Below are 230,686 nucleotides of genomic sequence, written 5' to 3'. Positions count from 1 at the left end.
GAGCCGGCCCCGAATTCCAGATCTCCGGAGAACAGCAGCGGGAACTTGCTGATTCTCTGCAGCATCACGGCCCAGTTCCGGTAATCCTCCGCTCTGCCCGCAGCCTTCTGAATGACCTCTCCGCCGATAAAGAAGCTGCCCACCGGATATTGTGCCAGATACCCGCGAAGAGCGGCCTCGTCGTCCCCCCTGAACGGCAGTCTGCCTGCATGATCCTGCATCGTCTGCCCGATGAGCTCCCGCAAGCTCATAGCCTCCAGCGTGCCCTCTACCCAGTCCTGCTCTTCCTTGCTTAGCGGCCTCTGCATAGTCCCGATTCCTCCCGGTAATTTCTATTCCAAGTGTAACGAAAAGCCGGACCGCTCTAAATAAAGCCAACTATAATATAAGTTCAAAATTCTATAATCCCCCCACAAAGTGGGTTCATAGCTTCGGTGATTACTCAGACATTTGGCCGGGAACCTTAGATAAATTCTTATACAAAAACAAATATACAAAAACAAAATCACCCTAACGGGTGATTCATGCTGGAGGGTATGCGGGGTATGCGGGGTATGCGGGGTATGCGGGGTATGTGACCTGTACAGCTAATGCAGATATTAGGGCCACCTCACAATGCTCCACTCACACTACTTCCGAAGCAGCCTCCGTTGTAATCAATAGTACTAATGCTCCTTATTCCCTCCTGCTGCCCACTTTCGGCAGATTCAGGGGCACTTCTGCTCCTCATTTACTCCTACTACCCACTTTCGGCGCATTCAGGGGCACTAGTGCTCCTCATTTACTCCTACTGCCCACTTTGGGCGGGTTCAGGGGCACTAGTGCCCCTCATTTACTCATTTGACCCTCAGCCGGTGTAATCAAGGGCATTAATGCTCCTCATTTCCTCCTGCTGCCCACTTTCGGCGCATTCAGGGGCACTAGCGCTCCTCATTTCCTCCTGCTCCCCACTTTCGGCGGATTCAGAGGGATTATCCCTTTAATTTCCCCGTCCAGCCCACTTTCGGCGGAACTAGAGGGATTTATCCCTTTAATTTCCCCATGTCGCCCACTTTTGGCGGAATCAGAGGGATTTTTCCCTTTAATTTCCCCATGCCGCCTACTTTTGGCGGAACCCGGTGCGACCCCCTTATCCCGGAGTCCTCCGTATAAAATCAGTACTTGTTGTAGATATGCTCTTTATTTCGCTTTTTCTCTCGGCCAGAAGAAGCGGGAGCGGTCTTCTAGGGTCAGCACCCACTCTGCAAAGGTAGCTGGCGGCAGGTTACGAAGGCTCGTATGCATTCTGCGATTGTTGTAAAAGTCCATGTACCGGTCCACCGCTTCATAGGCCTCTTCGAACGTTTCGAATGCCTCTTTGCGGAACAAATCCCGATCGATATTACTGTGGAATGATTCAATAAAAGCATTTAAATCCGGCGTTCGAGGCGGAATACGTTCATGGGTCATTTCCCAGCTTTCACACATGTCGCCAAACAGGTGGCTGACGAACTGTGGGCCGTTGTCGGTGCGGATCACAGGGCGTGCGCTGTCAGGGGCGCAGTGATGCTCCATGGCGCGCGCCAGCGTCTGGCAGGCGTGCTTGGCCTCACACGACGATCCCCGGTGGTAGCCGACGATGACGCGGGTAAACACATCGATAATGCTCAGGACAAAGAAATGCCGGTCACGTCCCTCCACATACCCGTATTTAATGTCCATCTGCCAGAGCTGGCCCGCTCCTGTAATGACTCGGTTCTCCGGCAGCTTCCGGGGATGCTTAAAGCGCTTCTGACGCTGGGGCTGCAGGATATCCAGCGCCTGACACAGCCGGTAGCTTTTCTTGTGATTGAGCTTCAACCGGTGCTGGTTCCACAAGCACTTGGCCAGGAGTTTGTACCCGTACACGTGCTCTTCTCCAGCGATTAATTCCAGCAGCCATTCCTGGATCTCCTCGTCACTAATCTTTTCCCCAGACTCGTTAAAGGAGTAGCCTGGCTGGGGTCTTCCACGCCCCCCTTGAACGGCCTTTGGGGACAGTGACCTGCGTTTCTTACGGTCGTAGTACGTGGACTCTGCTAGCCCCATGAGACGCAGTACCAAAGCTGCTGTATTCCCCTGCTTAATGAACATGTCGGCTACCTCGATTTTTTCGGATAAGCAGGGGTTGGCTTTTTTAGCAGTTCACGCAGAATCTCAATCTCTAACTCCTTTTCGCCGAGTATCTTGACGGCCTTCTCGTATTTCTGCTCCACTTCCAGGAGGCGCTTCAGTTCCTCCACCTGCTCCTGGGGATACGGATGATCTTGTTCCCCATGGGCCTCTCGGTAATCTCTCACCCACTGATTCACCGTCGCTGGGGTCACCCCATATTTTCGGGCAACCACCGCTGCCTTAATGCCAGACAACACCTCTTGCGCTGCCTTCTCTCTTGTTCCTGTTAAGTTTCCCATTGTGTTCATCCTCCTCCTGTATTCAGTCTACATTTTTATGGGGGAGGACTCCAACTTCATTAGGGGGCTGTGGAGAACCAGAGGGATTTTTCCCTTTAACTTCCTCATGCCGCCCACTTTGGGCGGATTCAGAGGGATTTATCCCTTTAATTTCCCCATGTCGCCCACTTTCGGCGGAATCAGAGGGATTTTTCCCTTTAATTTCCCCGTCCAGCCCACTTTCGGCGGATTCAGAGGGATTTATCCCTTTAATTTCCCCGTCCAGCCCACTTTCGGCGGAATCAGAGGGATTTATCCCTTTAATTTTCCCATACCGCTCACTTTGGGCGGATTCAGAGGGATTTATCCCTTTAATTTTCCCGTCCAGCCCACTTTTGGCGGATTCAGAGGGATTTATCCCTTTAATTTCCTCATGTCGCCCACTTTCGGCGGAATCAGAGGGATTTATCCCTTTGTTTTCACCGTACCGCCCACTTCAGGCGGATTCAGAGAGACCCCTTACACAGGACACATTCGTCCTTCAGACGATTCTGCTCTAATTCCAAAGAAACCTATCCTCTACAGACGGATACGGATACCATCATTCCCCAGAAATAGAAACTCCCCGCGGCTTCACACTTCAAAGCACACGGGGAGCATAAGTCTTCATTCGTGAGCCCCAGCCTGTGTATTCCGTCCGTCAGGGCAGACTGATGAGCAGGGTCTCACTTAATTTGTTATTCTCCTTGTTCATCTCGGCATACCGCCAGATATCATTCACAAAGAAGCTGATGGTGAAGCTGCCAATGGTCGGCACTGCCCAGCGGGGCGTTCCCTGGGCGCTGCTGTTTGCTGTTAATGTGATCTCTTCACCCGGCTGGATCACGCTGGTGTTCGTGTCCGTCCAGGATACTACCCCGCCATTTACCGAAAAGGCGCCGCCGGTAATCTGTCCGAGTCCGGTTGATGTGTTCAGCGGTGTAGGGCGGACGCCGATGTTCTTCACTTTGGCCCAGAAAATCAGCGAATCCCCCAGCTGCGGAGTGCTGTGCGCCGAAGGGCTGCCGTCGCTGTTCACGATATTCCAGCCGATATCCGTCACGGTCAGATCCGGCCCCGGCGCCGGCAATACAGCTTCATAGCTCTCGAACTCCAGTCCGCTGATCATGACTTTCCCCTCGGTGTCTGCAATTTCAATCCGGTGCAGCCCGTACTCCAGGCCCGTCAGTTCGTAGACGATTTTATGATCCCCCTCAAGTCCGGCCTGCGGAATCACTATCGTCTCCATATATTCGCCGTCGATATAGACGTCAGCACTGCCCATATCGCTTTTGATATCCGATCTCCAGCGGACGCCGGTGCCGTTAAAGCTAAACCCTGCCAAAGCATCCGGTCCATAGGTCACATGGGAGACCCCATTCGGCGCGGTCTCGAACCCGGTATAGTCGATGTAAGCATGGCTATGCGCAACCGGGTACCACGCGGAGACCGGAACATACAGCCCCTCTTCCAGCCTGAAATAATCGATATTCGCCCCGTTGCCCGCCGAGGTGAAGCTGATTGTGTTATAGCCCGCCTGGAGCGTGATCCCATACTGCCGCGCGGTTATATTGGCAGTCCAGCTTCCCGTAGAGGGCAGCGTAACCGTGGACTGTTTCACTCCGTTAACGAGGATATTTTTCTTCGATTCCTGATTGGAAGCGTATGCAATAGTTAAGGTGTAGCTGCCGCCGTTCGCGGAATTGAAGCCCTGAATGGCGAGTCCCCCACCATGTGTCTGCTCGACCACCTTCCCTCCCGAAGCGCTGCTGTTATTGCTGGTCTTCAGCGGTAGGGCAAACGAGGTGGCCTCCGCCTCGAATTTAGCCGAATCTCCCGTCACATGCGGCGTAACCGGCATGACCGGTGTGGTTGCGGATACGGCTGCAGTCAAAGGTGATACATTGCCGGAGTCATCCACAGCCTGCACCTTGTAGCTGTAGGTAGTCTGGGGCGCTACGGTATAGTCACTCCAGAAGGTAAGGCGTCCAGGAACATTAATTACCGGAGCCGTCCCGTTGTCACGGTACACGTTGTAGCTGACGACCGCATCATTATCTGTGGAGGCATTCCAGGTCAGCCTGATGTGCTCATGGCTTACGGCCAGTGCTGCCGGACTGGCCGGAGCGGATGGCAGAGTACTCTCCTGCTCATCCAGAATATACTGGACAGTCTCCCCGGCACCCAGCGAAACCGTAAGGGTAATATACGGTGTTGCTGTCAGCTGAACCCGGGAGTAGGCCGCAGCATAGGTATCGCCTGCACCGAAGCGTTCCCCCGTATACGTTCCGCTGGACGGCATCGCAACCCGCACCTGCATCGTTACCGGCGATTTCTCAAAGTTGACGAAGTTGAGCAGAATTTTATCGGACGAAGCGCCTATGGCCGTAACCCCCAGCGCCGAGGTATCCACTGCGCGGAAATATGCCTTTTGCCCGGTTAATGCAGACGCATTGAGAACTTCGTAGCTGAGCGGGCTTCCATGGGTCGCATAAGCGGCAGCGAGTCTGCGGAACGTCTTCAGCCGGGTCTCCCCGGATTCGTTGATATTGGCCGGCACTGCTGCCGTATCCTCATAGCGGTGCGTATTCCAGTTAATCGCGGAATCGAACAGCCCAAACTCCGTCCCGTCATTAAAGAAGGCGGCGTGCTGCATAATATGATCTACATAGCCGATATCCCCCCGCAGCTCCCGGTCAAAAGCAGAGGCGAACCTGTACGCATACGTGCCATATTTCGTATTGTCGGAATGATTGTCATTGCTGCCGGTCTCACTCATCGCCATTTCTTTGCCGAAGCCTTCATCCGCTTCGCTATAGACACGCAAATTCTCATACAGGCTTCCGCCCGGCAATGGCTGAACCCCGGTGCCGCCATAGCTGTGTCCGTTGGTCACATCCGACAGCGCTTCAATCGCCTCCCGCTGGCTGGCATCCCGCTCCCAGCCGTCAGGCGTTCCGTTATACGGCCAGTACGCCCAGCCGGGGGCAACAATCTTCAGGTACGGCTGGCTATTGGTCTGCCGCTCCTCATCCATCAGCTCATGAAGCGCAAGCACCGCCTTCTGTGCCCAGCCGAATAATCCCGGCTCATTGCCCGTTTCCGCATACTGGTACAGATCACCGAATTTGCTGACGAACCCGGCATAATAGCTCCGCAGCGCTGAGCTGATGGTTCCGGCGGCCAGCTCGGTATTGCTCTTCCAGTTCCCGCCGATGATATTGACCATCGGCTCCAGATTAAGGTCGCGCAGCGTCTCCAGATAAGTCCGCCCCAGCGGGTCCCAGCCTGCGCTGGTATCGGACCAGAAGGAGGTGCGCATCCAGTTGCCGCTGTAAGCAATGCCCAGCCACTTGGTCATTGGCGCCAGATGGCGGATTGCATTCTCGTCATACCTGAAGGTGGATGCGGCAATTGTGCTTCCAAGATGAATATACCGCCCGTGTATGGGCTCGGCGGCCTGCTCCTCCAGCGCATCCAGCCTGAAATAATCCCACTCAAACCACAGATACCTGTCCCCGTCATAACCGGGAGACTGCGGATCTGCGTATAAACCCCGGTCAACGGTGAGCTTAAGCTCATTCTGTCCTATCTTCAGCTGTTCTTTGGGAATGTAGAGCTTATAGGTCTGCTTCCATGTGCGCGTAAGCGGGGTCTCTCCATCATTCAGGCCGGTAATCTGAATAAGCCCGCTGAAGCTGCCGTTTGCGAAGACGGCCAGCTGCGGAATTGCGGTGCTTGCATCTATAACTTTGAAGCTGAACTCCACGCCGTAGAGAGGGACTCCGGTTAAATTAAAGGTGAGATTCATGGTACCGTTGTGGTCTGCTTTCATGCCCTTGGAGAGGGTATTCCAGCTCATGGGATTTGCGGGGAGGGTAATATTCTCACTGTACACATCTTGAAATACCGTAAATTCTGCCGAGCTGTTATCCTGCTCCCCTACCTGCCAGAGCAGCGTAGGCGGCTGATAGGTATCCTCTGTGACCGTCCTGCCATAAGGGGATTCAGCGGCAGGCAGCGGCGGCACCGCAGGTGACTTCATTTCTTGCACAGCAGTCAGTCCCGCTGGCGGTCCGGCGGACAGAATTCGCCCGCCAGGCGCCAGAACGGACATCAGCACCAGAACCGTAATGAGCAACTTGCCTGTTATCTTCTGTTTTCGCACATTAACACCCTCTTCTTGAGAATAAGATAAGGGCTCCCCAAATGCTGGTTCAGCGAATGAGAATACCCGGTATCCGGCAAGCGGCCGCTGGGACTGCCTGCTATGAATACCGGGCGTGCTATGGCCTTAGCTGCTTATTTGGCGGCCAGGAAAGCATCCAGTTGCGTTTGAATTTCTGTAATCACAGCATCCAGGCCTGCGGCCTTCAGCTTGCTGTTCATTTCCTTCAGGACCGGCTCAGGGTCCTTTTCCCCGGAGTACAGAGTGTTCTTATATTGCTTCGTAATATTGATCAGTGCGCCGATCTGCGACTGCACCTTGGTCGAATCGAAGACAAAGCCGATGACCGGCGAAACGGCAGAGTTCTTGTTCCAGTCGGTGTACAGCTGAACGCGGTTCGGATCTTCGTCCTTGTTCAGGTAGTTCAGCAGCACATTGCCGATCATCCAGGAAGATACCGAGTTGTAGCCGCTGTCCGGGATGAACTCCACCGTGCTGTTCTCCAGCTTCTTGTAATGCTTGCCCTCAATGCCGAAGGTCAGCAGGTTATAGAGCACCGGATCGGTATGGATCAGGTTCATGAACATCATGGCCCGTTCAGGGTTTTTGGAGGTTCTGGAGATGGCGAGCATGGAGCCCTGCAGGCTCTTGGTGCTGACGCCAACCGGCAGCAGCGTCTTGATAATCATCGGCTTCTCGGCTAGCCGGGTCCAGTCATTGGTAGAGGTCGGATTCATATTGCCGTAGACGAACCAGGCTTTGCCGCTTTTGACCGCATCCTTCAGCTCAGTCTTGTCTGTGGCACCGTTCTTGTTAATATAGCCCGCTTCATACCAGCTGCGGATCAGCTTCAGCCGTTCCACAATTTCCGGCGTATCATATTCGTTAAATACCTTCATCGTCTTGTAATCGAGCAGCGTCGGGATTTCATTACTGCCGTCGAGGTCCTCACTTTCCGGATAAGCTGTGAACCAGTTCAGACTGTCCGTATGGTTCATGAACAGCGGGGAGAGAGTTGGTTCTTTCTCCTTAATCGTCTTCAGCATCGGTTCAATATCCTCCAGCTTCTTGATGCTGTTCACATCGAAGCCGTATTTATCGACAATCGCTTTGTCAAAAGCAAACCCGACAGACTGGCCCAGCTCTTTCTCTGTGGGAATCGCATACAAATGTCCGTTAACAGTAGCCGCCTGCAGGTAAGCAGGATTGATCTGTGCCTTCGTTTCCTTGGCATAGGTCTCGATCAGCTCTTCCAGCGGCAGATACGCTCCCTTCGCGGCATTGGTCATGAAGTTCCAGGTATAGACCATGTCGAACACTTCGCCGGACTGGATCATCAGGTTGACCTTATCGGCCGGTTTATCCCAGCTCAGCTGGTTAATCTTGATCGTGGCATTTATTTTATCCTTCAGATACGCATTGATCTCCTGCTCTACAGAAGCCACATCCTTATCCGGCCCGCCGGGCAGATAGAGCGACAGCTCCACCGGTTCCAGCGCATCCGGCGCTTCCGTCCCGGCCGCCTCCGTTGCAGCAGCTTCCTTAGTGGCTCCCGGAGCCGTGGTGCTCTCCCCTGCCTTCTCCGTAGGAGCAGCGGTATTGTTGTTATTTCCGGAGCATCCGGCTAGGGTAAACCCAACCATAAGTACAAGCGACAGCAGTAGACCCGTGACTTTTTTACCTGCCATACTTTGTTTCCTCCCCTTGATTGAACAATATATGCTAATCGGTTGATTCCGAGGTTAGCCTTTAATCGAGCCAAGCGTCAAGCCTTTGATGAAATACCGCTGAAAGAACGGGTAGGCCAGCACGATCGGGCCAATGCCAATCAGCGCCATCGCCATGCGGATCGTTTCCCCCGGTAATTTGGCCAGCTCGGTGGCCGAGCCCTGAATGAGCGCCCCGTTGCGGCTCAGGTAATCCGCCTGGGAGATCATTTTGTACATCAGATATTGCAGGGAATAGAGGTCTGTATCGGTAATGAAGATCATGCTGTTGAACCAGTCATTCCAGTAATGCAGCGTGTTGAACAGTCCAATCGTGGCGAATACCGGCAGGGACAGCGGGAAAACAACCTGGAAAAACGTCCGCAGCTCCCCGGCCCCGTCGATTGTAGAGGCTTCGATCAGCGCAGGCGGTACACTCATCTGGAAATACGTTTTCATGATCAGCACATTGAACGGCGACAGCAGCATCGGCACGATGAGCGCCCAGATGGAGTTCTTGAGATCAAGCACTTGCGTATAGACCATATACCAGGGCACCAGCCCGCCGCCGAACAGCATGGTGAAGAAGATCAGGAAGGCGAAGAATCCCCGGTATCTGAAATCGGTCCGTGAGATCGGATACGCATACAGTGAAGAGATGAATACACTGACCAGCGTTCCGGTGATGGTGACGAAGAAGGACACGCCGTACGCTTTTAATACCACGCTGTAATCCTTGAAGATATACGCATAGGCTTCCAGGCTGAGCTTCTCCGGGATAAATTGATAGCCGTTCAGCACGATGTAATCATAGTCGGTAATGGAAATCATGAAGACGAGTACAATCGGCAGCAGGCAGGTAATGGACAGGATGATAAAAATAACATGGAGAATGATGTTGGTAAATCTGGATATTTCGTTATTAGCCACGGATTTCCACTCCTTTTTAGAATACCGCCTGATCCTTGTCGACCTTGCGCACGATCCAGTTCGAGCCGAGGACCAGGAAGAAGCCGACCACCGATTGATACAATCCCGCTGCTGCGGACATGCCCAGGTTCCCCATATTAATCAGTGCGTTATAGACGTAGGTGTCGATGACCAGCGTTGTCGGGTACAGTGCTCCGGAATTCAGCGTGGTCTGGTAGAACAGCCCGAAGTCGGAGCGGAAAATCCCGCCGATGGCAAGAATCGTTGTGATGATAATGACCGGACGGATCAGCGGAATCGTGATATGCAGGATCTGCTTCCACTTGCTGGCACCGTCGATCAGGGCCGCTTCATAGTATTCATTGTCAATGCCGATGATGGCCGCCAAATAGATGACACAGCCGTAGCCCACCCCTTTCCAGAGGTTGATCAGCGGCAGAATGAACGGCCAGTATTTCGGCTCGGAATACCAGTTCAGTTCATCCAGCCCGAACAGGGCGAAGATCCCTTTATTGATGAAACCGTATTCAACATTCAGAAAGGCGAACACCAGATAACTCACCACAACCATCGACAAGAAGTAGGGGAAGAACATGATGCTCTGATAAAATTTGGCGGCCAGCTTATTCTTCAGCTCATTCAGGGCAATCGCGATCGATACGGCAATCACCAGGTTGAGAATAATAAACACAAAGTTGTAGAGCACCGTATTGCGGGTAATGATCCAGGCATCCGAGGTTGCGAACAGGAATCTGAAGTTATCCAGCCCCACCCACGGACTGCCGAGAATACCGTCGACATAGTTAATATTCTTGAAGGCAATAATGATCCCGAACATCGGCAGATAATTATTGACCAGCAAAAAAAGCACACCCGGCAGCAGCATCAGCAGCAGAACCTTGTGCTTCAGCAGATGTCTCAGCATGGCTCCACGCTTCGTGCTCCTGTGTACCGGCAGGCTGTCTCCTGCTTCGGCTACGCTTTTCTTCTCTTGAGTAATCATTCCTTCCGCCTCCTGATTCCTTCAGCAGTCTCTCTCTCTTCCATGACTTAAGTGTAGCCGGAGAACGGCTGATGCTAAATAAGGCCATCTATAATAAAAGTTCAAAATCCTACGGAGTTTAGAATTGTGGATTTGTAGTCATACAAAAAAGGCGCTCCACAATGATAGCTGTGGGGCGCCCCTTTGTATTTTAGAGAATACCTGTAAGTTCGTACGAATTCATTGTATTACGTCAGTCTGTGCACAGACCACACAACGCCCGAGGAGGAACCGCCAAGATCCAGCGGAATTGTTAATCCATCTGCTGCGTAGAACAGTCCGATTACGTCGCCTGCCGTCAGTTCAAACTCACCCGTTAATGTCACTGTACCGTTCCCTAATATCGTCCGGAGTGACAACAGCAGTGCGATGTTAACATTCAGCAGAGGGAAGAGCCCAGTTACCAGATCTGTTACCGTAGGGGACGTTCTCCGCACCACAAAAGCCGGATTCACTCCCGCACCCAACGCAACTGAAATCGCAGCCGTAGTACTGTAGTTAATAGTCGCCTCAAACGAATATCTGCCTGTGGCCGGGATCGTGTAGTTACCCGTTGTTTCGTTAAAAGTCGCGCTGTCGTAATAAGGCGTCGTCACCGTCCACCCTGTAAGCTGTGTGCTGGCTGCTGCCGAGAACGAAGGCAGGAATGCCGAGAAGCCTTCCGTTGCAATATTGGGCCCTGTCGCTCCGGTGGTTCCGGTTATACCCGTGGTTCCGGTGACCCCAGTAACTCCGGTCACACCGGTTGCACCCGTTACTCCAGTCGCTCCCGTTACTCCAGTCGCTCCAGTCACACCTACTCCTGTCGCACCGGTAACCCCAGTTGCACCTGTCACGCCTGCGTCTCCTGTTGCTCCTGTTACTCCAGTCGCTCCAATCACGCCTACTCCTGTCGCTCCGGTAACCCCGGTTGCACCCGTCACGCCTGCGTCTCCTGTTGCTCCAGTCGCTCCGGTCACTCCCACTCCTGTTGCTCCCGTAAGCCCAGTCGCTCCAGTCACTCCCACTCCTGTTGCTCCCGTTACTCCAGTCGCTCCAGTCACGCCTACTCCTGTCGCTCCGGTAACCCCGGTTGCACCTGTCACGCCTGCGTCTCCTGTTGCTCCCGTCACACCAGTCGCTCCAGTCACACCTACTCCCGTAGCTCCTGTAACCCCGGTTGCACCCGTCACGCCTGCGTCTCCCGTTGCTCCCGTTACTCCAGTCGCTCCGGTCACGCCAGCTCCCGTAGCCCCTGTAACCCCGGTCGCCCCGGTCACCCCAGCTTCGCCCGTCGCACCAGTCACTCCAGCTTCGCCCGTCGCACCAGTCACTCCAGCTTCGCCCGTCGCTCCAGTCACGCCTGCTTCGCCCGTTGCCCCAGTCACGCCCGCTTCGCCCGTCGCTCCAGTCACTCCCGCTTCGCCCGTCGCTCCGGTCACCCCAGCTTCGCCCGTCGCACCAGTCACGCCCGCTTCGCCAGTCGCTCCAGTCACACCTGCTTCGCCAGTCGCTCCAGTCACACCTGCTTCGCCCGTCGCTCCGGTCACCCCAGCTTCGCCCGTCGCACCAGTCACGCCCGCTTCGCCCGTCGCTCCGGTCACCCCAGCTTCGCCCGTCGCTCCGGTCACCCCAGCTTCGCCCGTCGCACCAGTCACGCCTGCTTCGCCCGTCGCCCCAGTCACGCCCGCTTCGCCCGTCGCTCCAGTCACTCCCGTTTCGCCCGTCGCTCCAGTCACGCCCGCTTCGCCCGTCGCTCCAGTCACGCCTGCTTCGCCCGTCGCTCCAGTAACTCCCGCTTCGCCCGTCGCTCCAGTCACGCCCGCTTCGCCCGTTGCTCCCGTAACCCCAGCTTCGCCCGTTGCTCCCGTAACCCCAGCTTCGCCCGTTGCTCCAGTCACGCCCGCTTCGCCCGTCGCCCCGGTCACTCCCGCTTCGCCCGTCGCTCCAGTCACGCCCGCTTCGCCCGTCGCACCAGTCACGCCAGCTTCGCCTGTCGCCCCGGTCACGCCCGCTTCGCCTGTCGCCCCAGTCACGCCAGCTTCGCCCGTCGCCCCGGTCACTCCCGCTTCGCCAGTCGCCCCGGTCACACCAGCTTCGCCAGTCGCTCCAGTCACTCCTGCTTCGCCCGTCGCACCAGTCACGCCCGCTTCGCCCGTCGCTCCAGTCACGCCCGCTTCGCCCGTCGCCCCGGTCACGCCCGCTTCGCCCGTCGCTCCAGTCACGCCTGCTTCGCCAGTCGCACCAGTCACGCCCGCTTCGCCCGTTGCTCCCGTAACTCCAGCTTCGCCCGTCGCTCCCGTCACGCCTGCTTCGCCCGTCGCACCAGTCACGCCTGCTTCGCCCGTTGCCCCAGTTACGCCTGCTTCGCCCGTCGCTCCAATCACGCCTGCTTCGCCCGTCGCACCAGTCACTCCCGCTTCGCCCGTCGCTCCAGTCACGCCTGTTGCTCCCGTTACACCAGTAGCTCCGGTTACTCCTGCTCCCGGCGCCCCAGTTACCCCGGTTGCACCTGTTGCGCCTGCGTCGCCCGTCGCCCCGGTCGCTCCGGTAATCCCCGTGGTTTCCCCAAGCAGCTCAGCAGATACCAGCCGGTGGGCTGTTACCAGCTGTCCGGTGCTGCTCTTGCCCCACAGTGAAATCTGGATAGGGTCGTCCGTCATATCCTGGGTGACAAACAGAAATTCAAAAGCATCCAGATCCGCATAATAAGTTTTTGTTATCACTTCGTTTGGAGCCACATTCAGCGACTCGCTGACATACACGTTTCTTATTCCCCCGAGCATGTAATAACCCTGTACCAATACCGTAGAAGCTGAAGTACTGCTGCGGTTATCGATTCTGACCGTAACCTGCGTGGTCGGTCTCACACCTCCAACCATATTATTTTCCAGCGGTCCCGTTGATAAGAAGCTCATTTCCCAGTCTCCTTTATTTGCCGATTTAATTGTCCCATACTCTACTTCTTACTCCTTCTGAATCTATCTTTTCACTTATAGAAGCTATATAGATTGAACTTGAAATGATTCCAATGGGGATGTTGTTCATAACTACGGTGAATATTTGGACTTTCGGCCGCTGTTGTCATCAGATTTCTTGATTGTTACCGCCATTAGCGGTAGAAATCCGGTGACAAAGGCGGTCGCTGTCGCTCCTACAGTTCCAAAATTCCCCTCCGTTATTCTCATCTGTTATTGTCCTCTTCGGTTCAAGCTATATAGTACTGAAACTAGCAGTACAAAGATTGATTTATATAGTATTATTCCGGCACTCCCCTTACGGTGTGGACGTTAACGCTCCAATCCGGCACACATCCAGCACAAATGAATGAGCAGACAAAAAGGGACTTTCCCGAAGCCGCCACGGCCCGGATAAGTCCCTGATTCACACTGGCTATTCTATTCCTGTCCCTTACTCAGCTGGCTCTCCAGGCTCTCTGCCTTTAGGGGATTATGCGGATCAAAGTCAGGATAGATATACTCCTCGCGCTGAAAAGAGTACCCCGTATCCGCAATGTCGAGCATCTGATTCAGCCGCTCCGTTTCGCTGCGCAGCCCCTCGTCAAGCGGCCTCTCTCCCGAGAGAATCTGCAGATACAGCTGCATCCTCGGACGGTCCCCCGAGTCACGCGGTTCCATGGATACCGAGCTTGGATCATATTGATCCATAATCTGCGGCGAGAGCGGATATATAGACTCAGCGGCATTCGGAACAAATTCCTTGAAGTGCCCCAGCCCCGGTGCAAGACCCGGAACATCGAGAATACCGTCCACCACCGGCAGGGCCAGCGCCTGCTGGAACAGAATGGTCAGGAATTCCCCGGATTGCAGGAATTTCCATACTTTAACTGCCGCCTCCCGGCTTGGAGCTGAACTATTCACTACCAGCGGAGAATGCGGGATCATCATGAGCGCTCCGCCGCCCCGCTTGGAGGAATCCGCCACGGGAGGCATTGTAACTCCCCAATCGTCCTTCGGCATATATTCCTGCAGCTTTACATAATCTTTGCTGCTGGCGTACATCATGCCGATGTTGCCGTCCGCGAACTGCCGCAGGGCACTGTCACGCTTAAGCAGTCCCTCACCCGGATACAGACTCCCCTCACGCTTCATGTCCAGCACCATTTGCAGCCAGAATCTGTATACACTCAGCTCATAACGCCCGGTCTGGTAATTATAAAGATAGTAACCGCTGGAGGTATTGGAGATTTCAAGACCGGTCTGCAGGCTGTCCTGGCTGTCACCGGCAGGAAGCGCGAAGCCGTATTTATTCACTCCCTCTCCTGCCTGGCTGATCCGGGCGGCAGCCTCTTTCACCGCTCCGAAGGTAAGCGGCGGGCGCTCCGGGTCAAGTCCGGCATCGCGGAACAGCTGCTTGTTGTAGAGGAGACGCACGGTATCAACACTGGAGGGCATGAAGTAGATCCCCCCTCTGAACAAAGAACTGTGTGCATAATTCCTGGCCCATGCCGGGAATCTGCTAAAGTCAGCAGTGTTCAACTCTGCGGACAGATTAGCCAGGTACCCTTTGTTGACATAGGTAGCCAGCCAGGTATTATCAACACTGAACACATCCGGACCCTGTCCCGAGGTCATCAGCATATTTAAGGTGTCATCGTAGACATCTGCAGCGATATCCATAACGTTAATCTCGATATGATCAGGATTGGTTTTGTTATATTGACTGATGGCATTCTTCACTTCCAGGTTCTCCGTCCAGTCATACAGGGCGATCTTTACCCGGACGGGCTGCACCGGCACCTCCGCAGGACCCGAACTGAAGTCCACCAGCAGCGGACGGTCATAAGCAATGGCATACGCTGCAGTCCCGCATAATAATAAGGCAAGGATATAGAACAGGAACCTTTTCATCTTGCACCTCCTGCGTTGACATCAAGACTTATTGCGTTTTACAATGTATACCAGCTATTGATTGGTATTTTCCAACAATACCCGATAAATGGCAAGCCGCAAATATCGGGATGCCGAGGGAGGGCTCCAATGAGGAAGCTGTTTGATACGTTGTCGCGGACCCTCTTCTTGTATAATTTCAGCATCCGCAGCCGGCTGATTCTCTACTTCCTGTTCCTCGTCCTGCTTCCGACAACCATTATATCGGTGACGGTATATAACAAATCAGCCGATATTATCACCCGCAATGTTAATACATCCATTGAGAACAACTTCAATCTCGTTCAGGACAATCTGGCCCAGCGGTTCGAGGCCGCCAATAAATCCATGGTATCGCTCTATCTTAATTCAGAATTTGCTGACCTCATCTCCTCTAACCGGCCCACGGACAGCAGCGGAATCATTAATGAGCTGGCTGCCCTGAGCAAAATTCTCGAGAATTTCCCCGCGAACGGTACGTCTGGAAGCAGCTTTGTCCCTATGCTCTATATGCTGAACCGCCCGGAATATACCCAATATAACTTCTCCAGACGTGTATTCAATATCGATCTCATCTCCCTGAAGCCCTGGTATTTCGGCATTCCGGCCCAATCTGATTTCACTGTCGTCGGACTCAGCTCTCTGGATTCCAAGTACACTCTGAAATTCGCAAGGCGCCTGTTCGGCATCCGGCATGCACAGCTGCCCTTTGTCGGACTGCTCACCATCGACATTCCTGTAGCTGAATTCAGCACACTGCTGGAGCATTACAAGCCTACGCCCGGCAGCAAGGTCTATATCGCAGACGGAACCGGTACGATCGCCATCAGTCCGGAGCCGGCCCTGATCGGGCAGAACATCAACACACAGGACTACTACAGCAAGATGAACGCTCCGGCTGACGGTTCTGCGGGTCTGCATTCTTTTCACCAGATGATCGGCGGTGAGAATATGCTTGTCTCCTACCGGACCATCGACAACACCGGCTGGACCATTCTCTCGTTCTCGCCTGTCCGTGAGCTTAACGGAGAATTAGCCGCCTTCCGCCGGGTGATGTATATCGTGATCGGCATCTGTATGCTGGTCTCGCTCATGATGGCCCTGCTGCTGTCAGAGAATATCTCAGCGCCGATCCGTAAGTTCATCCAGTCGATGTCGCATGCCGAAAGCGGAAATTTCAACATTACCATCCGCTACAGGCGCAAGGATGAATTCGCCTACTTGTTCAACCGCTATAACAAGCTGCTCCAGCAGATTAAGGCGCTGATTGACAAGCTCTATGTGACCGAGCTGCGCAAGAAAGAAGCCGAGCTCCAGACCCTGCAGGCCCAGATCAACCCGCATTTTCTCTACAACACCCTGGATTCGATCAACTGGATCGCCATCAATCACGATATTCCCGAGATCAGCAACATGGTTACCTCCCTCTCGGATTTCTTCAGGTACAGCCTGAGCAAGGGACGGAATATCATTCCGCTCCGCGATGAGCTGCGGCAGGTGGAGAGCTATCTGGAGATTCAGCAGTTCCGTTTCCGGGATAGGCTGGAATATGAACTGGAGGAGACGGACCCCAAGCTGCTGGAGGAATGCCTGGTGGTCAAGCTCAGCCTGCAGCCGCTGGTTGAGAATGCCCTGATTCATGGCATTCAGCAGCGCCGGGGTCAAGGCAGAATCCGCATCAGAGTCGAGACTTCACAGGGGATTCTCAGCGTTTCGGTGTTTGACGACGGCGTGGGGGCAGACCCTGAGCGGCTGAACCTGCTGCTAGCCCATCCGCAGCCGGGCAACCAGTCCTATGGTATCCGCAATGTGCATATGAGAATCCAGCAGTTTTTTGGAGAGTCTTACGGAATCCGCTATTACGCTAATACCGAGGATGGCTGCGGCCTGCTTGCGGTGATCCGGTTTCCGGTGGTGACTACATGGGATGAGGTGAGTGAAGATGTTAACGATGATCGTAGCGGATGATGAGCCGTTTATCCGCAGCAGCCTGATCCACGTGTTCAAATGGCAGGAGGAATTCGGAATTGAGATTATAGGGGAGGCGTCTGACGGGCTGGAGGCCTATGAATTATGCCTGAAGCTTGCACCGGATATTCTGTTCACCGATATTATGATGCCGCTGATGGGCGGTCTGCAGGTAGCCGAGAAGCTGCGGGAAGCAGGCAGTCCTACCAAAATCATTATTATCAGCGGCGCCCAGGACTTCTCCTATGCCCGGGACGCGCTGAAGGTGAATGCCGAGGGATATATTCTGAAGCCGGTGAAATTACCCGAGGTCCGCGAGGTCTTCCATCAGGTTGTCGCTAAGCTTAAGGGAGAACGTGAGCATCAGATGGATGTAGAGCAGCTGAGGAAGCAGCTGCAGGACAGCATGCCGGTGATCCGCGACAAGTTCCTGCAGAATCTGATTGCCGGCCTATACCGGAACGAGGATGAAATTTGGCAGAAAATCGATTATTTCGCCCTTCCCTTCAAGCGGGGGACAGCTTTGACAGCCTGTGTACTGCAACTGGATGAATACCAGAGCGCAGTGGACAAATTCTCGGAGGAATACAAGCAGCTGCTCTATTTTTCCATTCAAAATATTATCAATGAGTGTCTGGTCAGCCACCCGTGCTCCATCAGCTTCGTCGCCAGCGAGAACGAGTTCATTATGCTTTTCTGCCCGGCAGACGATCCCTCGCCCTCTTCCATCTCAGAAGTATGCGGGCAGATTATCAGTAATATCCGCAAGTATCTGCGGCTGGATGCCTCGGCCGGCATTGGCAGAGCTTGTCCCCTGGCCGGCCAGCTGGAGGACTCCTATAAGGATGCGCTGGCCGCGCTGGTGTACACATTCTATACCGGGCACGGCTCTGTCCTCTACATTAAGGATATCCAGCCGGAAACGGAGACACTGGAGAGCACTTTCTTCTATAAATTCCAGGCCCGGCTCATGAATGAACTGAAGGCAGGCCATACGGGCACCGTCATGGAGCTGATGGAGCAGCTGTTCACCAGACTGGCCGGACCCAAGCTGCAGATCGGATATGTGCAGAGTATTTGTGCCGAGATGATTTTCACCTCCGCCAGGGCCCTGTATGAGATTGATGAGGATACCCGGCTGGTACTGAGTGACCGGATTACAATTATGGATAAGCTGTACCTTCAGAAGAATATTACCGGCCTGAAGGCGTATATGCTGTCGCTTTTTCATGACTTAAGTGCGTATGTAGCAGGCAAGAACACCTCCAAGAACAGCCGGATCATCAGCAAAATCCATTCTATTATCCAGGAAGGCTACGCCTCTGAGCTCTCCATTTCCAGAATTGCCGAGGAGGTATTCCTGACGCCTAACTATATCAGTCTGATCTTCAAGAAGGAGACCGGTGAGACGATTACCGACTATATCACCCGGATCCGTATAGGCAAAGCGAAGGAGCTGCTGACAAGCACAGACCTCAAAGTAATGGAGATTTCCGAACTCGTGGGCTATGAGAATCCCCATTACTTCAGTACAGTTTTCAAAAAAACCGTTGGCCTGCATCCGCTTAAATACCGCTCTGAACAAAATCAGTGATGCTGATCTCTATCTGATGATATAGGATCTGACGCCTATTCTGGAGTAGATGGCCGTGCTGGCTCCACGTTTACCGGATAACGGCAGGCCGGAACGTGTTGTTAATGTAGCTATATAGGCAAAGTCCGGGTGAAGTCCCTCATCCGCCAGGTATGCCGAGGTCCGGCTGCCCGGCACTCTTTCCCTGTTGAGTGAAGTGATCATCTCAGATGCGCTCTTAATTCCCAGCCCGTGTCCGTAGAAGCGGTCATTCGACAGCATAATCGCGTTCTCCCCCTGCCACTCCGGCTTATCCGGATCATGATCGGGATTCTTGAAGTAGACTACATCCCCCGGCTGTAATTCCGACGGATTGAAGGTGGTGATCATCTTCAGATTGCTGTCATAGTTCCAGTCCCACAGGTACAGATCGGTGAAGTAGCGGTCGAAGGCATTCTCACCGATCATACTGATGGTCGCTCTATATAGAATCATTACCATCGCCATTGCGCATTCGAAGGCATACAGCTGTCCATTTACAAAAATATCATTGATTGCTGCAGAAGGGCTAACCCCTGCCTTCAATTCAAAACCGCCGCCCGCCGTACGATTCCAATATCTTGGATTGCAGCGGGAGTTCTTGAATGTCGAGAAGTCCGTCCCCCCGGCGTTCATCGCTCTGGCTGCAGCGATAATCTCCCCCCGCATTTTAATCTCGAATGCCGGATTCGCAGGAGCCGTGTATCCATACCCCATCCTGCTTCCCCCCTTCATCTTCTTGTCATGAAATATAGGTTATTGTACGTGTCGGGCCTCATATTGGTGCGTGGGACTTTGCGCCCAGCACAAAATAACCCCACAGAGTGGGGTCTTATCTTCAATGATTATATTAATTCTTGCGCTTCTTGTGTAAGGTTACGCTAGGCTTCAAAGTAATTTCAAAAGCACGGCCCCAAATATAACCGGGATCATGGTAATGAAGTGCCGCACTGGAATATTCCGCAAATGACCAGGCAGCTCCGCTAATCTGACGGATACTGCAGGCTGGTTCAGGACTCCCGATAAGGAATGCATTTTTCCCGACAAGGGTGGCCGTATGTGTCTGCATCCGCTCTCTCAGCAGAGCTTGTAAATGAGAATAGTCTTCCGGACTATTAAACAAAAGCATATTTTGATCTGCAATCGCAGCGACGTTCACATATAACGAATGGGCTCTTGAATATTCCCGGATTTCACCAATAGCCAGCCTTTTGTAATAGTAATCTTTCAAGAAGCGTTTGAATAAAAGCGACCCGTGAGCGTTAACAGCAGAGCCGAGCGCCGCCGCATCTGTCTCCGTAACCAACAATGCATACCGGGCCTGGCCCATGCCCAGCGCTATCCCGATTTTGTTACCCGGCGTATTCCAGCCGCTATATCCTAATATACTTCCGGTATGCCGGCTGCCCAGCAGGCTTTCAGTTACCGCAGCATCCGCTGCACCGCTGCCGACAAAATCAATCACTACAGACAGAATACCATTGGCGTGGTTAGCCGCAAGGCGGTCAACCGCAGCCGGCGTCTGATCCGCAGCGGTAACCGCGAGAATCTCCAAGGCAGCAGAACCGCCCATAGACTCAGATGCTGCACCCACAATGTCCACATGACGCAGAATATTCTGATGTACATCCATATATTCATACGGACTCGTAATGGTAGAGCCATGGGGTCCGAAGTATTGAACGGCACACTCCGTCTTCGCCCCGTTACGATAGAGCTGATTCGCCATACGTGCCAATAACGCCTGTCCCAGTCCGTCTGCATCCGGCAGAATGATTGCACGCTCCGGATTTTGACCATTCATGCCGCCGAGCCAGCCATTAATGCACTCTTCTACAAAGTGAATCTCGTTAATCTGCACCCCTTGAGTATTGGCATCATCCACACCTACCGCAAGAAAATCAATATATCCCTCCTGCGCCAGCTTCTCCAGAATGTAATGATTCGTTTTGAACTTATGCTGTCTCGTATTGTAATACTGCTCCTTATCAAAAGTGGCCGTGCTGCCATAGGAACCCGCTGGAGACAGGTTATATCCGCTGAGAATATCGGCAAACTGCGTAAAGCTTCTTCGCGGCTGAAGCATGAAATTGCGTGATTCTGTATAGGCTGCCAAGTCCAGACCTTCTGCAAAAGACGTTGTAGCCAGCCTCATAATCGTATCCAGCACATACACCGGCTTGTCCGGATAAGACTGCTTCACTAAACGGATCACATCCAGCAGGTTCGTGATCTCAGGATCATAGGCCGGATAAGCTCCCCCCGCGTCCGCCCGGAGACGGCGGCTTCCAATCAGGCCCCCGTAGGCGAGCATATCAGTAGAGATTATAAAGCCGTCTGCAGACGCTGCATGATGAAGAATAAATTTCCGGATGCGGGCGGTGTCTCCATATGCCGGTGAAGATGTCGTTAATAAGGTGGTCCCCGATGATGTCTTGTGCGAATCCAGACGATTTCTAAGATCAGCTACATGCGGGGTGATTACATGGATTCCTGCCGATTTCCCTTGAGTAATAACATCGTCCAGATTGACGGGTCTGTCATCCAATGGTACGTATAGCACCTTCTTCATTTGTATCAAGCTCCCTCTGAGTAGCAGATAGGCCCGGATGCCTTCACTTATAAGGTAAATTAGGCAGCTAAAATACAACCTGAAAATAAAAAAATATTAAATTTCCCAATATTGGCATCCATCTATTCAACTATGATACAATAAAATGGAACATATGTTCCTATTTATTCATCGATAACCATCATACACACCCATATATACATATTATTATTTTTATTTCCAGAAAGGGGTAATCCGCTTTGGATAGAGCACAAACGGTATATGAACGCTACCGGAATGAACTCTGCCGGATAGGTTGGAGAGTACAGTATAGGGCTAAAAAGGCCCGACGGCTGGAATCTCCGCTTTATGACAATATACAGGCTGGAACAAACTTTACTCAGGCTTCCGAGAACAAAATAATGATTGAGCAGCTCACGGAAGGCCTGCCTGCTTTTGAAAAATCCATCTTATATAACCTCTATCTGGAAGGGTACAGCGAAGCGGAGGTCGCCAAGCAATTCAATATGAGCCAACAGGCGGTGAGCAAATGGAAAAAGAAGATCATCCACCAGCTATCTCAGACAACGAAATTACAAGACTGATCCAAGCGGCCAAAAATAAAGAAGCCGCAGCGATGCTGCAGCTCCTTGAATTATTCCAGCCAGATATACAGAAGTTGAGCCAGTATGCCCGGTTACCCGATGAAGAGGCCGCCTCAGAAATTATCGTGGAGTTTCTTGAATTTGTATCTGCACATGTAGAGACTACTTCTTGAACCCAGGCGCCTCCTGGAACCAGCCATTCACCTGCGCAGTCTCCTCGGTCAGAATATCGAGATAAATGGATGTACGGTAATCCGTTTCCTTCAGGCTCTTGCCTGTAATCTCGGCGATCCGGTTCAGCCGGTACATTAACGTGTTGGTATGGATATGCAGAGCTTTGGTCAAGACTTTTACCATTGAGCTGAGGGAGCGGGCTGATCATGCGCTGTTTGGTGGATATGAGGAATGCCGCATGAGTAAAGACGTTTCCAAGTTATAGTATAGGATATTTTTGTGCATATATGCTTGGGAACTCTTAAAGCATTATCCAAAGCTTTTGGATAAATTCAGCAGACCATTGCCTTCAATGATATATTCTGCAGAACCTAGGTGAAAAGCTTGATAAACTAGATCGTTCTGTCAATGAACTTAATGAAACAATCAAGAAGATTAAGCATAGTCGTCATTCAATAAAGCGCCAGCCTGTTCCATGATGTTAGATATCGGACTTCAATGATCAGGCTGCTTTATATTGCTTGAATCCCTACTCAGAATAGACTGCCGGAGTGATTAATGTTATTATTTTACATAATTAGGCATTTAAAGAGAGGGTTGAAGCTTGATGAACGCCAGATTATTCCGAAATATAGCGGTAATTACATTTTGTGTGGCCGTTATCCTGTTTATCATCGATACGGTTTTTGTTTTTGATGATTCCTGGTTCAACGGAACTGGTATAATATCCACTTTTGTACTACCTCCTGTGGGGATATTGGCTGCTGTGCTAGCTTACCGGAAAACTGAATCAAGAATTGACGGTTTACTTATATTTGCCAACATATCCGCCCTGTTTATCTATTTCGCCTTCATGTTTATCGGTACTCTATTGCTCGGCCCCTGACTGTAAGCACAAAGAAGCAAGGATAGGATGATAAGACATCCTGGTCCTTGCTTCTCTAGTTATATAGAGCTATTATGAGCAGGCACCGGCTACTTGAGCAGCGATGAAATAAGCTCTGACTGCGAAGGCAGCCCAGCCGCTCATACCATTCGTGCATTCGAGAACCTTGACATCACAGAAGCAACTGACAGAAAACAGGAGGAATGGATTGGTTTTTTTATATTTTCATAGATAATATGTTCTATTGTTCAATCTATATTTGTGAAAATGGGAAGCAGAGGCAGTTACTCCTTGAACCCGGGCGCCTCCTGGAACCAGCCATTCACCTGCGAGGTCTCCTCGGTCAGAATATCGAGATAAATGGATGTACGGTAATCCGTTTCCTTCAGGCTCTTGCCTGTAATCTCGGCGATCCGGTTCAGCCGGTACATTAATGTATTGGTATGGATATGCAGAAAGGCGGCCGATTCCTTCAGATTCCCGTTCATCGTCAGGTAGACGGCAATGGTCTTGAGGAAATCGCTCTTATGCTCGCGGTCATGTTCCTTCAGCGGGTAGAGCAGAGCGCTGCGCCGTGTCCGGCTGCGTTTCTGCTCCAGAATGGCCGGAAGGTAGGCCCAGAAGCCAATCTCTTCATAGAGCAGCAGCTCACGGGCGTGATAAGGCAGCAGCTTCTTGATTTCCAGAATCTGCAGCGCTTCGCGGTAAGCGGCGGCCGCAGAAGTGTATTCGCGGTAGCCCGGACTGCAGCCGGCCGTAAGCCTGCAGCCTTCGCTTGCGCCCATATCCCGGATCAGCTTCTGCACGAACGAGGACAGCCGCTCCGTCCCTTCCACCGGAAACACAAACGAGAACAGAATAATCAGCCGGTTCTGCTCAGCAGTCTGGAACAGCAGCCGCTGTCCGGCATAGGCATCCATAATCCGGCGGAAATTCTGCAGGAAATGCTCATCCACCGGCTTGTCGCTCTCCAGTACCCCGATATAATAGCTCTCCGGCAGCAGAATGGACCCGGCCTCCGCCTCCTGGCGGATGCGCAGCTCACTCTCGTAATGCGAGGTCAGCAGCTTCCAGAAGAAATCCTCGAACGTCTTCTCCTGCTTCGTCTTCCAGCCCCGCTGCTTCAGCAGATAACGCCCGGCAATGCCTGCGGCTTTTTCGACAATCCGTTCGGCATGGCCTTCGGCGAGATTCCCGCGGTCCACCACCCAGATGTAGCCGAGAATCTCCTGCTGGTGTTTGATGCACATGGCCAAGCGGGGGCCCAGACCCACCTCCATGACTGCAGGAATGCGGATGGGGTGGCTGGTATTCTCCAGATCATGCATGACCCCTTTTTTGCGGAGGCCTATAATCACCGTATTCGGAACTCTTTTGCCGATAATGGTCGAGATTCGCGCCGGATCGCTCTCAAACTGATGGGAGCTGTACCCGATCACATGATGGTTGCTGTCCTCAATCGTCACCTGCGACTGAAGCGATTCGCTGATGGTATCCGCCAGGGATTCCATGCTGTCAAAAAAACGGTCAAATGTCTGCTCTGATTCTGTCAATGTGCCCACCCCAACCTGAAGAATAACAGAAGCTTTAATCAATTTCGCTGTAGAATTGATTACATTATATTACACCGTTTGGCAGTTGCCTATAGGAACATCCAAGAAATACGGAGGAAACCTAACATGGACATTCAGTCTGCATAAAAATAGTCCGGCGATTGCCCGCCGGACTGTAAGGTGGTACCCCTCTACTCTTGTGTAAGTCTGTAAGCTCTATATGCTAGATCAGAGTGAATTCTTGTTCTACTGCTTTCTCTACCGTGAAGTACTCTTCCCCAAGAGCTTCTGCCACGGCTTGGCAGGTGATCTTTCCGTTGGCTACGTTAACACCGCTCTTCAGGCCGGCATTGTCTTCGATCGCCTGGAACACGCCTTTATTTGCAATTTGCAGCGCATATGGAACCGTAACGTTGGTTAAAGCAATGGTCGAGGTTTTGGCTACAGCACCCGGCATATTCGCTACCGAGTAGTGCAGTACGCCGTGTTTCTCGAATACTGGATTATCATGTGTGGTTACACGGTCAATCGTTTCTACGATACCACCCTGGTCAATAGCCACGTCTACAATGACGGAGCCCGGCTTCATGGTTTTGACCATTTCTTCAGTCACCAGCTTAGGAGCTTTAGCCCCTGGAATCAGCACTGCGCCTACCAGCAGGTCTGCTTCAGCTACGGCTTTGGCAATGTTATATGGATTGGAGATCAGGGTGCTGATCTGTGAACCGAAGATGTCATCCAGCTGGCGGAGTCTGTCCGCGCTTAGGTCAACAATGGTAACCTCTGCGCCAAGGCCAATCGCCATTTTAGCTGCATTAGTACCTACCACACCGCCGCCGATAATGCTAACCTTGCCGCGGCTTACGCCGGGAACACCGGAGAGCAGAATGCCTTGTCCGCCGTAGTTCTTCTGCAGGAACTGTGCGCCGAGCTGCACGGACATGCGTCCGGCTACTTCGCTCATCGGTGTGAGCAGCGGCAGTGTACGTCCATCCACTACGGTTTCGTAGCCGATGGCGAATACGCCCTTGTCTTTCAGGGCAGCTGCAAGGGCAGGCTCTGGAGCAAGGTGCAGGTAAGTGAAGAGAATGAGACCCGGACGGAAGTAACCATATTCGCTTTCGAGCGGCTCTTTCACCTTCATAACCATTTCAGCGGCAGCCCAGACAGCAGCGGCTTCTGCAATCAGTTCTGCTCCGGCTGCAGCATATTCTTCATTCAGGAATCCGCTGCCCGCGCCGGCTCCGGCTTCAACCAGTACTTTATGTCCATCAGCTATCAGACTTACCACTCCAGCAGGGGTAATCGCTACACGGTTTTCATTATTCTTAATTTCTTTAGGTACACCAATAATCATTATTATTCGCTCCCGTCTTGTGTGGATCTCTTATGTAAAGAATCATAACATACGATTTCCTGCCGCATTTTGGGTAAAAAGAAAAACTATATCTGCCATGATTGTGTTTTTACACAATGGGATGATATAACCGTGAGATAGAACGTTTCCTTGCACAAGAGCAGAATCCGGCCGGTGAAATGTAAAGTTATGTTCCATATTCTCAGGTTTTTTGTTACTTCTGAGGCTTTTTGCGATCTGCTATTCTTGATTTGCAAGCCTATACAGTTATACAGGGAGGTTGTCGCTTTTGAAAAAAACACGCTGGATCGCCGGAATTACATCACTCGTTCTTATAATGGGCCTGGCTACAGGCTGCGGTAACAGCAGCAATTCATCTGCAGCCAATAATGAGAGCCCTGCCAAAGGCAATGGGGCAACATCTGCAAGCCCGGTAACCCTCAAAATGTGGGGCGGCGTTCCGCCGGAATCCGGACCGCAGGAGGTCATTGATAACTGGAACAAGGAGCATCCCGAAATTCAGGTGGAATATGTACGCTTTGTTAATGACGACGACGGGAACCTTAAGCTGGATACGGCCATGATCACCGGGCAGGATGTAGATTTATTCGTGAACTACACGATTTCCCATGCCTCCAAGCGGGTAGAATCGGGTCTGGCGCTGGATCTAAGTACCTTTACCGATTATAACATCGACGAGAAAATGGGCATTGACGCCGAGAGCTGGAAGATTGATGGCAAGTATTACGGCGTTCCCACTACCAAAAGCCCGTTCTTCATCGCTTTGAACAAGGAGGCTCTTGACGCGGCGAACCTGCCGGTTCCGAAGGAATGGACCTGGAATGAGCTGCGTGAATATGCGAAGAAGCTGAAGACCGGCGACCAGTACGGATTCATTCAGAATATGGAGCCGTTCGTGGACCCTATCGACTCCGTGCTCTCCCAGGAGGGCTACACTAAGGCTGACGGCACCTCCAATCTGGATCATCCGCTCGTCAAGCAATGGCTGGAAACGCTGAACGGAATGATGAAGGACGATAAGACCACACCGCCGCTTGGCGAGCAATTGACATCCAAAATGCCGGTCGAGCAGGTCTTCCTCAGTGGAGAGGTACCGATGCTCAATATCGGGGCGTGGCTGCTGCGCAGCTCGAATAACTTCACGGATTTCCCGCGTGATTTCACCATCGCCTTCGCGCCGGTCCCCCGGCTTGCCGAAGCTGCGGATGATTATGTGTCCCGCGGGGGATTAGGTGATTATATCTCCATTAATGCCAAGTCCAAGAAACAGGAAGCGGCCTGGGAATTCCTGAAATGGTATTCCGATGGCGGCATGTCACCGATGGCAGCAGGCGGAAGATTGCCGGCCTCGAAGGATGCCAATCAGGATGATGCGGTGAAAAGTCTCATTGGTGACAAAAGCGATTCCTACGATCTGGATTCCCTGATGTACGTCATGTTCGACAATCAGACTCCGACCTATGTACGCAGTCTGCCTCAGGAAGTGATGGATCTTCGCTCACAGGAATACGAGAAATACTTCCTCGACTCGCAGTCGCTGGATCAGACAGTGCAGGCCATGGTAACCCGGCATAACGAGTATTTGAAGCAGAGCAAGTAGAAGTTAGAAAAAGAAATAGAAGTTAAAATTGAGAAAGCACATGTATAACCAGGGAGGATTGCCACAGGAACAATGGCGCCTCCTTTTCTTTTTGTCAAGCACCCACAATAGAACAAAACTACGCATTTCCAGCCTTCAACCAGCGCCCGTTGGAACAAAACCATGCAATTTAAGGTATTGGCTGTGCTGCTTTTTTATTATGCTATAATCTAAACCATAGAGACCCTTATCCTCCCGGACCGGGCAGGTGCAATCGTGTTTGGAGGTGCAGCCGTGTGTCAAAGCTCATGCGAATTCTGATTCCCCAGAAATTGAAATACCGCCTGTTTACCGCCTTTGTATGCCTGATTCTGCTGCCCTTTGGCGCATTGAATATGTATAACTACCAGCGCATTGAGACGCTGGTCCAGAAGAAAATCAGCCAGCAAAGCCACTACCAGCTGGAGCAGATGTACCGCACGCTGGAGGATCAGATCAGCATTGCCTTCAAGACGCTGCTGTTCCTGAAGCAGGATGACACCGTCAAGTCCGTGCTGCTCCATCCCGGACAGCGTAATGAGCTGGAGAATAAACGGCTGATGGAGAATATTTTCAAGAACCTGAACAACAGCTTCTTCCTGTACAATCCTTCGGTATATTTCATGATTCTGGACTTTACTGAAAGCGCATACACCTCGTATCCGCCTAAGGATTCTCTAGTTTACTCAGAACTAAAGGCTAATCCCGGGTTTGACCGGGGCCAGATGAATACCAGCTCTTATCACTGGGTGCCCAATGATACCAACTACGTGCTGCGCGATGTCTCCACCAGTGCCTATCTTCTATCCTTGTACGCTTATCTGGAAGATGCCCGGAACAAGCCTTACGGAATGGCCCGGATCAGCATCGATTATACGTACTGGCTGCGCTCCATTCATAAGCAGTCTGACCTGGAGCAGCAGTATTTCCTGATCACCCGCTCGGGAGAAGATATCTCCCAGTCCGTTCCGGGCAGTCTTTTATCTGCGAAGGTGAAGGCAGGGTTCGCCGGGCAGCCCGGACAGCAGTATTTTATCGACAAGGATTCGAATTCGCTGATTAATTATATTTATGTGGAATCGCTGGACTGGTATATCGTCAACCGGATTCCGCTGTCTGTGCTGTTCGTGGAGATCGAAGGGCTGAAGCAGCAGTACTTTATTACGTTCTTTGTCCTGACGAGCATCTTCCTGATGATGACCTTCGTAATTGCCACGACCATCACACGTCCGTTGTCCCATTTGCAGAACAAGATGAAGGCGGCCGTGCAGAAGAGTCTCAAGATCCGCCTGCCGGAGCATAAATTCAGCGGGGAGATCCTGGATCTGACCCGGACCTTCAATACCATGCTTGACGATACTCACCTGCTGATCCAGAAGCTGAAGGCCGAGGAGCGCCAGAAGGAGGCTGTACATTTCCAGATGCTGCTGGCCCAGACGAATCCCCATTTCCTGCTGAATACTCTGAATACGATTAAATGGATTGCCATCCGTGAGGATAATGAGGATATTACGAACATGACCCTGTCGCTCGGCAAGCTGCTGGAGGCCAGTCTGAATACCGATAAGGACCTGATCCATCTGAAGGATGAGATAGAGCTTGTAGAGGCTTATGTCCATATCCAGCAGGTCCGCTACGCCCACAAATTCGAATTAACCTGCCGCTACGATGAGGATGTTCTGTATGCGCTGGTTCCCAAGCTCAGCCTCCAGCCGCTGGTCGAGAACGCCATTATTCACGGGATCAGCAGACTGCCCGGCAACGGCCTGATTGAGCTGATCGTGCACCGCGAAGAGAACCGGTTGATTGTAGAGATCAGGGACAACGGCGTAGGCATGGAGCAGGCAGGTTTAAACAAGGTCCCGCGCAAGCGTCCGGGCATCGGACTGAGCAACATTCAGGAGCGGCTGCGGCTGCTCTATCGCGAAGAGGGGACTTTGGAAGTTCTCTCCACCGGGGAAGGTGTCACCGTCCGCTTCACTATACCGCTTCTATTGTCTGCACCTTACGGCAACGGGCATCCGGCTTAAGCGCATTTATACGGGAGGGAATCACATATGTGGAAAGTACTGCTGGTCGAGGATGAGGTTTTTGTACGGGAGAGCGTCCGCGAGATTATTGCCTGGGAAGAGCTGGGGTTCACCGTCAGCGGAGAAGCGGGCAATGGTGCAGAAGCGCTGGAGATGATCCGGCAGGATGCTCCCGATCTGGTGATTTCGGATATCATCATGCCGGAGATGGATGGTGTTGAGCTGCTGCGCAGAACCCGTGAAGAAGGCTACGATTCCCGCTTCGTCATGCTTACCTGCATGAGCGATTTCGAGAATGTACGTCAGGCGATGGAATACGGGGCCTCCAACTATATCCTGAAGCTGTCCATGAGTGTGAATTCACTGCGCGACACACTGCGCAAGATCAATAATGAACTGGTGAAGAGCCAGGAGAGCCGCAAGGTAAGTGCGGGCCCGTCCGATTCTGCTGTTCCCCTGCTGCCGCCTCATGAGGAGATCACCAGCCATCCCGAGATCCAGAAGATCCTCCAATATCTGCATGCCCATTATGATGAGGATATTACCGTCAAGTCGATGTCCCAGTATGTCATGATGGCCGAGAATTATGTCAGCACCCTGTTCAAAAAGAAAACCGGTCAGACCCTGATCCATTATCTGCATCAGATAAGGGTGGACCAGGCCATCCGGCTCCTGATCCATTCCAATCTGCCGGTATACGAGATTGGCAACCGGGTCGGCTTCGTCAACGATAACTATTTCATCAAAATTTTCAAACGCCTCACTGCGCAGACGCCGAGCCAGTACCGGCATACTCAGCGGCATAATACAGAATCCGTAAGCATATAGCCTGGCTTCAATAAATGCTTAGCTCTCCTATACAGCGGCCTTCCTTCCGGGAATGCCGCTGTTTGCTGTGGACAGGAATAGAACAAAACTAAGATAGCACCGCCCGCCGCCGCTCAGCAAATGTATATTTCTGTAGCATGAAGTCGTTGGTTTTGTTCCTTAACCCCTCTTAGATCGCTTGTTATGCTTGTAGTGTAATCAAAGTAATCAAAAGACCTAAAGGAGTGGGGCTATGTGAAGGCATCCTGGATGAAGCGGCAGCAGTACCTGGGCTATCTGTTTATCGGGCCAAATATGATTGGCGTGATTTTATTTTTCATCATACCTGCCGTCTATTCTTTCTATCTCATGTTTACAGACTATAAGTTTATGAGTCCCCATACCAAATTCATCGGGCTGGACAACATTCAGCGGATGCTGGGGGATGAGGTATTCTATATCGCTATTAAGAACACGCTGCTGTTCCTGGTCTCCGTCCCGGTATCGATCGGGCTGGCGTTCATTGTTGCCGTTGTGTTGAACCGGTCCGTGTATTTGAAAAAGCTGCTCCGCGCCCTGTACTTCATGCCTTATATTACAAGCGGGGTCGCTGTAGCCTTTGTCTGGATGCTGCTGTTCCATCCGAACAACGGGCCGATTAACGGTATTCTCCGCTCGGTCGGCATCGCGAATCCGCCCGGTTGGCTGTCCACCATGGAAACCTCCATGTATGCGATCGACATCATCTGGATCTGGTTCATGCTCGGCTATAACATGATTATCTATCTCGCCGCCTTGCAGGAGGTGTCCGGTGAGCTGCTGGAAGCCGCCAAAATCGACGGTGCCCGCACCTGGCAGACGGTCCGCAGTATCCTCTGGCCGCTGGTCAGTCCGACCACCTTCCTGCTGCTGATTACCGGACTGATCATGTCGATCAAGCAGTTCGGCATCATCCAGGCGATCACACAGGGCGGACCCGGCAACAGTACCACCGTATTATCCCTGTTCATCTATCAGAATGCCTTCCGCTATTACGAAATGGGCTATGCTTCAGCGGTCTCCTGGGCCCTGTTCCTGATCATTCTGATTTTCACCGTGATTCAATGGCTGGGCCAGAAACGCTGGGTTCACTACTAAGGAGCTGAGAACATGAATAAAGCCGTAGTTACCAAAAGCATTGCCACACTCATCATGCTGTTCTTCAGCATCGTGATGATCGTACCCTTCATCTGGATGATCAGCACTTCATTTAAGACACCGGCAGAGGTCTTTCAATATCCGGTCCAGTGGATTCCAAGCCATTTCAACTGGAGCCATCATGTTAAGGTCTGGACCGGTCAGGGCAGCTTCGTGCCTTACTATCTGAATTCCCTTAAGGTTGCCGTGCTGAGCACTATAGGTGCCGTATCCCTGTCCGCCTTAGCCGCTTACGGCTTTGCCAGAATTGAGTTCAAAGGGCGGAACACCATGTTCATGGTCTATCTGTCCATGATGATGGTTCCCCCGCAGGTGCTGTTCGTGCCCAAATTCATCATGTTCGACTGGGCCGGCATCTACAACACCCATTGGGCGCTGATCCTGCCGGGAATGTTCACCATCTTCGGCGTGTTCATGATGCGGCAGTTCTTCCTCTCCGTCCCTCATGAAATTTCGGAGGCCGCCTTCATCGACGGCGCAGGCCACTTCCGTATCTTCTCGCGCATTATCCTGCCGATGGCTAAGCCATCGCTGGCCACGCTGGCCATCATCGACTTTTCCTGGCACTGGAATGATTATGAGAATGCACTCGTCTTCCTAATTGACCATGATCTGTTCACCGTCCCGCTCGGGCTGCAGAATTTCATCCTGGAGAACAATGTCGACTACAACGGCATGATGGCCGCTGCAACAGCCGGAATCATTCCTATGATCCTCGTCTTCCTGCTCGGCCAGAAATACATTATTGAAGGTGTGGCCAGCTCAGCGGTCAAGGGCTGACCCCGCCTATAAATAAAGGAGCTATGCCACAGATAGTACGGTGGCATAGCTCCTTTTAAGTTGTTCTTCAGTTACGACAACCCTGCTTTGGTCAAGCCATAGGCAGCATCAGATGAACCCGGCACGGTTGTGAAGCCCACGTTCACCCGGTTCCAGGCGTTAATCGCCATAACCGAGAAGGACAGATCAGAGATCTCCTGCTCGGACAGCTGTCCACGGACACGGTCATACAGCTCATCAGGCACGCCATGCTCCGGCAGCTTGGTCAGTACCTCCGTCCAGGCGAGTGCAGCCCGTTCACGCGGAGAGAACAGTGTTGATTCCCGCCAGATAGAGATGTGATAGAGACGCAGTTCACTCTCGCCGTTAATCTTGGCCTGCTTCACATGCATGTCCAGGCAGAAGCCGCAGCCGTTCATCTGTGAAGCCCGGATGGACACCAGATCTTCAATTTTCTCCTCAATAGAGCTGTTCTTCAAGGCCATGCTGAAATCGAGAAACTTCTTGAAAAGCTCCGGGGACTGCTGCATATAATTCACACGTTGTGCCATAACTATACTCCTCCTATTGGGCTGGTTGTTGTAGTTAAGGTCCGGTCCAGACATTGTCTTCCGCCTGGCGTTTTCCGGCCTTGTTCCGCCCTTCGGACATATAACGAGACAGCTATTCGTTCTGTGACAATGCAGCAGCAGATTTTTTGTCCGGTCCAGTTTTCGAACGTACCTGCCATGAATAATAGGCACCTTCACGCATTCCCGCTCTCTCCTGTCACACATCTCCCCTTTATTTTGTCTACATTATAGCGATTATAGCGGAGTTAGATTGACTATATATAAGGATTGGAAGTGGCGTTATGCAGGAGCTGTATGCCCAGTATAAGAACCTATTGTTTAAACTTGCCTACCAGTTAACCGGATCAGCCGCCGATGCCGAGGATGCGGTTCAGGATGTGTTCCTGAAGGTGTATGATGTACCGCCGGAGCGGCTGGCCGAACCGAAAGCCTATCTGTGTAAAATGGTCACGAACCGCTGCCGGGATCTGCACAAATCTGCGCGCAGACAGCGGGAGGAATATTTCGGCGAATGGCTGCCCGAGCCTCTTGCCGGTACAGACGGGGATTCAATGGACTCCGTAGTTCAGGATGATCTCTTATCCTATGCCATGCTTGTCCTGCTGGAGCGGCTGACCCCTGCGGAACGGGCGGTGTTTGTGCTGCGTGAGGCGCTGGGCTTTGAATATCAGGAGATTGCCGGACTGGTCGACAAAAGTGAACCGAACTGCCGTAAGCTCTTCAGCCGGGCCAGTGCCAAGATGGGCCTCGTCCCCGGGGAGCCTGTCCAGCCGGAGGCGGCTACAGAGGAATGGGTGCACGGGTTCCTGGCCGCCCTGAAGCAGGGCAACATGAACCAGATTCTGACGATGCTTGATCCGGCAGTCGAGCTGATCTCCGACGGCGGAGGCAAAGTACGCGCTGCTGCCGAACCGGTAGTCACCCGCGAGCTTGTAGCCCGCTTCCTGCTGGGGCCTTTCCGCGGGGCAGCTACAATTAATGGTGAGGTGGCTATTGAAACCGGCCGGATTAACGGACAGCCCGGCCTGATCCTCCGCTCGGACGAAAGTGTTCATACGATAGGCCTTCTGCATATCCGGGACAATCTGATCCGGAATTTATATATTGTCCGCAATCCGGATAAGCTGCAGTATGCGGGGAGTTAGGGCGGGTAACGGGTTTCCGGAAGCCCCGCCACCTGTAGACTCCAACTAGTAACGAACCCCGTTCAGGTCACGCATTGTCCGGTGCCTTCACGGCCAACCAGCCGTCAATCAGATAGGAACCGAAGAACCGTGATACCCCCGTGAACCCGGCCTCCCGCAGCAGCCGTTCCATCTCTTCGGCCGGAAGCGGGTGCGAGGTCACGCCGAACGATTGCTCGAAGGCCTGCCAATGGTCTTGTTCAATGCCGTTACCCAGCATATGCAGCCTCCAGCCTGCCATCTGAATCCGCCATGCGGGGGAAGCCGGCTCCCCGTTGATTGCGGAAAGACACAGCGGCGCTCCCGGCTTAAGCCGCCCGGCAATGGAACGGAGCAGCGCCAGCTTGTTCTCCCGCCCTTTCACAAAATGCAGCACCAGCATGCAGGCCGCAGCATCGTACTGTCTGCTACAATTCCAGGAACCTATCTCCGTATGATACAGTCGCACTCTGTCCATCAGACCCGCTGCGCCAAGCCGTTGTTCAGCGGCCAGAAGCATTCCCTGCGAAGTATCCAGCCCGCTGAAGATCCAATCAGGATGCTTCCAGCCCAAACTCAGAATTTCCTGCCCTCCGCCAGCTCCAACAATCAGCAGCTCGGGATTCTCCCGCTTATTAAGCAAAGCTGTTATCAGCGTATCCATCAGATCATACTGCAACTGATAGCCGGGGATTTTGCGGCTTATATTCTGAACATATTGATCCGCATCCGCCTGCTCCCAGGGACTGGCTGAGCTGACTGAGCTACCTGTACTGCTTATGCTGTCTTTCATTACATCCCCTCCGGAATCGGCTCTATGACCAGAACAGGCCGGTCAACCCCGATAATGAATATTGGTTCATTATCAAGGCTGCACCCCGAAACCGCCATCCCACATAGCTGGGATTTGTCAGGTCCGCTCATACCAGTACCCCGGAATACCCGAGTTAGATTGTTAAGTTCAGTCTATGTAACGGGTGAATCAGGCTGGAGCTTTGGAGCTTATGTTACTTTTAAGGCGAACTCGCCTTGCTCCAAGGGCACTAATGCCCCTTGTTCCCTCATTTGGCCGCATCCGGCGAAATCACAGGTGTTTTATCCCTTCGGTTTTTCGCATACATTCGTTCCCTCTAGCCCATTGTCGGCACATTGTACTCGGTTTTTCGCATACATTTGGTCCGTCTAGCCTATCGTTGGCACATTGTACTCGGTTTTTCGTATACATTCGCTCCCTCTAGCCTCTCGTTGGCACATTGTACTCGGTTTTTCGCATACATTTGGTCCGTCTAGCCTATCGTTGGCACATTGTATTCGGTTTTTCGCATACATTCTCTCCCTCTAGCCTATAGTTGGCACATTGCTACTCGGTTTTTCACATACATTGGGCTCGTTTACCCTATCTTTGGCACATTGTACTCGGTTTTCCGTGTACATTCGGCTCATCCCCGTACCGCCCACTTTCAGCGGAATTAGAGGGTTTCATAGGGTACCATAATTTCCTACCATAAAGAAAAAAAGACACCGGTTAAGTGTCTTAAAGTCTTTGACATCTATCTTTGCAATTCGCCCAGCCTGCAAGCCATCCGTCAGGAACTCGCCAACACCGCCAGCACCGTCTCCAGCACCACATTCACGCCCATCTCGCACTCATCATAAGAAGTGAGCTCTTCCTCGCAGTGGCTTTTCCCCTTCACACTGGGTACAAAAATCATCGCCGACGGCAGGAATCCGGCCACGAACTGGGCATCATGCCCCGCTCCGCTGGCCATCTTCTTGCTGCTGTAGCCCAGCTTCTGCGCCGCTTGCTCAACCAGGGCACAGACCTCCGGATCGAACCATACGGTATCGCGTCCCCACAGCTTCGTCTTTGACACACTGCACTCCAGCAGTTCCTCAGGCAGACCATTAATAATCGCCTCTACCTCACGGACAATATCCATATCCTTATGTCGGGCTTCCACGGTGAAGATCACCTTGTTCGGAATAACGGTATGAATATTAGGCAGCACGTTCATTCTTCCCATGGTATAGACCAGCTCGGAGTCCAGTACAGCCAGCTTCCGCCGCAGCTCCGTAATAATATCTGTAGCGGCAAAAAGCGCATCCCTACGCATATCCATCGGCGTGGTGCCCGCATGGTCCGATTCGCCTGTCACTTCAATCTCATAACAGGCCATCCCGACAACACAGTCGACCAGGCCGATCTTGAGATTCTCTCTCTCCAGCACAGGCCCCTGCTCGATATGCAGCTCCAGATAAGCCGTTGCTTCCCTGATCCGGTTCTCCGCATGGCCCGCATAGCCGCTGGCCTGCAGCGCTTCACCGAAGGTCGTACCCTCCGGGTCCTTCTTCTTCAGCATTTCTGCCTTGTCGAACTTGCCCGCCAAAACACCTGAAGCCATCATCGACGGCTCGAAGCGGGCACCTTCCTCGTTGGTGAAGTTCATCACTGTTATTGGCAAGCGAGGCTTAATGCCGTGGTCGACCAAGGTTCTTACCACTTCCAGACCGGTGATTACCCCGAGCACCCCATCGAATCTGCCGCCTTTCTTGACGGTATCCAGATGCGATCCGATCACTATAGGCGGACCTTCTTCGCTTCCCGCAAGCGTGGCATATATATTCCCCATATCATCGACCTTCACGGCCATTCCCAGCTCTTCTGCACAGGAAGTGAAATAGCCGCGCACCTGCACATCCTGCTCCGACAGCGATAACCGGGTGACCCCGTTATTGTCCGTCCGCCCGAAATCGGCGAATGACTCGATCGTATTCTTCAATCTCTCACCGTTCACGAATATCTGCTGCAGCTGCATGGCCCTATTCCTCCGTTTCGAACGATCTTGGAATTATTGCTTTCTATATATGTTATACCATTCCGTATTATTTTCATTTTACAGACTGTAATAATTTTTTTTGGTTTTGTTCACGTTATGTTATAACGCGATTGGGGAAGTCTGATAGAATATGAGCTGGTAGGAAGCATAATTTGAGAGGAGCTAAGCATATGAATACCCTTTTGCGCAGCGGCACAGCTGAAGCTGTGATCAGTTCACTCGGAGCCGAGCTGATCAGCTTCAGAAGAACGGATACGGAGACCGAATATATGTGGAGCGGGGATGCCGCCTATTGGACAGGCCGTTCACCAGTGCTGTTCCCTATTATCGGCGCAGCCACTGGGGGCGAGATCAGAGCGGACGGGCAGGCGTACAAAATTGCCAATCACGGCTTCGCCAGACGCAGTGAATTCACGCTGCAGGAGGCAAGCGATACCCAGGCAGTCTTCCTTCTCTCGCATAGCGAGAGCACGTTGGCGGTCTACCCGTACAAATTCAACCTGTTCCTCACCTATATCCTGAGCGGAAGCACCCTTGAGATTAGCTACCGTGTGGAAAATACAGATGAACAGGAAATCTTCTTCCAGCTCGGCACCCACCCTGCGTTCAATTGCCCGATTGACGGAGAGGGCAGTTTCGCGGATTATTATCTTGAATTTGAGCAAAAGGAAACGTTAGACCGCCTGTTCCTGAATTCCACCGGCCAGTTGATTAACGGCCAGACCGATCCGCTCCTGCAGGAAGCGAACATTCTGCCGCTGAACCATGAGATGTTTGAGCATGACGCACTCGTCTTCAAGAATGTAAGCTCGCAGTCTGTAGCACTGAAGAGCAAGCTGTCTGCCAAAAGCGTAAGCGTAGCATACCACAACTTCCCCGATCTCGGGATCTGGCAGCCGAAGAACGCACCGTTCCTGTGCATCGAGCCTTGGCATGGTGTAGCAGACAGTGAAGGCTTCACCGGAGAAATCCGGGACAAATCGGGAGTCATCTCCCTGCCGCCGGGCGGCCAGTCTACAAGCTCGCTTACGATTACGTTCAACTAACCGGTTGTTGCTCCACCGTTTCCTGAAGAACAAGAAGGCCGCAGCCACCTAACGGTGGGTGCGGCTTTTTGTGTCTAATTATAATCCATATCCTGTGCTTACCGCAGCAGGCCGTCCAATAAGTAAACTAAAGTAGTATATACAACCTTTTACTGCCAATAGTAAGCTTAAGGTAGTTAATTCACTACACATAGAATGGGAGAAATGGATAAGGGAGTGGAGTATATGCAAGGATTGTCAGTGGCTATCTGCACGAGGAACCGGGTACAGGACCTGACACGGTGCATTCATTCTATAACTAAACAAGACATAGGCAGGACATACCCCATTGAGGTCATACTTATAGATGACGGCGAAATACCAGCCCGTGTACTTACTGAATTTGAAGCTTTACTTACCGGATGCGGTTATCCTTTGACTTATTTCAGCAAGACGGACCGGGGATTATGGCTGTCCCGGATCAAGGCAGTGGAACTGTCCACTATGGACAAAATCCTCTTCCTGGATGATGACGTCGAAATCCCCGCTCACTACCTGTCTACCTTGATTCAAACCTACGATGATTATCCTAACTGCGCAGGAGTCGGCGGTATCGCCATCGGGATGCGGAACAGCTTCCTCGGAACCATCCGCTGCCTGCTGTCCTTCCAGCAATCCCTGTCGAGCGGCAAGCTCTCCTTAAGCGGTCAAGCCGGGTCCATGTACAACTGGCATAAAGCCCGGAAGATTTTCAAGACTGAATTCCAGCATGGCTGCAACATGTCCTTCAAAAAAGCGGCAATCCAGGACCTGAAGCCCGTTCCCTGGCTTACCAGCTACAGCGTCGGTGAAGATATTCTCATGTCCCGTATCGCTCGGAGCTCCGGCCCTTTGTATATCAATCCTGAGCTCAAGCTGCTGCATCATGAATCTCCGGCCTCCCGGGACAATCTCGAAGATGTCGCCTATACCCGGGTGCTGAATCATGTGCATCTGCTCAAGGATAAACGGTCGGGCCCCATCGGCTATCTCGCCCTGATGTGGACGACGCTCTACCTCATTCTCCGCGAGCAGCCTAAGAAGAATGTCGCCGCTATCAAGGGCTATAAGAAGGGGCTAAAGGAGATATTCAACAGCCAGACCGCCGGGTAATCCGTCAAAACTCAGGAAGGGAGTGGAGTTATGAGTGTAAGCATTGTAGTTCCCATGTACAATTTAGAGCGTTATGTGGCTCCATTGCTGGATTCACTCCTGGACCAGAGCGAGAAGCGGTTCGAAGTGATTATGGTCGACGACGGCTCTACGGACCGTACGTACGAGGTGGCCGAAGCGATTCTGGCGCGGCATCCCATCCTGAGAGCCAAGCTGATCCGCACGGCTAATGCCGGAGTGAGCGCCGCCAGAAACACCGGGCTTGCAGCAGCCAGCGGCGACTATGTGCTGTTCCTGGACGGGGATGATTATATTGCCAGCGGACTGGTGCAGAGCATTGAAGCCCATACCTGGAGCGCTGCTCCGGATATTCTCTGCTGGGGTTACAGTCTGGTCCGCGAAGACAAGTCCACGATTGTAAACTTCACTTCAGCGGCAAGCGACACTACGGGGAGCGAAGCGCTGAAGAATATTTTTGTGCATAAAAGCCTCAGAATCTGGACCGGCAGCATCGCCTTCAAACGGACCTTTCTACTGGAGAACGGCATCCGCTACACCGAGCGCTGCGTGAACGGGGAAGATCAGGAATTCATCTACAAAGCGCTATCACGTGCCTCGCGGGCCATATCCATTCCGGATGTGCTGTCCTTCTATCTACAGAGAACATCCTCCATCTCCAATACGTATAACGTGAACAAATTCGACATGGTCGATGCATTCAAGCGGGTAGCTGATTATTTCAGAGCCCATCCCTTTGACGGGACATCTGAGATATCCGAATTATTGCTGAACCGGGAGCTGACCGAGAACTACTTTTACAACCTGAAGACCTGTCTGAACGGCACTGCGGGAATGGATGTCAGGCGCCTGCTTCAGGATATGGACACCCGTTATCCCGGACTTCCCCAGGAGATGCGGCCGATCATACGAGAGTACCAGGGGGACGACCGCCAGCTCGCGCTGCAGATCAGAGCCTTCTTAATCTCCCCGTCCTTGTACGGAGCGCTGATTGTTATCGACAGAAACTGGGTCCAATTCAAACAGAAGCTCAAAACCGTGATGGGCAGAAAGGAAATCAAAGTATGAAGAAGACGATGATGATCAACGCATATACAGAGTTCAATTTGGGCGATGATTTGTTCATTAAAGTGTTATGTGAGCGATACCCCGGTACCCGGTTTATGCTGATTGCCCCGCAGCAATATAAGCTCGTCTTCAAAGATCTCCGTAATCTCAAGGTGTATGCCTCGGACTCCGTGCTGCTGCGGGGGATCAACTATATTTTCCGCAAATTAAAGCTTCATCCGAACTTCGTGCAGAAGCTGCTGACGGATCAGGGCGACGGAACCGTGCATATCGGCGGGTCTATTTTTATGCAAGGTGAACAGTGGGAAGAATATGTGGCTGGTGCTGAAGCCCTTCGCAATAAAAGCAAGCCCTACTACCTGATGGGTGCGAACTTCGGCCCGTACAAGGATGAGGCCTACTACCAGCAATATAGGGAAATCTTCCAGAATTATGCCGATGTCTCTTTCCGGGAGCAATATTCCTATGACCTGTTTAAGGATCTGGACAATGTGCGGCTTGCGCCGGATATTATTTTTCAGCTGAAATACAGCGGCGGTAGAGCTCCGGCCGTGGAGGGTAAGACCCTTGCCATTTCCGTGATCAAGCCCTCGTCCAAAGCTTTAGACGGTTTTGACAACCTCTATTATGAAAAAATGAAAGATGTTGCAATCTATTTCATTCAGCAGGGGTATGACGTGCATTTCATGTCCTTCTGTCAGCATGAAGGGGACCAGGAAGCGATCAGTCTGATCCTGAATCTGATTCCTGCGGAGCTTCAGGCCCACACCCACGCCCATCTCTACAAAACAGATATGGATGAGATTCTCGCCGTGCTGTCCGGTGCAAGCTGCATTGTCGCCTCCAGATTCCATGCGATGATCCTCGGCTGGGTGTTCGGCAAACCGGTGTTTCCCGTGGCATACAGCAACAAGATGATCAACGTGATGCAGGATGCTTATTTCGGGGGGGCGTATACGGACTTTGCCCATCTGGCTGAACTGACGCCCGAGCAGGTCTATGAGAGTATGGCTGGGGGTACGCTCGATGTAACGCTGCAGGCGAACCAGGCTGAGAAGCATTTCGAGCAATTGGATGCTTATCTGACACCCGAACCGCTGCTGGAAGGGAGAAGAAGCTATGAAAGCTAAACGGAGTATGCTGAACCTGGGCTTCGGGCTTACCAGCCAGGTGATTACCATTATCCTCGGTTTCTTCATCCCCCGCCTGATCATGGTTAACTACGGCTCGGAAGCGAACGGACTGATTGCCTCGATTGTGCAGATTATCAGTTATTTCGCCCTGCTGGAGGCGGGTGTCGGTGCAGCATCGTTGCAGGCTCTCTATAAGCCGGTGGCCGGCAACGACAGGGGTCACATCAACTCCATTCTGGCCGCTACCTCCAGCTACTACAAAAAAACCGGGATCTACTATTTCATCTCGGTCGTGTTGCTGGCGGTCATCTATCCGCTGGTTATTCATTCGGAGATCAGCAGTATCAGCATCGTAGCCATTATCCTGTTCTCCGGCCTCGGCGGAGCGATTAATTATTATTTCCAGGGCAAATTCAGGGTCCTCCTGATTGCTGAGGGTAAAAGCTATATTGAGACCTCTATCGTCACGGTAGCGAACATTCTGAACAACGTGGTGCGGATCATCCTGCTGCTGCAGGGCGTGAACATCATCGCCGTCCAGGCCTCGTTCTTCGTGCTGACCCTGCTGCAGATTGTCGCGTTCTATATTTATGCGAAGCGGCATTACAAATGGATGGATCTCAGTATGACGCCGGATTTCGCCGCAATTGGACAAAAGAATTCCGTCATGGTGCATGAGATCTCCTATCTCGTCTTCCGTAACACGGACGTGCTGATCCTGACGATCTTCACCAACCTGAAGATTGTCAGTATCTACGTGATGTACAATATGATCTTCACCATCGTCGACAACATCGTCCAGACCGTCAACGGCAGCGTCAAATCGGCGCTGGGGCAGAGCTATCATGAGGGCAAAGAGGCTTTTGTCAAATTCTATGATGCGTATGAGGTCTATTTCATGGGCCTGATCTTCTCCATTCTGACCGTGGTCTACATTCTGATTCTGCCGTTCATGCGGCTGTACACCGCCGGGGTCAACGATGTGAATTATATTAACTTCTGGCTGCCGATTCTGTTCGTGGTGATCAAGCTGCTGACCAATGCCCGCACGTCGTCGAACAACCTGATTACCATTGCCGGACATTTCCGCAACACACAGTTCCGTTCGATTCTGGAGTCGGCGATCAACCTCGGAGCTTCGATTGTGTTCGTAATCTTCTTCGGAATCTACGGTGTGCTAATGGGAACTATTGTTGCTCTGCTCTACCGTTCGATCGATATCGTGGTCTACGCCAGCCGGGTGCTGCTGGAGCGCAGCCCATGGATCACCTTCCGCAGATGGCTTACGAACGTCGCCGTCTTCGCGGCAATCGTATTCATTACGACCAAGCTGAATCTGAGCATCACCTCCTACACCGGCGTAATCCTCTGGGGCGCGCTGCTGGGTGTGATTATCCTGCCGATCTATTTCCTGGTGGGTTCTCTGATGGAACGCGAGGTCTTCCTCTATACCTGGAGCTACGCCAAGAAATTCAGAACGAAGCTTAAGCTTAAGCGGAAGGTTGCGGCCGGGCAGACGTTGTAATGCTGGAAATGGGGTAGCGCAGATTCCCATTCCAGCCGCACACAACCTGCCGGAACACCTCCACCAGTTTTTTAAGTGGATAAACGTAGCTTAATTTACCGTTGTTCGCACTTTGTACGTGAATAGTTGGAAAAAAGGCATTTACTTACTGCCCTCCAGCCCGCTTCCCGCGAAATGTGCATTTTTAAGTGGAGTTTTTCCAACTAATTTTAGAATGATCTTCACATTGAGGATAATAAGTGGAGAAAATCCAACTATTTAAATTAAGCTGTGATTTTCACCAAACTTAGCCCATGCTTCCGAAGCGAGTTTTATTACGAAGTAAACCAGGATGCATTGCTCCATAAAACTAAGCTGATGCTTCCGAAGTTATTTTGTTCGTAGGATATTCAATGGAGTATAGCTCACAAAATTTAGCCCATGCTTCCGAAGCGAGTTTTATTGCGAAGTGAGCCTGGAAGTATTGCTCCATAAAACTAAGCCTATGCTTCCGATGTTGTTTTGTTCGAAGGATATTCAGTGAAGCAACGCTCACAAAACTTAGGAGGACTGATTATGGATCACCGCGGGGACTTACATGAAGCAGGACTGCATCTGCTGCATCAGCTGAGTGACGATATTCATCATCCGCCCGCCGGGGGGCTGACCCGTGAGGAGCTGATCCGCCAGGCCAGGAATATCAGCAGCAGCGAGAGTGATGCCGGAATCAAAGAACATCTGGAGACGCTCATCGGTGTCCTGGATGCCTTTCTGGCAGGCCGGGCTTCGGATGACGCGCTCCAGTATTATGTCAGCACTCAATTTAATATTCAGATCGATGAAATTAACGGGTTCATGCAGGGGCTTGCCGCACTCAGCAGCAGCGGGCCTGATACGCAGGAGTCTACACTCAACCTGGACGCCGGTTCCGCAAGCCATCCGAAGGTCAGTGTAATTATTACCACTTATAATAGAAAAGATTTCCTGCAGCAGGCAGTGAACAGCATTCTGCGGCAGGATTATCCGCATACCGAAATTATCGTCATTGACGATTGCTCCAGTGACGGTACGCAGGAGATGATGAACGCTACCTTCGGAGCAGAGCCGCGCGTCATCTTCATGCAGAATGAGACCAACAGCGGCCCCGGCAATAACCGCCGCAGAGCGCTGGCCGCACATGGCGACGGGGAATTCATCCTGTTCCTGGACGATGATGATTATCTTATTGACCGCAGCTATTTCACCAAAGCCGTTAAGGTTCACCGGCTGCATCCGGAGCTGTCTTTTGTCGCCGCAAACGTATTCCTGGAGTATTCCCAGTCGCAGAAGCTCACCATCTCCAGTCTGGGGCTGAGTCCCGTCACGGACAAACACGACTATTTCATGAACTTCGAGCGGAAGAACTATCCCAAGCCGGCATCAACTTTAACCGCCATATTCAAGCGTGAGGCACTGATGAGCATGGATATTCTGAATATGAGTATGGTCAACGATGCTTCCATATACCTGCGTGCGCTGCTGATCGGCGATGCCGGGTTTATTGATACACTGGCGGGCGTGTACCGGATTCACGGCAACAATATCACCTTCAATCTCAGCCAGTCGTTCCTGATTGAGAATCTGGAGGAGAAGCGCAACATCCGCAATATGGCCATCGAGCGCTTCGGCTACAGCAAGGCGGAAATGAATGAGTGGTTCAACCATAACGTCTACGATACGATCTCTTACTACCTGATGAACTCCGCCAAAAGCCACAGCGACTTCAAGTTCATGTACAGCTGGGCGAGCAACCACTCTCCTCAGGCCTACAATCAATTGAAGCGCCAGTTCCGCACCAAGCTGATGAAAAAACAGCTGCTCCGCGTTTCCTTCGTACGGGCGCTGATGAACCGTTAACGGGACAGACCGGCTAGATGGAAAATGTAACTCTCCACACAAAAAGCAGCTTCCCCCTATAAGGAAGCTGCTTTTTCTTTTTGCCCGCCTTAGATTTCCTGCAGCAGCTTATCCAGCAGCCGGAAGGCTTCTTCCAGCGCAGGCTTGGACACTCCGCTGTAAAGATCCCCGATGTTCAGCTCATACGAGCATGAAGCTTCTCCTGTTTCTTTCAACCGCGGTGTCAGCCCGATTCCCGATTCCTTGTACACCTGAATCAATACCGGAGCAAGCTGCTCCCTGGATAACGCGAAATGTACATGGAACATGTTCGAGACCGGCACCTCCGGCAGCGTAGACACCTTATGGCAGCTGTTGAATAAGGCAGCCAGCTCCTTGGCCTGCTCATAATACCCGGCCATCCGGCCGATCCGCTGCCCGTAATAATATTTAGCGGTCAGAATATACGGATAGAGACTGATCAGGTCACCGCCATGGCGCCGTTTCCAGATCTTCGACTCCTCCGTGAATTCCCGGCTTCCGGCCAGAACCGCTCCGGCAATTCCGCCGATGCCTTTGTAGAAGGAAATATATACGCTGTCGAACAACCCGCAGACCTCGGCAGCTGTCTTGCCGTAGTATGGCAGCACTTCGAACAGCCGCGCCCCGTCCAGATGAAGAATGATCCCCTGCTCCCGGCAATAGGCCGAAATAGCTTCCAGCTCGGCATACTCCGGCAGCTGCCCGCCGATTTCCCGCTGGGGAAGCTCAAGCAGCAGACAAGCAATACCCGCCCCCATATTCTTCACATCATCCAGTGTGATCAGGCGGTCTTTATCTGCCAGCAGCAGCGGCTCCAGATGATGCAGCTCCTTCAGCCCGTCCTGCTCATGAATCTCCAGGTGGCATAGCGGGTGATAGGCCACTCTTCTGCTGCCTTTGCGGTCACTCCAGATCCGCAGGGCGATCTGCTGGGCCATCGTGCCGCTGGGGAAGAATACACTGCTTTCCTTGCCGAGCACCCCGGCCATCTCCGCCTGGAAATCCTCTATTACTGCGCCTGACCCATACAAGTCAGCAGCGAGATGATCCTCCACTCCGGCCAGTGCTTCTTTCAGCACGGATATCCCTCTTTTCCCATGGCCTGCCAGCTGCACTTCTGTCCCGTTAAAAGCTTCCAGTAAAGCATTCTGCTCATTCATTCCGCTAATCCTCTCCCTTTAAATATGCTCGATCTGTACGAATACTTGAAATTATATCATTTTTCGCTAAAATACCCGATTTATTTGAAAGTTCACATGATATTCCCCTGATCCAAGGTGAAATAAGTTGACCGCTGTGCTACAATATTGGAATTGCAAAGGCAATCGCTTAGGGAGGTTTATAAAAACACCATGCTTATTATTGGTATCGCCGGCGGGACCGGTTCCGGCAAAACGACGGTAGCGCGCTCCGTTATTGACCGTCTTGGATCTGACAAAGTGACGTTCATATCTCAGGATAACTACTATAAAGACCATTCTTACCTCAGCATGGCTGAACGCGGTGCGATTAATTACGATCACCCGCTGGCCTTTGATACGGAACTGCTGATTGAACATTTAGATTGTCTGAAAGCCGGACAAGCCGCATTTGCCCCAGTATATGATTTTACCGTCCATGCCCGCTCGACCGAGAAGACCGTTCGGCTTGCACCGAACAATATCGTCATTCTTGAAGGGCTTCATGTCCTCTCCGACGAGAAGCTGCGCGAGCAGCTGAACATTAAGGTATTCGTGGATACCGACCCCGATGTACGTATCCTTCGCCGGGTACTGCGCGATATCGAGGAACGCGGCCGGACGATCCGTTCGATCCATACCCAATACTTGACCACGGTTAAGCCGATGCATGAAGCTTTTATCGAGCCGTCCAAGAAATACGCTGACCTGATAATTCCGGAAGGCGGACAGAATGAAGTAGGGATTCAGTTGCTGTCCGTATTGACCGAGAAATATCTGTCCGGCGATCATCAGTGGACTTAAGCAGAGCAGCCGCCTGCCCATACCTTAGTTGAATAAGAGCCGCCCGGCCATGCCGGGCGGCTTTTTGCTGTGGCCGGGCGGCCGGACGCAATTACTTTCCCGGAATCACCATCGATTCTTTCATGCGAAGAATACATAACATCACTTCCAGTAGACTTATGGAATATAGAGCTAACAGACTCAGATTCAATCTTCAAACCCTCCGTATATGTAACTTTACCTCACGCAATATCCGTGATCGCAATGAAATTTTCTGCATTTTCAGCAACAAACCCCTTTACCTTGTTATATTTATTGACTGGTAGCGCTTTATTAAAGAAATAACTGTTGATTATTTCCGTTCCATCCACTATGATTAGTGCAACAGGGCGAACTAAAAGTTAAAGCGGTTAAACTTATTATTTGTTTATTCTATTTAAAATAGCATTAAACGACTTTTATTTACCCTAAAAGTTAAAGCGCTTATACTTTTAAGAAAGAAAGGCTGGTGTGTTCGTGATTAAGAGTGAGAGCCGGCGGCAGACGTTCTACATGTATCTGTTCATTTCCCCATGGCTGGTTGGCTTCCTTATCTTCGCCCTCTATCCTATCTTGTCGTCGCTGTACTACAGCTTCACCGATTATGACATTATTCATCCGCCCAAGTTCATCGGTCTCGCCAACTACACGGAGATGTTCCATAACGAGCTGTTCTGGCGGTCCGTGAAAGTCACCCTAAGATATACCTTCATCAGCGTGCCGGTGCAATTACTGCTTGGTCTCGGGTTCGCCCTGCTGCTGCATCAGACCATCCCCTGGCGCGGCTTCTTCCGGACAGCGATGTATTTCCCGAGCATGGTCTCCGGCGTTGCGATGTCGCTCCTCTGGTACTGGATCTTCAACCCGCAGATCGGCCTCTTCAACTATATGCTCTCCTGGTTCGGCATCCACGGCCCGGCCTGGCTGATGAATCCCGATACGGCGCTCTATGCCCTGATCATCATGTCCTTCTGGACAGCAGGCTCCGGCATGATCCTCTTCCTCGCAGGTCTGCAGGGGGTCCCGGCCAGCCTGATTGAAGCCGCTAACCTGGACGGGGCAGGACGCTTCCGCATTTTCATGAATATTACACTGCCGATGATCTCACCAGTCCTGCTGTTCCAGCTGATTATGGGTCTGATCGACTCCTTCCAGGTGTTCACGCAAGCCTTCGTCATGACCCAAGGGGGGCCTAACTACTCCACCTGGTTCTACGTCTACAATCTGTATACCAGTGCCTTCAAGGAATACCGGGCCGGTTACTCTTCCGCGCTCGCCTGGGTCCTGCTAATTGTCGTCATGCTGTTCACCGCCGTTATTATGAAGCTGTCTAACCGTTACGTCCACTATGAAGGAGGCAGCCGCCGATGAGTACCGTTAAGGCCGCGCGCCCGCTTAGCCCGCCTTCCCGGCTGCGCCGGAGAGCTGATCCTGTTAAAATCGCCAGCTTCATCACACTGATAATCACCACATTCCTCATGCTGCTGCCGCTGTTCTTCATGGTCTCCACCTCGCTGAAATCGAAACGGGAAATGCTGAAGTTTCCGCCGACCTTTCTGCCGGAGAGCTGGGCCTGGAGCAATTATACCGATATTTTTGAGACTCTACAGTTCGGCACACTGTACAAGAACAGCCTGATTATCGCCGGCCTCTCCGTCTTCGGCACCCTGCTCTCTTCGGCGCTGGTCGCTTACGGGTTCGCCAGATACCGGGGGCGCGGCAACAACTTCTGGTTCATCCTGCTGCTGAGCACGATGATGCTGCCTTATCCGGCGATTATGATTCCGCAGTTCGTGCTGTTCTCCAAAATGCATTGGATCGATACCTTCCTGCCGCTGATCGTGCCCGCCTTCTTCGGCTCGGCGTACAACATCTTTCTGCTGCGGCAGTTCTTCTCTACACTGCCCGAGGAATTGTTCGACGCCGGACGGATTGACGGCTGCGGCGAGCTGCGGATGTGGCGGACCATCGCGCTTCCGCTGTCTGCACCGGCGCTGGCGACCGTTGCGATCTTTGCTTTTATCTACAGCTGGAATGATCTGCTGACCCCTGTGCTCTACTTAAGCTCGTCGGACAAATTCACGCTTCCGGTCGGCATGGCCTCGCTCACCTCATCACGTTTCCGCATTCCGCCGTGGCATCTGCTGATGGTCGCCTCGGTCCTGGCTATGGTTCCGATCGTCACTCTGTTCGCTATCGCCCAGAAGCAGTTTGTGGAGGGCATTGTGCTGACAGGCATTAAGTAATCCGGGTCCACAATACTTGAAATCATGGAGGGATTGGACAATGAACAAGATCATGAAGAGCAAGAGGCCGGCCGTCCTGCTTACAACAGTTCTGACAGCAATGGTAGCTGTATCGGGCTGCGGCGGCGGCAAATCAGCAGGGAATGTCGCAGCAGGGGACAGCGGAGCAGGGAATTCCGGCGGGTCCGGTGAACAGGTGACAATATCCCACTATACGATTGACTCGGAGGACCGCACATTCATTGAGAAGCTGATTCCTGACTTCGAGAAAGAGCATCCGAATATCAAGGTTAAGGTGGAGAAAGCACCTTACGAGCAGTTTGACAGCAAGCTGCAGACGCTGATTGCCGGCGGCAATTCCCCGGATGTTACGAGCCACTACGGATACGGCGGTTTCGCCGAGTATTATAACAAAGACATGCTGCTCGACCTGACCGACCTCATTAAGGAAGACGGGTTCAAGGCCGAGGACTATAACATCCCGGAGAATCTGATGAAGATCTACACGGTGAACGGCCATACCTACGGCATACCGGTCAATATGTATGTCACCCTGATGCTCTACAACAAGGATATGTTCGATGCGGCAGGTGTCTCCTATCCGCCAAGCGACTATGAAGATAAGAGCTGGACTTTTGAGCGGATGGTTGAGGATGCCAAGAAGATGACGATCGTCTCTGACGATATCGCCAAAATGCAATACGGCGTAGACTTCACCTGGGCGGAGCGGGATATGCGGCCGCTGTATTTCGGGGCAGAGCCTTACTCCGAGGATACCTGGACCAACGGCGGCGTTCCTTCCGAGACGCATTTCGACTCCCCTGAGGTCATTGCCGCTTACCAGAAGCTGTTCGACCTTGTCTTCAAGGATAAGGTGTCTCCAACTTCCGAGTGGAGCAAAAGCGTAGCCGGACAGAACGGCGACCCGTTCGTTGCGGGCAAGATCGGCATGTCCATCGGGGGCTCCTGGAACCTCGCAGGGGCTAACGATTTTCCGTTCAAAATCGGCGTAGCCGCAGTGCCATGGGGCGGAAATGAGCAGGTGCGCAGCACCCTGTTCGTCGATCCGCTGCTGATTCTGAAGGATTCGAAGCATCCGAAGGAAGCTTTTGAATGGATCAAATACCTGATGACCACCGAGGTCCAGGAGAAGTCCATTGAGCTGAGCGGAGGCAATCCGCCGGTCAACACTGAAGCCGCTGAAGTTTATTACAAGCATTTCGACGGGATTGACCCGCAGGATGTGAAGAAGGTCTACGAGGGTGCGGTCAAATACGGGTATGAATCCTACAACCATCTGATCACCAACTACTCGCAGATCAACGACATGTTCATTAATGAGCTGCAGCCTGTCGAGACCGGACACAAGACGCTGGAAGAGGTTATGCCGGTGATTCAGAAGAAAGTAACGGAGATTATCAAAAGATAAAGCGGCAGCGGCGGCATAGGCAATTATACGTTTAGCGGAACTCCGGCGCTCCCTGTATACTGAAGATAGATACTAGCACCGGAAAATCCGCCGCAAGGAGCGTTTGAGATGAAAGTAAGTATTTTTGATGTAGCCAAAAAATCAGGGCTGTCCGTGGTCACCGTATCGCGGGTATTAAATGGTGCCGGGTCTGTGCGGGAGAACAACCGCCAGAAGGTGCTCGATGCAATCAAAGAACTGGATTACCGCCCTAATGCAGCTGCACGCAGTCTGGCCAGCGGCAAGACCGGCATCATCGGCCTGATTGTAACGACACTTCAGGATTCCTTCTTCGATGCGGTGGTCAAAGAGCTGAATGAGACGCTTGCCCTGCATGGTTATTTCCTGGCAATCTCCATCTCTACGGGCATCGGCTCGGACGAGAACCACTATCTGATTCAGGAAGACCGCGTAGACGGACTCATTCTGCTCTCGCCTATGAAAGAAGACAATTATATCATGGAGTTGAAACGGCGGGGTATCCCTTATGTGCTGATTGACAATCAGCTGCCGGAGAACGATACGTACTCGATTACCATCGATAACTTCAAAGGCGGATATGCCGCGGCCAGCCACCTGCTGGAGCTGGGGCATACCTCCATCGCCCATATCTGCGGGCAGGAAATGTTCCGCAGCACGCGGGAACGGCGCGCCGGCTTCCAGCAGGCACTGCAGGACCGGGGGATTACCCCGTTCGAAATCGTCTCCGGCGAATTCGAGATCGAGATGGGTTACAGCACGGCGAGACGCTGGCTGCAAGCGGGCAAGCTTCCGGCAGCCGTGTTCGCCGGGGATGACAATATCGCTCTCGGCGTCATCAACGCCCTGATGGAAGCGGGGGTGCGGGTGCCTGACGAAGTCGCAGTGGTCGGCTATGACGACCACTATATTGCTTCCCAGCTCCGGCCGCATCTGACCACCCTGCGCCAGCCGGCGGACAAGATCGGAGTGGCGGCAGCCGATATGCTGCTGCGCAGACTAAGTGGCGAGATGAAGCGCGGCTCGAACATCCGGATCGATCCGGAGCTGATCGTACGGGAATCTACGCTGAAATCCTGATGATGTGAGGCTATCAAAACTAAGCATATGCTTCCGAGGCGAGTTTTGCGAAGTGGGCATCGAAGAAGGTTAGGCTATCAAAACTAAGCATATGCTTCCGAAGCGAGTTTTGCGAAGTGGACACCGAAGAAGGTTAGGCTATCAAAACTAAGCATATGCTTCCGAGGCGAGTTTTGCGAAGTGGACACCGAAGAAGGTTAGGCTATCAAAACTTTAGGAGTGACGACCATTGGCTTACTACTTGGGGATCGATGGGGGAGGCAGCAAAACCTACGCCCTGCTAAGCGATGAACACGGCCATATCCTCGGCAAAGGCAGGGGCGGCAACGGAAATCACCAGACCGGAGCGCAGCAGGCCGCGGCAAGTATCCGCGAAGCAGCCTTTGCCGCTCTGGCTGAAGCCGGGCTCCGGCTGGAGGATATCAGGCATACGTACCTGGGCCTTGCCGGGGCCGACCGCAAGACCGATTATGAGATCCTTCATCCGATGATCCGCGGCATCGGATTTACTGCATATACGATCAGCGGCGACCCGATGATCGGCCTGCGGGCGGGTACAAACCGCCCCTACGGGGTTGCCCTGATCTGCGGCACCGGTACTAACGCAGCCGGCCGCAACCCGCAGGGCCAGCACTTTCAGTGCGGCGGCTTCGATTATATGTACGGCGATTTCGGCGGCGGCGGCGCACTGAATATCGAGGTCTTCCGCACGGTCATCCGCGCCTGGGACGGCCGGGAGGCCGCAACCCTCATGACCGGGCCGCTCTTGAAGCTGCTCGGCTATGAACAGGTGGATGACATGTACAATGATTTCCTGGATCACGGCAAACATGTGCCGCTGGATGCCGCCCGCCTGCTCTTCCCGGCAGCTGCCGAAGGTGATGCTGCGGCGCTCGCCATCCTGCACCGTCAGGGCGTGGAACTGGGCAAGGCGGCAGCCGCCGTTATCCATAGATTAGGCATGGAGAACGATGATTTTGATGTAGTGCTGGCCGGAAGCCTGCTGACCCGGGGCGACCGCGGCTGGATCCGCGATCCGATCGAACAGGCTGTGCGTGAAGCGGCTCCGGGTGCGTCTATAGTGACTTTAACTACGGAGCCAGTCGTCGGCGCCCTCTGGTCGGCGCTGGAGAGTGACGGCATCACGATAAGCCATGAAATGTATGAGCAAATGCGTCCCTTTCAGGAATTTGAACATATCCCCACAACAACAAGACAGGAGTGATTCATCTTGGCAGTTAACCAAGGTCTTAAGATCGCCGTTATCGGCGGGGGTTCTTCCTATACCCCGGAACTCGTAGAAGGCTTCATCCTGCATTACAAGGAGCTTCCGGTCCGGGAGCTATGGCTTGTGGATATTGAAGCCGGCCTCCATAAACTGAACATCGTAGGCGCTCTGGCCAAGCGGATGGTCGAGAAATCCGGCCTTCCTATAGAGGTCCGTCTCACCACCGACCGCCGCGAGGCCATTGCAGGTGCCGACTTCGTCAGCACCCAGATCCGCGTCGGAATGCTGGATGCCCGCGCCCGCGATGAGTCGATTCCGCTGAAATACGGCGTGATCGGCCAGGAAACGACCGGCCCCGGCGGAATGCTGAAAGCGCTGCGCACGATCCCCGTCATCCTCGACATCTGCCGTGATATCGAGGAGCTGGCTCCGGACGCCTGGCTGCTCAACTTCACCAATCCGGCAGGTATGGTGACCGAAGCAGTACTGCGGTATTCGAAGGTAAAGAGCATCGGCCTCTGCAATGCCCCGATTGGTCTGATTAAGCAGGTATCCGCCAAATATAATGCCGCCCCAGACCGGATCTATGCCGAGTTCGTCGGCCTCAATCACCTGCACTGGATCACCCGCATTGATGTGGAGGGTGAAGACAAGCTGGATGAGATGCTGGAAGACACCGCTGGCTACAGCGCGAAGAATGTTCCGGCGCGCGAGTGGAACCCCGAGTTCCTGCAATCGCTGCGTGCCCTGCCATCCTATTATTTGAAATATTTCTATATGACGGATGCGATGCTTGAAGAGCAGCAGGCCTCGGCTTCAAAAGGCGAGAACCGCGCTGAAGTCGTCAAGCGTGTGGAGGAAGAGCTGTTTGAAATCTACGGCAACCTGGAGCTTAACGAGAAGCCGAATCAGCTGGAGCAGCGCGGCGGAGCTTTCTATTCGGAGGCTGCCGTCAACCTGATGCGCTCGCTGTATAACGGTACCAATGACATTCAGACGCTGAATGTTGCGAACCGCGGCATCCTCGACTTCCTGCCGGATGATGCCAGCATCGAGGTCAACTGTGTCGTTACCAAGACCGGCCCCCTGCCCCTGCCGCTAACCAAGATTCCGCCGATGGCCAAAGGGCTGATCCATGCGGTCAAGACCTACGAGCAGCTCGCCATCGACGCTGCCGTTACCGGAGACCGGAGCCTGGCTATTCAAGCTTTGGCACACCATCCGCTTGTCCCTTCTGTCGAAGTGGCTATCGCTATGCTGGATGAGATGCTGGAAGCGAATAAGGAGTATCTGCCGGCATTCTTCGGGCAAGAGGTCCCCGCAGCTTCTGTCTTATAAAGTATTAAGTCATGTATTAAGTCATATAAAAAGCCCGTGCTGACCGCAAATGAACCATTGCGGCTGGAACGGGCTTTTGCATTATTTTACAATGATATAGCGGTACATTTCGCCTTCAATTGTGACATCCGCATACAGCGGCTTGCTGCCCGACTCTACTTCGTCAGGAACTTCAGCCAGATAGACCAGAGTACCATTCTTGAGCGGTTCAATTTCGGAAATACTGGTATAAGTGAAGTCTTCTCCGCCGTTTTCTTCCATGGTGGAAAAGGTGCTATATTCGTATTTGTTATCATATTTAACCTTTACATCTGCTACAGCATCCGCATCCATGGCTTCTCCGGCCAGGTTCTTCGCCTGTAAAGTGATTGCCAAATAGGTTGTACCCGGTTCCTTAGCTTCATAATACGTATAGAAACTTCCTGGCTTGGATGGTATAACCTTCTTGGCAAAAGAGGTCTTCGTAATAGTATACTCGCCGATCCCATCAATCACCAGCGGTGTGCCCTTCACCATTGTCTTTTGATCATCCCCTGCATCCGCCACTGCAGTACCGGCTTCTTCGCCTGAGGGTTCCACGGCTTCCGCTTCTCCTGCTGCAGTTACAGGTAACACAGAGGCTTCTTCCTTCAATTTGTCATTCTCTGCCTTCAGCTGCTTGTTCTCTTCCTGCAGTTTGCTGATCTCTGTCTTCAGTTTCTCCGTGTTCTCTCCTGCGGAGCCTGATTTCCCCGAAGAGCATCCAGCCACCGATAACGCCAGCATAGCCGCAGATAACCAGATACTTATTGTTCTCACTTTCATATGACACCCCAATATTTGTATTTTAACTCTAATATTATATAGCAGATCCTGGGCCAAAGGATAGAAAAAAATGTAATATTGTGTCACAAATATAATCAAGAATCTGGTACAGCTGGCTCAATAAAAAAGGCATTCCAAGCCATTACGGGGCCAGGAATACCTTCATTTATAGGAGCGGCAGTTAAGGCTGGCCCCTCCAATGTTGAACTGAAGTGTTTATTGCAGATAAGCCCTAATCTTCCCGATCATCTCCTGAACCTCTTCATCCGTCAAATAGGTCTGGCCCGGATTCATCTGGAAGGTGGAGCCAAAGTCCGCCTGCCCGTCATACTTCGGAACAATGTGCATATGAAGATGATGCAGCTTGTCGCCGTAAGCGCCATAGTTTATTTTGTCCGGCCCAAAAGCCTTGTCCACCGCTGCGGCTACCTGCGCAACCTCCTTCATGAATGCGGACAATTCGTCTGCGGTTAGCTGGAACAGCTCTTTTACATGATCGCGGTAAACCACATTGCATCTTCCCTTATACGTCTGCTCCTTGAACAGAAAAACTGTCGAAACCCCCAGCTCGCAGATTTCAATCATCAGGTTGTCCCGCCGTTCATCCTCCATACAGTACATACACTCCTGATTCTTCTCCATATCTTCAGATCCTTTCGCCTCTGGATTACACTGCATTATCTTAGTACACGCTCTATACTGCTCCACAAATCTGCTGCCGACTATTAAAACGGTTACACTCTATCAAATTCGAAGCTCCTGGTTATGCCCGGTGCTGCTTGCGGTACTGCAGCGGAGAGCGCCCCGTAATTCCCTTGAACATCCGCCCGAAATGAGCAATGCTGTCGAAGCCCGTCGCTTCTGCAACCCGGGTGATCGGCCAGTCCGTTTCCGTCAGCAGCGTCTTCGTCTCGCGGATGCGGACATAATTCAGGTACTCGATAATTGTAAAGCCTGTCGTCTGCTTGAACGTCCGGCACAAATACGTGGAGCTGATGAAGAACTGCTCGGCAATCCCGCCAAGGGTAAGCTTCTCGCCGTAGTGCGCATCCAGATATTCAATGATGCCATACACCCGGCGCTGCCCCTCGCTTTGTTCGGGAGAGACCAGAGCGGGCTTCGCCTTGCGTATCCGCTCCAGCTGGATCAGCAGCTGCAGCAGCAGCGTCCTGGTATATTCACCGCCCCACAGCTTAGCCTCCTTCTGTTCCCCCAGCATGGCGTGGAGCAAATCAGCAATCACTCCCTGTTCATGCGCAGTAGGCCGCAGCAGAAAGCTCTCCCCGCCGAAGATATTCATCCAGTTCTGTTCCGGGGCCACTGGCTCCAGATAGGAATCGCTGAAGCTGACCAGGACCCGCTCATGCGGCTGGTGGTTTCCGCCCGTTGTGCGGTGCAGATGATTTTTGTTAATAAATACAAGATCTCCGGCCTCCAGCGCGTAAATGCGGTTGCGGATATAGTAATGCCTTTCCCCGGACAGCAGATAGTAAATCTCGTAGAAATCATGGAAGTGGTCGATGTCCATATTGAAATATCCGCTCCGCTTGAGCTGCTCGATCTGAAAGATGGGCTCCACTCTGCACCAGGCCTCCTGTGAGGATAAGATATGCATACTTTCCGGCTAAACAGACTAAATACCGTTCACTTTCTGCATTTCCTATACTATAAAATAGAATCAAATCCAAGTAAATGGAGTGATCCCCTTGTCCAAAAAGAAATATGTAATCGTCGGCACCGGTGGCCGGGCCGAATTTTTCTACGGCGCTCTTGTTACCGTTTACAACGAAACGTCCGAGCTGGTCGCTATCTGTGATGTCAATCAGACGCGGATGAATTTCGCTAATCATATGCTGACTGACAAATACGGCTATCATGAGGTGCCTACCTACAAAGCCGAAGATTTCGACCGGATGATTGCCGAAACCAAGCCTGACTATGTACTGGTAACCACAATTGACCGCACGCATCACAAGTATATTATCCGCGCAATGGAGCTTGGCTGTGACGTCATTTCCGAGAAGCCGATGACGATTGACGAAGAGAAATGCCAGGAGATCTTCGATGCCATCGAGCGTACCGGCAAGAATCTTCGTGTCACCTTCAACTACCGCTATGCGCCGCATAACACGAAGATCCGCGAGGTCATTATGGACGGCGTGCTGGGCGAGATCCTGTCCGTCAATTTCGAATGGCTGCTGAACACCCAGCATGGGGCGGACTATTTCCGCAGATGGCACCGCGATAAGCGGAACAGCGGCGGCCTCTTGGTGCATAAATCAACGCATCACTTCGACCTGATGAACTTCTGGCTGGCTTCACAGCCGGATACCGTGTTCGCGATGGGCGATCTGCGCTTCTACGGCAAGGAGAATGCCGAGAAACGCGGCATCACCGAGTTCTACCAGCGTGCCTACGGCAGCAAGGCTGCCGAGAACGACCCGTTCGCGCTCCATCTGGACCGCAATGAGCACCTGAAGAGCATGTATCTGGATGCCGAGCATGAAGACGGCTACCAGCGCGACCAGAGCGTCTTCGGAGACAATATCAGCATCGAAGATACGATGAATGTTATGGTCAAGTATAAGAACAAGACGGTCATGAACTATTCGCTTAACGCGTATATGCCGTGGGAAGGCTTCATCATCGTCTTCAACGGCACACAGGGACGGATGGAGGTCCGCATTACCGAGCAGTCCTACGTTAATTCCGGCGGCAAAAAAGAAAACGAAGGCGCGCTGGAAGGCGTGAATATCATGATCTATCCGCACTTCAAAGAGCCTTACCGCGTGGAGTTCGAGAGCAGCGCAGGCGGACACGGCGGCGGCGATCCGGTGCTGCTGCGTGATATTTTTGACAAGAAGCAGGAAGACCGCTTCAACCGCGCAGCCTCGCATAAGGACGGCGCAATGTCGATCATGACCGGCATTGCCGCCAACCGCTCTATCAAGACCGGCCAGCCGGTGAAGGTTGACGATATCTGGAAGGCGTAGCCGCCCAGCCGTCTTCCCTCCCCGCTGGACTTATAGAAAAAGGCGTGCCTCCCGGCCCAAACCGGAGTGCACGCCTTTTTCTTATGAGACATCACTCCGCTCCCGGCCCGACAGTTCAGCCTCATTCCAGACACAGGGCACCACAAGCTCTACCCTGGTCCCCCATCCGGGTTTGCTGCGGATACTCAGGCTATAGGCAGAGCCGTACGTCAGCTTCAATCTTTTGTTCGTATTGTAGAGTCCGAGATGCTCCGTCCGCTCCTCATCCGCATCCAGCCGGTGCCGGACCTCACGCACCCGCTCCGCGGTCATGCCTATACCGTTGTCGGTCACACTGAGCGACAGCTGCTCTCCTCTGCGCACGAACTTTACCTTAATGAGACCCGGACCCGCTTTTTCCTTAATTCCGTGATAAATACTGTTCTCCAGCAAAGGCTGCAGTACAAGCTTGAAGGTATACAGACGGGCAAGCTCTTCGTCGTATTCATAGATACACTCGAATTTGTCATGGTAGCGCTTCTTCTGAATATTGACGTAGCTGATAGTGTTGCCAAGCTCGTTCTCCCAGGTCACCGTTCCTGTAGGATTGCTGAAGGAGTAGGAGAGAATATCCGAGAGATCTTCGATCATTTCGCTCGCCTTATTAGGCTTACCGGTCAGCGCAACTGACTCCCAATAGACGGAATGCAGCGTGTTGTACAGGAAATGGGGATTAATCTGGGACTGCAGCGCCAGCAGCTCCATTACCTGCAGACGATACTTTTTCTCCAGCAGCTGGGTGCGGATATAGCGGTGTTCGATGAAATGCGTCATCATATTCTGGACAATTAGGGAGTACTCGTCCTTGACCTTGGCGGGCGGCCTCAGCAGCAAATGGCTGTCATCGGCAGCCTTGATCATCATCCTGATCATCTTAAGCTGCTTGTAGTTGCGCCGGATCAGCACGAAGGTCAGCAGAAAGCCGCAGACTACAGAGACAGCCACAAACACCAGTGTGTAATACAGAATGCGTGACGGCGTTTTGTAGAGCTCTGAATGGCGAATAACCGATACGTACTTCCACTTGTAGCGCTCGGATTCCACCTTCGTTACATTTACCTTCCCTGCCGGTGTGTCCATATCGAAGAAGGACTCCGGCTGCTCTGCAATCTTCAGTAGCTCCGCATGCTGCGGAAGCTCCCCGCGCCCATTGGAGAAGATCACCTGGCTATTCTCATCAAGCACGAACATTTGCTGTGTGGGATAACGGGTAATGTCATTCAGCAGACTCTCAATGTATTTGGGCCGGATATTGAGAATAATCGCAATCTTGCGCGGTACCAGCACATTATAGAAGGTTACCACTGCAGTCGGCTTCGTCTCGAAGGAATAGAATTTCAGCTCGCGCCTTGCCGTCCATTTCGCGGGGGGTCCCTCATATCGGCTGAACTGCCCGTACCAGTCGGTATCATAGAAATGATCCAGCGTCACCAGCCCGTCTACGGAGGACAGAAACCGGTTGTACGGATTATCGACATACAGATAGAAGGACTGGATATAGGGCTTGGAGCTTGTAAATGCATTCAGGAAACTGGAGATAATCCGGTTCGTGTTTGAGCTCTCGTAGGTATACGAGGGGTTCTTAAGTACAGCGGACAATTCGTTAAAAATATCGGCGTTATCGTACAGGGCAAGATACAGCGTGTCCAGTTCATTCAGGATCATCTCCAGTTGGGTCTTCGACTGCTGCAGCAGAAAGCTGCTGTTCTGATTGATATCTGCCTTGATATCGCGCTGGGCGGAGAACATCGAGAGCGAGCCCAGAATAATGACCGGAATCAGCAAAGGAATCAGAAAGATGGCCAGCTGCTTGACGAAATACTTTTCTCTCATGGGGCGGCCGGACCGTTCCGGTATTCACTGGGTGTTTTGCCATAATAGCTCTTGAAGGTGCGGGTGAAGTTCTTGGCATTGCTGTAGCCGACCATTTCACTGACCGTATAGGTTTTGAAGCTCATGTCCTGCAGGAGTCCGGCGGCTACCTCCATTTTATGCTGAATCACATAGTCCGAGAAATTCTGGCCCGTCTTCTGCTTGAAAAAGAAGCTGAGGTAGTTGGCATTCATATGGACCAGCCGGGCCGCCTGTTCGAGTGAGGCATTCTGATAATGGCTTGTGACATAGTCTTTGATCTGGCGGATAATGAAGCTCTCATCGCTCCCCTGCAGATCCTCTGCCGCTGAGCGCTCCTTCTCCACATTCCCTGCCTCCAGCTCCTCCCGGAGCTTGACGAATACATCCAGCAGCACATGGTATTTCGCCGGCTTAAGCACATAATTGCTGACCCTGTAATGCAGGGCCTGCTGGGCATACTCGAAATCGCGGTATCCGCTCAGGAAGACTACCTTGATATCCCGTTTGCTTCTATATAGATCCTCTGCCAGCTCAATCCCGGTCATTACAGGCATCTTGATATCAGTCAGCACAATGTCCACCCGCTCCTCGCCTTCAATGAAACGCAGCGCCTCGCGTCCGTTGCCGGCCTGGCCGATGATATGGAATCCGATCTCATTCCACGGAAAATAACTGGAAAGCGCCTCACGCGTCTCCGTTTCATCATCCACAATCAATAGGTTATACATCCCGCCGCCCGCCTTCCCTGGTTGCAATGCAGTTTCAATGTAACTGCTTACATTCAGTATATCAGAACGTCAGGAGCATATTGCAGGCCATTCGCATGATGAATTAAACTGCTGAAGAAATGATTCCTTTCACAACATCAGGACACCTTCCCCTCTAATTCACGCGGAAAATGATACCCTAATCTAAGATTGGCTCCCTTATAAAAGCCCCTCAGGCATCTTATAATTAAAAGCGCTTACACTAAAGCATTCAAAGGAGAATGACCATGAAAAGAAACAAATGGGGGGCCATGGGCCTGGCATCTCTGCTGCTCGCTTCACTCCTCGGCGGCTGCTCTTCCGGCAAATCCGCTTCGGACACCAGTACAAACGCCGGCAATGCCGCAAATGCAGAAGAGAAGGTGACGCTGCGCTTCAGCTGGTGGGGCGGCGAAGACCGCCATGCCGCAACGCTGGCCGCAATCGAGGCCTACAAGCAGGTTGAGCCGAGTGTAACCATTGAGGCAGAATACCAGGGCTTTGACGGCTACGAGCAGAAGATCAAGACCCAGCTTGCCGGCAAAACCTCGGCCGATATCATGCAGCTTGATCTGCCGTGGCTGCAGGAGCTGACCAAGAAAGGCGATTTCTTCGTCGACTTGAAAGCGCAGCCGGAATTCGATGCTTCCGGTTTCGACCAGGGCTTCCTGGACAATTACGGCATGTATGACGGCAAGCTGGCCGCTGTGCCTACAGGCGTTAACGCCTACTGCCTGATCATCAACAAGTCACTGGCCGATAAGCTGAATGTGGATTCCGCTGCCCAGTGGACCTGGGATTCCCTCCTTGAGGCCGGTAAGCAGCTGCATGCACAGGACAGCTCGAAATATCTCCTGCTGACCGACCATGCCGCACTGCGTCAGGATATGGTCACAATGCTAAAGCAGCGCACCGGCAAGCAGTGGGTCCAGGAGGATTACACGCTGGGCTTCACCAAAGAGGATGCGGCGGCAAGCTTCGACTGGCTCTATCAGGCAATGCAGGCTGGTGTCTATCAGCCGCTGGGTGAAAGCGATCTGTTCTTCGGCAAAATCGATCAGAATCCGAAGTGGATCAATCAGGAGATTCCCATTGCTCCATCGATGAGCAGCATCCTGCCTTCCCTCAAGACTGTACTGCCGGAAGGCACCGAGGTCATTACCGCTCTTCCCGTAATTGCCAAGGATGCCAAGGACTCCGGCGTGCTGGTCAGACCTTCGCAGCTGTTCGCTGTCAGCAATGACAGCGCGCATAAGACCGAAGCTGTGAAGTTCCTGAGCTGGTTCATGAATGATCCCGGGGCAGCAGCCATTCTCGGGGATGTCCGCTCTGTACCACCGGTTAAGGCTTCACAGGAAGCAGCCGTTACGGCCGGCAAGATTGACGCCGCCATCACCAATGCCGTTGAGCTGGGCCTTAGCCATGCAGGACTAGTCGATAATGCCGTTGCCAATAACTCTGAAGTACAGAAAATCATGGACGATATCGTCCAGAAGGTTAGCTACGGCAAATCGAATGCGGAGCAGGCGGCGGATGAGCTGATTGCCAGCCTGACCTCCAAGCTGAAAGACCTACAAGACAGAGAATAACCGCCCCATAGGAAGGGAGAGAACCTGCTGTGTCTGTACCGCAATCCATTCTAAACAAGATACCGAAGTCCGGCCGGCGTAAAATCAAAGTTAGAAGAAACTATCAGTATGCTGGTTACCTGTACATCCTGCCCTGGCTGATCGGCCTGCTGATCTTTCAGTTGTATCCGTTTATTTCGTCCCTGTATTACTCCTTCACCGATTACAACATGGTCAGCGCCCCCAAGTGGGTCGGACTGGACAATTATCATAAAATCTTTACAGAAGATCCCGATTTCTATCAATCCCTGAAGGTAACCGGCATTTATGTGCTGCTGGCTGTTCCGGTCAAGCTGGCCTTCGCCCTGTTCGTCGCCATGCTGCTCAGCGCCAAGCTGAAAGCGATCAACTTCTTCAGAACGGTCTATTATCTGCCCTCCATACTGGGAGGAAGTGTGGCAATCTCAGTCCTGTGGCGTTTCCTATTCATGAAAGAGGGCGTCGTCAACAGCCTGTTGGCCCGGCTTCATCTTGGACCAGTCGACTGGCTCGGCAGTCCGGACATTGCCCTATACACACTGGGGCTGCTCACTGTATGGCAGTTCGGCTCGTCCATGGTACTGTTTCTGGCCGGTATCCAGCAGATTCCTAATGATCTGTATGAAGCCGGTTCCATCGACGGCGCTTCCCGGTTCAGCATGTTCTTCCGCATTACCGTACCTATGCTGACTCCGATTGTGCTGTTTAACCTGGTGATGCAGATGGTCAATGCCTTCCAGGAATTCACAGGCGCTTTCGTCATTACCCACGGCGGACCGATGAAATCCACCTATCTATATGCGCTGAAGCTCTATGAGGAGGCCTTCACTTTCTTCAAGATGGGTTACGCCTCAGCGCTTTCATGGATATTGTTCTTAATCATCATGGCCGTCACCGCAGTAATCTTCAAATCATCCGGCGGCTGGGTACACTACGAGGACGGAGGGAAATAACAATGAGAGAACTGCAGCATGATTCGAAGAACTCCTGGCTTAACTATATTTTTTTGATTGTCCTCGGCCTCGTTATGGTGTACCCGCTGATCTGGCTGTTCACTTCTTCCTTCAAGACCAATGCCGATATCTTCGGCTCTAGCCGGCTGCTGCCGACGACTTATGTCTGGGATGCCTATAAGCTGGGCTGGCAGGGGACCGGGCAATATGGGTTTGAGGATTTCTTCATCAATACGCTGAAGCTTGTCATTCCAACCGTCATCTTCACCATCGTGTCCAGCGTGCTGGTAGCCTACGGGTTCGCCCGGTTCAACTTCCCGCTGAAGACCCTGCTCTTCTCCGTCATGATCGCTACCCTGATGCTGCCGAACGCCTCCGTGATGATTCCGCGGTACATCCTGTTCAACAAGCTGGGCTGGCTGGATACGTATCTGCCGTTCATCATTCCCGCCGCCTTCGCCACCAGCGCATTCTTCATCTATCTGATGATCCAGTTCATCCGCGGGCTGCCGCGCGACCTTGATGAGGCGGCAACAATTGACGGCTGCAACTCCTTCACCGTGCTCACCCGGGTGCTGCTTCCGCTCTGCAAGCCGGCTATTTTCTCCGTCGGGATCTTTCAGTTCATGTGGACCTGGAATGACTTCTTCAACTCGATTATCTATATCAGCAGCGTGAGCAAATTCACCATATCCCTGGGACTGCGTCTCTCGCTGGATGCCTCCTCTGCCGTGTCGTGGAATCAAGTTCTGGCAATGTCGGTTGTCAGCATCGTTCCTTGCGTACTGCTCTTCTTCTTCTGCCAAAAGTATTTCGTCGAGGGCATCTCGACTACCGGACTTAAGGGATAGGCTGCAGCCGCACATTATATTACCGGTAACGCAAGGCCTGTACTTATGCACAAGAACCCATCCTCCGCCTGAACGCGGAGAATGGGTTCTTGTTTTATTTTTAGCGGATGCTCGGGACAGGTTTGGCTTAAATGACCTTGTGCTGCAGCCACTTCTCGCCGAGGAAACGCCGTATGAAGATGAAGCCGCGTATCCCCCATTCACAGTTCATTGCCAGCCATACCCCGATAATCCCCATGTTCAGCACAATCCCCAGAATATATCCGAGCACTACGCGGAACAGCCACATTGAGAGCATGGACACAATCGAAGTGAACTTGGAATCACCCGCCGCTCTAAGCGCCGAAGGGGTAATGAAGCTGATCGACCATAATGGAATCTGGGCCAGCGAGTTGATCAGGAAGACGATGAAGATATCCCGTACAATCTCCTGCGGCGGATGGAACATCGATACCAGCGGATGGAATAACGGGAAGATCAGCAGTCCCATCAGTATAAAAGAGGCCGAAGACAGCCACAGGAAGGACTTCACGAATTTGCGCGCATCTTTGACATTCCGGCTTCCTATGCATTGACCGACCACCGTAATCAGCGTCAGGGACAGTGCATTCGCCGGAATCTGCATCACTCCCGCCAGCGTAGAACTGATCGCATTGGTAGCAATCGCATAGGTGCCCAGGCTGACGATGAAGATCTGCGTGAGAATCTTCCCGCCGTTGAAGAACATCTGCTCCGCCGCAAACGGCAGGCCGATCGACATAATTCTCCGGAGCATCGTCCAGTTCAGCACCAGCAGGTCACGGATCTTCACATGCAGGCTGCTGTCCAGCCGGAAGAGATAGATCAGCGAGCAGGCGGCCGCAAGATACCGCGATATATTAATGGCAATGGTCATTCCGAACACACCCATATGCAGCCCGTTAATGAAGACAAAGTTCAGCAGCACATAGGAGAAATTCATAATCAGTGACAGTACGAGCGATGCCCTCGTCCGCCCGATGCCGCGCAGCGCGCCGCATACCGCCTCCATCACAGCAATCCCCAGATAGGATAAGCTGCTGCCGATCAGATACGTCCGGGCATTGGACATCACCTCAGGCGAAGCCGCACCGAACAATAAATGCAGCAGCGGGCCATGGAACACAATTCCGAATAAGGCGATACAAAAAGCCATCAAAGAAACGGAAGACACCGCTCCGGCGGTCGCCTTGGAGACCATTAGCTCGTTGCCGCTTCCCTTGTACTGGGCTACGACGACCGTGCCCCCTGTGGATACGGCGATGAACACACTGATCAGAAAAATATTCAGCGAATCTATCATATTCACCGCACTGATTGCTGCTACCCCTGAGGAGCTGATCATCGCTGTATTGACGAGGTTCAGCCCGACCACGAAGGCCTGGTCCACCAGTACAGGGAGGAATAACGCTATGATCTGGCGATAGTCAATGGATTCTCCGGAGAAATGCTTCTCAAGGAATCGCTGGCTGGGCTTCATACTGCTGCTGGGCTCCATTACAAATTCACTTCTCTTATGTTTAGACTTGTTGCGGGAAACTTCCGCAAAAAATAAAATACCCCCACAAAGTGAGGTCATTGCTTGGACGTTGACTCAGGTACTTTGCGGGGACCCCGATAACCTATACACCCTCTAAATAAAAAAAGGCCCTTCAGGAAGAAGAGCTTTCGCTTGCACTACGTATAAAGCTGTATGCGGTCAAGAGGACTCGAACCTCCACGATATTGCTATCACTGGCACCTGAAGCCAGCGCGTCTGCCAATTCCGCCATGACCGCAAAGAAAAGATTCAATGCAATGCAAGAATTAATATATCATGATTTCGCCGGAAGAACAAGAGTTTTTTTATTTTTTTGTTCAAGATATTTATCATAGGAAAATATGCATATTAAAGCGGAAATCAGGAACAGAGTACTTTAACAGCAGCATCCGGCGGGCATCCAGAGAAATCCTGTGTATCAACCTGCAGTTGATTTTTCCATCTCCGGGCCTATACTCCAATAAATGGTCATATCAGGAGTTCAGATTATAATAGAGTTACGACGTCGAAATCCATTATAGGAGTTGTACTTTGTATGGTTAGTAGCGAAAAGGTTGGACAAAGGATTGCCACGCTCCGGAGAACAAAAGGCTTGTCACAGGAACAATTAGCGGAACTGCTGCATGTCAGCGCCCAGGCGGTGTCCAAATGGGAAACCGGCAAATCCCTGCCGGAGACGGCGACCCTCCCCCTGCTATCCGCTGCATTAAGCCACTCGATCGACAGCATTCTGCTGCCTCAAGAGCTTGTGGTGCTCTCAGCCATCTACACGGATGGCCGGCAGGAGCTGGATGTTACTCATTTCGTGAATCAATTTGTTACCTCGAACCGCCTAAGCTTAATTGCCGGGGATCAGATTTTTCCCCAATCTTTAGAGGGTGACCGACTAAAGCTGCTGCTCGTTACCTATGAGACCCCAGCGGGAATCTATTCAACTTATGTGCTGAAGGACCAGCTTTTGGTGATAGATGTTCATTCTACCGGCTATGTCTCCGGCGGCAATGAGCTGCAGATTCTTGAAGCCAATTACGGTAATGAACAGGCGAACCGCAGCGTCTTACAGAAAATGAAGCATTATGAGCATTTCCGGTGGAATTCTTTCACCGCCTCGCATGAGCTGTTTCCGAGTCTGATTGACAATGAAGACAATGACTACCTGCTGCTGGTGTACATGAACACGGAAGGCATTCATGCCGTAAGCTGTGCAGAAGGCGAACAGATTCATTACAGTCCGGACCGGGCCTCTCTCTGCCAAAGTGATCCTGCCGATCGGCAGTGCATTGTAGAGGGAATCAGCCGGCTGGGATTCGGCCGGGGTATGGACTGCTCCTGGGCAGGAGCAATGACGCTCTCGCTTGCCGCCAGAGGGATAGAGACAACCTATGAGCGGGTTATGGGTTATTCAGGAGCATGCTGGAGGGCCGCTTTTGAACCGGTGTGGGATTACAGCTCTGCGGATGCGCTAGTCGTCTATGACTACTCCGTGCCAGCCTGCACGGCTTATGGAATACACGCCATCCAGGCCGACCGGCTGGAACCGCAGCAGCGCGCAGCCGAGAAGCTGGCAATTCTCGAGGATATTCGTGCAGGCAGGCTGCCTATAGCCATTAATCTCAGGGTGGCACCTGAATGGGGAGTGATTACCGGATATTTGGAGGATGGCCTAACCCTGCTGTGCCGGAGTTATTTTGACGATGAGACCTTTGAAGCGCTTGAAGCAGACTCCGAATTCCAGATGTATATGGAGGTAAGCAAGGGTTACCTTCATGTCGATCATTGGCCCTATAAGATTATCCGTCTTGGTGAACAGACCACGCTCCCTTCTGCATTGGATAATCTGTATGCTTCCCTTCGGATTAAGCTGAACTCTATGCATATGGAGACCGAAGGCAGCAGCTGTTATGCAGCCGGCTACAAGGCTCTGGAAGTATGGAGCGAGGGACTGCTGGACCATCAGTGGTATGCTGCAGCGGAGGATGAAGCGTACAGCCGCAGGCTCTCAGTCAACCACTTCTGCATGATGGCGCTGACCGATGCCAGAAGAAGTGCCGCCGCCTATTTGCAGGAATCTCTGCCGCTGGTGCAGGATCCGCGTGAGCTGACAGCCTTGTCGGAGATGGCCGGAGTATACGCTGAAATGGCTGCTCTGCTCGAAGACTTTTATAAGAACCTTGCCGATCCTGCTGTAGTCCGGAAGACAGGAGCCTCACCCCGGCTTAGCTGGACGGCCCGGCAACGGGAAAAGCAGGCAGAGCTATTGACGCTGGTAGCGTCATTGGAGCGCCGGGGAGATACACTCGCAGCGACAGTGCTTGGCTTAACAGAGGCTTGAACTGAAGTGGCTCAAGGAGAAGCGTCCCGCGCTTCTCCTTGTTTGGTCGGCAGCCCGCGGACTAACCCAATTTACGGACCGGCCGCAGCACCGCATAGCCGTACCCTTCGGGGAAATGACGCTGATAGTCCTGCTTGACCTCTTCGTCCCATGCATAGCCCATGGCCGCCGGATCATAATTCCAGGCCACTTCCTCTACGATGCGCATCACCTGCCCATTGTCCTGCAAATAATCAAACGGCGGGTGAAAAAAGACCAGATACTCCGATTCCGGCACATCACGGCACTCCATGCCCTCCGGTATTTCACCATCATAGTCTGCTGCAACAGGAATGCCGTACAGGTAACCCTTGCGCCCATCCTGATAGAACCAGCCTGCAGTCTGGCCCAGCTGCCCTGGAAGTGTATGATGCGACATGCTCTCCAGTGTTCCGGAGACCTCATCGCAGTCATGCCCGTTCTCCCAGAACCCGCCGTAATTGTTCGAGCCGATATCGCGGATGCCGATGAATTTATGCGCCGGTATGAATTCAAGCTTGATCTGTGCTTCCTGCAAATGCACTTGTCTCATTCTATCCCGCTCCCTGATCAGATATTGATAAGGGGAGAACACCTCGGCCCGAATGGCGAGCGGAATCGGCCGCGGGGCTTTGCGGTAGGCATGGGGAGTAACCTTGAAGGCTCTAAGAAACGCCCGCGAGAATGCCTCCTGTGAAGAAAAGCCGAACTTCACGGCAATATCGAGTATCCTCGTATCCGTATCCCTCAGCTCCAGGGCCGCCCGGCCGATTCTGCGCTGCCAGATGTAATCCCGCAGCGTCATCCCGGTCAAAGCATGAAACTGCTTGGTGCAATAATACGGCGAATATCCCAGCTGTTCGGACATCTTCAGCAGCGTAGGCGAAGCCGCAAGGTCTTCTTCGATCCAGTCAATCATGAGCTGAACCATCTCGTTCCATTCGTACAATGATGTTCCCCTCCTTTCATTACTGATCTTAGCAAAGCTGGTTCGTACAGATTTGACTTGAGTTGCACTAGTATACCGGTAATCAAAAAGGACACCCGCAGGTATCCTTATGATCAATCCTGATTTAATTTACCGTGATGGTTAATAGATCACTGGCTTCCTTAAGCCCCTCTTTGGCAAACATCCTGATACTCTGTCCGGATACCGGAGGATTCAAAGACGCATCAAAGGAAAACGAGCCATCACTTAGTACATATGCAGCATCAAAAACGAGATTATTCTCATCTACGAGAAAAATTGTTGTAGTAATGCCATTACTCACTTTAGCCCCGGAGTACATACCTTGAATTTTCAAGGCTCCCGCACTTATAGTGCCGGTAACTACAGGTGTATCTGCTCTGGCAGCTGATTGGATTGTAATATATAGAGGATCACTTGGCAGCTTGCCCACTTCATCGGCAATAATATAGATCCGGTCCCCGCCGCGTAACATTCCATACCATAGTCCTAAGGACCATTTTCCAGTATTCATGTCTGAGTATGATCCGGTAGAGATTTGAAGGCCATCTTCGTGATAAACATGTAGAAGCGCGCTTTTACCAGCCGTACCGTTTATTTCGCTTGTATATCCGTAGACTAGACTGTTATTCAGTTCAGGCTCGCTGGATTTTTCACCAGGTAATATCGCCGTAAGTACAACCGCTTCACTTATGAGCTTACCCCTGGAATCCGCTTTTATAATCAGCTTATCACCAGGAGCCACAGTCCGGTTAGGATAAGAGAGCATGTAAACAAAGAATTCTCCTTGTTCATTTGCTTCACCGCCGTTCATGAAAGAACCATCTTCATAATACACATACACCGTTGCAAACGGCTCCGCAATTCCGTAAAATGTAGAACCGTCCTCTGCATAGACTGATGTTGTAACCGTAGGGGCAGGAGTCACAGCAGTTGGAGCTACTGCTGTAAAGAATAGAGGGGTACTCTCCTTTAATAATGGCGCTTCGGCTGTCAGTTGGTATTGTGTCTCTGGAGTAAGTTGTACATTCCAGAAACGAACCTTCCCATTAAAAGTAAGCTGCTTGTCTATATCTGTGCCATTCTTGTCTTTCAGAGTTACCCATATACTGTTCGGATACTGGACAAACGCTTCGATGTAAGTGTAATCACTGTAAACTTCTCCAACGATAGTAGGAGTTGGTGTAACAGGCCTATTGGCCACAACTACTGAAATAGGCTTACTGACAAGCTTTTCGTAGCTCTCAGCCGTTAGATATAAGGTCTCTCCCGCAACGGGACGCAGGTCTAACTGAACATCGAATTTACCTCCATACTCCAGTAATCCTGTTTTCCCCTGGCCAATTACTGTTCCATCAGACCGTTTGACAACAATAACCGCATCTCCTTCAGCATTACCAGTGATATGCCAGTCATTTTCGTAGACTATTTCCGTGACCACCGGATGTGCCGTTACCGCAGTAGGAGCTACAACAGTAATATAGGCAGGATCACTTTTTCGTTTTCCTGAAGCTTGGGCATAGACCATCAGTTTCTCACCAACCGTAAATGATGAGCTGCTCCACATGTAAATTTCAAAATTGCTGCCTGAATTATTATACGACGTCCCCACGATCGTACCATCAGCTCGGGTTATTGTGATTTCATTAGTATAGTCTGCAACAATACCTCTGATAGTTCTGGTATCGTCATATACTACACTGGTTACGACAGGTACCTTGGTCTGCGGTCTTTCCACTACATTAACTTCAAACCGCTCAGTGCTCCATCCATAGTCAGTATACAGAGTTACAAATAGTTTATCCTTGTCTTTCAGGTGTAGATCAGGATTATAGTCATACAGCCTTAAGCTGAAAAAAGTATCGAATTTGAAAGGCGGAATGTTCAATTCCGTCCCGTCTTCAAGCTCCACCTTAACTTTAAAGGGCTGTCTTAGATACATAACGCTGCCGCTCAGATAAGATAAATCTGTGTAAACTATGGGTTCAACCTTGGGTTCAGGCACTTTCTCGACGATTATGATATCCGGCAGGACTAAGTCTTTCCCTGCTTCCACTGTAAATTCATCCGTATAATATCTGTAAGGGTAGATATATACATTAACAATGTAAGTACCCGGCACTACGTTGTCGAAGCCAAATGTTCCATTCTGACTACTGCTGCTGGTATAAGTCCCTTGCGTATCCTTCACCCCTGTTAAGTAGAGGAACATATCACTCATAGGGAGCGGCTGGTTATGATTATAGTGCTGAATAAGCAAACGTCCGGTTACACTAACATTGGATTTCGGTACGGTAATGACTTCGGATAGTATAGAGCTTGCGCCCTTATACGACAGAGAGTATACGGCGGTCTGATCCTCTTCACCGTTGCTTATCGATGGGATCGTCAATCTGACAGTTGTTTTATTGTCCAGCAGGGTAACCAGAGAAACAGCCACACTCCGGAATTCCTCATTATTAATTTTGCCTGACACTGCGAAATCGGCGGCTTCGGGCAGAGTATTCAGCGCCTGGTTAAACAGGACATCAATATTTCCGTTGGCAGCGGTAATTCCGGTTACGGCCAAGGCAGGACTCTCAGTGCCACTGCCCCCGCCTGTTCCAGGGCTGGATGAGCCTCCGCCCCCACCACCTGAAGAACCCCCACCAGATGTACCTCCGCCTGGCACTGGAGTAGCCGCAGCCGTGTTTTCTTTTGGCGACGTAGAATCTTTTGCCCCCTCAGATAAGGTGACCGCCTTAACTTTACCTTCACCTGTCACCGTCAATTTACTCTTTGACTCCAGGTTCTGTATAACAACATCCTTATTAAAAATCATATTCGGAATAACTACATTTTCTTTGACATATAAGCTGGCTACGGTGCCAGAACGAACCTTGAATTCTTTCAGACTGGTATTAACAGAAACACTTTTAAAATCTCCGGCAAGCGATACCGTTCGCTCTGACGATGTCTGGGTTTCAGGAAGCACAGTTACATTTACAAAACCGTCGCCGGAAACTCCATTTTCCTCAATTACGGCACTGGAATAAATTTGTGTATCCTTAATACTGGTTGTGCCCTCTGCAACTACTCGTACTGCTGCATTCAACCTGTTTACAGATACCATACCTAATTGGCTATTCTTGATATGGATACTATTGCTGCCCCCGCCTTCAATTCGTGTTACACCATCTACCTGCACTTGTACAAGGGAGGCGTCCCCCTCTGCAATCTCTTTGGAAATCACCAGATCGCCCAAGATATGCATATTTTTGAGTGTGACGTTTGAGGCTAGAATATTCACATTCCCCTGTACCGCAATAACCTCTGATCCCCCAAAAACACCTGCTTGATCATAAGTTACTGTACTTAAAGACAGCGCCTTCTTAATTACCACCACTGCTTCGGCACGAGTCAATTCACGCTTTGGCTGAAATGCTCCATCGGAGTCATTACTCATAATGCCCTTTTCCAAAAGGTAACCGATAGCCGGTTTGCTCCAAGCAGGAATAAGATTCGAATCTTTAGCGGAAACTGCCGCGGATACCCCGTTACTGTCCAGCTTTAATATTCTTGACATAATTACAGCTGTTTCTTGTTTTGTTATTTGCTTGCCTGCACGGAAGGTATTATCACTGAAACCGCCAATATATCCTTGAGCTATAGCCTTTTGCACTTCTATGTATGCCCAGTTTGTTTGTTTCAGATCTTTAAAGCCGATAGCGTTCGTATCAGAATACTTAAAGGCTCTGTTCACGAGGGCTACAAATTCCCCCCTGGATATTTCAGCCCCCGGCTGGAAGGTATGATCGGGATATCCTGTAATTAATCCTTCATCCAGCCATTCCTGAATATCATTTTCAGCCCAATGCCCCTTAATATCAGTCATTTGCTCCGCACTGGCGTAATTCGGAGAAAACGGTAAGAGGACAAACAATAATACGATGAAGCAAACATTTTTTAAGAACCGATTGATAACCAAGAGATTAGGTCACTCCCCCAATAGAATTAGTGAAAATACTGGGACTAAAGGCATAATTCTATATTAAAACCCAGTACTTTAGGTTAATTCTACAAAAAAACCATTTCACCTTTTTTCCCTGTAAAAATTCCCCTTTGTACATGTATGCCCGGCACAAATTAATATTTTCTAACCAGCACCGCCGGCTCCATCTTCCCGCCGATAATGATATGCCTCATTACACTATCCCTGCTGAACCCGTTCTTGTCATAGAAGCGGACCGCTGCTTCATTCTCCTCGCTGACATCCAGCCCGATGCGCGTATAACCCAGACCTCTATAGGTCTCCGCCAGATAGGCAATCAACTTCCTGCCCGTTCCCCTGCCTCTCTCATCAGGGCGGATACAGATGTACTCCAGATGGAGGATGGTGGTCAGGGCGTTTCTTCTAACAATTATGTATCCTATGAAAGAACCCTCGTTAAGGATGGCGTAGATATCATAATCACTGTTGCCGCTATCCTCTATTTCCGCTGTGATATCCTCTTGTGTCAGAGTAGCTCCCTGGAAGCCTTGATTATGCAGTTCAATAATCTGATCCAGCCACTCTGACTCAGGCTCTGTGACGGGCACAATGGACAGGTCCGCATAACTGCTGTTAATAGGCGGTGATGCAGTATCCATCGAATAATGATAGTGGGTTCTAACCTTCTCGGTACGATAGCGGGCGGCATATTCAATCAGCGGAACATTATCCGCACGGGTGAACAAGTGGATATACCGGATCGCCGCTGAGTCGGCGGCTTCGCTGAGATACCTGAATAACAGCTGGAGTTCATCCTCAGGGCGGGCGGAATAATAAGGTCCCCACACTTCTATATCCTCTTGTCCACCGCCTACGTCATAGGTGTCCAATATAATTGCACCCGTGATTTCCTCTCCCTCATACAACACGAAGCTTGCTTCTGCCATACCGTCACTCAGGTCATGAATAATATCATCAAGCGTGCTGCCCACGTACCCGCATTGCTGGCTTTCCGAATTACGGGCACAGATAAATGCCGCCAGATTCCGGATGTTTGTCAAACGGCTCTCCTCCTTGGATTAGAATATAGAAATGGCAGATTATACCACTACATATTGATATTACGATATTTTTATGGAAAATACAGCACATGGTTGTTCAATTTATTTCCGGGAAAACTCCATACCCGCACAAGCCGCCTTCCAGGTTCTGAGTAAAATATAGTAAATAGAACAATGAGGTGAGTGACGAATGGCAAATTCAACAAAAATCCGCAAGCGGGCGCAGCAGTTGAAGGGCCGGCCGGTCTGCATTACTTTGCATGATGGACGTTCATATGTAGGATGGATAACAGACCTTAATAAAGAAGCAGTGATCCTCTCCAGAACAAGCACACATCATAAGTCTAAACGGAAATCGTCTTCAGGTGCCCGGAAAGCAGACGTCTCCGGCTTCATGCCTTTACTCGGATCATTCATGGGCGGGGCAGGCGGAGCTGCCGGTATCGGAGGTCTGGGGAAATTCATGGGGATGTTCGGAATGGTGCAGAAGGCGATGCCTGTCATGAAGATGGGCTACAATATGATTAAGTCGATCCGGCCCTTCCTGGGCGGTCTCAAGGGCTTGATGGGCTAACGCTGTAACGGTATAAGCAGCGGCATAAGCAGAAACGGCTGTGCACTCCTATTGAGGGCGCCAGCCGTTTCTTTTTCAGCTGCTTTTCTGCCAAAAAGGGGGACGTTGCCGGTTTATTTTTTGACCACATTGAAGTTATCTTCTATTAACAGCCAATTCTGCGGAAAAGGCAGCCCCAGCTTCCAATAGCTGATGCCCCGGAGATCCAGCTCCTTGATCAAATCGAACTTGGCCTGAATCGAGCGGGCATCTTCGAACCATACCTTATGCTGCCGGCCTGCGTCATCGGTGTAATCGAAATGCGGAGCCTGGGCTTTATAGTCGTACTGAATGGCGGAGTTCCTGTTCCTCGCCAGATCAATTGCCGCCTGCGGACTAAGTGCTTTGGCATACTCTCCGCCAGCCACATAAGGCAAAGTCCAATCGTAGCCGTACAGATTCTGGCCCATCATAATTTTGCCGGGGGGAATTTCGCTGGCCGCATACGTCAGCACCTGACGCACCGGTCCTATAGGCGAAACGGCCATCGGCGGGCCTCCGCTGTATCCCCATTCGTAGGTCATAATAATGACAAAATCAGCAACCTGGCCATGCACTTTATAGTCATGCGCCGTATACCAGGCCCCGGTTTGGGAGGCACTGGTTTTGGGAGCAAGTGCGGTAGACAGCAGGAAGCCCTCCTTGTGAATGATGTCCGCTGCCTTGCGCAAAAAGGCATTATACGCTTCGCGGTCCTCCGGCCGGAGGAATTCCAGGTCAAAGTGGATATCTCTGAAATTCAGCCGCTTCGCCTCTGTCACAATGTTCTCCAGCAGCCGGTCCTGCACCGCTACATCATTCAGTATAATCCGTCCCAGCTCCGAGCTGAACTGGGCATCCTCCAGATTCGTGACGACCAGCATCAGCGTGACCCGGTTCTGCGCCGCGATTGAAGCCAGATTATCCAGCGGCGGCGCCTGCAGCGAGCCGTCCCGCTTAATCCGGAAACTAAACGGAGCCAGATAAGTAAGCTCAGGGGCAGCTTCTGAGGCAGCATTCTGCAGCGCCTGGGAGACCGCTTCCCCTCTCGGCTCAATATAGGCATTCACTTCTGCCTGCCGCCTTGGCACAGGAGGTATGTACAGGCGGAACCCGGCCTGCAGCGGCTGGTTCAGCGTCAGCCCGTTCACTTCCGCCAGCTCGCTGGCCTTCAGGCCGAATCTCTTCGCGATACTATAGAAGCTATCCCCCTGTTGAACCCAATAATACTGGCCTACGATAGGAATCACCAGCGTTTGTCCAATGACCAGTCTCTCTGGCGCAGACAACTGATTCGCCTCAGTTATCGTATCCATGTTCACGCCATAAGCATCAGCGATCCCATACAGCGTCTGTCCCGGCTGCACAACATGTATTTGCATCTTTCCATGCTCACCCCTTCATAGTAGCAGTTATACCCCTATTTTATTCGGCAGTGCTGCAGGTATGCGGACGCAAAAAGACACCCCGGAGGGTGTCCTGAAATTAAAAGCTGTTACACCTGTTTGAATTCAATCCACTCAATTTCCAGACCCGGTTTGACGAAGTCCAGCTTCATTTCATACAGACCGGCTTCAAGTCCGATCTTGACCAGCTTCTGTCTGATCCATTTGCCTTCTGTCCCGTTCGTCTGAATGGTGGTCACTGGCTGTCCGTTCAGGGTCACGTTGCAGGCGCTTTGGGCAAGCTCGGGTTCCGGAGACATGATGCTGACGAAGATCCGGTACTCACCAGCTTCATCCGCCTGGATATAGGTTGGTCCAGACACACTTGGTGCAATCTGTGCGTTCTGGCTCAACACCTGAACCTGCTCAGCCACCAGGGAAGAGTCTGCCTTAAAGGTCTCGACAGCTTCTACAATCTCATGCTTTCTGGAGAAGACCGGTGCCAGCATGATGAATTCGCAAATGTTGATGGCCGAGCGCTGAAGCTCGCCACGGGTAAGTGTTCCATTCTCCAATGATTCGAGCGTATTGTCATCATAGGCGTTGACTTCCGCACCATAATTGGATACTACCATGTACAGATCGTTCTGTGCCCGGACCATCCAGTTCGTGTTCTTGCGGTCCGCAGCGCCTCCATTCACGACATCATTCATGATTGCCCACCAGTCGGTCATTACAATCCCCCGGAAGCCCCATTCACCGCGCAGCAGCGTGGTATTCAGATCATAGTTAGAAGCTGCCCAGTGTCCGTTGACCGGATTATAGGAGGTCATGATCGAATTCGCACCGCCCTGCTTCACAGCAATTTCGAAGCCCTTCAGGTAAATCTCGCGCAGCGCGCGTTCGGATACGACAGCATCCACTTTGCTGCGGTGCTTCTCCTGGTTGTTGCAGGCGAAGTGCTTCAGCGTGGCATTGGAGCCGCCCTTCATAATACCGCGCGTGCATGCGGCAGCGAAGATCCCTGAGATCAGCGGGTCTTCAGAGAAATATTCGAAGTTACGCCCGTTCAGCGGACTGCGGCGGATATTAAGACCCGGTCCCAGTAATGCATCCACCTGGTTGCGCAATAATTCCTGGCCTTCCATAACATACAGCTCTTCAACCAGTTCTGCATTCCATGTAGCAGCAAGCAGGGTGCCAATCGATACCTGGGTTGCCTTCTGTCCGCTGTCCATCCGGATACCGGACGGGCCGTCTGCTGTAGCGGCAACCGGAATACCGTAACTGAACAGGCTGTCGCTGACTCCGCCGAAAGCCGAAGCCGTCCCCGGCGTAACCAGCGGACTGCTCATTCCTTCGCCTCTGACAATGGCCGCCAGATCATGGTCGCTGAGCTGGGCAATGAACGTATTCATGCTGACTTTGCCTTCATGAACATCTCTCAAGGTATGGCCCTGATTGCCGGTCTGTACCAGTGTCTCCGGAAGATTGCTTTCAATCCGCGCTGCCATATCTACCTTGCGTACCGGCACCTCAGCAGAGATCAGTTCATAAGAACCGTCTTCCTTCCGGGCCCCCGGTTTCATTCTCTTGAAGCTCTCAGTCGGTGCCATCGCCTCTTGCAGCTGCTCTACAACCTTAAGCTCATCCAGAACATAACCTGCTTGTCCATCTACGTTAACTTCCGTCACGGCTTTAACACTGGTTCCCACGTAGAAGCGGTAGGTTCCAGCTTCCAGTACATAAGCGGAAGGGTGCCCTGTCACTCCGGCGTCATCATACGAAGCCAGAGAATGGAGCGGGAAGCTTACCGTAAGGTGCTGGGACTCTCCCGGGTCAAGCAGCTTGGTCTTCCCGAATGCCGCCAGCGCTTTGGCTGGTTTGCCCAGTTGTCCCTGCGGCGCTTCATAATATACCTGCACCACTTCTTTACCGGAGTAGGTATCTCCTGTATTGGTTACAGTTACACCGATCTGAATCTGTGGTTCACCCGCCTGGTCCAGCTTCGCTTCCTCCGGCGCAAGCTCAAAGGCGGTGTAGGAGATGCCATAGCCGAATTCATACTGAACCTTATCCGGACAGAAGGTCTCGAAATAACGGTATCCTACATAGATATCTTCCTCATACAGGTTCTTGAACTCATTGCCGTAGTTGCTTGTGGACGGGTAATCCTCAATGGAATACGCGATCGTATCCGTCAGCTTGCCGCTTGGCGTCACCTCTCCGGCCAGTACATCGGCAATCGCATTGCCGCCTTCCATACCGCCATGCCAGGAATAGATCACAGCAGAGATGGGATGTACATATCCGGCATCGTTAACCCAGCTCATATCCATAATATTGGAGACATTAAGTACAACAATTGTCTGTTCAAAATGAGCTGTAACCTGCGTAAGCATAGCCTTCTCATCTTCCGTCAACCGGTAGCTTCCCGGTGCATCGGCATTGTCCTGATCCTCACCGGCGGTACGTCCAATCACTACGACAGCCTTGGCCGACTGGCTTCTTGCTTTCTTCACCAGCTCATCCGTAAGCGGCATTTCCTTCTGGTTCCACGGCTCAGCCGCCCATACTTTTCCGCCGTCGTCAAACGGGTTAAGTCCGATCCATTCCTCATACACTGCTGCCAGATCTTCATTGACGCTAATGTTCTTCTTGCTGCGCAGACCGTCGAGCAGGTTAGTCGTATATGCAACATGAACACTTCCGCCAGATCCTGTACCGCTGCGGTAGTAATTCACTTGTATTCTGCCAAAAATGGCAACGCTCTCGCCGTTTCCAAGCGGAAGCACCTGCCCCTCATTCTTAAGCAACACCGTGCCCTCTGCGGCTACTACCCGGCTAAATTCTGCAAAACCCTCTAACGGCACTCCGATATTCTGTGTACTCAATTGGTTTCCTCCTGTTTGTTCGTTTCCCAACGTGTATTGATTCTATAGATAACACCCTCCCTTACGGGATTCACGATATCTTGAACCTTTGTTGTTATTTATATAGCATATCCTTCTAAGAATAAAAGCTACAGCCCTAATATACAAGCTCTGCAGCTTAAAAAGCAAAACCGGGCAACCGCATTCTCTTCGCCCGGAGTCCCTCTTAAGAACAAAATCGCCCGGAGGGCGAATCAGCACCTTACTACATTAGATTAGTTCCTTGATCACCGTTGCCGGCTAAATTCCCATTAAAATTAGTAGTGACATACAATGGTGGTCATAGGGGTATCATGCATTCCGCATAATTAATTGGAAAAACGTATCCTAATTTAGGTTTATTCGAGAGTTAGACGTAATTAAATGGATAAACGTCATTTATTCTGTTGCATTATCTCGACTCTGATCTATTTGTAGCCTATTAAGTGCTGTTTTTCCAACTGTTGCTTGGCAAAGGCTCTTACGTTCATTAGCAAGTGGAGAAAATCCATCTATTTCTGGCCGCCGCCGCAGCCCTCCCCTCCAATGCTGTTTCCATCTAAGGTTTGGGGAATGGTGTAATTCCCCAAACCATGAAAAAAGACACCTGTGCGGGTGTCTTCAAATGTTCTCGCATACGATTCGTTTCACCCGGGAAATTTACGGACCCTCTATTTATTTGCGGCGGCGGCTCTTCATCATACGGTTATACATTACAAGAGCGGCAACAACCATACCAAGCATGGCGACGCTGCTTGCCGATTCCTGCGACATCCCAAACATCAGACAAATACTTGAAACCAAGGTTCTCGTAAGCAACGCAACCGCAATCAGCATGATTGGCCGCCAAATGTTATATCCTCTCATTCCCAGCAACACTCCTAACCCAATTTTCAGAAACAGTACAGTTCTAAATGCTATGAACCATTAAAAACTATTATAGCATAATAAGGAATGCGCATACATTCTGCACGGGTAACCGGCACATAGAGATGCCTTTGACAAGAACATACGTTCGTTATATACTTTCCTCTATGAGGGGGATTGTGACCGTGGATGTTATGGAGAAACTTGAGATTCTGACCGCTTCAGCGAAATATGATGTAGCCTGCACTTCAAGCGGTTCAGACCGCAAAGGCCAGGCCGGAAGTTTGGGCAGTACTGCTGCAATGGGCATCTGCCACAGCTTTGCGGCGGACGGCCGCTGTATTTCACTGCTGAAGGTGCTTATGACCAACGCCTGTGTCTATGATTGTGCCTATTGTGTCAACCGCAAATCCAATCCCGTCCGCCGGGCGGCTTTTACCCCCGAAGAGATCGCGGATCTTACCATGCAGTTCTACCGCCGCAATTACATAGAAGGGCTGTTCCTCAGCTCAGGGATTATGCGCAATCCGGATTATACAACCGAGCAACTGATAGCAGCACTGGAGCTGCTGCGGAATGTGTACCACTTCAACGGCTATATTCATGTAAAAGCGATTCCCGGAGCTGACGACGCCCTGCTGTCCAGACTCGGACTGCTTGCTGACCGCATGAGCGTCAATATCGAGCTGCCCTCGCAGGAGAGTCTCGGGGTTCTCGCTCCCGACAAGAGCAAAGTATCCATTCTGAAGCCGATGGGGCTGATTAAAGACCGGATTACGGAGAACAGCTCCGATATCGTTAAATATAATCACGCTCCCCGCTTCGCTCCCGCCGGCCAGAGCACACAGATGATTGTGGGCGCCTCGCCCGATACGGATTATCAAATTCTGAATCTAACGGAGGGCCTGTACAAGAAGTACGCATTGAAGCGCGTGTTTTTCTCTGCCTATACCCCGGTGATCGAGGATTCGCTGCTGCCCTCTTTGGACACCGAACCTCCGCTGCTGCGGGAGCACCGTCTCTATCAGGCTGATTGGCTGCTGCGCTTCTACGGCTTTCAGGCAAGCGAATTATTGGACGAAGCCGTACCCAACTTCAATCCGCTGCTTGATCCGAAATGCAGCTGGGCCGTTAACCACCGGGAGCAGTTCCCGGTTGAGATCAACCGCGCTCCGTATGAAATGCTGCTGCGTGTACCCGGTATCGGCGTAAGGAGCGCACAGCGGATAGTGAAGGCAAGACGGGCGGGAACGCTGGATTTCCAAGCGCTGAAGAAGCTTGGCGTCGTGCTCAAGCGGGCCCAATTCTTCATCACCTGCAAGGGCAAACCGCTGGAAGGGCTGAAAGTCAGTGAACATACCCTGCTTCGTTCACTAATGTCCGGCCAACAGCTGGCCCCCTATCAGCCGCACCAAGTTGAGCAGCTGACCTTGTTCGACGACCACTACGCAGCGGCCTTGCCGGCTGCAGGAGGATGGGCGGAATTCAAGAAAGGAGCGGAAGCCTGATGTTCAAGCCGTCCGCTCTGGCTTATACCTATGATGGCAGCTTTGAAGGGTTGCTGTGCTGTGTATTTGAGAGCTATACCTGGAAGGAAATTCCGCTTGCAGTTCATTCAGAAGGTGCTGAGCAAGGCCTGCTGCTGGAATCGAAGTGGATCGAAACTGACCACGCCAAAGCGGAGAGAGTCCTGAAGTCTATCCCGCTCCGGATCAGCCCTGAAGCCGAGGAACTGGTCCGTCTGGGGTTCTGGTCACACACACCGGGGAAGGAACTGCTGTTGCTGAATTTTCTGTATCTCGGCTTCAAGCATGGCCGCAAGGTGATGAATATGCTGGCCGATGATACGGTACACGCCTTACAGAAGGCGGTTCAGCAGCTTCGGCGGGAAGGTCATCTGTATCTGGGGTTTGTCCGTTTCTCTGTATACGGTCCGGTCATGGCTGCGGTCATTGAACCGCAGGGATATATCCTTCCGGTCATTCAGGAGCATTTCTGCGACCGGTTCCAGGGCGAGAGCTTCATGATCTACGACCAGACTCATGAAGTAGCGCTGATTCATGAACCCGGACGGGAGGCTATCATTCCGCTAAGCGGATGGATAGCACCCGAGCCGGATGAAGCAGAAGAAGCCTATCGCCGCTTATGGACAGGCTTCTATCATGCGATCGGGATTAAAGAACGCCGAAACGACCGCCTGCGCACCTCACTGATGCCCAAGCGGTACTGGAAGCATATGGTTGAGATGAACGGCAGCAATGGCGTCCCTGCACTCGCTGCTGCGCAGCGGAAGAAGGCGTTACAGCCGGAGCCGCCGAAGACCATCGACCCGCTCCCGGCTTCACTCAGACAAACAAATACTCATACTTAAAGGATAATCCCATTTTCCATTTAATTTGGTCACCTTTACTGCTGCTAACGAAGGTTTGCCGGAACTCCTTGTTCACTTGCATAACGGGGATGGACATCCGCACATTTCAGCTCCTCACCAGAGAATCTAATCCATACATAATCATCATACAGAACGCCATGCGTCTTTTTCACAATATCGGTACGAACATATTCTTGCAACCCCAAGGATTGCAGTATTTTATCGATGTGATGCCGGGTACGCGGTACACAGCGGGACTCGAAATAGTCCAGTACATCCCCAACGGAGACCTTAGCTTTACCCGGAAAAGGCAAAAAAACAGGCTCAACCTTATCATCTTGCCAGACATCAACCGTTTGATTTATATAATCCAGTTTCACTTTGGCAATCACCCGGTCATGCTCTAACACCTCAAACTGAAGAGGAGGAGCTATGAACCTATTCATTTTCTTCATCTGCAGCCTCCTGATTATCCAAAATACTAGTAGCCTTGCTTTACACTAGTATAGTCTAAAAACCGCCGTAAATCCTTCATTCGTCAAAGGTTCCGATCGTTCGAGAGCCCAGTAGCTTTTTTGACAAAACGCTCACAAACAAGCTTACCCGGCAGCTTCATATTATCCAGCACAAAAAGAGTGCCCCGCAGTCATTATCATGACCACCCGGAGCACTCCCCTCTTGAGAGCTTACTATTTAATTCAAATTACACGTATGAACGTTAATTAGTTCAAAGCCTTCCATACCCAGTTCTCAACCTCTGGAAGATCGATGCCTTCTTCACGGATGTATTGGTTATGTTTCTTCACCATGGCATCCATTTCATCAGCAATCGCCTGATATTTGCCGGCCTCCGGCAAGCTCAGCACAGCTTCCTTCGTGAGGTCGAAGCGGTCCATCTGGTTGAGTACACGCATATCGAACGGTGTAGTGATGTCGCCATTCTCGCGGTATCCATGTACATGCAGGTTATGGTTGTGGCGGTCGAAGAACAGATCTTTGATCAGGCCTTCATAGCCGTGGAATGCGAAGATGACCGGTTTATCCTTTGTGAAAAATTGATCAAACTCCTCGTCAGATAAGCCGCGCGGATCGAGCTTCTGGCTTCTCAGCTTCAGCAGATCTACCACGTTGATATAGCGGATTTTCAGCTCAGGCAGCTTCTCATGCAGAATCGAAATTGCAGCCAAGCTCTCCATAGTAGGTTCTGTACCCGACGAAGCAATAACCACATCCGGCTCTCCGCCCTTGTCGGTGCTTGCCCAGTCAATGATTTTGAGGCCTTTGTCCACCAGTTCCTGAGCTTCATCTGCCGAGAACCACTGCGGACGCGGGTGCTTGGAAGATACAATCAGGTTGATCTTCTGACGGTCATTCAGAATGGTGTCGAAGACGGCCAGCAAGGAGTTGGCATCCGCCGGCAGATACTCACGGATAAATTCCGGCTTTTTGTCAGCCAGGTGACCCAGCAGACCCGGATCCTGGTGAGTGTAACCGTTATGATCCTGCTGGAACACGGTTGATGTGGCAATAACGTTCAAGGATGGAATATCTGCGCGCCAAGTTTGATCTGTAGCCTTGCGCAGCCATTTGAAGTGCTGGGTAATCATCGAATCAACAACGCGCAGGAACGCTTCATAGCTGGCGAAGAATCCGTGGCGTCCGGTCAATACATAACCTTCCAGGAAGCCTTCCGCCTGATGCTCGGATAATTGGGAATCAATAACACGGCCGTAAGGAGCCAGGAATTCATCCTGCGGTTCCTGGATGGAATCCATCCACTGGCGTTTCGTTACCTCAAACACAGGTCCCAGACGGTTCGACATCGTTTCATCCGGTCCGAAAATTCTGAAGTTGCGGTTCTCTTCATTGAGCGTTACAACCTCTTTCAGGTATTTGCCCAGTACGGCCATATCTTGCGCAATCACTTGACCCGGAACGGAATTATCCAGTGCATAGTTGCGGAAATTCGGCTTGTGCAGATCTTTAATCAGGTTACCGGCGTTAGTTACAGGGTTCATCCCCATACGTCTGTTGCCTACAGGCAGAATCTCAGCCAGATCAGCGTTCAAACGGCCATTCTCATCAAATAATTCTTCAGGTCTGTAGCTGTTCAGCCATTCGAGTAATGCCGGTGCATGCTTCATGTTCTTCTGATCTACCGGAATCGGCACCTGATGGGCCCGGAAGGAGCCTTCATTCGGCACACCGTCCCACGCTTTCGGACCGGTCCAGCCTTTAGGCGTACGGAAGACCAGCATCGGCCAAGCAGGGCGTGTGGTATCGTTATTTTCACGGGCATTCTTCTGAATCGCTGCGATCTTCTCAATAATGGTGTCCAGAACCTTAGCCATTTCCGGGTGCATCAGATCAGGATTCTCGCCTTCCACGAAGAACGGTTCCCAGCCGCTTCCTGCAAAATAAGCCGTTAACTCTTCTCTAGACATCCGGGACAGAATGGTCGGGTTGCTGATCTTGAAGCCGTTCAAATGCAGAATCGGCAGCACCGCGCCATCTGTAATCGGGTTAATGAACCGGTTGGAGAACCAGGAAGCCGCCAGAGGTCCGGTCTCTGCTTCGCCGTCACCTACAACAACTGCCGAGATCAGGTTCGGATTATCCAGAACTGCACCCACACTGTGAGACAAGGAGTAACCCAGCTCGCCGCCTTCATGAATCGATCCTGGTGTTTCTGGGGCAGCATGGGAAGCCACTCCGCCCGGGAATGAGAACTGTTTGAACAATTTCTTCAGTCCAGGGATATCTTGAGTGATCTGCGGGTAAATCTCAGTGTAGCTTCCGTCCAGATAGGAGTTGGATACCATAACCTGGCCGCCATGGCCCGGACCTTCAATATAGAACATATCCAAATCATATTTAGTAATTACGCGGTTCAGATGCGCATAGATAAAGTTCTGCCCAGGGATTGTGCCCCAGTGTCCGATCGGCTTCACTTTTACGTCTGCGTCCTTCAAAGGTTCTCTTAACAACGGGTTATCCTTCAAATAGAGTTGACCCACGGAGATGTAGTTAGTTGCGCGCCAGTAGGCATCAAGCTTTGCCAAATAAGTTTTAGAAGAATAATCCACCTGTGCGATTGATAATCCCATTTCTTCCACTCCCTAATTTTTATCTTTGTATTTTGAATGTATCACTTCTACAGTTACATCATACTCCTGGCTTTAATAAATTCAATCTTTTTAGCAATTGATACGGTCCAATATTGTGAAATTTTGAACATAGTATGAAGTTCGCAGCAAATTAGTTATAAAATGAGGATTATTTTTATAACTATGTATGAGATTGTAATTTATTTCACAAACCTTTTTTCAACCTCCATCCCCTTCTGGAACTTCCTGGGGCAAACCAAAAAGACCGGAACTATCTTCCCGGTCTTTCGTGATTACATTATTCTTATCTTTCCTTAATGAACAGACACGAATGTGTTGAATTTCAGGTACTGGTAATGGAAGCGCATATGCGAGAATTCAAACGGCGTCCCGTTATCCAGGAAGAAGATTCCTTCCATGATTCCAACAGGCTCATTCTCCTTCAAGTGGAGCAATTCCTGATCACTAGGCAGAGAAGGCTCGGCAAAAATAGATAAAAAAGATTTGGTAACCGCCAGATTGCGCGACTCCTCCAGATAATGAAAGATCGATCCTTCGATAATCGCCATATCGAGATCCTGTACGATTTTAATCGGAATATATCCGGTCTCAATCATAAAGGGCTCCTCATCAAACAGGCGCAGGCGGACAATTTTATATACGAAATCATGAGGCTGCAAGAACAAATCACGCTGAAGCTCTTCTGTTGGCCGGATAACCTCGAAATTCAGTACTTTGATCTCGGGCTTCTTGCCATGCATTTGAAAGTTGTCGGAGACCCCCAGATTAGAGCCTTCGTAATTAAAAATCGAATCGTTTTTTATGTACAGCGGGTTAATAAAGGTTCCCGATCCGCGTTTCTTAAAAATAATGCCGTAGCTCTCCATCTTGGTCAGCGCACGCTTAATGGTACTGCGGCTAACCTGATACGTTTCACTGAGACTACGCTCATCCGGCAATCTCATATCAGCAAACCGTCCCGCAAAAATCTTCATTTTGAGGTCATCAATAATTTGCTTGTAGACAAATTGTGTCATGTGGTACTCCTTCGTCGGGCCCTGCATTAAACTTCAATATTAAATATATCATATTAAGATGAATGATAGCGTTCAAATTTCAAACCTGAAACCCCGCCTGTCAAAGCGCGTACATAGAACTGGAAATAAATATATGACCAGGGGGAAATACAAAATGGAGAGAAAATTTGTTATCAGTTTGATCATTGCTTTTATGGCGCTGACGGGGTGCAGTTCGGATAAAAACACGGCAGAGTCTCCGGCGTCTACAGCTGCTGCTTCGGCAGAAACACAGGCTTCTTCAGTGATTCCTTCAGAGACACCCGCGCCTGAGCCTACTATCGCACCAACACCTGCACCTAAAAAACTGACTGATACAGAAGCTGTGGCGCTTGAATACGTCAACGTCTTCTTAAACGGGTCAGATGGTGAAGCGAAAAAGGTCTTTATCACTGACAACGTCTATCCGGATGCTCAGCCGCTGTTTCAAATGATTCAATCCGTAGAAACACCTGATGACCAGAAACTCAAGAGCCCCCAGGTTCTCGAGTCCACGCATTATTCTGATGAAGGCGGTATGAAAGTTGAGGCCGTGTTAATCCAAGGGCAAAAAGCCTCTAATTCCAAAAGCGAATTAATCGTTCTTATCAGTGACCAAAAAATTATCTGGGCAACAGATTCATCAGACCAGGAAACATTCGGCGAAGCAAGAAAGGTCTTCAAAGAGCCCCTCCCGGAAGCTTCGTTATCAACCGTACCTGCTCCTAGTGAAATGTTAAGAGATATCCGGAATTTCGTAATCTCCGACGTGTGGAACGAGGGATTTGTTGACATCCATTCCTATATGATTAGCGGGACCGGCAGTACAGGACAGAGTCTGGATATCAATTTCACCGTTGAGCAGCTGGCCAAGACCATGGATAAGAAAAAGGAATACGACAGCTATATCACCGGTCTTGATTCCAAGTATGATTCTCTTAAACAGGTCTGGACGAAGCTTTCCTCCGAAACTGATCGTCTATACAGCCTGGTTCAACAGAATCCGCCCAAAGCCAACGATACCACCGCGAATTTTGATACCGGAATCTTCAATCAGTATTTGGAGGCCTTTGAGAAGGAAGTAGACGCCGCAATCAAATAATTGCTAATTAAAAAAGCAGTCCATCTCCTTAGGGGGCGGGCTGCATTTATCTATAGATGCTTATTTATCAATGCTCCCCATAATCATATCCATGTGATTACAAGGATCCAATATAACAAACAGCTATAAAAATATTATATTGTTTGCTTTTTACACTAAAAATTAGGGTTTCTTAGTAGGCTGGAACTGTCTTATAATGAGATTGGGCGGGAAATTCCAACCGTTTGTGAACGCGTGTTTACACTCCTGCCTGTCATCCACTTTGTAGGAGGAATGGTTATGCAATACGGTCATTTTGACGAAAAGAACAAAGAGTATCTCATCACGAAGCCTAATACACCTGCCCCTTGGGCCAACTATCTTGGCTCGCCGGAATACGGCGCGATTATCTCAGGAAATGCCGGAGGCTACAGCTTCGTGAAGTCCGGGGCCAACGGACGGCATCTCCGCTACCACTTCAACTCTAAGGACGAGCCGGGACGCTACATTTATGTAAGAGACCTGGAGAACGGGGATTATTGGTCCGGCTCCTGGCAGCCAGTGGGTAAAGATCTGGAACAATACCAATCGGTATGCCATCATGGAACCGGATACACGAACATCGTCTCTGATTACGATAACATCCATACGGAATCGTTATACTATGTGCCGCTGAACAAAACCTATGAGGTATGGCGGATGAAGGTGCGTAATGACGGCACCAAACCCCGGAAGCTGGCTCTCTTCGGATTTGCCGAACTGACCAACAATAACAACTATGAGCAGGATACCGTCAACCTGCAGTACACCCTGTTTATCTCACGCACCTACTATAAGAATAATATGATCCTTCAGGTCATCAACGAAAATATCCCCGAAGAGCAGAGCTGGAGATTCTTCGGCGCAGCCGGCGCGGAAGTTACCGGTTACGACGGCGACCGCGATACCTTCCTGGGCGATTACCGCAGCTACGGGAACCCGGCTTCCGTTGCGAACGGCGAATGTTCCAATTCACTCAACTACAATACCAATGCCTGCGGCGCCCTGCAGATCAATGTGGAGCTGCAGCCGGGAGAAGAGAAAGAAGTCGCCTTCCTGCTGGGACAGTATGATGAGCGGGGTGCGTCTGAGATTCTGAGTCACTACAAGGATTTGTCTGTGGTAGAGAAGGAGCTCGAAGAACTGAAGGCGTTCTGGCACAGCAAGCTTAACCGCTTCCAGGTTCAGACCCCGAGCGACAATCTGAACAATATGATCAACACCTGGAATGCTTACCAGTGCTTCATTACCTTCATCTGGTCGCGTGCTGCCTCCTTCCAGTACTCCGGTCTGCGTAACGGGCTCGGCTACCGGGATACCGTGCAGGATATTCAAGGCATTATCCATCTGGATCATGAGATGGCCCTTGAGCGCCTACGACTGATGATTTCGGCCCAGGTCTCCAATGGCGGCGGACTGCCACTCGTCAAATTTGATCATAATCCGGGCCATGAAGGCACACCGGACGACCCGGAATACGTGCGGGAAACCGGACATCCCCATTATCGTGCGGATGACGCCCTGTGGCTGTTCCCGACGGTTATCAAATACTTAAATGAAAGCGGTAACTGGGGCTTTACGGATGAAGTAGTTCCTTATTCGGATAAAGGCGAGGATACCGTATATGGACATCTGCGCCAGGCCTTGCAGTTCAGCCTAGACCGCATGGGTGCACACGGGATGCCGGTTGGGCTGCATGCCGACTGGAACGACTGTCTGCGGCTTGGAGCTAAAGGGGAGTCTCTGTTCGTTGCCTTCCAGCTGTACATGGGCTTCAAAGTATTCATGGAAATTGCCCGGAATAAAAACAAGCCGGAAGATGTAGAGTGGGCACAGGCGCTGCTCGAAGAGCTGGACGGCAATATTCAAAAGCATGCCTGGGAGAATGACCAGTTCGTCCGCGGGTTCACCGAAGACAACTATACCATCGGCTCCTGGGAGAACGATGAGGGCAAAATCTGGCTGAATCCGCAAAGCTGGGCGGTTCTCAGCGGCGCTGCCCGTCCGGAACAGGCCAAGCTCTCCATGGATAAAGTGTACGAGAATCTGCGGACCGATTACGGCTCCATGATTTTCTATCCGCCGTTCCGTAAATACGGTCTGCCTGTAGCGCTAATGGCCCTCTTCAACGCCTCCACCAAAGAGAACGGCGGGATCTTCAGCCAGCCGCAGGGTTGGCTGATTCTGGCCGAGACGATGATCGGTAACGGCGACCGCGCGTTCGAGTATTTCCTGAACTGCAGTCCGGCCAGCATGAACGATCAAGCCGAAATCCGTAAGCTGGAGCCATACGTACATGGCCAGTTCGTAGAGTCCAAAGACAGCCCGTACCAGGGCCGGGCACATGTCCACTGGCTCACCGGTACCGCCTCGACCGTTATGGTCTCTCTGGTAGAGGGCATTATGGGGGTTCAGCCGCAGAAGGATGGCCTCCGCCTGAATCCGTGCGTCCCTTCCGACTGGACAGAATTCTCTATGGTGCGGGAATTCCGCGGCAAGAAGCTGAACATCCGGGTTGAGAACAAGAACGGCGTGCAAAAAGGGGTATCGCATATCGTCATTAACGGCGAACAAATTCAGGGCGACCTGATTCCGGTTACCCAATTGGCAGCAGAGAACGATGTGCTGGTTGTTATGGGTTAACGTTTGTTATGGAATAACGTTTAGGGATAGACAAGGAGAGCGGACCGGTTACGGACGCTCTCTTTCTTTTTGCGGTATAGCAGACATTTCCTCTGTGGCCCCCGCAGACTCCGGTCTACTTCAATATCTTATTCAACTCCGCAGCTTGTTTCTTACTGTTCAATCTGGCATAGAAGTAGAACGCAATTGTATGCAGGACAACGGATAACAGCAGCATTGCAGGCAGCCATGGTCTGATATGGTTGAACATATCTACAGAGAACAGCCACACCATCCCCATTCCGCCTGCTATACTGAGGGTCGAAGAAATAAGAATGTTCCACAGCGGCCGTAGCGTGAAATGATTCCACAGCACATTGTACATGACTCCGAAGATCCCCGCAGCAATAACAGCGATACCCGCAAGCCGCCAGAGATACAGCATATCCAGCGATTGCTCCCGGAAGAAGACCGTAAGCAGCAGTGTGATCCATAACGAAGTTAAGGTGAACACCTGAAAAAACGACTGTTTCAATTGATTAGCCATGATAACTCCTCCTGAAATTATTCATATAGTAACGGCTGACATAATAATATGAACCATCTGTCAAATTCACTTTTATCCGGGCATTATCTGTGGCTGAGAATTCTTTAATGTAACTGGTGTTGATGATGGTCTGATTATTGATTTTCATGAACCGGGGTGAATCCAGCACTTCCAATGCGAATTTCAACCGTGTATTCAGCAGAAACATTTCTCCGGTAATAACACGTACACTGCACATCCGGCCTTCCGGCTCTATAACTGCAATGGTGCTGGTCACAATCGTAACATTCCGGTCGTTCTTGGCGTTGATTACCAAGATCCGTCTCTCCGCCGCCTGAATGGCTGCTTCGATATTTCCCCATTGCCCCTGTTCAGCCGGGTGGGTGACTATTTTCGCAATTCCTTGCCCCATACCTGATTCCGCTTCAAAAATAATATCCAAGCTGCGCTGCCTCCTCTCAGATTTCATATTAGTATCAAAAAGGAGCAATGACCACCATTCTACGTTTTCTTGCATATATTCGTCGGTTTGTTTCAGGAGAGATATTCCCCCTGCTCCCCAGACACAAATAAGACCGCCGGGATCTTCCCGGCAGTCTGTCTCACCTCCCGCTACAACCGCGGGTCCATCTCCTTCTCCTTCGTTACCTCAAACAACAGGTTGGCCGCAATCTGCTTGTAGACCTCGTTCTCAGCCGAAATGTCATCCAGCTTCACTTCCAGCAGTTGTCTGCCCAGCCGGTGCTCGGCTAAGGACGTGCGCAGCTTGGGAGTGATATTCTTCTGCTTCATTAGCTTGGCATATTTATGCGGGAACTTGTAGTCATACCCGTAGATGATCGACAGGTAGCCGGGATTACGGACCTTCAGGTAAGGGACTATCCCTTGCTGCTCCTGCTCAGGCTTAATCACAATACCCTCCATACCCTTTTCCACCGTTACTTTTGCAAAATACGCCTCTGCCTTACTGTAGGCATCCGGCTCATTCAAGTCGAGCACCAGAATTTCGTCGTCATTTAGGAAACGGTATTGTTCCGAAGTCAGGCCGTCAGGTATCCGTTCATCTCCACTTTCCAGCACTTCCTTCAGGATGGCAAAAGGTTTATACTCCAGCTCCGCGTCACCCGCGTACAGCTCCAGCTGCTGCTGGTATACCCGGTAAGCTTCGTCCCGCTGGTCCAGGTCCACGTAGGAATCTCGTATCTCACGGACATGCTTATACGTCTGGTACACATGAGCTCCATAGCTGCTGTTAAGCGCCTCTTTGGTCAGATGATGCTGATCCTGCTCAAATCCGCTTGCTTCAAAATCCTGGATCAGCTTACCCAGCGACTCTTCGAACCCGTGTTGTCTTAAGAATTCCAGCTCTGTCTCCAGCGCCTTGCCGATCGGCTTGAACTGGCGTTCAATCAGCCCGTCGCCAAGCGCCTTCCACGGCAGCAGCTCCCCGTCCAGCAGAAGCACACGAATGCCTTGCTCAGCCATATACGGTCCGAATTTCTGCAGCAGACCTTCGTAGATTGGAGCCAAGTCAACCGCCTTGACCTTATAGCCGTTACGGCTGACCGCATAACACTGCTCTATATCCCGGTAGAGGTACACACTACAGCGTGATCCCATGTACTTGGGCTGCAGGACAACTTCAGAAGCGCGCCGGTCAGCGAAATAATCCAGACCCTTGCGCAGCGACTCCAGCTCACCGGCAGCCACATCCTTATCCGCAGGCGACATCGTCCCGGAGATAAAGTTGACCCGGTTCCGCGAGGAATATTGCAGTCTGCGCACAGCTTCGTAATCCAGCTCCTGCAGCGATACGGGCTGCTCTTCATGGAACAACGTCGGCAGCTCTTCCTGCAGCACAATCTGATGGGATTTATGGCTTTTGTAGAAAGGCTTGAACGACATGCGGACAGATGTCAGCCCGTTCCCCTGCACAGCCCCTGTGTCGAGGTGGAGCTTGTTCTTGATGCGGAACGTCTGCTTGGCGGCAATGTGACCAAAGAGATGGAACGGATGATTACTCACCGCCTCCTGCTTCAGGAATTCAAGCTGCTGCTCATACGCAGCCTCACGGTCCAGCCGGAAGTTACGCTGATGGCGCAGCGAATTCGTATCCAGCTTCCCGATGTACTTATTGCGGCAAGGCGCGTGCGTAACATAGAAGGAAGGACCCTGCATGCCGATATAGCGGTAAAAGGGCTTGGAATCCTCCACCAGTACCGAGAATTTACGGAAGAGCTCAGCGTCCTCTTTTAAAGCCCCGGTCGAATCGAAATACGTTCTTAGCAGCTCCGGATCGGTCCCCTGAATCTCACCCCGCAGGTATTTGTAGACAAAGTTCTCGTGGTTGCCCATCACCAGCAGGAAATGTCCCCTGTTCTCATACAGGAACTCTATCGTCTCCCGGGTCTGCTTGCCCTTATCTATCCAGTCACCTACAAGAATGATCTTTGTGTTAATCAGCTTATCTGTAGCGCTTAACTTACCTTCTTCTAGCTTATATCCATAGCTGCGCAGGAGCCCCTGAAGCTCTTGAACACACTCATGGACATCGCCGACCACAATATACTCTTGATCCTGCGGAAGTACCGAGGCTGCGTAAGTCTCCCAATCCTCAATATTCACCCGGTAATCCGGGTTTGGCAGACCTTGGCCTTGACCTTCAGCCTCCCCTTCCAGGAGGAAATCCTTCGCACGCACCTTATGGATCTTGTTGTAACCTTCACGGGACAATACGGGCAGCACTTCTTTTCTCAGCCGGTTCAGATGGCCCGAAATCAGCTTCTTCGAGCGCTCCGAGGCATAATAATCCTCCCGCTTACGGTAATCGAACAGAATAACCTCGAGATTGTAATTATTCTCCTGGGCAATGGCGCGGACTTTACTGCGGTAATCTTCAGCCAGTCCTATCGTATCCATAATCACAAACTCCGCATTAATCGGCCAGGAGGTCACCAGCTTCAGCCGCTCAAACAGCAATTGAAACGTATGCGAGCTCGCCTCCAGCATCACCTGATCATATTTGTCGTAATCGTAGCCTAAGATGTCCTGCCGGATGCTATCCGAGGACAGGTACTGCACATTCGTGCGCAGCCCTGTGGAGTTATCCGCAAGCTTCAGCTGCGGGATCAGGACTTCCTTGGCAAATGTCGTTTTTCCGCATTCCGTTGCTCCAACGAGCATGAATATCGTGTGTACCCGTGTTTGAATGTCCACTGTCTATTCCTCCTTTCTGCGCACAATCGCGCTTTGCGTCGTCCGGATGTCATCTACCCGGTCACCGACCATCCCGTACTCCGCCTCAACGGCCAGGCCTTGAATCGTATCTGTGAACCACTCACGGAACGCATCAATACCCATTTCCCACTTATGATCCTCATGCCGGAATCCGTCCAGCTCATAATAGCGGTTGAAGTCAGCATTCGGCGTGGTCACAATCAGCTGTCCGAAATCCACACTTCCGATAATTTGCCGGATCAGCGCAGCCGCTTCATCCTCGCTCATATGCTCTACCACTTCGGTCAGAATCACATCGACCTGCTCCCCGTTATACGACTCCAGAAAATGATCCAGCGAGCCGAAGGTGGCGATGTTATCGATTTGCTTGGCTTTTGCCTTCCGGTTCACAATCTCCAGCAGCTCTGCATTGATATCCACGGCGTAATAGGTACTCTCGATCTTCCCGGCAAACGGAATGGCATAGAAGCCCTCCCCGCAACCGATATCCAGAACCGGCTTATTAAATGGAAGCACACCTGAGATAAATGTCCGCCGTTGCATCGCCGTACCGCCATACTCCAACCCGATGGAAGCCTGCTCCGTTTGTTCAGTGGAGGACTTGTAGCGCTTGAACAGTTCCCGGGTAGTAAGGAAGCTCCGTGCAAACAGACTGCGAATATAAAAAGGTGCATCAATCACATTCAGGCTGCGGATATATTTATCCAGAATACGGTCTGAAATATCGATATACTCATCACCAAATATGGATAAGAACAGGGACAACACCTGAGTCACATGCAGGAGGTGATACAGGCTTTTATGCGTGGTAATGGTCAGTGAGTAGCTCTTATGCGCCTGGTGCTGCAGGGAGAAGGTATAATCCTTCAGATGCTTGTTGAAAAATTCAATATAATGCAGCCGCTCCACCTGAACCATATTGATGAAAAAGGTATGCTCATATCCCTCAATGTCCCGCTCGTCCTGCGCCTTAACAGGCGTGGAGAAGAACTCATTAACCGCATTCAGCGGAAACAGCGGGGTGTTATACCGGGAGACATTGAGATACTCAAAGCTGTCACTGTCGTTCTGCTTATAGGAGAGTTCATTATCTGCATCCTTGAAAAAAACGCTATACGTAGCATCATCCGAATACCAGCCGTAGGTTATTCCTTTGCGGACCGGGCGAAGCTGCATGCCGCTCTGCGGATTTTTTTTGATCAAAAAGGTGAACTGCGGATTTGTTGATTTCAGTTGTACAATAGCCACTACGATCTTCCTCCTGTCAGTCGTTCTGTCTCAGTCACTTTCCCCCATACTTCCTTCAGCGCCTCCCGGAAAAGGGCATCCAGCTGCTGGTCCCGGTTATCCTCTTTGATACTCAAGGCCGCCGCTGCCACCTTCTCCAGCACTTGAAGCTGCTCTTCCAAATAATCGTTAATCGCGCTTAACCGCGGCTCAACATCCAGTTCTTCACCGGATTTCTTCCGTGCCAGCAATTGCTGCACTACCTGCCATAGCTCTCCATCCTGCGGAATCAGCCGGTCTACCAGCACATCGAACTCCATCGGCGGCATCTCTTCATACCGGTTAATCCATTCACAGGCCAGAACCGGGCGCAGCACATAAAAGTATTTCTTGATCTTGACCTGCCCGCCCTGCAAGTAATCACGGTAATTGCCTTTAGCCATATTCAAGTAATGGTACATACAGGATTTCGGTGAAAAGGTATACGGCGATATCCCTCTAAGCTGTCCGGCAACACTGAATTTCTCTGCATACTGAATCGGCGATTGCAGCCACTCCAGCAGCGGCGGATTGGACTTACGGAATAAATTAAGCGCCTTACGTAAATCCCAGCCGTTGATATCCAGCATATTGTTAATCGGACGCTCTATGACATCCCGTTTATCGTAGATAGATAAATACCATTCCGGCTTATGCAGATAAATGAACCGCACATCATAATCACTGTCCTGCGAGGGGAAACCCCACGCCCGGCTGCCTGATTCACAGGCATAGAGGATGGTAACCTGCTCTTCCTCTTCAATCTGTTCCAGCTGCTCCAGGATAAGCTTATTTATAGGGGTCATTGTTATCACTCCAGTTCAACTCGGCTTCATGAACCTATCTTCCCTCATTTTCCCATTCACGAACAGGGCGGAAGTATGGCGGAAGGCAAAAAACCTTCCATTTTCTTCAACTCTGGTGCTTAATATAAATAGGTACTATCACTTCTAATGAATGCGTTACAGGCTGGAGGAATACAAATGGCCAAGGAAAGTTTCGATAAAGAAATTCAGTTTCTTCGCATGCTGTCTTTAGCCGGGGGAGCCTACAGCAGACAACAATTCGCCGACCGGCTCGGCATTTCCGTACATACCTATGACAAAACGCTGCGCAACCTGAAGGAAATGGTTACTGTCCTGCAGCAGGATCTGCCTGCTGAACAAGGAACCGAGCTCTCCGAGTGGCTCCGCTACAACTATTATGAGTCTGCCGACCCGCTGCTGCTGTTCCTGTTTCGGGCCAAGTCGCTTAAGGAAACGGAGAGCATCCGGCTTACTCTACTCTTAACAGCACTCCAGACTCAGGAGCGGACTGCCAAGGATCTGCAGGATATATGCAGTGAGCAAATGCCCGCCGATTCGCCGCTGCCTGATGAGAAGACCATCCGGGGCGATCTGAAATATCTGGAGGAAGTCGGCGTCATTCTCCGTGTCAATGAGCGGCGTCCTTACCGGTACAAGGCTGCCAACGACCTGATTGACCAGCTAACAGATGACCAGCTTTTGGACCTCTATGACTACGTGGATGTCATCGCCAATACACAGATTCCGTCTGTACAGGGCTACCTGCTGCGCGACACCCTGAAGAAGGTTCTGCGGAAGCGGGGATTTAACCCCGAAGCTACAGAAACCCATAGATATAAATACAATTACCATTCACGTATTCTTGATGAGGCTCATCTCTACACGATATTCGGTGCTATTCAGCAGCGCCGGAGAATCCGGTTTCTCTATCTGTCCCCGAAAAAAGGAATGAACTACACCTCCCAGAATACGAACCCTCTCTTTGAGCGGGAGTCTGCGGGTATTACAGATAGTATCCTTCCGCTACGCGTCGTCTACGACCATCAGTATGGGCGGTGGTATTTAATCGGGCATCATGCCCGGATGGGGATCAAGAAATTCCGGATGGAGGGCCTTACACAGATTGAAGAGGGCGAACCTGTGGAAGAAGAAGAATATGCGGAGAAGCTTAAAGCTCTGGAAGCGCAGTTGAAGAACAGCTGGGTCACAGACACCAACCGTGCGGTTAAGGTAGCTGTCAGATTCTATAATCCCAGCGGGTCCGGCGCTAATTTCATCCGGGAGCGGGTTGAGGCGCAGGGACAATGGGGCGTGATTACAGAGGAGTCCGATTCAACATTCCTGTACGAGATCGAAGTGAACGAAATTTATGAAATCAAGCCCTGGTTACGGAGCTTCGGTTCGAGCTGTGAGATCTTAGAACCCCGCTGGCTGCGTAAGCAATTTATTGCGGAATGGAAGGAGCTCCGGATCTACTATGAATCCATTTGAGAAAATATTCAATTTTCAGATCATCTCACGCCTTGATGAAGCGGGGTCGCTTGCGCTAACCTCTCAGGAACGTTCCTGGCTGAAAACAATGCTTAGGCACCCGGCTTCGGAGGCCGCTTTTACACCGGAAACTTTAAGTAAATTGAATACGCTGTTGGAACCCGAGGCTTCTATTGAAGTAGGGGAGATTATTATGGAGAAGGCCCGCAGTAAAGAGCGCCAGGTCTATCATCCGCTGCTCCGCACGCTCCGCCGCATGATTATGCAGAATCAAGGCATCCTGATTGCATATCAGATTAAGCATGGAGGCGAACGAACGGACCAGGCCGGATTCCCGCACAAGCTGGAATACAACATGTATAAGCGGGAGTGGTATTTGCAATGGTACAGCACCCGGCAGCGTTCGCTCATGTCCACCAAACTGCGCAACATTGTGTCGGTCGAAGTATTCCCCATCCCTGCCAAACGGATTGACGACCTGAAGGCACGGATAGCGCGCTTATTAGACGGCCTGAAGGAATCCGCCTGCATTCAAGTCATTCCCACCTTTAATGCGGAGCTGTCACGTATCCTGTCTGCCTTCTCCTGTTTCGATAAGTCCGTTTCTTTTGATGAAGCCTCCGGCATCTACCGGATCCATGTCAACTACATGAGAGACGACAGCGAGTTCCTGTTATCACGAATCCGGTTCCTTGGGTTACGTGTGAAAATTACTCAGGGCGAACAGCTTAAGCGGCGTATGCTGAAAACGGCTGATATGGCGATTGAGCGGTATGGGGAGGATGTGAAGTGAATGTTGACTAGTCACGCATTGCTAAGCATCTACAAGGACTTCGATCATCATCGCCATCCCGGCCTTAAACCCGGACACAAATGCAGCTGTCATCTCCAGCCCCTGTACTTGCGAATACAGTTCTAATAAAGACTCCAGCTCCTCAAACTCGCCTGCGGACAGCTTCTGCTTCCAAGTCTCTAGAGATTCGGTAATTTGCTTGTTGAGCGGGCGGTAGTGGGGGTCCTTAGAGATGATGTCCTCTTCAGGGAATAAACTGCCATGATATAGCGATTCGATAATGTTTGGCATCAGATCCTCCTTTATCGGCTACATAATTGTATTCGATAAAATCAGCGTAGCATATTTGCAGAGTGTACGTGGTACGCTTAGGCGTAATATCACAAAAATAAACAAGGATCAATCTTCGTGATTCTTAGGATAAATTTAAAAAGACACCTCTAAGGGTGTCTTTTATTTATGATTTTAAAACTATCTACTCCACCTTCATATAATACAAATTCGCAGTACTATCCTTCGTAATCGTATGCGCACCCGCTGCAATAGAGACTGTAGCAATACCATTCGTGATAGGATAGCTGGTTCCATCCACTTTGACCATTGTTCCTTCGGAGTTGAACACTAATGTTAAAGTCGAGGCTTTGGCTGCTGTGAACCCAATGCTGGTTGCGCTCTCGATTTTCAGACATTGGGTTAAGGTCAGACCGCCATATACGACAGTTCCTTTACTCGTGGAGAGATTCCCGGAAATAGAGAAGAAGCTGCTCGTTGTTCCGGATGTGGTGAAGTTATGAACAATTGCCCCAGTAGTGGGCGTTGCAGTCGGCACCGGAGTTGCCGTTGGCACAGGCGTTGCTGTTGGCGCGGGTGTTGCCGTTGGTGCAGGCGTTGCCGTTGGTGCAGGCGTTGCCGTTGGCGCTGGTGTTGCTGTTGGCGCTGGTGTTGCTGTTGGAGTCGGAGTAGGCCCAACCGGACTGGAATTGCCTCCTACCGATACAAGCCCAGACGTGTAACCTCTGATTGCGGACATCAGTGCGGCATTCAGCGCATACGATGCGTCATCCACAGCGTCATTGAAAGCCCATGTGAAGTCTCCACCGCCCTGGCGACCGGCTTCTGCCGTAACGACCTGTTCCACAGTGCTCACGCTATCAACATCTGAGGCACTAACTCCGGTATCAACGCTCGTATCGAAGTTGTTATACGCTGTCCCCCCCACTAGAGCTTTGTATGAGCTTGGGACGGTCTCATTTCTCGAAGAAGCTAAGTAGGCATCAAACGAGGTAGCATTTGCCGGAGCCGTTCCGGTACTGGAGTTAGCATAGATCAGACTTGCAGCACCAGTAATACTGTTGTTGTAGGCTTTAATTACACCCCCGTTTTCGCCGGAGAACGTTCCTTCTTCCCCTATAGCATCCGTACCTTGCAAGGAACTAAGCATTGGATCTTTAGTATTTCTGAACACATTCGATTCTACAAAAGCCGAAGCTCCGGTTGTAACGCCGACACCATATTTCGAGACCCCATCATAGAAGTTGTTATAGACATGAACAGAAGCCACTCTAATCCGCGGATGACGGGAATCCGAATGATCGAACCAGTTATGGTGGAAGGTAACAAAGAATTCTGCAGATTCACTAAGTCCGACCAGAGCCGCTTTTCCGGAATCAAAATAGTGGTTGTACGAGATAGTGATATACGTTGAGCCTTTCTTGAGGTCCGTTGAACCGTCACCCTTAGCCTGGTCCGCGTCACCTCCTGCAGAGCCGTAGAAAATATCATTATTATGCACCCATACATTCGCATTGCCTGTATCCATGGAGATACCGTCGTCAGGGAATAACATCACGCCCAGATTTCTGACTTCGACATTCCCGGTATATCTAAGCAGCATTCCCCAGCCGTAGGCATACGCATCTTTCCCGATACCCTCGATGGTAATATTCATTTCCGTATAATTGTTTTTACCTTTGACTTCAAGATAACCGCTGCTGTTGAGCTGTCCGCTTAGGTCAGCCGCTGTAACTTTTCCGATAATCCGGATGGCCAGCGGTGTTGTATCGTAGCCTTTCTGTCTCAGTGTCAGAATTCCGCCCAGACCAACCCCGGTCTGTACGGTACCCGAGCTGCTGGTTTTCACACCGAGCGTTACGGTTTGCGCATTCTGGGAGGTGATATACAGCACCTGTGCCCCGCTTTTGAGCGTCCCATTATCATTATAAGCACCTGAGCCTGTACCAAATTGCGAATTGGCTGAAAAAGCAAATCCAGACCGGTCATACGGCGCTACCGCCAGCGTTCCTGAGACGGCATTTGCCGTCACTGCGCCTGATGATACGGCCTCAACCTTCATCACATAACTTCCGGCTGCAAGCCCTACGGCATCAGCTCTCCAATAGGAAGAATACTTGCGGATCAACTCGTTATTAATCTGCTGATACTGGGAGTCCGCTGCGCCCGCTGCTTTAACATATACATTATATCCCGATGCATTGCTTACTGGTGACCACTCCACATAAGCAGCTTCATTTCCGCCTCCACTGCCCGTTATCGTAAGACCCGCAGCGTGTGCTACCGTAGTTCCCCATCCGCCGGCGATCAGAGATAGTGCAAGAGAAAATAACAAAACTATACTGGTTACCTTTGCAACTGTCCTTTTCATTTCATTGCCTCCTAATTTTAATTTGTTGCAGATCCTTCTGTAACCGCTTGCAATAATCTGTGATGCTCCTCTTGCACCTCCTCTTGTACCGGCTAATCCGAACCGTTGAAGCAGGATGAGATGAACCCTCTCGGACAACCCGAGCATATCAAATGTGAAAAGGGTGCTTAAACAATCATTTGCTCATATTGGCAGTAATTCTGCGGTATTATGAGTTAATGATTATTTCGCAGTGAGATGATACCCGGCATAAGCTTTGTTGAGCTTACAAGGGGCCGTTAGAGCCAGATTCGCATAAACAAAAAAGACACCCCCTAAGGTGTCTTTTTCTGAAATTTATTGAAATTTTGTATTGACGCGAATGGGGATGCTTTGTTGCTTGACTGGAGGTTTTTCGGGTTCTTGATTTAAATTTTGCCCTATTTCCGAAGCGTTTTTTTTGAATGTCTCTGTCACGGTCTGAATCACTTCACCCACATTGTGCGCAGATTCAAAAATCGGATCTATCGTTTTGATTTTACCTTTCACATCCCTGGTAACCTGATTAGCCGTATGAATGAGTTGTGTAGCCTCTCCTGTTAAGCCATGAATCGCATTTCTTACGTCAACCAGCGTCTTATTGGTCTCTGAGAGTGTAGTCATTCCTTTGCGCAGCGTAAGAATCAAGAAACCAACCAGACAGATAAAAGCAACTGCAGCCAAAGCAATACTAAGTTGGATAACCATGCAACACCTCCTGTAGTTCCACTGTATGTCCAACTTGTTAGGTTCATTCCTTCAATTGCCCTCAAGCAGGTTTTCCCGGCCAAATTTGTTCTACTTCCTATTCCTGATCCTTCGCTGCGAGCGTTCTGAGCAGAACCGTGACCGTTTCCGCCCTCGTCGCGGCATCTTTCGGGAAGAAGCAGTTATTACCCTTACCCTGCATAATCCCCAGATTCTTCATCTCGGCTGCCGCTCCAACCGCCCAGACCGGGATGTCGCGGTCATCCGCGAATCCAGCGGAATGAGCTTTGGGTACAAGGTCTAATGCTCTCGCCAGCATTACGGCCATTTCCGATCTCGTCATAGGCGCATCGGGACGGAAGTTACTATTGTTATCGCCCTGGATAAGCCCCAGGCTTACAGCCCGTGCAACAGCTGCCTTGGCCCATGGCCCGATCCGGTCAGTGTCCTTGAAGGACAGGATTGCTTCCTCGTTCTGAAGCTTCAGCGAATTCGCCAGCATCACCGCGAATTCAGCGCGCGTTACCGTGCGACCGGGCCGGAACGAGCCGTCCGGATAACCTGTGATCATTCCCCTCTTCTCTGCTTCCAGGATATTGGCTTCGGCCCAATGACCGCCAATATCCGCGAAGGCATGACCGGGTACCGGAACGTCCGGCGTGTCCGAACCGCCGTTTGGATCATCGCTTGGATTAACGTTCGGATTATTGGGAGTTACCGGCGGACTCACGGGAGCTCCTCCTCCCGAATTACCTCCGCTTCCGCCGTTTGAACGTTCGTTTACGGAAACGTTTATTTTCCCCGTAACGGACGGATTTGCGGTCAAGACGGCTGTAATCGTCACTTCTCCGGCTACGGAAGGCGCTGTAAAGACCATGCTGAACCGGCCGTTCGCATCCGTGACTGTCTTTGAGCTTTGGAAGCTGCCCGATGAAGCCGCGACTTCGGCCTCCACGCCGGAGACCGGAAGATTGTCACTGTCGTAGACGATTCCCGCAACGGATACATCGTCTCCCACCGTCACGGCAGACGGCGTCACCTGGAGTTCGATTAGAACGGGTACTTGTGCAGCCTTAATTACGGAGACGGTAATCTTATCCGTCACGGCCGGACTCGCAGTCAAGACGGCTGTAATCGTCACTTCTCCGGCTGCGGAAGGCGCCGTAAAGACCGTGCTGAACCGGCCGTTCGCGTCCGTTACTGCTTTGGCAATCTCAATGTTGCCTGACGAAGCCGCAATTTCGACCTCTACGCCCGGGACCGGAAGATCGCCGCTGTCGTAGACGACTCCCGTAACGGATACCTTGCCTCCAGCTGTCACGGAAGACGGTGCCTCCTGGAGTTCGATCCGGACGGGCACTTGTACGACCCCTTCTACGTAAAAGGCAGTCGTCCCTCTCACGGACGGATTCGCGGTCAAGGCTGCTGTAATCGTCACTTCTCCGGCAGCAGACGACGCTGTAAAGACTGTGTTGAACCGGCCGTTCGCATCCGTTACCACACTGGCGTCATTGACACTGCCCGATGCAGACGCGATTTCGACCTCCACGCCAGGGACCGGAAGATCGTCACTGTCGTAGACGGCTCCCGTAACAGTAACGCTGCCTCCGAACGTCACAGAAGATGGCGCTGCCTGAAGTTCGATTCGGGCGGGCACTTGTACGTCCTGGTTCACGGATACGGTAACCGTATCCGTCACGGTCGGACTTGCAGGCAGGACGACTGCGATCGTCACGTCTCCGGCTGCGGACGGCGCGGTATAGACCGTGTTGAACCGGCCGTTAACGTCCGTTACTGCTTTAGCCGTTTCGATGCTGCCCGATGCAGACGCGATTTCGACCTCCACGCCGGGGACCGGAAGATCGTCGCCATCGTAGACGACTCCCGTAACGGGCACTTTGCCTCCAGCCGCCACGGAAGATGCCGTTGCTTCTAGTTCAACCCGGGCCGGAACCTTTTGTACGTTCTCTGGACCATACACTTTAAATTCCCAGAGCGAGTAGCCGTACGTGGTCGCTCTTTTCGTACCATACATCCGGACGTATCTTGCATTCACCGGTTCGAAGGAGATCTCATCGGTTTCTCCGTCTCCGGTGGCGGTACTGTATACTGTCGTCCAGTCCGCCGTGTTGTCGGAAACCTGGATTTGGTACTCCTTCCCATACGCACTTTCCCAATGCAGCATGACCTTCGTGATGGGTTGGCTGGAGCCAAGATCGGCGTAAATCCACTGCGGATCAGCATAGTTAGATCCCCAGCGGGTCGTCAATGACCCGTCAACCGCATTTCCGGGAGACACGTCTGCGGCTCTGGACGAGCTTGCCGTTACCTTCATGCCTTCGGCGAGATTGGGTGCCACCGCCTCAAATACATTAAATTCAGCAAGCGAATAGCCGTCCCCGGTGCCCTGCTGAACGCCCAGCATCCGGACGAATCTGGCATTGACCTTACCAAAGGAAAGTTCGTCGATTCCGCCATCCCCCATCGAAGTTGTATAAACGTCCTTCCAGGTGACAGCATCCTCCGACACTTGAATTTTATAGCCTTTCCCGTACGCCTTTTCCCAATTTAGCCTAACTTTATGGATCATATGTTGATCTTGCAGATCGACATAAATCCACTCGTTGTCCGAAGCACTTGAACTCCAATAGGAACTTCTGTATAGATCCGTAGCATTCGAGTCAAATTGCTTGCCTTGGCTGGAGGAAGCGGTCGCTCCTTTACTGTAAGCGAGATCGAACCCTCTGTCGTCGAGAGAGGTTCCCTCGTTTAGCGTCATGCTCCGGCCGGTAAACGTATCCTTGCCGAGTCTGAAGGTAGTCGTGGTTTTTTCTCCGTTACGGTTCAGCGTTACGTTCAATGTAATCCCCGGCGTTTCGGGATTAGCGACCGAGATGCGTACAGGTGAAGCGGATTCGTCAATGATTACCGTGGACGGATTATCCACGGTGACCGTCAAGCCGTCTCTTAGCGTCACCGTCCCGGGTTGATAGAACAGCAATTCCGCAATGCCAAGGGAATTGTGCCGGACTGCCTGAACCGACGGTGTATTCGCAAGAATACTGACCGGGCTCGGGCTCACGCTTGCGTAGCTGCTGACCTCTTCAGGGGTTTTATTCGGCAATACGATATATTCATAGGAAGCGTTAGTCGGTTTCACGCCATGATCGAGCCATATTGAAAAAACCGGCTTGGTGATCGGCTCCGTTGAGCTTCCCGTGATAACGTCGCCCCAATTTCCCGTCTTCGTCTCCCGCTTCACTTGAAAGCCGGTAGGATTCGGGAAAACATAGCCGGTCTTATCGTTATATGCCCAGCGCCCGTTAGCCTGCACCGTTCCGTCCGCTATTACTTTTCCGTCTACGAGCACATCCCCTGCCGCCAGACTTTGGTTCAATGTCGTATGAACCGGCGCAGCGTTAGTTGAAGCGATACCTGTGCCCAGCGCCACCATTTCATCATCGAAAAAGAAGTATCCTTTTTTCCCGCTTGTACTCAGCTTGTTGAAATCAAACGCTGTGGCTCCATAACGCTCGTTGGTCACGCCGCCTACAAATGTTTTGGGATTGTTGAAATTCGCATCCTTCGTGAGTACATACGGGGCCGTCGTACCTGGAACATGAGCCCAGTCCATCAGCGGATAAACCGTCCTGTATTCATTCCCGGTTCTCTGAATGGCAGTGGCTCCTTGCGGCGTCCAGTAGAGCAGGTTATATCCGCTAGGATTAATGGTTCTCCACTCCCCGCCTTTGACCGTGCTGGAAGACATCTTGACCGTAATCCCATAATCATCCCGCATATGCGAGGAGACTAGCGTCTGCCATTGCGTCATATTGCTAGCATCCAGTCCGTTGCTCGTGCTCGTACCAATACTGCGGATGTTCTCAAGAAAACCCGCAAACTCGGCTGCACGCTTCGGATTGGCCGCCTGCATCCACTGCAGCGGATCTTCATAGAAGGTCAAAGCCGCGCTAGCATAATCCGGCCACTCCGGTCCATTCATCCCCATACCCAGATCGGCAACATCGCCTCTCACGAGGTACCTGGTGCCGTCCAGCAGGTAGGATGATAACGAATCAATCGCCGCCTTGCTGTACGAGAATGAGGTGTCCGAGGTTACATATGCCCAGAATGACATATCTCTGGCAAAGCTTCTTCCATAGCCCGTCGTATAATTCGTTTTGCCATGCATGAAGAATGACATGTCTGACTGGATTCCCGTCACAGTCGCCGTCACATTGGATAGCACGTTAAACGCTTCCACAGCGTTCCGGACGATCTGGGCATCCTCCAGCAATAAGCCGCGGATCATATAATTCTGATTGTACCAGGATGAGTTGGCTCCATCGACAGTATGCGGGCTGCTGTCCAACGTGCCGATTATATTGGAAGCTTGCGCTTCTGTTAAATAGCCTTCACATAAAAGCGCGATTTTCCCCAGCCTTAATTGCTTGCCGATTCCGGTCTCCCACCAGTTGGTGGAAGTGGGCTTTACCGTAAACCAATAGTCCAGCCCCTTTTGAATGCCTCCTAAGAGGGTTTCATTATGATAGTATGGACCCTTCGGGTCAGCAAACGCCTGAGCCATCGACTGCAGCCGGTCTAATGCGAGATAAGGCGACCAGGCCCTCCCATTGGCACTGGAGGCCGTACTCGCATAATCTACATCCCCCCAGCTTCCATTAGAATTTTGATTGGTTAAGTACGTGCCGGCCTGAGATTTGTAGGTCCATTCGACCCGGCCGTTCGTTCCGTCGTTGATGATATCTTTGGAGACATAAAATGCCGCCGTCCGGTTTTTCATCAATTTTATTTCAGCGGTCTCTGGAGAAACGTTGGCCGCCCCGGGCGTACTCGCCGATACAGGCGAATATAACCCTATGGATGATATCAACAAACAAACAATACCAAGACATGTCCATCTCTTTACAAACCTTTGCCTTTTGTCAGTCATGTACATGCGCTCCTTTGTCTATCTAAATTCAATCGTTTATGATAGCGCTTTCCTATATACGGATTGAAGAAGGCAGCTTGCACTGCCTTCAGCCTTCTACACTAGCGTATTAAATATATCCTCCAGCGGTATGTCCGCCACTGCCATCACTTCGTCTGCGGCACCGTAATACATGCGGACCGTCTGATCCAGCAGCAGGGCCCCGCACGAAAACACGACCTTACCGAAGAATCCATTCACCTCATATGCAGCTTCCGGCTCCAATACAGGTACACGGGATCTCGCAATTACCTTGGCAGGGTTCTCCAGATCAAGCAGCACCGCGCCCATACAATAGCGGTGCTTGCTGTCCGCTCCATGGTACAGCGCAAGCCAGCCGCGTTCGGTTCGAATCGGAACCGCCCCGCCGCCCATACGAGCCGAATCCCAGCCCTGTTCGCTTAGCCCCATCAGGAAGCGGTGATTCCCCCAATGGTCGAGATCGGGCGATTCGGCGATCCACATCTCGGGAGAGCCGAACGACTTGGGCACCGGACGATGCAAAGCGTAATATTTGCCGTTAATTTTATCCGGGAAGATCATGACATCCTTATTCTCAGGAGCCAGCATAAGTCCGCGGCGTTTGAATGTCCGGAAATCCCGGGTCTCTGCCAGGCCGGCGCCAACGCCGCGGGCAGAAGCAGAGCTGTAAGTAATATAATAGATATCCCCGATTTGGGTCACACGCGGATCTTCAATTCCCCACGCTTCCAGGGCATTTTCCGGAAATAAGGCCGGATGCGGCTCCACATCGAAATGAATGCCATCCTTGCTTCGCGCCACCCGCAGATGAGATAAGGAGGTGAGCATAACCGTTCGTCCATCCTTTGCAACGAAGCGCGAGTCGGAGAAATCATAGCCCGGATCGCTCTTGTCGTAACGTTCTACAAGTACCTCCGTACCCTCTTCATTCAGCCTGGGGACGAGCACTTCGTCCGCCCGGTCCGATAGCGGTGCTTCTGCAATACGCAGTAAAAGGATCGTTTCATCCTTTAACTGCGCAACACCTGCATTAAACGCACCCAGCACCCGAAAATCGGGGCGGGAAGGGACAACGTCCCGGACTCGTATAACAGGATTGTGCGCGCTGCGTTGTATGTTCATGTGAAGTACCTCTTTCAGTATTTTTAGGCCGTTATTTACCGGATGTGACAGCGTCGATTTGCGCCTGAATTTCCTCGATCACTTTTTGTCCGCCGAGGCTCTCCATTTTTTTGTTCATCATCTTCTTGCCTTCCTCGGCAGGCACCAAGCCTTGGCTAAACGGCAGGAAGGTCGAATCGTGAAGCGGAGTAATTTTGGCATATTCCGTCTTCACCTTTTCAGCGTTAAAGTTGAAGCCCGCCGTTGGACTAAGTGTGAAATTGGCCGGGTTGGTAGAGAAGTCGAACCACTTCTTGTCATCCTTCATCATCGTGTCCGGTGTGCGGTTCAGCGTTGGCCGCCAGGTTAGCACGAACCCCGGGAATGAATAGCTGGACAGCACCTTATAGCTCGAATCGCCGACCGGTTCCCAGTCCTTCCCTTGAATGCCGTATTCCATCAGATCGTGGTTTTCCTTAATGGACAACCAATTGGCTACGTCCATAGCCAAATCAGCGTGCTTGGAGGCCGCCGGGATACACAGGAAATTCCATTGCTGAAAAGCGGTATACGGCTTGGCTTTATCCCCGTTCGGAATGAAAATCTCAAGCTTGTCGCTGCCGTCTCGCAGCATTTCCGAATATTTCAATCCCTCCACACCATCCGCCGCATAATAAGTGGCCGCATATTTCCCCTGCTTGAACAGTGTCTCTGCATTCTGCTCCTGTGCGATATTTTTGGAAATGATGCCGTCCTTGTAGTATTGGGTGACGCGTTCATAACCATCAGCAATCACCGGGCTGGTCCATTGGCCGATTACTTTCTTGTCCTTGATGGAATAGGCGAACATGTTGACACCGATTTCGAGCACTTCATCCAGCGCCAGATTAGCAGATTCGCTCAGGATAAACGGAAGTTTATCAGCTTTGATGCCGTTAATGACGAAGGGCTTGACATCCTTCTCTTGTTCCTTGACCATATACAGGAATTTCTCCAAATCCCCCAAGGTTTTCAACTCGGGAAGTCCATACTTCTCGCGCAAATCTTTGCGGATCAGAAGGCCATATAGCTGGCCCTGGGTGGTACCGAGCGGAATCCCCATAATTTTTCCGCCGAATTTGTTATACTCCCACATTTCCTCGGGAATGGATGCTTTGAGCTCCGGACGTTCGGCCACCGCGGCATCCAGTTCCATTAAAGAATTGCCCTCGATCATCTGATTCATGGATATCCATGGGGCATCCAAATACATATCGAAATCTTCCCCGGCAGACATCTTCACGGATACCGCATTCCCGTAATCGGTCCACGGCAAGAAGTTGATGTTCAAGGCCGCTCCGACGTTATCCGCTTTCAATTTGTCGTTGACCGCCTGTAGCACATCGTCAAAGCCCACCGGTTTATCCCCCGGAAAATAAGCTTTCAATGTCACCGTTTCCTTAGATGCGGGTGCAGCACTTTCCGTATTCTTTGGAGAACTCCCTTCATTGCCGCCAGTCTTCGTATTGCCTCCGCAGCCTGCCAGGATCAGTGAAGATACCAATACCGTTGCCGTTGTCGTGCCAACCCATTTTTTTAATCTCATTCCGTTACCCTCCCATATCTATGAACAAAATTCTGAATTTAACTGGGTTAGTCCGGTTAATCCCGGACATCCCCGTTTATCCTTTTACGGCCCCTACCGTTAGACCTTTGACGAAATACTTCTGAAGCATGGGATACAGCAGGACAATCGGGCCGATCGTCAGCACAGTTGTCGCCATCCGCACACCATAGGTCGGTGGAGTCACCGCAATTGCTGCTCCGGAGGGAATGAGATTCTTGGCGGCCTCCATATTGGATACCATCCGGCGAAGAATTAACTGCAGCGGGTATAACTTCTCATTATCCACGAACATCAGTCCCATAAACCAGTCATTCCAGTAGCTCAGAGCATAGAAGAGACCAACGGAAGCCAGAATCGGCTTGGAGATCGGGATCATAATTTGATAGAAAATTCTCATTTCATTCGCTCCGTCTATTCTTGCGGCTTCCTCCAGTTCCTCAGGAATGGTGCGGAAGAAGCTCACGAGTAAAAAGACGAGGAACGGCTGGCATAACATCGTTAAGATGAGTACCCAGATGGTATTCTGCAAATGCAGCCACTGACTGACCACAATATAAAATGGAATGATACCCCCGGAAAAAAGCATAGGCAGGTAGCAAAAGAACAGAAAAGGTGTTTGCAGAACATTCCGTTTGTTAGCCAGCGAATAGCCAAGCATTGCGGAAATGCACAACGCGCTTAATGCACCTACGACGGTGATAAAAATCGTGACCGCATAACCGTTGAATAGTACATCCGATTGCAAAACCGCCTTATACGCGTTCAGCGATAGTTTTTGCGGAATCAAAGTATAGCCGTGTGCAATCAGTTCCTGTTCATCCGTAATAGAGCCGATAATCATCAGCAGAAAAGGAAACACACAAAATAAGGTGAACAACAAAATGAACGTATGGGCAAATATCGTAAACGTTCGATCCGCAGCGCTCTGTTTCTGTCTCATAGTTATTCTCCTAGAATAAAGCAGATTCTTTAGACACCCTTCGGGTTACCCAGTTGGCAGCAATGACGAATATCAGACCCATCACCGATTGGAACAGGCCGACTGCCGAAGACATGCCGAAGTCATGCAGCTGTCTCATGGAGCGGAAGACGAAGGTGTCAATGACATCGGTAGTCGGATAGAGCGATGAGTTGTCTCCAATGATGGCATAGATCATAGCAAAATCGCCATTGAAAATCTTGCCTACGGCCAATAAGGTCATGATCATGATGGTAGGAACGAGCAGCGGCAGCGTAATACGCATTACAATCTGCAGCTTGGATGCCCCGTCAATCCGGGCAGCCTCGTACAAATCCTCCGATATGCCTGTAATCGCGGCCAGAAAAATAATCGAAAGATAACCCGCACCTTGCCACACGCGGATAACGGTCAGAATATACGGCCAAAGCTTCGACTCAAACATCCAGTTGACCGGCTCCATACCGATATTTTGCAGCCAGTTATTGACCATCGGCTCTTCCCCGCCGAATAAGGATTGGACAATCATTCCTATCACAATCCAAGACATAAAATAAGGAAGAAAAATGAGAGACTGCGATATTCGTTTGAAATACTTATTGCGGATTTCGTTGAACATAAGCGCAATTAAAACGGCTGCGGCTGTAGTAAAGAAAATGAACAGTATGTTCAACACCAGCGTATTGCGCAGAATGGTCCAGAAATCACCTGAAGTAAAAAAGTAATCGAAATTTTTAAAACCGACCCAATCACTTCCTGTGATTCCCTTGGCGAAATTATAGTCTTTGAAGGCAATCATAATCCCGTATATGGGAAAATAACTGAACACTAGAAAAAACAACAACCCCGGCACGGCCATAACATAAAGAAATGGATTTCGGACAATATGCTTCAGTTTAGACTTTTTACTGGTGTTAATTGGGTATTGCATCTTTTTATATCCCCCCTTTCATCAAGACCGGCAATTGCATTAGCACGCCGTTATCTATGCCGTCACCTTATCAAGCCCTCACTGCTACGGCAATTCCGAAAAGCTCTAATCCTTCCTGCAAGCGCAGATTTACAAACTTCCCAAAAACAACACTATTGCGAAAACAAACGATTCTGAAGACGAAAATAATCGGTATGCTATAATAAATCTACAATTTATGAGCTCGGCAGTTATGATTACGGAGGTTCCAGCAATGAAATTCAGACGTCCACTCCTCGCATCGCTGAAGCAGCATCCTACTTATATGAAGCTTATTTTTTATTTCGTCAGTGCAAACGTACTGGTGCTGGGTATATCATTTGCGCTGCTCTATTGGCAGTCCTCCAAGACGCTTCTGGAAGAGATCGGCGATCATTCCGAATCCTTGCTGGTGAACAGCGCCCAGAACACCGCGCGGCTGATGGAATGGGCCCTGGAATTTAGCTTCTCCTCCAGTGATGACAGCGCCCTCAAGGTATATGCCCTTTCAGATCAGTACAGCGATTTTGAGACTTTTGAGGTATGGAGCCGGCTTATGGACATCAAGAACGCCAATCCGTCTATCGATTCGGTATACCTCATTAACGATTACACGAATACGGTTGTTGATTCCAGACTTGGATTGAATGATGCGGAAACTTTCTACGATCAGGATATTATTAAGCGTTTACAGGATCCGGTTACGGCGAATCATAGCGTGCTCATTCCCAGAACCTTGTCCCTGCCTCTTACCGGGAATACGCCCAAAGAGGTGATGACCATCATAAGATTTTACGAAAGAGGCAGTTCTATTTCCGCTTTCGTTATGAATGTAGATACAGATAATCTCATGACCCTGCTTCAGGACAATTCGAATGATGGCGACAGGTCAGTTGCGGTTCTGAATGACCGTGAGGAGACGGTTTTTAGCAGCACTTCCTTGAATCAGGAACAAACTGCGGAGCTCAGAAGCCACGTAATTAAGGGCGAGAGCGGATGGAAGCTCTTTCATCCCCGGGATCAGGGAGAACAGCTAATGGTTTACGCAGGCATCTCCATCAAAGGAATCCAGGATTGGACCTTTATCGAAACGATACCGAAGTCTGTCATTTTGGATAAAATTACGGTTCTTCGCAACACCAGCCTGATCTTGTTCATTGCCCTGTTCGCAGCCTCCTGGACCGTTATCGTGATGATCTCCAAACGGGTATACTCTCCCATTCAAGAACTGATTACCAGAGTAATGCGGCAGCATCAAGCGGAAAAGCCCGGTCTGGGATACAGCACATATGAACTTGACTACTTATCCAATGTGTTTATAGCCCAGCATAATCAGATTAACGAACTGACCGAACAATGGCGGCTTAATAAATTTTTGGGCAGAGAGAGGTTTTTACGGGATTTTCTGGGGGAGACTTACCATTCAGCAGAGGAGATAGGTTCTCAATTTCTGGAGTGGGGCATTGACCTGCCGGTAGATCAGCTGTCGGTGGCCATCTTCCGGATTGACCACTTCTCGGAATTCTCGGAGACCTACCCGGAGAAGGACCGGCGTCTGCTCCGGTTCGCCATGTCCAATATTATTCAAGAGTCGCTGCAATCGTCCAAGCACAAGCTGCAAACGGTGGATATGGGTGACGATCACGTGGCCGTTGTCCTATCCGCCCCCTTGTCCGAAGAATATGCGAGGAAGCTGCAAGGCTCCCAACAGTTAATAGAGCAGTATTTGTCAGTTGGAACGACTGTCGCCTGGGGCAGGACGCTGCCCGGCCTGACCGACATGCATGAGATATATATGGAGACATATGAACTGACGCAGGAACGGTTCAGGTTCGGACACAGATCGCTCATCGTGAAGGAATGGCTGCCCGATGCGCCAGGAGAACTGTACCATCTGCCTGCGAACAAAGAGCGGCAGATCGCTCAGGCTCTTCCCAAGGGGCATGCAGATACGGTTCTGGAAGTCATACGCTCAGCCGTAGTCAAGCTGCGGGAAATGCCCTATTTTGAATGTAAAATGTCATTGATTACCCTGTTTATGGATATACGCAGGCTCATGCAGGAACATTCCGCTCAGCCTCTGCCCAGTTCATGGGGGCTGACTTCTATTGAGAAACAGATTATTCAGCAGGAGACGATGGACAAGGTTGTGCCATGGATGGAAGCCTTGGTCACCAAGACACTCGAAGACATTGTAGCTGCCCGCGGGCTGTCCAAGAATGTGACCCTGATCGAGCAGGCGAACCGGTTCATTGAAGAACAATTAACCGATCCGAACTTGTCCGCAAAAATGCTCGCTGATCATTTGGGATTATCCGTTAATTATTTCCGCAGTTTATATAAAGCGGAGACAAACCAGTCCATTACGGACAAAATCTCGGAGAAGCGCCTAAGCTTCATCTGTCAGGAGCTCATTGCCTCCGACTCGCCGATTGAGCCCATCGTCCAAAATTTCGGATTTTCATCGCTTAACACGTTTTATTCCAGCTTCAAAAAGGTGTACGCAATGACACCGGCCCAATACCGGAAGAAGTATAGAGGTGGCAATAGCATGGAGAAATAAGAATGCAGCTGCGACAAAAAAGCGATGGGGTAACATCCCTCATCGCTTTTTTCACATTACTGAAGCAACACGTTAACAGCAAATCCCCTGGAAGAATAAGGGTTATGCACTCATTCGCCCTTATAAGCCTTATGCAATTCCGCAAGCTCAAATTTCTTCATCTTAAGAAACGCCTCTGTAACACGCGCAAGCTGCTCCGGCGTACCCTTCTCCATCATCTCGTCCATTTCGGCCGGAACAATCTGCCAGGACACGCCATACTTATCTGTCAGCCAGCCGCATTGCTCGGCTTCAGGAACCGCTGAAAGCTGCTCCCAATAGGAATCAATCTCCTCTTGCGAGTCGCATTTCACCATGAAGGAAATGGCTTCGTTGAAGCTGAATTTATGATCATGTGCACTATCCATTGCGGTGAACCACTGATTCTCCAGCATGAAGTCAGCGAACATAATCGTCCCCTCTTGATCAGGCTCCATTCCTGCAGGGTAACGGGCTATAAGTCCTTGCCGCGAATCTTTGAATATGGACAAATAGAAGGACATCGCCTCTTCTGCCTTGCCGCAGTTATTACCGATGAACATAAATGACGGTATGATAGCAGGCCGCTCTTCACCTTCCGGATTGGTAAGAATCAACTGCCATGAGACGCCATACTTGTCCTGAATCCAGCCATACCGCTCACTGAACGGATATTTATCGAGCGGCATCAAAGCCATGCCGCCATCGGATAATTTGTTCCACACCTCATCTAATTTCTCTGCTGCGTTCTTATCGCGTGAGGGATCAAAATTAACGAAAAAAGACACGGACGGATTCAGCTTAAAATACGGCCCTGCACTGATCGCCATAAACTTCTGCCCCCAAATTTCAAAAGAAACCTGATCGCAGTCGCCTGACGGTGTGTCATGAAGTGTTGTAACACTCGTAACTTTGGAGTCCGGGAACACAGAAGCGTAAAAATGGGCAGCTTCTACCGCCTCCTTGTCATACCATATATGCGGAACGATTCTCTGATTGATGTTTGCCACAAGTTATTCCTCCCCGGGGACATTCACTTGAAAAGTAACGCCGAACTTGTCCTTTACAATCCCATACAAAGGGCTCCAATCCGTCTTCTGCAGAGGCATGACCACTTGACCGCCGTCTTCCAGTGCAGCAAAAATCTCCCGTGCGTCTGCCTCTTCTTCAGGATGAATGGCAATCTGAACCGTATCCCCGTCCGCCTGATGCGACGTGCCCGGAAAAGTATCGGAGAACATGAGATCTGCATTACCGACCTTCAGATGCGCATGCATCACAAGCGTTTTCATCTCATCGGTCAGCGGATGCTCCGGATCTTCCGGCAGGTCTCCGAACGTCGTGATTGCGACTACTCTCCCGTGTAGCGCTTTTTCATAGAAACTAACCGCTTCCCTAGTGTTCCCATTAAAAACAAAATACGGATTCAAACTGATTGACATCATTCTTCATCCCCTCTGGAACAAGTTGGACAATCAGCTTTATTATACACCAAAATTGAAGGAAATATACGGTTTTTGCGAACGTATGGTCTTATTTTTATTTTGCTGAAAATATGAAATAAGAGTACCCATAAGGTACTCTCTGATCCGAACCGTGATGTACTCAAACTATAATTTGGATAGGCGATTCAGCTATTTGATCACTCTTTCATAGCGAAATTTGCTGGTTCAAGCATACATCAAGAATCCAAGGCCACGGACCGTAGCCCGCTTCTACCGGACAATACGGATCTGTCGAGGATAGAACTAACAGCGTCTTGTCCGCCACAGTTGAAATTCCTTCGTTAGACGACGTCTACAGTAGGAACACTGCAATCCGGGTGCGGAGGAAATAACATGAAAAAAGACACCCATCAAGGTGTCTTCACTGATACTCCAAATGAAGCCGAGGCGTGGACTTGCAGAGCCACAATTCGGCGGGGGTTGCTGCTGGAATTGTACGAGATAACCGTTTAGCAAACGTCAGTTTTCAATTGCATTTCTCCAGTGTCAATAACGGCCCTTGCGTGTTTCAAGAAGTTAAACCCAAGGATGCCGTCGATTTCCATGCCATAATCCATGTTTCCGATTTCAACTTGAAAATCCTTAAGCATTGCTTTATCGACTACTATCGTATCCAGACATTTGGTGTACACATACTCCACACCACCTACACCCCGTATAATATCAACGCTATCATTTCCTTCAGGAACCATACCAATCTCCTGTACAATATCCGCGTTCAGAAGCGTACTTGCAGAACCTGTATCAAGCAGCACCTTCTCAAGTTTTAACTCTCTCCCCCTAAACACAACCGTCATGCTTACGAAGGGAAGTCCATAGATTTCCGTTATGTTCATCTTGGCCCTCTGATCCCGACATATCTTTCTCGCGCTACAACCTCAGGACGGGAGGTGTGAAAGAAACAATACTCTCTGTGAGGGTCACCCTGGTGCAGTTCACTATACCGCTTCAATGCTTTGGTAGAATCCTCATAGGAGTCGATCACGGACATTTCTTCAATAAATCGCTGGCCTTCCTTAGAATAGGCCTTAGTCGCCTCAAGAACGACCCATTCATTAGGAAAACGCTCCTGAACTTCATCCCATCGCATCTTGGACACCTCCGGTTAAATAATTACTATTATTATAGCATATCAGGTATTAACTTCTAAACCAGAGTCAGACCTCCGCCCGATCTCTGGAGCTCTTTTATAAAGCGGTACTCCTTATACGCTACTTAAGGTCTTCATCCATGTGTCCTAAATAATCGCTATACAACTCCATCATCCCATCTCCGAACCCCCAGCCAATGCTCTGACTACTTCGCGTCAGTTCGTTGCATAGATCTACAAACTCTTCTTCTAATTGATTGTCCACAATATACTTTAAAGCCTGTTCAAATATACTTGAAATAGTACGATAGAATTTTTCATCATCTATGTCTCCATATGAAAGCGTAAAGTCTACTCCACATTCCACTGTAAAAATCATTAGCTCTGCAATTTGCCCCTTATTTGTTGAGACATTACTAAAGTCTTTTATTGCTTGCTTCATAATCTGGTATCGCAGAATCTCTCCCTTGTGGACGAATTCCTTCTCAATAATTTTCTTGTACTTGTCTAAGACTTCCTCACTATCAGGAAATAGTATTGAAAAATAGTGCTCCTGAATGATCGGATATATCTTGGTCATATTCAAGATTTCAGCCTCAAGCTCTTCCCTCGTTAGATTCTTTAAATGCTTTTTAATGGTTGAGTTACTTAATTTCAGCATTACTATGATCTCCTTAATCCGGTTATAATCCCCAATATTATTACTCAGCAACTTACAAGGTATAATATAAATAAAACGCGAGGACCAATCAATGGACAATATCGAGGACAAATATAACGCAGCTCTGGCTCATATTGAGGAACTTAAGCTGGAAGTCACCCGGTTGAGAGGTCTACTAGATGAAAATACAATAAGTACTAATGAACAAAAAAACACTTATTCCACCGCACTGGTAAACGAAAGCAAAGAGACTACTGTTGGAGAAACTAATGTTCACCAGTACTCCACCGTAGAGGATAAGCTCGCCCTGTATAAAAGTTATTTTCGCGGCAGAGACGATGTTTATCCGATTCGTTGGAGCAATAAACAAGGCAAGTCCGGGTATTCGCCCGCTTGCGCCAATGAATGGACTTCCGTTTGCGAGAAACCTAGAGTGAAATGCTCCGTTTGCAAACATCAGAACTTCCTGCCCCTTACAAGCGAAGTGCTGTCAGCCCATTTAGATGCAAGGCAAGACCGGACGATTGGTATCTATCCCATGCTGCAGGACGAGACCTGCTGGTTTTTGGCCATGGATTTTGACAAACACGATTGGAAGCAGGATGTTACTGCCGTGATGGAACTTTGTAAAAGCCATGAAATCCCCGCGCTCTTAGAGCGCTCGCATTCCGGCAATGGGGGGCATATCTGGATTTTCTTCAGTCGAAATATCGAGGCGGCTACAGCCAGAAGATTTGGAATGACCCTGCTGAGTCTTACCATGAACAACAGATATCAGATCGGCATGGAATCCTATGACCGCCTGTTTCCCAATCAGGATACACTGCCCAAAGGCGGATTCGGCAACCTCATTGCCCTTCCTCTTCAAGGCGGGCCGCGTAAACAGGGAAACAGTGTTTTTGTTGACGAGCGCTTTGAGCCCTATGCTGATCAATGGGGTATATTATCCGAACTTGGCAAGATGGGCGAAGACCAAGTAAAGCAATTTATATACACGCACGGGGAGCGTGGACTTTTTAGCAATGACAGAATTACTACGGGATCTGACCACGAAGGAGATGGATTATCCTTGTTACAAGAGAATCCAACTCAGATCGAAGAGGTTCTAACGGAACCTTTGCCTGCTGAAATACAGATTCTGCAATTGGATCGCCTTTATATCCTCAAGTCTGGACTTCCCTCAAGTGCAATTCATGCGCTGATCAAATTAGCTTCCTTCTCCAACCCTGATTTTTATAAAGCACAAGCGATGCGGCTCTCCACCTATGGTAAACCCCGGGTCATCTCATGCGCCGAGGATCTGGAGAATTACGTAGTACTGCCAAGGGGATGCTTGCCGGATTTGTTATCTTTTTTCGAGCAAAATCAGGTTAAGGTATCGCTTAAGGATCAACGTTCGTCTGGAACTTCTATCGAGGCAGAGTTCACCGGTACGCTGAGTACTCTTCAGGACACAGCAGCCAGAGCTATTCTAAGCCGGGATATAGGCGTTCTCTCAGCGGCAACCGCATTTGGCAAAACTGTCGTAGCAGCCAGCATTATCGCTTCAAGAAAGACAAATACCCTCATTCTGGTTCACCGACGGGAGCTTATGGAGCAATGGCAGGAACGTTTGCAAACCTTTCTTGAAGTTCCTAAACAAGCAATCGGTACGATTGGCGGCGGTAAAAATAAACGAACCGGCATCATCGACATTGCTGTCATTCAGAGCCTCAACTATAAAGGAAACGTTAAACCCTTCATAAGTGAATACGGCCAGGTGATTGTGGATGAATGTCACCACGTATCAGCCTACAGCTTCGAACAGGTTCTGCGGGAAGTCAAAGCAAAGTATGTATTTGGCTTAACAGCCACCCCTAAACGGCAGGACGGACAGGAAGCCATTGTACGGTTCCAGCTTGGACCTGTGCTATTAAAGGTGGATGCCAAAAGCCTAAGCAGCTCTAGAGGATTTTTATTAAGGGTGGTCCCCCGCTATACTCACTTTCAGATCAAGTCAGGGGAACAGGTTGCCGGAATTCAGGACATCTATCAGCAGCTTGTAGACAATGAGGAGCGTAACACGCTTATTTTTGACGATTTGCTAACCTGCTTGGATGAAGGACGCTCTCCACTGCTTCTGGTTGAACGGACCGCTCATGCTGAATATTTTGCAGAGAGATTACAGTCTTTTGCCAAAAACGTAATTGTGCTGAGAGGCGGAATGGGAAAAAAGCAAAGAGAAGCTCTACGCGCCCAAATTGCTTCTATTCCAGATGATCAAGAGCGTGTAGTTATCGCTACGGGTAAGCTAATCGGTGAAGGCTTCGATGACGCCAGACTGGACACCTTGTTCCTGGTCCATCCCATCTCCTGGACAGGCACCTTACAGCAATATGCTGGCCGCCTGCACCGGAGTCATGCGAATAAAGAAGAAGTGAAAATATATGATTATATTGACCTTCAGGTTCCAATGTTAATGGCGATGTTCAAGAAACGAGTGAAGGGATATCGTAAGATGGGGTATAGGGGGGCGGAGTTGTAGGAAAGTGCTTCAAAATAGAGTGGGCATGCTTAACTAGTTGTTTATATCCCAACAAAGAACGGCAGTTTAAGCTCCTGTCAATAGGAAAATTAATAACCGAATCACAAGACATCTACAAAAGATCAAACGGGAGCATCCGCTCATAGGATGCTCCTGTGTTTTTTCTTTCTCAAAGCATTGATCCCCTGCTTCGTTAACCTAGTAGCCTTCTATTATCAGCATAAAACAATCATTATAAATGAAAAAAGACAACTTAAGGGGTGTCTTTCACTGATACTCCATATGGAGCCGAGGGGAGCCCGCCCCCCTGTCCGAAGATAGCGGCACATAAGCTTCTACGAGTGTAGTTACAGTTTTGATGTCACCCGAGTATCGCCCCGTAACCGGCTATACGTTGGGTCAGCCTGATTGTCTTCTTCAGCTCACCGCAGGCGGAGATGAGACAGCGTATCCCACTACTTGTTAGCCCCTATCCCTGTCACATGGACGATGCAGAGTAGAAGCACGCGCACAGTTTCTTAGGCTGCGAAAGCGTAGTTGTTTTGTTGTTTGCCGTTTAATAGGCTTTAGCGTTGATGAAACTTCTATCACTAAACAGGCAACATATTAAAGCTTGATAGACTTGATTTCATCTTCTCTAAGCCCTGTCGCCTTCGCTACAGCTGCATAATCCATCCCCATTGCCAGCAAGTTGCGAGCCACTTGAAGCTTACCCTCAATAATCCCAGCAGACTTTGCCCCTTCAACCATGGACGCTTCATCATGCAAATACTTCTGTCTAGCCTCATACAATCGTCTAGCATCCGAATCCTGACTCAGATATTGCAGGGTATCCATAGCCTTTTCCAAACCTGGCTCATTCATCTTCAGCACCTCCCATTGTGATGTATCGGCACCCTTCAGAAACAGTAACCAATTGATCAGTCCGCCTTCAGACGGTACACTATGTTCATCTAGCTTCGGCAACTCTAAAAAATGCACCTCGATGTCATCAATTAACGATATTCCCGTCCGGTCTTCACGCAGATGGAATACATTATGATATTGCTCATTCTTCAGGAATGCATAGTTTAAAATGTTAATCGTCACACATTTTTTCAACTCTAGATATTTGTCACCTTCACTGAGTTGGCTGGCATACCGTTTACTCCAATAAAAGAGCGTGCGTTTCTCTATATCGTACTTATTAAACAACTGCATTTCTATATCAATTAGTTTACCTTCTGTGGTCTTGGCGTAAACATCAAAAATGGATTGTTTGTCGAGTGGATCATCTTTATCCGTATAGGGATTCATCAGGATGATCTCAATTAGCGGCGGCTCACCAGCTTCGGTGAAAATGCGGTTGAGAAACGCCAGCAGCACATCCTTATTGTTTTCGCTGCCAAATATCCGTTTGAATACGAAATCCACACGCGGGTCAAGCAAATCCATCGGCATCATCTCCATTCATTATTATTATATCATCTTTCAAGGAAACTGAGCTTTGAAGTAAATAACTAAAAATGAAAAAAGACACCAATTAAGGTGTCTTCACTGATACTCCATATGGAGCCGAGGGGCGACTGGTCAAATCCACAATATAAAAGAATAATACTCTCCGAAAATAAGTCGTTAATCTTTTATAATTGAAGCGATCTCATTTAACACCTCGTTTAAATTAGCCGGCCATTCCTTCATAGTAACAACCTGAGTTAGTAATTCTATATCCATCTTACTTTTGTTATAACGAATACCAAACTCTGAACACAATAAATCTATTACTTTATCCCCAGGAACTACGTCATATCTTCTTTCAGTCCAAATCTTAGAAAACTGCACAAGTTCATTTGGCAGGCTTTCTTCAAAAGCTGTGTAAGATAGAAGCAACTTATCCTCTACTAGCTTAGTTCCATCCTTAATCCATTCAGTTACTTTCTCTACCGTATCTAATTGAGCCTTTTTGTCAAAATGAACCGATGGGTATATTGGCTTTAAATATTTCCACGAAAGAAACAGTCTAACGGTTTCGGGATAAAGGAAGTCAATTATTTGCTCCATCTTTGCATTTATAACATCTTCTTCACTTGGAATATTTGTTCTTAGTCCTGCTACATTCATTTTCCTCTGAATAAACTTCAACAATATAGCAGGGGATAAGAAATAGTTTTCTACACACCTTTTTGGGAGTACTTTTATTATACTCGGCGCTGGATGGTTTTCAATTATTCTATTTATTTCTTCTTCAGTACGACTATCAGAATCAAGAATAAATATAGTTTTTAATCCATAATTATTAAAAATCTCAAGTGCGTAAACGTTAGCATAGTATTTATAATTGCCTACTCCTGTCATTCTAACAATTCCCACATCTGAATATGATAATAATGGATGGAATTTCTCTAGGTATGCTCTAATAATCTGCTCATCAGTAGGGCCTTCTACAAAAACAATAACCTTTGAAAGTAAAAGAGAACTCATATTTATGCCAAGTTCGTTTATGACTTCTGAAAGTTCATCATTTTTAAGAGGATTTATCTCAGTTGATTGATTTTTCTTAACAAGGAAAATGTTATTTGCTTCTGAAGAGTCTATAAATGCAGTAGAATGTGTAGTCATAAATATTTGAACTTCGTTAGATAAATTTACAAGGTATTTAAACATCTTTCTTTCCAGTTCAAAATGAAGATGAACTTCTGGTTCCTCAATAAGCAAAATTTCAGGTTTAGAAAATTCATAATCTAAAATTAATCTTAGAGATTCTCTAATGCCAGTTCCATTCATATCTACCAGGAAGTTATCAACATCAATCTCTGCACCCTCTGCAGTGTCACCCTTAAAGGCATCAACCTTAACGTTTAATAAATTTGCTACTATATTTTGCAATTGCTCTAATTGCTCAGTACCTCCACGTTTCATTTTTAGATCCAATAGACGTTCTGCGTCCTTCTTTTCAATAGGACTCTTCCGTTCAGATTCATGCAATATAACAACCTTCTCTAGTTGCTCCATTAACCATGTAACATGATTAGGAATTAATTTGGTTCTTCCTGAAAAGACTTCTAATTCATTTTCAGTTTGCGAATTAACAATTCTTTCTTTTTCTTGATGGTAATTATCTAATTCCTCCCGCACACGATTTCTAAATTCATGAATATCACCTGACGAATTAATTAAATCAAATACAATATCATTCCCACGTAGTCTTCCATAAGAAGGTCTTCTATCCTTTAATCTTGTAAAATCCTCTGAATTAATTTGAAGACCATCCTCAAGTTGTTTTTGCTTTGTTGTAAATTCTCTAATAAGCGTTTGTCTTTGTATTAGTTCATGTGCAACAGATGTCTCAATATGTAATAAATTTGTTTCATGGGGAGGCTGCAGAGAAAAAGGAGTAGAATTACTCAATGTTATCTTTTCAATATAAGAGTAATAATTATCTTCGTTACTGATACTAGAAGTGTAAATGTTGATATTCCTTAAACTTTTCATATTCTCAATCCCGGCCACCAGTTGTGGATACTCCCCCATCATTTTTCTAATAAATTCCTGATATATATCATCTTTTATTTCTAATGAACAAGCAATTTTAACAGGTCGAACTGTGCGTTCACAATAAAAGTCTCTTTTATCATACATTTTAACTATTAATTGCTTCTTTAAACTTTTCATAAATATATCAATTGATTTTAGAATATTTGATTTACCTGAGTTATTTTTACCGACAAAAATATTAATATTGGACAATTCATTCAAAACCAAGGCATCAACACTTCTAAAATTTTCAATTTTCAGTGCAGCTAAACGCAAATTATAGGCCCCCCGTTACTATTTTCTTCTACAGATAATCATCATAAGCAAACTCAACATTACTCAATTCCTTATTTATATTTTTATTATTTCTATTTTCTGCTATTAAGTGTAAATTTGTTTTTGCTCTTGAGCCAATTACATACAGTAAACGCTTTGAAGACATTTCAGCCTGCATAGGATTTCTAATGGAAGCATGGGGAACATAACCTTGCAATAATCCAAATGCAATTATCGTCTCGTATTCCTCTCCCTTTACCCCTTGGCAAGTATTCACGACTACTCCATTAGATTGCTGAAATGAACTTTTAAAATTATGCAATAGTCGATCTGTTGCATCAAAACCATTTCGAGCTAACCTTTCCTCTATACCTTTAAAAAACGAACTGTAATGATCATTTAGAAGTGTATGTGATAATAAATTTATCGAAACAAACTTTAATAAAGAATTAAAACAAGAATCAAGATATACCAACCCATCAATTTCATTCTTTAATGTCTTAGATGTTAGATTGCAGAAATCCAATAAAATTTTAGACGTTAACATCTCGTTATTGATGATTATGTCAGTAAAGCCAGTTATACTTTTCAAATCGTTTATGATATCATCTGCCCATCTCCTTCGAGAAATAAAAAGTGTTGGTGAAGGAGTTGTAAGGAATATTCTTGCCACTTTAAACCAAAAGTTATCGTAACTCTTCGGCAAAGGGGATAATCCAGGAGCATCAAATTTAATTCCTGGCATCATTGCCTTAAGACTTCTCGCCATTGATATTAGTAGCCACCATTGTGGAGCTATTACACAAATTTCGTTAGCAGGAATACCTCGTCTAATATTGCTTTTTATTATTTGGGCAATTGTTTCAACCAGATTAGATTCAGAGATACTATTATTAAATGTTACGACTGCTTTGCTGTTTGCATTTTTACCAATAGCCTGAATTTTAATGTTAGTCAGTTGAAAATTCTTATAGAAATCAATGACTCGTTGGGAAGATCTATAATTACCAGATAATTTAAGATGTTTAACAGGTAGCCCACCAATTTCCATAGAGATTTCTTCAACAGATTTGGCTACTCCACCTAATGTATCATAAATTGCTTGGTCTGGATCTCCAACCATAACAATATTAGTCTCACCGTTTCCGGTTTTGACAATAGAACCAATTATTCCATACTGCAACTCTGATGTATCTTGATATTCGTCAATACAAATAAGTTTGAAAAGACGGGACAATGATTTTGAGATTTGTGGACGTTCTTGCAATAAAGAGTATGATAAAAATAAAATAAGGTCAAAATCGATACACTTATTTTCTAGAAGCCAGTTATGGTACTGATTGGCTATATACTGCTTTATCGGTGTATTTTGTTTAGAAGACCCTTCTTTAGACCATTTAAGCGCTATGTTTTCATATCTCGGTAAGTTACTTTGCTCTTTTAATCCATTTAATATCTTTTCTTGTCTGAATTCATCCAAAACTGTAAAACCATTTTTTAATCTATCAATGTAAAGAGCATACGGCCTTAGAATCCATTCAAGACAAAATGCGTGTATTGTTCCTGTCCAAAGTTTCTCCATGTCAATATTCATTACATCTAATCTTTTCTGAATTTCTTCAGCTGCTCGATTCGTAAATGTCAGAGCAATAATCTTTCTTTTAACATCCTCTATCCGTTCAAGTTCATAAGATAATTTAGAGATCAATGCCCTCGTCTTTCCACTCCCAGGACAAGCTGTTACCACCAGATTGCCCTCTGATACCACCATTGCCTTTTGTTCAGGATTTAGGTTTATCATATTTACCTCCCCATATAGTTCAATAACTTACTTAATGGGTCGTGTGGTAATGCTGCTTTAAAAAGGGGTATAAAGTGCGAGAATGCCACCCTTCCGTCTGGATATTGAGAGTCTATTCCTTCTCTTTGTCCTTCAAGTATAAAGCATTCAAAAAGATCACTATCGCCTAATTCTCGACTTTTCAGGCGATAATCAGCAATCATCTCAAAATGTTTTTCTGTAAAATGCTCACAAGTAAATGCAATTGCTCTTAGAATATAATCTGGAATTACAGTTTTATAATCAACATGTTCTGCCAGCAAAAGTGATAACCATCCTTTTCCTTCTTTTTCTGCAAGCCTTAGAACTTCTCTACCAGCGATATGTGGAGAATGCGTTTCTAAATTAACTTTCGAATTGGAGATGTGGGTTTCAGATTGATAAATAGAAGGTAGAGCATGAGTAACTACTGATGAATTACCAGCAATTATAAAATCAACTTCAAAAGTATGAGTTGCATAAAAAGGATTTACCCACTCATTATTTTCGCAAAATTCGTCTAATTTCGCTTTCCTGAACTGGCCTGCCTCCTCTGAATTGATGCACTTCCTTACGAATGGATCGTTTAAGTCTGGTGAACTATTGATTGGCATTATAGATGTATCTAAATCGGTGATAATCGCACATTTTCTCTGAATTCTCTTTTCATCAAACAAAAGCGCGATATTACTAAAAACCGTGCTGCTCATATTGATTAGACTTATCCCAACCTCATCAAGACTAATATTAAATACTTTTTTAAATAATATTGGTATAAGTATAAGCTCAGCATCACCTTCAACTAAGATAACGCTTTTCGCAAATAGCAATGTGCTTCGGACAGCATCTAAATATCTTTCTATTCTTCTGCACATATTTACATCCAAACCATTACAAGGATGAAATACAGCTACTTCTTGTTTACGTCTAGACAATATATTTACCGCTTCAATTCGATTAGCAGCCGAAATATGAGTTGAATGGGTTGAAATTATTACTTGTGTATTGTTATATCTATATTTTTCAAATAGTGTTTTTTGTATGTGGGTATGAATATGCGCCTCAGGTTCTTCAATTAGAAGAAAATGAGCTGCTTTATTAGCGGACTGTTTCATCTCGTATTCCAATAGCTTCAGACTTATATACAGGAGATTTGCCGCTCCAAGACTTAATTCAGATATCTGTCCCTGATACTCCGAGTCACTTGAATCTCCAACCCACAGAGTTAATGTTTGTAATAGTTTATCCAAATTTTCAGGCAATTGAGATTTTATATCAATGGTTGGTGCATATGTGGTTCCAATTGTTCTTTGGAGTGTCTCCCTTACTTTATTTCTAAGCATCTCGATTTGCTCTAACTCGCTAATCGAGGTGTTTAGGGCAGTCACTTGTTTGATAATATTAGTACCATCAATTTTATTACTCATATCTCTAACCAAACTTAGAAGTGGATTGCTTCTTATGCTCTTCAATTCGTATTCGGCATCTCTTAACGCTTTGATAAATGTGCAAGTTACCTCATTGTATATTGAAAATTTCTGCGATGGTATACCCAATGCATCTAGAGCTTCATCTTCCGGGTTAGGAAACTCAACATCCTCGAAATCCCCCACATATCTTTTATAAATATTTTCTTGACTGAAATCCATATTGCTTTTGCATACAAATATCATTTCATAGTCATCAATAGTTATATCATCCAATACACCTTGAAGCACTTCAGTAGAGGCAAAGTCTAACGTAAGCTCATACAATCTTTGTCTTATGTTACGGTTAGGGCGGAAATACATACTATAAGATCCCGTTGAAGTTCCGTCCATCCTTTCAATACCATGTGCCAGCATTTGAGTACCTTCACCGTCACCTATGTCTGCAAATTCCAACTGGATAATTATCCAGTGACCTCTCCAGTCACCAAGACAACGATTAAAATCATTTTCATTCATTTTTATATTTCTTGGAAGGCTAGAATCTAAAAGGAGCCTGATTGCAAAGAAAGCATTTGTTTTACCAGATCCGTTTTCTCCAATTAAAGTGTTAACCCCTGCAGAAAATTTGAAATTAGCATTTTTAAAATTTCTAAAGTTACGAATCGTTAACTTAGATATATACATTTGCTCCCTGCTTTCAGCTTGTTTTTCATAATCGAGACTTTTGTGCTAATAATCCAATTATATCCTTCAATGCCTAGACAATATATGATTATTTTCAACCTACAAGGAGGGAACAAAATGCGTTTTATTTCAACACAACTAGACATCACTATTCTAAGTTCATGTTCTTCTTTAATGAGTCATCAAAGCTTTCTCCAAAACTACTTCAATCAACTCCGCGAAGCCATCGGCGACACACAGGACACACTATTCACGCTGGATCGCCATGGCCCAATTATCATCCTTGAAGCTGGCGATAACCTATTTGATCTTAGTTTTGTGGGCCTAAGGCGGGAGGATCGAGGTTTGCTGGGAAGTATGCCTGAATATGTCGAGGTATATAATCTTGGAGATATTCAAATTTACAAAATAGTCGTGATGCACACCAATGACTATATGGTTACATTTTTCACACAAGTCGGGATACATGATGAGGAGGTCGAACAATGGTTGAAAGAGATGGCAGAATAATGAGTGAGACAGAGGTTTTGATATTAGAAAGTTTGAAGAACATACTTGAGTACAATGAAACTCCCCTAAGTAACCCCTCGGCAACAGCAATGAATATATGGATAATGGCCTTATCTGTTCTTCCGTACTCCAAAGAATATTTCGAGTTTTTACCAGCCTGTTTGGACGAGAACCAACTTCTCGAATCCGAACAGGCTTTTTTAGTTCGTGTAATTCTTCGTACCACTGATTCAGAAGGCAGCAATGGGTATGTAGATGGCACCACGTTGGGTCTGACTATTGATTTAAATAACGGGGAAGTACGTCTGATAAACGAAGAACAGATACTCGGAGATAGTCCTGAGTTCCATGGAGGAGCCATAGCGGATGCAATGACATGGATTCAACGGATGACTAAACCCTTTTACATTCAATATAAAGACCCTTTCTTTACTGCCTCAGAACGCATCATGTTGAACGGTCATGATTTAAACTTTGCAAGGATACCCTCAAGTGATAAATCTACTAATTCAATAGACGATGATGATTGGTGGCCTTGAATCTCACTCCCGATCTTCATTCAAAGCGAAAGTAGCGTCAGTAGCAGCAGGCAAAACATACTTAGGCTCTATTGATGCTACTGACGCTTTGAAATTAAAAGAGAGGAGGCCCCTAGCCTACCCCATCATCTAAATTTCAATATAAAAAAGGAGTGATAGAGTTGTTTAACCTATCGGAGAAAGAAAAGAAGATGCTTGTAACAAAGATTAAGGAACTTTCATCAGGAATTAACGACAAGTATCCAGACAATAAATTCCCAGATGCTCCCTATCAGAAATATCTAACCGTTTTCTCCAAACCAAATGAGGTTCTTCCCGAGGATATAAAGAAAGCCTTAGAGTGGCAATATGGCCACTCTAACAACAGGAATACAGTTAAAGCACACAAGAGGGTAATTCAAATTGTTCAGCATGAATGGAGAGTATTCTGCCAATCCAATTGCCAAAATGCATCAGAAGTATTTCAGTTTTGGAGAACTCGGCTTGCTGATGAGGCGTATATGTACCCTATCTCTTTTATAACTCATCTAATGTATCCAGAAGAAATTGAGAATACAGGGGAATATCATCATTTGGCTGTTTGTTACCTAATAAAACAAATTAAACCTGAATGGAGTTTTCAGGGGAGTAGATTGGATTTTAAATATTTGAAGGAATACTCTTTATTGTTTCAAACGATTACCTCCAAGTTGGAGATTCATGCTGATTCACATCGACTACTCGATAAATTTTTAAGGACCTATGGTACCCGCATACAATTTCTCCAAAGGAGCAGTGTAAAAAAGAAAATACACGACGAGAAACTAATTGCTGAGCAGGATTTTAAGTCGGAGCGTTTTGTACTTTCAAATGTAATCAGAAAGCATAATGCAGACAAATTGTTTATATGTCTTCTTCAAATCATTGAAGAAAAGCAATTACAGATAAATAATTTAACAATTGGCCAAATTGCCGATCTTGTTCCCCAAGGCACTGCCGGAATCAAACATTATGCCAGCTATCAGTATGCCATGCTAAGTCTATTTACAATAGTACGTAACTATTTCCTTTTTGATCATCATCCCGACTTGAAGGTTGCCTTTACAAAGCAAGCCAATAATCCAAATCGCAATATTAACTTTTGGAAAAGTTATTATGATGAACCAGTCTCTATCCATCCCGATATCTTAAAGCAGATATGACGAGAACTATCTTTCTTCTGTGCCATTTCTCCAGTCCAAAACTGTTTTCACCAACTTTAATGCCATGCGTTGATCAGCTTTGGATCTTTCCTTTAACAGGTTAACAATTTCACCAATTTCATCTTCACGCTCCATAGGATCAATCACACGGAAAAGCTCTTCCAAAGACATTCCGAAACCCTGAGCAACCCGTTTCAGCGTGTAAACGGAGAGCCGTTTCTCCCCACGCTCAAGCTGCCCTGTGTAATTAGAATGTAAACCCGCCAGTTCAGCCAATTTCTCTTGAGTGAACCCTTTTTCTACACGAAGTTCACGGATTTTATCACCAATTGCTTTTGCAAAATCCAACGCTTCTTGTTGGTCTATTCGAGCCTTCTGCACCATACAATCACCCCATGTATAGCTTAAAAGAGGCTCAATTCACATTACACATACCACTAATACAAATTGACTATTAATATATAACTATTAGATAATAAATATGCTCATAATTAATATCTAAGAGTTATATCAAGTGTTCAAAAACACATCCAACGATTCTATATTAAGGGGGGGAATTCTTAAGCATAGCTATTGACTGATCGAATTATCGCAACTGCTAAAATATCCTTTTATTGGGGGTCTAAAAAAGATGATTTTGCTTTTCTTTGCCTTATTTAGTTTATCAATTACATTACTCCTCATTGGTTTGATTAAACCGACATATGTGATACGTTGGGGAAAGAGAAGGACTCGCAAGCATGCGGTATTTCTATACGGAGTAATAGGTCTATCAATGATTATTGGAATGGTTGTGTTGCCTGTTGAACCTGAAAATAACATTCAAGCACCACAAGAGGTTTCGTCACCTGCCACTGTAGTCAATGACCAAACTGATGTAGACCCTTCTAAAGTTGCTACAAATGACAAAACAATCAGTCAGTCAGTTTCCCCTTCTCCAAATATTTCCGAGAATCAAACAAACAAAATTCAATTGAAACAAAAGGTATATTCAGAGCCTACTTATTATCAAGGGGCGACCAACAAAGAGGGACTTCCGGAAGGCTATGGCAAGATTACATACGTCGTTAACGAAGAGTATGTTTTATATGAAGGCGAGTTTATTAATGGCTTGTATGATGGCTTGGGTACGCTATATCTATTGGGAAGCAGCGAAATCGAATTTAGCGGATTATTCCATAATGGTGAGCGCATGTTTTATCCCTACGAGAATGAATTCTATTTCGATAAGGGTAAGATCAGCTTCAAAGGTGAAGAGAGCAAGACTAAGTCCGGAAAGATTATGACCGTGTTTTATACAGGGGGCAATACTTACTATATTGGTGAATGGAAGAATAAACAGATTAATGGAAAGGGCGCTATATTCTATAATCGTTATCCTCAAGTTAAACTTTCTGAAGGGATCTATGTAAATGGCGAATTAGACGGTAAAGGAAAAACTTATCACGAGAATGGCACTCTGAAATCCCAAGGAACATTTAAGAACGGTAAACTGAACGGAGAAGGAAAAACTTATTACAGCAACGGCGAGTTGGAAACGGAAGGTCAATACAAGGATGGAGCTTTAACCGGAAAAGCTAAAACTTATCATGAAAACGGAAATCCTGACGCTGATGGTAATTTTGAGGATGGAAGACCAATGGGGAAAATCAGGCTTTATCATGAGAATGGCAATCTAGCTTTCGAAGGTTCCTTTGATGAGGGGATTCTTAAACCTTATGGTATTTATGGCAAGGGTAAGCTGTATCATGAAAATGGAGAGGTTATGTATGAGGGCGAGTTTAAAGCCGGAAAGTATGACGGTGAAGGCACTTTGTATAATGACTCTGGAGAAGTTATTCAAAAGGGACAGTGGCAGGCGGGGAACTTTATAAATTAATAGTTCGAGCAATTGGAAGTCCTTATTCCTCTTCGGGAATAGGGGCTTTTAATTTGTCTAAACAGGAGGAGCAAATATCAATGAATCTAACAATATCATCAGACCAGGATTTATTAAGGAACTTTATTCCAGAGACAGCGGTGATTGAAGTCTTATCAAAATATCATTCCTTGGAGGAGCTGTTTATTCATTCAAGTATTGAGGAGTTATTGCAAACGTCCGAAATCGGTCCCAAGCGTGCAGTTCAACTCAAAACTATAGCCGAGCTATCCTTTCGTCTCTTCAACCGGCGGGAAAACAAACCTACCATTATCAGAAGTCCTAAGGATGTATACGATCTCTGCCAAGACCTTAAATTCCAGCAACTAGAGGAAGCACGGATCATCTTGTTAAATACTAAAAACCATGTTCTAGACATTCGTACTATCTCTCTTGGCGGACTAGATAGAGCATTGTTGTTGCCGCATCAGGTATTCCCTGAAGCCTTAAAGCGGCACTGTGCAGGGCTTATTCTTGTACACTGTCACCCTAGCGGTGATCCCTCTCCTTCCAATTCCGACATTGAAGTTACTAGACGGCTAGGACAAGCCGGAGAAATTGTAGGCGTATCCGTACTCGATCATATTATCATTGGAGGAACTCATTATTGTTCAATGAAAGAACAAGGATGTATATGAAAGGTGGCCTGATTTGTGAAAATCTCTGATGTTGTTAAGTTGTTGATTCTTCTCGCAGAAATTATGGATATTCTCGGAAAATATGCAGATGTAAATGACAAGAAGATGGCGTGGGAAGCCGCCCAAAAACATGGAGTCAGCTTTCAAGAGCTTTGGAGAAGAATGCAAAAAAATAATTAGGCATTTTTCTCTTTAAGCAAGTCATTCTTTGCATTGTCTCCTCTTCGTACGATACACTGAACCGGAGAGGAGAGATTACAATGGGAAGACCCCGTAAACTTGCTAGTGAATCATTACAGAAATATACATTAAAAAAGAATTCCGATTCTATATCGTTATATGCTCTTTGCAAAGAAATCTTTGAAGAAATAAAAGGACCCCTCACGACGAATGATTCTCGATTACAAAATTTTAGAAAAGATCAGACTAAAAAGTTCGGTGAACTTATAGAAGGTGCCGATGCAAAGAACTTTTTTTTTGACGCATCAGCCGAAAGATATTCAATCCCAATTACACAAAAAGAAGAAGTTAAGTTTTTGCTTAAGAACTACAGTTGTTCCTTTATTAAAAAAGTTCGACTTAAGTCAAAAAATAGTTCAGTAGAAATAACATCAAAGGATGTAGAAGAGTTCATAAATTTATTATCAGCCCATTTTAATGATGAAAATTCAAATGATATAGTAAACGAAGTAATACGATATTTCACCTTTAAACATTACCAAACTTCAGAAGAGGTAATGCACAAACACTTACAAAATATATTGAACGATGCTATACAATTTCTAAAGCCTAATGAGGGAACATCTCTTATTAAAGCCAAAGAAGATTTCTCGTGGCAATTTAGACAAGATGAAATTCCTTATCTATTTAAAATATATCTTCAAATGATACAAGAAACCACCAAGCAATGGAAAACGCTTGTTGAATATACACAATCTTCTCGCTTAGGTGAACTAGAAGAAATATCTTTAACGGATAATCCATTCGATGAGGAGCTTGAATTCAAACCTATTTCTTTTCATATTGACCAGGCGCTATCATTTCTCCATGATGATGTTTCTAATTCATTCAAGAAAGTAGTAGACCCTGAAAAAATGAATCTTGTTAAAGAGTTACTTGATAAAACGAACTTAGCAAAACTCAAGCGATAAGAGATAAAGGAACGCCCTTGTAATTTATGGACGTTCTTTTTTTATTTTTAGGGGGGTAAATCTAAAAATAAAATTCTTGGTTTCCCCCACGTTTTTATTTCCTTGATCTATATCATAATTTAACTATCAGCTAAGCCAAGGACGTTAGTAAAAGTCCAAGGCGTTGATCTTTGAAAATAGAATAGTAAGAAACGATTGAGTTAGATTGTGGGATACTTTGCGCTCTAATCCAATTAAATACATATGTAAAGGAGGTTTAATTTAGTTATGATCCATGCGTCCCCTTAGCAATGCCACAACGTCACTCAGTCCACACTAATTATATATGGAGGTTTTATATATGAAGGTAAGTTTACAAACGAATGAATTGCCTGCTGGGAGAACTCAAGCCTACGTGCACTCGTTAAAGATTGAGAAATTCATCCCCAAAATCGGGCAAGAATACAACGTCCTTTTTGTTCAATTGTATGCTGTGCATCCTCAGCATCAAATCATAATAAGTAAACTGTTACGTCTTCGGTTGCTTCTAGAGGACGTTCTCACAGCCAATGTGTTTAAAGCATTTCTTCTCTTATCCACAAATGGGCGGGATATAGATGTTAGTCCACTACTGAAAAAAGTGGTTGATATAAGAATAGAGCCGAACAGATACAACGGTAAAACTTATTTTAATATTGTTGAAATGATTCCAACAAAGGATGATACTCATCCAATTTTGCAAACACTAATCGACCGGGAAAATAAAGTCAGAGAACAAGCCAACAACTTGTTCGAAGACGATGAAGATCGCGGAATCGAAGAAGAATCATCTGATATGCTCGCTGCTACAGAGCAGTCAAGAACATTAGCCTCTCCTTCAACCGGGAGAAGTAAATTCCCTCAAAAGAAACCGCCACGTGTTGTACAGAAAACACCAGAACTTTTTGATGATAGTGATGCCGACGACTTGGGATTGCTATAACCGATTTCTTAAGTCCTGCCGCTCCGCCGGCAGGACTACACTCCTCTTAAAGGTAGGTGCTAATACTGGAAAACTCTTTACCTAACGAAACCAAGAAGACGGCTGCTGAAACCATAATTGAGTTAGCTCAATCGGCTCCAGAAATAGAATTTTTTCATAGCGAGAAAGGTGAAGCTTTTGCTTCCTTTGAAGCTGCTCAAGCTAGACAAACTGAGAGAATCAGAGGGTCTAAGTTCAAAACTTATTTAATTGAATGGTATTTCGAGATGACAGGCAAACCTGCAGCCACTGATAGTATCAACCAAGCTATCAGTGTATTAGAGATGTTGGCTCTCCGTAAAGGTGACCAGCGAAAGCTCGATTTACGCGTCTCCAAGTATGAAGGCAGCTTTTATTATGACTTGGCTGAACCTCAAGGAAGAGCAGTTCAAATCTCACCGAGTGAGGTTCTGTTAATTGACAAGCCACCTTCTCTATTCTATCGCACAGCGGGTATGTCAGCTCAGGTAAAGCCTGATTTTGATGGCAAGCTTAGTCTCTTTCTTAATCATATTCGTTTGGCCTTCAAAAGCGACTACCTGCTGTTTCTCGTCTACATTGTATCCTGCTTTATCCCAGGTATTCCGCATCCCATACTCGTTTTGTCGGGTGAAAAAGGGGCTGCCAAATCGACAACGGCAAGAATGATCAGATCCATCGTTGATCCTTCTGCTGTCTCCGCCATGACTATGCCTTCAGGTATTCGGGATTTGGCATTGAATCTGTCCAATAACTACATGCCTTGTTATGACAATATAGATTTCATATCAGCAGAGAAAAGCGACATGCTCTGCACAGCTTCTACTGGAGGGGGGTTCAGTTCCAGGAAGCTATTCACCGACACTGAGGAAGCCATTGTTTCTTTTGAGCGATGCGTTACCCTCAATGGCATTGATACTGTTGCGCGACGGCCAGATTTGATAGACCGCAGCATTCTATTAGAGCTTGTTCGTATTCCTGAGGAAGAACGGAAGGAAGAAAGCCAACTATGGGCAGTTTTTGAGAGAGACAAGCCATTGATTTTAGGTGGGGCTCTAAAAGTATTGGCAGAAGCTATGAGCTTGTACCCAAATATCAAGCTTAGTAAGTTGCACCGCATGGCTGACTTTACACGATGGGGATATGCAATCGCGGAAGCAGCGCAGATTCAAGGCGGTGGTGAACGGTTTCTAACTGCTTACCAGGCTAACATTGAACGCGCAAATGCAGTTGCAATTGAATCACACCCCGTTGCTGCCGCCATAGTAGCCCTTATGAGGCAACAATCGGCGAATAACAACACCAGCACCTGGAAGGGTACCATTGCAGGGCTTCTGGATGTTTTAGAACATACAGCTTTTACAGAACGTGTAAACACACGTAACAAGCTATGGCCAAGGGGAGCTCATATTCTCACCCGGCGAATGAACGAGGTTAAATCCAACTTGGAAAAGATGAATATCTATTTCGATATTCGTCATGCCGGTTATGCTAAAGAGATAACCATTGAATGGCGCAGTAATTAATTAATTTGCCAAGTTTTTTGATCCTAAGTCCAAACTAAAATCTTATGAAAAAGGTGATATTTATGAAGGATTTTCAAGTTAGAGCAAACAATGCAAACTCCCACAAGGAACGCTTTATGGATGGAACAGTGTATTTGACCGGGATATTTCAAATTTATCTACCACTGCTCCAATACCTTAAAGAGGCGGACAGGTTGGAAAGAGCACTCAAACAAGTATTTTGCGGCAACGTAGAGCATTGGTTTAAGGATTACACTCATCTTATCATTGATGTGAATCAAGGGTTCCTCCATATCGTGAAATCTGTTGAAGAATTAAACCAAGAAATCACCCGTGTTAAAGCTGTCTGCGCTCCCATACTAGATATTCCGGCAGATAGTCTTGATATTGAGTTTGGCGTGTTTGAGTTCGAGGACTACGAAGAACCTGATGATTTATAAGAATTTCCGGCACGGTAGAACGTAAGTATTTTTCATGATTGGCTACTACTTTATAGCAATAACCAATTAAAAAATGTTCTGCTATCTTTTTTAAACTTATATTATTTTCTAGAAGGGAAGGAATTTACGATGTTGGGAAACGTTAAAACCAGCATAACCAGAGACAACTTAAGAAAAGGATGTTACGTACCCAATAGCATCTTGCTACTAACAGAAGCACCTATTGACTCCCGAGATAGAAAACGTCATTATCGGCCAGCCGTAGAACTTTTAAGCAAAATGTACGGTGAAGGTAGAGGTCTCTAATAGCAATTCCCCCAAAATTAATAGTGTTCTATATTAACAGCCCTATCCTGCTCTTGCATTGGTAGGGCTGTTAAATTCTAATCTGGAGGTCAGAAATTTGTCTAATGAAAAGAAACTTAAAAAGATGAATGCCCTTCTTGATGAAGTTCGTCACGGGGCAATCTACGCTAGATACTCTAGTAATAATCAAAGAGATGAGTCCATTGAAGCCCAAATCAGAGCAATTGAAGAATACGCAAAGCGCAATAATATTCAAATCGTAAAAGTATATGTGGACAAGGCTCTGACTGGAACAAATGACCGGAGGCCTGAATTCCAGCAAATGATTGAAGACAGTTCCAAAGGTTTGTTTGATACCCTCTTGATTCATAAACTCGACAGATTTTCAAGAGATAAGTACGATAGCGCTCACTATAAACGTATACTAAAAAAGAACCGTGTCCGTCTAATTAGTGTTCTTGAGAATTTGGACGATTCACCCGAAAGCCTCATTCTTGAATCCGTTCTGGAGGGCCTGGCTGCTTACTACAGCAAAAATCTCTCTCGGGAAGTAATGAAAGGTCTGAGAGAAACTGCTTATCAGTGTAGACACACCGGTGGCAGGCCTCCTATTGGCTACAGTGTCGATCCCGACTCCAGGAAATATATTATCAACGAATATGAGAAGGGTATTGTGGAGACCGTATTTTCTATGTACCTAAATGGCTATGGATACAATCAAATTTTAAGCCGTCTGAGCGAGCAAGGCTACAAAGGAAGAACAGGAAGACCAATTGGTAAAAATACACTTCTGGAAATTCTTAAAAATGAAAAATATACTGGCGTATATATCTTCAATCAGACTGACGGAAAAGATGCTTTTGGTCAACGTAACAGTAACCGCAAAAAGGCGGATGAAGACATCATCCGTATTGAGGGAGGTATGCCAATCCTTATTAGCAAGGAAGAGTTTAACATCGTCCAAGAAAAGATATTTCAAAATAAACGAGCTCCTGGCGCTTACAAGGCTAAAGAAATGTATCTTTTAAGTGGTCTTACAGTATGTGGTGAATGCTTGAATAGGCTGGATAAAGAATTTTCAATGATGGGTAACGTAAAATATAGTGGACGCAACAAGTTGAAGTATGTCACTTATCGTTGCGGTAACCGAGATCGTACTAAAGAATGTAAAAATAAAGAGCTTCGTCGAGAGTATATTGAAAACTACGTAATTCATGAACTAGAGCGAAGAATTTTTAATGACAACGCCATTCCTCATCTTGTAAAACATTTGAACGAGTATCAAAAATCAGTCTATAATTCCAAAAAGTCTGATTTACAGGGTTTCCGAAAAAAACTAACCGAAATAGATCGACAAATCACAAATATCATTGAAGCTGTTTCTGGAGGGTTTACACAATCTTCATTCGGGGTCAAACTGGATAAATTGGAGAATGAGAAGGCACAACTGGAGGTTCAAATTGCAGAAAGACAGTTCAGCAAGGAACACCCATTAATTACTGAAGTGGAACTCCGGCAACTGTTTGTGGAATTCAAAGAATATATTTCTACGCGAAATGTCCCGGAAATCAAAAAATTTATTGGCAGCTACGTAGATAAAGTCATTATTTATAATGAACATGTTGAAGTCATCTTTAAACTGGATGCTGTCGGTATTACACTTGACGGCAATGACTTTGATGCTTTTGCCGCTACTGTCGCTAAAAAGGAACTGTTCGAGGTTGTAACTGATGTTGTCTAAGCAAAAAGAGAGGCCTTGGTACATTACGACCAAGGCTTCTAAAAAGGCACTTTATCACTAGGTTTATTTTGCAAATGTTTTTCAAAAAAATATTTTTCCAAAATATCTAATTCTCTTGTAAACTCTCCTTCTTTTAATAATTTCTTTAGTTTATTACCGTCATAGAAAGTATCAAGCATTGAAGGTTTTAGATTACCTTGATTTAACTTAATAAGAGCAGCAAGTGCTTTATCGGAGAATTGTGCAGTTGTTATAAAGCATGCCTTTAAGGGATGCTGAATCGGTCTATCTATTTTATTGTAATAACTTTGAGCAAAGGGAAGCGTTTTTCTAAAAAACCATCGGATAGTATTTTTAGTAGCACTATCACCAAGTTCGATAATACTACTTTCTTTATATCCTTTTAATTCAATTATAATGCGTTCTCTTGGCCCTTTCTTCTTGTAAATCAAATCATATTCATACTTTTCTATCTGACCCTCCTTATCTTTCTCTTTTAAAATAACATTCTGTTCTATATCGCCCTCTCCAATAATTCTTCTTAATACTGAGTACATCAATACTTCGAAAAGATCTCCTTTTAAATTCTGTAAATTTAGCTCTTGCCCGGTTTCCTTTAATATATCTAAAGTGCTTTTAACTTCATCAATTAATATTGAAGGTTCTGAGTGATATAATATCGAGTCATTAATCCTATCCAAACTCTTAATAATTTCATAAACTCGCTCTCCATAAATCGTTCCTAGATCAAAAGATATAAAGCCAAGTTTCTTTAAACGATTTTGCACAATTTTATCTGTCGTATTATTCAATATAATGATTGGCAATACTTTTCTAGTCTTATTAATTGAACTACAGATTACTCCTTGTACTCGATTATAGAAGCCATCTAAATCATGCTGGGCATACGGACGACTTAGTTGTACATCCAAGACTACCAATGTATTCTTACTTTCATTGCGGTCATCAGTTAGCCCTGTAGTAGAGGTATATGAGAACGCATCCCAGACAAAATTATTATGTTGGGCCCCTTTAGATAGTAAGGATAAACTACGGTAGACAACACTTTCGCTGTTAATTATATTATGTTTCTGTAACCACACCAGCACATCTCTTATAAAAGTACAGTCAAGTTTCATCATCATTTCATGGCGATTTACTGCTGATCTCCAGTGTGCTTCATGTGTTTTGTGGATTATATAATTAATTTCATTATAAGTTTGAATTTCCATTATCAAATTAAAGTAGAGGAGATCCTGAACTATGCGATCCAAGTGATCCATCTTTGTCTTTTCTCTCTTCAGAGGGCTCGAAGTAACTTTTAAAGCTTCATAATATGACACCACACCGTCAGTACACTCTAATACTGCTAAAAGGCGATACATAGCTGGACGATGCTTCTTGGTAACATGCATTATAGCGGCCTTATTTAAGGGTCTGTTAAAATATACAAACTGATTCTTCCCAAAAGTTACCGGTGATGTAGATTTTATATGGCCTTGTGCAACTGAACGTTGAATTATTTTTCTACCGTTCTCCGGCGTTATACTAAATTTCTCCATTAACTTGTTATTTAAATCCTGGCCAGTTAAATAGCCATGTTTATCGATTTCAGCTTTTATAAATGAAGAGTAATTCATGTATATTACCACCTTGTCACACTGCTCTTATAAAATTATATTAATACATTACAGTGGTCTTCGACAAGTTGATTTTTCCTTTATACACAAAGGATTTTTATGAGATTTATTAAGAAACACCCATTTACTCTGTCACACTAAAGTAATTCACGTAAATACCACACTTCAAAAATGAAAAATCCACAACCATAATTGGTTGTGGATTTAGCATATGGAGCCGAGGGGAGTCGAACCCCTGTCCGAAGATAACGGCACATAAGCTTCTACGAGTGTAGTTACAGTTTTGATGTCACCCGAGTATCGCCCCGTAACCGGCTATACGTTGGGTCAGCCTGATTGTCTTCTTCAGCTCACCGCAGGCGGAGATGAGACAGCGTATCCCACTACTTGTTAGCCCCTATCCCTGTCACATGGGCGATGCAGGGTAGAAGCACGCGCACAGTTTCTTAGGCTGCGAAAGCGTAGTTGTTTTGTTGTTTGCCGTTTAATAGGCTTTAGCGTTGATGAAGCGGACGCGTCCCCACTACTCGCTACTCATGCTCGAACTATCCCCGTCGAATCCAAGAACGGCCCCTCATTAGAAAGGGCGCTTCGGATTAACGGATCAATTATAAGCATAAATGCTGATCCGGTTCACAGCTATCTTGATCAAGATGGCTGTTCAGAAGCAATAAGTTTACTTACACAGTATAGCACATTTATCAACACATTAACACGTAGGTTAAAGGAATTGAAGGTCGAATCTGGAACAATTGGGCGACAGGTGGTTACCAGTCTAGCGGGCGATCTTCTGCTTGTCGCGCAGCACACGCTGGATATCACGCTGAGCATCACGCTTCGCGGCGGAATCCCGCTTGTCGTATTCCTTCTTACCTTTACCAAGGCCGATCAGCAGCTTGGCATAGCCATTGCGCACATAAATCTTCAGCGGCACAATTGTGAAACCATCGCGCTTGGACGAGCCCAGCAGCTTGTGAATCTGTTCCTTGTGCATGAGCAGCTTACGTGTACGTGTCGGATCGGTAGGATTGGCACGGTTTCCTTGTTCAAAAGGGCTGATATGCATATTGTGAATATGAATCTCACCATTACGGATGGTAGCAAAAGCGTCCCCGATGTTAGCGCGGCCGTTACGCAGCGATTTGATCTCTGTACCCGTCAGAACCAAACCCGCTTCATACGTATCCTCAATAAAATAATCATGGGAAGCTTTTTTGTTCTGGGCAAGCACTTTCCCGTCTGCTTTTTTACCCATGAAAGTCACTCCTTGAATCGAATTCCCGGCATCTTATGAACGGACACCAGGTCTATATTGTATCAAAAGCCAAGCAGGCTGCGCAAGGAAGGATCACCCTGTCCCGCAGCAATCATTTTGACATATGGGTGTCAGGAAGTGCTACGTTTCAGTTGAATAGAAGCACTTATATTCTAAAAAAGCACTGTCCCCCTAAAGGAACAGTGCCCTCTATTAATTCAGCCTAGGCCTGAGGTTTCTTCTTCCGCTTTCTGCGGCCGCCGCCTTCCGGATTGCCGCTCTTGTCGCCAGCGCCTGCCGGTGCCGGATTGGTGGTCTCCACGTTGCCTGGAGTCACAGAAGTGCCGATGAAGACGCCGCCTTTCTTCTTCTTGCGGCGGCTCTTGCCCTCCGGCGCTGCGCCGTTGCCTTCGCTTCCGAAGCCGCTGCCGAGGTCCTCGCGGCTGCGGAACCGTGTGCTCGCGTCCACGCCGCGCAGCTCACCGCCCGCCTGCTCGGCTCCGCCCCCGCTTGGCGCGCCGCCGTAGCCGCCCTTGCCGGAGCCGAAGCCGAAGGCAATGCCGCGTCCCGCGGCACTGCCTCCGCCGTCTCCGCCGCGGCCTCTGCCGCGCTCACGCTCGCGCGGAGCACCCGAACCGCCGGCTTCGCCCCGGCGGTCCGCCTTCGCAGCTCCGCCCGCTGCGGAGGCGGCGGCAAGTGCACGCCGCGCTGCCGCTTCCGGCCCGCGGCCGCGCTTACGGCCGCCGCCTGCTGCGCCGCCGTCTTCAGCCGGCGCTACGCCTGCGCGCGGCTCTTCACCAGCGCCAGCCTCAGCGGCGCCGCCCTTAACTGCCCCGCCAAAGACACCGGCGCCAGCGCTGCCGCTCTTGCCTTTACCTTTGGCGCCGAATCCAGCCGCACCGGCAGCTGCACCGCCGTTCTTGCCCTTCCCAGCGCCGCCTTTACCCGCACCGGTAGCTGCGCTGCCTGGCTTGCCTTTACGGCCCTTGCCCGCACCGCCGGCCTTACCTGCGAACGGCTTGCTGGCGCCGCCGGCTCCAGGGCGTCCGCCCTTGCCGCCGCGTCCGCCGTAGTTCCGGTGGTCGCCAGCCGCGCGTGGCTTCATATCCACCAGTTCGAAGTCGATCGTATGATCGTCCATGTTGACCTTGGCCACACGGATCTTCACCTCGTCACCGATTCGGAACACTTTGGAGGTACGCTCACCGATAAGGGCCATGTGCGCTTCATCGAAGTGGTAATAATCATCGCTCAGTGCACTAAGGCGGATCAGACCTTCCACGGTGTTATCCAGCTCGATGAACATTCCGAAGCTGGTCACGCTGCTGATCATTGCATCGAATTCTTCGCCTACCTTATCCTGCATGAACTCCGCTTTCTTCAGCTGCTCAGTGTCACGTTCAGCCTCTACCGCTACACGCTCGCGTTCGGAGGACTGCTGGGCGATATCCGGCATCCGCGAAGCCAGATACTCATGACGTTTCTCGGTCAGAGCTCCGCCATTCTCAAGCACCTCACGCATGACGCGGTGAATGACAAGGTCGGGATAACGGCGGATCGGTGAGGTGAAGTGGGAATAGAATTCTGCCGCCAGTCCGAAGTGGCCTGTACTCTCGGCATCATATTTCGCCTGCTTCATGGAGCGCAGCATCATCGTGCTGATCACCGTCTGCTCTTTGGTGCCTTGAATCTGCTCCAGCAGATCCTGCAGTGCACGCGGATGAACGGAATTGCCGCGACCCTTGACGTGGTAGCCGAAGTTAGCGGCGAAGGCCATGAAATTCTGCAGCTTCTCCGGGTCCGGATCTTCATGAATCCGGTACAGGAACGGCACCTTCAGCCAGTGGAAATGCTCCGCTACAGTCTCATTAGCCGCGAGCATGAATTCCTCAATAATCTGCTCCGCCACGGAACGCTCACGCTTCACAATATCGATAGCCTTACCTGCTTCATCCACGATGATTTTGCTTTCTTCAAAGTCGAAGTCAACAGCTCCGCGCCGCATCCGGGCATCGCGCAGCTTCATCGCAATTTCCTTCATCAGGCGGAAATCACCGATCAGCGGAGCGTAGCGCTCCAGCAGCTCAGGATCTTCATCTTCAACAATTTTGCGTACATCGGAGTAAGTCATTCTCTCCTTGGTACGGATCACACTCGTGAACACATCATGCTTCACAACCTTCATGTGCTCGTCGAATTCCATTTCACAGGACATCGTCAGCCGGTCTACCTGCGGGTTCAAGCTGCAGATCCCGTTCGACAGCCGGTGCGGCAGCATGGGAATGACCCGGTCAACCAGATACACGCTGCAGCCGCGGTCATAAGCTTCTTTATCCAGTTCGGAGCCTTCGCGCACATAATAGCCTACATCGGCGATATGAACGCCCAGCTTATAATGCCCGTTCTCCAGACGCTCAACGTTCACCGCATCATCCAGGTCCTTGGCATCCGCGCCGTCAATGGTCACAATGTTCAGTCCGCGCAGATCGCGGCGGCCTTGCTGGATAATCTCCTCGTCGGTAATGGAATCGGGTGCCTGCTCCGCTTCCGTCATCACCTCAGCCGGAAAAGCCTCCGGCAGCTGATGCTTGCGGATAACCGACAGAATATCCACGCCCGGGTCATCCTTATGACCGAGGATCTCGATAATTTCACCTTCAGCCGCAGCACGGCCTTCCGGATAGTTCACAATGCGGACAACAACCTTTTCCCCGTCAACCGCTCCCATGAAGGACTGCTTTGGAATGAAGATATCCCGGTTAATCCGCTTATCATCAGGCAGCACGAAGCCATACGTCTCCAGGCTCTGGAATACACCAACCGTCTGCGACACGCCTCTGATCAGAATCCGCTCTACTTCGCCTTCCATACGCCCGCCGGACGGACTCTTCGAGGTAATCCGGATCAGTACGATGTCACCGTTCATTGCACCCTTCAGATCATTGGCATGGATGTATACATCGGGATGATCACGGTCATCGGGTATCAGAAAAGCAAAACCCTTCGCATGGGCCTGCAGCCGTCCGCGCAGCAAATCCATCCGTTCCGGCACGCCATAACGGCTATTCCGGGTCAGAATAATCCGGCCGTCCTTCTCCAGCTCAATCAGCAGGCTCTCAAAGGCTTTGAACGCCTCGCTATCCTCTATTGCGAAATGGCTCACCAGTTCTTCATAAGTCAGCGGTTTATAAGCGGTCTCCCGCATGAAATCAAGTAGAATTTCTTGTGTTATCATCTTCGTCACCTCGGCCCTCCGCAGCATTCACATGCCGCTGGCATATATGTATGTCTTGTCCTATCTCACATCTAATAAATCCAAGTAAAATTTACCTTTATATACTTCATACCCTAGTATACACGAAATCAATCCCGGGCATCCCTGTTATGATGTGCAAACACTCAAATCTGCATACAAAAAAGCCCCCGCCTATTCCATTCAGAACAGAGCGAAGGCTTACTGTAGGCAAACTAATCAATAACAATGGCCACAACGATTGACATGATGAAGAATCCTGCAGCCAATCCAACTGTTACACGCTGCAACACAAGCTCCATACCGCGTGCTTTTGTTTTACCGAAGAGATGCTCAGCACCGCCGGAGATGGCACCGGAAAGACCCGCGCTTTTCCCTTTTTGCAGAAGAACGACCGCAATCAGACCTACGGCAAAAATCAGAAGCACCACTTTCAAAAAGATATCCATTCACTTCCACCTCCTACGTCCAAGCATCACTATCTATGCTAAATTAGACCTCACGATTTCATAAACAGTATTTTTATTGTATCATAGCCATAGATTGAATACAACCACACAAACCTCATTCTACTAATCCGGCTATTACATTCTTCAGGTTTGTCTCCTATAGGAGACAAGTAGAAGCAGCAGCAGGCCAGAGATTAATAATATAGGTACAGAGAAGAAGGCATAAGCAATTCCCTCCCAGCCTCCAATTACAGTGAAACTTAGAACCAGCAGTATCATACTGCCCAGGAAACCGGTGATTCCCGGATAAAAAACAGCTCTGCTCCGCATGCGCCCGGTCCGCGACAGCACCCAGCTGAGAATGATTAGAAATATCCCCACACCTATACCCGCAACAATAGCGTTCATGCCCACTCTCCTTCCAGTTATCTACAATTATAGAATAACCCACTAGAAGCATCAGAGGCAACCTCGCTGATCGCATTGCACTTTCGGATCTATAATCCAAAAAAAGGACCTGCCGAAGTTCGGCAGGCCCTTTAAATATAGGGTCAAAAGATATTATCTTTTGAGGTTGTAGAAGGATTTCAGGCCGTTGTATTGAGCCAATTCGCCCAGTTCATCTTCGATGCGAAGCAACTGGTTGTATTTAGCAACGCGGTCTGTACGGGAAGGAGCACCCGTTTTGATCTGGCCAGCGTTAGTCGCAACAGCGATGTCTGCGATTGTGCTGTCTTCGGATTCACCGGAACGGTGGGAGATAACTGCTGTGTAACCAGCACGTTTAGCCATTTCGATAGCATCGAAAGTTTCTGTCAGTGTACCAATCTGGTTAACCTTAACCAGGATGGAGTTACCGATACCTTTTTCAATACCTGTAGCAAGGCGCTCAGTGTTAGTAACGAACAAGTCGTCACCAACCAATTGGACTTTGTCGCCCAATTTTTCAGTAAGCAATTTCCAGCCATCCCAGTCGTCTTCGGACATACCGTCTTCGATGGTGATGATTGGGTACTTCTCAACCCATGAAGCAAGAAGGTCAACATACTCAGCGGAAGTGTAAGATTTACCTTCGCCTGCAAGTGTGTATTTACCGTCTTTGTAGAACTCAGTGGAAGCAACGTCCATACCGAGGAATACGTCAACGCCTGGTTTGTAACCGGCTTTTTCGATCGCTTCGATGATGGTAGTGATTGCTTCTTCATTCGAACCAAGGTTTGGTGCGAAACCGCCTTCGTCACCTACAGCTGTGTTCAGGCCTTTGGATTGCAGTACGGATTTCAGGTTGTGGAAGATTTCTGCACCTGTACGAAGAGCTTCTTTGAAGCTTGTAGCGCCTACAGGAAGAACCATGAACTCTTGAACGTCGATGTTGTTGTCGGCATGCTCACCACCGTTGATGATGTTCATCATTGGTACTGGAAGAGTTTTAGCGTTGAATCCGCCCAGGTATACGTACAAAGGAATATCCAGAGCTGCTGCAGCTGCACGAGCTACGGCCATGGATACTGCCAGGATTGCGTTAGCGCCCAGCTTGCCTTTGTTAGGAGTTCCGTCCAAAGTGATCATCAATTTGTCGATGCCCACTTGGTCAAGAGCGTCCATACCGATTACTTCTGGAGCGATAATTTCATTTACGTTCTCAACAGCTTTCAGAACGCCTTTGCCCATGTAACGGGATTTGTCGCCGTCACGAAGCTCTACAGCTTCATGAGCACCAGTGGAAGCGCCGGAAGGAACGATAGCGCGGCCTTTAGCACCGGATTCAAGATAAACGTCAACCTCTACAGTAGGGTTACCGCGGGAGTCAAGGACTTCGCGAGCATACACATCAGAAATAATAGTCATGTAAGTTTAATCTCCTTTTAACTTTGGTTTTAGTATAACAATGTAACTTAGGGTATTACCTATTTGCGGCTGGCAATCATGGATTGTCCGGTCATTTCCGCAGGCTGCGGAAGTCCCATCAGATCTAAGATTGTCGGTGCTACGTCTGCGAGAATACCGGATTCGCGCAGTACTACATCTTCAGTCGTAACAATGAAAGGAACAGGGTTGGTAGTATGGGCTGTGAACGGACGGCCATTCTCATCGAATACCATATCCGCATTGCCGTGATCGGCAATGATGATTGCAACGCCGCCTTTGGCAACTACTGCATCCACAACTTTACCTACGCATTCGTCCGTCACTTCAACTGCCTTAATAGTAGGCTCCAGCATGCCGGAGTGTCCAACCATATCAGGGTTAGCAAAGTTCAGGATAATGGCATCTTGTCTGTCTGCTTCGATCTCCGCTACGCAGGCCGCCGCCACTTCGTATGCGCTCATCTCAGGCTGCAGATCATAGGTTGCCACTTTCGGTGAGTTGATCAGGATGCGTGTTTCGCCGGGAAGCTCCTCATCACGTCCGCCGCTGAAGAAGAAGGTAACATGCGGATACTTCTCAGTTTCCGCGATACGCAGCTGCTTCTTGTTCTGCTGAACCAGCACTTCACCGAGCGTGTTGTCCAGGTTCTTCGGGGAGTAAGCCACGAAGCCTTGAACCGTCTCGCTGAAGGTTGTCAGACATACGAAGTGCAGACCTTCAGGGAACTTAGGGCCACGGTCGAAACCGCGGAAGTCAGAGTTCGTGAATACTTGCGACAGCTGAATGGCACGGTCAGGACGGAAGTTAAGGAAAATGACAGAATCGCCGCTTTCCACTGTCGCAACCGGGTTGCCCAGGCTATCTACAATCACACTTGGCTCTACAAATTCATCATACACAGAATTCTGGTAAGATCCAGTGATTGCCTGAAGTGCATCGGTATATTTAGGGCCTTCGCCATACACCATTGCACGATAAGCTTTCTCTACACGTTCCCAGCGTTTGTCACGGTCCATGGCATAATAACGTCCGGATACCGTAGCAATCGTACCTACGCCAACCTCTTCGATCTTGGATACCAGTTCCTGAATGAACTTCTGTCCACTGTCGGGTGGTACGTCGCGGCCATCCATGAAGGCATGAATATAAACTTCATGCAAATCTTCTTTTTTGGCCAGATCGAGCATCGCGAACAGGTGGTTAATGTGACTGTGCACGCCGCCATCGGATACAAGTGCATAGAGGTGAAGCTTTTTGCCGGTTGTTTTGGCGCTTCTCACCGCAGCAACCAGCGTTTCGTTCTCGAAGAATTCCCCATCACGGATAGACTTATCGATGCGGGTCAGATCCTGGTATACGATCCGGCCTGCGCCGATGTTAAGGTGCCCTACTTCAGAGTTGCCCATTTGTCCTTCCGGCAGACCTACAGCTTCACCGCAAGCGGTAAGTGTAGTGTTCGGATATTGTTTCAGGTAACGGTCGTAGTTCGGTTTGTTGGCTTGGGCAACTGCGTTGCCTTCATCCGTATTACGCAAACCGAAACCGTCCATGATGATTAGAGCTACAGGTTTTGGTGCTGACATTCTTATTTCGCCCCCTCAACGAGTGAAACGAAGGAAGCAGGCTGCAGGCTGGCACCGCCGACTAGAGCGCCGTCGATGTCGCTTTGACTCATGTACTCCGTTACATTCTCAGGCTTCACGCTGCCGCCGTATTGGATACGGACAGCTTCAGCAGTTGCTTCATCGTACAGGCCTTTTACAAGGGTACGGATGTAAGCAATAACTTCATTAGCATCCTGGGAAGTAGAGGATTTACCCGTACCAATAGCCCAGATAGGCTCATAAGCGATAACTACGCTTGCTGCCTGTTCCGCGCTAAGGCCGGCAAATGCCGCTTCAGTCTGCACTTTGCATACATCTTTAGTCTGGTCCGCTTCGCGCTCTTCGAGCTTTTCGCCTACACAGACAATTGGAGTAATGCCATGGCGGAATGCCGCATGCATTTTTTTGTTGACGATTTCGTCCGTTTCACCGAAGTATGCACGGCGTTCGGAGTGGCCGATAATAACGTATTCCACGCCGAGATCCTTCAGCATTACACCGCTGATCTCGCCTGTGTAAGCACCGTTATCTTCGAAGTGAAGGTTCTGAGCACCAATTTTGATGCTGGTGCCTTGTACCGCTGCAACAAGTGCAGGCAGGTTAGTGAAAGGTGCGCAGATTACAGTCTCTACGCCTTCAACTTCCGCCTGGCCTTTGATTTCAGCGATGAAGCCTTCGGCTTCCGGAACAGTTTTGAACATTTTCCAGTTGCCGGCAATGATAGGTGTTCTACTCATAGTAATGGATTGCCTCCTTCTACCTTCTACGTCTTACTTGTCGTTCAGTGCTTCTACGCCTGGAAGTGCCTTACCTTCCATGAACTCGAGTGATGCGCCGCCGCCAGTGGAGATATGATCCATTTGGTCTGCGAGGTGGAATTTCTCTGCTGCTGCTGCGGAATCACCACCGCCGATAACTGTGTAGCCTTCGGTAGTTGCGCAAGCCTGAGCTACAGCAATTGTACCTTCAGCGAAGATATCAATTTCAAATACGCCCATAGGTCCGTTCCAAACAACCAGCTTGGAGTTTTTGATGATATCGGCATAAATTTCACGGGTTTTAGGACCGATGTCCAGACCTTCCCAGCCAGCAGGAATTTCAGTCACATCTACAATTTTGGTGTTGGCATCTGCGCCGAACTTGTCCGCGATAACTACGTCAACCGGAAGCACAAAGTTTTTGCCCAGTGCTTTGGCTTTTTCGATAAATCCAAGCGCCGCTTCGATTTTGTCGTTGTCTACCAAAGAATTTCCGATTTCGTAACCTTGTGCCTTGGTGAAGGTGTAAGAAAGGCCGCCGCCAATCAATACGTTGTCAGCCAGAGTCAGCAGGTTGTCGATCACGTCAATTTTGTCTTTAACTTTGGAACCGCCGATGATCGCAGTGAAAGGACGTTCAGGATTGGACAGGGCTTTGCCCAGAACGGACAATTCCTTCTCCATCAGAAGGCCGGATACTGCAGGCAGGAAGTGAGCGATGCCTTCTGTCGAAGCATGGGCACGGTGAGCCGCACCGAATGCGTCATTGACGAACAGGTCAGCCAGTTCAGCGAACTGCTTAGCCAGTTCAGGATCGTTCTTTTCTTCACCTTTATAAAAACGGACATTCTCAAGCACAAGCACGTCGCCTTCGTTCAGTTCAGCGATTTGTGCTTTTACCGCTTCGCCAATCGCTTCATCAGCTTTGGCTACCGGTTTGCCGAGCAATTCGGACAGACGTACAGCTGCGGAAGTCAACCGCATGGAATCGACGAATTCACCTTTAGGACGGCCCATATGGCTGGCCAGAATGACCTTTGCACCGTTCTCAATCAGGTATTTAATTGTTGGAAGGGTTTCGCGGATACGGGTATCATCAGTGATCTTACCGTCTTCCACTGGCACGTTGAAATCCACACGCACGAATACGCGTTTGCCTTTTACTTCTACATCACGGACACTTTTTTTGTTCATGATTAACATTTCCTCCACACCCAAAATTGGTTCATTCACGAATCCATTTCATTTAGAAAGAGCGGAAACAGACTTTCATTGTTTCCGCTCTATTGTACTGCCTATATAAAATCGGTATTATTGAGCAAGTTTAGCGAATTTCTCCAAAGTACGAACGAGCTGTGCAGTGTAGGACATTTCATTGTCATACCAAGCAACGGTTTTAACCAGTTGTTTGTCGCCAACAGTCAGGACTTTAGTTTGTGTAGCATCGAACAGGGAACCGAAAGTCATACCCTTGATGTCGGAAGATACGATTTCATCTTCAGTGTATCCGTAAGTTTCTGGATCGGAAGCTTCTTTCATTGCTGCGTTGATTTCTTCAACAGTTACGCTCTTATCCAGAACAGTAACCAGCTCAGTCAGGGAACCAGTAGCTACAGGCACACGTTGTGCTGCACCGTCAAGTTTGCCTTTAAGCTCTGGAATTACCAGGCCGATTGCTTTAGCAGCACCGGTAGTGTTAGGGATGATGTTCTCAGCAGCAGCGCGGGCACGTCTGAAGTCGCCTTTAGCGTGTGGAGCATCAAGTGTATTCTGGTCACCTGTGTAAGCGTGGATAGTAGTCATCAAGCCTTCGATGATACCGAATTTGTCGTTCAGAACTTTGGCCATAGGAGCCAGACAGTTCGTTGTGCAAGATGCGCCGGAGATTACTGTTTCGCTACCGTCAAGGATGTCATCGTTAACGTTGTAAACAACAGTCTTCATGTCGCCTGTAGCTGGAGCGGAAATAACTACTTTCTTAGCTCCGCCTTTAAGGTGCTTTTCAGCTGCTTCTTTAGTTGTGAAGAAACCTGTGCATTCCAGAACGATATCAACGCCAAGCTCTCCCCAAGGAAGTTCTTCAGGGTTGCGGTTCGCCAGAACCTTAACATCTTTACCGTTAACTTTGAAGAAGCCGTCGTGAACTTCAACATCGCCTTGGAATTTACCTTGAGTTGTATCATATTTAAGCAAATGAGCAAGCATCTTAGCGTCAGTCAAGTCATTGATTGCTACCACTTCGATACCTTCTACATTTTGAATACGGCGGAATGCAAGGCGTCCAATACGTCCAAAACCGTTAATACCAACTTTTACACTCATTGAATAGTTCCTCCTAGATTTCGTTTTATTTATTCAAGACAAGCCGTGAGGCTCGTCAAGACAACAAGGTTAAGTATAATGCATAATACCTTTGAGCGCGTCCCATAAAATGGAATCTATAGGACCTCTTGCAACTGTTTGTCGATTTCTTTGCCGATTTCGACAGCAGCCGCCTCGTCTGTTACGAGAATATCCTCTTGGCCGAACCGCAGCATCGCATGAATGGCCTTAGCCTTGCGTTTGCCGCCGGCAATACCGATGACGACTTCTGTACGGATAATGTCTTCCAGGCGCAGCCCCATGGTCAGCATGGTATGAACCACCTCGCCATTCTCATTGAAATAATATCCGAACGATTCGGCTACCGCACCCTCGTCCTGAATCTCTGAGATTGTACCGGGGTCCAGCTTGCGGCGGTGAGTCATTTCAATGGCATCGCCAATTCCATGCACAATAATACGCGATCTGCGGATAATCTGCACAATCTCTCCAATATTGGAGTCCAGTGCGAGCGACTGATAGGCATCGCCGCTGAGCAGATCAGGCACATGCAGCAGACGGTAATTGGCACCAATCCGTTTGGCCATGGTCGAAGCAATGGTGTTGGCTTGGATCTCCATGCTCTCTCCCAGTCCTCCGCGCGCCGGAACTACCCAGGCGTTCTTATAGGAAAGGGATAGCGGCGGGGTCAACTGATCGGCCATTTCGGCCAGGGTCGATCCGCCTGTAACGGCAATCGTATCGTCACTGCGCAGTACACTGAGCAGTGCCTTCGAACCTGCACGCCCCAGTTCACGTTTGGTGAACAGCGAGGTCTCGCAGTCGCCAGGTACAACAACTACTTTACTGAGACCGTACGTAGTACGAATTTTCTCTTCCAGATCATCCAGGCCGAAGAGGCTCTTGGCGATCGGCTCCAGCAGGTCAAGCAGTCTGCGACCGGCTTCGCTAATGCGCATGCCGACGCTCTCGATCTCAATGAGCCCTTGCGATTTCAGAAGATCCGTCTCGGCGCGCAGCACCCGCTCGGTCATATCAAGCGAGGCGGCAAGCGTTCTGCGCCCAATAATATCGGACAGCATGATCTGATGTAGAATCGTATACCGTCTCTTAAGGGTTTCCATGAGATCAGGCAGAAGCTGCTTTTGGATTTCCAATAAATTACGCATGCTTTCACTCCTGCAACTTCGTCTTTCTCTTTTCCCTTGTTCGTGGTCTCAAAATGTCCCGGGTTAACTTTTTAAGTCCCACCCATATTCTACCCAAAACTGACGCCAAGTGCAAGTGTTCCGAGACTATAATTCTCAGACCCGTTTCATCTTATACATCTGCCGATCTGTGAGAGGTAACCACGCCCTTAAGCACATGCCTGAAAACCTCCATCACCTGACTGTCAAGTGGGAAGCTATCATCTGCCTGGGAGCCGGAAAAACTATTTTTTGCACGACGGGTTTTACACGTTGCTTTTATGCAATAAGTGTATTATAATAATTTCTGTTGCGCCCGTGGTCCAATGGATATGACGTAGGCCTCCGAAGCCTGAGATCCAAGTTCGATTCTTGGCGGGCGCGCCATTATTTTCACTTTTGTACATAATTTAGCAATACTTATACTATATTTAACCAAAGAGCCGCATGATGGCTCTTTTTTTGAATCTAAGTTTGACTTTCTTTGACTTTTTGTTTGAATTTGTTTATCATGTGGTTAATACGGTAACAGTAAAAAATGAACACATTCGAAGCACCAATTTCAAGGAGGTTTTCCACGTGAGTTATATTCCTATGGTAGTAGAACAGAGCAACCGCGGTGAGCGCGCTTATGACATCTATTCCCGCCTGCTGAAGGACCGCATCATTTTCCTTGGAACGGAGGTTAATGACGTGGTAGCCAATTCCATCATCGCACAAATGCTCTTCCTGGCTGCCGAGGATCCGGATAAGGATATTCACCTGTATGTAAACAGCCCTGGCGGTTCCATTACAGCGGGTATGGCTATATTTGATACAATGCAGTACATTAAACCGGATGTATCCACCATCTGTGTTGGGATGGCCGCTTCCATGGGAGCCTTCCTGCTGAACGCCGGCGCCAAGGGCAAGCGCTTTGCCTTGCCGAACAGCGAAATTATGATTCACCAGCCGCTCGGCGGTGCCCAGGGTCAGGCTTCGGATATTGAAATCCGCGCCCGCCGCATCATCAAGCTGCGCGAGAAGCTGAACCGTATCCTGTCCGAACGTACGGGCCAGCCGATCGAGAAGATCGAGAAGGATACCGACCGCGACTACTTCATGAGTGCTGCCGATGCAGCTGAATATGGCATTGTCGATAAAGTCATTGAGAAGACATTGCCGACTGGCGTTTAATTACTATATTTCATCAACACATAAAGAGGCTGCCACGGACCTACAGGTCTGCGGCAGCCTCTTTATTTGGCATATATACTGATAATTCATCTCAAACTTCCATATCCCAGGGCATCCAGCTTGCCGGCGATTACCCGGTAGCCCCTGCCGTTCGGATGGATATGATCCAGGAACAGCAGCCCCCGCTCATTGCCGGCAAATTCATGATAAATGGAAGCAAACCCTACAGCATAACTGCTGTAGCCGGCAGCATAACGGTTGAACTGCCTCACCCAATCTGTGGCCGCATCCACCTGAGGATACGGATTATAGAGGCCTACTATCCGGATAATGTAAGGACTTCGCGTGCCCGCCTTCAGCTGTGACAGAGTACTCATAATATCACTGAAATTCCGTTTGCAGTCCCGGAGTGCTTTTTGCAGATACCCATTCAGCTCACCTGGCCTCCCCGCCGCGGCTTTGGCAGCCTTAATCAGATCATTGCCGCCGATAGAGACGGTAATGATCTCTGCATCCTTAACCGCAGAACGAAAACCGCCATCTGTCTTGAGACGCTGCTCCAGCCCCGCTGTTGTCAGACCGTTCACTCCTAGATTCGCTGAAGCAACCGGAGTCTGCAGCCGCCCTTCCGCCATCCGGCGGTAGACGGGGACAAATCCGTTCCCGGGCAGCGCCCCGAACCCGGTCGTTAATGAATCTCCAATGGCCGTATACTGATAGACCATAGCCTTCCCTCCCCGCTATAAGCTGCTTGCTTTCTTTAGCTTATGACTGCCCGGGGGATGTGGTAACGGCAGGGCGACCTTAATAGGCCCGCAAAAAAAATCCTGCCCTCATGTCTCCGGAGGAAACGCATGGGCAGGATATATGAAACTACTATATTATTTCAGTGCAGCGAACGGACTGCTTCCGTCCGGCAGCAGCTCTTTGAAGCTAAAGATTACCTCCGGGAAGCCTGTAGCGTATGCAGTATACTCATATTGCTGGAAGAAGAGCACGGCCTTGCCCTCTTTCAGATAGAAGTATTTCTCTGTATTCAGGCCTGTGAATCCTCCCAGATAACCTCCGTTTGCTTTGATTTCAGTAGATACCTTGGCATTCAGCTGTTTCTTGTAGTTAGGATTAGCCTTGAACAAATCCCCCAGCAGCAGGCGCTTGCCGTCTTTAAGTGAGAAGGTAAAGGCATTGCGGATAGTCGATCCATGTGCACCGCCGGTATACCCGTACTGGTTAGTAATCAGACTAAGCACGCCATCCTGATTATAAGTGACCACATAACCGCCTTCGAATTCATACGGCCGGTCATCCTCACTTTTCTTGGAGATCTGATCTTCGGCTTCCGCCGCATATTTCAGCACGGTCTGTTTGATCGTATCATTAATCGCCTTCTCCGCCCCGGCACTGGCCAGGCCGCTGACCTGCGGATAATCCAGCTTGATTGGTGCATCTTTATGGTCCTTAACATAGCTCTCAGTCTTTATAGTTACCGCATTTTGCGTTCTCTTCATCACATTGAGCCGTCCCGTAGCGGCACTCCAGTCACCCTTGTAGCCTAAGTAATCGCTGAGCAGGTCAAACGAAACATAGAAGCGGTTATCCATATTCTTCACTTCATATTCGCCGATAAAATAATTGTTCACTTTAATCGTAGTATAGTATTCAGTAACCGTCAGTTTAGTTTGTGTAGTACCTGTACCGATGGTATACGTCTTCTCAGCTTTATCATAAGATAGCGGCATCCCCAGCGCATCGCGCATAAACGTTACCGGAATCCATACCTTTCCGTCCTGGAAAAGCCCCTTCTGCGCTGCAATCTTGCCGTTTACCTTCAGTACTACAGGGGAGGATGCAGCCTTCACCTGAGCAGCTGCTGGAGCTGCCTGAGTTATACCTGCCGGTATTGCGGCTCCACCGAGCAGCATTCCCGCTGCAATCATTCCTGCGCCCCATTTACGGGCGTATTTCTTCGAAGTATCATTCATTTTCATTGTTGTTCTTCCCCTTCCGCTGGTGCGATGTATTATGACGTGATGTGTTCCCTCAGCTTCACTCTTCCTATTATAGGGATAAGAAGGTCGGCGGATGTTACAATGCGCTTTACAGTTTCTTAAGGATTGAAGAGTCTTTCTATCAACCTTATTACATTTATTTAAACAATTTGAGAGATTTCAAAGAAAATTTCTTCTAAAAAAGGCGCCCGCCCTGCCATAAACAGCAGAGCAAGCGCCTCTTCGCGGTCACTTTATTTCAATTCATAGGTTACGCTCAGCTGAGTGGTTACTTTAACTTCTCCGGGTTCAACGGAGCTTCCGGCAGCTGAATCATTCGCTGCTTTGGACATGGCGGCCTGTTCAACGAAGACAACCGGGTTATTCCCGTCGTCGTTCTGAATGACCGTTACCACCTGCCCGAGTCCGCGTTTCGCCGCTTTAGCAATCGCTGCCGCTTTTACATCTGCATTCTGCATTGCTTTTTCGATAACCTGTGCTTCAAAGGCTGATGGATCTTCGATCGCAAAGCTTGCATTGCCGATATTGTTCGCGCCTGCCGTCGATGCTGCATCCAGCAATTGTCCTACCTTAGTCAGATCACGGTAGGAAATCTTCAGCGTATGCTGGGCATTATAGCCTTTAACCTGCTGGCCTTCCTTTTCGCTATAGACGTAATTAGGCTGTACATAGAACTGCGTGCTCTGAATATCCTTGTCCGCAATTCCCCAGGTTGTCTTGAATAATGCAGTCAGCTTCGCAATCTTTGCCGCGGTACCCTTCTGCGCCTCTTGTGCAGTATCAGCCGTGGTAGTTACCCCGATGGAGAGATAGACGATATCCGGTTTGATCGCAAGTTCGCCTTTACCGACTACGTTCACAATATTCTTCTGCACCTCATCGGCAGCGTAAGCCTTTTCAGGACCTTTTAGCACCCCGCTCAGCCCCATTCCTCCTATAATCAAGCTTCCTGCCAGCAGCACTGCTCCGATTGATTTGCCAAATTTCATCATGCTTGCCATCCCCTTTCGTTTCTTTAAGTGTTGGTACCCTCTAGACGGACCAGCATGGCAAAAGTTGCATACCCTATGTACGTTATTTAATAATTTATTCCGTCTCTATCCAGAAACGCCGGATGACATTTCCGTCCTCCTCAATATATTCGCTATCCTCTACTCCGCCATTCTTGCGGATCGTCCGTTCCGATGCTGTATTGACGGCGTCGCAGACCACGAGTGACTTCTCTATACCCAGTTCAGCAGCTTTCACGAGGGCCTGCTTCAGAAGTTCACTGGCATACCCCTGTCTGCGCTCCGAAGGGACCACGCCATAGCCGATATGCCCGCCTGTACGGAGTAACGCTTCCGTCAGCCGGTGTCTGATGTTCACGGCACCCACCACCCGCTGATCCGTTGTCACCAGCCAGAAGGTTGAACTGCTCACCCATCCGTCTTTGATATTCACACCGCCGGCATGCTCACGCAGAGACTGAAGCATCCCGGCAAAGTCAGCAGGATCGATCTCGACTACCCAGGGAACGAATGATTCTCCGCTGGCCTTCCACTCTTCATAAAATGCCAGATAGGGCTCTCTGAGAGCTTCTGTAGGCTCCACTAATGTTACCTCACTGCCTTGGATCTGCATCTGTGTATCTCCCCTTATACATAAATAATATGAAAAAAAGCCCCTAAGGGCTTTCGGTAAGACGTGTACCATTTATTGATTCTCGAGTTCTTCCTTACTTACAAGACTTGTCAAAGCGGTTACAGCTTGTTCCGCATCTGCGCCATCTGCGCTGATATAAATCTCCGTACCGGAACTGATCGCAAGGCTCATAATGCCCATGATACTTTTGGCGTTAACTTTTTTATCGTCTTTTTCCACGAAAATCTCCGACGAAAACTTATTAGCTTCTTGCACAAACAATGCTGCCGGCCGAGCATGGAGCCCCGTCTTCAACCGAACAACTACCGGGTGCTTTGTCATGAAACGCTTACCCCCTATTTGAGATCTGCCCAAAAATTTCACATTAATTTTATAATATTATATCATTATAACCTCTACCGCACTAGAAAAAAAATAATCAACTGCCCCGCACCTTGTCAGCCAGCTCATCAATTTTGCGCAAACGGTGGTTTACGCCTGATTTACTGACGGTGCCGCCCAGCATATCGCCAACTTCCTTCAGGTTGATATCCGGGTGTGCAAGTCTGATTTCCGCAACCTCGCGCAGCTTATCCGGCAAGCTTTCCAGTCCCACCTCACGCTGCAGCAGCTTGATATTCTCAATCTGGCGTACCGCGGCGCTGATCGTTTTGTTAAGATTGGCCGTTTCGCAGTTGACGATCCGGTTAACGGAGTTACGCATATCGCGCATGATCCGTACATCCTCGAATTTGAAAAGTGCCTGATGGGCTCCGATCAAACTTAAGAATTCAATAATCTTCTCGCCTTCCTTGATGTATAGGATGAAGCCTTTCTTGCGTTCTATGCAGCGGGCATTCAGGTGAAATTCACCAGCCAGCTCCACGAGCGCCTTGCAGTGCTCCTCATACATCGAAGCGATTTCCAGGTGATACGAGGAACCCTCCGGATTATTCACCGAGCCGCCAGCCATGAAGGCCCCGCGCAAGTAAGCACGCTTGCAGCAGTTCTTGCCGACGATTTCATCATCGATCCCATCGGTGAAGATGAAGCCTTCCGAGACAATCCGCAGATCCTTCAGGATCTCCTGAACCCGGTTTGGGATTCTTACGATATAGACGTTATTCTTCTTCAAACGCATTTTTTTACGCACGAGCAGCTCGATATGGACCTGGTAATATTTCTTAAGTAAAGAATATACCCGCCTTGCAATCGCGGCGTTCTCCGTCGAAATGTCGAGAACAACCTTTTTGCTCGAAAGCTGCACCGAACCATTCATCCGGATCAGCGCTGACATTTCCGCTTTCTCACAGCAGGGCTGGCTCTCGACCATCGTCAGCTCTTTTTTGGTAAGGGCCGCAAAAGACAAGGGGCTCACCTCTTTCATGTTAACTCTTTCTGTCAATCCAATCCTGAACCAGCTGGAAAATATGGTGGCTAAGCTTATCTGTATCATGCCGCAAATAGGTTTTAAATAATACCAGTTTGTCGGCAATCACCTTATATCCGTTGCCGTCAACGACATCGCGGTCAAGCTGCACCGGACGTGCGCCTTTCTCGGCATATTTGATCTGTACCTGCTCCGGGATCTCTCCGTCGTTCACAATTACATAATCGAACAGATGCAGTCCGATATGGTCGTATACCGCCTGAAGATGATCACTGACTGTATAATTATCCGTTTCACCGGGCTGGGTCATTACATTGCATACAAATATTTTGATCGCATCCGAGGCCACGACAGCTTCAGCCAGCTTCGGCACCAGCAGATTCGGCAGAATGCTTGTATACAGACTGCCCGGACCGAGCAGAATGGCATCCGCATTCCGGATCGCTTCCAGCGCCTCCGGCAGAGGCTCCACATCGGCAGGCTCCAGGAATACACGTTTGATTATACCGCCGGCCTCCGGTATTTTGGATTCGCCGGTAATCAGGGTACCATCCGACATCTCGGCGTGCAGTACCACCGCTTCACCTGCAGCGGGCAGCACCCGGCCGCGGACGGCGAAAAGGCGGCTAAGCTCTCTGACTGCCGTAACGAAATCACCGGAGATGTCTGTCAGCGCTGCCAGAATGAGATTGCCCAGGCTGTGTCCGGCGAGGCCCTCTCCGGTACTGAAACGGTAGCGCATGATCTGCGCCATCAGAGGCTCCACATCGGCCATAGCCGTCAGTACGTTACGGATATCCCCCGGAGGCGGCATTTGCAGCTCACTGCGCAGAATCCCGGAGCTCCCCCCGTCATCTGCCACGGTTACGATAGCCGTAATATCCAGAGGCTTCTCCTTCAATCCCCGAAGCATAACAGACAGCCCGGTACCGCCGCCCATGACGACGATCTTCGGACGCTGCCCTTGTTCTTCAGTCACTACTCATCCCTTCTCTCGTCAATGCCGATCACGTTCGGAATCCCGATGGCTGATTGCTACCGATTCCGTCTCGCTTACCCCCAGCATTTTGCCCAGATATTCCGCAATGGCTACGGAACGGTGTTTGCCGCCTGTACAGCCGATGCCGATAATAATCTGGGATTTGCCTTCCTTGCGGTATTGCGGAATAAGAAATTGAAGCATGTCAAGCAGCTTGGTCAGGAACGTCTGCGTTTCAGGCCATTTCATCACATAGTCATACACATCGTTGTCTTGGCCTGTCTTGGGCCGCAGCTGATCCACATAATGCGGATTAGGCAGGAAGCGGACATCGAACACCAGGTCAGCATCAATCGGAATACCATACTTGAACCCAAACGAAGTAATGTTAACGGAGAGGGTGCTTTTCCCGAGATGGGAGAACCGTGACACAATTTTTTCTTTGAGCTGTGCCGGCTTCATGCTGCTGGTATCCAGACACAGGGTAGCTGAATTCTTGAGCTCCTCCAGCATTTGGCGCTCCATCCGGATACCGTCAAGCGGCATGCCCTTGGGAGCAAGCGGGTGGTGACGCCGGCTCTCTTTGTAGCGTTGCACAAGCACTGAATCTGTTGCATCCAGGAAAAGAATCTCAAAGCCTATGGTCGACTCGTCCTTGATATAGGCCAGAGACTCCGACAGAGCGGTGAAGAATTCCCGTCCCCTGAGGTCGATCACGAGCGCCACTTTGGCGATTTTGCCTTTGGACTGCTCAATCAGTTCGGCGAACTTCGGGATCAGCACTGGCGGAAGATTATCGACGCAGAAGAAGCCGAGATCCTCCAGGCTCTGCACTGCAATCGTCTTGCCTGCTCCCGACATGCCTGTAATGATGATCAGGGTGGCACGACCGGGCGATATTTGCTCGAATTCGGTCATTAGAGCGTCCCCTCCCTAAGGTTAGTATATGAATAATTCCTGCTCCTTAAGAACGCAGCAAAAGACCTGCCGCACCAATAATACCGGCATCATTGCCAAGCTCCGCAGGCACGATGGTAACACCAGTCTGCAGAGGTGCAGGTGTTAGCTTGGCGAATACACGGCGGACTTCATCAAACAGGATATCGCCGGCTTTGGATACGCCGCCGCCTACGATAAACACTTCCGGATTCAGTACCGCAGCCACCGCAGCCATCGATTTGCCCAGGTAGAATGCTGCGCGGTTCACAATACGCAGAGCGACTTCATCGCCTGCCTTGGCAGCGTCAAAGACTTCCTTGGCCGCAATCTTCTCCACCGTGGACAGAGTGGTGCGGTCCCCGCGGGCCACTGCATCATTCGCCATGCGGATAATGCCAGTCGCAGAGGAAACGGTTTCCAAACAACCCATGTTCCCGCAGCCGCACTGTATAGCTTCCAGATCGGGAACTACTGTGATATGGCCAAGCTCTCCGGCCAGACCGGCAAAGCCCTGATACACCTTGCCATTGATAATAATTCCGCCGCCTACCCCTGTACCCAGCGTATAGCAGACGCAATTCTCAATGCCGCGTCCTGCACCGCTCCAAGCCTCGCCCAGCGCAGCCACATTGGCGTCATTGTCTATTTTGACAGGCTTGTTCAAACGACCTTCCAGAATGGAACGGATCGGCACATCTCTAAATCCTATGTTAGGCGCAAGGATGATGATTCCTTCACGAATATTCGTAAACCCGGCAAGCCCGGCTCCCACACCGGCAAGCTGTTCCCAGGAATACGGAGAGTCCTCCACAATCAGGCGCACATACTTCTCGATATTATCGATAACGGCATCGACGCCGTCTGCGGTCCCCGTTGGACCTTCGTAAGTGTGCAGCAGGCTTCCCTCGGCATTGCAGATTCCAACCTTAATCGTGGTTCCACCTAAATCCACGCCAACGTAGATATTTTCAGACATGTTACAAGCCACCTTTTTCTATGCTAAAATAGTTAATCCTACGTACCCACTATAATAGAAGCCTCCCCTGCGGTCAAGGAAAGGCGATACACCCGGGGCAATGTTCTTCAGGAAGCGGTATGGGATGTTTTGACATGCTCCATCTGCGGACAACCCGCCTAACAAAAAGACCTTCTCACCCGGCAGGCAAGAAAGTCTGAAAGTAATCTTCTATTGCCCTGGTCCCTGTAAATCTGCCATTATTCCGACAAAATACGCTTTTGCCCCTCTAAGGCACGGATCGGAGCAATATTCTGTGTGAACTCCAGCGTCCCCATATAGCGGCCGGTCTCATCACGTACTGCGAAGTAGCGGATATAGATGAATTTATCTTTGATGGCAATCCAGAAATCCTCAGCATCCTTAATGCCTGCCTTGAAATCTGCCAGCAGCTTCTCCACCACATGCACGCTTTGCGGCGGATGACAGTTCTGCACCGTACGGCCGATAACCGCCTTGGTCCGGGCGAAGATCCGTTCCTTGCCATGTGAGAAGTAGCGGACCACATCGTTCTCATCGATAAAGGTCAAATCCACCGGCAGATGATTCATCATCGTCTCGAGCTGATGAAGCGACAACAGGCCGGTCTCAAAGCGGATGAAGCCCTGCGGTGATGCAGCTTCTCCTTCTTCCTGACTCTGGGCACCCTCCGGTTCAGCGGCACGCTCCGGAATCCATTCCTGCTCCGGCGCGGTCAGGCAGAAGCCGATTTCGTCACTTTCACGGGCGATTTTGACCCATTCATCTTCAGTCAGCTTATCGAGCGCCATCGGCAGCAGAATATTCTCTTCTTTGAAGATCATCTCGTTGACTTCTTTAATGATCTCCTCCAGTGAAGCTGCAATCTGCTCAGACTCCCCGCTATACGCGCTGAGTGCTTTCTTGGCTTCCTTAATCATATTGCGGATCCCGTCATCCACGCCCCACATTACCTTGGTTGGACCATAAATGCCGTACTTCTCTAAGTAAGGAAACAGCAGATTCTCCTTGCGGCTGTAATGCTTGTCGAGGTCGAGCAGTAGGCTCAGATCCTCCAGCAGCTTGAAGATGATCTCTTCGCTGGCGTTCTTCTTGATCTTGTCTGTGTGCAGCTCCAGCCGGAAGTTAACCAGCCGTTCAATCTCACGGTTCTCCAGCTTGAAGGTATGCACAGGATGCCCCGGCTGCTCTTCAGCCTTCGAGGAGCGGTGAATCTGCTCGATCGAGCCTTTGAAGATGGCCGTATGCACGGAGCATAGGCGCTGCACTTCCTCTACCGGAATACCCTCTTCGGTCATCAGGGAATGCTCCATGGCAGATATCTCAGCTACAGTCACATCGCCTACCGCTTCGGCAAAACGCGCCTTCACTTCCTCTACACTTTTACCCGCATGCAGCTCCTTGATGATCTCCTTCAGCATAGCCTGGCGGCGCGTCTGCTCCGGTACATCCACTTCACGGTTATTAATCAGTTCGCTCATTATATTCTCTCCTTCTATTCAATAATCTCGAAGCCGTGCTGCGCAAAGGCCAGCCGAACGGTTTCCAGCTCTATTCTCTTTAATTTCATGCCCTTGGATAATGTCATGAACCTGCCTGCCGTCTGCAGCATTCCAGGCTTCGTTATATCATGGAAACCCAGACCGGCCATAATATCTACGGCTTCCGGGTGCCTGGTTACCAGCTCCAATATAGACTCATCTAGCTTCAACACTTTGCTCAAGATCTGCACACCTCACAATTGAGAATTCTTCTCAGCAACAGCTTAGCATAGGGCAGGGGGGTAAATTGTGATTGCAGTCACTAAGTATAAAATTACCCCACAACATATTAGCTTTTAAGGAAAAAGCTGCCCGTACGCCTGTTACAGCATAGGGACAGCTATGTATGTTAAGAATTCACAGAATTCAAGGCTTCGGCTATGAAAAGCGTACATATAAAATTCCTTTGCAGGGTGCCGCCATTCCGGCCGATCAGCTTATGTAACCTGGCGCTTAATTCAATCTGCTCCGCTTCCTTCAGCCCGATGAACCCGTTGCAGGTCCGCAGGAAATTAATGAAGCTATCCGCGTCATCCCTGCTGTCCCAAGGATACCGGTAGACCTCCGGGGCTCTGAAATTTCCGCTGCCGGACAGCTCTGCTACAGTTCGCTCCACTCTCTGTTCAATTACATCCCGCTTATTAAACCAGAATACCTCATACTCCGCACAGACCTCGGCAATCTCTTGCTCCATCTCACTGTCTCCCTGCAGATAAAAATTCCAAAAGAGCGCGAGCCGCCCTCCCGGCTTCAGCAGCCGCCCACATTTCTTGTAACCTTCCGGCTGCGGCACCCAATGAAAGGCTTGAGCGGAGAAGATCAGGTCGAAATCCTTCTCCGGCCCAGACCAGTGCTCGAATCTGGAGGTTACAAATCGCACGTTTTTATCCCTATGCTTCTGTCTTCCCAATTCCGCCAGTTGTGGGCCCGGTTCAATACATAGCAGCTCATACCCGCGGTCCAGGAATAATTCGGAGGCTTTACCGCTCCCGGCACCGATCTCAAGAATTCTGGACTCCTTAGTCAGAGAGGCTTCTCCTATTACCCGCTCAATAAGCGCGGAGGGATAGCTCGGCCGGTACATATCATAGTATTCAGCCGCTTCATTGAAACGTTCGCTTTCCTTGAGCCAGTCTTTGTTCCTCATTCGATTCACTCCCTATACTTGGATAATGCTATTTACGCCAACGCTTGTGCATGGTTTCACATAATAGGGAGAATGAATCTTGTGCTATTCGCGCATAAGAAAAGCTGCCCTCACGCCTTTTACAGCATGGGACAGCAGGGAAATAGCTATAGGAGACTTGCCTTTTTACAGCGACCTGCTCAATCTGTAGGAATTACGGATATCATGCGAAATCCGCATGCTGCAGAATTTAGGACCGCACATAGAGCAGAAATGAGCTTGCTTCGCCCCCTCCGCAGGAAGCGTCTCATCATGATACTCCAGCGCCCTTTCCGGGTCCAGAGAGAGATGGAACTGGTCTCGCCAGCGAAACTCGAACCGCGCCTTGGACAGCGCATTATCCCTGTCCTGTGCACCCGGATGCCCCTTGGCGAGGTCTGCGGCATGTGCAGCGATCTTGTAGGTAATGACTCCCTCGCGCACGTCATTCTTGTTAGGCAGACCTAAATGCTCCTTGGGTGTAACGTAACACAGCATAGCCGTCCCGAGCCAGCCGATCATCGCCGCCCCGATGGCTGAAGTGATATGATCATAACCGGGTGCAATATCGGTAGTGAGCGGACCCAGGGTGTAAAAAGGGGCTTCCCGGCAAATCTCGAGCTGCTTGTCCATATTCTCCTTAATCTTGTGCATCGGCACATGCCCCGGACCCTCAACCATTACCTGAACATCGTGCTTCCAGGCCAGCGCTGTCAGCTCTCCCAGCGTCTCCAGCTCAGCGAATTGAGCTTCGTCATTGGCATCTGCAATAGAACCCGGACGAAGTCCGTCCCCCAGAGAGAAGGCCACATCATACGTCTTCATAATCTCACATATAGCTTCGAAGTGTGTGTACAGAAAGTTCTCCTGCTGATGGGCAAGGCACCATGCGGCCATAATCGAGCCGCCCCGTGATACGATTCCCGTCATTCTTCCGGCAGTCAGCGGAATATAGCGCTGTAGCACCCCGGCATGAATGGTAAAGTAATCGACCCCCTGCTCCGCCTGCTCAATCAGCGTGTCGCGATAGAGCTCCCAGGTTAAATCCTCGGCTATGCCGTTCACCTTTTCGAGCGCCTGGTATAAGGGCACCGTGCCGACAGGCACAGGAGAATTGCGTATAATCCATTCACGGGTGGTATGAATCTTGGAGCCGGTGGAGAGGTCCATGATGGTGTCGGCCCCCCAGCGGGTTGCCCACCGCATCTTCTCCACTTCCTCTTCAATAGAAGAAGACACCGCAGAATTTCCGATGTTCGCATTGATCTTAACCAGGAAGTTACGGCCAATAATCATCGGCTCGCTCTCGGGATGATTGATGTTGGCCGGAATAATGGCCCGTCCGGCGGCTACCTCATCCCTTACGAATTCCGGCCGGGTATTCTCGCGGATCGCGATATACTCCATTTCCGAAGTAATGATCCCTTGCCGCGCATAATGCAGCTGGGTAACATTGCGGCCCGCATGTGCCCGCAGGGGACTCCGCTGCAGCCCTGGATAAGCCTCTGCGGGCGGCCCGCCCCTGCGGATTCCATTATCCTCCGGCTGCACAGCTCTTCCGGTGTATTCCTCCGAATCGCCACGCTCCGCAATCCAGCATAAACGGTGCGGCGGCAGCCCCCTCCGAATGTCAGCCTCTTGCGCAGCATCGGTGTAAATTCCGCTTGTGTCATAGACACGCAGCGGTTCGTTCTCCTCTTCCCCGGCAACGCCCTCGGTTCTGCTGAGGCTGATCTCCCGCATCGGAACCTGAATATCCGGGCGCGAGCCCTCTACATACACTTTGCGGCTTGCAGGAAATCGGGAAAGGTCCACCTCTTCGTTCTTCATCATTTCTGGCATTCTAATCTCCTCCTCTTCGCTCTATAAGCCAATCAGATAAGATTTCACGCAGCAGACTGAGCCGAAGAATCATGTATAGCACAAGGTATATGAATTCTTGCAAGTCAAAAAGCCGCTCCACCTGGAGCGGCTTTATCAAAGGAACAGCCCAATAAGACTGTATTCAAAAAAAGGTCCGACTCCACTTTCCTACGCTGGTATGATCCAGATCAGGTTCAAGGGTCCGGAAATTCACTTTTCCCGTCTCAGCCTATTCAGGCTCCCCTAGTGGGTATCTTATCTAATTAAATACATTCTACTGGTATAGGATTTTTTTGTAAACCCGTAAATAACAAGAACCTTCTCCGGTTATTTATCGAGCGATTCGCTCCAGTCATGCACCATCGTGCCTTCCAGGAACTTCTCGGCATCCATGGCGGCCATACAGCCGGTTCCGGCTGCCGATATGGCTTGACGGTAACGCGTATCCTGCACGTCGCCGCAAGCGAATACGCCGGGAATATTCGTCTCTGTGGTGCCCGGGTTAACCACTATATAGCCATTGGCATCGGTGTTAATCTGCCCGCCTAAGAAAGCGGTATTCGGTGTATGTCCGATAGCGACAAATACACCATCCGCTTCCACCAGCTCGGTAAGTCCCGTCTCATTGTTAAGGACGGTGATGCCCTTAACTCCGGTATCGCCGACGGTTACCTCAAGCGGCGTGCGGTTCAGTGCCCATGACACCTTGCTGTTGTCGCGTGCGCGGTCCTGCATGATCTTCGAAGCACGCAGCTCCGGACGGCGGTGAACCAGCGTTACGCTGGAAGCAAAGCGGGTCAGGAAGCTGGCTTCCTCCATCGCGGAATCGCCGCCGCCGACCACGACAATCTTTTTGTTTCGGAAAAAGAATCCGTCACAGGTCGCACAGGTGCTGACCCCGCGTCCTACATTCTCCTGCTCACCCGGGATACCCAGGTATCTGGCGGAGGCGCCGGTCGAAATAATGACCGACTCCGCTTCCAGTACACCCATTCCGTCTACAGTCACCTTGAACGGACGCTGAGAGAAGTCAACCGACTCCACCCAGCCATTCTTGAATTCAGCGCCGAAGCGTTCGGCCTGCTTACGCATGTTGTCCATCAGATCAGGACCCAGAATCCCTTCAGGGAAGCCTGGAAAGTTCTCCACTTCTGTCGTCGTTGTCAGCTGTCCTCCCGGCTGCAAGCCTTCAATTACGAGCGGGCTCAGGTTCGCGCGCGCCAGATAAATCGCGGCAGTCAGCCCGGCCGGGCCTGTTCCGATTACAATCGTTTTGTACATTACATTGGCCTCCTTACAAGTAGGTTTGTATTTACAAGTGGAAACGGCTTTATCGTCCTTTTATTAGGACGGTACCGTTTCAGCGAGAAATATAAGGATAAGTTATCGTGTGAAACATATAAATTCTCATATTTGAACAAAAGGGTTCAAATATTGTTGGTGGACGGCGACAAGCCGTCCGTTCCCGGCAGCATGCCCTGGGTATCGCATTCACTGTCGATCCGCCGTGCATAGCGGCTTACCATGGAGACCGAGACGCCGTAACGCTGTGCCGCCTCGCGGAAGGTGACCGGACGCCCGTGCAGCCTGGCAGTCAGATACTCCAGTGCCGCACACCAGCCGCCGTCATTGCGGAATAACGGTACATCCGGATACAGGCTGCCGATGAACTGCTTCCAGATAAACTCTGCATCCTTCTTCTGCACAGCATCATATCTCCGGTCCATCATGGCCACCGTATGATCGATAATCCGCTGCCAGTCTTCCTTCCATTCAGCCGGGCCCTTGGGGCTGGAGGCCGCTTGCAACGGCTCTTCCTCAGGAGCTGCAGCTTCTTCCAGATTCTCTCCAATCAGCCGCTGCAGGCTGAACAGCGCCGCCTCCTGCAGCCGGTCCTCCTGGAGCGGCTGATGCTCCAGAACTCCGCGCAGTACCTCGGACATCTCCTCATCCTCAATCCAGCGCAGGGCTTCGGTCACCTGCAGCTTCGTGGAGGAATCGCCGTAGCGCAGCGCCCAGAAGAACGAGGCGCGCAGCAGCGGATTGTTCCGTACTTCTTCGGTGAACTTGCCTGTATTCCCCTTCCACTGCTTAAGCTGCTCCTGGAAAGGCAATTGGTAATTATAGCTGACAGCAGGCATAGGTCTGTCTTCTCCCCGGGCTTGCTGGAGCTGGGACAGGAAGAATGCCGGCACGGCAGACTCAGGGTCCAGCTTCGCAGCCTGTCTCCAGCAGCGCAGCGCTTCAGTGTAGAGGCCGCTGTTGCTGGCCGCTGCTGCGCAGTAATGATACAGGCCGGCGTCTCCGGCGACCTCTTCATCCTTCAGCAGACGCCGGAAGTGGCTGTATGCTGCAGTATGTCTGCCCAGGATGCCCATCGTCGTGGCCATTTTGAATACATGCTCCTGATGAAAAGGCACAGTGGCTTCAAGCATGCCCAGCAGAGAATCCAACTGCTCCTTGTCACCTGCATACTGCAGGAAGATCGCCATATTGCAGAGCGCATGCAGATTACCGGGGTCCTGCTTCAGCACCTCGTTCAGGCATTCCTTCGCTTTGGCAAACCGGCCCATATAGAAATAAGCGAGGGCCAGGTTATTATGCGCAGCCAGAAAGTCCGGCGAGGTCGCAATAATCTCTTCCAGCAGCTCTACGGCCTGGGGAAACTTGCCCTCCTCCAGCAGACTGCGGGCCCGGTCATGCTCGACCACACCCTCACGGCTGCGGATCCGCACAAGCGGAGCAGGACGGTTCAGCTCATATTGCAGCAGCTCCATCAGCTCTTCGGATTCGGCCATGAACTCGCCGCTGGCATCCTCCTCCAGATACGTGACCAGCGAACGCTCCGCCTCTTCAAAGCTTTCCATATTGGCGTAATTATTAGCCATATAGAAATGACATTCGGTCATTGCGGGATCAATCTTCTCCAGTACATGGGTCAGAATCTCATTAGATGCTGTGTAATTACCCATCTCAGATAATATACCCGCCATGTTGCAATGATTCACCGGATTATCCGGCTCATATTCAACAGCTTTGCGAAAATTCTTTAATGCCTTATCATATTGAAAGCGGTCAAGCGACCGTACGGCTCTTTCAAAGAAAAAATTGGCATCCAGAGTGACCGGAATCACATTACCGCTGTCCGTATCATTCTCTGAAGTTTTCTCAATCATGGAAGCAAGGCACCTCCCTTTGTAAGCTTCCCTAGCCTAACGAAAAATAGGAGAGCGGCATCAAATATATACCCATACTCCCTGTCTTAAGTGTTCTTTTCGTTTCCATTTATGGACTTGGCTGTCTTCTTCACACAGTATACCACATGTGGTAGTGAGATTCTCAACCTGGGAGGAGAGTTAAGGGGAGGTAAACGCTTGAAAAGTTGCTGCTGCAGCATAACTGTAAAAAAGAAACGCAGGGACTATATCCCCGCGTCTCTAAATAGCTTGTCTATGGAACCGCCTTCGATGATAATACGTGTGGCTTCTGCCAGCATAGGTGCAACAGAGAGCACCGAGAATCTGCTGGAATGCTCATCCGGCAGCGCAATAGAATCCGTGACGACAATTTCGTCGATATTGGGATGATCCATCCGCTCCAGCGCATCTCCGGAGAACAGCCCGTGCGTGGCACAGACGATGCTGTTCCGGGCCCCGCGCTCCTTCAGCCCTTCTACCACATTGACGATCGTGGTCCCCGTATCAATAAGATCCTCAATAATAATCGGCGTTCTTCCCTCAACGTCTCCGATGACATGGGTAATCACCGATTCGTTATGAGCCGGACGTTTCTTGATCATGATGGCAAACGGAGAGTCCAGCCGGCTGGCCAGCTTCTCAGCCATGGAGGCGCGGCCCGCGTCGGGTGATACGACTACCAGATCGGAGAGGCCTTTGATCTTCAAATAGCCGCTGATCAGATCAAGCGCAGTCAGATGATCCACGGGAATGTTGAAGAATCCCTGGATAGCCGCTGCATGCAGGTCAATAGTTATCACGCGGGTAGCTCCTGCAGTGGTCAGCACATCGGCAACCATTTTGGCCGAGATCGGCTCACGCGGCGCAGATTTGCGCTCCTGCCGGGCATACCCGTAATAAGGAACGATAATATTCACTGTTCTTGCCGATGCGCGTTTGGCAGCGTCGATCATGACCAGCAATTCTACAAACAGCTCGTTAATCGGATGAGCCAGGGATTGCACCAAAAATACGTCGCAGTTCCGGATGCTCTCTTCATAATGCACATAAATCTCGCCGCTCTTGAAACGTGTCAGCTTAATCAGGCCCAGCGGTGCGCCAAGGCGCTCCGCAATATCAGCGGCCAGCTTCGGATTCGACGAACCGGAAAAAATACGTAATTGATGATGCATAGTACCCTCCTGGGATTATAATTTAAACTTCGAACGCAAGTGGAAACGGCTTTGCCGTCCTTGTATGGACGGTACCGTTTCAGCGAGAAATAGAAGGATAATATATAGCGCGAAGCCTATACATTCTTATATTTGGACGGATGTGCGGCGGCGTCCTTCGAACACAGCCAGTTCACGGAAGCCCGTGCGCCACAGCATTTCCCGCGCCTCCTGTAAGCCGTCTCCCAGCTTCAGAGGGTCATGGGCGTCTGAGCCCACGGTGAGCGGAATGCCCAGGGCATACGCCTGCTGAAGCACATGCTCAGCCGGGAACATCTCGGCGCAAGGCTTAGTGAGTCCCGAAGCATTCAGCTCCATCGCGATTCCGCTGCCGGATATAACCTTGAGCGTCTCCAGCTCCAGTGCTCTGGCCTCGGCTCTTCCTTCCGGAGTCTGCGGCCCGTAACCGAACCTTTTGATGACATCCATATGTCCTATAATATCATATAATCCCGATAACGCCGACTTCTGCACTGCATCATAATATCGGCGGTAGACGCTCATCACGTCCTGGCCTTCCCAGCCATGGGTCTGCCGGTGGTCCGTAATATCCCATTCCCCGAGAAAATGCACCGACCCGATCAGATAGTCCCACGGATAGGGTGCTAAAAGCTCGCGGATCTGCTCTTCATATCCTTCGATATAATCCGCTTCAAGCCCCACCCGCAGCTCAATCGTTCCGCGGTAGCGCTCCTTCAGCGTAAGACATTCCTCCACATAACGCGGAAGCTCCGCAAGCGGCATAGCCATCTCGGGATAATAGTGCTCCGGATCTACATGGATAAGCGGCAGATGATCGGACAGTCCAAGCTGCTGCAGCCCGAGCGCTATGCCGCGCTGCACATACTCTTCAAGCTTCCCTACGGCATGGCCGCAGCGCTCATGGTGGGTATGGTAATCAATACGCATGCTGAACCTTCCTCCTAGTCCCGGCGAGGCCGTTCATGGCGGGCACTCAGCTCTTCCAGAATCTCATCCAGCGGAAGCTTCCGCTCCTGCAGCAGGACCAGTAAATGATAGATCAGATCGCTGACTTCAAGGCGAAGCTCGGCATTATCTTTATTTTTGGCGGCGATAATGGTTTCGGAGGCTTCTTCGCCGACCTTCTTGAGAATCTTGTCGACGCCCTTATCAAACAGATAAGTAGTGTACGCCCCTTCCGGACGGTTCACTTCCCGCTCGGCAATTACGCGCTCCAGCTCACCCAGTACAGCAAAGCGGTCATGGCCTGCTGCTGCCGAGTTAACTGTACCTCCAGCTGCTTCAGCTGTTGCCGGTGAATCGAGGGGAATCTCGCGGAAGAAGCAGCTGTTCTCACCCGTATGGCAGGCCGGTCCTTCCGGCACAACTTTCACCAGTAGCGTATCGCTGTCACAATCGTAATGGATGGAGGTGATGGCCTGGGTATTGCCCGAGGTTCCGCCCTTATGCCAGAGCTCACTACGCGAACGGCTCCAGAACCAGGTCTGGCCGCTCTCAAGTGACAGCCGTAGTGACTCCGGATTCATATAGGCGAACATTAATACTTCCAGGGTACGGGCATCCTGCACCACTGCCGGCAGCAGGCCGGATTCATTCCAGCGGATGCCTGACAATGCCTCCTGCTGGCTCTGCGCTATATCTTTCTTGTCCTCGCTCATCGGATCTCTACCCCTCTTTGCTTCAGATCAGCCTTCAAATCATGAATGGCAATCTCTTTATAGTGAAAAATAGTTGCCGCAAGTCCGGCATCTGCCTTGCCTGCGGTAAATACATCATAGAAATGATCAATTCTTCCCGCACCGCCGGAAGCAATTACAGGAATGCTCAGCAGATCGCAGACTGCTGCCGTCAGCTTCAGATCGAAGCCGTCCTTGGTGCCGTCGGCATCCATGCTTGTAAGCAGGATCTCGCCGGCTCCCAGCCGCTCAGCTTCCTTGGCCCAGGTAAGCGCCCGGATACCGGTAGGCGTACGGCCGCCGTGCGTGTACACTTCCCATTCGCCCCAAGCCTCATTATATTTGGCATCCATCGCCACCACAATGCACTGGGAGCCGAAGTGACGGGCTCCTTCAAGAATCAGCTGCGGATTATTGACAGCTGCCGTATTAATGCCGATCTTGTCTGCACCGGCACGCAGGATCCGCTTCATGTCCTCAGGTGTCGAAATCCCGCCGCCCACCGTGAATGGAATAGCGATCTCCCCGGCAGTCTGCCGCACGACCTCGACCATGGTCGCCCGGCCTTCCACCGATGCGGAGATATCCAGAAATACCAGCTCATCTGCACCTTCGCTATCATATAAAGCCGCCAGCTCCACCGGATCTCCGGCATCACGCAGATTTACGAAATTAACGCCTTTTACCACCCGCCCGTCCTTCACATCCAGACAGGGGATAATCCGTTTGGCTAACATCCAAGACCCCTCCTTCACAGGCTAACAAAAGTAATTACTAAGCCCGGAACCCCTACGCCTTACCCAGCGCCTGCAGGGCTTCAGCCAGATCAATATTGCCGGTGTAGAGCGCCTTGCCGACAATCGCTCCACCGATCCCGCTGCCGCTATGTACGCTCAGACGCAGCAGATCGTCCAGGCTGGTAACACCGCCGGAGGCAATTACGGTTTTGCCGCTCGCCCCGGCCATGGACAGAATACCCTCCACGTTCGGTCCCTGCATCATCCCGTCACGGGAGATATCTGTGTAGATGAAGGTCTCTGCACCCTTGGCTGCCAGCTCCTTGGCCAGATCCTCGGCGCGCACCTCGGAGGTATTCAGCCACCCATGCGTAGCCACATAGCCGTTACGGGCGTCAATACCGATCGCTACCTTATCGCCATACTTCGCGAGAACCGCCTCTGTAAAAGCATAATCATTGATCGCCGCCGTTCCAATAATGACCCGGCTGATGCCAAGACCCAGCAGCTTCTCCACATCCGCAAGCGTGCGGAGACCGCCGCCGACCTGAACCGGAACATTGGCATTCCTGGCAATGGCTCCGATGATGGCATCATTAACGGGATGCCCGGCCTTGGCGCCGTCCAGATCGACCAGATGGATAAACTGTCCGCCCTGCTCTTCCCAAGACTTGGCCACCTGAACCGGGCTGTCGTTATAAATAGTTTCCTGGCTGTAATCCCCCTGCTGCAACCGGACACATTTGCCGTCCCGGATATCAATTGCCGGATATACGATAAAAGAAGACATGTAGCGCTCCCCGCTTTCATTACAATTTGCAATATAGTTATTCAGGCTTCACGCCTGCTCTCTTCGAAGCCGCAGGAAATTCCCCAGCAGCTTGATGCCAAGCTCGCCGCTTTTCTCAGGGTGAAACTGCATGCCGTACACATTGTTCCGCCCGACTACAGCCGTTACCGGATGTCCATAATCCGTGACCGCCAGCAGGTCGCTGTCGCTACCTGCAAGCACATGATAGGAATGGACGAAGTAGACATGCCCTTCTTCAAGGCCGGTCAGAAGCGGACTCTCCGGCTGGAGGAAGCCCAGCTTGTTCCACCCCATATGCGGCACCTTGTAGCCGTCACGGGGTGCGAAGCGTACCACCGAGCCTGGCAGAAGATCCAGCCCCTTATGCTCGCCATGCTCCTCGCTGCTGCTGAACAGCAGCTGCATACCAAGGCATATACCCAGCAGCGGCTGTCCCGCTTCAGCTACAGCCTTAACTACAACATCCATTCCGCTCGCCCGCAGATGCTCCATCGCATCGCCGAATGCACCGACACCCGGCAGGATCACGCTGTCTGCCGCCAGAATCTCACCGGCATCTGCCGTCACCAGACTCGTATACCCCAGGCGTTCCACCGCCTTGCTGACACTGTGCAGGTTGCCCATGCCGTAATCGACGATTGCAACGGTCATGCTACAGCACTCCCTTCGTCGAAGGCACACCCTTCACCCGGGGGTCCACTTGTGTCGCTTCATCCAGCGCCCGTCCCAGTGCCTTGAAGACCGCTTCAATCATGTGATGGGTATTGGAGCCGTAATGCACAATGACATGCAGCGTAATTCTCGCTTCCAGCGCAAACTTCCAGAGGAATTCGTGAACCAGCTCCGTAGAGAAGCTGCCTACCTGCTGCGAAGGATACGTTGCCCGGTATTCAAAATGCGGCCGGTTGCTGATATCAATCACTACCTGAGCCAGTGCCTCATCCATGGGGATGAAGACACTCGCATAACGTTTGATGCCTTTTTTGTCGCCAAGCGCTTCCCGCAGCGCCTGTCCCAGACAGATACCGATATCCTCAACCGTGTGGTGGTCATCGATATCGATGTCGCCCCGCGCCTGTACGCTCAGATCAAACTGTCCATGCTTGGTGAATAGATCCAGCATATGATTCAGAAAAGGCACATCGGTCTCCAGCTCGGAAACTCCGCTGCCGTCCACAGCAAAGGTCAACGCGATGTCCGTTTCGTTGGTTGTACGGCTAAGTCCGGCCTTGCGCAGCGCCACTTCATTATTATTGTTCTCCATTTCCGTCTCCACCTTTCGCTTCGTTCTCCAGCCGGATTTCTATTGCGCGGGCATGGCCTTCCAGGCCCTCACGCCGGGCGAGCTCCATAATCGCCGCCCCGTCCCGCAGCAGTGCTTCCTTGCTGTAATAGATCAGGCTGGATTTCTTAATGAAATCATCCACGTCCACAGGCGAGGAGAACCTTGCTGTGCCGTTGGTCGGTATAATATGGTTCGGTCCGGCGAAGTAATCGCCGACCGGCTCCGAGCTGTACGGACCCAGGAAGATTGCCCCGGCGTTCTCAATCGCGCCGGTCAATGCCATCGGGTCCGCCACTACAATCTCCAGATGCTCCGGTGCCAGCCGGTTCACAATGGAGATGCCCTCCTCGAGCGATTCCACGACGATAATCGCGCCGTAGTTCTCTACCGAGGCCCGCGCGATAGCTTCGCGCGGCAACGTCTGCAGCTGCCGTTCTACTTCGGCAGCAACGGCCTCCGCGAGACGCTGCGACGGCGTCACAAGGATCGCCGAGGCCATCTCGTCGTGCTCGGCCTGCGAGAGCAGGTCGGCCGCGACGTAGGCGGCCTCAGCGGTATCGTCGGCGAGCACGACGATCTCGCTCGGTCCGGCGATGCTGTCGATATCGACAGCGCCGTAGACCTCGCGTTTGGCCAGGGCCACGTAGATGTTCCCTGGCCCGCAGATCTTATCGACCGGCACGATGGATTCCGTGCCGAAGGCCAGGGCGGCGATCGCCTGCGCGCCGCCTACGCGGTATATCTCGTTTACGCCCGCTTCAGCGGCGGCAACGAGAATATAGGGATTGATGCCTTCGAAGCCGCCCGTCGAAGGCGGTGTAACCATCACGATCTCCGGCACGCCAGCGATCTGTGCCGGAATAACGTTCATCAGCACCGAGGACGGATACGCTGCTTTGCCCCCGGGAACATAGACGCCCACCCGCTTCAGCGGGCGGATGATCTGTCCGAGGATCGTGCCGTCCGGCTGCAGATCCATCCAGGAATTGCGCTTCTGCCGCGCATGGAACGCACGGATATTGACAGCTGCCGCCCGGATTGCCGTCACGAAGGACTCCTCTACCCGGCCATAGGCGGCCTCTAGCTCCTCCTGCGTTACCCGCAGCTGCGCAGGCGTCAGCACTGCGCCGTCGAAGCGCTCCGTATACCGGAGCAATGCCGCATCACCTTCCTGTTTGATACCGGCCACGATTTCACGTACCGCCTTGTTCTGCTCCGGCGTGCCGTATTCCACTTCACGCTGCAGCTTAAACTCCTTACTGGACTGGACCTTCACCGCTGCTTCCCCCCTGAACTTTCTATTTACTAGCTAGGCTCAGCCGTAACTACGGATAATGTTTGGACTTCCGCTCCTACAGTTCCAAACTTCTCCTTCATCACTTCTATCCTTTTTTCATCTCTTAAAGTTCAATCTGTATAGCTTATTTAATCTGCAGCTCCGGGCCTGCAATCACGGCCTGCAGGCGGTCACACAACTGCTGGATTTCCTCATTCTTCATCCGGTAGCTTACCCGGTTGGCCACCAGGCGGCTGGTAATTTCGAAGATACTGGTCATTTCCACCAGCCCGTTATCCTTCAGGGTCTGGCCGGTCTCCACCATATCCACGATCCGGTCAGCCAGTCCAATCAGCGGCGCCAGCTCAATCGAGCCGTTCAGCTTCACAACCTCGACCTGCTGGCCCTGCTCACGGAAGTACCGTGAGGCCACGTTCGGATATTTGGTCGCTACCCGCTGCTGGATGCCCGGCTGCCAGTTCGGGAGTCCGATAATCGACATCCGGCAGCGGGCGATTCCCAGATCAAGCAGTTCGTACACATCACGGTTTTCTTCCAGCAGTACATCTTTGCCGACAATACCGATATCCGCTACACCATACTCTACATATGTAGGCACATCTACCGGCTTGGCAAGAATAAACTCCATTCCGGCTTCCGGCAGTGAAATCACCAGCTTGCGTGATTCTTCCCCGTCCGGAGGAATCGGCAGTCCCGCCTTGCGGAACAGCTCTGCCGCTTTGTTGTAAATCCGGCCTTTCGGCATGGCTACCTTAAGAATCTGTGCCATTCATACCCGCCTCCGTTTCTATTTCCGCTACATACTTGCAGGGATTACTTGGGTTCACATATTCCTTCACTTCACGTATTGTCACCTATTGCTTCATACCACATTTATGAGATCAGCCAATCAACCTGCTCCGCTCAGCCATGCTCGCTGATAAAAGACACAAACGTATAAATCTCTCCGTAACGTTCACCCTCTGCCTCTACGGTATCCGTATCCAGGCGCTTCACAACCTTCAGCTCTTCCAGGCCTGCCGCCAGCCGGGTTACCACAGCGTGGCCCTCATTCCGCAGCCGGGCCGCCTCAGCAAGACCTTCCTGACGCCGCAGGGCATCGTACTGGACCAGTACCGGCAGTTCTTCCTCTTCGGTTACTCCGGATACACCATCCAGAATACGGTTGGTCTTCAGCGAGAAGCCTGTCGACGGAATCGGGCGTCCAAACTGCTGAAGCAGATTGTCGTACCTTCCGCCGCTGCATACCGGGAAGCCCAGCTCAGAAGCATAACCTTCAAATGTCATGCCCGTATAATAGGAGAAATCACCGATCATCGTCAGATCAATCAGCACATGCTGAGAGACACCGTATGCGACAAGTACCTCCCATACCTTGCATAAATGCTCAATGGAAGCGCGTGCCAGCGGATGGCTGCTGAGCTCCAGCGCCTGTCCGCAGATTTCCTTGCCTCCCCGCAGCCGCAGCAGTCCGTCCAGTTCCTTCTTCTGGGCTTCCGGCAGTTCCAGGCGGCGCAGCGTCTCCCGGAAAGCGACATAATCACGGCCCAGCAGATGACTCTTCAGCTCTTCCTGGGCCTGCGGGAGGCCGGATACCGCTTCCTGGAACAGACCGTCGAGGAAGCCTACATGCCCTATCGCAATTTTAAAAGATTTCACTCCCGCGGCCTCCAGCGAGGCAATTGCCAGTGCAACGACCTCAGCATCCGCCTCTGGTGAATCATCTCCGACAAGCTCCACTCCGGTCTGGAAGAATTCCGCTTCCCGGCCGGCCTCCTCTTCGATAGCGCGGAAGACATTGGCATGATAGGACAGACGCAGCGGCAGCGGTTCGTCCTTCAATAGGGAGGAGACTACGCGGGCAACAGGCGCAGTCATTTCTGAACGCAGCACGAGTGCCTGACCGCGGTTATTCAGTAATTTATACAACTTCTGGTCTGACGTGGAACTGGCCACACCGACCGTATCGTAATATTCAAGGGTGGGAGTAATCATCTGGCGGTAGCCCCAGCGGCTCATGCAGTGCAGCACATCGTTCTCAATCTTGCGCAGCTTCGTTACCGCACGCGGGAGATAATCCCGTACGCCGGCAGGCTTTTCGAATCCCTTTGGTTTGGACATCTTCACTTTTCACCTCATCAGATATCATAAGAAGTATCTTCAAGCACTTTAATATGGTAAAGTGGTAGTAAACTAAAGCAGTGGTAATATCGTATCATGGACTATCCTTTTGCGTCAACAATCTCCTTCTATACCCGCCAGTTTCGGAAGCTTGGACTAAATGTTAAGCAGCGCCTATCCATCCTCTCTTTGCCACCATGATTACCTGCGAATATAATAAGCTGTAGAACATGAACTTCAGAATGTTTCATGCGAAATATATAATATAATTGTACTTTATTTCCTGCATTAAGTATTCCCGGTATCTATTTCAGAGCAGAAAGAAGGACTGACGGCTTGAGTACATCCTATATGATCGGCGTTGATATTGGAACCACCAGCACCAAGGCTGTCCTCTTCGAGGAGAACGGAACAATCGTCACACAGAGCAACCAGGGCTATCCGCTGCATCAGCCTTCCCCTTCTGTCGCAGAACAGGACCCTGGTCAGATTCTGCAGGCTGTCCTGCACACTATCTCTTCAGTCATGCAGGACAGCCACGTCTCTCCTGGACAGGTTCTGCTTGTCTCCTTCAGTTCGGCCATGCACAGCGTGATTGCTGTAGATTCTTCCGGCAAACCGCTTACCGCCTGCATCACCTGGGCCGATAACCGGAGCAGTGCAGCTGCCCGGCGGCTGAAGAATGAACTGAACGGGCATGAGCTGTATATGCGGACAGGAACACCTGTCCATCCGATGTCTCCGATTACCAAGCTGATGTGGCTCGGTGAGGAGCATCCGGAGCTGTTCAGCCAGACCCATAAATTCATCTCCATTAAAGAATATATCTTCTTCAAGCTGTTCGGCAAATATGTAATTGATCACTCCATTGCCTCTTCTACAGGTATGTTCAATCTGGAGAAGCTTGACTGGGACGCTGAGGCGCTCCGTATCGCCGGAATTACTCCAGAACGTCTATCAAGACCGGTGCCCACCACGCAGATCCTGCAGGGGCTGCTTCCGGGGCTTCCGGAAGAGCTTGGACTTCTGGCCGCCACACCGTTTGTCGTAGGCGCCAGTGACGGTGTCCTGTCCAATCTGGGGGTCGGTGCCATAGAGCCGGGGGTTATTGCCGCGACTATAGGAACCAGCGGTGCCATCCGCACCGTGGTCGACCGGCCGCTGACCGACCCGAAAGGGCGGACCTTCTGCTATGCACTAACGGACAAGCACTGGGTTATTGGCGGACCCGTGAATAATGGCGGCATGCTGTTCCGCTGGGTGCGTGATGAGTTCGCCGCCTCTGAGGTAGAGACCGCGAAGCGCCTCGGTATTGATCCTTATGAGGTCCTGACCCGGATCGCCGAGCAGGTACCGCCAGGCAGCAATGGCCTGCTCTTTCATCCGTATCTGACCGGTGAGCGTGCCCCGCTGTGGAACCCCGATGCGCGCGGCTCCTTCTTCGGACTGAGCATGAATCACCGCAAAGAGCATATGATCCGCTCTGTGCTGGAGGGTGTCATCTTCAATATGTATACCGTATTGCTTGCTATGGAGGAAATCATCGGCCAGCCGGGCAGAATCCTGGCTACCGGCGGCTTCGCCCGCTCCGCTCTATGGCGGCAGATGATGGCAGACATATTTGATCAGGAGGTGGTAGTCCCCGAGAGCTTCGAGAGCTCCTGTCTTGGCGCCGTTGTCCTCGGGCTGTACGCCATCGGCCGGATCGATTCCTTCGATACCGTATTCGGCATGATTGGCTCGACCCACCGCCATGAACCCGTCCAGGCACATGCCAAAGTCTATAAGCAGCTGCTGCCCATCTATATCTCCGTATACCGCAGCCTCGAAGGCCAATATCAGGCGATTGCCGATTTCCAGCGCGAACAGGCCGGCGAATAAATAAGCAAGCATGACAATATATGAATAAAAGCGCCGACCGGCCCGCATCTGCGGCCAGTCGGCGCTTTTATCATTCTGGATTTGAAGTCCCATTCATTACTGCATTTCAAAGCACCCAGCTACACTGTTGCTTTAGGCGCCCGCTTAACCTTCTGCGGCCCAGAACCAAACAGTACCCATGCCGGCTTCACATAACGGAAGACGAGGGCGACGACCAGCCATGAGCCGGCGAAGGCTACCAGCCAGCCCCCGGCAATGGCAGCCGTGTAGGCAAGTGATCCGCCGTGCAGCGGCAGCTTTCTATAGAAGAAGAGCAGCGCCGGATGCAGCAGATATATCCCGAAGGAACAGGCGCCGGCAGAGATCAGCAATCTTGCCAGCAGGCTGCGCCCCGCTCCGTACAGCAGGAAGGACAGCTGGAACAGCACAAGACAAGAGAGCAGCGCATGAAGATTGGAGAAGCCTTCATACCATAGACTGTTGATGACCGTCTTCTTCGTATAATTGTTGAACCACAGCTCCACATGAACGATTCCTGCAGCGGCCCATATGAACCACAGCACAATCCAGCTTGCACCCTTACCGGAGCGCCACCCTTCGCGTGTAGGAATCAGCCACTTTTTCAAAGAGCTGTAATATACCGCAATCGCTGCACCGAGCAGGAAATAAGAGAAGTACGTAATTGCAAGACTGCCCTTGGACAGCTGCCAGTATCCGTGATTAGCCATATATTTGTTCAGCAGCACGAATCCCCACTGTAAGGCCAGTCCGATGAGCGGTGCCCACGCCGCCAGACGGCGGACCTTCTGCAGACACCAGAGCATGAGCGGGAACAGTACATAGAACTGAATAATGATAATAATATAGTACAGATGGGTATACGCCGTACCGGTCCACAGATATTTGCCGAATTTGGCCGCCTGCTCATTAAGAGGCATGCCCCATGTATGCCCGGCAGTCATTTTCAATATAAAGTACAGCACCGAAAAAACAAGATAAGGCACAATAATATAAATCAGCCTTCGGCTATAGAATTTCGCGAGAGTCTTCCCGCCAAGCGGACGGTCAATATAATTGTAGAACAGCACGAACCCGCTTAGGAATGCAAACGAAGGTACAGCGAACTGGCTGAACTTGTTTATGAACAGAAACGGATGAAACAAAGAGGTATCCAGTGTTTCCGCCAGTGTCCGCGAAGTGGCGTGAATCGCTATGACCGCAATAATCGCTATCGCCCGGAATACATCAAGCTGCGGTATTCTTTCCTTTTGAGCCATTATCTTTCCTCCTGCCTAGACCCTCATCCCTAATGCCCTGAGTTGTGGTCTGTTGAACTCTCATGATTTACTGATATCTTTACCTTCGAGCACTCTATTGGTGCTCCCGTGCACAGGCTTGTCCTTCACCGGAGGGGCAAGTGAACGCGGTACACTCCCGAATGCCACCCAGGACAGGCGGATGCGGCGGAACGCAAACTGCACAAGCATCCAGCTTCCTGCCAGCGCCGCAGCCAATCCCCCGTAAATATAGAATACATAGGTTAATGAATCTGTAGGAATTCCCGTTCCGAATCTTCTATACACTGCAAGCAGCAGAGGATGGATCAGATACACCGCAAATGAAACCTCACCCAGCCGGGTCAAAATAGCAACGATCACCTTCGGTGCCCTGCGGTAGATAAGAAAGGTGGCATACAGCAGCACCAGCGCTGACAGCATCGTATGTACATTCCAGAGCAGCTCGTACCAGAGCGAGTCCGTCCATATCCCAAAGTGGCGGGCTCTATACCATAATTGTACATGCGTGAAGGCTGCTCCGAGCCACAATGTTACAAGCAGCAGGATTAGCACTTTATACCTGGCAGCCAGTTCACGCCAAGGCTTCATCAGCCACAGCTTGATCGCTTCGAAATTAATGGCGATATAGGCGCCCAGCATATAGTATGCCAGATACGAGATCGACAAGCTTCCTTTTTCCACAATATGCAGCTGATACTTGTTCCAGATAATGAATACCCACTGCAGCGCAAGTCCAATCGGAAAAGCCCAGCGCACCCACAGCCGTGAGCTCTGCAGCAGCTTAAGCAGCAATGGAAACAGCAGGTAGAACTGGATGCTGATGAATACGAAATACAAATGCGCATACGCCGAACCCGTAAATAAGGCACCCAGGAAGCCGGAGATGCTCTCTGCCAGAGGCTGTGTCAGCTTCCCATTCACGTACAGGGTCAATCCGTAATAGCCGATGGATACCAGCATATAGGGAAGCAGAATGTACTTCAGCCTGCGGCGGTAAAAGCTTCCGATCAGGCTCCCCGTCACGGGCCGCCCGTAATAATTATAGAACAGCACAAAGCTGCTAAGAAAAATAAACGACGGTGTACCGAATTTAAAGAAGATGTTGATCCAGTTTAACCAATAATAATAGGGTGACTGGAGTGCCAATTCTCCGGCCGCAAAAGATGATGAATGGACATGCAATACGCCCAATATCGCCAGAGCACGGTATATATCCAGCTGGGGCAGACGTTCCTGTTTTGCTGCATTCACTTTAAGATTCCTCTTCTCTGCTATGATGGCTGTTCATAGACGCCAAGCGGAAGTGATACCTATCAGGAAGTCTGCCCCTGCTGATTATTTCATTCTGATATGTGCTGCGCGTCCGTATGCGGAAAGATCCGCTCCTGCACTTACAAGTATATCGCCAATATATACCCGCCGAACACTTAAAGGTTGCTTAAGATTGCTTAATTGCCTCCGGCTGCGAAGTTTACACAAGAAACCCTGCAGCTCCTGCGCAGATACACGCAATATGAAACTGCAGGGTAAGAGGTTACCTGGTGACTATTCTTCTACAGCCTTCTCCGCTGATCCCGGCGGACGCAGCTCACGCAGCGGATTGCCCCCGACGAACGAGCCCGCAGCTACATTCTTGTGCACGACAGAACCCGCGGCGACAACCGCCCAATCTCCAATCGTAACGCCGGGCAATATCGTTGTGTTGGCTCCAATCAGGACGTTCTCCCCGATAATGACTTCACCCAGCCTGTACTCTTTGATGAGGTATTCATGGGCAAGAATGGTCGTATTATAGCCGATGACCGAGTTCTCACCGACCGAAATTTTCTCCGGAAAAAACACATCCACCATCGCCATTAGCCCAAACGCAGTATGCTTGCCCACCTTCATGCCGAGTACCCTGCGGTAAATCCAGTTCTTGAGCGGCAAGACCGGACAGTAGCGGGCAATCTGGATAAAAATAAAATTGCGTACGCCCTTCCACGGGCTCACCGTACGGTAAATATACCAGAGCGAATTATGGCCCTCCACCGGATAGCGGGTTAACTTTCTCACGGCTGCTTCGTCTCCTGCTCCACTATAGTATATAAGTCTTTCATGTCGTGGATGATGTAATCCGGGTTGTACTTACGCAGCATTTCCTCACCTTTGAGTGACCAGGCGACCGCAGCTACACGCACACCCGCTGCCTTGGCAGACTGAATATCGACCGCACTGTCACCTACCATCAGGGTTCTGGCCGGATCAACACCCAGATTAGCAACCGCGGTTAGGACAGGCTCCGGATGCGGCTTCGCCTGACTGACATCATTGACCGTCACAATCGTCTCCATATACTTCAGCAGATCGAACATTTCCAGCGCTTTGAGTGTAGTTGGACGAATCTTCGTTGTCACAATTCCGAGCTTTATTCCCCGGCTTAACAGCCCTTCCATAGTCTCATTCACATGAGGAAAAGAACGGATTAGCTCATCATGATGCGCATAATTATATGAACGGTAAGAAAGCTCCAGCACGCTTGTGTCCTGCAGACCGGAGAACGCGCTCATCTGCTGCTGGAGCGTAGTTCCCATATGGGGAATAATCTCTTCCCGGGTTAGAGCCGGGAGGTTATTCTCCTTCAGCGCATGCATGAACGAGCTGATGATCAGCTCATTAGTATTCACAATCGTTCCGTCCAAGTCAAATAACACGCATTCTATCATTAGTTCTACTACTCCTTTGTTTCCTTATCTTCAGATGAGTCCTTCACCGGCTGGATAGGCTGAGGAGCCTTCTGCGGTGTATTCACTGCACTCTCGGGAACTACAGCATCTGCCGCTGCCAGTTTAGTGCTGACAATCGGATCAGAATAATGATCCTTCGGCTGACCGCTGACACGCCGTACAATGATCAATACAACTGCAACGAGAATGATCAGTAGTGCCAGCAGCTGTGAGATACGGACATTCCCGTATGCCGGATCGAAATACCCCTGCTCAAATCCCAGCCATTTCATCGGACTCCATAGACCGTTAATGAACGATGCCAAACCGCTGCTGCCGTTAAATCCTAGGCTGTCCGTACGTAAAGCTTCAATAAAGAAGCGGCCGATCGAATACCAGATGAAATAGGACATGAAGATTTCGCCGGCACGGACAAATTTCTGGCGGCGCAGCACCATGAGGATCAGAATGCCCAGCAGGCTCCAGAGCGATTCATACAGGAAGGTCGGATGGTGAAACGCATCCCCTATGTACATTTGATTCACAATAAAGTCCGGCAGATGCAGCTTGTCACGCAGGAAAGATTCCGCTACAACGCCGCCGTAGGCTTCCTGATTGATGAAATTACCCCAACGGCCAATCATCTGACCGGCGAGCAGTCCAGGTGCACAAATGTCCACGATACGCCAGAACGGATATCCCTTGTAACGGAAATAAATAATTCCGCAGATGATCGCCCCGATCAGCGCGCCATAAATAGCAATACCGCCATTCCAGACTTTGAATATATCCAGCAAGTTGTCCTTATAATCTTCCCATTTGAACGCTACAAAATAAATCCGCGCTCCAATGATCGCCGAAGGGACTCCGAGCAGCAGCATGTCCATGAAGAACTCCTGCGGAATGTTATAGCGTTTGCCTTCTTGAATAGCAAGGAATAATCCGGCTAATGCACCAAGACCCAGTATCAAACCATACCAGTGAACAGGCAGTGAACCGATGGAGAAGACAATCGGATTAATCGCTAATGAAAAAAACATGCTCTCACACTCCTAGTCCAGATCATCCATGTCTTCAGAGATGGTGGCTGTAAGTTTATTCGTAAATTGTAGAGCCGCGTTAAAGCCCATTTGTTTCAACCGGTAGTTCATCGCAGCAACCTCGATAATTACCGCAAGGTTACGTCCCGGACGTACGGGGATCGTTACAAGCGGCACATCGGTGTCAATGATCCGTGTAGTCTCCTCGTCCAGTCCGAGCCGGTCATATTGTTTATCCTGCTGCCAGGCCTCGAGTCTAACGACCAGTGTGATCCGCTTATGATTACGGATGGCCCCGGCACCGAAGAGAGTCATTACATTAATAATCCCTACCCCGCGGATTTCGAGCAAGTGACGAATGAGCTCCGGAGCTGTACCATGCAGCTGGTTATCCGAGGTCTGACGGATCTCTACGGCATCATCGGCGATCAGGCGGTGCCCGCGTTTAACCAGTTCGAGCGCCGTTTCACTTTTACCGATACCGCTGCTGCCTGTAATCAGCATACCTACACCATATACATCACAGAGAACACCGTGGATTGTTGCCGTAGGTGCCAGTCTGCCTTCCAGGAAGCTTGTCAGTCTGCTCGAGAAAATAGTGGTCGCCATCGAGCTGCGCAGCACAGGCAGTCCCTTTTCATTACTGATCTCAATAAGCTCCTGCGGAACGTCCAGCGCACGGGTAATTACAATACAAGGGGTATTATCGTTACAAATCCCGCGAATCCGGCTTTTGCGTTCTTCCTCAGGAAGCATTGAGAAAAAGGCCAGCTCTGTTTTGCCCAGCAGCTGAACACGTTCTTCCGGATAATATTCGAAATAACCGGCCATTTCCAGTCCCGGACGATTCAAATCATCCACTGTAATCGGTCTTTTCAGACCCTCTTGTCCGGAAACAACCTCTAATTGAAAATGCTGTACCAGTTCTGATACCTTTACCTTCTTAGCCATGTATGTCCGTCCTTTCGTCACCTGCGGTTGTGCCCGTTTCCTGCACCCGGGTTCACAACTTTTCCCATTCCAGCTACAGGTAATTCTCCTGCTATCTTAATTGATAACGCCTATGAATGCAATCTTATTACCTACGGTATTGCTAAGCCAGTCCTGACGGAATCCCCTGCTTTCCGGGTCCTTGGACCATTACGTTTTATCTCCGGCTCTACATGCCCAATACAAGAAAAAGCCGCCTGTGAGGGCGGCTTTCTTCTATTATAACCTATATCCCGCTGTGCTTTGTCTTATCCCAGCAGAATGTTCAGTTCGGACTCTTTATCGAAGAGGTGAATTTTGTTCATGTCGATTGCCAATCTAGGCTTGCTGCCTTCACGGGTAGTGGAACGTCCATCTACACGGGCAATTACAGTGTTAGCGCCAAGGCCGCTCAAGTAGAGGAGCATTTCATGACCAAGGTTTTCAGTAACATCAACCAGCGAAGTGAAGATTGTGTTAGGGGAAGCTTCCAGGAACACTGGCTCTTCATGAATATCTTCTGGACGAACGCCCATGATTACATCTTTGCCGATATAACCTTTGTTGCGCAGGATTGTAGCTTTGCCGCCTGGAACTTCAACATCAAGGTTATCTGCGCGGAAGCGGACAGCGCCGCCAACATCGGAGAGTGTACCATTGATAAAGTTCATTGTTGGGGATCCGATAAATCCTGCAACGAACAGGTTTGTAGGCTCATTGTACAATTCTTCAGGGGAAGCTGCTTGTTGAATGATACCATCGTACATAACTACGATACGGTCACCCATTGTCATAGCTTCTGTCTGGTCATGCGTTACATAGATACAAGTGGTTTCAAGGCGTTTAACCAGCTTAGTGATTTCAGCACGCATTTGACCACGAAGTTTAGCATCCAAGTTGGAAAGAGGCTCATCCATCAGGAAGACTTGCGGATCACGGACAATAGCGCGGCCCAGAGCGACACGTTGGCGTTGACCACCGGACAGTGCCTTAGGTTTGCGTTCCAGCAAATGCTCGATATCGAGGATTCTTGCTGCTTCGCGCACTTTCTTGTCGATTTCTTCTTTCTTCACTTTACGCAGTTTCAGACCGAAAGCCATGTTCTGATACACGCTCATATGCGGGTACAGGGCGTAGGATTGGAATACCATCGCGATATCGCGGTCTTTAGGAGCCACGTCATTCACTACACGGTCACCAATGTACATTTTACCTTCAGAGATTTCTTCAAGACCTGCGATCATACGCAGTGTTGTGGATTTACCGCAACCGGAAGGACCAACCAGTACGAGAAATTCCTTATCTTTAATATCAAGATTGATATCGATTACTGTTGCTTTATCGGAACCCGGGTATTTTTTGAAAATATGCTCTAAACGTACGCCTGCCATTGTATTTCCCCCTCGAGTCAATTATTGGATTAGAAAATCAAACGCTTTCTTGTACACTTATCTTACCCCAGACCAGGTCTCCTGGCTATTTGTAAGGTTCACAAAAATCCTATTTTCTTTTCGTCACTTTATACAATAACATGGCTAACTTCACAATCGCCGCATCCCCGAAACTGCGGACATCGGCTCCCGTTTCCTGTTTGATCTTGTCGAGTCTGTACAGGAGTGTATTCCGGTGGATATACAGCTTCTTCGCGGTTTCGCTGACATTGCAGTCCATTTCAAAAAAAGTCTCCAGCGTCAACAGCATTTCCTTATCCGCCAGCACAGCCGTATAATCACCGATCTGACCCAGCAGCTGTCTGCGGCGGTCATCGGGGATACTGTTCACCAGACGCTCCATATGAAGCTCCCACGGCAGATGGATATAATCGCCTACCTGGAAGATCCGGCCCAGAATAATCGTCTCGCGCAGCAGAGCTACGGAGCCTGTCAGGCCTTTAACCGGAATGATGGCCGGAGAAACCGCCAGATGGAAGACGCCGACCCATTCACTCGCGATCAGTTCATGCAGTCCCATAGAGGTCTGAGACAGCAGATCCTCAGCACTTTCTTCCTCATCTTCCTTATCATCTCCGCCGGTGAGCAGTTCCTTACGGGCTAAAATTAACCATTCCTTATCCAACAGCGGAATTAGCAGGACTTCGTTCTCGAAATAACTGCGCAGCAGCTTCATTAACGAACGGTATGTCATCTGCGGATTATGGACATTCTCACTAACCAGCAAAAAAGGAATCATATCCCCGAACAGCCGGCCTTTCAGCGTAATATCATCCGGAATCTCTGTATCATCCTTCTCTTGCTCAAGCTGCGAGTTCAACCAGCCGCTAAGCTGACGGGCTTCCATCTCTCCTTCTTCCTTAAGCCCGGTAGCCTTGAGGGCTACCGCGAAATTACGGCCCGCATAATTGACCAGCTGCAGTTCCAGAGGCGACAGCCCTTCTGTCTCCACCCACACCGCGGTTATACGCCCGTCATTCTCATATAGGGGAATCCACAAATATCCCTCATGAAAGACCGCCTGCTCTTGATCCTTCTCCGTGCCCATGCCAAAAAGAGAAGCTGAATGCTGCCTCCCGAGCTGCTTGATTCCGGTTCTCTTTCCGGTGAGTTGCTCCAATTTTTGACGCAAAACCTCACTATCCATCGTCACCATTCTCCACCACTTTTGCTCTTTTCGCTTATTTTATCATATTTTGCTGCAAATTGCGGAATAGCTCTCCTGAACCCTGAGTGACATTTGATCAGTTGTGTATCAAAAGTCTATTTTGCTGCATAATGCTTCTTGGCTGGAGGCAGACTTACCGGATTCATCTTTTTCAAAGTCTTATGCATCCAGATCCCGGCAATGGCTCCTTCGCCCATAGCGACCGTCGCCTGCTCCGCATGCACTGCAACATCTCCTGCCACCCATACATGCTCGATATTAGTCATTAATGAACGTTTATTCGCCTCCACATGCTTGTTCTTATGAAGCGTTACTCCAAGCTGTGCAGCTAGCTCAGAATGTACCGGATTCTGGCCAAAAGCAATAAATCCGCGCTCTGCCGGCAGAACCTCACCGTTCTCCAAGGCTACCGCCTTAATTCTTCCGTTCTCTTCCTCAATGCGGGCAACCGGTTCTTCGATATACTGTATATCCTCATCCCGCAGCCGGTTACGATTTTCCTCCGAGACGGGTGTACATTCATGATTAATGTAGGTCAAGTCACCTGTGCGTTCCCTTAAAACAAAAGCCATATTAGCGCCCACATCACCAGAGCCTATCAATACGGTCTGCCGGTTCTGAATTTCAAAGCCATCACAGTCCGGGCAAACATAGATCGTCATGCCAAGGGCAGGCCGTAAGCCCGGCAGCTCAGGAAACCGGTCCATTACTCCTGTAGCAAGCAGCAGAGTCCGGCCTGCATATTGCTGCCCCCCGGTTCCGTGAAGTATGAATAATTCGTCCGGCTTCTCGGCTTTTACTATTCTATCCTTCTGAAACGCTACACCTGCCCTTTCCGCCTGAAGTCTCCCCCTGGCCCGCAGTTCCTCACCCGGCACACCGTCAGGCCAGCCCAATATATTATGATAATTCCGGCATATGCTTGATCTTCCGCCTCCTGCATCAATTACAAGCACCTGATGGACCGAGTAACGTCCCAATTGAATAGCCGCCTGAAGCCCCGCAAAACCGCCGCCCACTATAATCGCATCATATATCAATTGTCATTCCCTCATTTCTACAGCAGTATAGACTTATAATTAAACGAGGGGAGCTATTTTAAACGAAATCCGGGTAATTTATATACTTTTTAATATTCAGACCTCCAGAAAACATAAAAAAAGCCATCACATGAACGTGATGACTTGATTGGGATGAGCCATGAAGGACTCGAACCTTCGACACCCTGATTAAAAGTCAGGTGCTCTACCAACTGAGCTAATGGCTCATAAAAAGGGATGGAGGCTGATGGATTCGAACCACCGAACACGTACGTGAGCAGATTTACAGTCTGATGCGTTTGGCCACTTCGCTAAGCCTCCATAATGGTGGCGCGGGAGGGAATCGAACCCCCGACACAAGGATTTTCAGTCCTTTGCTCTACCGACTGAGCTACCGAGCCATAAAAACAAGCCTTAAAACAAAAAAATGGCGGAACCGACGGGATTCGAACCCGCGATCTCCTGCGTGACAGGCAGGCATGTTAGGCCAACTACACCACGGTTCCACAATTTAATGTAAAAAATGGTGCCGGCGAGAGGACTTGAACCCCCAACCTACTGATTACAAGTCAGTTGCTCTACCAGTTGAGCTACACCGGCACGGTGTAAGGTGGATCTAAGATTTAAAAATGGTGGAGGCTGAGGGGTTCGAACCCCCGACCCTCTGCTTGTAAGGCAGATGCTCTCCCAGCTGAGCTAAGCCTCCGGGTATGTATGGTAGCGGCAGAGGGGATCGAACCCCCGACCTCACGGGTATGAACCGTACGCTCTAGCCAGCTGAGCTACGCCGCCACACTACAAGTATTGGATTTATAATGGCGGAGAGAGAGGGATTCGAACCCTCGCACCGCTTACGCAGTCTAACCCCTTAGCAGAGGGTCCCCTTATAGCCACTTGGGTATCTCTCCAAATAAATGGTAGCCATGTAAATCCGCACAGGAAATTAATTCCTGAAAACTGAATCCGAAACGAATCTGCGTTGTTCGAAAGTTGGATAAGCCCTCGACCGATTAGTATTGGTCAGCTCCATGCATTGCTGCACTTCCACCTCCAACCTATCTACCTCGTCGTCTTCAAGGGGTCTTACTAATTGGGAAATCTCATCTTGAGGGGGGCTTCACGCTTAGATGCTTTCAGCGCTTATCCCGTCCGTACGTAGCTACTCAGCCATGCTCCTGGCGGAACAACTGATGCACCAGCGGTACGTCCATCCCGGTCCTCTCGTACTAAGGACAGCTCCTCTCAAATTTCCTGCGCCCACGACAGATAGGGACCGAACTGTCTCACGACGTTCTGAACCCAGCTCGCGTACCGCTTTAATGGGCGAACAGCCCAACCCTTGGGACCTACTTCAGCCCCAGGATGCGATGAGCCGACATCGAGGTGCCAAACCTCCCCGTCGATGTGGACTCTTGGGGGAGATAAGCCTGTTATCCCCAGGGTAGCTTTTATCCGTTGAGCGATGGCCCTTCCATGCGGTACCACCGGATCACTAAGTCCGACTTTCGTCCCTGCTCGACTTGTAGGTCTCGCAGTCAAGCTCCCTTATGCCTTTGCACTCTGCGAATGATTTCCAACCATTCTGAGGGAACCTTTGAACGCCTCCGTTACTCTTTAGGAGGCGACCGCCCCAGTCAAACTGCCCGCCTGACACGGTCCCCGTACCCGGTAAGGGCACTAGGTTAGAACCTAGATACGATCAGGGTGGTATCCCAACGGCGCCTCCGCAGAAGCTTGCGCTCCTGCCTCAACGGCTCCCACCTATCCTGTACAGATCGTACCCAAATTCAATATCAAGCTGCAGTAAAGCTCCATGGGGTCTTTCCGTCTTGTCGCGGGTAACCTGCATCTTCACAGGTATTAAAATTTCACCGGATCTCTCGTTGAGACAGCGCCCAAGTCGTTACGCCATTCGTGCGGGTCAGAATTTACCTGACAAGGAATTTCGCTACCTTAGGACCGTTATAGTTACGGCCGCCGTTTACTGGGGCTTCGGTTCACAGCTTCGGGTTTAACCCCTAACCACTCCCCTTAACCTTCCAGCACCGGGCAGGCGTCAGCCCGTATACTTCGCCTTGCGGCTTCGCACAGACCTGTGTTTTTGCTAAACAGTCGCTTGGGCCTTTTCACTGCGGCCCCCTCGGGCTATTCACCCTACCGAGGCACCTCTTCTCCCGAAGTTACGAGGTCATTTTGCCGAGTTCCTTAACGAGAGTTCTTCCGCGCGCCTTAGAATTCTCTTCTCGCCTACCTGTGTCGGTTTGCGGTACGGGCACCTTCTCCTGGCTAGAGGCTTTTCTTGGCAGTGTGAGATCATGACCTTCGCTACTACAATTTTCGCTCCCCATCACAGCCCAGCCTTAATGATGTGCGGATTTGCCTACACATCAGCCTCACTGCTTAGACGGACACATCCATCAGTCCGCGTCACTACCCTCCTGCGTCACCCCATCGCTCATAGCGGATTACGGTGGTACAGTAATTTCAAACTGTTGTCCTTCGACTACGCCTTTCGGCCTCGCCTTAGGTCCCGACTTACCCTGAGCGGACGAGCCTTCCTCAGGAAACCTTGGGCTTTCGGCGGATCAGATTCTCACTGATCTTTTCGTTACTCATACCGGCATTCTCACTTGTATGCTGTCCAGCGCTCCTTACGGTACACCTTCAACCTACATACAACGCTCCCCTACCCCAGATACAAAGTATCTAGCCATAGCTTCGGTGGTGTGTTTAGCCCCGTTACATTTTCGGCGCAGAGTCACTCGACCAGTGAGCTATTACGCACTCTTTCAATGGTGGCTGCTTCTAAGCCAACATCCTGGTTGTCTGTGCAACTCCACATCCTTTCCCACTTAACACACACTTGGGGACCTTAGCTGATGGTCTGGGCTGTTTCCCTTTTGACAATGGATCTTAGCACTCACTGTCTGACTCCCGGCAAGAAGTTAATGGCATTCGGAGTTTGACTGAGCTTGGTAACCCTTGCGGGCCCCGCACCCAATCAGTGCTCTACCTCCACCACTCCATTCACCGAGGCTAGCCCTAAAGCTATTTCGGGGAGAACCAGCTATCTCCGAGTTCGATTGGAATTTCTCCGCTACCCCCACCTCATCCCCGCATTTTTCAACATGCGTGGGTTCGGGCCTCCAGTGCGTGTTACCGCACCTTCACCCTGGACAGGGGTAGATCACACGGTTTCGGGTCTACGTCCACATACTCAATCGCCCTATTCAGACTCGCTTTCGCTGCGGCTCCGGCTTCTCACCTTAACCTTGCATGTTAAACGTAACTCGCCGGTTCATTCTACAAAAGGCACGCCATCACCCAGTAATAGGGCTCTGACTTTTTGTAAGCACACGGTTTCAGGTTCTATTTCACTCCCCTTCCGGGGTGCTTTTCACCTTTCCCTCACGGTACTGTTTCACTATCGGTCGCCAGGTAGTATTTAGCCTTAGCAGATGGTCCTGCTGGATTCATACGGGGTTTCACGTGCCCCGCACTACTCGGGATCCGTCTCGGAGAGAACACAGTTTAGGCTACAGGGCTTTTACCTCTATCGCGGGCCTTTCCAGACCTCTTCGCCTACCATATTCCTTTGTAACTCCATGTGAGACGTCCCACAACCCCAAGAGGCAAGCCCCTTGGTTTAGGCTGTTCCGCGTTCGCTCGCCGCTACTGACGGAATCACTATTGTTTTCTCTTCCTCAGGGTACTTAGATGTTTCAGTTCCCCTGGTCTGCCTCTGCGTATCCTATGTATTCAGATACGAGTAACTGCGAATTACCACAGCTGGGTTTCCCCATTCGGACACCCCCGGATCAAAGCTTGCTTACAGCTCCCCGAGGCAGTTTCGTTGTTCGCCACGTCCTTCGTCGGCTCCTGGCGCCTAGGCATCCTCCGTGTGCTCTTATTAGCTTAACCACAATTTTCTCCGCAGGAGAAATATTGAACATTGAATTGCTTCAAAGCCCGTTATTTCCTGACGAATGAATTGTATCAACTAATAACTATTTCAACTTGCTTACACAAGTTTCAGCTAAAAGATGTTCTAAAACGCAAATTCGTTTCGGTATCCAGTTTTCAAGGATCAAGTTCTTGCATATAATCTTGTAAAGAAGTATTGGTGGAGCCAAGCGGGATCGAACCGCTGACCTCCTGCTTGCAAGGCAGGCGCTCTCCCAGCTGAGCTATGGCCCCATATAGGTATTCAATTCTAAAATGTTATATGGTGGGCCTTGGTGGACTCGAACCACCGACCTCACCCTTATCAGAGGTGCGCTCTAACCAACTGAGCTAAAAGCCCATATAACAGATAACATTGTGAATCAACCAATAAATTGATTGTTCGCTTGGCGGCGTCCTACTCTCCCAGGACCCTTCGGTCCAAGTACCATCGGCGCTGGAGGGCTTAACGGTCGTGTTCGGGATGGGTACGTGTGGAACCCCTCCGCTATCGCCACCAAACGCATACGAAAGAGACTTGCTCTTTCAAAACTGAACACGAGTGAGTGTCCGAACCCGAAGGTTCTATTGTGGAAGCTTTAGCTTCCGATTTGAATGTCACCGTTGCAGGTGACGATTCTCCATAGAAAGGAGGTGATCCAGCCGCACCTTCCGATACGGCTACCTTGTTACGACTTCACCCCAATCATCTACCCCACCTTCGGCGGCTGGCTCCCTTGCGGGTTACCCCACCGACTTCGGGTGTTGTAAACTCTCGTGGTGTGACGGGCGGTGTGTACAAGACCCGGGAACGTATTCACCGCGGCATGCTGATCCGCGATTACTAGCAATTCCGACTTCATGCAGGCGAGTTGCAGCCTGCAATCCGAACTGAGACCGGCTTTGCTGGGATTGGCTCCACCTCGCGGTTTCGCTTCCCGTTGTACCGGCCATTGTAGTACGTGTGTAGCCCAGGTCATAAGGGGCATGATGATTTGACGTCATCCCCACCTTCCTCCGGTTTGTCACCGGCAGTCACTCTAGAGTGCCCAGCTTAACCTGCTGGCAACTAAAGTCAAGGGTTGCGCTCGTTGCGGGACTTAACCCAACATCTCACGACACGAGCTGACGACAACCATGCACCACCTGTCTCCGATGCTCCGAAGAGGGGCACTATCTCTAATGCTTTCATCGGGATGTCAAGACCTGGTAAGGTTCTTCGCGTTGCTTCGAATTAAACCACATACTCCACTGCTTGTGCGGGTCCCCGTCAATTCCTTTGAGTTTCAGTCTTGCGACCGTACTCCCCAGGCGGAGTGCTTACTGTGTTAACTTCGGCACCAAGGGTATCGAAACCCCTAACACCTAGCACTCATCGTTTACGGCGTGGACTACCAGGGTATCTAATCCTGTTTGCTCCCCACGCTTTCGCGCCTCAGCGTCAGTTACAGCCCAGAAAGTCGCCTTCGCCACTGGTGTTCCTCCACATATCTACGCATTTCACCGCTACACGTGGAATTCCACTTTCCTCTTCTGTACTCAAGTCACCCAGTTTCCAGTGCGACCCCAGGTTGAGCCCAAGGTTTAAACACCAGACTTAAATGACCGCCTGCGCGCGCTTTACGCCCAATAATTCCGGACAACGCTTGCCCCCTACGTATTACCGCGGCTGCTGGCACGTAGTTAGCCGGGGCTTTCTTCTCAGGTACCGTCACTCCGGTAGCAGTTACTCTACCGGACGTTCTTCCCTGGCAACAGAGCTTTACGATCCGAAAACCTTCATCACTCACGCGGCATTGCTCCGTCAGGCTTTCGCCCATTGCGGAAGATTCCCTACTGCTGCCTCCCGTAGGAGTCTGGGCCGTGTCTCAGTCCCAGTGTGGCCGTTCACCCTCTCAGGTCGGCTACGCATCGTCGCCTTGGTGAGCCGTTACCCCACCAACTAGCTAATGCGCCGCAGGCCCATCCCCAAGTGGCAGATTGCTCCGCCTTTCATTCTCTCTTCAGGAGAGGAAAGAAATTATCCGGTATTAGCTACCGTTTCCGGTAGTTATCCCAGTCTTGAGGGCAGGTTGCCTACGTGTTACTCACCCGTCCGCCGCTAAGTTAATCCAGAGCAAGCTCCTTCATAACTCCGCTCGACTTGCATGTATTAGGCATGCCGCCAGCGTTCGTCCTGAGCCAGGATCAAACTCTCCAAATTGTATTTAGAAAGAGCGATTGCTCATTTTGAAACACCTGACGAGAATTTTCATTCTCTATTTCGGAAGTCACTTTCGTGATTTCCCACTCACTCGTTGTTCAGTTTTCAAAGATCAATGTCTCATCTTTTGTCGCCGTTATTTGTTTCAGCAGCGACCTTTATAATATATCACAGCACCTTTGTTTCAGTCAAGCTTTTTTTTAATTTCTTTTTTCGCTTTAGCTTTCAGCAAGTTATCCGAGAACATCTTGCTCAAAGGGCCGAGACTTAATGTATCATAAATCCACAACCCTCGTCAACCATTAAAACAAAGTTAATTTTAAACCCAGCAGCAATAGTACCCCGGGCAGCCCAAGAATCGTTACTGCGCCTATGGTTGTGGGATTCAGCGGGATGTGTACATCCGTTAGAATACCGGAGAAGTTAACGATATAAATGCCGATTGCAGCCAGAATAAGATGAGTTCCAAATACACTTATCCATGCCCACCCCAGTTTTTTTCTGAATACAATCAGTATTAACAGGAGTCCTGACAGAATCAGCACACCCAATGCAACAGTTCTTAGCATTGCGATCCCCCCTTCAATAATTATTCCGGTTACATCGGCAGCTGGCTCCGGTTCAGCCCCAGTCTCTTGGCATGCTTAAGATGGATCTGGTATTTACGCTCGGCCGCCTCGAGTATATAGATGGCATAATCAATCTGATCCTGCCCCATTGCCTCATCAAACATCAGATATGCCCGTTCCCACTCCGACTGCGCTTTGCGGACTTCATGGTACACAGTACCCCACTCTTCTTCCGTATGGGCATTATTCGCCCCTTCTGCATCTCTGCCCAGCCATTTCGTGTTCCACCATCCCATTGCAATCCCCTCCTATGAATGACTACTGGCGCAGCCGGTGCCGCACACCCGTTAATCTCATACATATCGGAATAGGGACAAACTTAGAACCATGAGTCAGTGCTCGTCTGCTCTTTTGTTGAATGCTGGCCGCCCCTGGAGTCTATACCTAATAAAAAAAGAGGCCCCAAGGGCCTCTTCAAGTACAATTCATTGTCAGAACACTCAGAACAGCTCACGACGGCCTTCCAGCGCCTTCGACAGGGTTACCTCATCCGCATACTCAAGATCGCCGCCCACAGGCAAGCCATGGGCAATTCTCGTGATCTTGATCTCGAACGGACGGACTAGACGGGAGATATACATGGCTGTGGCCTCGCCCTCAATATTGGGATTGGTCGCCATAATCAGCTCCTTGACCCGCTCATCACTGAGTCTGGTCAGCAGCTCCTTCAGCCGTATATCATCAGGTCCGATGCCCTCCATAGGGGAGATGGCCCCCTGCAGCACATGATAGTAGCCGTCAAACTCTTTGGTTCTCTCTATGGCTACCAGATCCTTGGAGTCCTGAACCACACAGATTATCGAAGCATCGCGGGTTTTGTCCTGACAGATCCGGCACGGGTCAGTATCGGTAATATTACAGCAGACCGAGCAATAATGAAGATTCCGTTTAACACTGACTAGGGCTTTGGCGAAATCAATCACCTCATCCTCCTTCATGTTAAGCACATGGAAGGCCAGCCGGGCTGCTGTCTTCGGGCCAATCCCTGGTAAACGTGTAAAAGCCTCTATCAGCTTGGCTAGCGGTTCTGGATAATACAAAGTAATGGTTCTCCTTTGGTCGGGAGTGGAGTAAGCCTAGAATAAGCCAGGGATCTTCATTCCGCCGGTGAATTTACCCATATCGTTGTTAGCCAACTCTTCAGCCTGGGTAAGAGCATCATTAACAGCAGTGATCACCAGATCCTGCAGCATTTCGATATCCTCCGGATCAACAACCTCCGGTTTAATCTGAATGGAGAGCAATTTTTTGTGGCCGTTCACCTGAACGGTAACCACGCCGCCGCCGGATGAGCCTTCAATGGTCTTACCGCCCAGTTCTTCCTGGGCTTTGAGCATCTGCTCCTGCATTTTCTTTACCTGTTTCATCATTTGGTTCATATTATTCATACATCGTCTCTCCTTTGGGATGCGCGTTATCTGCGCTAGTATGCTTGAGGCTCTATTCCTTTATGACAACAAGGTCTTCTCCAAAGAGCTGGATCGCCTCGTCAATCCATGGTTCGGGTTTAGCTTCTATAGTCTCGTGCTCATGCTCCAGATGCAGTTCTTCTGTACTGGCCTTGGAAGCTGACTTGGTCGCAGCCTCATTCCAGTCACGCAGCATCATCGTCACCAGCCGGTATGGCTTACCCAGCTTAGCAGACATCACATTCTCGATGACCTGACGGTTGGCCGGCTTCTCAGTCGTATCCCGGTGAATTGTATTCTTGAAGGCGACCAGCACTGCATCTTCCATGACTGCAACCGGTTCTCCATCTACAAACCACGCATGCACAGTTACTTTCTCTTCCTTCACGCCCTGCAGAACCTGGCTCCACTGCTTATACACATTGCCAAAGTCAGCGCTGTCTTTACCCGCAATGAACTTATCGAGCTGCGGCGGAAGCTTGCCTGCAGATGATACTCTTGGAGCGCTTGGCGGGGCGGCCGCTCTCTGCGGCGCAGCCTGCTCTCGCCCGCCGGCCACACCTCCGGATTGGATTGCCTGCTCAAGCTTCTTCTCCAGCGCGGCAATCTGCCGTTTGAGTGCATCCAGTTCCCCCGAATCCGCCGGGGAAGAACTTCTTCCCGCTTCCGGTGCTACAGCACTCAAAGACGGAGCGCCCGCTGAAGGAGCCGCATCCTGCTGGGTACTGCACAGCTTCATCAGCGCTACTTCAAATAAAGTCTGCGGGTGAGTGGCATATTTCATCTCACCCAGATAGCGGCTCAGCGTCTCCACAATCAGGAACAGCCGGTCACGGGTAAAGGCTGCTGCCATATCACTGAATTCCGCCGGATTCAGTACACGGTCGGTTAACTGGTCTGCCCCCGGTACCATCTTGATCATAAGTAAATCACGGAAATAATACAAAAGATTCTCCAGACATTTGTCGGCACTCTTGCCCTCGTGCATCAACTGCTCGACAAGCTCCAGCAGCAGCCCCATATCACTCTCCAAAATGGCTGTAGCCAGACGGGCGAACTGTTCGGATGGAATTCCTCCAGTCATGCCCAGCACCTGCTGATACGTCACATTCCCGTCTGTGAAAGACGAGATCTGATCAAGTATGCTCAGCGCATCCCGCATCCCTCCGTCGGACAGACGGGCGATGTACTGCAGTGCGTCCGCATCTGCCGTAATGCCTTCCTTCTGGCATATCTCTCTCAGCCGTCCGGTCTGCTCCTCCAGGGAAACCCGGCGGAAGTCAAACCGCTGGCAGCGTGAGATGATCGTAGCCGGCAGTTTATGCGGCTCTGTCGTAGCCAGAATAAACATGACATGCGGCGGCGGTTCTTCCAGCGTCTTAAGCAGGGCATTGAATGCTTCTGTTGTCAGCATATGCACTTCATCAATAATATACACTTTACGGCGTACTTCGGTAGGTGCATATTTCACCTTATCCCGCAGATCGCGAATCTCTTCAACACCCCGGTTGGAGGCCGCGTCAATCTCCTGGACATCCATTACGTTGCCCGCTGTGATCCGCAGACAAGACGGACATTCATTGCACGGCTCCGGACCCGGCCCCCGCTCGCAATTGACCGCTTTGGCCAGTACCTTGGCCGCACTCGTCTTACCGGTCCCCCGCGGGCCGCTGAACAGATACGCATGCGAAACCCGCTGTTCACGGATCGCATTCTGCAGCGTCTGGATAATATGCTGCTGCCCTACCATATCCTGAAACGACTGCGGCCGCCAAGCACGGTACAGCGCGATATGTTCCACTATGCATTACCCTCTCTCAGGCTGCCGCTTTCCGGCATTTGTCGCTAATTTATTATACTATATTCCCCAGTCTTTGACCAAGCAGAAGCGCTTTCGCCGTCCTCTAACGAGGCCTATGCTTCCGATGCAGCGATACCTCATATCACTTTCAGGCATCCGTATCAGCGGGAGTATTAGGATAAAGTAGGATGAAGCATATACTTTCTTATCTTTCAAAAACAAAAAGCATCTTCGCTTGTGGCAAAGACGCTATCATAATAGTATTTAAACCGTGCACCCGTTATTGATGACTGCGATCCAAGCGGCAACCCTACAAAACTGCTCGGGCTAGGCCACCCTCCGGCACAAGAGTAAACTCACTTATGGCTGCTTCCTTCCGGACCTGACCAGGTTCACAAGCACTCATTGCGGAGGACCCAACCGTCAACACAGCCCATAGGAACCAAGGCCTCACATCGACAGCACCTCTAACAGGAATTCAACCTCGCTACAGCGGATTGCGAGTTACAGGGCACCGCTACCTCCCCGTCTAGCACGGCGAAGATAAGTATAGCCTACGGCCGGACAAAAATCAACTAACAATAAAATGGAAGAACAATTAAATGCCGTATTTCTTCTTGAACTTATCAACTCGGCCGCCGGCATCCAGGAACTTCTGCTTGCCGGTGAAGAACGGATGGCAGCTGGAGCAAATTTCGACGCGCAGCTCTTCCTTGGCAGAGCCAGCTTCAAAGGAGTTGCCGCAGGCGCAGGTCACCTTAGTTACATTGTACTTGGGTTGAATTGCTGTTTGCATTTGAATATTCACCTCTCACGCCCTAAGCCTCATGCGGGCTTAGAGTTATATGATTACGCAAGCTACATTTTAGCATGGAAGCTGAGGGGGCTGCAATAGGTTTGGCAAGACTCAACTCAGCGGTTACTGGTGCACTCTGCGCTGCTTGGCACGGGCCAGTTCTGCAGGCGGAACATGAGTGAAGGAACCGATCACAACATCCGGAAGCTCCTCGCGGAAGATCTCCAGCATCGTCTTCATTCCGAGAATCTCACCTTGAGCGGGAGGAATCAGCTCCAGATAGCTCTCCGGGTCAATATTAAGATTCCGCATCTGAATCAGCTTGATATCTGTACGTCTGACGAACTCAACCATCGCCTCAATCTCTTCCTCGCGGTCCGTGACACCCGGGAAGATCAAATAGTTAATGGAAGTATATACACCCTGTGAAGCTGCATATTTCAGGGACTTCTCTACATTAGCCAAAGTATAGCCGCGCGGCTTGTAGTATGCATTATAGTGATCATCCAGCGCACTGATTGTACTGACCCGCATAAGATCAAGACCAGCATCCACAATGCCGCGGATATGATCGCTTAATCCTGCGTTCGTATTGATATTGATATAACCCATATCTGTAATAGAGCGTACTTCACGGATGGACTCAATGATTATCTTCGCCTGGGTAGAAGGTTCGCCTTCACAGCCCTGTCCAAAGCTTACAATCGACTCCGGCGTCTTCAGGTGCTCCAGCATGACTTGTGAAACTTCGCTCACTGTAGGACGGAAGTTCATCCGCGTCTGCGGCGACACAAACCCGCTGTCATCGGGCTGTTCCGAGATACAGCCGAAGCAGCCGGCATTGCACGAGTAGGAGACCGGAACAGCACCTTCCCAGCGGCCCAAGAAGGTATTGGACGAGGTCAGGCATTCGTATTCCAGTGCGCAGTTGGACAGATGATTATAGAGACGGTTCTCCGGGTACTTGGCGGTCAAATCACTGACGCCAATCTCTACATCCCCGCGGTCACAATTCAAAGGATTCCACTGCTCCGTATCATCTGTAGGATCCGCCGCTACGTAGAATCCGCCATCCTTCCATACTACAGCGGAATAACCGAAGAGCGGAAGCTTATACGTCTTGTCTGTCTTGACATAGCCGGGAAGGCACAGACGGGTAAAGCCCTGCGGCAACAGCGCTCCAACAGCCTGTGAGCCTAAAGGCAACGGCAGCATTTCACCTGTCCCGGGATCCATCCCGATTGCCCGCGTATTAGGCAGCCCCACCAGAGTAGCGCCTTCAGGCAGCGGGATCAATTCTTCCTCCAGTATCTCAACAATCATATCCCCGCTGCGGGCCAGCCCGTACAGCTCGGGATGATCATATACGTTTCCTTGCCCGTCGGCATATACCAAATACATGTTAGTCTCCTCTTGTTATCAATTCTCAGGTTGTAGGTACAGAAGGTGTCTTGGGCCGCGTGGTACGGCGGGCCGATGAGCCGCTGTTCGATGTTCCGCCTTTGCTGGCGGTACTGTTTGCTGACGAAGAATCCTTGTTGCCCGCCACATCAAAAGAGGCCAGGAACTCAGCATTCGTCTTGGTGTCACGCAGTTTCTTCAGGAATCCTTCTACAAAGTCGTAGGATTCATTCATATTTTTACGGATTGACCAGATGGTATCCAGTTCTTCCTTGCTAAGCAATACTTCCTCGCGGCGTGTGCCCGAACGGCGGATATCGATGGCCGGGAAGATACGGCGTTCTGCCAGCTTGCGGTCCAGGTGAAGCTCCATGTTCCCTGTGCCTTTGAATTCTTCGTAAATAATATCGTCCATGCGTGATCCGGTATCAATCAGCGCTGTTGCAAGTATGGTCAGGCTTCCGCCTTCTTCTACGTTCCGCGCGGAACCGAAGAAACGCTTGGGGCGATGGAAGGCCGCAGGATCAATCCCTCCGCTCAGTGTCCGGCCGGATGGCGGAACCACGAGATTGTAAGCACGGGCCAGCCGGGTAATGCTGTCCAGCAGAATAACGACATCTTTCTTGTGCTCGACCAGACGCAGTGCCCGTTGAAGCACAAGCTCAGCCACTTTGATATGATTCTCCGGAAGCTCGTCGAATGTTGAAGCTACTACCTCGCCCTTAACAGAACGCTGCATATCCGTTACTTCCTCGGGACGTTCATCAATCAGCAGTACAAACAATGCGATCTCAGGATTGTTAGTGGAGATACTGTTGGCAATTTCTTTTAGGAGGAGCGTCTTTCCTGCTTTGGGAGGTGCTACAATCAAACCGCGCTGTCCTAAACCTACGGGAGCAAGCAAATCCATTATACGGGTAGATAAATGGGCAGAGGAAGTTTCAAGCGGCAGCTTGTCTTGCGGATAAAGAGGTGTAAGGGCCGGGAAATGTAATCGTTCAGCTGCACTGGCCGGATTCTCACCATTGACGGCATTAACTTGAAGCAATCCGAAATAACGTTCATTCTCTTTGGGTGTACGGCATTTCCCGGATACAAGGTCGCCGCTTCTAAGATCAAACTTGCGGATCTGCGAAGCCGAGATATAAATATCCTCCGCACTCGGCAAGTAGTTAATCGGTCTAAGGAAACCGTAGCCTTCCGGCAGGATCTCAAGCACGCCTTCCATAAACATAAGACCGCTCTGCTCAGCCTGCGCCCGGAGAATCGCGAAGATCAGCTCCCGCTTCTTGAGCGTTCCGTAATAAGGGATCTGGTATTTCTTAGCCAGCTTATACAGATCGGTCAGCTTCATTTCTTCCAGATCGGAAATTTGAAGATCCATGTGTGATAACCACCTATTCAATTTTTATAATGAGTTCTTCCGGCGTTCTTTGCCGGGCAAAATATGAGTCTATGAAAATGCTTATTAGGATAGGATTACCCGAATTGGAAGGAGATATGCAGTTTAAAGGCAAATTATGCTCCTTCCAATCGTTCCGGGCACATACTTATTCGTTCTCGCGCCAGACTTCGGCACCTAAATTGCGCAGGTTGCTTACGAGGTTATCATAACCGCGGTCTATATACTCCACGCCTGTCACTTCGGTAATCCCTTCCTCAACAGTCAGCCCGGCAATGACCAGAGCCGCACCTGCCCGTAAATCGGCAGCCTTCACCTTCGCGGCATTGAGCTTGCCGCCCTCAATAATTGCTGAACGCCCTTCGACGCGAATCTTGGCGCCCATACGGACTAATTCAGGGACATGCTTGAACCGGTTGCTGTATACGAAATCGCTCAAGACGCTAACGCCTTCCGCTTGAGTTAGCATACTTGTCATTGGAGATTGCAAATCGGTGGCGAAGCCGGGGTATATCAATGCTTTGACATCAGCATGCTGGTATTTGGCTCTGCCGATGACCCGGATACTCTCATCCAGCTCTTCTATATCTACTCCCATTTCCAGCAGCTTGGCAGTCAGCGCCTCCAGATGCTTGGGAATCACGTTATCTATCAGCACATTACCACGCGTTGCCGCAGCGGCAATCATATATGTTCCCGCTTGAATTCGGTCAGGAATGATGGAATGGCGGCAACCATGCATTTCAGTTACGCCTTCAATCCGGATCGTTTCTGTACCAGCGCCTTTAATAACAGCGCCCATAGAGTTTAATAGGGTAGCTACATCTATAATCTCAGGCTCTTTAGCCGCATTTTCAATAATTGTAGAGCCTTTGGCACGTGAGGCCGCCAGCATAATATTTATTGTGGCTCCAACGCTGGATACATCCAGATAAATCTTGGCACCACGCAGTTCTTTGGCATACAAGTGAATAGAGCCATGATCGTTGGTTACAGTCGCACCAAGCGCCTCAAAGCCTTTGATATGCTGGTCAATCGGACGCGGCTCAAAATTACAGCCGCCGGGAAGACCAATCGTCGCCTCTTTGAATCTGCCGAGAAGCGCACCCATCATATAATAAGAAGCCCGGAGTTTCTTGACCGGTCCGTTAGGCATGGGAATGGATACGATACGGGAGGGATTAATTCTCATCTGGCTGCCGGTCCACGATACACTCGCGCCAAGCTCCTCCAGAATTTCGGAGTAAACGGCCACATCACTAAGAGCAGGCAGGTTATCCAGCACAACTTCAGATTCCGCCAAAATCGCCGCTGGAATAAGCGCAATTGCGCTATTCTTTGCTCCGCTGATGGTTACAACGCCCTCTAGCGGACGTCCGCCGCCAATCATTAATTTTTCCATAAATTTATCTGGTTCCCCCTACGTGTATTGCGGCTTGTTCTGGCAATACCAGCTGTGGCTTGTGGTGACATGGTCATTAGAAGAAGAAACGGCTGCGCCGCCCTAACTTAAGGACGGCACCCGTTTCTGAGGAAATCTGAAATGACTTTACCGGAAGGACACCGGCTATGCGGTGCACTCTTCTGATAAAGATATGCAGGCGGGACAGCAGGAAATAACCTGTCCCGTTACGCGGCAGAGTTAAAATTACGCTTTGTTGCTGGATCCGAATTCACGGATTTTGCCAATAACGGTTTGTTTGATTGCTTCCCGGCCTGGTGCGATGAATGTACGCGGATCGTAAGCATCCGGTTTAGCAGCCAGAACTTCGCGGACTACTTTGGCAAACGCGATTTGGTTCTCTGTGTTTACGTTGATCTTGGAAGTACCCAGGGAGATGGACTTCTGAATGTCATGTACAGGAATACCAGTACCGCCGTGAAGTACGAGCGGAAGGTTAACTGCATCACGAATTTCTTCCATTTCCTTGAATCCAAGGTTCGGTTCGCCCAGGTAAGGACCATGTACGGAACCCAGTGCCGGAGCCAATGTGTCGATGCCGGTTTCTTTAACGATGCGTACGCATTCGTTAAGGTCAGCGTATTGGATGCCGCCGATAACGTCATCTTCCTGTCCGCCTACAGTACCAACTTCAGCTTCTACAGAAACACCTTTAGCATGAGCATATTCAACGACCTTCTTGGTCATTTCAATGTTCTCGTCGATTGGGTGGTGGGAGCCGTCGATCATTACGGAAGTAAATCCGGCATCGATTGCATCCTTACATTTGTCAAAGCTTGAACCGTGGTCCAAGTGGATTGCTACAGGAACGGTAATTTTCATGTCATGAATAAGACCTTCAACCATCTTAACTACAGTGTAGAAGCCGCCCATGTGACGAGCTGCACCTTCGGATACGCCAAGGATTACTGGTGATTTCTCTTCTTCTGCTGCACCAAGAATCGCTTGAGTCCACTCCAGGTTATTGATGTTGAACTGGCCAACTGCATATTTTCCTTCAAGTGCTTTGGTTAACATGTCTGTCATAGATACTAATGGCATGGTTTCAATCCTCCTAAAATGTTTGAGTTGCTTATATAAGCCGACATCACATACAGGCCTATTATAGCACATCCTGTGTCAAATACTAAATAGGATACACAAAAAAATGTCCCGGTGGGACGATATTCAGCCAGCCCATATTCCTGCGGGACTTTCCCTCTTTAGCGTATCCATAACAGGACTTACCCAAACTGTTCATTTCTAAGCTAGCTGCATTGATCAACCGACTTATTGTGCAGATGCATATTAACGGCAACCCGCATCTCATCGATATCAAACGGCTTGGTGAAATGCATCAGGGCTCCCAGCTTGGTCGCTTCCTTGATCATGTCCAGTTCTCCGTAAGCCGTCATCATAATCACTTTGATCGCCGGGTTCAGCTCCTTCAAATGCTTGAGGATCTCCAGTCCGTCCATCCCCGGGATTTTCATATCGAGCAGAACCATATCCGGCGATTCGTTCTTGACGATCTCGAGTGCCAATTTTCCGTTAGCTGCCTGAAAGGTGGCATAACCTTCACTATTAAACACTTCCATGAGGAGAATCCGGATTCCATTCTGATCATCGACAATTAATACTTTCTTTTTTTCCATACGATACCCTCCCAGAATTTAAGGCAGATTGTCTATACCGCGCCCTCTCACAGCTAACGGCCCCGCTTCAACTTAGTCTATACGAAACCTATTATTCGTGCTTTGTAGCCAAAATCCTGCTAATTGGTTAAAATGCGTAAATCTATGCCATATAAAGGTGTATTTCCAGTTAAAAAGCGGTAGTACAGTCCCCTTGTAATTCGGGAGATATCATAAATGAGACCTATAACAAGAGAAAATAGAAGAATAAAGTTTAGTGTAAAATGTATATTTCCTTCATCTCCAAAAAAGAAAGCCCCCGTAAGGAGGCTCCCGCAGGACCGGCAGGCCCTGAAGATATTTATTACAGCTGTTCGGAATGGGTAAGCGATGCTTTGACAAATTCACGGAACAGCGGCTGCGGACGGTTCGGACGTGAAGTGAATTCCGGATGGAATTGCACGGACAGGAACCAAGGGTGCCCCGGCAGCTCAACAATCTCAACCAGACGGCCGTCAGGGGAGGTTCCGGAGAAGACCAGACCTGCCTTCTCCATCTCATCGCGGTAAGCGTTATTGAACTCATACCGGTGACGGTGGCGTTCATAGACCAGTTCATCATCATAGCAGGACATCGCCAATGAACCAGGGGAAAGCTTGCAAGGATACAGTCCGAGGCGCATAGTGCCGCCCATATCCTCAATATCCTTCTGTTCAGGCAAGAGGTCAATCAGCGGATACGCGGTAGCCGGATCGATCTCGGAGCTGTTCGCACCGGTCATTCCGAGCACGGAACGGCCGTACTCAATCACAGACACCTGCATACCCAGGCAGATCCCGAAGAACGGAATGGACTGCTCACGCGCATAGCGGATAGCCGAAATCTTGCCTTCGATCCCGCGGTCGCCGAAGCCGCCCGGAACCAGAATGCCGCCGATGCCGCCCAGCAGCTCGTCCACATTCTCATCCGTAACCAGCTCTGCATCCACCCACCGGAGTTTCACTTCGGCATTGGAGGCAAATCCGGCATGCGACAGTGACTCTACAACGCTTAAATAAGCATCATGAAGCGCTACATATTTACCGACAATAGCGATCTCAACGGTACGTTCCAGCTTCTGAATCCGTTCCAGCATGCTCTCCCATTCACGCATATCCGGCGCAGGAGTAGTCAGCTTCAGGTGGTTGACTACAATCTCGTCCAAGCCTTCGTCGCGCAGGTTAAGCGGAACTTCATACAGGGTTGAAGCGTCGCGGCATTCCACAACGGCATTCTTATCAATATCGCAGAACAAAGCAAGCTTGGCCTTCATATCATCGGTCAAAGGATACTCCGTACGGCACACGATCACATTCGGCTGAATTCCGATGCTGCGCAGCTCTTTTACACTGTGCTGTGTCGGCTTCGTCTTCACTTCGCCTGCAGCCTTGATGTAAGGAATCAGCGTAACATGAATGTACATGACATTCTCACGGCCGATGTCACTCTTGATCTGACGGATCGCTTCCATGAACGGCAAGCTCTCGATGTCCCCTACAGTACCGCCAATCTCCGTAATGACCACATCCGAACCGGTCTCACGGCCAGCGCGGAATACCCGTTCCTTGATTTCATTCGTAATATGCGGGATAACCTGAACGGTGCCGCCCAAATATTCCCCGCGGCGCTCTTTGCTGATAACGGAGGAATAAATTTTACCTGTGGTTACGTTGCTGTTCTTCGACAAATTGATATCAATAAACCGTTCATAATGCCCAAGGTCCAGGTCAGTCTCCGCACCATCATCGGTTACAAACACTTCCCCGTGCTGATAAGGACTCATAGTTCCAGGGTCTACGTTGATGTAAGGATCGAATTTCTGGATCGTTACTTTCAGACCTCTGTTCTTGAGCAGCCTGCCCAGCGAAGCGGCGGTGATGCCTTTGCCAAGGGACGACACAACGCCACCCGTTACAAAAATATACTTTGTCACTGTAAAACCCTCCTAAATAAAGTCCAGAAATTCAGGGGACGCTTGTTGTTTATCGTAACCCTTTTTTCCATCATCAAACCGGGGAACCCAAAAGTTGCTTCATAACCGCCAAAACTTAAGACCAGAGTCCCCAGAATTACGGAAAACCGCAGTTTTTTGGCATTCAAGTAGAAACGGCTTTGCCGTCCTTTAAAGGACGGCACCGTTTCAGCGAGAAAGATAAGGAACATTGATTGCGCGAAGCATATTAATTCTTATCTTTTAAAAAAACAAAAAAGTGACACCCGTAGACCCGGGGCACTTTTTATTTTAGAAAACATATTAACTTTCATTATAAGCCCATGCAATAGTTTACTCTGACGGTCCTGCCCCTGTCAAGGGACGAATTACACCGCCGGAAAGACTATTCTAAAATTTCTCGTCCTCTTCCTCATCATCGGCTTCGTCTTCTTCGCCGTCTTCGGAATCTTCCTCATCCGCTTCGTCTTCGTCAATGTCATCTTCATCAATGACAACATCTTCGTCAACTTCCTCTTCGCTGTCGTCGTCAGAATAGAGGTCGTCGCGATCTTCATCAATCGCATCGAAATCCTCTTCCTCCGCAGCGTAATTCTCTTCTTCTTCGGCAAAGTCGTCATCTTCCAAATCGTCGTCCTCATCGTTGATGATACGTACGCGTTTGGTGTTGCCGACAGGATCATCGGAGCGTTCCAGCGGGTACCAGCGTTTCAGGCCCCAAAGGTTGGTTCCGACACAGGCAAAACGCCCGTCAATGTTAATCTCGGTATATAACTGTGCAATAGTATCTTGGCTCTCTTGATCGGTCATCCCGCGCAGCTTGGCTACCTCGACCATCAGATCACGGTAGTAGTAAGGCGTATTAGCTGCCTTAAGCACCAGGAAAGCCAGGTCGACCATCGGTATTTCTTTAACTTTCTCAGGGTCCAGCTTTAAATTGAGTGGCGTACTCACTAAAGGACACTTCCTCTCACGCATTGTTCACATTACAAATCATGCTTAATTCATGATATCCATTAACAAACCTAAGTAAAACCTATTTGCGTGCAAATTGCAAGTCTAATACACCCGCTTCTGCGGGAAAACGCAGGAGGGCTGATTATCCGTAACCTCTATGTAACCCAAATGATTCCCCTAAATTCAAAAAGGCGGAGGGAAACCCTCCGCACATGACTGTATCCACGCCAAGGATCGGCTCCTTACGGGATGTTGCAAAGGGGCCTTGCGGTTCCCTTCTGTTCATTTTATGTAATCCTCCGCCTTTTGACACGATGGGCAGCCCATTTCGCTAAAAAAGGGCAAGTTCCCATTCGGACGTCTGCCTCTTTTCATACTATATGGCAGCACGGCACCGAGGAGGGGACGGCGTAACTTATGGATTATTACGGTTTTTGGCAGATGCTGCTTGAAGAGATTAAGGCTGCCCCCACAAATGCCCAGCGGCGTATTGTGACCTTCAACGATCCCCGCATGTATGCCGGAGCGCTATCCCAGTGGAAATCACTTAAGACCAAAACGCCGGGGCTGCGGCAGGTTCAGGTATCTACGCTGATCCGGGCCTTCTTCGTGCCCGCCGCCGGAGCAGGAAAGCTGATGGACCGTTATGCTGATTCCCTATGTATAGAAGAAGATCACCGGATTCAGGTTCACTCCGTAGCACCGGATAAAAGCGGTTCTGCCATGATGCCCTGGGGGGTCAAGTCGATTCATGCCCCGCAGGCCTGGTCCAAATCTACGGGAGTTCATGTGAAGATCGGCGTCATCGATACGGGCGTGGACTTCCGCCATCCCGATCTGAAGCATTCCCTCGCTTCCGGGGTCAATCTGCTGAACCGCGGTATGATGCCGCTCGATGACAATGGCCACGGCACACATATTGCCGGCACCCTGGCTGCAGCCGGAGGGACGCGCGGCATGATGGGCGTAGCCCCCAGGGCGCTGATCTATCCGGTCAAGGCTTTTGACCACAGCGGCTCTGCCTATGTGTCTGATATTGTCCTGGGCATCGATTGGTGCGTGCAGAACAAGATCGATATCATTAACATGAGCTTCGGGATGAAAAACAGAAGCAAAGCCCTGCATGATGTGGTGATCAAGGCCTACCGGGCCGGGATTGCCATCATCGCCTCCAGCGGCAACGACGGCAAGCGCGGCGGGGATTACCCCGCGCGCTATCCGGAGACTATTGCCGTAGGGGCCCTTGACAGAAGGCAGCGCGTCGCCGCCTTCAGCAACCGCGGACCGTATATCGACGTATACGGTCCAGGCGAGGGCATCCCCTCCTGCTGGCTGCGGGAGGGGTATAAAGAAATGAGCGGCACCTCTATGGCGACATCGCATGTCACCGGTGCCGCGGCCCTTCTGCTCGCGCTGCGGCCGGGGCTGTCGCCCCGCGAGCTGAAGCTGCTCCTGCGCCGCACATCCTCGCCGGTGCGGCTGCGCAAGGGCCAGCGCCGCGCCTCCCTGGGCGGCGGCGCGGCCGATGCGCTGCGCCTGCTGCGCGCAGGCGCCCGGGCACGGCGCAGCAGCGGCAGCAGCAGCACCGCCAAAGCCGCAGCAGCGGCGAAGGCTTAGCATGCGGCGGTGATGCCGCCTCAGCCAGCAAGCCCATGCTAAAAAGCGCCGCCCCCGGTAACAGGGGGCGGCGCTTTGCATCATGCTATGGTTACATCCGGTCCGGTGCGGTAACGCCAACCAGACGCAGGACGTTGGCAATCGTCGTCCGCGCCGCGCCCAGCAGGGCAAGACGGGCTACAGTCTGAGCGGCGTCCTCGGTGATTACGCGCTCTGCCTTGTAGTAGCTGTGGAATAGCGAAGCCAGATCATACACGTAACGGACCAGGCGGTGCGGTGCATAACCTTCGGCAGCAATCGTAATTTCCGCCGGCAGCTCACCGATTTTGCGGAGCAGGTCGTATTCATGAACAGCGGTCAGCTTGCTGTAATCAATGTCGCCGGTATCCGGCAGCTTAATGCCCTGCTCTTCCGCCTGGCGGAAAATGCTGCAAATGCGCGCATGAGCGTACTGGACATAAAATACGGGGTTCTCATTAGATGTCGAAATCGCTAGATCCATGTCAAAGTCCAGATGAGAATCCATACTGCGCATCGTAAAGAAGTAACGGATGGCGTCAAGGCCAACTTCTTCCATCAGGTCTTCCATCGTAACGGCCTTGCCGGTACGCTTGGACATTTTGACCTTCTCGCCATTCTGGAACAGGCTGACCATTTGGGCAATCAGCACGACCAGCTTCTCGGGATCATTGCCCAGCGCCGACATGGCAGCCTTCATCCGCGGAATGTAGCCGTGGTGGTCAGCTCCCCAGATGTTGATCATTTTGTCGTAGCCGCGGCCGTATTTGTCGCTATGGTAGGCAATATCCGGTGTGAGGTACGTGTATGTACCGTCATTCTTGATCAGCACGCGGTCTTTGTCGTCGCCGTATTTGGTGGTCTGCAGCCAGGTGGCGCCTTCTTCTTCATATACTTCACCGCGTTCCCGGAGCTCGTCAAGCGAACGCAGCACTTCGCCGTTCTCGTACAGGGAGGTTTCGCTGAACCAGATATCGAAGTTGACCCGGAAACGGCTGAGGTCGCGTTTGATTTTGTCCAGTTCCTTGGCAAGACCGTAGGTGCGGAAGAACGCAGCACGGTCGCCCGGGGTCATTGCAAGCAGGGAGTCACCCTTCTCAGCAACCAGCTCTTTGGCGAAGCCTTTGATATCTTCCCCGTGATAGCCGTCCTCCGGCATCTCAGCCGGCTGGCCCAGCTCCTGCAGGTAACGGGTCTCGATCGATTTGCACAGATTGGCGACCTGGTTACCGGCGTCGTTAATATAGTACTCGCGCGTTACCTTGTAACCGGCGTAATCCAGCACGTTGCAGAGCGCATCCCCGACAGCTGCTCCGCGGGCATGGCCCAAGTGCAGGCTGCCTGTAGGATTCGCGCTGACGAATTCCACTTCCACCTTCTGCCCTTTACCGATCTCTACGCGGCCATAATCGTCACCCTGCTCGGCAACAAGGGCAATAACAGGATACAGATAGCTTTTGGATAACGTGAAGTTGATAAACCCCGGACCGGCAATTTCCGCCTTCTCAATAGAAGCGCTGCCGGTATCCAGGTGCTCGATAATAGCCTCAGCGATTTGCCGCGGATTGCGTTTGGCAATTTTGGTAAGCTGCATAGCGGCATTCGTAGCCATATCTCCATGCGCCTTGTCTTTGGGTACTTCCAGCACGATAGCCGGAAGCTCTTCCCGGGACACCAGGCCGGCAGCTACGATAGCCTCGGCAATAGCCTCTTTCACCCGTTCATTGGCTAGCTGAAGCGGATTTAAACTTTGTGTCATGATTGTGGTTCCTCCTGTATATTCAAACTTATAGCGAACTGTCCTGATAACTCATCATAAACGTACAAGTCGTACTCCCATGTAACCGCAAGCTTCCTTCCGGCGCGTATGATGTCGAGCTTCCGGGTATCGGTGATGAGATTAAACTGTGTATAAGGCGAGCGGTAGAACCCCGGCAGACGCTGGCCCGGCTCAAAGGATTGCTCCGACTGGACACCGCCATGGCGGATTAGCTTGATTCCACTATCCGAAATCTTCAGGGTGTTGCGCACAGAAACCTCACCGCCCTGCGGGCCTGGCTGCGTTTCTTCATAGCGGATATACAGGAATTGCCCTTTCATAATGGCTTCCCCTGCGCTTTGCACCACATTCCGCTCACCGCCCTGCACGCTTTCCAGCGTTACGCTAACGGCATATTTGCCTTGCTGTCCTTCAGTCATTGCACGTTCCTCACTTATTCATACTAATATTCATTAAGGTCATATTCGCTTTCCCATTGTACACTATATCCTGATCCGGAAGAGTAGTTCAATGGCTATTTCTCCGGCAAAAATAATTACAGCGGCAGCAGCGCCAAGTGCTCTCTGCTTCTAAGCTGCTCCACCATGGAGGTCCACGCCTCCGGCTTATCTTCCAGCACTGCGTAATAACGGGTCAGAAAATCAGCAACGAGCGGCGCCCCGATCTCCTCCAGCTCTTCATTTCCGGGCATAAAACATAGATCCAGACCGGATACCGCCTCCCCGTCACCCTGCCAGGAAGGATGGACATACGGAAAATCGATCCGCTTATACCCCAGATGTGACAGCACTTCGCGGCGCACAAACGGATCCATCGGCTTAATCCCCCCGAAGTCATGCTCTACCCGGTAAGGATCATAAATCTCGGCGAACATTCCGAACAGCTCCCGGCCATTGTCAGCCGCCAGCTTCTGCAGATCCTTCAGCCGGTGCTGTGCCAGAAAGCGGCCTACGCCCAGCCCCTCCCGGCCAATAATAGTGAAATCGGTCATCGCCACATTCCAGTCCGCATAGTAACGGTATTCCGTGGTGCCGACAACTGTACCTTCATGCACAGCGGCGAACACACGAATGCCGGGATCCTCCAAGGGTTCCTTCCATAAGCTGTATTCCAGCACTTCCTCGGGAGGAAATACTTCGGACAACAGCTGATGTACTTGTCTGAACAAAGGATCGGCTACATTTGTAATTCTTCTATATTCCATAGTAAGGGCTCTCCTCCAATACCGGTTGTAGTTACTATTAGAGAAATTTTTAGAGAAACTTATAGAAAAGGATTCCGCCATTCCATAAGCGCTGCGTAATTTCCCGATTCCTCATCTTCCAGATAATCCGCTACAACGCCGACCGGTACACGCCCGCAGCGCAGCAGGAAAGTAATGACCGGATCAGACCAGGTACCGGCCACTACTCCGGCCAGATACGCTTCCGCCGGCATCCGGGCGGCCATTAGATGATAGCCCGGCATCCGCCCGGCTCCCAGCAGCCGTTCCAGCTTCTGCTCCACTACAGCATGATACAACGCCTGTACCAGCTCCTTGCCCAGTCCAAGCTTGCGGTATTTGGGGCGGACACACAGATCGGCAATATACAGCGTGTTCCCGTCCGGCTGATGTGTAGTGAGATATCCGTCATCCGTAACTTCCGACCAGGTGTGATGAAGGGCCGGTGTCTCTGGATCATAATGGATTCTAAGTCCCGTTACCGAGCCGGCCAGTTCTCCGTCCACCTCTGCACACAGTGCCCCTTCCGGGAAAAGCGTTACATGATTCAGCAGCTGTTCCCGGTTCCACCACAGCTCTGCAGGATAGGGCGGCGGAAAGGCTTCGGACTGAATCGTGACCAGTTCCGCGAAATCGGCCTCCGTATAGCTGCGGATCACCGCCGGCACCGGGGTTTTACCTTCAAAAGCGTAGAAGCTCTTGTAATACATTCCCTATCTTCCTCCTTCGGTCCAGTCCGTGTACAGATCCGTCCTGCGGTCGCGCCACGTAGTTACAGATCCGTGTTCACGGACGCGGTACAGCAGCTCCAGATCCAGATCGGCAGTGATGATCATATCGCCGCCTATTTCCCCCTCGGCCAGCAGGCCCTGCGGAGGGAAGGGAATATCATTAGGCGTAATGACTGCGGCCTGCCCAAAGTTGGCGCGCATCAGATCCACGGTAGGCAGCGAGCCCACAGTGCCTGTCAGTACAACGTATACCTGATTCTCAATGGCACGGGCATGGCTGGTATACCTCACCCGGTGGAAGCCATGGCGGTCATCTGTACAGGAAGGGCAGAAGATCACATCCGCACCCTTGGCCCGGGCCATGCGTACAATCTCCGGAAATTCGATATCATAGCAGGTTAGCATGGCAATGGTCCCTTTGTCTGTCTGGAATACCTCCAGTCCTTCACCCGCGCCCATATTCCAGCCCTCAACTTCAGCCGGTGTGATATGAAGCTTGGCCTGCTCGGCAATTCTTCCGTCCGGGTAAAACAGGTGAGCTACATTATAGAGCTTATCGTTCCGGCGCAGCACATGGGTGCCCCCGATAATATGTACAGCATATTTCCTGGCATAGCCGGAGAACATCTCCCGGTAACGTTCTGTGAACTGCGGCAGATCCTCTATACCGAGCGCTTCTCCCTGTTCATTGCCTATGGACATCAGCTGTGTCGTCAGAAATTCGGGGAACAGGATGAATTCAGCTCCGTACTCCCCGGCAGTCCTTATATAGTGCTCGCACCGGGCGGCAAACTCCGCGAAGGAGGAAATGGTATGCAAATGATATTGTACAGCGGATACGCGAATAGCCATGGCGGCAATCCTCCTATACGTGATATGGCGTGCATTCATAAAGTAACTAAAATTTTACCATAACAGATCACAAAATCACACAGGATGGAGATGCTGCGTGCCGCCGCATGAATATCTCCTCTATTCCTTCCCCATAATGGAGAATACCAGCAGAGACGCCTTCGCCCACTTAATTAAGTGGTAACCCGGCCGTTTCTGCATGAAATAGAAGGAGCCTGATGTTATGCCGCGCGATTCTACTGCACCCAAAGTCCCGAAACGCCGCCTCCGCCGGCTCTTCCGGCTGATGCTCTTCTCTGTCCTGCTGTTCCTGGCGGGCGCCGGAGTCCTGCTTGGGTTCCTATATCAGAAACCGCTACCTCCTCTAGGGGATGATATCCGCTCCAGACTGCTTGACTCCAGGGGCAATGTACTGACTACCTTCACTACTGACGGACGCAGCCGTGATCCTGTAGAACTTAAACAAATCTCTCCGCTGCTCATCAAGGCCACTCTGGCTGTAGAGGACCGTAAGTTCTATAGTCATGCCGGCTTTGACCTCAAAGGAATGGGCAGAGCGGTACTCGCCAACCTGCAGGCAGGAGGGCGTACGCAAGGGGCCAGTACACTAACCCAGCAGCTTGCGCGTAATTTGTACCTGACCCATGAGAAAACTTGGACCCGCAAGAGCAAGGAGGCTCTCTACACCCTCCAGCTGGAGATGAAATACAGCAAAGACGAGATTCTGAACATGTATCTAAATGAAATCTATTATGGTCACGGTGCCTATGGTATTGAAGCCGCTGCCCAAATGTACTTCGGCAAACCAGCCGCTGACCTGGATCTGGCGGAGAGTGCCCTGCTGGCCGGAGTTCCCAAAGGCCCCACCTATTACTCGCCCTACACGCACCTGGATAGTGCTGTTAAGCGGCAGGGTATCATTCTGGCAGCCATGGTCGATGTAGGGGATATCACAGAATCGCAGGCGGAGGCCGCCGCCAGGGAGAAGCTGACCTTCAAACCGCAGGGGCAGAAGGATACCACTGTAGCAGCTCCTTATTTCCGCGATTATGTGCGCAGCCTCGTTATAGACAGTCTGCATATCAGCAGTGACGAACTGGATCAGGGCGGGCTGAATGTCTACACGACACTTGATCCGGATATGCAGCGGGCTGCGGAAGAGGCCGTGGATCAGGGAATGGACCACAGCAGCGAGCTGGAAACCGCCCTGGTGTCCATTGACCCCCGTACCGGCTATGTGAAGGCCATGGTCGGAGGGACCAATTACCGTTCGAGCGCGTATAATCATGCCCTGGCCACCACACGCCAGCCCGGTTCTTCTTTTAAACCGATTATGTATTTATCCGCACTGTCTTCTAAGGAGATGACCGGGTTGTCTGTCTTCAACAGCCAGCCGACACTGTTCCACTATGACAACAACCGCAAAACCTATCAGCCCCGCAACTTCGGCGATAAGTATCTCGGTGAGATCAACATGAAGCAGGCGATTGCCGCTTCCGACAATATTTATGCCGTAAATACAATTATGAAGATTGGCGCGGACAAGGTGGCCGCTATGGCTGCTGCTATGGGAATCAACAGTCCGCTGCAAAGTGTCCCGTCTCTGGCGCTCGGCACTTCCCCTGTCAGTCCGCTGGAGATGGCTTCCGCCTTCGCAGTTATCGGCAATGGCGGAGTTAAGCAGCCTGTTACCGCAATTCTGAAAATTACAGATGCGGGCGGACACCTTCTATATGAAGCTCCGCAGCCTCAAGGGCAGTCTGTGGTAGAACCGGCCGCCGCTTATGTGCTGACCCGGCTGATGGAAGGCGTATTTGAGAGCGGAGGAACGGGTAACCGCGTAGCCTCGATGATCAAACGCCCGGTCGCCGGCAAAACAGGCACTACCGACACAGACGGCTGGATGGTGGGCTTCACTCCTGAGCTCTCCACTGCGGTCTGGGTAGGTTACGATAAGGGCCGGGATATTGCCACCGCTGATGGAAGACGTGCAGCGCCTATCTTTGCGCAGTTTACGGAAAAAGCGCTGGAGAATGTACCGCCGAAGATTTTCCCGATTCCCGATGGCGTGGTCAGCGTATATATCAATCCGCAGTCCGGCAAGCTGGCTACAGCAGCCTGTCCGGAGAAGGAGCTTACGACCTTCATCAGCGGCACTGAGCCTACTGAGTACTGCGACCAGCATGCCGCCTCCGGCACCGATGCTCCCCCGGATGGGAGCAACCCTGAGATTGCCGAGCCTGTCAAGGAGGACCATTCGCTATGGAATGACATCAAACGCTGGTGGATGAACTGATCCGGCATTGCTGCCGCCGGAGACTTGCGTTACGATGGGATGAGCCCGGCAAGGCGCTCTCTTAAGCGTTAGTCCGCCGCAGGAAGGTGTCAACCATTCATGAAGCTGAATTCTTCAGGCGGACCGGACCTTTCCGCCCCGCAGCGGCTGCTGCCGCCTGCACTCTATGCGCTTGCGGCAGTAGACGCAGCTCCGCGCCTCCTGGGCCAGCATCTCGTCCGGCGCACCGAAGACGGTGATATCCGCTGCCGTATTGTGGAGACTGAAGGGTACGGCGGCGCAGAAGACAAAGGGAGTCATGCCTACGGAGGGCGGCGGACAACCCGTACAGAAGTAATGTTCAGCGCCGGAGGCGCTGCGTATGTATACCTGATCTACGGGATGCACTATTGCTTCAATGTGGTTACCGCTGCTGAAGACGAACCGCATGCGGTCCTTATCCGTGCAGTGGAGCCGCTTACCGCCAGGGACGCTGAGCTTATGGCTGCATACCGGGGAATTGCTGTCCGGAAGCCTTCGGATCTGTCCGGCGGCCCGGGCAAGCTGTGCCGGGCACTGAGGATAGACAAAAGCCTCAATATGGCCAGGCTTGATCTCCGCGGGGGGCCAATATGGCTGGAACAAGGTGAAGCCCCGGAATCTCTGGATATAGTCCAGGCTCCGCGCATCAATATTCCCTATGCAGAAGAATACGCGCTGAAGCCTTGGCGTTTCTATCTCCGGGGCAATCCCTATGTCTCGGTCAGCAGCACGGATGCGCAGCCGGTTATCCTCACCTGAAGATAGTTTCATTCCGCTGTTTCGGCTGGGCTAATTTGGGTAAAAAATAGAGAACCCTAATAAACCTCTCCCTTGGGATTACCCGAAGGGAGAGGTTTTATATTTTTTTGGCCCCATATCCTCTCCTACGCCGTAAAACGGGCTATTTCCCGTATAAGCGACAAGAAACAACATAATTTGTATGCGCTTTCCCCGTTCTCTAAACTTACAATTACTGCTATAATCAGAGATATCCACAAAAAATATAAAGATGTAAATGAGGGACATGGGATGAAAGATACAGGCATGATCCGGAGTTTAGACAGTCTTGGTAGAATTGTGGTTCCCGTAGAAATCCGCATGACACGAAATATTGACATTGGGGATCCCATCGAGTTTTTTATTCTGAATGAGGAAATTATCGTCCTCAGAAAGTACACCTCCACAGAATGCACATTTTGCAGAAGTCTTGATCATGTAACCTATTATAAAGATCAATTCATTTGCAATACCTGCCTCAAAGAGCTGAGCGACCCCGGGCGCGGATCTGAAGAGATCACAATCTCTCCAGGCCCTGCAGAGGAGAACGCCGAACCTGTCCGCAGTGGACGGAGAACGAAGACGGAGGAAATGAGCCAGCGGCTGGAGAAAGCGATGGAGGACCACCCCTATGCCAACCAGAAGGAGCTTGCCGAGGTGCTCGGAATCAGCCAGGCCAGAGTAAGCCAGTTGAAGCGCAAGCTAAATACTGCCGGCAGAGTGACTCCGTAGCAGCGCATATCCCATCATCTTATACATAAGGCTTGGCCCTCTGCTAACAGAGAGCCAAGCCTTGTTTTTTGATATGCATGTTCGTTCAGCTTACTACTCCGACAATGCCGCTTTCAGCTCGTCAGGCGAAGCGGCCCACCACTCTTCATTATGGGCGATCAGCAGTGATTTCAGCGCATTCCGCTCCGTAGACCCAAGTCCCTCCACAATAATCTTCCGTTTCAGGGCTGCATCCAGCTTATTGACATGATCGGCAAGAATCTTCCAGCCCCGGCGGGCTTCGGAATCAATCCACATCTCACAGGCGGTAATTCCGCCGTAGAACTGGCCCTCCGGTGTACGGTCCACAGCAACCCAGACCACCCAGACCTGTCTTCCTTCCGGTACATCCTCACGGTTCACGGAGAACTTAATCCCCTTCTCCACTTTGCTCTTGGCATGCATGGCACCGATATCGATAACGGCGATACCTTGATCAATAATAACAGGCGATACATTACCCAGATCAATGGAGCCTGCCCCGAAGCCTTTATGCTTACTCTTGGCATTCACAATATTCAAGGCAATCTGCTTTTTGCCCTCTGGTTGTACGTTATCCACAAGTGCACATCCTTTCCATTCACTAATTATTTAATTTTAGCTAATAATGCGCCGATTGCAAACATATACATCCCGTAGATGCTTGTCACGGGAGGAATCACAGTATGAAGCCACATTCATTAAGGTATACCCTCATCTTCGCAGCTCTGGCTGTTCTCACCTTGCTTGGAGGCGGAATATGGTTTCTTTCAGGGCACAGCCCTGCCGTATGGACTGCCTCTGCCCCAAAAGAGGCCAAGTCCCCCGCCGTCCTGCCGCAGCAGCAAATTGTGCAGTCCACTCTTCCGGAGATCACTCCGCCTCCGGTGTCGGAGGTTTTAAGCCAGCGTGTGGTGGAATATCACATGGATGTTCAGCTGCTGGCCGATACGGGAACCTTAGCAGCTTCCGAAACGGTGACCTGGATCCATCCGGGCAAAAAACCGGTCCAAGAGCTCTATTTTCACCTTTACCCCAATGCATTCGCTTCCGGCGATACAACCTTTATGAAGGAATCCGGAGGAACGCTTCGCGGCGACTCCATGCCTGCGGGCGGATACGGCAGCCTGACGCTGACGGATCTGCGGACCTCCGAGGGGATTTCGCTAATGCAGCGCACCCAGTATGTGCAGCCTGACGACGGCAATGTGAATGACAAGACCCTGCTTAAGGTCCACCTGCCCCAGCCGGTAAACGGTGGTGAGAGCGTAACACTCAAACTCCAGTTTGAGGTCAAGCTGCCGAAAATATTCGCCCGTATGGGAACCGCCGGCAACTTCGTCATGGCCGGCCAGTGGTTTCCCAAGCTCAGCGTCTACGAGCCCGCTGGCACAAGGGGAGTACAGGAGGAAGGCTGGAATCTGCATCAGTACCATGGCACATCTGAGTTCTACAGTGACTTCGGTATTTACAATGTAACCATCTCCGTCCCGTCCGGTTACAAGGTTGCCGCCACCGGATTTCCGGTGAAGAACGCGCGGCTGGTACAGGACCGAAAAATCTATCAGTTCTACGCAGATGATGTTCATGACTTCGCCTGGGCGGCATCGCCGGATTTTGTGGTTGCCGAGAAGGCCTTCTCCGCGCCGCAGGTGCCCGGAGTAAAGATCAAGCTCTATCTGGACCCGCTGCATAAGGATCTTCAGGAGCGCTACTTCCAGGCCGCAGAGGCTGCCCTGACCGCCTTCAGCAAATGGTATGGCCCGTATCCTTACTCCACCTTATCCATTGTAGTCCCGCCTGAATCTGGCAATGGGGCCGGGGGGATGGAATATCCGACGCTGATCACTGCCTTCGGTGCTGCCGAGGCATCGCCCGGCACTTCGCTTGAACGGACCGTGATCCATGAGATCGGTCACCAGTATTTCTATGGCATGGTCGCCAGCAATGAATTCGAGGAGGCGTGGCTGGACGAAAGCTTCACCTCATATGCCGAAGACCGGCTGATGGAGCAGGAATATGGCGTTGCCTCAAGCCTCCCGCTGCAGTCCAGTCTGGTCTCCTCCTCACAGCCGCTCAATCTGGAGACCTGGAAATACACCGGAGATGATGCCTACACGCGCAATGTCTATATCCGGGGCAAGCTGGTGCTCCGTGACATCGAACGGTTAGCAGGAGCCAAGAACATGGATGCCATTCTAGCTGCCTATGCCCGTAAATACCGCTTCAAGCATCCCTCGACCGCTGACTTCCAGAAGATTGTGGAGAAAGTGACCAAGCAATCCTGGCAGACTTATTTTGACCAGTACGTCTACAGCGGCGGAGCCCCTGATTTTGCAGTAGACGACATCAGGCTCACAGCTAAACGGGACGGCGGCAACGGAGCAGGCATTCAATATGATGCTGTAGTTGAGGTAAGCAACAAGGGCAGCCATTACGGGGATGTCCCTGTAAAATTTATTTTCTCGGACGGGTACTCGGTTCAGCAATACTGGAACGGCGAAGGGAAGACAACATCGTTTGAATTATCGTATAAGGCACCTCTGGTCTCCGCCGAGATTGATCCGGGACATTCCATACTGCTGGAGAGCAAGCATCTCAATAATTTCAGAATGGCGGAGCTTGAGCACAATACTCTTTCCCGCTGGACGCTCAGTGCGACGACACTGCTTGAAACCCTGCTCGGAACTCTTGTCTGGTGAGGTGAAGGATTGTGAAAATTTCGATAACCCGCGGTTGGCACAGCATGAAAGAGCAATTTTATATCCTGATTCTGCTATTTATCTACCGGCTGTTCTGGGGCTACTTCATGTACAAATTCATTAAAAGCGCCGTCGTTCCGGTACTGCTGCGTTATCCGGATGCGGATGCCGGCGGCAGTAGCATAGGCAGGCTGCTGTATTATATTGAGGGGCAGACTGCACTGCACACGGACCCGGACGTCCGGCAATGGCTATGGCTGCTCCTGGCACTGACTCTGTTGCGGCTGCTGCTCTCCCCCTTTATCCGGGCGGGCCTGCTGCACGAGCTACACCAGGAACGTGCCGGGGAGCGCGGACTGTTCTTTTTTCCCGGGATGAAGCGTTATGGGCTGCCTGTCCTGCTGTTCAGTCTCGTTGAATGGGCGCTGGCACTTCTGCCGCTCTATTGGCTGCTGCCGAAGATGTACCGTCTGCTTCTGAACGGCATTCTCGATTATCCGCTGCTGCTGACGCTCGTGCCTTATGTGCTGGGCTGGCTCATCTACCTCTTCCTTATCCGCAAGCTGCTGCTGTATATGCAGTTCGGTTATACTGCAGGCACGGGCATGTTCACTTCGCTGCTGATCTGTCTGAAAGTCCTTTTGCACTCCATCGGGATATCCGTCATTATAGGCGCAGGAAGTCTGGTGACGCTGTTCCTCTGCGGCGCTGCAGCGCTCTTCTGTCCCGGTCTCCCGGCCCTGCTCCTGCGCCAGGCAGCCCCGCTGCCATCCACTCTGTTCAAAATGTGGGGCATAGCCGCGCAGTATCATCTCTGGTCCAGTAAATCATTCCCACAATAATCGGCCGCCAAAACGGCATACTAAAAGAGTCATCGCCCCTCTGGTGAGGTGCATGACTCTTTTTTGTTTACAGCTGCGATAAGTGCATTTGCAAAACTGTAAATCCTCTGGTACAATGATGCCTGTACTACTAGTAACAAATTTGTAATCTTTCAAATGGAATTAAGCAGCTATGTAACCGAAGCCTTTAATCTTATGTCGATATGTCACTATTCTGGTGCACAAAACGCCGAATTCCCTGCACCGGGGAGTGGGGGAACCATATTTTGGGTGAATTGATCTCGCTTTAGAGGGATCATAGGGGAACCTTCTACCGAATCCTTAAGCTAACCTCGCAGGCCTTGGAAGGAGTACATCTTTTGAGAAGTCAGAACTTTAAGAAGAAATGCACCGCAGCAGCGCTGGGTCTTGTGATGGTATTCACACTTGGAGCAGGCAGCGCTTTCGCAGATTCCAAAATGGATACTGTGATCTCAAAAACCATTGGAACGTCATATAAAACCGGGGGCACCAGCACCAGCGGCTTTGATTGTTCCGGATTCACCAAATACGTATTCAAGAGTATCGGCCTTACCTTGCCGCGCACCTCTAAGGCACAGTTCAGCGTTGGAACAGCCGTATCCAAGAGTAATTTGCGTTCCGGTGATTTGGTATTCTTCAATACCCTGGGCAACGGAGTTTCCCATGTCGGTATTTATGTCGGCAATGGCAAATTCGCACAATCCTCCACTTCGCGTGGTGTAACCATCAGTTCGATGAGTCAGGCATACTGGGCCAACCGCTACGTTGGCGCTAAAAGAGTGATGAGCACAACAGCCTACCAAGCTGTCGCTTACGATTGAACCCTTGAACATTTCCTCGAATATTCGTACCTCTAACAACTAAATGTAACTTATACGAGCCCGGTTTTGATTATTGCCGTAATCATTTCCGGGTTTTTCCTTTTCCTTATTCTACCTTTTACACTCATCTGCAGGCCCTGAAACACCTTTTTATCCCAAATCCAAAGAAAAATTCATCAATAGCTCACCTGCTGCGTAAATATGAGTCTTTCTATGCAGCTATAACTCTAAAAAACGCAAAAAAAATGCATTAATATGTTATAAGTGATTGCCAAGCGCCCTAGTCTTTGCTACAATTATCGCAGTGAGCTTTTAGTAACATTTTTGTAATTATTGAATCGCTTTTAACAAAGGTTTTGTCATGTATTGAATAACAGCTAATCCTAATCAACAGTCGTGCCGAGTTCCCTAAAGATTTAGGGAAACGGGGGAACCAACTTTGGGTGAATTGACCTCCTATTCTAAGAGGGGTCATAGGGGACCTTCAACCGAACCCTTAAGCTAACCTCGTAGGCATTTGGAAGGGGTATTTACTTTTGAAGAAGAAGCTAGCAGCCGCAGTACTAAGCTTTTCCATCATCTTCACCATTGGAGCAGGAAGCGCTTTCGCGGATTCCAAAATGGATAAAGTTATCGACAAAGCCATCGGGACCAAATACGTATCCGGCGGTGTATCCACGAACGGTTTTGATTGCTCCGGATTTACAATGTATGTTTTTGATAAGATCGGCATTAACCTGCCTCACCAATCCGGTTCCCAATATCAGATGGGCACTGCTGTATCCCGCGATGAGATGAGACCGGGCGATCTTGTATTCTTCAATACAAGCGGCAAAGGCATTTCCCATGTCGGTATTTATGTTGGTGACGGTGAGTTCGCACATGCTTCTTCCTCGCGTGGTGTAACCATCAGTTCGCTGAGTGACAGCTACTACGTCAACCGCTACGTTGGCGCCAAACGGATTATGAGTACAGATGCTTACAAGACTGTGGCTGCGGATTCCGAAGACAATGACGATGTGCAATAATTTGTCCTAATATAAGCGCTTTTCCAGGATTTTTGCCGAAATCTTGGAGGAGGGCTTATTTTTTTGTCTATAAAATTACTTACCCCGCTCTATATTTGTAAAACACCAATTTCGCTCTTTCATAAAATATTTTTTGGCGTTTGTCAAGTTCCGGTCTTTCTGCAAGGTTTTTGCGTCGAATCCGGCTCGTTTTGTATATAATATTTATAGAATGAAGTAATGTCCCCTTGAAAGGAGGCCTCTGCTTATGATAAGTTCCCCGGTAACTTTTTATGTTGTTCCTATGGAGTCGCGGCATGCTGCTGAGATCTGTGAGTGGAACTACAGGCCCCCGTATAATATTTACGGCTGGATGCCCTGGGAGCAGATGCAGGCGCTCGGTGTTGAATTCGGTGATCCGCAGCTGCGCAGTGAGCAATACGTTTCTGTTGTGAATGGACAGGGAATCCTGTGCGGCTTCGCCCAGCTGTTCCCTATGGAGGGTGTAGTCCGGCTTGGAATCGGCATGCGGCCCGATCTGTGCGGTCATGGCATGGGACATCTCTTCATGAAGGCCATCGTTCAGGCGGCGCTGCAGCGTTATCCGGAACGGGAGATCGATTTGGAGGTACTGACCTGGAATCAGCGGGCCATCCGTGCTTACCAGAAATGCGGATTTACCATAACGGATACTTATGAACGCAGAACCCCAACTGGCGATAAACCATTTTATTGTATGGTCTATGAGAAATAGCATTCCACTTCTGTATGTTTGCAAATTTTCCAGGAGTTTCGTTCATTTTTTTGACACAAATACTATGATAACGCTTCACCATCCGGTATAATGAAGGAAGCAGCTTACATGGAGGGACGGATGCAGATGCAGAAATGGATCATGAGCGGTTTGTTTTTTGCCGCCTGTGCCTTTGCCGTGGTCTTAATGTTTACCCTGCCCGGCAAAGCCGAGGTGGCTGAAGAGAACAAACCTACAATGCCTGAGGTTGTGCTGGACGCTACCAGCGCGGAGGCCCTGGTGAAAGCCAACTGCATCACCTGCCACGGGGATCAGCTTCAGGGCGGTGTAGGGCCGAACCTGCAGCAGGAGGGCGCACAGCATGACGCGGCACAGATTTACAGCATTGTGACCAAAGGCCGCGGGCAGATGCCTTCCTTCAAAGACAAACTAGCCCCTGAGGAAATTGCGAATGTCGCGTTATGGCTGGCTGAGAAGAAATAATAACATGCCCAAAGCAAAATGCCCGCTGCAAAGGATACCCTGGTATCCCTGCACGGGCATTTTTATGGATTAAGCGGTACTGTCGTTTCCATAAGGATCCTGTCCTCTAACGGTTTTTCTCAAAAGCCTCGTTGATTTCATTGGCCTGGCGTATATCCAGTTTCTCCACGTCTGCAGGCAGACGCAGGATAACGGTCTTGTAATCAATGGTGATATGCGGGTGATGGTCGAACGCTTCCGAGATCGCAGCAACATCATCCACAAAAGCAATTCCCTTCATATATTCATTGAACATATATTTGCGCACCATAATATCCTCTTCCAGTTTCCAGCCTTCCAGCTTGCCGATCTGCTCCCGCAGTTCTTCCTCTGTAAATGGCAATTTGTTTCCTCCCTTGCTTAATTAGCTGTATCACAGCAGTCCTGTCTTTCAAATAAAACATCCCTCAGCTTCTTAAAGTCCAAGGGATGTGCCGGTTCAAAGATTTTTTTCGATTTAATGTATTCTTAAATCCCGGCGAATAGTACTTCTCATCCCAATTTTAACATGGGCTGATGCCTGGGACAAACTCTGCTCCGCAGCTGCCTCCGGGCTACACCAGAACGACCGACGCCAAATCCTCGTCGCCGAGCAGAATATTGATGCGGTGCGTTTCTTTATCGTACATTACAACCCCGCTTCCGACCTTAATCACCGGCTCATTGCCCAGTGCGTAGAACAGATCCTCCGCAAGCGCCTCCCAGACCTCCAGCTTCGACTCCTCCGGCAGGTTCTCCCACTCCTCAGGCTCCATTTCGAAAAAAATATACCCGTCGGAAATCCGTCCGACTGCGCCTGTCAGTTCAACCAGAATTTCACTGTAATCTCTGCCATGCTTAACTCCCACGTCAATCACTCCGTTTTCTTCGCTGATGAATAATAACTTACCTTATCCATTATAGCCGAAAAAATCACTTCACAAAAAAGGGAATGCTGTCGATAAATAAGAATATACGTGATTTGGTTACGTGCAGAGTGTCCTCCCGCGGTTCAAGGATGATAAACGCGGTATAGTCGGATCACTTCTTAATTCTCATGGACGAGGTGCATAAATGGAAATTTCAACAATACTAGGACTGGTTTTTGGTCTGATCGCAGTAGTCTGGGGGATGGTACTCAAGCATGCTCCGCTTGAAAGCTTGAACAATCCCGCCGCCTATGTAATTATCTTTCTTGGTACGGCCGCCTCAATCTTCATGGCCTTTCCCATGTCGGAAGTCAAGAATTTCCCTAAGCTGCTGAAGATCCTATTTGTGAAGAAAAAGATGGTCGGCAAGCCCGAACTGATTACAATGTTCATGGAATGGGCATCCATCACCCGCCGTGAAGGACTGCTTGCACTGGAATCCAATGTCGATGAAATCGAAGATAATTTCCTTAGAAACGGTATGCGGATGATTATCGACGGCAATGACCAGGAATTTGTCCGCGATGTCTTAATGGAAGATATTCACGCTACAGAAGATAGACATAAAGCCGGCGCATTAATCTTCTCCCAGGCCGGGATGTACGCACCTACACTGGGGGTACTCGGGGCTGTTATCGGGCTGATTGCCGCCTTGGGGGATATGAGCAATATGGATGTCCTGGCCCACGCGATTGCCGGAGCCTTCATCGCTACTCTGCTGGGGATATTCACCGGTTATGTAATGTGGCATCCTATGGCCAACAAGTTAAAACGAATTTCCAAACGCGAGATTGAAGTCCGCCTGATGATGGTAGAAGGTCTGTTGTCCATCCAGTCCGGGGTCTCCACCATTGCTATCAATCAGAAGCTTTCCGTCTTCCTTACTCCGTCCGAACGCGCCAAGCTGAGTGAGAAGGAGGGTGCTTCGAATGAGCAAAAAGACTAGGCATGAGGAGCACGAAGAGCATGCCGATGAGTCCTGGCTGCTGCCCTATTCCGATCTGATGACCCTGTTGGTTGCTCTATTCCTGGTTATGTATGCCATGAGTGCTACGGACGCCCAGAAGTTTGAGCAAATGGCCCAGGCGTTCAATTCAGCGCTCAGCGGCGGTGGCGGCGTACTGGAATTCCGCTCGGATTCACCTACGAGTACTCAACTTGACCAAGGCAATAAGGATAAAATGAATAGTGTTATAGATAAAAATACAGGCACCGCCGAGATCTCCAAACTTCGTGCCAAAGAACAGGAGGATCTGGAGAAGCTTAAGGAGCAATTCGATCAGTACATCAAGAATAACGGAATGACTGATCTGCTCAGTACGAAGCTGAATCAGTCCCAGTTAATGATTACGATCAGCGACAACGCCTTATTTGCTTCGGGACAGGCTATGGTCAAGGATGACTCCCGCCAGCTGGCCAAGTCAATCTCGACGATGCTGCAGCAGTTTCCCGATTATGATATATTAGTGCAGGGACATACGGATAATATTCCTATCTCCAATAGCAGCTACTCCTCCAACTGGGATCTTAGCGTGGCCCGTGCCCTTCAATTCATGAAGATCCTGCTGCTTAACCCCAATCTGGACCCGGTCAAGTTCAGTCCGATCGGATACGGGGAATATCATCCCATCGCTGAGAATACGACTGCCGCCGGACGCGCCAAGAACCGTCGTGTAGAAGTCTCCGTTCTCCGCAAATACAAAGATGCAACAACAGAAACTACTGATGTTGCCGCTCCCGGTAAATAATGCGAATATATTATAGCTTATCAAGTAATAAGAGCTGTTCCCGGGCCATTATTCGGCCTTCAGGAACAGCTCTTTGTTTGATTGCTTATTATCTAAAGCTTACTGTAGCTCATAGTTCAGCATAGCTCCAAGCTCCTGCTTCTCCTGCGGTGACAGATCACGCCATTCCCCGGTCTGCAGGGCACCCAGCCGGATGTTCATTACCCGGATGCGCTGCAGACGCCGCACTTCATAGCCAAACGCGCTGCACATGCGGCGGATCTGCCGGTTCTTGCCCTCGGTAAGAATAATCCGGAATACCCGCTCGCTGATCCGTGTTACCTCACAAGGTAGCGTTCTGCTGCCCAGAATCTTCACCCCGGTGGCCATGCCCGTAAGGAAAGATTGCGTGACTGGCCTGTCCACGGTAACTACATACTCCTTCTCATGTCTGCCTTCAGCACGCAATATTTTGTTCACAATGTCCCCGTCATTCGTCAGCAGAATTAATCCCTCAGAATCCTTGTCGAGCCGTCCGATAGGGAAAATACGTTCTTCATGTCCGATGAAATCAACTATATTCCCCTGAATATGGCCTTCTGTAGTAGATGTGATGCCTACCGGCTTATTAAGTGCGATGTAAACGATCCTGCTGCCTGTTTCCAGGCGTTTGCCGTCGATCAGCACCGTATCTCCGGCTTCTGCCTGACTGCCCAGCAGAGCGGTCTCACCGTTGATGGTGACTCTTCCCCCTTCCACCAGCTTGTCTGCTTCACGGCGCGAACAGTACCCTGTCTCACTGATGAACTTATTAATTCTCATGTCTGTCATTCACTCCGTTCTATATACATGCCTGACGGAAGGTTATTCTCCCCGGCTTCAGGCAGCTTAATGGTCACCTGCGCACCCCGTCCATACTCACTGCGGATCTCGAGACTGCCCTTATGGGCTTGTATAATACGCTGGCTGACCATGAGTCCAAGCCCGGTCCCTGACTCTTTATTCGTGAAGAACGGCTCGCCCAGCTTAGGAAGCATATCCTCCGGAACCCCTCCGCCTTCATCAGAAACAACAATAACCACAGAATTATTCTGCTGCTGCTCCTCCAGGGTAATCGTCCCTCCGTCAGGCATAGCCTCAATCGCATTTTTGATTACATTAATGAATACCTGCTTCAGCTGGTTCTCCTCACAGTGCACCATAGCCGGCACATCCGAGAAATACGTTACAAACTCTATGCCAAAAAGATGGGCTTGGCTATCCAGCAGAGAGATTACGTCGCCGACAATATGCCGCAGATCCCTCAACTGAAAATGAACGGCCTGCGGCTTGGCCAGGATCAGGAACTCACTTACAATCAGATTGATCCGGTCCAGCTCCGAGAGCATAAGATCAATATGCAGCGGAACCAGAACCTTCTTCTCCTGCTGCAGCTGCAGGAAACCTCTCAAGGTGGTCAGGGGATTGCGGATCTCATGGGCAACTCCGGCTGCCAGCTGGCCGACCGTAGTCAGCTTCTCAGAGCGTCTGAGCAGCTCTTCAATCCGGTTGCGCTCAGTCATATCACGGGATACATGTACAAAAGACTGCGGCTGCCCTTCCTCATCCCGGATCACCGAGGTGCTCACACTGACTTCTACGATAGAGCCGTCACGTTTCAGTCGTACGGTCTCTACCGGAGGCAGAGACATTCCGTTCTTGAGCTGCCGCAAACGGACATCTTCCTGCTCCTGTACTGTAGCCGGCACCAGATAAGGCGTCTTGACCAGCGCTTCCGCTGCACTCCATCCATAGAGCTCTTCAAAGGCTCTGTTCGTGCTTATAATCCTGCCATCCATATCCACAGTGTGGATCGCATCCGAGG

General features: G+C 50.1%; 186 protein-coding genes, 12 tRNA genes, 3 rRNA genes, 3 other RNA genes, 1 pseudogene and 3 riboswitches (2 of these 208 cut by a window edge). Of the genes and pseudogenes, 64 read left to right on the top strand and 141 right to left on the bottom strand.

What is annotated here, in order from left to right:
- The 9 genes from NSQ73_RS31675 to NSQ73_RS31635 all read right to left on the bottom strand — a co-directional run.
- Positions 1 to 308: the start of a glycoside hydrolase family 3 protein gene (locus NSQ73_RS31675; protein ID WP_340990130.1), read on the bottom strand. 1,414 nt of this gene lie to the left of the window's left edge; 308 of the gene's 1,722 nt are visible here — the first part of the coding sequence; it begins with the start codon at positions 306 to 308; its stop codon lies off the left edge, out of view.
- A gap of 871 nt (positions 309 to 1,179) precedes the next feature.
- Entirely contained in the window at positions 1,180 to 2,112 is a 933-nt protein-coding gene (locus tag NSQ73_RS31670; protein ID WP_340985280.1) for an IS3 family transposase, read from the bottom strand.
- Between the two features lie 5 nt (positions 2,113 to 2,117).
- Positions 2,118 to 2,432 carry a helix-turn-helix domain-containing protein gene (locus NSQ73_RS31665; RefSeq protein WP_340985281.1) on the bottom strand — a complete coding sequence of 105 codons (315 nt, stop codon included), beginning with the start codon at positions 2,430 to 2,432 and terminating at the stop codon, positions 2,118 to 2,120.
- 679 nt (positions 2,433 to 3,111) lie between these two features.
- Positions 3,112 to 6,618 (bottom strand): carbohydrate-binding domain-containing protein, encoded by a 3,507-nt coding sequence (locus tag NSQ73_RS31660; RefSeq protein WP_340990128.1) that lies wholly within the window; start codon positions 6,616 to 6,618, stop codon positions 3,112 to 3,114.
- Between the two features lie 134 nt (positions 6,619 to 6,752).
- Entirely contained in the window at positions 6,753 to 8,306 is a 1,554-nt protein-coding gene (locus NSQ73_RS31655; RefSeq protein WP_340990127.1) for an ABC transporter substrate-binding protein, read from the bottom strand.
- 54 nt (positions 8,307 to 8,360) lie between these two features.
- Positions 8,361 to 9,254, bottom strand: a complete 894-nt coding sequence (locus NSQ73_RS31650; protein WP_340990126.1) for a carbohydrate ABC transporter permease — start codon at positions 9,252 to 9,254, stop codon at positions 8,361 to 8,363.
- Between the two features lie 16 nt (positions 9,255 to 9,270).
- Positions 9,271 to 10,257: an ABC transporter permease gene (locus NSQ73_RS31645; RefSeq protein WP_171716306.1), complete on the bottom strand. Its 987-nt coding sequence runs from the start codon at positions 10,255 to 10,257 to the stop codon at positions 9,271 to 9,273.
- A gap of 227 nt (positions 10,258 to 10,484) precedes the next feature.
- Positions 10,485 to 13,193 (bottom strand): beta strand repeat-containing protein, encoded by a 2,709-nt coding sequence (locus tag NSQ73_RS31640; RefSeq protein WP_340990125.1) that lies wholly within the window; start codon positions 13,191 to 13,193, stop codon positions 10,485 to 10,487.
- Positions 13,194 to 13,673: 480 nt separating this feature from the next.
- Entirely contained in the window at positions 13,674 to 15,146 is a 1,473-nt protein-coding gene (locus tag NSQ73_RS31635) for an ABC transporter substrate-binding protein (protein WP_340990124.1), read from the bottom strand.
- A 129-nt stretch (positions 15,147 to 15,275) separates the two neighbouring features.
- Between NSQ73_RS31635 and NSQ73_RS31630 the strand changes: the two genes are divergently transcribed.
- Together NSQ73_RS31630 and NSQ73_RS31625 are read left to right on the top strand one after the other, a co-directional pair.
- Positions 15,276 to 17,132 (top strand): cache domain-containing sensor histidine kinase, encoded by a 1,857-nt coding sequence (locus NSQ73_RS31630; protein ID WP_340990123.1) that lies wholly within the window; start codon positions 15,276 to 15,278, stop codon positions 17,130 to 17,132.
- On the top strand, positions 17,107 to 18,726 hold the full coding sequence (locus tag NSQ73_RS31625; protein WP_336103633.1) for a response regulator: 1,620 nt from the start codon (positions 17,107 to 17,109) through the stop codon (positions 18,724 to 18,726). The genes NSQ73_RS31630 and NSQ73_RS31625 overlap by 26 nt, the downstream gene beginning before the upstream one ends.
- Positions 18,727 to 18,735: 9 nt before the next feature.
- Here the strand turns inward: NSQ73_RS31625 and NSQ73_RS31620 are convergent, their stop codons facing one another.
- Both NSQ73_RS31620 and NSQ73_RS31615 read right to left on the bottom strand, forming a co-directional pair.
- A complete protein-coding gene (locus tag NSQ73_RS31620; protein ID WP_076243471.1) occupies positions 18,736 to 19,461 on the bottom strand; it encodes a protein-glutamine gamma-glutamyltransferase in 726 nt (241 codons plus the stop codon).
- Between the two features lie 133 nt (positions 19,462 to 19,594).
- Positions 19,595 to 21,316 (bottom strand): DUF4127 family protein, encoded by a 1,722-nt coding sequence (locus tag NSQ73_RS31615; RefSeq protein ID WP_340990122.1) that lies wholly within the window; start codon positions 21,314 to 21,316, stop codon positions 19,595 to 19,597.
- A 239-nt stretch (positions 21,317 to 21,555) separates the two neighbouring features.
- On the opposite strand from NSQ73_RS31615, the gene NSQ73_RS31610 reads away from it, so the two are divergent.
- Both NSQ73_RS31610 and NSQ73_RS31605 read left to right on the top strand, forming a co-directional pair.
- Positions 21,556 to 21,900 (top strand): sigma-70 family RNA polymerase sigma factor, encoded by a 345-nt coding sequence (locus tag NSQ73_RS31610; RefSeq protein ID WP_340990121.1) that lies wholly within the window; start codon positions 21,556 to 21,558, stop codon positions 21,898 to 21,900.
- Positions 21,846 to 22,073 carry a helix-turn-helix domain-containing protein gene (locus tag NSQ73_RS31605; protein WP_340990120.1) on the top strand — a complete coding sequence of 76 codons (228 nt, stop codon included), beginning with the start codon at positions 21,846 to 21,848 and terminating at the stop codon, positions 22,071 to 22,073. Before NSQ73_RS31610 ends, NSQ73_RS31605 begins: the two co-directional genes overlap by 55 nt.
- Here the strand turns inward: NSQ73_RS31605 and NSQ73_RS31600 are convergent.
- Complete coding sequence (locus tag NSQ73_RS31600; RefSeq protein ID WP_340990119.1) at positions 22,063 to 22,245, bottom strand: helix-turn-helix domain-containing protein; 183 nt, start codon at positions 22,243 to 22,245, stop codon at positions 22,063 to 22,065. The genes NSQ73_RS31605 and NSQ73_RS31600 overlap by 11 nt on opposite strands.
- Before the next feature lie 433 nt (positions 22,246 to 22,678).
- Here NSQ73_RS31600 and NSQ73_RS31595 point away from each other — a divergent pair, with 433 nt between their 5' ends.
- Positions 22,679 to 22,960, top strand: a complete 282-nt coding sequence (locus NSQ73_RS31595) for a hypothetical protein (protein ID WP_340990118.1) — start codon at positions 22,679 to 22,681, stop codon at positions 22,958 to 22,960.
- A 284-nt stretch (positions 22,961 to 23,244) separates the two neighbouring features.
- Here the strand turns inward: NSQ73_RS31595 and NSQ73_RS31590 are convergent, their stop codons facing one another.
- Both NSQ73_RS31590 and ald read right to left on the bottom strand, forming a co-directional pair.
- Positions 23,245 to 24,513, bottom strand: a complete 1,269-nt coding sequence (locus NSQ73_RS31590) for a PucR family transcriptional regulator (RefSeq protein WP_340990116.1) — start codon at positions 24,511 to 24,513, stop codon at positions 23,245 to 23,247.
- A 223-nt stretch (positions 24,514 to 24,736) separates the two neighbouring features.
- The gene (gene ald / locus NSQ73_RS31585; protein ID WP_340990114.1) at positions 24,737 to 25,870 is read right to left on the bottom strand and encodes an alanine dehydrogenase; all 1,134 of its coding nucleotides are present in this window, start codon (positions 25,868 to 25,870) and stop codon (positions 24,737 to 24,739) included.
- A 289-nt stretch (positions 25,871 to 26,159) separates the two neighbouring features.
- Here ald and NSQ73_RS31580 point away from each other — a divergent pair, with 289 nt between their 5' ends.
- The 5 genes from NSQ73_RS31580 to NSQ73_RS31560 all read left to right on the top strand — a co-directional run bounded on the left by NSQ73_RS31580 (position 26,160) and on the right by NSQ73_RS31560 (position 32,323).
- Entirely contained in the window at positions 26,160 to 27,491 is a 1,332-nt protein-coding gene (locus NSQ73_RS31580) for an ABC transporter substrate-binding protein (RefSeq protein ID WP_340990112.1), read from the top strand.
- Between the two features lie 275 nt (positions 27,492 to 27,766).
- Positions 27,767 to 29,539 carry a sensor histidine kinase gene (locus tag NSQ73_RS31575; RefSeq protein WP_340990111.1) on the top strand — a complete coding sequence of 591 codons (1,773 nt, stop codon included), beginning with the start codon at positions 27,767 to 27,769 and terminating at the stop codon, positions 29,537 to 29,539.
- A 27-nt stretch (positions 29,540 to 29,566) separates the two neighbouring features.
- Positions 29,567 to 30,367, top strand: a complete 801-nt coding sequence (locus NSQ73_RS31570) for a response regulator (protein WP_340990109.1) — start codon at positions 29,567 to 29,569, stop codon at positions 30,365 to 30,367.
- A gap of 234 nt (positions 30,368 to 30,601) precedes the next feature.
- Entirely contained in the window at positions 30,602 to 31,483 is an 882-nt protein-coding gene (locus tag NSQ73_RS31565) for a carbohydrate ABC transporter permease (RefSeq protein WP_042210084.1), read from the top strand.
- Positions 31,484 to 31,495: 12 nt separating this feature from the next.
- Positions 31,496 to 32,323 carry a carbohydrate ABC transporter permease gene (locus NSQ73_RS31560; RefSeq protein ID WP_042210083.1) on the top strand — a complete coding sequence of 276 codons (828 nt, stop codon included), beginning with the start codon at positions 31,496 to 31,498 and terminating at the stop codon, positions 32,321 to 32,323.
- A gap of 71 nt (positions 32,324 to 32,394) precedes the next feature.
- On the opposite strand, the gene NSQ73_RS31555 is transcribed toward NSQ73_RS31560, so the two are convergent.
- Positions 32,395 to 32,874, bottom strand: coding sequence for a carboxymuconolactone decarboxylase family protein (locus tag NSQ73_RS31555; protein WP_039296948.1), 480 nt, complete (start codon positions 32,872 to 32,874; stop codon positions 32,395 to 32,397).
- Between the two features lie 302 nt (positions 32,875 to 33,176).
- Between NSQ73_RS31555 and sigJ the strand changes: the two genes are divergently transcribed.
- Positions 33,177 to 34,040 carry an RNA polymerase sigma factor SigJ gene (gene sigJ, locus NSQ73_RS31550; protein WP_340990103.1) on the top strand — a complete coding sequence of 288 codons (864 nt, stop codon included), beginning with the start codon at positions 33,177 to 33,179 and terminating at the stop codon, positions 34,038 to 34,040.
- A 67-nt stretch (positions 34,041 to 34,107) separates the two neighbouring features.
- Here sigJ and NSQ73_RS31545 read toward each other — a convergent pair whose 3' ends face one another.
- On the bottom strand, positions 34,108 to 34,851 hold the full coding sequence (locus tag NSQ73_RS31545; RefSeq protein WP_340990101.1) for a class I SAM-dependent methyltransferase: 744 nt from the start codon (positions 34,849 to 34,851) through the stop codon (positions 34,108 to 34,110).
- Between the two features lie 793 nt (positions 34,852 to 35,644).
- Entirely contained in the window at positions 35,645 to 36,874 is a 1,230-nt protein-coding gene (locus NSQ73_RS31540; RefSeq protein WP_340990099.1) for a Zn-dependent hydrolase, read from the bottom strand.
- A 191-nt stretch (positions 36,875 to 37,065) separates the two neighbouring features.
- Here NSQ73_RS31540 and NSQ73_RS31535 point away from each other — a divergent pair, with 191 nt between their 5' ends.
- From NSQ73_RS31535 to NSQ73_RS31510, 6 genes are all read left to right on the top strand, one after another.
- A complete protein-coding gene (locus NSQ73_RS31535) occupies positions 37,066 to 37,941 on the top strand; it encodes an aldose 1-epimerase family protein (protein ID WP_340990097.1) in 876 nt (291 codons plus the stop codon).
- 195 nt (positions 37,942 to 38,136) lie between these two features.
- Complete coding sequence (locus tag NSQ73_RS31530) at positions 38,137 to 39,072, top strand: glycosyltransferase family A protein (protein ID WP_305954195.1); 936 nt, start codon at positions 38,137 to 38,139, stop codon at positions 39,070 to 39,072.
- Positions 39,073 to 39,102: 30 nt separating this feature from the next.
- Positions 39,103 to 40,158, top strand: coding sequence for a glycosyltransferase family 2 protein (locus NSQ73_RS31525; RefSeq protein WP_076243459.1), 1,056 nt, complete (start codon positions 39,103 to 39,105; stop codon positions 40,156 to 40,158).
- The gene (locus NSQ73_RS31520; RefSeq protein WP_076243458.1) at positions 40,155 to 41,288 is read left to right on the top strand and encodes a polysaccharide pyruvyl transferase family protein; all 1,134 of its coding nucleotides are present in this window, start codon (positions 40,155 to 40,157) and stop codon (positions 41,286 to 41,288) included. The genes NSQ73_RS31525 and NSQ73_RS31520 overlap by 4 nt, the downstream gene beginning before the upstream one ends.
- Positions 41,278 to 42,816, top strand: a complete 1,539-nt coding sequence (locus NSQ73_RS31515; RefSeq protein ID WP_171716326.1) for a lipopolysaccharide biosynthesis protein — start codon at positions 41,278 to 41,280, stop codon at positions 42,814 to 42,816. Before NSQ73_RS31520 ends, NSQ73_RS31515 begins: the two co-directional genes overlap by 11 nt.
- A gap of 555 nt (positions 42,817 to 43,371) precedes the next feature.
- Positions 43,372 to 44,691 (top strand): glycosyltransferase family 2 protein, encoded by a 1,320-nt coding sequence (locus NSQ73_RS31510; protein WP_340990094.1) that lies wholly within the window; start codon positions 43,372 to 43,374, stop codon positions 44,689 to 44,691.
- 89 nt (positions 44,692 to 44,780) lie between these two features.
- On the opposite strand, the gene NSQ73_RS31505 is transcribed toward NSQ73_RS31510, so the two are convergent.
- Positions 44,781 to 45,872 carry a threonine aldolase family protein gene (locus NSQ73_RS31505; RefSeq protein ID WP_340990092.1) on the bottom strand — a complete coding sequence of 364 codons (1,092 nt, stop codon included), beginning with the start codon at positions 45,870 to 45,872 and terminating at the stop codon, positions 44,781 to 44,783.
- Between the two features lie 192 nt (positions 45,873 to 46,064).
- On the opposite strand from NSQ73_RS31505, the gene udk reads away from it, so the two are divergent.
- From udk to NSQ73_RS31470, 7 genes are all read left to right on the top strand, one after another.
- Positions 46,065 to 46,694: a uridine kinase gene (gene udk, locus NSQ73_RS31500; protein ID WP_039296931.1), complete on the top strand. Its 630-nt coding sequence runs from the start codon at positions 46,065 to 46,067 to the stop codon at positions 46,692 to 46,694.
- A 531-nt stretch (positions 46,695 to 47,225) separates the two neighbouring features.
- Positions 47,226 to 48,083, top strand: a complete 858-nt coding sequence (locus NSQ73_RS31495; protein WP_047013715.1) for a carbohydrate ABC transporter permease — start codon at positions 47,226 to 47,228, stop codon at positions 48,081 to 48,083.
- Complete coding sequence (locus NSQ73_RS31490; RefSeq protein WP_340990089.1) at positions 48,080 to 48,958, top strand: carbohydrate ABC transporter permease; 879 nt, start codon at positions 48,080 to 48,082, stop codon at positions 48,956 to 48,958. The genes NSQ73_RS31495 and NSQ73_RS31490 overlap by 4 nt, the downstream gene beginning before the upstream one ends.
- Positions 48,959 to 48,998: 40 nt before the next feature.
- Positions 48,999 to 50,387 carry an ABC transporter substrate-binding protein gene (locus NSQ73_RS31485; protein ID WP_340990087.1) on the top strand — a complete coding sequence of 463 codons (1,389 nt, stop codon included), beginning with the start codon at positions 48,999 to 49,001 and terminating at the stop codon, positions 50,385 to 50,387.
- Between the two features lie 108 nt (positions 50,388 to 50,495).
- Positions 50,496 to 51,485 (top strand): LacI family DNA-binding transcriptional regulator, encoded by a 990-nt coding sequence (locus NSQ73_RS31480; protein WP_076243454.1) that lies wholly within the window; start codon positions 50,496 to 50,498, stop codon positions 51,483 to 51,485.
- 229 nt (positions 51,486 to 51,714) lie between these two features.
- The gene (locus tag NSQ73_RS31475; RefSeq protein WP_340990085.1) at positions 51,715 to 52,710 is read left to right on the top strand and encodes an N-acetylglucosamine kinase; all 996 of its coding nucleotides are present in this window, start codon (positions 51,715 to 51,717) and stop codon (positions 52,708 to 52,710) included.
- A 6-nt stretch (positions 52,711 to 52,716) separates the two neighbouring features.
- Positions 52,717 to 54,051 (top strand): 6-phospho-beta-glucosidase, encoded by a 1,335-nt coding sequence (locus tag NSQ73_RS31470; protein WP_340990084.1) that lies wholly within the window; start codon positions 52,717 to 52,719, stop codon positions 54,049 to 54,051.
- An 81-nt stretch (positions 54,052 to 54,132) separates the two neighbouring features.
- Here the strand turns inward: NSQ73_RS31470 and NSQ73_RS31465 are convergent, their stop codons facing one another.
- The 3 genes from NSQ73_RS31465 to NSQ73_RS31455 form a co-directional block, all read right to left on the bottom strand.
- Positions 54,133 to 54,849: an FtsB family cell division protein gene (locus NSQ73_RS31465; protein ID WP_340990083.1), complete on the bottom strand. Its 717-nt coding sequence runs from the start codon at positions 54,847 to 54,849 to the stop codon at positions 54,133 to 54,135.
- Between the two features lie 222 nt (positions 54,850 to 55,071).
- Positions 55,072 to 55,497, bottom strand: coding sequence for an HIT family protein (locus NSQ73_RS31460; RefSeq protein ID WP_340990081.1), 426 nt, complete (start codon positions 55,495 to 55,497; stop codon positions 55,072 to 55,074).
- 121 nt (positions 55,498 to 55,618) lie between these two features.
- On the bottom strand, positions 55,619 to 56,434 hold the full coding sequence (locus tag NSQ73_RS31455) for an AraC family transcriptional regulator (RefSeq protein ID WP_340990079.1): 816 nt from the start codon (positions 56,432 to 56,434) through the stop codon (positions 55,619 to 55,621).
- A 127-nt stretch (positions 56,435 to 56,561) separates the two neighbouring features.
- On the opposite strand from NSQ73_RS31455, the gene NSQ73_RS31450 reads away from it, so the two are divergent.
- Positions 56,562 to 57,848 carry a Gfo/Idh/MocA family oxidoreductase gene (locus NSQ73_RS31450; protein ID WP_076243451.1) on the top strand — a complete coding sequence of 429 codons (1,287 nt, stop codon included), beginning with the start codon at positions 56,562 to 56,564 and terminating at the stop codon, positions 57,846 to 57,848.
- Positions 57,849 to 57,929: 81 nt separating this feature from the next.
- Here the strand turns inward: NSQ73_RS31450 and NSQ73_RS31445 are convergent, their stop codons facing one another.
- Entirely contained in the window at positions 57,930 to 59,720 is a 1,791-nt protein-coding gene (locus NSQ73_RS31445) for a cache domain-containing sensor histidine kinase (RefSeq protein WP_340990077.1), read from the bottom strand.
- Complete coding sequence (locus NSQ73_RS31440; RefSeq protein ID WP_171716339.1) at positions 59,717 to 60,469, bottom strand: response regulator transcription factor; 753 nt, start codon at positions 60,467 to 60,469, stop codon at positions 59,717 to 59,719. Before NSQ73_RS31440 ends, NSQ73_RS31445 begins: the two co-directional genes overlap by 4 nt.
- Positions 60,470 to 60,735: 266 nt before the next feature.
- Between NSQ73_RS31440 and NSQ73_RS31435 the strand changes: the two genes are divergently transcribed.
- Genes NSQ73_RS31435 through NSQ73_RS31425 form a run of 3 tightly spaced genes read left to right on the top strand, consistent with a single transcriptional unit; the run spans position 60,736 to position 63,898 of the window.
- Positions 60,736 to 62,076 carry an ABC transporter substrate-binding protein gene (locus NSQ73_RS31435; RefSeq protein ID WP_340990075.1) on the top strand — a complete coding sequence of 447 codons (1,341 nt, stop codon included), beginning with the start codon at positions 60,736 to 60,738 and terminating at the stop codon, positions 62,074 to 62,076.
- 29 nt (positions 62,077 to 62,105) lie between these two features.
- A complete protein-coding gene (locus NSQ73_RS31430) occupies positions 62,106 to 63,047 on the top strand; it encodes a carbohydrate ABC transporter permease (protein ID WP_340990074.1) in 942 nt (313 codons plus the stop codon).
- Positions 63,048 to 63,049: 2 nt separating this feature from the next.
- Complete coding sequence (locus NSQ73_RS31425) at positions 63,050 to 63,898, top strand: carbohydrate ABC transporter permease (RefSeq protein ID WP_171716341.1); 849 nt, start codon at positions 63,050 to 63,052, stop codon at positions 63,896 to 63,898.
- A gap of 127 nt (positions 63,899 to 64,025) precedes the next feature.
- On the opposite strand, the gene NSQ73_RS31420 is transcribed toward NSQ73_RS31425, so the two are convergent.
- Both NSQ73_RS31420 and NSQ73_RS31415 read right to left on the bottom strand, forming a co-directional pair.
- Positions 64,026 to 65,396, bottom strand: coding sequence for an MATE family efflux transporter (locus NSQ73_RS31420; protein WP_340990073.1), 1,371 nt, complete (start codon positions 65,394 to 65,396; stop codon positions 64,026 to 64,028).
- A 214-nt stretch (positions 65,397 to 65,610) separates the two neighbouring features.
- Positions 65,611 to 65,694: transfer RNA gene (locus NSQ73_RS31415), tRNA-Leu, on the bottom strand.
- A gap of 297 nt (positions 65,695 to 65,991) precedes the next feature.
- Between NSQ73_RS31415 and NSQ73_RS31410 the strand changes: the two genes are divergently transcribed.
- Positions 65,992 to 67,788, top strand: a complete 1,797-nt coding sequence (locus NSQ73_RS31410; RefSeq protein WP_340990071.1) for a helix-turn-helix domain-containing protein — start codon at positions 65,992 to 65,994, stop codon at positions 67,786 to 67,788.
- A gap of 61 nt (positions 67,789 to 67,849) precedes the next feature.
- Here the strand turns inward: NSQ73_RS31410 and NSQ73_RS31405 are convergent, their stop codons facing one another.
- The 3 genes from NSQ73_RS31405 to NSQ73_RS31395 all read right to left on the bottom strand — a co-directional run bounded on the left by NSQ73_RS31405 (position 67,850) and on the right by NSQ73_RS31395 (position 73,804).
- A complete protein-coding gene (locus NSQ73_RS31405; protein WP_042231689.1) occupies positions 67,850 to 68,755 on the bottom strand; it encodes an AraC family transcriptional regulator in 906 nt (301 codons plus the stop codon).
- Between the two features lie 124 nt (positions 68,756 to 68,879).
- Positions 68,880 to 72,740, bottom strand: coding sequence for an S-layer homology domain-containing protein (locus NSQ73_RS31400; protein ID WP_340990070.1), 3,861 nt, complete (start codon positions 72,738 to 72,740; stop codon positions 68,880 to 68,882).
- 158 nt (positions 72,741 to 72,898) lie between these two features.
- Positions 72,899 to 73,804: a GNAT family N-acetyltransferase gene (locus NSQ73_RS31395; RefSeq protein ID WP_340990069.1), complete on the bottom strand. Its 906-nt coding sequence runs from the start codon at positions 73,802 to 73,804 to the stop codon at positions 72,899 to 72,901.
- 190 nt (positions 73,805 to 73,994) lie between these two features.
- Between NSQ73_RS31395 and NSQ73_RS31390 the strand changes: the two genes are divergently transcribed.
- Positions 73,995 to 74,378 carry a hypothetical protein gene (locus tag NSQ73_RS31390; RefSeq protein WP_042132815.1) on the top strand — a complete coding sequence of 128 codons (384 nt, stop codon included), beginning with the start codon at positions 73,995 to 73,997 and terminating at the stop codon, positions 74,376 to 74,378.
- A gap of 113 nt (positions 74,379 to 74,491) precedes the next feature.
- On the opposite strand, the gene NSQ73_RS31385 is transcribed toward NSQ73_RS31390, so the two are convergent.
- From NSQ73_RS31385 to NSQ73_RS31375, 3 genes are all read right to left on the bottom strand, one after another.
- Positions 74,492 to 75,778, bottom strand: a complete 1,287-nt coding sequence (locus NSQ73_RS31385; protein ID WP_340990066.1) for a glycoside hydrolase family 18 protein — start codon at positions 75,776 to 75,778, stop codon at positions 74,492 to 74,494.
- Positions 75,779 to 75,891: 113 nt separating this feature from the next.
- The gene (locus NSQ73_RS31380; protein WP_340990064.1) at positions 75,892 to 78,675 is read right to left on the bottom strand and encodes a glycoside hydrolase family 3 C-terminal domain-containing protein; all 2,784 of its coding nucleotides are present in this window, start codon (positions 78,673 to 78,675) and stop codon (positions 75,892 to 75,894) included.
- A 693-nt stretch (positions 78,676 to 79,368) separates the two neighbouring features.
- A complete protein-coding gene (locus NSQ73_RS31375) occupies positions 79,369 to 79,560 on the bottom strand; it encodes a hypothetical protein (RefSeq protein WP_039296893.1) in 192 nt (63 codons plus the stop codon).
- A 194-nt stretch (positions 79,561 to 79,754) separates the two neighbouring features.
- Here NSQ73_RS31375 and NSQ73_RS31370 point away from each other — a divergent pair, with 194 nt between their 5' ends.
- Entirely contained in the window at positions 79,755 to 81,068 is a 1,314-nt protein-coding gene (locus tag NSQ73_RS31370) for a putative DNA modification/repair radical SAM protein (protein ID WP_340990714.1), read from the top strand.
- Positions 81,068 to 81,931, top strand: a complete 864-nt coding sequence (locus NSQ73_RS31365; RefSeq protein ID WP_340990063.1) for a TIGR03915 family putative DNA repair protein — start codon at positions 81,068 to 81,070, stop codon at positions 81,929 to 81,931. Before NSQ73_RS31370 ends, NSQ73_RS31365 begins: the two co-directional genes overlap by 1 nt.
- 44 nt (positions 81,932 to 81,975) lie before the next feature.
- Here NSQ73_RS31365 and NSQ73_RS31360 read toward each other — a convergent pair whose 3' ends face one another.
- The 3 genes from NSQ73_RS31360 to NSQ73_RS31350 form a co-directional block, all read right to left on the bottom strand.
- A complete protein-coding gene (locus NSQ73_RS31360) occupies positions 81,976 to 82,386 on the bottom strand; it encodes a hypothetical protein (RefSeq protein WP_340990062.1) in 411 nt (136 codons plus the stop codon).
- 267 nt (positions 82,387 to 82,653) lie between these two features.
- Positions 82,654 to 85,038: a phosphoketolase family protein gene (locus NSQ73_RS31355; RefSeq protein ID WP_039296889.1), complete on the bottom strand. Its 2,385-nt coding sequence runs from the start codon at positions 85,036 to 85,038 to the stop codon at positions 82,654 to 82,656.
- 314 nt (positions 85,039 to 85,352) lie between these two features.
- The gene (locus NSQ73_RS31350) at positions 85,353 to 86,075 is read right to left on the bottom strand and encodes a GntR family transcriptional regulator (protein ID WP_042132808.1); all 723 of its coding nucleotides are present in this window, start codon (positions 86,073 to 86,075) and stop codon (positions 85,353 to 85,355) included.
- A gap of 154 nt (positions 86,076 to 86,229) precedes the next feature.
- Between NSQ73_RS31350 and NSQ73_RS31345 the strand changes: the two genes are divergently transcribed.
- Positions 86,230 to 87,195, top strand: coding sequence for a hypothetical protein (locus tag NSQ73_RS31345; RefSeq protein ID WP_340990060.1), 966 nt, complete (start codon positions 86,230 to 86,232; stop codon positions 87,193 to 87,195).
- Positions 87,196 to 87,474: 279 nt separating this feature from the next.
- Positions 87,475 to 89,856, top strand: coding sequence for a GH36-type glycosyl hydrolase domain-containing protein (locus tag NSQ73_RS31340; RefSeq protein WP_340990058.1), 2,382 nt, complete (start codon positions 87,475 to 87,477; stop codon positions 89,854 to 89,856).
- A gap of 115 nt (positions 89,857 to 89,971) precedes the next feature.
- On the opposite strand, the gene NSQ73_RS31335 is transcribed toward NSQ73_RS31340, so the two are convergent.
- The 5 genes from NSQ73_RS31335 to NSQ73_RS31315 all read right to left on the bottom strand — a co-directional run bounded on the left by NSQ73_RS31335 (position 89,972) and on the right by NSQ73_RS31315 (position 95,691).
- A complete protein-coding gene (locus NSQ73_RS31335) occupies positions 89,972 to 90,382 on the bottom strand; it encodes a hypothetical protein (RefSeq protein WP_340990056.1) in 411 nt (136 codons plus the stop codon).
- The gene (locus NSQ73_RS31330; RefSeq protein WP_340990054.1) at positions 90,375 to 90,824 is read right to left on the bottom strand and encodes a LytTR family DNA-binding domain-containing protein; all 450 of its coding nucleotides are present in this window, start codon (positions 90,822 to 90,824) and stop codon (positions 90,375 to 90,377) included. The genes NSQ73_RS31335 and NSQ73_RS31330 overlap by 8 nt, the downstream gene beginning before the upstream one ends.
- Positions 90,825 to 90,994: 170 nt before the next feature.
- Positions 90,995 to 93,598: a metallophosphoesterase gene (locus NSQ73_RS31325; RefSeq protein ID WP_340990052.1), complete on the bottom strand. Its 2,604-nt coding sequence runs from the start codon at positions 93,596 to 93,598 to the stop codon at positions 90,995 to 90,997.
- Positions 93,599 to 93,601: 3 nt separating this feature from the next.
- Entirely contained in the window at positions 93,602 to 94,867 is a 1,266-nt protein-coding gene (locus tag NSQ73_RS31320) for a class I SAM-dependent methyltransferase (RefSeq protein WP_340990051.1), read from the bottom strand.
- A complete protein-coding gene (locus NSQ73_RS31315) occupies positions 94,867 to 95,691 on the bottom strand; it encodes a nucleotidyltransferase domain-containing protein (protein ID WP_340990049.1) in 825 nt (274 codons plus the stop codon). Before NSQ73_RS31315 ends, NSQ73_RS31320 begins: the two co-directional genes overlap by 1 nt.
- Before the next feature lie 177 nt (positions 95,692 to 95,868).
- Here NSQ73_RS31315 and NSQ73_RS31310 point away from each other — a divergent pair, with 177 nt between their 5' ends.
- Both NSQ73_RS31310 and NSQ73_RS31305 read left to right on the top strand, forming a co-directional pair.
- On the top strand, positions 95,869 to 97,182 hold the full coding sequence (locus NSQ73_RS31310; protein WP_340990048.1) for a helix-turn-helix transcriptional regulator: 1,314 nt from the start codon (positions 95,869 to 95,871) through the stop codon (positions 97,180 to 97,182).
- Positions 97,169 to 97,975 (top strand): WYL domain-containing protein, encoded by an 807-nt coding sequence (locus tag NSQ73_RS31305; RefSeq protein WP_340990047.1) that lies wholly within the window; start codon positions 97,169 to 97,171, stop codon positions 97,973 to 97,975. Before NSQ73_RS31310 ends, NSQ73_RS31305 begins: the two co-directional genes overlap by 14 nt.
- A gap of 21 nt (positions 97,976 to 97,996) precedes the next feature.
- Here NSQ73_RS31305 and NSQ73_RS31300 read toward each other — a convergent pair whose 3' ends face one another.
- From NSQ73_RS31300 to NSQ73_RS31265, 8 genes are all read right to left on the bottom strand, one after another.
- Complete coding sequence (locus tag NSQ73_RS31300) at positions 97,997 to 98,266, bottom strand: DUF6809 family protein (protein ID WP_340990045.1); 270 nt, start codon at positions 98,264 to 98,266, stop codon at positions 97,997 to 97,999.
- 184 nt (positions 98,267 to 98,450) lie between these two features.
- On the bottom strand, positions 98,451 to 100,637 hold the full coding sequence (locus NSQ73_RS31295) for a pectate lyase family protein (protein ID WP_340990043.1): 2,187 nt from the start codon (positions 100,635 to 100,637) through the stop codon (positions 98,451 to 98,453).
- A 336-nt stretch (positions 100,638 to 100,973) separates the two neighbouring features.
- The gene (locus NSQ73_RS31290; protein WP_052421618.1) at positions 100,974 to 101,363 is read right to left on the bottom strand and encodes a DUF948 domain-containing protein; all 390 of its coding nucleotides are present in this window, start codon (positions 101,361 to 101,363) and stop codon (positions 100,974 to 100,976) included.
- Between the two features lie 97 nt (positions 101,364 to 101,460).
- A complete protein-coding gene (locus tag NSQ73_RS31285) occupies positions 101,461 to 106,167 on the bottom strand; it encodes a polysaccharide lyase family 8 super-sandwich domain-containing protein (RefSeq protein WP_340990041.1) in 4,707 nt (1,568 codons plus the stop codon).
- Between the two features lie 246 nt (positions 106,168 to 106,413).
- Positions 106,414 to 107,460, bottom strand: coding sequence for a glycoside hydrolase family 130 protein (locus NSQ73_RS31280; RefSeq protein WP_340990040.1), 1,047 nt, complete (start codon positions 107,458 to 107,460; stop codon positions 106,414 to 106,416).
- A 31-nt stretch (positions 107,461 to 107,491) separates the two neighbouring features.
- Positions 107,492 to 109,024, bottom strand: a complete 1,533-nt coding sequence (locus NSQ73_RS31275; RefSeq protein WP_340990038.1) for an ABC transporter substrate-binding protein — start codon at positions 109,022 to 109,024, stop codon at positions 107,492 to 107,494.
- 76 nt (positions 109,025 to 109,100) lie between these two features.
- The gene (locus NSQ73_RS31270) at positions 109,101 to 109,985 is read right to left on the bottom strand and encodes a carbohydrate ABC transporter permease (RefSeq protein WP_039296857.1); all 885 of its coding nucleotides are present in this window, start codon (positions 109,983 to 109,985) and stop codon (positions 109,101 to 109,103) included.
- Between the two features lie 10 nt (positions 109,986 to 109,995).
- On the bottom strand, positions 109,996 to 110,934 hold the full coding sequence (locus tag NSQ73_RS31265) for an ABC transporter permease (protein ID WP_340990036.1): 939 nt from the start codon (positions 110,932 to 110,934) through the stop codon (positions 109,996 to 109,998).
- 253 nt (positions 110,935 to 111,187) lie between these two features.
- Here NSQ73_RS31265 and NSQ73_RS31260 point away from each other — a divergent pair, with 253 nt between their 5' ends.
- Positions 111,188 to 113,515 carry a helix-turn-helix transcriptional regulator gene (locus tag NSQ73_RS31260; protein WP_340990034.1) on the top strand — a complete coding sequence of 776 codons (2,328 nt, stop codon included), beginning with the start codon at positions 111,188 to 111,190 and terminating at the stop codon, positions 113,513 to 113,515.
- A gap of 110 nt (positions 113,516 to 113,625) precedes the next feature.
- Here NSQ73_RS31260 and NSQ73_RS31255 read toward each other — a convergent pair whose 3' ends face one another.
- From NSQ73_RS31255 to NSQ73_RS31235, 5 genes are all read right to left on the bottom strand, one after another.
- A complete protein-coding gene (locus tag NSQ73_RS31255; RefSeq protein WP_340990032.1) occupies positions 113,626 to 114,543 on the bottom strand; it encodes a VOC family protein in 918 nt (305 codons plus the stop codon).
- A 3-nt stretch (positions 114,544 to 114,546) separates the two neighbouring features.
- Positions 114,547 to 114,975, bottom strand: coding sequence for a VOC family protein (locus tag NSQ73_RS31250; protein ID WP_340990713.1), 429 nt, complete (start codon positions 114,973 to 114,975; stop codon positions 114,547 to 114,549).
- A 512-nt stretch (positions 114,976 to 115,487) separates the two neighbouring features.
- Positions 115,488 to 115,874: a retropepsin-like aspartic protease gene (locus tag NSQ73_RS31245; protein ID WP_340990031.1), complete on the bottom strand. Its 387-nt coding sequence runs from the start codon at positions 115,872 to 115,874 to the stop codon at positions 115,488 to 115,490.
- Positions 115,871 to 116,128, bottom strand: a complete 258-nt coding sequence (locus NSQ73_RS31240) for a hypothetical protein (protein WP_340990030.1) — start codon at positions 116,126 to 116,128, stop codon at positions 115,871 to 115,873. The genes NSQ73_RS31245 and NSQ73_RS31240 overlap by 4 nt, the downstream gene beginning before the upstream one ends.
- Before the next feature lie 121 nt (positions 116,129 to 116,249).
- Positions 116,250 to 116,789, bottom strand: a complete 540-nt coding sequence (locus NSQ73_RS31235; protein ID WP_340990028.1) for a DUF6155 family protein — start codon at positions 116,787 to 116,789, stop codon at positions 116,250 to 116,252.
- 91 nt (positions 116,790 to 116,880) lie between these two features.
- Here NSQ73_RS31235 and NSQ73_RS31230 point away from each other — a divergent pair, with 91 nt between their 5' ends.
- Complete coding sequence (locus NSQ73_RS31230; protein ID WP_340990026.1) at positions 116,881 to 119,313, top strand: TOTE conflict system archaeo-eukaryotic primase domain-containing protein; 2,433 nt, start codon at positions 116,881 to 116,883, stop codon at positions 119,311 to 119,313.
- 280 nt (positions 119,314 to 119,593) lie between these two features.
- Here NSQ73_RS31230 and ssrA (NSQ73_RS35025) read toward each other — a convergent pair.
- The 5 genes and pseudogenes from ssrA (NSQ73_RS35025) to NSQ73_RS31210 form a co-directional block, all read right to left on the bottom strand.
- Positions 119,594 to 119,979, bottom strand: a transfer-messenger RNA (tmRNA) gene (gene ssrA, locus NSQ73_RS35025).
- Between the two features lie 9 nt (positions 119,980 to 119,988).
- Positions 119,989 to 120,747 (bottom strand): annotated as a pseudogene (locus NSQ73_RS31225) (Rpn family recombination-promoting nuclease/putative transposase); the annotation flags it as partial.
- Between the two features lie 180 nt (positions 120,748 to 120,927).
- The gene (locus NSQ73_RS31220; RefSeq protein ID WP_340990023.1) at positions 120,928 to 123,102 is read right to left on the bottom strand and encodes an ATP-dependent nuclease; all 2,175 of its coding nucleotides are present in this window, start codon (positions 123,100 to 123,102) and stop codon (positions 120,928 to 120,930) included.
- A gap of 28 nt (positions 123,103 to 123,130) precedes the next feature.
- Entirely contained in the window at positions 123,131 to 124,903 is a 1,773-nt protein-coding gene (locus NSQ73_RS31215) for an ATP-dependent helicase (RefSeq protein WP_340990021.1), read from the bottom strand.
- A gap of 2 nt (positions 124,904 to 124,905) precedes the next feature.
- On the bottom strand, positions 124,906 to 127,035 hold the full coding sequence (locus tag NSQ73_RS31210; RefSeq protein WP_340990020.1) for an ATP-dependent nuclease: 2,130 nt from the start codon (positions 127,033 to 127,035) through the stop codon (positions 124,906 to 124,908).
- Between the two features lie 117 nt (positions 127,036 to 127,152).
- Between NSQ73_RS31210 and NSQ73_RS31205 the strand changes: the two genes are divergently transcribed.
- The 3 genes from NSQ73_RS31205 to NSQ73_RS31195 all read left to right on the top strand — a co-directional run bounded on the left by NSQ73_RS31205 (position 127,153) and on the right by NSQ73_RS31195 (position 129,265).
- Entirely contained in the window at positions 127,153 to 127,545 is a 393-nt protein-coding gene (locus NSQ73_RS31205; RefSeq protein ID WP_340990018.1) for a hypothetical protein, read from the top strand.
- A complete protein-coding gene (locus tag NSQ73_RS31200; RefSeq protein ID WP_340990016.1) occupies positions 127,521 to 128,084 on the top strand; it encodes a hypothetical protein in 564 nt (187 codons plus the stop codon). The genes NSQ73_RS31205 and NSQ73_RS31200 overlap by 25 nt, the downstream gene beginning before the upstream one ends.
- 161 nt (positions 128,085 to 128,245) lie before the next feature.
- Complete coding sequence (locus NSQ73_RS31195; RefSeq protein WP_340990014.1) at positions 128,246 to 129,265, top strand: hypothetical protein; 1,020 nt, start codon at positions 128,246 to 128,248, stop codon at positions 129,263 to 129,265.
- A 6-nt stretch (positions 129,266 to 129,271) separates the two neighbouring features.
- Here the strand turns inward: NSQ73_RS31195 and NSQ73_RS31190 are convergent, their stop codons facing one another.
- Positions 129,272 to 129,649, bottom strand: coding sequence for a helix-turn-helix domain-containing protein (locus NSQ73_RS31190; protein WP_340990012.1), 378 nt, complete (start codon positions 129,647 to 129,649; stop codon positions 129,272 to 129,274).
- 247 nt (positions 129,650 to 129,896) lie between these two features.
- On the opposite strand from NSQ73_RS31190, the gene NSQ73_RS31185 reads away from it, so the two are divergent.
- The 8 genes from NSQ73_RS31185 to NSQ73_RS31150 all read left to right on the top strand — a co-directional run bounded on the left by NSQ73_RS31185 (position 129,897) and on the right by NSQ73_RS31150 (position 137,964).
- Complete coding sequence (locus tag NSQ73_RS31185; RefSeq protein WP_340990011.1) at positions 129,897 to 131,144, top strand: toxin-antitoxin system YwqK family antitoxin; 1,248 nt, start codon at positions 129,897 to 129,899, stop codon at positions 131,142 to 131,144.
- An 80-nt stretch (positions 131,145 to 131,224) separates the two neighbouring features.
- On the top strand, positions 131,225 to 131,821 hold the full coding sequence (locus NSQ73_RS31180; protein ID WP_340990010.1) for a JAB domain-containing protein: 597 nt from the start codon (positions 131,225 to 131,227) through the stop codon (positions 131,819 to 131,821).
- Between the two features lie 15 nt (positions 131,822 to 131,836).
- The gene (locus tag NSQ73_RS31175) at positions 131,837 to 132,001 is read left to right on the top strand and encodes a hypothetical protein (protein ID WP_340990009.1); all 165 of its coding nucleotides are present in this window, start codon (positions 131,837 to 131,839) and stop codon (positions 131,999 to 132,001) included.
- 80 nt (positions 132,002 to 132,081) lie between these two features.
- Positions 132,082 to 132,972 (top strand): hypothetical protein, encoded by an 891-nt coding sequence (locus tag NSQ73_RS31170; RefSeq protein ID WP_340990007.1) that lies wholly within the window; start codon positions 132,082 to 132,084, stop codon positions 132,970 to 132,972.
- A gap of 340 nt (positions 132,973 to 133,312) precedes the next feature.
- The gene (locus tag NSQ73_RS31165) at positions 133,313 to 133,933 is read left to right on the top strand and encodes a hypothetical protein (protein ID WP_340990005.1); all 621 of its coding nucleotides are present in this window, start codon (positions 133,313 to 133,315) and stop codon (positions 133,931 to 133,933) included.
- Between the two features lie 56 nt (positions 133,934 to 133,989).
- On the top strand, positions 133,990 to 135,477 hold the full coding sequence (locus NSQ73_RS31160) for a hypothetical protein (RefSeq protein WP_340990003.1): 1,488 nt from the start codon (positions 133,990 to 133,992) through the stop codon (positions 135,475 to 135,477).
- 62 nt (positions 135,478 to 135,539) lie between these two features.
- Positions 135,540 to 135,917: a hypothetical protein gene (locus NSQ73_RS31155; protein ID WP_340990001.1), complete on the top strand. Its 378-nt coding sequence runs from the start codon at positions 135,540 to 135,542 to the stop codon at positions 135,915 to 135,917.
- Positions 135,918 to 136,320: 403 nt separating this feature from the next.
- Positions 136,321 to 137,964 (top strand): recombinase family protein, encoded by a 1,644-nt coding sequence (locus tag NSQ73_RS31150; RefSeq protein ID WP_340990000.1) that lies wholly within the window; start codon positions 136,321 to 136,323, stop codon positions 137,962 to 137,964.
- 38 nt (positions 137,965 to 138,002) lie between these two features.
- On the opposite strand, the gene NSQ73_RS31145 is transcribed toward NSQ73_RS31150, so the two are convergent.
- The 12 genes from NSQ73_RS31145 to NSQ73_RS31090 form a co-directional block, all read right to left on the bottom strand.
- Complete coding sequence (locus tag NSQ73_RS31145; RefSeq protein WP_340989998.1) at positions 138,003 to 139,604, bottom strand: hypothetical protein; 1,602 nt, start codon at positions 139,602 to 139,604, stop codon at positions 138,003 to 138,005.
- A 209-nt stretch (positions 139,605 to 139,813) separates the two neighbouring features.
- Positions 139,814 to 140,178: a transfer-messenger RNA gene (ssrA, locus tag NSQ73_RS31140) on the bottom strand.
- Positions 140,179 to 140,379: 201 nt separating this feature from the next.
- Positions 140,380 to 140,859 (bottom strand): SsrA-binding protein SmpB, encoded by a 480-nt coding sequence (gene smpB, locus NSQ73_RS31135; protein WP_039296783.1) that lies wholly within the window; start codon positions 140,857 to 140,859, stop codon positions 140,380 to 140,382.
- Positions 140,860 to 141,082: 223 nt separating this feature from the next.
- Positions 141,083 to 144,094, bottom strand: coding sequence for a ribonuclease R (gene rnr / locus NSQ73_RS31130; protein WP_340990712.1), 3,012 nt, complete (start codon positions 144,092 to 144,094; stop codon positions 141,083 to 141,085).
- A gap of 233 nt (positions 144,095 to 144,327) precedes the next feature.
- The gene (secG, locus tag NSQ73_RS31125; protein WP_042132758.1) at positions 144,328 to 144,561 is read right to left on the bottom strand and encodes a preprotein translocase subunit SecG; all 234 of its coding nucleotides are present in this window, start codon (positions 144,559 to 144,561) and stop codon (positions 144,328 to 144,330) included.
- Positions 144,562 to 144,705: 144 nt separating this feature from the next.
- Positions 144,706 to 144,969 (bottom strand): YesK family protein, encoded by a 264-nt coding sequence (locus tag NSQ73_RS31120; protein WP_340989997.1) that lies wholly within the window; start codon positions 144,967 to 144,969, stop codon positions 144,706 to 144,708.
- Positions 144,970 to 145,122: 153 nt separating this feature from the next.
- Positions 145,123 to 146,409, bottom strand: coding sequence for a phosphopyruvate hydratase (gene eno, locus NSQ73_RS31115; protein ID WP_039302434.1), 1,287 nt, complete (start codon positions 146,407 to 146,409; stop codon positions 145,123 to 145,125).
- Positions 146,410 to 146,468: 59 nt separating this feature from the next.
- On the bottom strand, positions 146,469 to 148,013 hold the full coding sequence (gpmI, locus tag NSQ73_RS31110) for a 2,3-bisphosphoglycerate-independent phosphoglycerate mutase (protein WP_340989995.1): 1,545 nt from the start codon (positions 148,011 to 148,013) through the stop codon (positions 146,469 to 146,471).
- Positions 148,014 to 148,015: 2 nt separating this feature from the next.
- A complete protein-coding gene (tpiA, locus tag NSQ73_RS31105; protein WP_039302428.1) occupies positions 148,016 to 148,771 on the bottom strand; it encodes a triose-phosphate isomerase in 756 nt (251 codons plus the stop codon).
- Between the two features lie 33 nt (positions 148,772 to 148,804).
- A complete protein-coding gene (locus tag NSQ73_RS31100; RefSeq protein ID WP_039302423.1) occupies positions 148,805 to 149,986 on the bottom strand; it encodes a phosphoglycerate kinase in 1,182 nt (393 codons plus the stop codon).
- 117 nt (positions 149,987 to 150,103) lie between these two features.
- Complete coding sequence (gene gap, locus NSQ73_RS31095; RefSeq protein WP_039302421.1) at positions 150,104 to 151,114, bottom strand: type I glyceraldehyde-3-phosphate dehydrogenase; 1,011 nt, start codon at positions 151,112 to 151,114, stop codon at positions 150,104 to 150,106.
- A gap of 116 nt (positions 151,115 to 151,230) precedes the next feature.
- Positions 151,231 to 152,283: a sugar-binding transcriptional regulator gene (locus NSQ73_RS31090; protein ID WP_171720816.1), complete on the bottom strand. Its 1,053-nt coding sequence runs from the start codon at positions 152,281 to 152,283 to the stop codon at positions 151,231 to 151,233.
- A gap of 330 nt (positions 152,284 to 152,613) precedes the next feature.
- On the opposite strand from NSQ73_RS31090, the gene NSQ73_RS31085 reads away from it, so the two are divergent.
- Positions 152,614 to 152,688, top strand: a tRNA-Arg gene (locus tag NSQ73_RS31085).
- A 192-nt stretch (positions 152,689 to 152,880) separates the two neighbouring features.
- Positions 152,881 to 153,477 carry an ATP-dependent Clp endopeptidase proteolytic subunit ClpP gene (clpP, locus tag NSQ73_RS31080; protein WP_042132753.1) on the top strand — a complete coding sequence of 199 codons (597 nt, stop codon included), beginning with the start codon at positions 152,881 to 152,883 and terminating at the stop codon, positions 153,475 to 153,477.
- An 86-nt stretch (positions 153,478 to 153,563) separates the two neighbouring features.
- Here the strand turns inward: clpP and NSQ73_RS31075 are convergent, their stop codons facing one another.
- From NSQ73_RS31075 to NSQ73_RS30955, 25 genes are all read right to left on the bottom strand, one after another.
- Entirely contained in the window at positions 153,564 to 154,202 is a 639-nt protein-coding gene (locus NSQ73_RS31075; RefSeq protein ID WP_171720817.1) for a GDSL-type esterase/lipase family protein, read from the bottom strand.
- A 156-nt stretch (positions 154,203 to 154,358) separates the two neighbouring features.
- Positions 154,359 to 155,465, bottom strand: a complete 1,107-nt coding sequence (locus NSQ73_RS31070) for a PdaC/SigV domain-containing protein (protein ID WP_340989991.1) — start codon at positions 155,463 to 155,465, stop codon at positions 154,359 to 154,361.
- 254 nt (positions 155,466 to 155,719) lie between these two features.
- On the bottom strand, positions 155,720 to 156,478 hold the full coding sequence (locus tag NSQ73_RS31065) for an SIMPL domain-containing protein (RefSeq protein ID WP_042132751.1): 759 nt from the start codon (positions 156,476 to 156,478) through the stop codon (positions 155,720 to 155,722).
- 94 nt (positions 156,479 to 156,572) lie between these two features.
- Complete coding sequence (locus tag NSQ73_RS31060; RefSeq protein WP_340989990.1) at positions 156,573 to 157,109, bottom strand: GNAT family N-acetyltransferase; 537 nt, start codon at positions 157,107 to 157,109, stop codon at positions 156,573 to 156,575.
- 72 nt (positions 157,110 to 157,181) lie between these two features.
- Positions 157,182 to 157,451, bottom strand: coding sequence for an HPr family phosphocarrier protein (locus NSQ73_RS31055; protein WP_036651317.1), 270 nt, complete (start codon positions 157,449 to 157,451; stop codon positions 157,182 to 157,184).
- Between the two features lie 97 nt (positions 157,452 to 157,548).
- Positions 157,549 to 158,478, bottom strand: coding sequence for a DNA-binding protein WhiA (gene whiA, locus NSQ73_RS31050; protein ID WP_039302402.1), 930 nt, complete (start codon positions 158,476 to 158,478; stop codon positions 157,549 to 157,551).
- 19 nt (positions 158,479 to 158,497) lie between these two features.
- Entirely contained in the window at positions 158,498 to 159,439 is a 942-nt protein-coding gene (locus tag NSQ73_RS31045) for a gluconeogenesis factor YvcK family protein (RefSeq protein WP_042140618.1), read from the bottom strand.
- Positions 159,440 to 159,496: 57 nt separating this feature from the next.
- Positions 159,497 to 160,396, bottom strand: coding sequence for an RNase adapter RapZ (gene rapZ, locus NSQ73_RS31040; protein WP_039302396.1), 900 nt, complete (start codon positions 160,394 to 160,396; stop codon positions 159,497 to 159,499).
- A gap of 46 nt (positions 160,397 to 160,442) precedes the next feature.
- Complete coding sequence (locus NSQ73_RS31035) at positions 160,443 to 161,393, bottom strand: ROK family glucokinase (protein ID WP_039302392.1); 951 nt, start codon at positions 161,391 to 161,393, stop codon at positions 160,443 to 160,445.
- A 239-nt stretch (positions 161,394 to 161,632) separates the two neighbouring features.
- Positions 161,633 to 162,892 (bottom strand): DUF438 domain-containing protein, encoded by a 1,260-nt coding sequence (locus NSQ73_RS31030; RefSeq protein ID WP_340989989.1) that lies wholly within the window; start codon positions 162,890 to 162,892, stop codon positions 161,633 to 161,635.
- Positions 162,893 to 162,906: 14 nt separating this feature from the next.
- Positions 162,907 to 163,134 carry a DUF1858 domain-containing protein gene (locus NSQ73_RS31025; RefSeq protein ID WP_340989986.1) on the bottom strand — a complete coding sequence of 76 codons (228 nt, stop codon included), beginning with the start codon at positions 163,132 to 163,134 and terminating at the stop codon, positions 162,907 to 162,909.
- A gap of 167 nt (positions 163,135 to 163,301) precedes the next feature.
- Entirely contained in the window at positions 163,302 to 164,099 is a 798-nt protein-coding gene (locus NSQ73_RS31020; protein ID WP_340989984.1) for a class I SAM-dependent methyltransferase, read from the bottom strand.
- 165 nt (positions 164,100 to 164,264) lie between these two features.
- A complete protein-coding gene (thiC, locus tag NSQ73_RS31015) occupies positions 164,265 to 165,959 on the bottom strand; it encodes a phosphomethylpyrimidine synthase ThiC (RefSeq protein ID WP_340989982.1) in 1,695 nt (564 codons plus the stop codon).
- 169 nt (positions 165,960 to 166,128) lie between these two features.
- A riboswitch (TPP riboswitch) is annotated at positions 166,129 to 166,235 on the bottom strand.
- A 72-nt stretch (positions 166,236 to 166,307) separates the two neighbouring features.
- Positions 166,308 to 167,261, bottom strand: a complete 954-nt coding sequence (trxB, locus tag NSQ73_RS31010; RefSeq protein WP_039302384.1) for a thioredoxin-disulfide reductase — start codon at positions 167,259 to 167,261, stop codon at positions 166,308 to 166,310.
- A 146-nt stretch (positions 167,262 to 167,407) separates the two neighbouring features.
- Positions 167,408 to 169,156, bottom strand: a complete 1,749-nt coding sequence (locus NSQ73_RS31005; RefSeq protein ID WP_042132747.1) for a tetratricopeptide repeat protein — start codon at positions 169,154 to 169,156, stop codon at positions 167,408 to 167,410.
- Positions 169,157 to 169,401: 245 nt separating this feature from the next.
- Positions 169,402 to 170,349, bottom strand: a complete 948-nt coding sequence (locus NSQ73_RS31000) for a ribose-phosphate diphosphokinase (RefSeq protein ID WP_039302378.1) — start codon at positions 170,347 to 170,349, stop codon at positions 169,402 to 169,404.
- Between the two features lie 126 nt (positions 170,350 to 170,475).
- A complete protein-coding gene (gene hisJ, locus NSQ73_RS30995; protein ID WP_076243416.1) occupies positions 170,476 to 171,297 on the bottom strand; it encodes a histidinol-phosphatase HisJ in 822 nt (273 codons plus the stop codon).
- Positions 171,298 to 171,311: 14 nt separating this feature from the next.
- The gene (gene hisIE / locus NSQ73_RS30990) at positions 171,312 to 172,028 is read right to left on the bottom strand and encodes a bifunctional phosphoribosyl-AMP cyclohydrolase/phosphoribosyl-ATP diphosphatase HisIE (protein ID WP_340989980.1); all 717 of its coding nucleotides are present in this window, start codon (positions 172,026 to 172,028) and stop codon (positions 171,312 to 171,314) included.
- Positions 172,025 to 172,783 carry an imidazole glycerol phosphate synthase subunit HisF gene (hisF, locus tag NSQ73_RS30985; RefSeq protein WP_039302370.1) on the bottom strand — a complete coding sequence of 253 codons (759 nt, stop codon included), beginning with the start codon at positions 172,781 to 172,783 and terminating at the stop codon, positions 172,025 to 172,027. Before hisF ends, hisIE begins: the two co-directional genes overlap by 4 nt.
- Before the next feature lie 52 nt (positions 172,784 to 172,835).
- On the bottom strand, positions 172,836 to 173,573 hold the full coding sequence (gene hisA, locus NSQ73_RS30980; RefSeq protein ID WP_042132744.1) for a 1-(5-phosphoribosyl)-5-[(5-phosphoribosylamino)methylideneamino]imidazole-4-carboxamide isomerase: 738 nt from the start codon (positions 173,571 to 173,573) through the stop codon (positions 172,836 to 172,838).
- 48 nt (positions 173,574 to 173,621) lie between these two features.
- Positions 173,622 to 174,245 (bottom strand): imidazole glycerol phosphate synthase subunit HisH, encoded by a 624-nt coding sequence (gene hisH / locus NSQ73_RS30975; RefSeq protein ID WP_340989978.1) that lies wholly within the window; start codon positions 174,243 to 174,245, stop codon positions 173,622 to 173,624.
- A gap of 1 nt (position 174,246) precedes the next feature.
- On the bottom strand, positions 174,247 to 174,858 hold the full coding sequence (gene hisB, locus NSQ73_RS30970; protein WP_042132742.1) for an imidazoleglycerol-phosphate dehydratase HisB: 612 nt from the start codon (positions 174,856 to 174,858) through the stop codon (positions 174,247 to 174,249).
- Positions 174,845 to 176,155, bottom strand: coding sequence for a histidinol dehydrogenase (hisD, locus tag NSQ73_RS30965; protein WP_340989976.1), 1,311 nt, complete (start codon positions 176,153 to 176,155; stop codon positions 174,845 to 174,847). Before hisD ends, hisB begins: the two co-directional genes overlap by 14 nt.
- A 145-nt stretch (positions 176,156 to 176,300) precedes the next feature.
- Positions 176,301 to 176,945 (bottom strand): ATP phosphoribosyltransferase, encoded by a 645-nt coding sequence (gene hisG / locus NSQ73_RS30960; RefSeq protein WP_039302355.1) that lies wholly within the window; start codon positions 176,943 to 176,945, stop codon positions 176,301 to 176,303.
- 134 nt (positions 176,946 to 177,079) lie between these two features.
- Positions 177,080 to 178,297, bottom strand: coding sequence for an ATP phosphoribosyltransferase regulatory subunit (locus NSQ73_RS30955; RefSeq protein ID WP_340989974.1), 1,218 nt, complete (start codon positions 178,295 to 178,297; stop codon positions 177,080 to 177,082).
- Between the two features lie 351 nt (positions 178,298 to 178,648).
- On the opposite strand from NSQ73_RS30955, the gene gntK reads away from it, so the two are divergent.
- Positions 178,649 to 180,178 carry a gluconokinase gene (gntK, locus tag NSQ73_RS30950; RefSeq protein ID WP_445669723.1) on the top strand — a complete coding sequence of 510 codons (1,530 nt, stop codon included), beginning with the start codon at positions 178,649 to 178,651 and terminating at the stop codon, positions 180,176 to 180,178.
- A gap of 119 nt (positions 180,179 to 180,297) precedes the next feature.
- On the opposite strand, the gene NSQ73_RS30945 is transcribed toward gntK, so the two are convergent.
- From NSQ73_RS30945 to rpoE, 36 genes are all read right to left on the bottom strand, one after another.
- The gene (locus tag NSQ73_RS30945) at positions 180,298 to 181,455 is read right to left on the bottom strand and encodes an acyltransferase (protein ID WP_340989970.1); all 1,158 of its coding nucleotides are present in this window, start codon (positions 181,453 to 181,455) and stop codon (positions 180,298 to 180,300) included.
- 60 nt (positions 181,456 to 181,515) lie between these two features.
- Positions 181,516 to 182,727, bottom strand: a complete 1,212-nt coding sequence (locus NSQ73_RS30940) for an acyltransferase (protein WP_340989969.1) — start codon at positions 182,725 to 182,727, stop codon at positions 181,516 to 181,518.
- 294 nt (positions 182,728 to 183,021) lie between these two features.
- Complete coding sequence (locus NSQ73_RS30935; RefSeq protein ID WP_076243413.1) at positions 183,022 to 183,531, bottom strand: acyltransferase; 510 nt, start codon at positions 183,529 to 183,531, stop codon at positions 183,022 to 183,024.
- Positions 183,528 to 184,181, bottom strand: coding sequence for a pyrophosphatase PpaX (gene ppaX, locus NSQ73_RS30930; protein ID WP_171720833.1), 654 nt, complete (start codon positions 184,179 to 184,181; stop codon positions 183,528 to 183,530). The genes NSQ73_RS30935 and ppaX overlap by 4 nt, the downstream gene beginning before the upstream one ends.
- Before the next feature lie 8 nt (positions 184,182 to 184,189).
- On the bottom strand, positions 184,190 to 185,221 hold the full coding sequence (gene lgt, locus NSQ73_RS30925) for a prolipoprotein diacylglyceryl transferase (protein ID WP_340989967.1): 1,032 nt from the start codon (positions 185,219 to 185,221) through the stop codon (positions 184,190 to 184,192).
- Between the two features lie 12 nt (positions 185,222 to 185,233).
- Positions 185,234 to 186,172 carry an HPr(Ser) kinase/phosphatase gene (gene hprK / locus NSQ73_RS30920; protein WP_042132736.1) on the bottom strand — a complete coding sequence of 313 codons (939 nt, stop codon included), beginning with the start codon at positions 186,170 to 186,172 and terminating at the stop codon, positions 185,234 to 185,236.
- Between the two features lie 287 nt (positions 186,173 to 186,459).
- Positions 186,460 to 187,581 carry an ABC transporter ATP-binding protein gene (locus NSQ73_RS30915; protein WP_042132735.1) on the bottom strand — a complete coding sequence of 374 codons (1,122 nt, stop codon included), beginning with the start codon at positions 187,579 to 187,581 and terminating at the stop codon, positions 186,460 to 186,462.
- 109 nt (positions 187,582 to 187,690) lie between these two features.
- Positions 187,691 to 188,788, bottom strand: a complete 1,098-nt coding sequence (locus NSQ73_RS30910; protein ID WP_052415844.1) for a PucR family transcriptional regulator — start codon at positions 188,786 to 188,788, stop codon at positions 187,691 to 187,693.
- Positions 188,789 to 188,904: 116 nt separating this feature from the next.
- On the bottom strand, positions 188,905 to 189,849 hold the full coding sequence (locus NSQ73_RS30905) for an NAD(P)/FAD-dependent oxidoreductase (RefSeq protein WP_340989965.1): 945 nt from the start codon (positions 189,847 to 189,849) through the stop codon (positions 188,905 to 188,907).
- A gap of 154 nt (positions 189,850 to 190,003) precedes the next feature.
- Positions 190,004 to 190,076, bottom strand: a tRNA-Lys gene (locus NSQ73_RS30900).
- 11 nt (positions 190,077 to 190,087) lie between these two features.
- Positions 190,088 to 190,170: transfer RNA gene (locus NSQ73_RS30895), tRNA-Tyr, on the bottom strand.
- A gap of 4 nt (positions 190,171 to 190,174) precedes the next feature.
- Positions 190,175 to 190,250, bottom strand: a tRNA-Phe gene (locus NSQ73_RS30890).
- A gap of 27 nt (positions 190,251 to 190,277) precedes the next feature.
- Positions 190,278 to 190,355, bottom strand: a tRNA-Asp gene (locus tag NSQ73_RS30885).
- Between the two features lie 18 nt (positions 190,356 to 190,373).
- Positions 190,374 to 190,449 (bottom strand) — tRNA-Thr (locus NSQ73_RS30880).
- 30 nt (positions 190,450 to 190,479) lie between these two features.
- Positions 190,480 to 190,555: transfer RNA gene (locus NSQ73_RS30875), tRNA-Val, on the bottom strand.
- A 9-nt stretch (positions 190,556 to 190,564) separates the two neighbouring features.
- Positions 190,565 to 190,641 (bottom strand) — tRNA-Met (locus tag NSQ73_RS30870).
- A gap of 24 nt (positions 190,642 to 190,665) precedes the next feature.
- Positions 190,666 to 190,757, bottom strand: a tRNA-Ser gene (locus NSQ73_RS30865).
- Positions 190,758 to 190,839: 82 nt separating this feature from the next.
- A 23S ribosomal RNA gene (locus NSQ73_RS30860) occupies positions 190,840 to 193,770 on the bottom strand.
- A 200-nt stretch (positions 193,771 to 193,970) separates the two neighbouring features.
- A tRNA-Ala gene (locus NSQ73_RS30855) sits at positions 193,971 to 194,046 on the bottom strand.
- Between the two features lie 29 nt (positions 194,047 to 194,075).
- Positions 194,076 to 194,152, bottom strand: a tRNA-Ile gene (locus NSQ73_RS30850).
- A 44-nt stretch (positions 194,153 to 194,196) separates the two neighbouring features.
- Positions 194,197 to 194,313, bottom strand: a 5S ribosomal RNA gene (gene rrf / locus NSQ73_RS30845).
- Between the two features lie 125 nt (positions 194,314 to 194,438).
- A 16S ribosomal RNA gene (locus NSQ73_RS30840) occupies positions 194,439 to 195,994 on the bottom strand.
- Together the 16S, 23S and 5S rRNA genes with 10 tRNA genes alongside form the textbook arrangement of a ribosomal RNA operon.
- 302 nt (positions 195,995 to 196,296) lie before the next feature.
- On the bottom strand, positions 196,297 to 196,563 hold the full coding sequence (locus NSQ73_RS30835) for a pro-sigmaK processing inhibitor BofA family protein (protein WP_171717669.1): 267 nt from the start codon (positions 196,561 to 196,563) through the stop codon (positions 196,297 to 196,299).
- A 29-nt stretch (positions 196,564 to 196,592) separates the two neighbouring features.
- The gene (locus tag NSQ73_RS30830) at positions 196,593 to 196,859 is read right to left on the bottom strand and encodes a DUF2508 family protein (RefSeq protein WP_039310972.1); all 267 of its coding nucleotides are present in this window, start codon (positions 196,857 to 196,859) and stop codon (positions 196,593 to 196,595) included.
- Positions 196,860 to 197,063: 204 nt separating this feature from the next.
- On the bottom strand, positions 197,064 to 197,663 hold the full coding sequence (recR, locus tag NSQ73_RS30825; RefSeq protein ID WP_039309653.1) for a recombination mediator RecR: 600 nt from the start codon (positions 197,661 to 197,663) through the stop codon (positions 197,064 to 197,066).
- A 36-nt stretch (positions 197,664 to 197,699) separates the two neighbouring features.
- On the bottom strand, positions 197,700 to 198,011 hold the full coding sequence (locus NSQ73_RS30820) for a YbaB/EbfC family nucleoid-associated protein (protein WP_039309650.1): 312 nt from the start codon (positions 198,009 to 198,011) through the stop codon (positions 197,700 to 197,702).
- A 52-nt stretch (positions 198,012 to 198,063) separates the two neighbouring features.
- The gene (gene dnaX / locus NSQ73_RS30815) at positions 198,064 to 199,833 is read right to left on the bottom strand and encodes a DNA polymerase III subunit gamma/tau (RefSeq protein ID WP_340989961.1); all 1,770 of its coding nucleotides are present in this window, start codon (positions 199,831 to 199,833) and stop codon (positions 198,064 to 198,066) included.
- A gap of 269 nt (positions 199,834 to 200,102) precedes the next feature.
- Positions 200,103 to 200,371: signal recognition particle sRNA large type (gene ffs, locus NSQ73_RS30810), an RNA gene on the bottom strand.
- Between the two features lie 60 nt (positions 200,372 to 200,431).
- The gene (gene rpmE / locus NSQ73_RS30805) at positions 200,432 to 200,629 is read right to left on the bottom strand and encodes a 50S ribosomal protein L31 (protein WP_039309646.1); all 198 of its coding nucleotides are present in this window, start codon (positions 200,627 to 200,629) and stop codon (positions 200,432 to 200,434) included.
- 123 nt (positions 200,630 to 200,752) lie between these two features.
- On the bottom strand, positions 200,753 to 202,030 hold the full coding sequence (locus NSQ73_RS30800; RefSeq protein WP_042132731.1) for a radical SAM protein: 1,278 nt from the start codon (positions 202,028 to 202,030) through the stop codon (positions 200,753 to 200,755).
- A 25-nt stretch (positions 202,031 to 202,055) separates the two neighbouring features.
- The gene (rho, locus tag NSQ73_RS30795; RefSeq protein ID WP_042132730.1) at positions 202,056 to 203,414 is read right to left on the bottom strand and encodes a transcription termination factor Rho; all 1,359 of its coding nucleotides are present in this window, start codon (positions 203,412 to 203,414) and stop codon (positions 202,056 to 202,058) included.
- 166 nt (positions 203,415 to 203,580) lie between these two features.
- Positions 203,581 to 204,834 carry a UDP-N-acetylglucosamine 1-carboxyvinyltransferase gene (locus tag NSQ73_RS30790; protein ID WP_039309636.1) on the bottom strand — a complete coding sequence of 418 codons (1,254 nt, stop codon included), beginning with the start codon at positions 204,832 to 204,834 and terminating at the stop codon, positions 203,581 to 203,583.
- A gap of 246 nt (positions 204,835 to 205,080) precedes the next feature.
- Positions 205,081 to 205,935 carry a class II fructose-1,6-bisphosphate aldolase gene (gene fba / locus NSQ73_RS30785; RefSeq protein WP_039309634.1) on the bottom strand — a complete coding sequence of 285 codons (855 nt, stop codon included), beginning with the start codon at positions 205,933 to 205,935 and terminating at the stop codon, positions 205,081 to 205,083.
- 206 nt (positions 205,936 to 206,141) lie between these two features.
- Positions 206,142 to 206,528 carry a response regulator gene (locus tag NSQ73_RS30780; protein WP_042132729.1) on the bottom strand — a complete coding sequence of 129 codons (387 nt, stop codon included), beginning with the start codon at positions 206,526 to 206,528 and terminating at the stop codon, positions 206,142 to 206,144.
- A gap of 343 nt (positions 206,529 to 206,871) precedes the next feature.
- A complete protein-coding gene (locus tag NSQ73_RS30775; RefSeq protein WP_039309630.1) occupies positions 206,872 to 208,479 on the bottom strand; it encodes a CTP synthase in 1,608 nt (535 codons plus the stop codon).
- Between the two features lie 408 nt (positions 208,480 to 208,887).
- Positions 208,888 to 209,451, bottom strand: a complete 564-nt coding sequence (gene rpoE, locus NSQ73_RS30770) for a DNA-directed RNA polymerase subunit delta (protein ID WP_039309628.1) — start codon at positions 209,449 to 209,451, stop codon at positions 208,888 to 208,890.
- A gap of 420 nt (positions 209,452 to 209,871) precedes the next feature.
- Here rpoE and NSQ73_RS30765 point away from each other — a divergent pair, with 420 nt between their 5' ends.
- Positions 209,872 to 211,071 (top strand): S8 family peptidase, encoded by a 1,200-nt coding sequence (locus NSQ73_RS30765; RefSeq protein WP_340989960.1) that lies wholly within the window; start codon positions 209,872 to 209,874, stop codon positions 211,069 to 211,071.
- Positions 211,072 to 211,162: 91 nt separating this feature from the next.
- Here the strand turns inward: NSQ73_RS30765 and argS are convergent, their stop codons facing one another.
- The 5 genes from argS to NSQ73_RS30740 form a co-directional block, all read right to left on the bottom strand.
- Positions 211,163 to 212,848 (bottom strand): arginine--tRNA ligase, encoded by a 1,686-nt coding sequence (gene argS, locus NSQ73_RS30760; protein ID WP_340989958.1) that lies wholly within the window; start codon positions 212,846 to 212,848, stop codon positions 211,163 to 211,165.
- On the bottom strand, positions 212,845 to 213,288 hold the full coding sequence (locus NSQ73_RS30755) for a DUF1934 domain-containing protein (RefSeq protein ID WP_340989957.1): 444 nt from the start codon (positions 213,286 to 213,288) through the stop codon (positions 212,845 to 212,847). Before NSQ73_RS30755 ends, argS begins: the two co-directional genes overlap by 4 nt.
- A gap of 116 nt (positions 213,289 to 213,404) precedes the next feature.
- Entirely contained in the window at positions 213,405 to 214,073 is a 669-nt protein-coding gene (locus tag NSQ73_RS30750) for a GNAT family N-acetyltransferase (RefSeq protein ID WP_340989955.1), read from the bottom strand.
- A 59-nt stretch (positions 214,074 to 214,132) separates the two neighbouring features.
- Entirely contained in the window at positions 214,133 to 214,801 is a 669-nt protein-coding gene (locus NSQ73_RS30745; RefSeq protein ID WP_171717577.1) for a GNAT family N-acetyltransferase, read from the bottom strand.
- A 3-nt stretch (positions 214,802 to 214,804) separates the two neighbouring features.
- Positions 214,805 to 215,674 (bottom strand): carbon-nitrogen hydrolase family protein, encoded by an 870-nt coding sequence (locus tag NSQ73_RS30740; protein WP_340989953.1) that lies wholly within the window; start codon positions 215,672 to 215,674, stop codon positions 214,805 to 214,807.
- 223 nt (positions 215,675 to 215,897) lie between these two features.
- Between NSQ73_RS30740 and NSQ73_RS30735 the strand changes: the two genes are divergently transcribed.
- The 3 genes from NSQ73_RS30735 (at position 215,898) to NSQ73_RS30725 (ending at position 219,500) form a co-directional block, all read left to right on the top strand.
- A complete protein-coding gene (locus NSQ73_RS30735) occupies positions 215,898 to 217,970 on the top strand; it encodes a transglycosylase domain-containing protein (RefSeq protein WP_076248768.1) in 2,073 nt (690 codons plus the stop codon).
- Positions 217,971 to 218,069: 99 nt separating this feature from the next.
- Positions 218,070 to 218,750 carry a DNA-3-methyladenine glycosylase gene (locus tag NSQ73_RS30730; protein WP_340989952.1) on the top strand — a complete coding sequence of 227 codons (681 nt, stop codon included), beginning with the start codon at positions 218,070 to 218,072 and terminating at the stop codon, positions 218,748 to 218,750.
- 270 nt (positions 218,751 to 219,020) lie between these two features.
- Positions 219,021 to 219,500: an AbrB/MazE/SpoVT family DNA-binding domain-containing protein gene (locus NSQ73_RS30725; protein WP_039303876.1), complete on the top strand. Its 480-nt coding sequence runs from the start codon at positions 219,021 to 219,023 to the stop codon at positions 219,498 to 219,500.
- A 93-nt stretch (positions 219,501 to 219,593) separates the two neighbouring features.
- Here the strand turns inward: NSQ73_RS30725 and NSQ73_RS30720 are convergent, their stop codons facing one another.
- Positions 219,594 to 220,100 carry a YwhD family protein gene (locus NSQ73_RS30720; protein ID WP_042132720.1) on the bottom strand — a complete coding sequence of 169 codons (507 nt, stop codon included), beginning with the start codon at positions 220,098 to 220,100 and terminating at the stop codon, positions 219,594 to 219,596.
- 104 nt (positions 220,101 to 220,204) lie between these two features.
- Here NSQ73_RS30720 and NSQ73_RS30715 point away from each other — a divergent pair, with 104 nt between their 5' ends.
- From NSQ73_RS30715 to NSQ73_RS30690, 6 genes are all read left to right on the top strand, one after another.
- The gene (locus tag NSQ73_RS30715; protein ID WP_340989950.1) at positions 220,205 to 222,220 is read left to right on the top strand and encodes a M1 family metallopeptidase; all 2,016 of its coding nucleotides are present in this window, start codon (positions 220,205 to 220,207) and stop codon (positions 222,218 to 222,220) included.
- 44 nt (positions 222,221 to 222,264) lie between these two features.
- Positions 222,265 to 223,062 carry a hypothetical protein gene (locus tag NSQ73_RS30710; protein WP_340989948.1) on the top strand — a complete coding sequence of 266 codons (798 nt, stop codon included), beginning with the start codon at positions 222,265 to 222,267 and terminating at the stop codon, positions 223,060 to 223,062.
- A 217-nt stretch (positions 223,063 to 223,279) separates the two neighbouring features.
- A riboswitch (cyclic di-AMP (ydaO/yuaA leader) is annotated at positions 223,280 to 223,418 on the top strand.
- A 57-nt stretch (positions 223,419 to 223,475) separates the two neighbouring features.
- Positions 223,476 to 223,904, top strand: coding sequence for a C40 family peptidase (locus NSQ73_RS30705; protein ID WP_340990711.1), 429 nt, complete (start codon positions 223,476 to 223,478; stop codon positions 223,902 to 223,904).
- A 387-nt stretch (positions 223,905 to 224,291) separates the two neighbouring features.
- A riboswitch (cyclic di-AMP (ydaO/yuaA leader) is annotated at positions 224,292 to 224,435 on the top strand.
- A gap of 5 nt (positions 224,436 to 224,440) precedes the next feature.
- A complete protein-coding gene (locus NSQ73_RS30700; RefSeq protein WP_171717584.1) occupies positions 224,441 to 224,932 on the top strand; it encodes a C40 family peptidase in 492 nt (163 codons plus the stop codon).
- 247 nt (positions 224,933 to 225,179) lie between these two features.
- The gene (locus NSQ73_RS30695; RefSeq protein ID WP_042132717.1) at positions 225,180 to 225,665 is read left to right on the top strand and encodes a GNAT family N-acetyltransferase; all 486 of its coding nucleotides are present in this window, start codon (positions 225,180 to 225,182) and stop codon (positions 225,663 to 225,665) included.
- A 126-nt stretch (positions 225,666 to 225,791) separates the two neighbouring features.
- Positions 225,792 to 226,148, top strand: coding sequence for a c-type cytochrome (locus tag NSQ73_RS30690; RefSeq protein ID WP_039303895.1), 357 nt, complete (start codon positions 225,792 to 225,794; stop codon positions 226,146 to 226,148).
- A gap of 106 nt (positions 226,149 to 226,254) precedes the next feature.
- Here the strand turns inward: NSQ73_RS30690 and NSQ73_RS30685 are convergent, their stop codons facing one another.
- The gene (locus NSQ73_RS30685; protein ID WP_171717585.1) at positions 226,255 to 226,530 is read right to left on the bottom strand and encodes a 4a-hydroxytetrahydrobiopterin dehydratase; all 276 of its coding nucleotides are present in this window, start codon (positions 226,528 to 226,530) and stop codon (positions 226,255 to 226,257) included.
- Positions 226,531 to 226,741: 211 nt separating this feature from the next.
- Complete coding sequence (locus tag NSQ73_RS30680; RefSeq protein ID WP_039303858.1) at positions 226,742 to 227,035, bottom strand: hypothetical protein; 294 nt, start codon at positions 227,033 to 227,035, stop codon at positions 226,742 to 226,744.
- A gap of 205 nt (positions 227,036 to 227,240) precedes the next feature.
- On the opposite strand from NSQ73_RS30680, the gene motA reads away from it, so the two are divergent.
- Together motA and motB are read left to right on the top strand one after the other, a co-directional pair.
- Positions 227,241 to 228,041, top strand: coding sequence for a flagellar motor stator protein MotA (gene motA, locus NSQ73_RS30675; RefSeq protein WP_039303855.1), 801 nt, complete (start codon positions 227,241 to 227,243; stop codon positions 228,039 to 228,041).
- Entirely contained in the window at positions 228,025 to 228,843 is an 819-nt protein-coding gene (gene motB / locus NSQ73_RS30670; RefSeq protein WP_042132714.1) for a flagellar motor protein MotB, read from the top strand. Before motA ends, motB begins: the two co-directional genes overlap by 17 nt.
- A gap of 99 nt (positions 228,844 to 228,942) precedes the next feature.
- On the opposite strand, the gene rluF is transcribed toward motB, so the two are convergent.
- The gene (gene rluF / locus NSQ73_RS30665) at positions 228,943 to 229,644 is read right to left on the bottom strand and encodes a 23S rRNA pseudouridine(2604) synthase RluF (protein ID WP_042132713.1); all 702 of its coding nucleotides are present in this window, start codon (positions 229,642 to 229,644) and stop codon (positions 228,943 to 228,945) included.
- 5 nt (positions 229,645 to 229,649) lie between these two features.
- Positions 229,650 to 230,686, bottom strand: the 3' end of a protein-coding gene (locus tag NSQ73_RS30660) for an ATP-binding protein (protein WP_171717587.1). The gene runs 1,276 nt beyond the window's last position; only the last 1,037 of its 2,313 coding nucleotides appear in the window; the start codon falls outside the window, past its right edge — the gene reads right to left on this strand; it ends in the stop codon at positions 229,650 to 229,652.

The sequence above is a fragment of the Paenibacillus sp. FSL R10-2736 genome (assembly GCF_038000245.1).
Lineage (GTDB): Bacteria > Bacillota > Bacilli > Paenibacillales > Paenibacillaceae > Paenibacillus_AQ > Paenibacillus_AQ phytohabitans.
The sequence above is the reverse complement of the archived record's forward strand: the minus strand, read 5'-3'. Positions and strand labels throughout refer to the sequence as shown.

Bases quoted from the DNA above. Each gene is read 5' to 3' on its own strand.
- NSQ73_RS31670 (WP_340985280.1), bottom strand. From the start codon at position 2,112: ATGTTCATTAAGCAGGGGAATACAGCAGCTTTGGTACTGCGTCTCATG.
- NSQ73_RS31665 (WP_340985281.1), bottom strand. From the start codon at position 2,432: ATGGGAAACTTAACAGGAACAAGAGAGAAGGCAGCGCAAGAGGTGTTG.
- NSQ73_RS31655 (WP_340990127.1), bottom strand. From the start codon at position 8,306: ATGGCAGGTAAAAAAGTCACGGGTCTACTGCTGTCGCTTGTACTTATG.
- NSQ73_RS31645 (WP_171716306.1), bottom strand. From the start codon at position 10,257: ATGATTACTCAAGAGAAGAAAAGCGTAGCCGAAGCAGGAGACAGCCTG.
- NSQ73_RS31640 (WP_340990125.1), bottom strand. From the start codon at position 13,193: ATGAGCTTCTTATCAACGGGACCGCTGGAAAATAATATGGTTGGAGGT.
- NSQ73_RS31635 (WP_340990124.1), bottom strand. From the start codon at position 15,146: ATGAAAAGGTTCCTGTTCTATATCCTTGCCTTATTATTATGCGGGACT.
- NSQ73_RS31630 (WP_340990123.1), top strand. From the start codon at position 15,276: ATGAGGAAGCTGTTTGATACGTTGTCGCGGACCCTCTTCTTGTATAAT.
- NSQ73_RS31625 (WP_336103633.1), top strand. From the start codon at position 17,107: ATGTTAACGATGATCGTAGCGGATGATGAGCCGTTTATCCGCAGCAGC.
- NSQ73_RS31620 (WP_076243471.1), bottom strand. From the start codon at position 19,461: ATGGGGTATGGATACACGGCTCCTGCGAATCCGGCATTCGAGATTAAA.
- NSQ73_RS31615 (WP_340990122.1), bottom strand. From the start codon at position 21,316: ATGAAGAAGGTGCTATACGTACCATTGGATGACAGACCCGTCAATCTG.
- NSQ73_RS31605 (WP_340990120.1), top strand. From the start codon at position 21,846: ATGGAAAAAGAAGATCATCCACCAGCTATCTCAGACAACGAAATTACA.
- ald (WP_340990114.1), bottom strand. From the start codon at position 25,870: ATGATTATTGGTGTACCTAAAGAAATTAAGAATAATGAAAACCGTGTA.
- NSQ73_RS31570 (WP_340990109.1), top strand. From the start codon at position 29,567: ATGTGGAAAGTACTGCTGGTCGAGGATGAGGTTTTTGTACGGGAGAGC.
- NSQ73_RS31560 (WP_042210083.1), top strand. From the start codon at position 31,496: ATGAATAAAGCCGTAGTTACCAAAAGCATTGCCACACTCATCATGCTG.
- NSQ73_RS31555 (WP_039296948.1), bottom strand. From the start codon at position 32,874: ATGGCACAACGTGTGAATTATATGCAGCAGTCCCCGGAGCTTTTCAAG.
- sigJ (WP_340990103.1), top strand. From the start codon at position 33,177: ATGCAGGAGCTGTATGCCCAGTATAAGAACCTATTGTTTAAACTTGCC.
- NSQ73_RS31545 (WP_340990101.1), bottom strand. From the start codon at position 34,851: ATGAAAGACAGCATAAGCAGTACAGGTAGCTCAGTCAGCTCAGCCAGT.
- NSQ73_RS31540 (WP_340990099.1), bottom strand. From the start codon at position 36,874: ATGCAGCTGCAGCAGATATTCGTGAACGGTGAGAGATTGAAGAATACG.
- NSQ73_RS31535 (WP_340990097.1), top strand. From the start codon at position 37,066: ATGAATACCCTTTTGCGCAGCGGCACAGCTGAAGCTGTGATCAGTTCA.
- NSQ73_RS31530 (WP_305954195.1), top strand. From the start codon at position 38,137: ATGGGAGAAATGGATAAGGGAGTGGAGTATATGCAAGGATTGTCAGTG.
- NSQ73_RS31525 (WP_076243459.1), top strand. From the start codon at position 39,103: ATGAGTGTAAGCATTGTAGTTCCCATGTACAATTTAGAGCGTTATGTG.
- NSQ73_RS31520 (WP_076243458.1), top strand. From the start codon at position 40,155: ATGAAGAAGACGATGATGATCAACGCATATACAGAGTTCAATTTGGGC.
- NSQ73_RS31515 (WP_171716326.1), top strand. From the start codon at position 41,278: ATGAAAGCTAAACGGAGTATGCTGAACCTGGGCTTCGGGCTTACCAGC.
- NSQ73_RS31510 (WP_340990094.1), top strand. From the start codon at position 43,372: ATGGATCACCGCGGGGACTTACATGAAGCAGGACTGCATCTGCTGCAT.
- NSQ73_RS31505 (WP_340990092.1), bottom strand. From the start codon at position 45,872: ATGAATGAGCAGAATGCTTTACTGGAAGCTTTTAACGGGACAGAAGTG.
- udk (WP_039296931.1), top strand. From the start codon at position 46,065: ATGCTTATTATTGGTATCGCCGGCGGGACCGGTTCCGGCAAAACGACG.
- NSQ73_RS31495 (WP_047013715.1), top strand. From the start codon at position 47,226: ATGTATCTGTTCATTTCCCCATGGCTGGTTGGCTTCCTTATCTTCGCC.
- NSQ73_RS31490 (WP_340990089.1), top strand. From the start codon at position 48,080: ATGAGTACCGTTAAGGCCGCGCGCCCGCTTAGCCCGCCTTCCCGGCTG.
- NSQ73_RS31485 (WP_340990087.1), top strand. From the start codon at position 48,999: ATGAACAAGATCATGAAGAGCAAGAGGCCGGCCGTCCTGCTTACAACA.
- NSQ73_RS31480 (WP_076243454.1), top strand. From the start codon at position 50,496: ATGAAAGTAAGTATTTTTGATGTAGCCAAAAAATCAGGGCTGTCCGTG.
- NSQ73_RS31460 (WP_340990081.1), bottom strand. From the start codon at position 55,497: ATGGAGAAGAATCAGGAGTGTATGTACTGTATGGAGGATGAACGGCGG.
- NSQ73_RS31445 (WP_340990077.1), bottom strand. From the start codon at position 59,720: ATGAGAGAAAAGTATTTCGTCAAGCAGCTGGCCATCTTTCTGATTCCT.
- NSQ73_RS31440 (WP_171716339.1), bottom strand. From the start codon at position 60,469: ATGTATAACCTATTGATTGTGGATGATGAAACGGAGACGCGTGAGGCG.
- NSQ73_RS31435 (WP_340990075.1), top strand. From the start codon at position 60,736: ATGAAAAGAAACAAATGGGGGGCCATGGGCCTGGCATCTCTGCTGCTC.
- NSQ73_RS31425 (WP_171716341.1), top strand. From the start codon at position 63,050: ATGAGAGAACTGCAGCATGATTCGAAGAACTCCTGGCTTAACTATATT.
- NSQ73_RS31420 (WP_340990073.1), bottom strand. From the start codon at position 65,396: ATGAAGCCCAGCCAGCGATTCCTTGAGAAGCATTTCTCCGGAGAATCC.
- NSQ73_RS31410 (WP_340990071.1), top strand. From the start codon at position 65,992: ATGGTTAGTAGCGAAAAGGTTGGACAAAGGATTGCCACGCTCCGGAGA.
- NSQ73_RS31390 (WP_042132815.1), top strand. From the start codon at position 73,995: ATGGCAAATTCAACAAAAATCCGCAAGCGGGCGCAGCAGTTGAAGGGC.
- NSQ73_RS31385 (WP_340990066.1), bottom strand. From the start codon at position 75,778: ATGCAAATACATGTTGTGCAGCCGGGACAGACGCTGTATGGGATCGCT.
- NSQ73_RS31375 (WP_039296893.1), bottom strand. From the start codon at position 79,560: ATGAGAGGATATAACATTTGGCGGCCAATCATGCTGATTGCGGTTGCG.
- NSQ73_RS31370 (WP_340990714.1), top strand. From the start codon at position 79,755: ATGGAGAAACTTGAGATTCTGACCGCTTCAGCGAAATATGATGTAGCC.
- NSQ73_RS31365 (WP_340990063.1), top strand. From the start codon at position 81,068: ATGTTCAAGCCGTCCGCTCTGGCTTATACCTATGATGGCAGCTTTGAA.
- NSQ73_RS31360 (WP_340990062.1), bottom strand. From the start codon at position 82,386: ATGAAGAAAATGAATAGGTTCATAGCTCCTCCTCTTCAGTTTGAGGTG.
- NSQ73_RS31355 (WP_039296889.1), bottom strand. From the start codon at position 85,038: ATGGGATTATCAATCGCACAGGTGGATTATTCTTCTAAAACTTATTTG.
- NSQ73_RS31350 (WP_042132808.1), bottom strand. From the start codon at position 86,075: ATGACACAATTTGTCTACAAGCAAATTATTGATGACCTCAAAATGAAG.
- NSQ73_RS31345 (WP_340990060.1), top strand. From the start codon at position 86,230: ATGGAGAGAAAATTTGTTATCAGTTTGATCATTGCTTTTATGGCGCTG.
- NSQ73_RS31340 (WP_340990058.1), top strand. From the start codon at position 87,475: ATGCAATACGGTCATTTTGACGAAAAGAACAAAGAGTATCTCATCACG.
- NSQ73_RS31335 (WP_340990056.1), bottom strand. From the start codon at position 90,382: ATGGCTAATCAATTGAAACAGTCGTTTTTTCAGGTGTTCACCTTAACT.
- NSQ73_RS31315 (WP_340990049.1), bottom strand. From the start codon at position 95,691: ATGACCCCTATAAATAAGCTTATCCTGGAGCAGCTGGAACAGATTGAA.
- NSQ73_RS31310 (WP_340990048.1), top strand. From the start codon at position 95,869: ATGGCCAAGGAAAGTTTCGATAAAGAAATTCAGTTTCTTCGCATGCTG.
- NSQ73_RS31305 (WP_340990047.1), top strand. From the start codon at position 97,169: ATGAATCCATTTGAGAAAATATTCAATTTTCAGATCATCTCACGCCTT.
- NSQ73_RS31300 (WP_340990045.1), bottom strand. From the start codon at position 98,266: ATGCCAAACATTATCGAATCGCTATATCATGGCAGTTTATTCCCTGAA.
- NSQ73_RS31295 (WP_340990043.1), bottom strand. From the start codon at position 100,637: ATGAAAAGGACAGTTGCAAAGGTAACCAGTATAGTTTTGTTATTTTCT.
- NSQ73_RS31290 (WP_052421618.1), bottom strand. From the start codon at position 101,363: ATGGTTATCCAACTTAGTATTGCTTTGGCTGCAGTTGCTTTTATCTGT.
- NSQ73_RS31285 (WP_340990041.1), bottom strand. From the start codon at position 106,167: ATGAAAAACCGGACGGCGGCATTTTATGTCTCCAAAGATATCATCAAC.
- NSQ73_RS31280 (WP_340990040.1), bottom strand. From the start codon at position 107,460: ATGAACATACAACGCAGCGCGCACAATCCTGTTATACGAGTCCGGGAC.
- NSQ73_RS31275 (WP_340990038.1), bottom strand. From the start codon at position 109,024: ATGAGATTAAAAAAATGGGTTGGCACGACAACGGCAACGGTATTGGTA.
- NSQ73_RS31270 (WP_039296857.1), bottom strand. From the start codon at position 109,985: ATGAGACAGAAACAGAGCGCTGCGGATCGAACGTTTACGATATTTGCC.
- NSQ73_RS31265 (WP_340990036.1), bottom strand. From the start codon at position 110,934: ATGCAATACCCAATTAACACCAGTAAAAAGTCTAAACTGAAGCATATT.
- NSQ73_RS31260 (WP_340990034.1), top strand. From the start codon at position 111,188: ATGAAATTCAGACGTCCACTCCTCGCATCGCTGAAGCAGCATCCTACT.
- NSQ73_RS31250 (WP_340990713.1), bottom strand. From the start codon at position 114,975: ATGTCAATCAGTTTGAATCCGTATTTTGTTTTTAATGGGAACACTAGG.
- NSQ73_RS31245 (WP_340990031.1), bottom strand. From the start codon at position 115,874: ATGAACATAACGGAAATCTATGGACTTCCCTTCGTAAGCATGACGGTT.
- NSQ73_RS31240 (WP_340990030.1), bottom strand. From the start codon at position 116,128: ATGCGATGGGATGAAGTTCAGGAGCGTTTTCCTAATGAATGGGTCGTT.
- NSQ73_RS31235 (WP_340990028.1), bottom strand. From the start codon at position 116,789: ATGCTGAAATTAAGTAACTCAACCATTAAAAAGCATTTAAAGAATCTA.
- NSQ73_RS31230 (WP_340990026.1), top strand. From the start codon at position 116,881: ATGGACAATATCGAGGACAAATATAACGCAGCTCTGGCTCATATTGAG.
- NSQ73_RS31215 (WP_340990021.1), bottom strand. From the start codon at position 124,903: ATGATAAACCTAAATCCTGAACAAAAGGCAATGGTGGTATCAGAGGGC.
- NSQ73_RS31210 (WP_340990020.1), bottom strand. From the start codon at position 127,035: ATGTATATATCTAAGTTAACGATTCGTAACTTTAGAAATTTTAAAAAT.
- NSQ73_RS31205 (WP_340990018.1), top strand. From the start codon at position 127,153: ATGCGTTTTATTTCAACACAACTAGACATCACTATTCTAAGTTCATGT.
- NSQ73_RS31200 (WP_340990016.1), top strand. From the start codon at position 127,521: ATGGTTGAAAGAGATGGCAGAATAATGAGTGAGACAGAGGTTTTGATA.
- NSQ73_RS31190 (WP_340990012.1), bottom strand. From the start codon at position 129,649: ATGGTGCAGAAGGCTCGAATAGACCAACAAGAAGCGTTGGATTTTGCA.
- NSQ73_RS31185 (WP_340990011.1), top strand. From the start codon at position 129,897: ATGATTTTGCTTTTCTTTGCCTTATTTAGTTTATCAATTACATTACTC.
- NSQ73_RS31180 (WP_340990010.1), top strand. From the start codon at position 131,225: ATGAATCTAACAATATCATCAGACCAGGATTTATTAAGGAACTTTATT.
- NSQ73_RS31170 (WP_340990007.1), top strand. From the start codon at position 132,082: ATGGGAAGACCCCGTAAACTTGCTAGTGAATCATTACAGAAATATACA.
- NSQ73_RS31165 (WP_340990005.1), top strand. From the start codon at position 133,313: ATGAAGGTAAGTTTACAAACGAATGAATTGCCTGCTGGGAGAACTCAA.
- NSQ73_RS31155 (WP_340990001.1), top strand. From the start codon at position 135,540: ATGAAGGATTTTCAAGTTAGAGCAAACAATGCAAACTCCCACAAGGAA.
- NSQ73_RS31145 (WP_340989998.1), bottom strand. From the start codon at position 139,604: ATGAATTACTCTTCATTTATAAAAGCTGAAATCGATAAACATGGCTAT.
- smpB (WP_039296783.1), bottom strand. From the start codon at position 140,859: ATGGGTAAAAAAGCAGACGGGAAAGTGCTTGCCCAGAACAAAAAAGCT.
- rnr (WP_340990712.1), bottom strand. From the start codon at position 144,094: ATGATAACACAAGAAATTCTACTTGATTTCATGCGGGAGACCGCTTAT.
- secG (WP_042132758.1), bottom strand. From the start codon at position 144,561: ATGGATATCTTTTTGAAAGTGGTGCTTCTGATTTTTGCCGTAGGTCTG.
- NSQ73_RS31120 (WP_340989997.1), bottom strand. From the start codon at position 144,969: ATGAACGCTATTGTTGCGGGTATAGGTGTGGGGATATTTCTAATCATT.
- eno (WP_039302434.1), bottom strand. From the start codon at position 146,409: ATGACTATTATTTCTGATGTGTATGCTCGCGAAGTCCTTGACTCCCGC.
- gpmI (WP_340989995.1), bottom strand. From the start codon at position 148,013: ATGTCAGCACCAAAACCTGTAGCTCTAATCATCATGGACGGTTTCGGT.
- tpiA (WP_039302428.1), bottom strand. From the start codon at position 148,771: ATGAGTAGAACACCTATCATTGCCGGCAACTGGAAAATGTTCAAAACT.
- NSQ73_RS31100 (WP_039302423.1), bottom strand. From the start codon at position 149,986: ATGAACAAAAAAAGTGTCCGTGATGTAGAAGTAAAAGGCAAACGCGTA.
- gap (WP_039302421.1), bottom strand. From the start codon at position 151,114: ATGAGTGTAAAAGTTGGTATTAACGGTTTTGGACGTATTGGACGCCTT.
- NSQ73_RS31090 (WP_171720816.1), bottom strand. From the start codon at position 152,283: ATGCGTAATTTATTGGAAATCCAAAAGCAGCTTCTGCCTGATCTCATG.
- NSQ73_RS31075 (WP_171720817.1), bottom strand. From the start codon at position 154,202: ATGGTCTATCAGTATACGGCCATTGGAGATTCATTAACGACCGGGTTC.
- NSQ73_RS31070 (WP_340989991.1), bottom strand. From the start codon at position 155,465: ATGAAAATGAATGATACTTCGAAGAAATACGCCCGTAAATGGGGCGCA.
- NSQ73_RS31065 (WP_042132751.1), bottom strand. From the start codon at position 156,478: ATGATGAAATTTGGCAAATCAATCGGAGCAGTGCTGCTGGCAGGAAGC.
- NSQ73_RS31060 (WP_340989990.1), bottom strand. From the start codon at position 157,109: ATGCAGATCCAAGGCAGTGAGGTAACATTAGTGGAGCCTACAGAAGCT.
- NSQ73_RS31055 (WP_036651317.1), bottom strand. From the start codon at position 157,451: ATGACAAAGCACCCGGTAGTTGTTCGGTTGAAGACGGGGCTCCATGCT.
- NSQ73_RS31045 (WP_042140618.1), bottom strand. From the start codon at position 159,439: ATGGGCGGCGGTACCGGGCTGTCTGTTATGCTTCGGGGATTGAAGGAG.
- rapZ (WP_039302396.1), bottom strand. From the start codon at position 160,396: ATGACCGAATTCGAGCAAATATCGCCCGGTCGTGCCACCCTGATCATC.
- NSQ73_RS31035 (WP_039302392.1), bottom strand. From the start codon at position 161,393: ATGTCTGAAAATATCTACGTTGGCGTGGATTTAGGTGGAACCACGATT.
- NSQ73_RS31030 (WP_340989989.1), bottom strand. From the start codon at position 162,892: ATGAGCGAACTGATTAATAACCGTGAAGTGGATGTACCGGAGCAGACG.
- NSQ73_RS31020 (WP_340989984.1), bottom strand. From the start codon at position 164,099: ATGAGGAACAAAGACTGGCTCAAGGAAAGCGAACGTTTCAATGAAGCG.
- thiC (WP_340989982.1), bottom strand. From the start codon at position 165,959: ATGCCAGAAATGATGAAGAACGAAGAGGTGGACCTTTCCCGATTTCCT.
- trxB (WP_039302384.1), bottom strand. From the start codon at position 167,261: ATGTACAAAACGATTGTAATCGGAACAGGCCCGGCCGGGCTGACTGCC.
- NSQ73_RS31005 (WP_042132747.1), bottom strand. From the start codon at position 169,156: ATGATTGAGAAAACTTCAGAGAATGATACGGACAGCGGTAATGTGATT.
- NSQ73_RS31000 (WP_039302378.1), bottom strand. From the start codon at position 170,349: ATGCATCATCAATTACGTATTTTTTCCGGTTCGTCGAATCCGAAGCTG.
- hisJ (WP_076243416.1), bottom strand. From the start codon at position 171,297: ATGCGTATTGATTACCATACCCACCATGAGCGCTGCGGCCATGCCGTA.
- hisIE (WP_340989980.1), bottom strand. From the start codon at position 172,028: ATGAGCGAGGACAAGAAAGATATAGCGCAGAGCCAGCAGGAGGCATTG.
- hisF (WP_039302370.1), bottom strand. From the start codon at position 172,783: ATGTTAGCCAAACGGATTATCCCCTGTCTGGATGTGAAGGACGGGCGG.
- hisA (WP_042132744.1), bottom strand. From the start codon at position 173,573: ATGTCTTCTTTTATCGTATATCCGGCAATTGATATCCGGGACGGCAAA.
- hisH (WP_340989978.1), bottom strand. From the start codon at position 174,245: ATGACCGTTGCAATCGTCGATTACGGCATGGGCAACCTGCACAGTGTC.
- hisB (WP_042132742.1), bottom strand. From the start codon at position 174,858: ATGGAGAACAATAATAATGAAGTGGCGCTGCGCAAGGCCGGACTTAGC.
- hisG (WP_039302355.1), bottom strand. From the start codon at position 176,945: ATGGCACAGATTCTTAAGGTAGCCATGCCGAAAGGCCGGATTTACAAC.
- NSQ73_RS30955 (WP_340989974.1), bottom strand. From the start codon at position 178,297: ATGTCCAAACCAAAGGGATTCGAAAAGCCTGCCGGCGTACGGGATTAT.
- gntK (WP_445669723.1), top strand. From the start codon at position 178,649: ATGATCGGCGTTGATATTGGAACCACCAGCACCAAGGCTGTCCTCTTC.
- NSQ73_RS30945 (WP_340989970.1), bottom strand. From the start codon at position 181,455: ATGGCTCAAAAGGAAAGAATACCGCAGCTTGATGTATTCCGGGCGATA.
- ppaX (WP_171720833.1), bottom strand. From the start codon at position 184,181: ATGATAGAATGCGTGTTATTTGACTTGGACGGAACGATTGTGAATACT.
- lgt (WP_340989967.1), bottom strand. From the start codon at position 185,221: ATGTTTTTTTCATTAGCGATTAATCCGATTGTCTTCTCCATCGGTTCA.
- hprK (WP_042132736.1), bottom strand. From the start codon at position 186,172: ATGGCTAAGAAGGTAAAGGTATCAGAACTGGTACAGCATTTTCAATTA.
- NSQ73_RS30915 (WP_042132735.1), bottom strand. From the start codon at position 187,581: ATGGCAGGCGTACGTTTAGAGCATATTTTCAAAAAATACCCGGGTTCC.
- NSQ73_RS30910 (WP_052415844.1), bottom strand. From the start codon at position 188,788: ATGGATAGTGAGGTTTTGCGTCAAAAATTGGAGCAACTCACCGGAAAG.
- NSQ73_RS30835 (WP_171717669.1), bottom strand. From the start codon at position 196,563: ATGCTAAGAACTGTTGCATTGGGTGTGCTGATTCTGTCAGGACTCCTG.
- NSQ73_RS30830 (WP_039310972.1), bottom strand. From the start codon at position 196,859: ATGGGATGGTGGAACACGAAATGGCTGGGCAGAGATGCAGAAGGGGCG.
- NSQ73_RS30820 (WP_039309650.1), bottom strand. From the start codon at position 198,011: ATGAATAATATGAACCAAATGATGAAACAGGTAAAGAAAATGCAGGAG.
- rpmE (WP_039309646.1), bottom strand. From the start codon at position 200,629: ATGCAAACAGCAATTCAACCCAAGTACAATGTAACTAAGGTGACCTGC.
- NSQ73_RS30800 (WP_042132731.1), bottom strand. From the start codon at position 202,030: ATGTATTTGGTATATGCCGACGGGCAAGGAAACGTATATGATCATCCC.
- rho (WP_042132730.1), bottom strand. From the start codon at position 203,414: ATGGATCTTCAAATTTCCGATCTGGAAGAAATGAAGCTGACCGATCTG.
- NSQ73_RS30790 (WP_039309636.1), bottom strand. From the start codon at position 204,834: ATGGAAAAATTAATGATTGGCGGCGGACGTCCGCTAGAGGGCGTTGTA.
- fba (WP_039309634.1), bottom strand. From the start codon at position 205,935: ATGCCATTAGTATCTATGACAGACATGTTAACCAAAGCACTTGAAGGA.
- NSQ73_RS30780 (WP_042132729.1), bottom strand. From the start codon at position 206,528: ATGGAAAAAAAGAAAGTATTAATTGTCGATGATCAGAATGGAATCCGG.
- NSQ73_RS30765 (WP_340989960.1), top strand. From the start codon at position 209,872: ATGGATTATTACGGTTTTTGGCAGATGCTGCTTGAAGAGATTAAGGCT.
- argS (WP_340989958.1), bottom strand. From the start codon at position 212,848: ATGACACAAAGTTTAAATCCGCTTCAGCTAGCCAATGAACGGGTGAAA.
- NSQ73_RS30755 (WP_340989957.1), bottom strand. From the start codon at position 213,288: ATGACTGAAGGACAGCAAGGCAAATATGCCGTTAGCGTAACGCTGGAA.
- NSQ73_RS30750 (WP_340989955.1), bottom strand. From the start codon at position 214,073: ATGGAATATAGAAGAATTACAAATGTAGCCGATCCTTTGTTCAGACAA.
- NSQ73_RS30745 (WP_171717577.1), bottom strand. From the start codon at position 214,801: ATGTATTACAAGAGCTTCTACGCTTTTGAAGGTAAAACCCCGGTGCCG.
- NSQ73_RS30740 (WP_340989953.1), bottom strand. From the start codon at position 215,674: ATGGCTATTCGCGTATCCGCTGTACAATATCATTTGCATACCATTTCC.
- NSQ73_RS30735 (WP_076248768.1), top strand. From the start codon at position 215,898: ATGCCGCGCGATTCTACTGCACCCAAAGTCCCGAAACGCCGCCTCCGC.
- NSQ73_RS30730 (WP_340989952.1), top strand. From the start codon at position 218,070: ATGAAGCTGAATTCTTCAGGCGGACCGGACCTTTCCGCCCCGCAGCGG.
- NSQ73_RS30725 (WP_039303876.1), top strand. From the start codon at position 219,021: ATGAAAGATACAGGCATGATCCGGAGTTTAGACAGTCTTGGTAGAATT.
- NSQ73_RS30715 (WP_340989950.1), top strand. From the start codon at position 220,205: ATGAAGCCACATTCATTAAGGTATACCCTCATCTTCGCAGCTCTGGCT.
- NSQ73_RS30710 (WP_340989948.1), top strand. From the start codon at position 222,265: ATGAAAGAGCAATTTTATATCCTGATTCTGCTATTTATCTACCGGCTG.
- NSQ73_RS30705 (WP_340990711.1), top strand. From the start codon at position 223,476: ATGGTATTCACACTTGGAGCAGGCAGCGCTTTCGCAGATTCCAAAATG.
- NSQ73_RS30695 (WP_042132717.1), top strand. From the start codon at position 225,180: ATGATAAGTTCCCCGGTAACTTTTTATGTTGTTCCTATGGAGTCGCGG.
- NSQ73_RS30690 (WP_039303895.1), top strand. From the start codon at position 225,792: ATGCAGAAATGGATCATGAGCGGTTTGTTTTTTGCCGCCTGTGCCTTT.
- motA (WP_039303855.1), top strand. From the start codon at position 227,241: ATGGAAATTTCAACAATACTAGGACTGGTTTTTGGTCTGATCGCAGTA.
- motB (WP_042132714.1), top strand. From the start codon at position 228,025: ATGAGCAAAAAGACTAGGCATGAGGAGCACGAAGAGCATGCCGATGAG.
- rluF (WP_042132713.1), bottom strand. From the start codon at position 229,644: ATGAGAATTAATAAGTTCATCAGTGAGACAGGGTACTGTTCGCGCCGT.